This is a genomic window from Delftia deserti, from assembly GCF_042653485.1.
Taxonomy (GTDB): Bacteria; Pseudomonadota; Gammaproteobacteria; order Burkholderiales; family Burkholderiaceae_C; genus Comamonas; species Comamonas acidovorans.
Genome location: NZ_JBHSIH010000001.1, coordinates 4,828,487 through 5,054,943, shown reverse-complemented (window position 1 = coordinate 5,054,943; position 226,457 = coordinate 4,828,487). Strand labels below are relative to the sequence as shown.

The window sequence follows — 226,457 nt, the reverse complement described above, 5'->3', positions numbered from 1 at the left end:
CGTACCCGCTCCATGGCCCGGCGCACCGACTCCACCAGCTGCGGATGGCCTGCCACCTCGCCCCACAGCTGCGGCTCGGCGCACAGCGAGGCCACGGGATCGGGCGCCGCGCAGATGGCATGCGCCACCGCCGGGTCCATGGCCTGGTCCTGGTACGCATAGGGCAGTGTGCCCTGGTGCCAGCGCTGCAAGAAGGCCAGGAACAGCGCTGGCAGCATGGCCACGGCATCGATGGCGGCGTTGTGCGCCAGCCGCTCGCGCAGCGTGGGCGCGATGAAGCCGGGGATCTTGGCAAACCCATCGGCCGCCACCCGCTGGTTGGTGTCGCGCAGGGCCGCATTGCCAAAGCGCTCCAGCACCGTATCACGGTAGGCCGGCAGGTCCAGCGGGCCGGGCCGGCCCGGTGCGCAAAGGCAGGCAATCACATCCCGGGTCACATAGTCCCAGGCCATCTGGCGTATCGCGGGCACGGCGCAGCCTTCGTGGATATGCTCCAGGCCCGCCAGCGTGCCGGCCCAGGCGATGCAGCTATGGCTGGCGTTGAGGATGCGGATCTTGGCCTCTTCATAAGGCGCCACCGAGGGCACCAGCTCAACGCCCACGGTCTCCCAGGCGGGGCGCCCGGCAATGAAGCGGTCCTCGATCACCCATTGCGTAAAGCGCTCGGCCATCACTGCTGCCCCATCGTCGCGGCCGGTGGCGGCCAGCACGCGCGCACGCAGCTGCGGTGGTGGGCGGGGAGTGATGCGATCGACCATGGCGTTGGGGCAGCTGGTGTGCCGCTGTGCCCAGTCGGCCAGCTCATGCAGCTGCGCCTGGCGCATGAAGGCCAGCAGGCCGGCGCGCAGGCGGTCGCCGTTGTGGCGCAGGTTGTCGCAGCTCAGCAGCGTGACGGGGCCGGCATCCGTGGCACGGCGCACCTGCAGGATGGCGCAGAGCACGCCATAAATGGTGCTCCCTGCCTCGCCACGGTGCGCGCGCTCCAGGTCCTGCGCCAGATCGGGATGCGCAGCGTCGAGCACCCCCTGGCCATCCAGGCAGTAGCCGGCCTCGGTGACCGTGAAGGAGATGATGCGGGTGGCCGGCCGGGCGCCCCGCTCCACGACGGCGGCCAGCCCGGGCGCGTACGGAATCACCTCGCTCAAGGCATCCAGCCACTGGTAGCGCACCGTGCCGTTGGGCGCAACCGTCTCCAGCGTGTAGGCCCCGCCCTGCCGCACCAGGGCGTCCAGCGTCTGCGCCATGTCAGGGCGCAGGTTGGCGCCCACCAGCGCCCACTGCGTGTCGCCCGCGTCCATCAACCGCTGCTGGTAGGCAGCCTGGTGCGCGCGATGAAAAGAGCCCAGTCCCAGGTGCAGCACCGTGGGGCGGGAGAGGGAGGGTGCAGTCGCGTTCATGGTGTCCCGGACAAAGGGATGGGAGAGACGGAAAGAAGAGGGCAGCGCGCGGCCGCCAGGCTCATCAGGCAGCCAGCGCACGGCCATCGCGGTCGAACAGATGGAGCATGCAGCCCGGGTCGAGGGACACCCTCACCCCATCGCCCACGGCCAGCGGCATGCGCTCGGTCTGGCGCGCCACCAGCGGCACGCCCGCCACGTCCACATGGACCAGCGTGTCGGCACCCAAGGCTTCGATCAGGTCCACGCGCCCCTGGACGCCAGCACCGTCACCGTGGCCTGCTTCGGCCCGGGACAGGCGCAGCGCCTCGGTGCGTATGCCCAGCGTGCCGTCCGGCGGCAAGCGCCCGTGCGCGCTGGCAGACAGGCCCGGCACGGCATGGGCCGCCAGCAGGTTCATCGGCGGCATGCCGATGAACTGCGCGACAAAGCGGTTGGCCGGGCGGTCATAGAGCTGCAGCGCAGAGCCCACCTGCTCGATGGCGCCGTCGCGCATCACCACCACGCGGTCGGCCAGGGTCATGGCCTCCACCTGGTCGTGCGTCACATAGATGGTGGTGGCGCCCAATGCGCGGTGCAGCTTGAGGATTTCCACGCGCGTGTTGCCGCGCAGCGCCGCATCCAGGTTGGACAGCGGCTCGTCGAACAGGAAGACCTTGGGCTCGCGCACGATGGCGCGGCCGATGGCCACGCGCTGGCGCTGCCCGCCCGACAGCTCGCCCGGGCGGCGCTCCAGGCAGGCCGTGAGATCGAGCGTTTCCGCGGCCCGGCCGACCTTGCGCAATATCTCCTTGCGCGGCACGCCCGCCAGGCGCAGCGCAAAGGACATGTTGTCGTACACGCTCATGTGCGGGTACAGCGCATAGCTCTGGAACACCATGGCCAGATCGCGCTGGCCCGAGGGCATGTGCGTGATGTCGTGCCCATCGAGCCGCAGGCGGCCCGCGCTGACGGACTCCAGCCCCGCGATCAGGCGCAGCAGCGTGGATTTTCCGCAGCCCGAGGGGCCGACGAAGACGATGAACTCGCCGCGCTCGATGGCGAGGTCCACGCCACGGATGATGTGCGCCTCGCCAAAGCTCTTGCGCATGTCTTGCAGTTGCAGATAGGCCATGGTTTTCTTGGTTTGAAGAGCGGCTACTTGACGGCGCCGAAGGTCATGCCCTGCACCAGCTGCTTCTGGCTGAACCAGCCGAACACCACGATGGGCGCGATGGCCAGCAGCGATGCCGCCGAGAGCCGGGCCCAGAACAGCCCCTCGGGGCTGGAGTAGGAGGCGATCAGCGTGGCCAGCGTGCCGGCGCGCGCACTGCTGAGGTTGAGCGACCAGAAGGTCTCGTTCCAGCTCAGCACCAGACACAGCAGGCCCGTGGAGGCAATGCCGCCCAGCGCCAGCGGCAGCACCACATGGCGGAACTCGGCCCACAGGCCGGCGCCATCCATGCGCGCGGCTTCGAGGATCTCGTGCGGAATATCCTTGAACGCGCTGTAGAGCATCCACACCATGATGGGCAGGTTGGACAGCGTGAAGACCACGGTCAGCACCGTGAGCGTGTCCAGCAGGCCGGCGCCCTGGGCCAGCACGTAGATGGGCAGCAATGCGCCCACGGCGGGCATCATCTTGGTGGACAGCATCCACATCAGCACATCGCGTGTGCGCCGCGTGCGAAAGAAGGCCATCGAATAGGCGGCAGGCACGGCGATGGCCAGGCCCGCCAGGGTGGACCCCAGGCTGGTGACCAGGGAATTGCGCGCGTGCAGCAGGTAGTTGCTGCGCTGCTGCACCTCGCCGAAGTTGTCCAGCGTGGGCTCGAACACGAACAGCGGAGGCACGGCAATGGCCTGCAGCTCGGTCTTGAACGCGGTCAGGAACAGCCAGCCCAGCGGAAAGAACAGCAGCAGCGCCAGCGACCAGGCCGCGGCGGCACGCAAGACGGTGGAAAGTGAAGCGGCCGTCATGCGTTCAGTCCAGGCTCTTGCCGACGATGCGGATCAGGAAGATGGCAACGATGTTGGCCAGCACCACGGCGAACAATGCCCCCGCCGAGGCCACGCCCACGTCGAAATGCATCAGCGACTGCTTGTAGATGAGATAGGTGAGGTTGGTGCTCTCGTTGCCCGGGCCGCCCGCCGTGGTGATGGCGATCTCCGCAAACACGCCCAGCAGGAAGATCATCTCGATCATCACCACCACCGCCATCGGGCGGGCCAGATGGGGCAGCGTGAGGTGGTGGAAACGCTGCAGGGCATTGGCGCCGTCCATGCGCGCCGCCTCCATCTGCTCGCGGTCAAGCGACTGCAGCGAGGTGATGAAGATCAGGCAGGCAAAAGGCAGCCACTGCCAGGACACCATGATGATCACGGACAGCAGCGGCACCTCGGTCAGCCAGTCCACAGGCTCCAGGCCCAGCGCCCTGCACAGGCTGGCCAGCACGCCGTAGATGGGATTCATCATCATGTGCTTCCACAGCAGCGCGTTGACGGCGGGCATCACGAAGAAGGGCGAGATCAGCAGCACGCGCACCATGCCCCGCCCCGGAAATGGCTCGTTGACCAGCAGCGCAAGCAGCACGCCCAGCACCACGGTGATCGACACCACGCCGGCCAGGAAAACCAGGGTCTGGCGCACGGCGGGCACGAAGTCCGGGTCGGTGACGAAGAACTCGTAGTTGCGCAGGCCCACGAAGGGGTGGCCGCCCGGCTGCAAGAGGTTGTAGTCGACGAACGAGAAATACACCGTCATCAGCAGCGGCACCAGCATCCAGCACAGCAGCACGGCCACGGCGGGAGCCATGAGCGCGCGGGGCAGCAGGCGCGTCATGGGCACGGGGCTTGGTCGAAGCATCGGGGCAGCCATCACTTGTAGTAGCCGCTTTTCCTCATCTCGCGGTCCGCCAGGGTCTGCGAGGTCTTGAGCGCCTGCTCCACCGTGGCCTTGCCCGACAGCGCCGCACTGACTTGCTGTCCCACGGCAATGCCTATGGCCTGGAACTCGGGGATGGCCACGTACTGCACGCCGATGTAGGGCGAGCGTGGCTCGGTCGCATCGCTCAGGCTCACGCTGTCGATGGCGTGTTTTTCGGCGCCGGCAAAGTCCGCGACCTTCTGGAACTCGGCACTCGCATAGGTGGACTGCCGCGTACCCGTGGGAACGGCTCGCCAGCCATGCTCGCGCGCCACCAGCTGCACGTACTCCTTGGAAGTGGCCCATTTGATGAAGGCCTGGGCCGCATCCACCTTCCTGGAGCCGGCGGGAATGGCCAGGTTCCAGGTCCACAGCCAGGTCGCCCCCTTGGGCGTGGAGGCCACGGGAGCGGCCGCATACGCCACCTTGCCGGCCACCTTGGACTGCCGTGGATCGCCCACGAACGAGGCCGCAATGCTGGCATCGACCCAGGCTGCGCACTTGCCCTCGTTGAACAGCGCCAGATTCTCGTTGAAGCTGTTGGCCGATGCGCCGGGCGGCCCGTAGGCCTTCAGCAGTTCCACATAGAAACCCACGGCCTTCTTCCAGGCCGGGGTGCCCAGCTGCGGCTTCCATCGCATGTCGAACCACTGGCCTCCGTGGGTGTTGACCATGGTGGTGACCAGGGCCATGTTGTCGCCCCAGCCCGGCTTGCCGCGCAGGCAGATGCCATAGACGCCAGCCTTGGGATCATGGACCTTGGCGGCAAATTCCCGCACCTGCTCCCAGCTCGGCTGCGCAGGCATGGTGAAGCCCGCCTTTTCGGCCAGATCACGGCGGTACATGAGCATCGATGCCTCGCCATAGAACGGCAGGGCGTGGAGCCTGCCCTCGTACGACAGGCCCTTGCGGATGGAGGGCAGCAAATCGTCTGCGTCATAGGCGGCATCGGTGGCAATCGGCAACAGCCAGCCATTCCTCGACCAGATCGGCACCTCGTACAGGCCCACCGTCATCACATCGAACTGGCCGCCCTTGGTGGCGATGTCGGTGGTCACGCGCTGGCGCAGCGTGCCTTCTTCCAGCGTGACCCATTTGAGCGTGATGCCGGGGTGGGCCTGCTCGAAGCGGGCAGAGAGTTTCTGCATCTCGATCATGTGGCCGTTGTTCACGGTCGCGATCACGAGTTCGGTGTCGGCCTGTGCGCCTGTGACCGATGCGGCCACGGCCAGCGCCGCGCCCGCCCTGATCAAGCTGTGCATGTCTGTCTCCTTCTTGCCTGGTCGTTTTGAAATGCCGGATCACCGCGCCTCCCGTCCCGGCAGCGGATGGACCATTGTGGCAACGGCCCCCTTCCCGGACTGGTACGCCAGACCTGCACCCCAATACTTTTATGCACAGGCGAGGCGGCAATATCCCGTAGCAGGTGCATCAAACCATCTGCCAGCAGGACGGCGCCTCCTCGCCCTCTAGAATCGGGCCGTCCATTCCCCCCGGAGCAGACCATGGCCGTGCAGCGCATTCCCGTCCCGCCGAGTGCCCTCGGCGAGTCACCCTTCTGGCATCCGCTGGAGCGCAGGCTCTATTGGTGCGACATCCAGGGCCTGCGCATCCATTCCTGGGATCCGGCCAGCGGCCTGCACCGCAGCTGGGCCACGCCCAGCGAGCCGGGCTGCTGCGCACCCACGGACCAGGGCCGCATCGTCGTGGGGCTGCGCGACGGCTTCGGCCTGCTGGACACCGCCACGGGCCACACCGCCATGATTGCCCTCCTGGAACATGACCCGCGCCAGTTCCGCCTCAATGACGGGCGCTGCGACCGTGCGGGCCGCTTGTGGGCCGGCTCCTTGTTCTCGCCCAAGACGGGGCCCGATGCCGCGCTGTGGTGCCTGCGCGCTGACGGCTCCGGCGGCTACGCCGTGCAACGCATGGCCGGCGACTGCACCACCGCCAACGGCCTGGCCTTCAGCCCCGATGACCGATCCATGTATTGGGCCGACACGCCGGCCCACCGCATCGACCGCTTCGCCTTCGACCTGGACTCCGGTACGCTGGGCACGCGCTCGCTCTGGAAGGCCTTTGCCCCCAGGACCGACGGCCGGCTGTACGGAGGCCGCCCCGACGGCGCCAGCGTCGACGCCCGGGGCAACTACTGGGTCGCCATGTACGAAGGCGGCTGCGTGCTGCAGCTGAGCCCCGAGGGCGAGGTGCTGCAGCGCCTGGACACGCCCGTGCACTGCCCCACCATGGTCTGCTTCGGAGGCGAGGACCTGCGCACGCTGTACATCACATCGGCCGGCCACGGACGGCCCGAGCAGGAACATGCGGCCGAGGTGCCCGCGGGCGCGCTGATGCAATGCCGCGTGGACGTGCCGGGGCTGCCGGTGAACTTCTTCAGGCAAGCTGCAGCACGCCAGCCACGCTAGCCGCGTCATCAATCAAATACTCGGCGCAAGCCCGCCGGCCGGGGGGTGCAATGCAGGAGCCCCGGGTATTGCCGAGCCTGGAGCTCGGGGGAAACCATGAATCCATTCTTGCCTAACCACGGCCAAAATCATTCCATCAATAGAATGACCTATTGATGATCATATTCCTGGTGCATGGCCTCTCACCCGCGTTGCGAGAACAAGAGGCGACCCGCGCCCAGGCACTTCGTCAGCCACGTTGCGCCAAGACAGGCGCATCCCGCCTGGATCGACTCATCAAGGGGAGGAAGCCCATGAAAACCATCGACTCCAGTTGCCACGCAGGTTCCGCAACGATGCGGCGACCAGTGCCTGGCGTGGCGCTGCCATGGCGGTTTTCTGCTCTGGCGGCGCTGGCGCTGTGCATGCCATTCGCGGCGGCATCCGGCCAGGACTATCCCAACAAGCCGATCCGCATCATCATCGGCTTCGCGCCAGGCTCCAGTGGCGATGTACAGGTTCGGCTGGTCGCCCGCAAGCTCACCGAGGCCTGGGGGCAACCCATCATCATCGAGTCCAAGCCAGGGGCAAGCGGCAGCATCGCTGCGGGAATGCTCGTGCGCGCCGCACCCGATGGCTACACGCTGCTCTACTTTCCCGCAGCGCTGGCCGTCAACCCCAGCCTGTTCCCGAAACTCCCGTATGACCTCGCCAGGGATTTCAGTCCCGTCGCGCTGCTCAGCAAATTTCCCCTGGTGATGGCCGTCACCAGCACCCTGCCCGCTAGAAGCGTCGCCGAGGTCATACGCCTGGCGAAGGCGAAGCCCGGCAGCCTGAGCTATGCATCCCTGGGCAACGCAAGCCCGCCGCACCTGGCAGGGGAGCTCTTCAACCAGATCGCCGAGGTGAAGCTGGTCCATGTGCCCTACAAAGGCTCCGGACTTGCGCAAAGCGACCTGATCTCCGGACACGTGCAGGTCATGTTCGACACGGCGGTGGCCACGACTCCGCATGCGGCAGCCGGCCGGACCCGCGCATTGGCGGTCACCACCAGGCAGCGCTCCTCCCTGCTGCCAGAGTTGCCAACGCTGCACGAGTCCGGCATCCCTGGATACGACCTCTATGGCTGGGGTGGAATCGTGGCTCCGGCAGGAGTCGCCCCTGAGATCATCAGCAAGTTGAATACGGAGATAGCAAAGGCCCTCGGTGACCCGGGCGTTGCGCATCGCCTCGCATCGCTCGGGGCCGAGACTGCCGTCATGAGCCCCCTGGAATTCGGTGCCTTCATCCAGGACGAGGCGGCGAAATGGAAGGACCTGGTGCTCAGAACCGGCGCCAGGCTGGATTGAAGAGCCATCATGACCGACAGACGCATGAAACTTCACACGCTGGGGACGGGAGGGCCGCGCCTCGATGCCGAGCGATCCTCTTCTTGCCACATCCTGGAAACAGGGGGCCAGTACCTGATTTTCGACATCGGCCGGGGCGCCATTCAGCGCATCGCGCAAAAGAGGCTGCCGATCGCAAGCCTGGGCCCCTTGTTTATTTCACACCATCACGTTGACCACATCGGCGAATTCGCCAACTACCTCATCACCAGTTGGATCGAAGGGCGCCGCGCACCGCTGTGCGTCTATGGACCACCGGGCACCGCCGCCATCGTCGACATCCTCATGGCTTCGGTGTACGACCGCGACATCGCCTTCCGCACCCAGGGGGAAAAGGCCTTTGGCCCTTTCGTGGGCGCGCAGGTTATCGAATTGCGAGGCGGAGAGGTGGTCGAAGGCGATGGCTGGCGCGTGAGGTGTGCGGAAGTCGAGCACGGACACAAGCTGCCTTTCAGCAACGTCTTCCGAAGAGGATGGATCTGCCACGCCTACCGCGTCGAATGCGAGGGAAAGGTTTTTTCATACAGTGGGGATGCGGTGATGTGCGATGCACTCGCAGGCATCGCCGAAAACGCCGATCTGCACCTGCAATGCTGTTACATGCCACGCTCCGCGTTCACGCGCAGCACGCACCTTCAGGACGTCAGCCGGTATACGCTGGCATGTTCGGATACCGCCGGCAAGATCGCTGCCCGGGCGGCCGTGAAGCAGCTGGTCCTGACGCACTTCAAGCGGCTATCGGTCGAAGAGCTGCTCGAGATCGAACGGGATGTTCGTGCCGATTTTTCCGGGCCGGTCCACTTGTCACGCGATCTGTCCGAGTACGATTTCTAGAGCGTGTCATGCACTTTCCAGGCGGACGTACGGGCCTTGCGGCTTCTCGGCCCGCATCCGCAGCAGCAACCCTGCGGTCGATGCGTCCAGACCCGCCATGTTGCCGCTGGCCAGGCGCGGCTGCAGGTCGCGCGCCAGCAGCTTGCCCAGCTCCACCCCCCACTGGTCGAAGCTGTTGAGGCCCCACAGCGCACCCGCCACGAACACGCGGTGCTCCTGCAAGGCGATCAGCGCACCCAGCGCCGCCGGAGTGAGCGCATCCAGCAGTACGAAGGTGCTGGGCCGGTTGCCCGGGAAGTGGCGGTGGCCATCATCGCAGGAACGCCCCTGCATCAAGGCCTGGGCCTGGGCCAGGGCGTTGGCCAGCAGTTGCTCGTGGTGGCCCTGCAGGCCGTGCGAGGGCCGCTGCACGGCGATGATCTCCAGCGGCACGATGTCCATACCCTGGTGCAGCATCTGGAAGAAGGCATGCTGCCCATCCGTACCAGGCTCGCCCCAGAGCACGGGGGCCGAGCCCAGTGCCAGCGGCCGGCCCTGGCGGTCCACGCGCTTGCCGTTGCTCTCCATCTCCAGTTGCTGCAGATAGGCCGGTAGGCGCCGCAGGCCTGCATGGTAGGGCGCGATGCAGCGGCTGCCAAAGCCCAGCAGATTGCGGTTCCAGATGTCGAGCAGCGCCAGGCGCACGGGCAGGTTGGCCTGCAGCGGTGCCGTGCGGAAGTGGTGGTCCATGGCATGCGCGCCGGCCAGCAGGTCGCGGAATGCCGCGGCTCCCACGGCGACGGCCACGGGCAGCCCGATCGCCGACCACAGCGAATAGCGCCCGCCCACCCAGTCCCAGAAGCCGAAAGTGGTGGTGATGCCCATCTGAGCCGCCGCCGAGGCATTGGTGGTCAGTGCCACGAAATGCCTTGCCACATCCGCTCCACCGCTGCGTGCCTGGAACCATTGCAGTGCGCTGCGCGCATTGGTCAGCGTCTCCTGCGTGCTGAACACCTTGGAGGCCACGATGAACAGCGTGCTGCGTGGCTGCAGCCCATCGAGCACCGATTGCAGCTCATGCCCATCCACGTTGGAGACGAAGTGCATGCGCCGCCGTGCGTCGCACATTCCCTGCAACGCCTGCACGGCCATCTGCGGCCCCAGGCCCGATCCGCCGATGCCCATGCACACCACATCGGTGATGCCGGCATCGGCCCTCACGCGCTCGGCATAGGCCAGCATGGCATCCAGCGTTTCGTGCACCTGGCCCAGGGCCCATGCCAGCCCCGGCGGCGCATCGCCACGCGGGCAGCGCAGCAGCGCGTGCAGCACGGCGCGGCCCTCGCTGCCGTTGACGTGCTCGCCGGCGAACATGGCATCGCGCTGCTGCTCCACTGCACACTCGCGCGCCAGGCGCAACAGCAGCGCCTCGGCCGGTGCATCCCAGAGGTTCTTGGACAGGTCTGCAAAACAGTGTGGCGCCTCCTGGCTGAAGTGCGCGAACCGGCCGGGATCATCGGCAAAGGCCTGGCGCAGATCGAAGCCCTTGCGCAGGGCCAAGGCATGTTGGTGCAGCGCAGGCCAGACAGTGGCATGGTCGCAGCGCGGGGGCTGGGGAATGACGGACAGCATGGGATGAAAGTAATCTGATTACCAAATCGACAACACATCTCTGGAACAAGACCTCAATACCTTCCTATAATTTATCCGATTCTTCAAAATTTTGGTAACCAAGTTACCAAAAATAGATGCACCAACTTGTGGAGACAGCATGGGTTTCGATCTGGTTTTGTTCGGTGGCACGGGTGATCTCGCATGGCGCAAGCTGATGCCCGCGCTGTTCCAGGCGTTCCGCCACGGCACCCTCCCCGAGGGGGGACGCATCCTGTGCGTGGGTCGCGATGATCTGGGTGACGACCAGTACCGCGCGCTCATCCAGGGCCGCTTCGAAAAGGTGGAACTGTCCAAGCGCCCCAGTCCAGAGGAGTTCTCGCGTTTCGCGGCCCTGCTGCACTACCTGCGCATGGACCTGTCGCAACCCGCCGACTACGAGCGCCTGGCCACGGCGCTGAACACGCGCGGCGCCGAGACGGTGGTGATGTACCTGGCCACTGCGCCCAGCCTGTTCACCACGGTCTGCGAGCAGATCGCCGCCGTGGGGCTGAATGGCCCGCAGACGCGCGTGGTGCTGGAAAAGCCGCTGGGCCACGACCTGGCCTCCAACCAGGCCATCAACGCCTCGCTGCGCAAGGTCCTGCGCGAAGAGCAGGTGTTTCGCATAGACCACTACCTGGGCAAGCCCTCGGTCCAGAACCTGCTGGCCCTGCGCTTCGGCAACGCACTATTCGAGCCGCTGTGGCGGCGCGAGACCATTGCCAACATCCAGATCACCATTGCCGAGGAACTGGGCGTGGAAAGCCGTGGCGCCTTCTACGACCAGACCGGCGCGCTGCGCGACATGGTGCAAAACCATGCCCTGCAACTGCTGTGCGCCATCGGCATGGAGCCGCCCATCAACGCCTCGGCCCACGCCATCCGCGACGAAAAGCTCAAGGTGCTGCAGTCGCTCAAGCCCTGGACGCCGGAAGCGCTGGGCCAGCATGTGGTGCGCGGCCAGTATCTGGCCGGCGCCAGCCAGGGCCAGCCCGTGCCCGCCTACCAGCAAGAGAAAGGCGTGGCGGCCGGCAGCCAGACCGAGACCTTCGTCGCCCTGCGCACCGAGATCTGCAACTGGCGCTGGGCCGGCGTGCCCTTCTACATCCGCACCGGCAAGCGGCTGGCAGGACGGGATGCGCGCATCGTCGTGAACTTCCGGCCCGTGCCCCATCCCATCTTCCGCTCGCCCCTGTCCGAAGCCAACCGGCTGGTCATCAACCTGCAGCCCAAGGACGGCCTGGAGCTGCACCTGCTGGCCCAGGGCGCCACCCAGCAGCAGGCCGAGCCTTCGCTGGCCCCCGTGCACCTGAACCTGGACTTCGACCAGCGCTTCGGCGCCAAGCGCGTGGGCGCCTACGAACGCCTGCTGCTGGACGTGATCGCCGGGCGGCTGAACCTGTTCGTGCGCAGCGACGAGCAGGAACAGGCCTGGCGCTGGGTGGAACCCATACTGCAGCACTGGCGCAACGATCTCTCGGGGCCGCGCGGCTATGCGGCTGGCAGTTGGGGGCCCAGCGCGGCCAGCGCGATGATTGCGCGGGATGGGTTTTGCTGGAGCGAGGAGGTTTAGGCACCCCCTGAGGCGCTTCGCGCCTTCCCCCTCTCTACTCGCTACGCGAGGGAGGGGGACGACGCCCTCGCCGCGAGGCGGCTCTTGCTCGGCGTCTCTCGCCTGACAGCGCCAGCTTCCTGCGCCGCGCCTGCATATGGGCCCACGCAGTTGGCATATGGCCCGTGAGAAACGCTGAATCATGGGGGAACCTACAATGAGGCCCCGAGAGACTGACCACACCATGAATCCTGCTGCGCCGGCTGCCGATGCCGCCCCCACCTCCTCCCTGATCGATCCCAAGCTCGCCATGGGATGGATGCACACGACACGCTTTTTGACGACGGCTGCGCAACTGCACCATCTTCCCAAGGTCGATGTGCCCGAGATCGCGTTCGTGGGCCGCTCCAATGCCGGCAAGTCCACCTGCATCAACACGCTGACGCAGCAAAAGCAGCTGGCCTTCGCCTCGAAGAAGCCCGGCCGCACGCAGCACATCAACCTGTTCTCCCTGGGCAAGCAGGGCGTGACCGATGCCGTGCTGGCCGATCTGCCCGGCTACGGCTACGCCGCCGTGTCGCGCACGGACAAGCAGCGCTGGCAGCGCGTGATGCTGAACTATCTGGTCAGCCGCGAGAGCCTGACGGGCATCGTGCTGCTGTGCGATCCGCGACTGGGCCTGACCGAACTCGACGAAGCCTTGCTCGATGCCCTGCGCCCGCGCGTGCAGGAGGGCCTGAAGTTCCTCGTGCTGCTGACCAAGGCCGACAAGCTCACGCGCGCCGAGCAGGCCAAGGTGCTGTCCATCACGCGGCTCAATGCCGGCGGTGGCGAGGTGCGCATGTTCTCCGCGCTGAAGAAGCAAGGTGTGGACGAGGTGGCCCAGCTGCTGTGGCACTGGAGCCATCCCGAAGGGCTGGCCCAGCCGGCCGCCGCTGCACCGCAGGCGGACGTCGCAGCCGCGACGCCCGGCGAGAGCGACAGCCCCCAAGATTAGCGCCCGGAGGCGCTCGTGTAGCCAGCGCCCCGCAAGGAGCGCAACATGGTGACCACCTGCATTCGTGAGCTGCCTCACGGCATCCATCTGCACTGCCGCGTCAGCGGCGAACCCGGCCGGCCGCTGCTGCTGTTCCTGCACGGCTTTCCCGAGGGCAGCTTCATCTGGGAAGGCATGCTGGAGCAGTTCGGCACGCAATGGCGTTGCGTCGCCCCCGATCTGCGGGGCTTTGGCCATTCCAGCCAGCCGGCCGGCGTGGAGCAGTACAAGGCCAAGCACCTGCTGCAGGATCTGGCGGCGCTGATCGCCATCGAAAGCCCTGGCGCCCCAGCCGCCTGCGTGATCGCCCACGACTGGGGCGGTGCCCTGGCCTGGGGTCTGGCCAATCGCCATCCCGGGTTGATGCAGCGGCTGATGATCCTCAACGCCCCACATCCAGGCGCCTTTCTGCGCGAGTTGCTGGACAACCCCGTGCAGCAGGCTGCAAGCCAGTACATGCATTTCCTGCGCCGCCCCGACGCGCCCGCCCTGCTGGCCGACAACGGCTGGCAGCGCATGCTGGGATTTTTCCGCACACCGCAGGGCGAGTTGCCCGGATGGCTCACGCCGCAGTTGCAGCAGCGCTACCGCGAGCACTGGGACCTGGGCGTGCAAGGCTCCTGCCACTACTACGGCGCCAGTCCCCTGGTGCCGCCCCGGCCCGAAGATCCGGCCTCAGCCGACGCACTGCGCAACCTGAGGCTGCCGCCCGAGATGCTGGACATCGGCGTGCCCACGCATGTGCTCTGGGGCGACAGCGACCCGGCGCTGCAGCCTGCCCTGGTCGAAGGTCTGGAGCCGTGGGTACCGCGCCTGACGGTGCAGCACCTGGCAGGCACTTCGCACTGGGTCGTGCACGAGCAGCCCGATGCGGTGCGGCAAGCGCTGGAGCAGTTCCTGTCCCGCCCCGTTCAGTAGACCGAGGGCTCGCCCTCGGGCCGGGTCTTGAAGCGCCTGTGCACCCAGTAGTACTGGTCGGGCATGGTGCGAATCGCCGCTTCCAGCTCACGGTTCATGCGTGCCGTGTCGGCCTCGGCATCGTCGGTGGGAAAGTCCGTCCAGGCCGGCGTGATCTCGGCCACGTAGCCCGTGGGCGTCATGCGCGTATACATGCCCAGCACCTTGGCCCGGCCCAGGCGTGCAAAGCGCGACAGCGAGGGGATGGTGGCCGCGTTCACGCCGAAGAAGGGCACGAAGACCGAGTCGTTGCGGCCGAAGTCCATGTCGGGCAGCAGGTACAGCAGCCCGCCCTTGCGCAGGCTGGAGATGATGGGCTTGACCCCGTCGGCGCGGTTGAGCATGCGCACGTCGCCAAAGCGCTGGCGCCCCGACATGAACCACTCATCGACCGCAGGGTCCGGGTGGGTGGAAAAGATCGAGGTGAAGGGCCGCGTGGTGTGCAGCGGCAGCGCCAGGCCACCCGCGTCCATGCTGTAGAAATGCGGCGCGAACAGGATGGTGGGCGTATCGCCATCGAGCTCATGCACGGCGCCCTGCAGCTTCACGCGCTCGGCCACCACCTCGCGCGGCGCGGCCCACAGCCAGCTGCGGTCCAGCCAGGTCTGGCAAAAGACGATGAAGTTGCTGCGCGCCAGCTCCACGCGCTGCGCCTCGGTCAGCTCGGGAAAGCACAGCGCAAGATTGCGCAGCGCCACCTTGCGGCGCGGCGCCGCCAGCACGAACAGCACACGCCCCAGAAACGCACCCAGACCCCGCAGCCACGGCAGCGGCATCCAGGCCAGCGACCGCATCAGCCACACGCCGATGCGCCCGCTCATGCACCCACCTCGCCGGCAGCTGCTTCACGGCGCGGCTGCTTGTAGCGCGCATAGCCCCACAGGTACTGCTGCGGACATTGGCGGATGGTGTGTTCCATCGCCTCGTTGATCTGCTGCACCGCAGCTTCCAGATTCTCGGACAAGGGCACGGGCAACTCCTCAAGATACAGCGCATAGCCCCGCCCCCAGGACAAGCGCTCACAACGGGCCACGATCACCGCGGCCCCCGTCTGCAACGCCAGGCGCGCCGCCAGCGTCATCGTATAGGCATCGCGGCCGAAGAACGGCGACCAGACGCCCTGCCCCTCGGGCGGGACCTGGTCGGGCAGCAGCCCCACGGCCGTGCCCTTGCGCAGCGCCTTGATCATCTGCCGCACGCCGGCCAGCGTGGTCGGCACGGCCTGCACGCCGGGCCGGTTGCGCGCCGTCTCCATGACGCGGGCCAGCCAGGGCTGGCGCGCGGGGCGGTAGAGAATGGTGATCTCGCCATGCTCGGCCGACCATTGCCGCGCCGCCTGCTGCACAGACAGCTCGAAACAGCCCAGGTGCGGCGTCAGAAAGATGATGCCGCGCCCGGCCGCGTAGGCCCGGCGCACGCATTCCTCGTTGTGCATCTCGCAGCTCGGCTGCCTGCCCATCCACATGCGCGGCAGCTCCGCCACCATGCGCCCCGCATGCCCCACGGCCGGCGCCACGGCGCCGAGACCGTAGCCGGCCTGCCGGGCGTTGGCCAGAAATCGGCGCCGGTACGTGGTGGAAGCAGCGAACGCCACCCAGCCCATGAGCGCGCCAAGGGGGTGCAATAGCCACAAAGGCAGTGCAGCAAACAGTCGGAACAGGGATGGCATTAAAATGATGGGTGTCGCTGAGTTAACTGAGCAACTTGCAGAGCGACGTTAAACAATTTCTGCTAAAGCGTTCGCCAGAGCTCCTGCAGCTTGGGCAGCGCCCAGCAAAAAAGCTGCAACCAAGGAGTTTATTCATATGGCGAACGACTTTCTTTTCACCTCGGAATCCGTCTCTGAAGGCCATCCGGACAAGGTGGCTGACCAGATCTCTGACGCGATCCTGGACGCCATTTTCGCCCAAGACCCGTACAGTCGCGTGGCGGCCGAGACGCTGACCAACACGGGCCTGGTGGTTTTGGCAGGTGAGATCACCACCGGCGCAAACGTCGACTACATCCAGGTCGCACGCGACACCATCAAGCGCATCGGCTACGACAACACCGACTACGGCATCGACTACAAGGGCTGCGCTGTGCTCGTGGCCTACGACAAGCAAAGCCAGGACATCGCCCAGGGCGTGGACAAGGCCAGCGATGACGAGCTCAACACCGGCGCCGGCGACCAGGGCCTGATGTTCGGCTACGCCTGCGACGAGACGCCCGAGCTGATGCCCGCGCCGATCTACTACGCGCACCGCCTCGTCGAGCGCCAGGCCCAGCTGCGCAAGGACGGCCGCCTGCCCTTCCTGCGCCCCGATGCCAAGAGCCAGGTGACCATGCGCTACTTGGACGGCAAGCCCCACAGCATCGACACCGTGGTGCTGTCCACCCAGCACAGCCCCGACCAGTCGGAAACCGCCACGAAGATGAAGGCCAGCTTCACCGAAGCCATCATCGAGGAAATCATCAAGCCCGTGCTGCCCTCCGAGTGGCTGCAGGACACCAAGTACCTGATCAACCCCACGGGCCGCTTCGTTGTCGGCGGTCCCCAGGGCGATTGCGGCCTGACCGGCCGCAAGATCATCGTTGACACCTACGGCGGTGCCTGCCCCCATGGCGGCGGCGCCTTCAGCGGCAAGGACCCGACCAAGGTGGACCGCAGCGCCGCCTACGCCGCGCGCTACGTGGCCAAGAACATCGTGGCCGCCGGCCTGGCGCGCCAGTGCCAGATCCAGGTGGCCTACGCCATCGGCGTGGCACGCCCGATGAACATCACGGTCTACACCGAAGGCACGGGCGTCATCCCCGACGCCGAGATCGCCAAGCTGGTGGCCGCCCACTTCGACCTGCGCCCCAAGGGCATCATCCAGATGCTGGACCTGCTGCGCCCCATCTACAGCAAGACCGCCGCCTACGGCCACTTCGGCCGTGAAGAACCCGAGTTCACCTGGGAGCGCACCGACAAGGCAGCCGTGCTGCGCGCCGCGGCCGGCCTGTAAGCCAGCCGCAGGGGGCTTCACGCCCCCGCATCAGGCACACAAGACCCCATGCCGCGCGAATCGCGGCATGGGGTCTTTTCCATTGCGCGCCTTCTCACAATGCTCCCGGCTCACGAGGGCATGCCACCAACTCTCGGCTGTTAAACTGCCAGCGCTTTTCCCAGAGCGAGGCCATCTCCGTGGCCGATCCATTCGAAGTTCGCCACGTCCGAGAGAAGACAAGAAGCAATGGCAGCCTCCTCCAAAGCCATCTACTGGTTCAGCACTCTTTTGTTGATCTCGGTACTGGCCGTCTATCTTCCAGGCCTGAGCAATGGCCTGCTGTTCGACGATATGCGCCTGACGGATGGCACCATTTTCGGAAGCTATGGCAGCCTGCTGCAATTCAAGCAGCGAACCTTGTCATATGGCAGCTTTGTCTGGATCGAGCAGGTCTTTGGAGCCGGCTGGTGGAAGCAGCGTGCCTTCAATGTCGCCCTGCATCTGGCCACGGTGGCGGCCCTGTATGCACTGTTCAAGGCCTTGATCGCACATACGCGCTTTCCCCAAGACATGGAGGAGCAGCCCCATTTCCCGGCATCCCGCGATGCGGCCTTGCATCTGGGACTGGTACTTTTCGCCCTCAACCCCGTTGCCGTCTATGCCGTCGCCTATCTCATCCAGCGCTCCATCGTCATGGCGACGCTGTTTGCCGTGCTGGCGTGCTGGTCCTTCGTACGAGGCCTTCAGAGCGGACGGGTCGCATGGCATGCGGCGGCCCTGGTGTGCTATCTGCTCGCCGTGCTTTCCAAGGAGCATGCCTTCCTGACCGTCGCGATGGTCGTCCCGCTCTACCTCTTCATCCGCCGCCCAGGCCTGAAACCCGCCCTGGCCATCATCGGTGCAACCTTGCTGCTGCTGGCCATTGCCTCGGCAGCGGTCTTCCATTTCTTCGGCCAACTGGTAGGCCAGATCTTTGACGAGCAATCCCTGGGCTATGCGCGGCAGCTGGAAGCACTGCACCCCGGCATCACCTCCAGGATCTACCCACTGAGCATTTTGAACGAGGCAGCCCTGTTCTTTGCCTATGGCTTTCTGTGGGCCGTTCCCTATGTGAGCTGGATGTCCGTCGATCTGCGACCGGCATTTCCCCTGGGCCTGGGCTCTGCCTGGCATCTTGCAGGCGCATTGGGCTATCTGGCTTTGCTGGCCTGCTCAGTCTGGGCCTTGCTCAAACGCCCGGGCGTCATGGGCCTGGTGGCCCTCTGTCTTCTGTTTCCGCTGCTCTGGTATGCCACTGAATTCGCGACGGTCTGGCTGCAGGATCCCTTCGTGCTCTATCGCAGCTACCTGTGGGCCATCGCCATCCCGGGATTGGTGGCCATTGCACTGACGGGGGTCAAGCCTCGCACCATCTATATCGCAGGCATCTTCATCGGCATTGTGTTTGGGGCCCTGTCTTTTGAGCGGGTGCTGTCCCTGCAGGACGCCGGCACTTCCTGGGCGGATGCCGCCGAAAAGATCGACAAGAAAGCCCCGGCCAATGCCGTGGGCCGTGGCCGCGCCTTTCTCAACCTGGGTACCGCGCACGCAGACAAAGGCATGCTGGACCAGGCCGTACAGGATTTCGCCACAGCCAATGCCCTGGGGGACCTGGGCGGCAATGCACTGTTCAACATGGGGGCCATTCTTTCCCAGCAAAGGAAGTTCACCGAAGCCTTGAATGCCTTTGATGCAGCGCAGTCCAAGGGCTTCAAGGGACAGGCTTTGCACTATCAGAAGGCCGAGGCCATGATGGCCATGGGCCAGTTGCGTCCCGCATTCGAAGCCTACTCGCTCGCGCTGAATGAGCCTTCCGAGGACAGCGACAACGCCAGGCAGATGGAGCAGGCCACGCGCCTCAAGCGCGCGGAGGTCGCCATAGGCCTTCAGCAATACGCCATCGCCGCCGATGACTTCCGCCGTCTGCTGCAGGCATCGCCGAACGCTCCCCGCCCGACCGTGGGACTGGGGCTGGCCCTTGTGGGCCAGGGCGACAGCGCGCAGGCCAAACAGTTGCTGGACGCCCTGATCTCCCGCAGCCCCAGCGCGCCGGCCTACTATGGCCGGGCCATGGCCCACCGCGGTCTGGGCCATCTGCCCGAGGCGCTCAAGGATCTGGATCAGGCCATTCGCCTGGAGCCACAGAATCCGCAGTATCGACAGATCCGCAATCAACTGAGCCCGGCGCCCGCAGCGAAGTAGGCAGCCCGCACGATGGCGCTACGCATCCTCCACGTCGGCAAATTCTTTCCTCCCTACCGGGGCGGAATGGAAGTCTTTCTCGCCGACCTGGTCCATGAGCAGCGGCGACAGGGCATAGATGCCCATGCCCTGGTCCATGGCGATCCACTGCCGGATGATCCCTCCTGGCTGGAACGCGTCCCCGTCCAGTTCAACCTGGTCTATGCGCCGATGGCCATCGGCTTTCGGCGCGCGCTGGGCCGCGCCATCGAACGCGTCCAACCCGACGTGCTGCACCTGCACCTGCCCAACAATTCAGCGTTGTGGGCGCTCACGCTGCCGATAGCCAGGCGTGTGCCCTGGGTGATCCACTGGCACTCGGATGTGGTGGTGTCCAACATCAAATGGTCGGTGGCCCTGGCCTACATGCTGTACCGCCCTTTCGAACAGGCCCTGCTGGAGCGGGCCCAACAGGTATTCGCCACTTCGCCGCCCTATCTCGAGGCCAGCAACGCCCTGCGCGCCTGGCGTGGCAAATGTGAGATCGTCCCGCTGGGCCTGGACCTTCGAAATATTCCTCCTCCTGCGGCGCTGTCACCCGGCCAGGGCTGGCGCTCAGAAACGAGACTGCGCCTGCTCTCCATAGGCCGGCTCACTTACTACAAGGGTTTTGAAACACTGATCCGTGCCGTGTCGACCATGCCTGGCGTGGAGTTGCTGATCGCGGGCGAAGGCGAGCTGCGCACATCGCTGGAGGCACTGATCCGCCAATGCACCCCCGAAGGCAGACCCACACCCGTGCGACTGACGGGTGCCGTCTCCGACGGGGAAAAACATGCGCTGTTCGCCAGCTGCGATATCTTTTGCCTTGCTTCACGCGAACGCACGGAAGCTTTCGGCATCGTCTTACTGGAGGCCATGCTGCATGGCAAGCCCTGTCTTGTCACCGACCTCCCAGGCTCGGGCATGCCCTGGGTGGTTGCGCATGCTCACGCCGGCCTGCATGTTCCCTTCGAGGACCAGGATGCGTGGCGCAGCAGCATCGCGCGCCTTCAGCACAATACCGCCCTGCGACAGCGGCTGGGCCAGTCGGGGCACAAGGCCTTGCACCGTTTCTTCAGCATCGGCCCCTGCGAGCAAAGCGTGGCACGCCACTATCGCAGCCTGGCACCGGATACCCGCCCTGCCAAGCCACGCCAGGATCTGCTGGTCGTCATCTCCACACGCAACAATGAAACCGAGATCGGGCATCTGATACGCCGTGTACATGCGCTGGTGAAGGCCTCGGTTCTGGTCGTGGACAACCGCAGCACCGATGCGACCTGCCATGAAGCAGAAGAATGCGGGGCCAGGGTGCTGCGCCCATTGCTGGCCATGACCAATTGGGGCAGTTTGCAGACCGGACTGCGCTATGCGCAGACCCACGGCTTCCAGACCGTCGTCACCATCGACGCCGAAGGCCTATATGAAGTCGAGGAGCTGCCCGCCCTGCTGGCGCAGCGTGAACAGGCAGACATGGTCGTTGCCTATTTTTCCGAGCGCAACAGCCTGGTACGACGCATCGCGTGGCAGTGGTTTCGATGGCTGACCGGCTTTGGCCTGCGGGACTTCGTTTCCGGCTTCCGCCTATACAACCGACAGGCCCTGGAGACGGCAACCTCCACGCAAGCCACGATGCTGGACTACCAGGACATAGGAACCTTGCTGCTCATGCGCCGGCAAGGCCTGCGGATAGCAGAAGTGGCCCTGCCATTGCATACGGCAAGAGTGAATCGTTCCAAGATCTTCAGATCATGGGGCAATGCCGTCCGCTATGCCGCAGTCTCTTCCCTGTTGAGCATTGCCCATGGCAGAGCCTGGCAAAGACCGCTTCGCCCGCCACGCTAGCCGTCACACCAGTTGCGCGACCCGGGCGTAGATGCCTACCGTACGCTCTGCGCACTTCTCCCAGGAAAACTGCGCGGATCGCGCCAGCCCCAGCGCCCTGGCCTGCTCTTGCCATCTTTCATCAGCAAGACAGACCTCCAGGCCATGCGAGATCTCCTCCAGATCGAGAGGATCCACCAACCAAGCCGCGCCACCCGCGACTTCCGGCATGCAGGACACCCTGGATGTCAGCACCGGCGTACCACTGGCCAAGGCTTCGACAATGGGCAGGCCAAAGCCCTCATAGAGCGATGGATAGGCCATCAATCGTGCACCCGCATACAAGGCAGGGAGCCAGGATTGGTCAACGTAGGAAATATAGCGTGCCCACCCTTGCGCCTGCGCCTTCTCAATGCATGCATGAATGGAATCTGAATTCCATCCTCTGGCCCCGGCAATCACCAATGGCCAATCGCTTCTCATTCTCTCCGGCAGCATTCCATAGGCCTGAACGAGGCGCTCCACATTTTTTCTAGGCTCCACGGTCCCCACAAAAAGGCTATATTCCCCAGCCCTCAGGCCCAAGGCCGTCATGGCCGGCTCCAGCATTTTTGAGGAGTGAGGAAAAAAATCACTCCCTGCGGCCAAATGAATGGCCGTGACTTGCTCCGGCGGCATCAAGCCGTGTGCCAGGACTTCCTGCCGGACTGTTTCGGATACGGTGATGACATGGTTGGTCCGTGCCAGACTGTCACCCAGGGCCATATTCATATATTCCACCCGAGCCCGTGGGTGGAACTGTGGGCATATGATGTGAGAAAGATCATGAACGGTACTCACCGTCCTTCCCTTGAAGGGAGGAACGATATAGTTGGGAGAATGATAAACAGATTTTTCGTTACCACGCAGTCGCCATTCAAAAATCGCAGGTGCCAATCTCTCATAGACACGCACGGCTATCCGGCTTCCTGCAAGCCTGTCGCGCAAAGCCGCCTTCTTCCTGTTGAGAGAGATGGACACATGGTCCGATGTCTCCATCGCACCCAAGGGGTCACTGACCCAACGCCCAGAGGAAAAATAGCGCAACCTCTCGATATCCTCATGGCATCTCACCCGCCTTGCCAGCTCGTAGGTATACCGACCGATACCAGTCAACGGAGGGCGAAGGGCATCAGCCGCAAATATAACGTCGAGCTTCATGCACATATCCCATTGAGCAAAGCCGCTGCTCCTGGGAGATAAACAGCGGCATCATCGGGCCCCATTTCCATGGCATCCAGCATCTTTCTACAAAATTTTCTGCAACAGTCTTTTGCATTCAACAGCCCGACGACTCCAGGAATGGTCCTGAATGAGAGACTCCTTTCTACACTCCATCAGCTTTCCCGGGTCATTCATCCATTGCTGGCACATATGGCGCAGCACCCTTTCTATTTCCTGATGGCTGTTCTTCACAACAATCCCCGCACCCGTGCTCTCGATCAATTCCGCACCGGGATCGGAACCTTCTCCAGTCTGGATATGCAGTATTGGTCTTTTTGAACCGAGATACTCATAGACCTTCCCTGGGATCTGATAACTCTGCACATTACCAATATTCACAAGCACATCTGCCTGTCGCTGCAATTCAAGGCATTCAAAATGACTTCTTTGGCCCAGGAATTTCACACCGTCCACACCATGAAACAGGTCTTCAAATGCAGAATTATTGCCAGCAACAATAAAAGATATATCCAGATCCTTCATCAGTGAAAGCGCCTTTGCCAGCTCGACCGGGTTTCTGAAATCTCTGTAAAAATTACCCGTGAACACAAGAAGGAACCGGCGACCACCTGGACGCTCAATGACATCCGTCTGCCCGGATGGAAAACCCTGCGGTAGCACGGATATTTTTTCCCCAATGCCCTCACCATGTCTCTGCTTCAGCAGATTCGAAACGCTGTCGGCTGTTACCCAAATGGACGTGGCGCAAGAGACCACTTTTCTCTCGGCCATCGAGTCCACTGCACGCCTCCAGCGCGGCGAATAGGGAGTCAGCAGGGGATCACCCAAGTCCACGACCCAAGGAATATTGAAGCGACGAGCATGAGATCCGACAAATATATCAACTGCCGGTTCATGGGAGCTTATCACCACATCAAAATTTTCCGTCCTCAGCAAATTCCTCATTTTTCGAAGGGCGAACGGATACCACTCAGATCTGACATCAGGGTACAGGACGGCATCCAGAACCGATCGCACCAACCGATAGGCACGAAAAGCCCATGAAGTATGAGATGATTTTATCCCAGTGACATCTTCAGGCCTTCCAGGCTTTTTCCTCGCAAGCCTTTGACTCAACCCAATGAATGGCCCAGGCCAAACGCGATGAATGGTTATCCGCCCATCAAGATCCATTGGAAATGCATGCTCAGCAGATATGTCCGGGCATATGACATGAACATCCAGCCCCAAATTGGCCAGCTCATTGGATAGATAAAACCATCTCAGAGCCTGGGCAGCCAATATTGGCGGAAATTCATATGCAACAAGCAGAATCTTCACAGAATCTGCTCTCTTAAAACGCAAACTATTCTTGCAGCGGCCTTCCCATCACCATACGGAGAAGCACCTCTCGCCATCTCCTTATATGCCATTCCATCCTGCAGCAGTCGTTGCGTCTGTTGCACGATGAATTCAGTATCTGCCCCCACCAACTTCACGACACCTTCAGAAATTGCCTCAGGACGCTCTGTTTCCTCACGCAGCACGAGCACCGGCTTTCCCAATGCAGGCGCTTCTTCCTGGACGCCTCCTGAATCGGTCAGAATCAGATAGGATCTCTTCATTGCCGCGACAAAAGGCGCATAATCCAATGGCTCACAAAGCATGAAATTTGACTCATCCTTCAGGAACTCATGGGCTACACCCTTGACATTGGGGTTTGGATGCACCGGGTAAAGAAACTGAACATCTGGATTCTGGCGTGCAAGGGTTTTCAATGCCTGGCAGATGCGACGCAATGGCTCCCCAAAATTCCCCCTGCGATGCGAGGTAACCAGGACCAGGCGCTTTTCCGGATCCATGGGTACGCCAATTTCCAGATCCTTTGCAGCGGCCATCAGCAAAGCATCGATGACGGTGTTGCCTGTCACAGTGATACTGCTGTCTGCCATTCCATCCCTGAGGAGATTCTGGCGTGAACCTTGCGTAGGCGCAAAATGCCAGCGCGCAAGCTTTCCCGCAATCACACGATTTGCCTCTTCCGGAAATGGATTCTGTACATCCCATGTCCGCAGCCCTGCCTCGACGTGGCCTATTGGTATTCTGCGATAGAAACAGGCAAGGGAAACTGCCATCACAGTCGTAGTATCTCCTTGCACCAGTACGGCATCAGGATCTTCAGACTCCAGCACCTCATCCATCTGAAGGAGCAGACGCCCTGTCAATTCCGCCAATGTCTGATTCGGTCTCATGATATTCATATCGATATCTGGCTTGATATCGAAAAAATCAAGAACCTGATCCAGCATCTGGCGATGCTGGGCGGTGGCTAGCACTCGCACCTCGACCCAAGGCTCATTTCTTAGTGCGCGGATCACCGGCGCCATCTTGATTGCCTCTGGACGAGTACCAACGACGCAGCATATTTTTTTTCGACTCGAGCGCATGCAGCAATCCCCTTTTGGGAGTAATAGTGTCTCGCGACAATGAATAAAAATCCTTGACGGAATCCCAACTGGTGCACTCTCGACCCGCGCGAAGAACGACAACGAACTCACCAAACTGGTGGCTCATCCTGGCCTCCAGAACATCGAAATCAATCAATCCCATCGCGCACAGCGGGGCAAACACCTTGGTTATCACATCTTCGAACTGGAAAACATGGGAATGAACACCTGGATGCCATCCATCAAGTGCTTTCCTCAAAGAATCAATACTCAATCTCTCTTCAGCAACATTCTCCGCATTGATATAACCCTTGTCGTACAACATCGCCGATTCCAAGGCATGAAATGCCTTCGCAGGAAATTCCGGCTGCAAGTGCTGAAATATCAGATAAGCCAGACTTGTGTCACTACGGAATTTGTCGAAACTATAGCGCTTGTCCGGCAGGACAATCATGCAGTGACCACCATGCTTTAGGAGTTTTCGCAATGTCTGGAAATAACCGACAAAACCGACTACATGTTCAGCTACATGGGCTGCGATGATCATGTCGAACTCGTCAGTGACCACATTGCAATAATTCTCATCCTTGCAGACATAGTCCACATGGATCACTGAATCCGGATTTTCCCCAATGCGGATTGCATGCTGTCTCAGCTCGTCGGTATCGTAGCAATCAAGTGTTTTCAAATCAGCCTCTGCTTTTCCGAGCGTTGGCCTGATAAATGGTCCTATTTCCAGAGCGGAGATGGGATGATTCAGATAAGGGAGAATAACCTCTCGCCTGAACTCCTCAAGGCTCCCATACCCCCCATCCATCCTTCCGGTGCCTTGCATGTGCATTCCATTTACTCCTGCCAGATAAAAATATTCAGCCTGATCTAGGCATCCAATCGGGAGCGAAGATCGGATGCACCGGCCAGGAACATCTCCCTCATTGCCCGCACCACTTGTTTGTTCTTTTTTTGCATCATTCCCCTGGAGACTCTATCGGGGAAAAATCCCGCCTCGAACTCATTCTCTGTCACATACGCATACCCCAATTCGAGAAAATCCCCCAGCATGGGAGAGCGAACGATGGGGATCAAGCCAATCTCCATATACTCGTAGAGTTTGGTTGGGCAGGCCACCCTATTCACAGCGGAGTCATCACGAAGCACCAGGCCAAAGTCATGATTCATATACTCCTGAACCAAATTTTCCTTTGGGCAAAATTTGAATTTCGGTTTCCTTGGCAGCGGCTTCTTTTTTGCATCTTTCTCGATTGCCTTCCAATCCTGTGAAAGAAATTGAAAATCAGCCACGCCATGAGCCACGGCAGCAAGCTCCAGCATGGCGTCTACATTCTGCCAAACCTGTATACCTCCCGCATATACGACCCGGACGGGGAGTTCACTTTCGCCCTTGGGATCACCCACGTTGGCTGGAAAATGCATTTCCTCAACGATCGGCAAGACAATCACCTTTGGATTGATCAGCGGATACTTCTCCCGATAGTGCTTTTGCATGGCACGTGTCACCATCACGCAGGCTTTTGCCTTTCGGAGAACCTCCTGCTCAATGGCTTCGTATTTTTCTACCAGTTCAGGACGCCCAAGCATCACCTCCTCTTCCGGAACGATTCCATGAAAATCAACAATGCACTTCCCGGAGTCCAACCACGGCACAATGAACTCGGCAAGGTGAATGGTATGTATATATACAGTATTCACCGATTCATAAATACTGTCCAAGACCCCCTTGTAGTCGGGACTGCCTGGTGAAATGCAGATCTCCCACGCGTTCTCTTCCACCTTGGAAAAACTGGCTTCCGAGGAATTGTTTTGCGATATATGTATATAGAGTCGTGCACGCTGCTTGATAATCTCGTCCACAGTGCCAATCCGGCTCATCCAGCCCTCTTTCACCCTCTTTCTCGATGGAAATGGCGCGACTATTGCGATCTCTATATCTTCAAACATATTCACGAGATTTTCTCATCGATTGCAGCAGGCCAATGTACTTCCCAACCGTGCTGTCGATCGAGTATTCGGAAAATTGTTCGGCCGCATTCAGAGCCTTCCCCAGATACTCAGGGTATTCATCCAATACCTTCAATGTGGCTTCAGCAAGCGAATCAACCACAGAGTCGGGCATCGTTGTCAGGAATCCGTCCACATTCCTGATATCAAGCTCCTTCTGGGAAAGCGCACAGCCCTGTGCGATATGAACATGCCCATAAGCCTTCTGCAACTCCTGCGCGGCACCTGTCGCGGACAGAATTGCGGGAAGGCCAAAGAAGGACAATTCAAGCGTGGCGATGCTAAAGCCTTCCAAGACGGAAGGAAGAATGCCAACATGGGCCGATGCCATCAGCTTGGACAGATCACGCCTGGACAGTGCGCCAGCAAGCGTGACAGACCCGGAGATCCCCAATCGTTCGACGTCTTCATTCAATTTTGAAAAAATATCCGGATAACCATCCATGGATCCCGCCATCACAAGTCGTGCATCTGGATATTTTTGCTTTATCCGGGCAAACGATTTCACAATCAGCCTATGGTTCTTCTGCGGGTGAAGATTTGCAATATGCAGCAACACAGGAGCACTTCTTGTCTCCAGCCTGTTCTTTCGCAGCAAATCCAAAGGAGGCCGAATCAGATCCAGATTATTCAGTCCATTGTTTATCAGCGACACCCTTGCAGCATCGATGCCCAACTCCTCCGTGGAGAATTTTTCAACAAATCCGGATACTGCAATGAAATGATCAATATCATTTCTACGCATATCCGCGATAGCCCTGCTTCCTCTTTGCCAATAATATGCATTGTGAATCACTTCAAGCACGGGAATGCCAGCTACCCGGAATGAATCCAGAGAAAAGTAGCAATGATGGGTAATAGCTACCGTATTGACGGACTTGGCTATGGCTGATCTCAGAGCTTCTGTGTTCTGGTGCAGTTCCATGACGTCGATGCCGTGCGATCTCGCTTCTGCAGCACTTCGCCCGCCATCCTTTGCCACCAGAATCTTGCATTGAATTCCGGCTTGACGAAAATTCAGACACAGGTCAATCACGACTCGCTCGACACCACCATCATGAAATGCATCGACAAGCATTATCACCTGCTGCGTCGAGCCGGCTGAACGCGCCTTGTCCGAATCAAGATTCACGAACCCAATCGATGCCTCAGACGGAGCCTTCCCCTCCGGAGGCTTGACATGTGGCTCGGGCCTACTTGCCTGGGAAATAGACAGCTTATCCCGCAAAAACCCAAATGTATGCCGAATGGCCCCTCCCAGGCCCAGCTCAGACCTGACTTCAGCAAACTGGCTATAGCGCCATAGTACATTTTTAACGACCCGCTCCAACCTTCCTTCCTTGCCCCCTTCCGCCGTTCGCAGGTTGAATACACCGGCCATTCTCTCGACCTCGAACTTCTTGCGGTCATTCAAAAGTCGATTTGAATATTCATAGTATTCATTACCCCAATTCTTGTAATGAATGATCTGTCGCTCAAAAAAGCCAGTTGATTCCCTGAAGAGCAAGTGTGACGACAGATCTGCCTTGTCCAACGCAGACAGGAGATATGCAGCTCGGGCTGCCTTGTCAAAAAGTTGAGACATCTCTGCCAGACCGAATGGCAAAGGCCCCGACTGTTCGCCTGTGATGTTTACCCATGATCCGGACGAAAGGCGCTGGCACTCGTCGATCGAGCGCAACAGATACTGTTTTGCAGCAGGCAGATCACGTTTTTGGAGAGCAAATCTTGCCAGACAGAACAATGCATCCAATGTCTTGTTTCCAAGTATCGGGCTGTAGAGCAATACATCTATCTTGGCGCATTCCGAGTAAAAGAAAGATGCATCGCCAGTTCGACCCTGCTTTCGGGCCAACTCCCCTGCGGCGAACAGCAAAGATACTTGCCAACGAATCTGATGGGCCGTTGGCAGCGAAATTGAGGCATATCTGCGAACGTCCTCCTCAAGGTCCTTGACCGTGGTTTCCAGTATCTCTGGCTGCTCGATATGAAAATAGATTCGACCACACAGGGCCGCACCATAATCCACCGACTCAGGATCGTAAGAGGCCAGGACACGTTCTTGCATGTCTGCAAGTCGATCCTTGGAGCCCATGCGCATGCCGATCGTTACCATCCCCTTCAACAGCCAGGGATTCTGATAGTCACGCGCAAAGGCTGCCACATTGAAACCTGGGTCTTCTGGCAATCTCCATGCTGTTTCTTCGTATGGAATGCCTTTACCCTCAAGAGGATCAGCCATCCCCAGCAAAAGCACCCACTCAGACTCTTGCTCAGGTGTTGCATCGGCCGGAACATTGACCCACTTGCGGCTTCCATTTGGACATTTGAGCGCACCTCCTGCTGTTTGCAGGAACCCTTGCTCCAGCAGAAAGAACTGCCCTACCTCAGCAACCAGGCGGTCCCAGGTATAGACATGAAAATGATGCGGATTGGGGTCCTTGCCCGTTTCATCAACCCAGTTGTTTGGAGCGCAGACCATGACCCTTCCTGAAGGTTTGAGCACGCGCTTCAATTCCCGAAGGTATGCCATCGGTTCTGGAACATGCTCGATCGTCTCGAAAGCAGCAATAAAGTCAATGCTATTGTCAGGAATGGAGCTCAGCGCCTGGGCATCGCCGCACCTGAAATCCACCCCCCCCAGCTGCCCATAGTTGGCTTGCGCATAGGCAATTCCGAAATCACTGAGGTCCACGCCAATGACTGATCTGGCTTTGGATACGTTATAGAGAATATGGCTCCCATAACCCAATCCACATGCCACATCAAGGACCTGGTCTCCAGGGCGGATGAAATCGCATGCCTTGTAATAGCGAATGCAGTGGGCATCGGACCTTCTTCCAGTCACCCGCAGCATGTCATTGTGAAGCATTTTTTCTTCTTCAAGCACGGAGAGATCGAACTCCACTAGTGCCTTGGCCGGTATTTTTTCCAGAGTGACAAATACCTGCCACCCATCCTTATTAAGCGCTTCGTAATCGTTGATGCAATAGTAAAGAGGATGCTTCCGGAACCCAGCCTCGAAACACCGATCCTCCCACCAGGCGCGCCCCTCGATTGTCAGATGCCAATGGCCATCACGGTCTGGTGTGGTTGCTATCTGCAGGAAAACATAACGCGAAGAAACACGATACATCTCACGCAGCGCTGCCGGAACATCTTCCGGAGCCAGGTGTTCAAGACAATCTGTCGAAACAACAGCATTGAAATGTTCATCAGGAAATGGAATCGACAGGACCGAACCTTCGAAAAATCGATTCTTCCATCGTGCATTTGCACGCTCCACCACGACAGATGAAATATCCATGCCTACCGCATCGATATCCAGCGAAAGAAGCTCTTCAATCAGATATCCCTCTCCACAGCCGATATCAATGGCAGATCCATATCCACAGGTTTCTGCAATCAATCGGGCTGTTTTTTTCAGATCACTGCTGCGCTCGCCGACTCGATCAGAACGCTGCCAATAGCCATCATAGAGAGTCTTGTAGTCAAGTTCATTCTTGCTCTGCATCATCCCACCTCGCCGTCATGCACAAATCTGTCAGTCCACCAAAAAAATACTCATTCTTACGCATCAACACCTGGAAGAAAGCAGCCTCGTCCTTCCAATGGAGAATCCGCTGCGCCCCATAGTCCGGACTCTCTTCATGAGATATCGCCGCCTGGATTTCATAAAGATTCGTCCCTAATCGGCAATCAAATTCCAGCCATACGACAAACTTTTCATCAGCGTTGAATCGTCTATTCCAAAATATCAGCTCATCCGAGCCGCTTGCCATGATTCGCATATCTTGATTCAAGGTCCCCCAGGAATATATCTTTATCCCCTCACGATTGCGAACCCTTACGGCAACATTCAGATTCGTTGCTTCAATCCTGGAAAGGCACTCCATCCGAACACGAATAAGATCTCCCGGATAGAACACGCTCCCCGGATTTCCATCGCTATCAAACAGCGTCGTTGTCAATATCTCGACGCCACCATCTCCAAACGACAGATCATCTGTTGGCTCAGACGGGGACCCCTGCTCGACTCCATTTCCCGACAGAAACGCACCAGATGATGAATCAATGGAATCCGCCCCCACCCTGGAAGTCTTCAACTGAATATCTTTCATCGCCTGAATGAAGTAGGCAGACTCTTCCTCATGCATCAGCCTTCTGTAATCCAGCAGCACCTGGGATGAAGCGCCAGAAGAGACACATGTTCCTCTTTTGAGCAGGATTGCCCGCTCCGTCAGCGTTCGCACTGCCTCCTGATCATGTGAGACAAAGAGCAAGGTAACGCCATCTGCGCGCAGTTTTTCGATACGACGAAAGCAGCGCTTTTGGAAAAGTGCGTCCCCTACAGCAAGCGCCTCATCGACAATCAGAATATCTGGCTCAAGCTGCACTTGAACGGCGAAAGCCAGGCGCACCAGCATCCCGCTGGAGTAGGTTTTGACCTGCTGGTCCAGAAATCCGCCTATATCCGCAAATGCCGCAATACTATCGAACCGTGCATTGACCTCGTCGCGGCTCATCCCCAGCATCAGGGCATTCAAATACACATTTTCTCGGCCCGTGAACTCCGGGTTGAACCCTGATCCAAGCTCAAGCAGTGCCGCAACCCGCCCGAATGTTTCAACAGTTCCCCGCGTCGGATCAAGCGTTCCTGTAATAATTTGAAGCAGTGTGCTTTTTCCACCGCCATTGCGCCCCACAATACCGAACGCCTCGCCCTTCCTGACTTCAAAATCAATGTCCCTGAGAGCCCAGAATTCACGATAGTAATTCCTCTGCGGCATGCCTGCAATTTTCTGCAGCCTGGGGAGGACTATTTGCTTCAACCTGTCACGAGGCTGGTCATAGATTTGATAGCACTTGCTCAGCCCATCAACCTTGATCGCAATATCAGATGACATCGGCAAAGCCTTTCCGCATCTTCTGAAACCAGGCAAATCCGGCCCAGGCGATCGCGGCTGCGACACACATCTGCAATGTCCAATTCAACCAATCAACCCCACGACCCCAGATCATTGCACCCCGAGCCTGCTCCAGAATATCTGCAAGTGGATTCAAACGGACGATGGCCTGATATTTTTCAGGCAGCGTGGAAACCGGGTAGAAAACAGGAGACAGAAACATTATCACCGTGGTGATCACCCCCACGACATGCACGATATCACGCAGATAGACACTCAACGATGCCAGTATCCACGAAAAACCCATAATCAGAAGAATCAAAGGAAGAAGAATGATTGGCAGATACAGCATGCTCAGCGGAGGAATTCCAAAAAATATGAGATAAAAAGCCATCCAGACAGATACACTGATAATAAAATGAAAAAAAGCAGTACCCAGTGCAACGAGAGGCAGCACTTCCAGCGGAAATATTATTTTCTTGACATAATTGACGTTATTGACGACCAACAATGGCGCACGCCCTATGCATTCGGAAAATATATTGAAAACCATCAAGCCAGAAAACAGAATCATTGCAAATTCCGTTTTCGAGTCAGTCCCTCCAGACCAGCGCGCCTTGAAGACCACGCTGAACACGAATGTATAGACAATCAACATCAGCAGCGGGTTGAAGAAAGACCACAACAAGCCCAGCGTTGCACCTCGATAGCGGCCAAATATATCCCTCTCTATCAAGCTGAATATCAAGCTGCGATTGACGGCAATAGATTTAATTAGCTCCAGCGGCGACACCGATCGAGCAGCATGAGGATTCATCCGATATCCTTTGTATTATTCTTCATCAATCTCCGGCCATCCATTTCGATGGTCGTCAGCCCCGGCCGTAGAAATCATCAAAACGCACGATGTCATCCTCGCCCAGATAATCGCCGGACTGCACTTCAATGATTTCCAATGGCTCCAGACCTGGATTTCTCAATCGATGGAGATGCCGTACGGGGATATAGGTAGATTCGTTTTCACGCAGTTGAAAGCTGCGCTCGCCATGCGTGACCTCGGCCATGCCCTTGACCACGACCCAGTGCTCTGCCCGATGCTGGTGCATCTGCAGACTCAGGCTGGCGCCGGGGTTGACGACGATGCGCTTCACCTGGAATCGCTCACCACCATCGATGCGGTCGTACCAGCCCCAAGGGCGGTGCACCTTGCGATGCGATGAAGCCATCTGGCGGTTTTGCGCCTTCAATTCGGCAACGACTTTCTTGACATCCTGTGTTCGGCGTTTGTCCGCCACCAAGACGGCATCGGCTGTTTCAACCACGATAATGTTGTCCAGGCCCACCGTGGCGACAAGGCAGGTCTCCGAGAACAACAAGCTGTTTTGGGTATCGATCGCCAGGGTCTGACCGGCATGGGCATTGCCTCGGGCATCGTGAGGCAGCACCTCCCACAAGGCGTCCCAGGCGCCGAGGTCGGACCAGTCTGCATCCAGGGGCACCACATGGGCTGGAATTCCCAAGTCCAGGCGGCCCGGCAGATGCTCCATGACTGCATAGTCGATCGAGTCGGAAGGGCAATCGCTGAAAGCATCGCCTTGAGGTCGGATGAAGTCCAGATCGCGGCTGCTGTGCTCGACGGCAGTCTGGCATGCCCGCAGCATCTGCGGCTGCAGCGCGGCCATGGCCTTGAGCCATTGTCCTGCCCGGACCATGAACAACCCGCTGTTCCACAGGTAATTGCCACTTTCCAGATAGGCCCGGGCCACATCCAGACTGGGCTTCTCTTCAAAGCGCCGGATGGCAAAAGCGTCGAAGCCTTCCACTGCCAGGGACTTCTGGATATAGCCATACCCTGTCTCCGGTCGATCCGCCACGACACCGAAAGTCACCATGGACCCCTGCCGAGCCAGTTGCCAGGCAGTGTTCAGGGCGTGGTGAAGCCGCTCCAGGTCACGGATGACATGGTCGGCCGGCATGGCAAGCAGAACATCGTCTGCATCGGCCACCAGGGCGGCGAGTGTCAGTGCGGGCGCCGTATTGCGCCCCACGGGCTCCAGCACGACCCTGGCCCCATGCAAGCCAGCCTCCTGCAATTGCTGGGCCGCCAAGAATCGATGCTCGCTATTGCACACCACGATCGGCGAGGCCCTTGGAATGTGGGGCGCCAGACCGTCGAGCCGCCTGACGGTGTCCTGCAACAGAGAAATGCCCGCCCCTGTCACTGCAAGAAACTGCTTGGGATAGGCTTCGCGCGAAAGAGGCCACAGGCGGGTACCGGAGCCGCCGCACAAGATGACGGGAAGCAGGGCGGATGTCATGGGGTCGGGGGTTCGGTCGGGGCCTGGATGAGGTCCGCAGCATCCGCCTCGAGCATCGCGAGCCGCTGATTGAGCCGCCGCACATCGCGCTCGATGCGGGTGTTGACCATATCGGCATGCAAGGCCTTGATCAACAAGACGATGCAGGCCAGCAGCAGCAGCATGGCGGGCGGATAGCTGATGCCAAGCGCCGTTGCCAGACGGTTGATCATCCCCGGCCAGACCCCCAGCACGACGGCTGCCGCGGCAACCAGCACCCAGAAAAGGCCATGCATGAGATACAGATGATCGCGGCGAATAAGGTACAGGATCAGCGCAGCCAATCCCACACCCATGAAAGTCGTTGTTATCTGAAGGGATACCATGGTGATAATCAAAACCTACCGAAAGTAGCCAATCGCGCCGCAAGACTGGGCAAATGACGGCCTGAAACGCTCCAATCGCCCACGGAATACGTAAAACTCCCCATTGTAGGTTCCGCATCATGTGCTGCCGGCTGCCAGCCCCTGCTGCACCATCCCTTTCTTTGACAGGGTCGCGCCCCTTTGTTTTCGCCAGCGCAAGCCTGACCACACCGGGCAGAGGGTAACGGCCTGGACTGTTGCCGCACTACACTGAAGCCTTGATTCTCGGCACGCTCCAAAGCGCTTGCTTGCGAGTAACCACTCATGCCATCTCCCACCCTCCACCTCCTGCTCATAGACCCCCAGAACGATTTCTGCGATCTGCCTGACGACTGGTGCCCCGGCCGCCAACGCCCCAGCCTGCCCGTGGCTGGCGCCCATGCCGACATGCAGCGGCTGGGCGGATGGATTCGGCGCGAGGCAGCGAAGGTGGACGCCATCACGGTGACGCTGGACTCGCACCAGCGCTACGACATCGCCCACCCTGCCTTCTGGCAGCAGGGCGATGGCGGCGATGTGGCGCCGTTCACCGCGATCACGGCGGCACAGGTGCGGGCGGGCGTGTTCCGGCCGCGCAACGCCGAGGCGCTGCAGCGCAGCCTGGACTATCTGGATGCACTCGAAGCGAGCAGCCGCTACACGCTGATGGTCTGGCCCGTGCACTGCGAAGTGGGCAGTTGGGGCCACGGTATCCATGCCGATGTGCTGGCGGCCTGTGGCGACTGGCAGCAGCAGCGCCAGCGCGCCGTATGCAACGTTTTCAAGGGGCTCAATCCCTGGACCGAGCATTACAGCGCCCTGCAGGCCGAGGTGCCGGACACTGCCGATCCGGCGACCCTGCTGAACACCGGTTTGCTGGAGCGGCTGGACCGTGCCGGACTGCTGGTGGTCGCGGGCGAGGCGAGCAGCCACTGCGTGCGCTCCACGGTCGAGCATCTGGTCGAGCACCTTCCCCATCCCGAGCGCATCGTGCTGATGCACGACGCCATGAGCCCGGTGCCGGGCTTCGAGTCCGCGCACCATGATTTCCTGGCAGCCATGCAGGCCCGCGGATTGCGGCTGGCCTCCAGCCAGGAACTCCACCTGTAGGGGCCGGACCGCCTTCACGCGCGCAGCCTCCTTTCCTGTTTCCCCAGCATCGCACCATGGCTCCCATCATCACCAGCCTGCTCGACACCGATCTCTACAAATTCACGATGTGGCAGGCCATGCTGCACCGCAATCCCCAGACCGAGGCCGAATACGAATTCGTCTGCCGCACGAAGACGGCCTTCCCGCTGGCCGAGCTGCTGCCCGAGGTGGAGCGCGAGCTGGACGCCCTGTGCGCGCTGCGCTTCACGCCCGAAGACCTGGCCTACCTGGGCGGGCTGCGCTTCATGAAGAGCGACTTCATCGACTTTCTGCGCATCTTCCAGTTCCAGCGCGCCTTCATCCGTGCCTGGGCCGATGGCGACACCCTGCACATCGAGGCCAAGGGCCCCCAGGTCCATGTGATGGGCTTCGAGATCTATGTGCTGGCCATCGTCAACGAGCTGTATTTCCGGCGCTTCGACGCGGAGGCGGCGCTGGCCGAAGGCCGCAGGCGCCTGGCCGGCAAGATCGAGCGCCTGCGCCACCTGGCCTGCGAGGCCAGGCTGCGCAATCCCTTCGAGCTGTTCGACTTCGGCGTGCGCCGGCGCTTCTCGGGCGCCTGGCAGCGCGAGGTGGTCCAGGCCTTTGCCACGCAGACGGCGCAGTGGTTCAAGGGCACGTCCAACGTGCTGCTGGCGCGCGACTTCGGCATCGTGCCCATAGGCACCATGGCCCATGAGTACCTGCAGAGCTACCAGGCCCAGGGCGTGCGCCTGCGCGACTTCCAGATCGCCGCGCTGGAGGACTGGGTGCAGGAGTACCGGGGCGACCTGGGCGTGGCCCTGACCGACACCGTGGGCATGGATGCCTTCCTGGCCGATTTCGACATGTACTTCGCCAAGCTCTTCGACGGGCTGCGGCACGACTCGGGCGACCCGTATGCCTGGGGCGAGAAGGCCATCGCCCACTACCAGAAGCTGCGCATAGACCCCCAGGCCAAGCGCCTGGTGTTCTCCGACGGGCTGGACCTGGACACGGCCCTGGCCCTGTACCAGCGCTTTGCCGACCGCATACAGCTGGGCTTCGGCATCGGCACGCGGCTGACCAACGACATGGGGCTGGAGACCATCAACATCGTGATGAAGCTCACCCACGCCAACGGCCAGCCCGTGGCCAAGATCTCGGACTCGCCGGGCAAGACGCTGTGCAACGACGAAACCTATCTGGCCTATCTGCGCCAGGTCTTCGGCCTGGCCCAGCCTGTCGCCGTCTGACACCGCCTGACACCGCCAAGGCTCCATTCATGCTGCGCATCACCATTGCCCAACTCAACCCCACCGTCGGCGACATCGCCGGCAACGTGGCCCGCATGGCCGAGGCCGCTGCCCGCGCCGCGCACGCGCAGGCCGACCTGCTGGTCTTTCCCGAGCTGTCGCTGTGCGGCTACTACCCTGGCGACCTGCTGGACGAGCCCGCCTTTCGCGAGCGCCTGGAGCAAGGCTTGCAGCAGCTGCTGCAGGCCACGCGCCAGTGGCCGCAATTGCACTGGGTCATCGGCGCACCCACGCGCGCCAGCGGGCCCGGCAAGCCGCTGCACAACAGCCTGCTGGTGCTCAAGGACGGCGCCGTGCGCCTGCGCTACGACAAGCAGCTGCTGCCCACCTACAACATCTTCGACGAGCGCCGCCACTTCGAGCCCGGCCCCGACGCGGCCAAGGTGCTGCGCATAGGCCAGGCCCAGGTGGGCTTTCTGGTGTGCGAGGACGGCTGGAACGACGCCGGGGCCGACTACGCCACCAACCCCTTCGCGCGCATGGCCGACGCCGCCCCCGACCTGGTGGTCAGCATCAACGCCAGCCCCAGCCACCTGGGCAAGCGCGAGCAGCGCCACGAGATCTTCGGCCAGGCGGCCACGCGCCACGGCCTGCCCATCCTCTACGTGAACCAGATCGGCGGCCAGGACCAGATCGTGTTCGACGGCGCCTCGTTCGCGGTGGAGCCCGGGCGCGGCGTGGTCTTCGAGGCCGAGCGCTTTGTCGAAGACCTGCGCACGCTGCAGTTCGACGACGGACGCTTCCTCGACGCAGCCGGCCAGCCCTGCATGAGCGTGACGGCCGCAGGCCTGCCCACCATGGAGTTCTACCGCCGCCAGATCGTGCTGGGCCTGCGCGACTATGCGCGCCGCTGCGGCTTCACGCGCGCCGTCGTCGGCAGCTCGGGCGGCATAGACAGCGCGCTGACCCTGGCCCTGGCGGCCGAGGCCCTGGGCGCGGACAACGTGGTGGCCGTCACCATGCCCTCGCGCTTTTCGTCGAGCGGCTCGGTCGATGACTCGGTGATCCTGTGCCGCAACCTGGGCATCACGCTGCACGAGCACCCGATACGCGAACTGGTCGACGGCTATGCGCGACAGTTCGAGGCCAGCTTCGGCCAGCCGCTGCAGGGCCTGCCGCTGGAGAACCTGCAGGCACGCATCCGCGGCACCACGCTGATGGAGTACTCCAACGCCTTCGGCCACCTGCTGCTGACCACGGGCAACAAGTCCGAGATCTCGGTGGGCTACTGCACGCTGTATGGCGACACCAACGGCGGCCTGGGCCTGCTGGGCGATCTGTACAAGACCGAGGTCTTCGAGCTGTCTCGCCACATCAACCACAGTGCGGGCCGAGAGCTGATTCCCCAGGCCATCATCGACAAGCCGCCGTCGGCCGAGCTGGCGCCCGACCAGAAGGACGAGGACAGCCTGCCGCCCTATGCGGTGCTGGACGAAATCCTCAAATACGCCATCGAGGGCCGGCACCTGTCCACCGCCGAATACGGCACGGCCGAGCGCTTTGTGACCCAACTGCTGGGCCAGCCCGGCGGGGCCGAACTGGTTGAGCGCGTCAAGCGCATGATCTTCCGCAGCGAGTACAAGCGCCGGCAGGCCCCGCCCATACTGCGCGTGCGCCCGCGCGCCTTCGGCACGGGGCGCCAGATGCCCATTGCCGCCCACTACGAATGAAGCCAGAGTGAAGCCACCGAGCCTGTTTATGCAAGAGACTGCCGCCATGGACGCCCCCACCGAAACCCCGGCCACCAGCGAGCGCGTGCACACCGCCGTGCTGATCGGGCGCTTGCAGCCGCTGCACAACGGCCACATGGCACTGCTGCGCGCGGCGCTGGAGCGTGCCGAGCAGATCGTCGTCGTGCTGGGCAGCGCCTGGCAGGCGCCCAACCCCAAGAACCCCTTCAGCTGGCAGGAGCGCGCGCAGATGCTGCGCGAGGCGCTGCCGCCGGCCGATGCGGCCCGCCTGCACTGCGTGCCCGTGCGCGACTACTACAACGAGCCGCTGTGGGTACAGGCCGTGCAGCAGGCCGTGCAATCCTGCGTGCCCGAAGGCGCCAGCGTGGCCCTGGTCGGCCATTTCAAGGACGCGACCAGCGGCTACCTGGCGCGCTTTCCGCGCTGGCAGCTGATCAGCCTGCCGCGCCTGGGCCAGTTCGACGCCACGCCGCTGCGCGACATCTACTTCGGCGAATCCGGCGTGGACTTCGAAGCCCTGGCCGCCCAGGTTCCGCCCGCCACCCTGCAGTTCCTGCGCCAATGGGCCACCACGCCCGCCCATGCGCAGATGTGCGAGGAATGGCGCATGCTGGCCCGGTACCGCCAGGCCTGGGCTGCGGCGCCCTACCCGCCCGTCTTCGTGACCGTGGACGCACTGCTGCGCTGCCGCGTGCCGCACGAAGACGCGCAACAGGACCACATCCTGCTGATACGCCGCGGCCATGCCCCGGGCCTGGGCCTGTGGGCGCTGCCGGGCGGCTTCCTGGAGCCGCGCGACACGCTGTGGCAGTCCTGCCTGCGCGAGTTGCGCGAGGAGACCTGCTCCACGCTCAGCGAGGCCGACCTGCAGGCCGCCCTGCAGTCCGTGCAGGTCTTCGACCACCCCGACCGCAGCCTGCGCGGGCGCACCATCACCCATGTGCATTACCTGGACCTGGGCGTGCTGCCCTCGCTGCCGCCCGTGCAGGGCGGCGACGATGCGGCACTGGCGCGCTGGGTGGCCGTCTGCGACCTGCCCGCCATGGAGAGCGCGTTCTTCGAGGACCACTTCCAGATCCTGCGCCAGTTCCTGCCCCTTCCGGTGCAACAGCCCCTGGCGGACACGGGCGCGAAAATCGGCTAAAACCGGAGATTACGGCGCCATCTTGCGCCGCAATACCGTTTTTCCGGGCTTCCCGTGCTCCCCCGCGTTTGAATGACTACCACCCTACAGATCCGACCCGCCACCCCCGATGACGCCGAGCTCATCGTCCGCTTCGTGCGCGAACTCGCCGTCTATGAAAAAGCCGAGCATGAAGTCCTGGCCACGCCAGAGCATGTGAAGCGCACCCTGTTCAGCGACAACCCCGCCGTCTTCGGCCTGATCTGCCTGCATGGCGACCAGCCCGTGGGCTTTGCGGTCTACTTCTTCAATTACTCGACCTGGCAGGGCCGCCACGGCCTGTACCTCGAAGACCTCTACGTCACGCCCGAGGCGCGCGGCCTGGGCGCGGGCACGGCGCTGCTGCGCCGCCTGGCGCAGATCGCCGTCGAGAAGGACTGCGGCCGATTCGAGTGGAGCGTGCTCGACTGGAACCTGCCCTCCATCGAGTTCTACGACCGCCTGGGCGCCCTGCCCCAGACCGAGTGGATCCGCTACCGCGTGACGGGCGACACCCTGCTGGAGATGGCGCGCGAGCCGGGCTGAGGCCGGCCCCCTTTGTCTGCCTACTCGGGCTCCACGCCCTGGCGCACGGCCTGCTCGACCACCTCGCGCGTCAGCGTGGGCACGAAGGTCTCGATGAAGGCATAGGCATAGCCGCGCAGCCAGGCGCCCTTGCGCAGGCCCAGCCGCGTGGTGTTGACCTCGAACAGGTGGCCGGCGTCCAGCGTGCGCAGGCCCTGGTCGCGTTCGGCATCCAGCGCCACCGAGGCGACGATGCCCACGCCCATGTCCAGCTCCACATAGGTCTTGATCACGTCGGCGTCCATGGCCGTCAGCACCACGTCGGGCTCCAGGCCCTCGCGCGCAAAGGCCTCGTCGATGTGGGCGCGGCCCGTATAGCCCTGCTCGTAGGTGATGATGGGAAAGCGCGAAAGCGCCTCCAGCGTCAGCGCCTGCTGCGACTGCAGCAGCGGGTGGCCGGGCGGCACGACCACGCCGTGCGTCCAGCGGTAGCAGGGCAGCGCGACCAGGCCTTCATAGCCGGCCAGCGCCTCGGTGGCCACGCCGATGTCGGCCTCGCCGCTGCGCAGCATCTGCGCCACCTGCTCGGGCGAGCCCTGGTGCAGGTGCAGGCGCACCTGCGGATAGCGCTGGCGGAAGTCGCGCACCACATGGGGCAGCGCATAGCGGGCCTGGGAGTGGGTGGCGGCAATCGACAGCCGGCCTTGCTCGCTGGCGCTGAAGTCGGCGCCCACGCGGCGCAGGTTGTCGGCCTCCAGCATCAGGCGCTCGACGATGGGCAGCAGCGCCTCGCCGGGCGGCGTCAGCCCGGTCAGCCGCTTGCCCGCGCGGATGAAGATCTCCACGCCCAGCTCCTCCTCCAGTTCGCGGATCTGCCGGCTCACGCCGGGCTGGGAGGTGTGCAGCGTGTGGGCCACCTCGGTCAGGCTGTAGCCGCGGCGCACGGTTTCGCGCACATAGCGCAGTTGCTGGAAGTTCATGGGCAAGGCTCCGCCCGGAGCCGGTGCGGCCCGGGCCTGTGGAAGGCAAAAGCAGAAAGGAAAGAGAGAGGGGGACGGCCAGAGGCTTTCAGGCCGAACAGGCCACGGCCGGCTCGTCCGGGGCATCGGCCGCTGCCTCGCGGGGCAGCTCCAGCAGCTCGATCAGATTGCCTGCGGGGTCGCGCGCATAGCAGCGCCGGCCCTCGCTCACGGGCGCCACCTCCAGCGCCAGGCCGCCGTGCACCAGCAACTGCTGGCGCAGCGCATCCACGTCGCTGACCGTCAGCGCCAGGTGCACCAGGTTGCCCGCCGCGCGCTCGGTGCCGCCGGACTGCCCCTTGTAGGGCACCAGATCGATGCGCTGCCCGCCGGCCAGAAAGCTCAGGCCCGGACGCCCGGCAACGGTCAGGGCAGACAGGCCCAGCACTTCGCCATAAAAGCGCTCCATGGCCGCCTGGGCGCGCGCCGGGAAGGACAGCTGGACATGGTGGACGCCACAGACGATGGCCACGCCCGGCTTCATGGCAGTGCGGCCGGCAAGAGGGGAAGGCCAGGCGGGGCGTGTGGTGTGGGTCATCGAAGCGTCTCGGAAAAGAATCAGCAGCCCGAATGCTGCTGCAGGCCATTGTCGAGACAAGTCGAAAAAACCAAAAATAATAAAAATTCAGTCTGTTATTTCCAAATCATCTCAAGAGATCGAACGCCGGTGGTCGGCACGGCGCGCCAGCCACTCGCCGCCGAACTGCAGCACCGACACCAGGGCCACCAGGATGACGATGACCTCGAACATCACGCGCGTCTCATAGCGCTCGTAGCCGTAGCGGATGGCCAGGTCGCCCAGGCCGCCCGCCCCCACGGCGCCCGCCATGGCCGAGGCATTGACCATGGCGATCACGCTCACGGTCATGCCGCCGATCAGGCCCGGCAGCGCCTCGGGCAGCAGCACCTGGCGCACGATCTGCGGGCGGCGCAGGCCCATGGCGCGCGCCGCCTCCACCAGGCCTGCGTCCACCTCGCCCAAGCTGACCTGGGCGATGCGCGCAAAGAACGGGATCAGGTTGGCCGACAGTGGCACCACCGCCGCCCAGGTGCCCAGCGTGGTGCCGACGATGGCGCGCGTCACCGGCAGCAGGGCCACCAGCAGGATGATGAAGGGAATGGCCCGGCCGATGTTCACCGCCGCCGACAGCCCCCGGTACAGCCGCGGCCTGGCGTACAGCCCGCCCGGCGCCGTGGTGTGCAGCACGATGGCCAGCCCCAGCCCGGCAACGATGGCGATCAGCGAGGACGCGCCCGCCATCAGCAGGGTTTCCAGAAAGGCCTGCAGGTATTTATCGAGCGGGGGCAGGGACATGGCCAAGCAGTTGCAGTGAATCGGCGCCCAGCGCCTGTTGAAGGGAAGACAGCGCGGTCGGCGAGAGCGGGGAGAGTGGCGACGGCAGATCCTGCACCGGCACGCCCACCAGCAGGCGGCCCTGCGAACGCCCGCGCATGCAGTCCAGCCCGCCCTGCAGCAAGCGCGCACGCGGGCCCAGCACCTGGAGCTGCGCCAGCGGCAGGCCCTGCTGGCTGCCGCCGTCGGCCCATCCGATGGCCAGCACGGCGACGGCCTCCGGGCCATCGGCCTCTGCCACCAGTTCCAGGTCGGCCGCCAAGGCCTGCCGCAGCGGCCGCAGCAGCGCACGCGCAGCCTCCGAGCGCGGTGCCGCAAACAGCTTCCAGACCTCGCCGATCTCCTGCAGCCGGCCCTGGTCCAGCACCAGCACGCGGTCGCAGACCTCGCGGATCACGGCCATGTCGTGCGTGATGAGCACGATGGTCAGCCGCAGCTTGCGGTTGATCTCGCGCAGCAGCTCCAGGATGGACTGCGTGGTCTCGGGGTCCAGGGCCGAGGTGGCCTCGTCGCACAGCAGGATTTCGGGCTCGTGCACCAGCGCGCGCGCAATGCCCACGCGCTGCTTTTGCCCGCCCGAGAGCTGGGCCGGATAGGCGCCGCTCTTGTCCGCCAGCCCCACCAGGGCCAGCAGTTCGTCCACCCGCGCGCGCACGAGCGCGGGCCGCCAGCCCGCGGCCTGCAGCGGCAGGGCCACGTTCTCGTACACCGTGCGCGAGGACAGGAGGTTGAAGTGCTGGAAGATCATGCCGATGCGCCGGCGCAGCGCCACCAGCGCGTCCTCGTCCAGCGTGGCGACATCGGTGCCGTCCACCAGCACGCGGCCGCTGCTGGGCCGCTCCAGCGCATTGATGGTGCGCAGCAGCGTGGATTTGCCGGCGCCGCTGCGGCCGATGATGCCGAACACCTCGGCACGCGCCACCTCGAAGCTCAGCGCCTGCAGCGCGTGCACGGGCTCGCCCGCGCTCCTTCCCGTGCCCGTGCCCGGGTAGTGCTTGCGCACGCCCTCGAAGACGATGTGCGGCCGCTGCAGCGCATCGATTGCATGGGGCTCGCCGGCCGCCGCCTGTTCCACCTTCATTGCCTTACACGCCTCAGAAGGCCGGCAGCACCGAGCCCTGGTACCTGCTCACGATGAACTGGCGCACGGGCTCGGACTGGTAGGCGCGCAGCAGGGCCGCGACCCAGGGTGCTGCCCGGTCGCGCTCGTGCACGGCAATGATGTTCACGTAGGGATTGCGCTCGCGCCTTTCGACGGCAATGCCATCACGCGTAGCGATGAGCCCGGCCTGGTAGGCAAAGCTGTTGACGATGGCCGAGGCATCGAGATCGTCCAGCGAGCGCGCCAGCACCACCGAGGCCGCCTCCACCAGCTGCACCTTCTTCTGGTAGCTGGCGATGTCGGCCAGGCCCGCCGTGCCCTTGAAGGGGTCGAAGCCCTCGCGCAGCTTCAGGATGCCCTGGTCCTGCAGCACCACCAGCGCGCGCGTCTGGTTGCTGGGATCGTTGGGAATGCCCAGGCGCGCGCCAGCGGGCAGGTCGGCCAGGCGTTTGTGCTTTTTCGAATAGAAGGCGATGGGCGAGATGTAGGTGTCGCCCGCCGCCACCAGCCGGTAGCCGCGCTGCTGGTTCTGGTCGCGCAGGAACGGCACATGCTGGAAGGAGTTGGCCTCGATGTCGCCGTTGTTCAGCGCCTCGTTGGGGCTGGCCGCGCCGCTGATGACCACGGGCTTGACCTGCAGCCCCTGCTCGCGTGCCACGCGGGTCACCACCTCCCAGATTTCCTCGTCCACGCCGCCGCGCACGCCCACGCGCAGCGGGCCGGCCTGCGCGGCCCGGATGGCGCCTGACATCGCCGCCACCGAGGCCCCCGCCGCCAGTCCCCGCAGAAATACTCGCTTGTCCATCGCACAGTCCTTTCAAGAATCAACAGGCACCCATCAACAGGCACCCATCAACAGGAATCGATCAATAGGCACCGGGGTGCAACTCACGGCCAGCGGCGCGGGCCTGGGCCTGCAGGCGGGCGTAATGCTCGGGATAGAAGCGCTGGGCCACATCCAGGTGGGAGCGCACGCGGCCCTTGAGCGCGTTCTCGCCCACATGGCTGAACAGCGGGTTGTCCGGGTCGCTCTGCGGCCCCGTGGCCAGCACGGCCAGCTCGGGCGGCAGGGTCAGAAGCGGGACCTGGCCCAGGTCCAGGCGCGGCGCCAGGAAGTAGGCAATGGAGTAGCGCTGCACGCCCGCGCGCGGCACCAGCACGCGATGCACGTTGGCGCGCAGATAGCCGTTGGTGGCCAGCTCCAGCATCTCGCCGATGTTGATGACGAAGGCCCCGTCGCGCGGCGGCACATCGACCCAGCCGGCTGGCGTCTCCACCTGCAACCCGCCCACCTCGTCCTGCAGCAGCAGGGTCAGCAGGCCGCCGTCCTTGTGTGCGCCCACGCCCTGGCCTGCTGCGCCCAGCTCGCTGCCCGGGTAGTGGATGATCTTGATGCGATGCGCAGGCAGGCCGCTGACCAGGGCGTCCAGCGCGCCCTCGGGCAGCTGCAGCGCGGCCACGAAGTGGCGCAGCAGCTCCAGCGCCACGCCATGCGCTGCCGCCTGCCAGGCCAGCACCTCCTCGCGGAACCCGGGCAAGGCCTGCGGCCACTGGTTGGGGCCTTGCAGCCCCTTCCAGTCCGGCACGCCGGGGCCTGCGGGAATCTCGGGCGATTCCTCCCCCAGGTCGATCTGCTCGCGCTGGTCGGGCCGCTGGCGCGTGATCTCCATGCCCACGGCCGTATAGCCCCGGAAGTGCCGCGTGTTGGCAATGGCCAGCGCCTGCTTGTCGGCCAGCGGCTGCGCAAAGAATTCGCGCGCGCGCCGCTGTATGCCCTGCCATGCGTCCCGGCCTATGCCGTGCCCTTCCAGGTAGAAGAAGCCGGTGTCGCGCGCCGTGCGCGCCAGCTGGCGCAGCGCCTGGGCCTGCGTGGCCGGGTCGCGCAGGGCCTGCAGGTCGATGACGGGCAGGGTCGGGGTTGCCGCTGTGGCGGCCGGCGCTTCGAGGGTGGATGCTGTCAAGGTGCTCATGCTGTGCTGCCAGGGAAGGGGGGAAGGAAGGGGCGCTCAGGCCGCCAGGCGCTGATCACGGTCTTGCTCGTGGTCTTGCTCGCGGTTTTGTTCGCGGTCTTGCTCGCGTTCGGCAGCCAACACCGCATGGCCCTGCGCCTGCTCCAGCGCCTGCGCCAGATCGGCCAGCAGGTCCTGCGGATGCTCTATGCCGATGGACAGGCGCACCAGCCCGGGCGCAATGCCCACGCGCGCCAGTTCCTCGTCGCTGAGCAGGCTGTGCGTGGTCTCGGCAGGAATGGCGGCCAGCGACTTGCTGTCGCCGATGTTGACCAGGCGCAGGAACAGGCGCAGCGCGTCATAGAAGGCACGCGCCGCCTGCCGGCCTCCGCGCAGCTCGAAGCCCAGCAGCGCCGGCACATGCCCGCCGCGCAGCTGGCGCAGCGCCAGGGCGTGGTCGGCGTGGCCGCTCTGGCTGGCGTGGTGTATGCGCTCCACCAGCGGATGGCGCTGCAGGAAATCGATCACGGCCAGCGTGTTGCGGCTGGCGCGCTCCTGGCGCAGGCCCAGCGTCTCCAGGCCCTGCAGCAGCAGGAAGGCGCTGTGCGGCGCCAGCGCCGCGCCGCAGTTGCGCAGCAGCACGGCACGGGCCCGCGCGATGAAGGCCCGGTCGGGAAATTTCTCGGTGAAGACAAAGCCCTGGTAGGCCGGCTCGGGCGCGCTGAACTGCGGATAGCGCCCCGCGTGCGCCACCCAGTCGAAGCGGCCGCTGTCCACGATCAGTCCACCCAGCACATTGCCGTGTCCGCCGATGGCCTTGGTGGCCGAGTGCACGACGATGTCGGCGCCCCAGTCGAAGGGCCGCAGCAGCAGCGGCGAAGCCACGGTGTTGTCCACCACCAGGGCCACGCCCGCCGCATGGCTGATGTCGGCCAGCTGGCGCAGGTCGGCAATGCCGCCCGACGGGTTGCCCACGGACTCCACGAACACGGCCTTGGTGCGCGGCCCTATCGCCCGTTGCAACGCCTGGAAATCATCCTTGGCCACGGCTGTGCTCTGCACGCCGCGCGAGGCCAGCACGTGGGCGATGAAGTTGTGCGTGCCGCCATACAGCTGCGAGGCCACGACCACATGGTCGCCCGCGCTGGCCAGCGTAGCCAGCGCCACGTCGATGGCGGCCATGCCCGAGGCCAGGGCCAGCGCGGCCACGCCGCCTTCGAGAGCCGCAATGCGCTGCTCCAGCACCGCCAGCGTGGGGTTGGCCGTGCGCGAGTACACATCGCCCTCCTCCACCAGGCCGAACAGGTTGGCGCCGTGCTGGGCGCTGTCGAATACGAAGGAGGTGCTCTGGTAGATGGGCACGGCCGCGCTGCGCTGCTGTTCTCGCCCCCGATAGCCGGCGTGCAGTGCCTGGGTGTCCTGCTGCCACAGCGCATCGCTGGCTGCGTCGTGCGGGGCGGACTCGGTGCCGGTGGCTGAGGTCATGCATGGACTCCGTATGAGTGGTCGATGCAGCCCATTATTCGAAGCCCGCACCCTGCGCACTACGAAGAAAAACGCGTTCGCTTATTCGGTTTGCGCATGTCGCCGGGCCGCGCCCTTCCTAGTTGCCACGCACATATGGATGCGCGTTTTGCGTCGTTGGAAACACGGCACTCAGCGGCCAGCATCGGCAGTCCCGAAACTGCTTTGGAGGGAGTTCCATGACCCGCAAGACCCAGACCGATACCACCCAGGACAGCCGCTGCGCCGCTGGCAATGCTTGCGAGGCGACCGAGCCTTCGCTCTCGCGCCGCACCCTGATCCGCGCCGGCGCCGCCGCCGGCGCGCTGGGATCGGCCGCCTGGTTCAGCGGCCGCGCCGGGGCGCAGCCGCGCCAGAAGATCACCTTTGCCTGGAGCCAGGCCAGCTTCTGCCATTCGCCCATTCCCGTGGCGCTGGAGCGCGGCTTTTTCGAGCGCAACGGCCTGGACGTGGAACTGCTGAACTGGGGCGGTTCGGCCGACCAGTTGCTGGAGGCGCTGGCCACGGGCAAGGCCGATGCGGGCGCGGGCCTGATCCACCGCTGGATCAAGCCGCTGGAGGCGGGGCTGGATGTCAAGCTCATCGGCAGCGTGCACGGCGGCTGCCTGCGCCTGGTCGGCCTGAAGTCGGCCGGCGTCACGCTGGACCCCAGGACGCTCAAGGGCAAGACCATCGGCGTGGCCGACCTCAACAGCCCGGCCAAGCAGTTCTATTCCATCCACCTGGCCAAGCGCGGCCTGGACGTGGACAAGGACATCGAATGGCGCGTCTACCCGGCCGACCTGCTGGACGTCGCCGCGAAAAAAGGCGAGATCCAGGCCATTGCCGACGGCGACCCGAATCTCTACCTGATCGAAAAGCGCAACCCCGGCACCTTCCTCGAACTGGGCAACAGCGCCAAGAACGAGTACGCCGAAAGCATTTGCTGCGTGATCGGCGCAGGCGCGAAATTCGCCCGGGCCAACAAGCCCGCTGCGGCCAGCGTGGTGCGCGCGCTGACCCAGGCCTCGGACTACATCGCCGAGAACCCCAACGAAACGGCGAAGATCTTTGCCAGGTACTCACCCAAGGTGCCCGTCGAGGACCTGCAGCGCCTGCTGGCCGAGCTGACCTTCAAGCACCATCCGCACGGCAAGCCGCTGCGCGACGAGGTCCAGGCCTTTGCGGCCGATTTCCGCACGGCCGGCGTGCTCAAGAAGCAGACCGACCCTGGCCGCTTTGCCAGCCACATCACGCTGGACGTCCTCGCATGAGCACCGCAAGACCACGCTGGCGCCTGGGCGCCACGGATGCCCCACCCGGCCTGGAGCGGGAACAGGCGCAGGGCACGCGCAAGGCAGGCCCCTGGCGCACCGGCCTGCTGGCCGCCGCCGCCTGGGCCGGCCTGGGCATGCTGACCCTGTTGTGGCCCAACAAGGAGATCGGCTTCAGCGAATGGGCATTCACGCAGGAATTCGGCATTGCCGCCCTGGTCGTGGCCCTTTTGCTGCTGGCCTCGGCCGCGCTGCCTGTGCGACCCGTACGGGCAGCACGGCGCATCGACCGCTGGCTGCGCCCGGCCGGTGCCTGGCTGGTGGCGGCGCCGCTGCTGCTGGCGCTGTGGGAGACGCTGACGGCCAAGCTCGGCGCGCTGCCGCCGCCGTTCTTCGCTCCACCGCAAAGCCTGATCGACGTGGTCCATGAGGACTGGCAGCGCCTGGGCCTGTCCACGCTGTATTCGCTGCGGCTGCTGCTCAACGGCATCGTGTTCGGCGCCGTGATCGGGTTTCTGACGGGCGTGTGGATAGGCTGGTCGCGCATCGCGGGCTACTGGGTGCATCCGCTGCTGCGCTTCCTGGGGCCGGTGCCGGCCTCGGCCCTGCTGCCGCTGGCCTTTTTCTTCGCGCCGTCGAGCTACTCGGCAGCCGTGTTCCTGGTGGCGCTGGCCACGTTCTTTCCGGTGGCCGTGCTGACCTGGTCGGGCGTGGCATCGGTCAGCAAGAGCTACTACGACGTGGCGCGCACGCTGGGCGCATCGCCCTGGTTCCTGGTGCTGCGCGTGGCCATCCCGGCCGCCCTGCCCCAGGTCTTCGTGGGCCTGTTCATGGGGCTGGGCGCCTCGTTCTCGGTGCTGATCACGGCCGAGATGATGGGCGTGAAGGCCGGCCTGGGCTGGTATCTGCAGTGGGCCCAGGGCTGGGCAGCCTACGCCAACATGTACACGGCGCTGCTGGTCATGGCCGTGCTGTGCTCGGGCCTGATCACGCTGCTGTTCACCGTGCGCGACCGCACGCTGTCGTGGCAGAAGGGAACCGTCAAATGGTGATTGCCGCAGAACACGCCGCCAACGCCGCAGCCACGCCCGCCATCGCCGGGGCGGCCCTAGCCGGCGCGGCCATCGATGTGCAGGCCGTCAGCCACTGGTTCGGCCAGGGGCAGGGCGCGCTGCAGGTGCTCGACGAGGTCAGCCTGCAGGTGCGGCCCGGCGAGTTCGTCGCCCTGCTGGGCCCCAGCGGCTGCGGCAAGTCCACGCTGCTGCGCCTGGTGGCCGGGCTGGACGCGCCCACGGCCGGCGCCGTGGCGCAGGACGGCACGGCCATCACCGAGCCCGATCCCTCGCGCATCGTCGTCTTCCAGGACCCCACGCTGTTTCCCTGGCGCACGGTGCGCGGCAACGTGGCCCTGGGCCTGCAGGCACGCGGCCTGCTGGACAGCCAGGCCCACCGCATCGACGAGGCCCTGCGCCTGGTGGGACTGGAGGATTTCGCGGACAGCCATCCCCACCAGCTGTCGGGCGGCATGGCCCAGCGCGCGGCCCTGGCGCGCGCCCTGGTCAACGACCCGCGCCTGCTGATCCTGGACGAGCCGCTGGGCAAGCTCGACTCGCTGACGCGGCTGGCCATGCAAAGCGAGATCCTCAAGATCTGGCAGCGCGCGGGCTTTTCCGTGCTGCTGGTCACGCACGATGTGGAGGAGGCCCTCTTTCTTGCCAACCGCGTGCTGGTCTTCAGCCAGCGGCCTGCCCGCATCGTGGCCGAGATCGATGTGGACCTGCCCTACCCGCGCCAGCGCGGCCACGCCCGCCTGTCCGAGCTGCGCCACGAGGCCCTGCGCCACCTGGGCCTGGACCAGACCTGGTAGCGCCCGCCTCCGATGCAACGCAGCGACTCCCCCGACTGGCTCAACCCCTTGATCGGCGCCATGCAGCAGGCCCAGGTCGGCCTGCTGCAGCTGCTGCACGGCCTGGGCCTGGCCGGCACGGTGGACGGCCAGCCTGCCTGGCCCTGGGCCCTGCGCCTGTCTGGCGAAAACCTGCTGATCGACCTGGGCCAGGCCCGGGGGCTGCTGTGGTCGCTGGCGGCCGTGGCCACCGCCATCGTTTTGCTGGTGCTGGCCCTGGCGCTGGCCCTGGTTCTGCGCCGCATCCGCCTGCCGGCCCTGGTGCTGACCGCGCTGGCCGCGCTCGCCCTGCTGCTGGCCCCCTGGCCGCGTGCCGACCTGATCCTGGTGCCCGCGCATGCCACCAGCTTCCACGCCTCGCCCACGGGCTTCAGCGTGGAGAGCATTGCGCGCGGCAGCGCGGTCTATGCCCGGCACTGCACAGCCTGCCACGGTGCCGATGGCCGGGGCCACGGCCCGCTGGCCGCCAGCCAGGCGGTCTGGCCCCCCAACTTCACCAGCCCGCTGCTGTGGCGCCGCGCCGATGGGGAATTGCTCTGGGCCATTCTTCATGACCGCCGTGCCGTGGAGTCTGGCGACGGCGCACGGGCACACGGCCAAGCCGACCGGCTGTCCAGCGACGACGCCTGGGCCCTGATCGACTTCATGAAGGCCCGCGCCGCAGGCCAGATGCTGCAGATCGCCGGCAGCTGGCCCTATCCCGTGGGCCTGCCCGACATGGCCGTGCAGTGCGCAGGCCAGCCCGCGCGCCGCCTGAGCACCTGGCAAAGCCGCCAGCAGCGGCTGAGGGTGGTGGCTGGCAGCGGCCCGGTGCAGGAAGACCCGCGCCTGGTCAGCCTGCAGCTGTCGCCCGATGGCGGCAACCGCACCGCCAGCGCACTGGACTGCACCGTCACCGACCCGCGCGCCTGGCAGGCCATGGCCCTGCTCAGCGGCTCGGAGCAGCTGCAGGGCATGCAATGGCTGGGCGACCGCAGCGGCTGGCTGCGCGCGCTATCGCGTCCGGGCGCACAGGGCTGGTCGGAGGACGACCTGGTCTGCCGCACGGACGCGCCCGCGAGGACGACGGTCGAGGCGACGACGGCCGCTGCGGCAACCGCCGGCCCGTCCGATGGCTCATCCGACGGCTCATCCGACGGCCTCGGGGCCCTGATCGCTCGCATGGATGCCGAGCCCGTGCGGTTCATCAAGGGTGGGTTTGTGCACTGAGGAATCAGGCATCCGCCGCCATGAGGCTGGCATAGGCGCCCTGGAGCGCGAGCAACTCCCGGTGGGTGCCCTGCTCCACGATGCGGCCGCCCTCCAGCAGGACCACGCGGTCGGCGCAGGCCAGCATGGCGGGCCGGTGGGCGATGAGCAGCACGGTACGGTGCTCGCGCAAGGCGTCCAGCGCGCGCAGCAGGGCTTGCTCGCTTTCGCTGTCGAGATGGGAGGAAGCCTCGTCCAGCACCAGCACGGGAGCACCGGTCAGCAGAGCGCGCGCCAGGGCGATGCGCTGGCGCTGGCCACCCGACAGCCGCATGCCTTGTTCGCCACAGCGCGTGGCATGGCCTTGCGGCAGCCCGCTGATGAAGCCATGGGCCTGCGCCAGCATGGCGGCCTGCCGTACCTCGTCATCGCTGGCGTCAGGCCGGCCCAGGCGGATGTTGTCGGCGATGGAGATGTCGAACAAATGCACCTCCTGGCGGACCACGGCAAGTTGCTGGCGCAACACGGCCAGCGGCAATTCACGGATGTCCATGCCGCCCATGCGCAGGCTGCCGGCGTCGGGCTCTCCCAGGCGTTGCAACAGCTGCACGCAGCTGCTTTTGCCGGCGCCGGACGCGCCGGCCAGGGCCACCATTTCGCCAGGCCGCAGGGACAGGTCCAGTCCGCGCAGCACGGGTATGCCGCCACGCTGCCAATGCACACCGCAGAAGTCCAGCGACGCCGTGGCCGGCGCCTCACGGGTTCCGCTGTCCACAATGCGCCGGGGCTGGCGCAGCAGTTGCACGATGCGGTCGCCACCAGCCTTCACATCGCCCAGCCTGCGCGCGGCCTGAGCCACTTCGGCCAGCGGCGCCAGAGCCATGCCGGCCAGTACCACCACGACCGGCAGCCAAGCGGCATCGATATGCCCCTGGTCCAGCAGCCAGGCGGCCACGGCAGCCATGGCCAGGGCCGACACGGCCGGCAACGGGTCCGCGGTGGCCAGTTGGCCCGCAGCAAGCGACGCATGCCTGCGCACCTGCGGGGACAGGGCGGCAGCCTTGGCACGCATGCGTGCCAGCCAGCGCGGGCCGGCCTCCAGCAGCGCCAGTTCACGCAGCCCGCGCAGGCCTTCCACCACATCGGCATTGAGTTCGCCCTGGGCCGCTGCCAGCGCCCTGGCCTGCCGCTGTGCCTTGCCGGCCAGCCACCAGGACACCAGCACCGGCAAGGCAACAAAGGGCAGCCAGGCCAGGGCGAGCAGCGGATGCAGCCAGGCCAGCAGGCCCAGCGCCGCCAGCGGCACGCACAGGGCGCCGGACAGCTCGCCCAGCATGTGGGCGTAGAAGTGCTCCATCAGCTCGGCATCGGCCGTGGCGGTGGCGGCGATGTCACCGCTGCGCTGCGGGCCGGCCGCATTGCCTGCGCCACGCTCCAGCCCGTCGTAGATGCCCAGCTGCAGTGTTTCTATCAACGCAAATGCCAGCGCATGGGAGGCATGGGTCTGCCACCATTGGCTGAGCGCGGCCACCAGCGCCGTCAAGGCCAATGCGCCCAGTGCCGGTTGCAGCGCAGTCCACGGCGCGCCCATGGCGGCCTGTCCGGCAATCCAGGCAGCCAGCACCCAGGCGCCGACCACGGTAGCCTGCGCCAGCGCGGCGGCCAGCAACGCCGCTGCCAGCAGGCGCTTGTGCGACGCCACCGGCGCCAGCAGGCCGGCCCAGCTGCGGGATTCATCGCGGATCATGCGACCTCCTCCGTCATCCTCTTGGCCCGAGACGCCTCCCAGAGCCGTGCATAGCGGCCGCCACGGCGCAGCAGATCATCGTGCGTGCCCTGTTCGGCCACCCGGCCGTCTTCCAATACCACGATGCGGTCCGCCTCGCGCGCCGTCTCCAGGCGGTGCGCGGCCATGACAAGAGTGCGGCGGCCCCGCAATGGCCGCAACACCTGCAGCAAGGCCTGCTCCGTGCGTGGATCTGCGCTGGATGTGGGCTCGTCCAGCAGCAGCACGGGCGCACGCCTGAGCAAGGCACGCGCCAGGGCCAGCCGCTGGCGCTGCCCGCCCGACAGGTGCGCGCCGAATTCGCCCACCTCGGTCTGCAGGCCTTGGGGCAGGCTGTCCACCAGATCGGCCAGTTGCACATCACGCAGGACAGCCTCGATGTCGCGGAGGCAGGCCTGGGGGCTGGCCATGCGCAGGTTGTCCTCCAGGCTGCCGCTGAACAGCAGCGTGTCCTGGGCGACCAGGGCGACCCTGGAGCGCAACTGCGCCAGGCTCAGCTCCCGCAGGTCCCGGCCGCCCAGGCAGACCATGCCGCGCCGGGGATCGGCGGCGCGCCACAGCAGCGACAGCAGCGTGGACTTGCCGACGCCCGAGGGCCCCACCAGCGCCACCCATTCACCATCGGCGATATCCAGGTCCAGTCCGTGCAGCACCTCGGGCCGCCCCGGCTCCTGCCCCTGGTCATGGGCAAAGCACACCCCGCGCAGCGAGATGCGGCCGTCTGCAGGAGCAGGTCCGGGCCGCTGCGGCTCAGGCACGGGCAGCGGCGCGTGCAACAGCGCGTCGATGGCATGCAGGCCGTCGCGCGCGGCCCAGGCCGCATGAAAGGCTTTCTCCAGCCGCTCCAGCGGCCTGAAGGCCTCGCGCGACAGCAGCAGCACGGCCAGCAGCGATGCCGCATCCAGCCGGCCCTGGCCCAGCTGCCAGCTGCCCCACCCCAGGACACTGGCCATGCCGGCCAGGCCAACGAAACGCGTCAGGCCGGTGCGCAGCAAGGTGGCGCGCAGCGTGTGCATGGACTCGGCACGCAGGCGGGCGGCCTGTTCGGCCAGACGCATGCGCCAGCGCGCCGAGGCGCCAAAGGCCCATAGCGTCTCCATGCCGCGCAGGCTGTCCAGCAGCTGCGCCCCAAAGGCAGCCAGGGCCGCCATGACGCCGCTGGCCCCGGGCATGTGCCGGCGCAGCCACAGCCGGTCCAGCAGCGGCTGCCCCAGCACGAACACGGCCAGCAGCAGCGCGCAGCCCGCGTCCACCCATGCCAGGGCGCCCAGCGCCAGCGCGCAGCCGAGCACGGCTCCCAGCAGGCTGGGAACATGGCGGCTGGCATGGACCTGCACGGCATCGACAGCTGCAACCAGCGTGGCCTGCAGCTCGCCCGTGGGGCGGGCCGCCGCCCAGGCCGGCCCCAGGCGCATCAACCGGGCCAGCAGGCGTTCGCGCAGCACGGCGCGCGTGCGCATGCCCACCTGCTGCGCCCACCACTCTTCCTGCCAGACCAGGACGCCGCGCAGCACCAGGGCCGCCAGACCGATCGCCAGCCAGGGATGCAGCGACGCCCCCTCCATGGCCTGGTCCAGCAGTCGAGCAAGGCACAGCGCGTGCACCACCAGCATGGCCTGGGCCAGCAGCCCGCAGGCCACCGTGGCCGCCAGCTGCGCGCGCGAGCGCGACACCATCCAACGTTCGAGCGAGGTGCTCATGACGGCTCCTGCCCACGGCCGCCCAGCGCGTGCCTCACGGCGACCAGACGCCGGCCGTTGACCGTTTCCACGACGGCCTGCACGCGGTAGACCTCGTGCAGCAGGGCGCTGTCCACCACCTCGACAGGGCTGCCGGCACGCACCACGCGGCCCTGGTCCAGCACCATGATCCGGTCTGCCCAGCCCATGGCCAGGTTGATGTCGTGCAGCACGGCCAGCACCACCAGTTGCCGCTCGTGCGCGATCTCGGTCACCACGTCCAGCACGCGGTGCTGGTGGTAGAGGTCCAGGGCGCTGGTCGGCTCGTCGAGCAGCAGCAGGCGCGGACGGCGCACCAGGGCCTGGGCCAGACCCACCATCTGGCGCTGGCCACCCGACAACGCAGCCAGCGGCCGGTCGGCCAGGGCCGTCAGCTCCAGGCGCTGCAGCACCTGCTCCACGGCGGTCTCGGCCTCATGCGTGCCGGCCAGCGGCCAGCCACGGGCCGCCTGTGCGGGCTCGCCGGCCATGGCCGCGCTGAGCACGGACTCGAACACCGCCAGTCGCGAGCGTTCGGGCAGGCTTTGCGGTACATAGACCACCTGGCGCGCGCGCTGCAGCGGCGGCTGGGAAGACAGCAGCGCCGTGCCCAGGCGCACCTCGCCGCGCATGCGCTGCAAGCCTGCAATGCCGCGCAGCAGCGTGGATTTGCCTGCACCATTGGGCCCCACCAGCGCATTGACCGAACCCGCAGCCAAGGGCCCCAGAGTGGCACCGCGCAGCACGGGTGCTGCGCCATAGCCCATGTGAACATCGCTGACATGCAGCGCGTTGCGGAATGGCATGCTCAGCGCTCCTGCCGGCCCGTGCGGGCAACGATGGCCATGAAAAAGGGAATGCCCACCAGCGAGGTCACGATGCCCACGGGCACCAGCACGCCCTCGATCAGCGTCTTGCTGGCCACCGAGGCCATGGACAGGATCAGTGCCCCCGCCAGCGCCGAGGCCGGCAGCAGCACGCGGTGGTCGTCGCCCACCAGCATGCGCGCGATGTGCGGTGCGATCAGCCCCACGAATCCTATGGTGCCCACGAAGGAGACGGCCACGCCCGACAGCAGGCTGATGCGCAGCAGCGCCCAGCCTCTCAGCGCCGTGACCGGCACGCCCAGGCTGCGCGCGCGGTCCTCGCCCAGCGTGAGCGCGGTCAGCGACCAGCTCTGGCTCCAGGACCAGGGCAGGCACAGCGCCAGCACGGCGGCCATGACGGCAACCCGGTCCCAGGAGGCGCGTGCCAGGCTGCCCAGGGTCCAGAAGACCAGCTGCTGCAAGGTGTTCTGGTCGGCCACGAACTGCAGCAGTGCCACCAGGGCGTTGAAGCTGAACACCAGGGCGATGCCGAACAGCACCAGGCTTTGCACGCCAAATCCGCGCCACATGGCCAGCCCGTACAGCAGGCCCACCGACAGCAGCGCGAAGAGGAAGGCGTTGAGAGACACCACGTACTGCGCGGGCACGCCCGGCACGCCCAGTCCCAGCACGATGGCCAGGGCCGCGCCAAAGGCGGCGGCCGCCGACACGCCCAGCGTGAACGGGCTGGCCAGCGCATTGGCCAGCACGGTCTGCATTTCCGCGCCAGCCAGCGCCAGCGCCGCACCCACCAGCACGGCCATCAGCGCATAGGGCAGGCGCACGTTCCAGACGATGACGGCCTCCACGCGCGACACGCTGCCCGGATCGCCCAGCACCTGCCACAGCCGTGCCAGCCCCATGCCCGACGGGCCGGTGGCCACATCCAGTGCCAGGCTGGCCAGCAGCGCCAGGGCCAGCAGCGCCAGCACCAGCCCGTGGCGGGCATGGCGGCGGCGGTAGCGCTGCGCGGCACCGGCCGCTGCAGCGCCCGTCTCTGCCGCCACGGCACTGGCCTCCATGGCCGCGCTCATCGGCCGGCCCCGGAAGGCAGGTCGGTCAGCAGCACGCCGGTCATCGGAATCGGCATGAAGCGCTCGTACAGCTCACGCCGCGTGCGCAGCGGGTCGATGTCGGCAAAGAGTTCGGGATGCAGCCACTTGGCCAGCGCCTCGACGGCAATCACATGCTCGGGCGAGTCGTAGAAGATGTGCCACAGGCCGTGCACGCGCCCCTTTCGGACGGCGGACAGCTCGCGCGTTTGGGCACGCTGAGCCACCGTCGCCAGGCTGGCCTGCGCCTGGGCAGGCGTGGCCTGGTAGCCCAGCGTCACGCCGCCCTGGCCACTGGCGAAGACGCCCGTGGCCACATAGACGGCAGGATCGCGCGACAGCACATATTCGAGGTTCAGCGTACCGATGGGACCGGGAATGCGGCCGGCGCCGATGTTGTCGCCGCCGGCCAGCTCCACCATTTCCCCGAAATTGCCCTTGCCCGGCGAGCCGCAGCAGTCGCGCAGGCCGGCCAGCATGTCGATGAAGATGGCGGGCCGCTGGAATCCGTCCTTCCTGCGCGCCGCCGCGACACGCTGGCGCACGCGCTCGATGCGCTGCTCGTAGAAGGCGATGAAGTCCTCGGCGCGCTGCTGGCGGCCCAGCACCTGGCCCATCAGGCGCAGGCTGGGCACGGTATGGGTCAGCGGATGCTGGCTGAAATCCACAAAGACCACGGGCACGCCCGCCGCCTGCAGCTGGCGCACGGCCTGGCTGTCGGGCGCGGGCCCGTGACCACCCGAGACGGCCATGAAGGCCACGTCGGGACGCACGGCCAGGGCCTGTTCCACGTTGAAACTTTCGGGCGTGGCGCCGCCTACCAGCGGCAGTTTCTCCATGGCAGGAAAGGCCTTGGAGAAAGCTGCATAGCCCTGGGTATCGAGCAGGCGGAAATCCCCCTGCCAACCCGCCACGCGCTCCACCGCCTGCCGGCCTTCCAGCAGGGCCATGGTGTAGACCATGCGTCCCTCGCCCAGCAGCACGCGCTGCACGCGGTCCGGCACCTGCACGCTGCGCCCCGCCATGTCCGTCACGGTCAAGGCCTGGGCCAGCCCGCTCCAAAGCGCCAGCGCCGCCACCGCAGCGCGCAACCCGCGCCGCATTCCTGTCCGTATTTGCATCTGTTTTCTTCTCTCAGTCGTTACCGGCATACCCAATGCAACCGGCGCGCCCCAAAGCCTGGGACAGCAAGCAAGGGCCTGAGCCGGCCGCAACGCCCCGCAGCAAGGCTGCCGTCCCTCTCAGGGGGACGCCGCAAAGCGGCTCAGGGGGTCAAAACCGGCCGCGCAAGCTCACCTGCACATTGCGCGGCTCGCCATAGACATTGCCGAAGTTGGCCGGCCCGAATCCGCCGCTGCCCAGGCGCGTGTAGTAGCTGCGGTCGAACAGGTTGCTGACGTTCAGCGCCGCACTCCACTGCGGGCTGATGCGGTAGCCCACGCGCAGGCTGGCCGTGGCGTAGCCGCCCTGGGTGGCTCGAACCAGGGGCTTGCCGCCCTCGCTGTAGGTGCCGCTCTGGACGTTGATGCCGCCGCCCACATCCCAGGCGTTGAGCGCGCCCGGCAGCCGGTATGTGGTCCACAGCCGCAGCAGATGCCGGGGACTGAAGGTCCTGAAGGACTGGCCCTGATAGCTGGGGTCGCGCTTGTATTCGCTGGTGTTGTAGGTGTAGCCGGCCATGGCCTGCCAGCCCGGGGCGATCTGTCCCGCCAGCTCGGCGTCGAAGCCCTGGCTCTGCACCTTGCCCTGCGCGGCGTAGCAGCAGCTGTCCACGATGACGGGCGACACGGCCACGGCGCGGTTGCTCTCCACGATGCGGAAGGCCGCCAGCGCCACCTGCAGCCGGCCATCGTCGAGCGAGCCCTTGATGCCGGCCTCGTAGTTGGCGCCGACCACGGGCGGCAGTCCGCCGCCATCCTCGCCCCGGTAGTTGCTCTGCACGCGGAAGATGTCGGCATAGCTGGTGTAGAGCGACCAGCGGGAGTCCAGATCGAAGACCAGGCCCGCATAGGGCGTGAAGCGGCCGTCCTGCCGGTAGTCGGCCGTCTGCGCGCCCGTGCGCTGGTTGACGGAGTCGGTGCGCCACCAGCTCCAGCGACCGCCCAGCAGCAGGGTCAGCGGATCGGCCAGCTTCAGCCGCGCGGCGCCATAGATGCCGTACTGGCGCGTGCGCGATCGCGAGTCCGATGTCCACTGCACGGCGCCCGGATCGGCGTAGGCGGCCGGGTCGAAGTCGAACACATTGACGGGAATGCCGCCAAAGCCCGGAAGGCTGCCGCCTTGCGAGCGCGCGTCGCGGTCGTACCAGTTGGCGCCCAGCACCACCTCGTGGCGCCGGCCCCAGGCCTGCCAGGCCCCGCTGAGCATGGCGTCCAGCGACAGCTGTTCGTTGTCGTAGTCATTGGCGCCGCCCATCAGGCGGGGACCCAGGCCCGTGGCGCGGTCCACCGCGCCCGAGACATAGGCGTACTTGAGCGCGCTGGACTCGCGGTCGGAGACCGCCGCCAGCTTGAGCTGCCAGTCGGCATTGATGGAATGGCTGAGGTCGGCGAAGACCTGGGTGGTCTCGAAGTCCCAGTGCGTCCAGGGCGTGCTCAGGAAGGTGCTGCGTGCCAGCCCCAGGTCGCCGCCGTCGGCGTAGCGCGGCACGCCCATCATGGGCGGCACCCAGTCGCGCCTCTGGTGGCCGGCGCCCAAGGAGACGGTGGTGGCCGATCCCAGGTCGGCCTCGACGATGCCGTACAGCGAATCGCGCCGGCTGCTGGCATAGCGCACATGGGAGTCGCGCTGGTCGTGCGCGGCCGCCAGGCGGGCACGCACCGACCCATCGGCGTTCAGCGGGGTGCTGTAGTCGATCTCGGCACGGGCCGCATTCCAGGAGCCCAGGCCCAGCGAGCCCGTGAAGCGCCGGTCGCCCGTGGGGCGCTTGCGCACCAGATTGATCACGCCGCCGGGCTGGCCCGCGCCATTGAACAGGCCCGCAGCGCCACGCAGCGTCTCCACATGGTCGAACATCACCATGTCAGGCTGGCTCCAGGAAGCGCCGCCTGTCTGCACGGGAAGGCCGTCGTACTGGAAGTACTCGATGGGATAGCCGCGCGCATAGAAGGCCGGAATGACGCCCGTGCCCGACAGGTCCACCGTCACGCCGGGGGTCTGCGCCATGATCTCGTCCAGCGTGTGCAGGTTCTGGTCCTCGATCTGCTGGCGCGTGATGACGGATACCGAATGCGGCGTCTCCCTGAGCGTGGCAGGCAGCCTGGTTCCCACCGAGACGCCCGGGGCCGCGTAGCCACCCGTCAGCTCGGTGGGCCGGTCCTTGACCGCCTGGCCCGTGACCTGCACCTCGGGCAGCTTGTCCTCGGCCGCCCGGGCCAGGGCGCACTGGCCCAGGACGCAGACGGCCAGCGCGATCGATGTGATGGAGAAACGGGGCGGGCCGGCATCCCGGTCCGCAGAATCTGGCTGCGACATTCAACCCTCTCGAAGCAAATGAAAATCAATTGCATTCGACTGTAGGCAAGAGGCAGGCTCGCCGCTTTCGCTGGCCGGAGTTTGGCTTTCGCCAGCCGGCAACGGCGAAGAGCGTCGGCTCAGCGCAGCAGCTCGCTGGGTGCGATGCCGAAGCGTCTGCGAAAGGCCGTCGAGAAATGCGCAATGCTGTAGCCCACCTCCAGCGCCACCTGCGTGACCGAGCAGCCGCCCGAAGTGAGCAGGCCGTAGGCCTGCTCCAGCCTGTGCTGCTGCAGGTGCTCGAACACGCTCATGCCGAACAGCTGGCGAAAGCCGGCCGTGAGCTTGCGCTCGTTGATGCCCACCGCGCGCGCCAGCTCGGCCAGCGATAGCGGATCCTGGAAATGTGCCGTGGCCACCTCGCGCGCATGCCAAAGCCGCTCCACATCGGCGCGCGACAGCGCGGCGCCAGCCCCCTGCGCGCCCGCCGCCGGCAGGCACTGCTGGAGCACGGCAGCCGACAGTTCCAGGCTCTTGGCATTGAGGAACAGATCACGCATGGGCCCCTGATAGGGGCAGACCAGAATCTGTGTGGCCAGCGCACGCGCCGTGGCCGACAGCCCCTGGCGCAATACCAGCAGATCGTTGTCGTTGAAGCAGTGGTGGCCGCTGCGCGCTATGAGATCCAGCCCGAAGCCCTGACGCTCCGCCGCCTCGGCATCGAAGCCTATGCGCACATAGCGCTGAAGGCTGTGGGATTCATAGCGGTCCAGTCCCTCATGCAGGCCCGTGGCCAGCACCAGGTAGACCCCGGCATCGGACACCTCCATCAGACGGCCGTTGACCCCGGCCTGCACCTTGCTGTTGAGGGCCACGATGATCTGCAGGCCCTGGAACACCGGCGCGCGGACCTCCACAGGCTCCTGCGTCATGCGGCAGCCGGCCGCCAGGCACAGCTGGTTGTCGAATCTGGAATTCCACTGGAACACGTTGCACATCTATGAATGAGAATTATTCTCAAATCATACGTTCAACAGCCAAGACCTTGTACCGCCTCGTCAATCCTCCAGCGGCGGCCACTGGCGCGCGGTGTGCACCAGGGCCAGCAACCAGATCGTCGTGCCATCGATCTCATAGACAAGGCGATAGCTTTCATGGGGGATCAGCTCGCGCGTGCCGGCAATCCTGCCCGCTTTGCCCATCTTGGGATACGCGGCCAACCGGGCGGCTGCGTCGCTGAAAAGCAGGTCCATGCGCAAGGCTGCGCGAGGATTGTCAGCTGCGATGTAGTCCCAGATATCGGCGCGATCCTGCTGCGCCTGCGGCGTCCAGATGACTTTCACGCACGGTCTGCCGCAACCTGACTGCGCCGGGCAGCGAACTCGGCCTCGACTTCCTCATTCGAGCGGCCAAGTCCAGCGCGCATGGAGGCGCGTCCCGCCTCGACCTTGCGCTGCAGATAGCCGTCATATTCACGGGCCTTGCGGCGCTGCTCAATGTAGTCGCGCATCAACTCCCGCATGACCTGGGATGCGGGCCGGTCCTCGCCTGCGGCTTCGGCCATGAAGTCTTTGCGCAGCTCGGCTTCCAGTTTCATGGTGAAAACAGCTTCCTTGGGCATGATTGACTCCTGCGAAGATACCAACAAAGTATATACATCGTCAGTACCAAGTACTCCAGAGACTCAACCGCTTCACCCCATTCGCAACTTGCACTTGCCAATGCATCAATCAAATCAGGACTAGTTGCAAGCAAGGCCTCTTTCTATATTCGCGCCTCGACGGCGCCCGGCTTCCATGGGCCGCAGCTGCGCACGACACTACCGCGGGGACCCCACCCCTGCCTGACTGACCCACAACAAGGAGAGACTGCGATGACCGATCTCACCATCAACGGCAAGACCGTTTCCATGGACCTGGACCCCGAGACGCCCATTCTGTGGGCCCTGCGCGACACGCTGGAGATGACCGGCACCAAGTTCGGCTGCGGCGCGGCGCTGTGCGGCGCCTGCACGGTGCACATGAACGGCCAGGCCATACGTTCCTGCGTGACGCCGATCTCGGCGGCCGCGGGCCAGAAGATCACCACCATCGAGGCCATGACCTCGGGCTCCGACCGCGTGGGCACCGCCGTGCGCGATGCCTGGGTGCGCCACGACGTGGCCCAGTGCGGCTACTGCCAGAGCGGGCAGATCATGAGCGCCACGGCCTTCCTCAAGTCCCTGCCCAAGGGCAAGAAGCCCAGCGGCGAGGAGATAGACGCGGCCATGGCCGGCAACATCTGCCGCTGTGGAACCTATGCGCGCATCCGCACGGCCGTGGCCGATGCCGCGCGCACCCTGGGCTGAATGGAGAACGCCGCATGCTGACCACCTTCAACCCCGCCGAACTGCCGCGCGCCCTGCAGCACATCCTGGACCGTGACGAGGCCACTGCTGCCATCGCCGACACGCCGACCCTTGCACAGATCCCCCGCCGCAGCTTCCTCAAGATCGCCGGTGCCGGTTCGCTGGCCCTGGGCGTGTTTCCCGCCATGGCGCAGGCGCCGGGCAAGGGTGCGGCCGCCGGCCTCAAGCCCACCGAGCAGCCCGCCTCCTTCGTGGAGATCTCGCCCAGCGGCGAAGTCACCGTGGCCATCAACCGCCTGGAATTCGGCCAGGGCGTGCACACCGCCCTGCCCCTGGTGCTGGCCGAGGAGCTGGACGCCGACTGGAGCAAGGTCCGCGCCCGCCTGGGCGGCAACGATGCAGCCTACGCCGATCCGCGCTACGGCATCCAGATGACGGGCGGCTCCACCGCCCTCAAGCACAGCTACACCCAGTACCGCGAGCTGGGCGCCCGTGCACGCGCCATGCTGGTGGCCGCCGCCGCCGCGCAGTGGAAGGTGGACGCCGCCACGCTGCGCACGCGCGAGGGCTTCGTGCTCGGCCCCAACGGCAAGAAGCTGTCGTATGGCGAGCTGGCCCAGGCCGCCATGGCCCAGCCCGTGCCGGCCACCGTCGTGCTGAAGAATCCCAAGGACTTCCGCCTGATCGGCAAGCCCACGGGCCGCATCGACGCCCGGGCCAAGAGCAGCGGCCAGCAGAGCTTCGGCATCGACATGCACCTGCCGGGCCAGCTGACGGCGGTGATTGCACACCCGCCCGTGTTCAAGGCACAGCTGGCCTCGCTGGACGACGCTGCGGCGCGTGCCGTGCCCGGCGTCAAGGCCGTGCTGCGCGTGCCCGTGGACGGTGGCGGCGAAGGCGTGGCCGTGATCGCCACCGGCTACTGGCCAGCGCGCAAGGGCCGCGAGGCGCTGAAGGCGCAATGGAACACCGACGCCGTGGAGAAGGTGGACAGCGAACGCCAGCTGGCCCAGTACCGCGAACTGGCCGCGCAGCCCGGCGCACGCCACTTCGACGCCGATATCTCGGCGCTGGACAAGGCGCCGCGCCATATCGAGGCCGAGTTCAGCTTCCCCTACCTGGCCCATGCGCCCATGGAGCCGCTCAACTGCACGGTGCAGATGGGCGAGACCGGCGAGGCGGGAGCCGACCTCTACCTGGGCACGCAGTTCGCGGGCGTGGACGGCATGGCCGCCGCGCGCGTGCTGGGCCTCAAGCCCGAGCAGGTGCGCGTGCACGTGCAGATGGCCGGCGGCGGCTTTGGCCGCCGGGGCGTGGGCACCAGCGACTATGTGGTCGAGGCCTGCCAGGTGGCGCTGGCCGCGCGCCGCGCCGGCCTGAACGCCCCCGTGCGCATGGTCTGGAGCCGCGAGGACGACATCAAGGGCGGCTACTACCGCCCCATGCACCTGCACCGCGCCAGGATCGGCTTCGACGAACGCGGCAAGGTGCTGGCCTGGGACCACGCCATCGTGGGCCAGTCCATCACCGCGGGCACCATGTTCGAGGGCGGCATGATCAAGAACGGCATCGACGCCACGGCCGTGGAGGGCATGCGCGAGCCCTATCCGCTGCCCATGCGCCTGACCGTGCACCACCCCAAGGTCAACGTGCCCGTGCTGTGGTGGCGCAGCGTGGGATCGACCCACACGGCCTTCGTCATGGAAACGCTGATCGACGAGATCGCGCGCAGCAGCCGCCAGGACCCCGTGGCCTACCGCATGCAGATGTTCGGCGACAAGCACCCGCGCCATCGCCTGGCCCTGCAGCTGGCCGTGGACAAGAGCGGCTACGGCAAGCGCCAGCTGCGCGCGGGCCGCGCCTGGGGCGTGGCCGTGCACGAGTCCTTCGACACGGTGGTGGCCTATGTGGTGGAGGCCTCGGTCAAGGACGGCCGCCCGGTGCTGCACAAGGCCACGGCCGGCGTGCACTGCAACCTGGCCGTGAACCCGCGCACCATCGAGGCGCAGGTGCAGGGCGCGGCGCTGATGGGCCTGTCCATGTGCCTGCCCGGCGCGGCGATCACGCTCAAGGACGGCGTGGTGGAGCAGAGCAACTTCGGCGACTTCGCCGTGCCGCGCATCACCGACATGCCCGAGATCGCCGTCCACGTCGTGCCCAGCGCCGAGCCGCCCACGGGCATGGGCGAGCCCGGCCTGCCGCCGCTGGCCCCGGCCTTCGCCAACGCCGTGGCGCAGCTCACGGGCAAGCCCGTGCGCAAGCTGCCGTTCGATCTGGCCTGAGCACGGTCAGCGGCCGGCGACGGCGGCAGCGGCAGCGGCAGCGGCTCCCGCTGCGGCTGCCGTCGCCAGCTCCTCTGCGGACAGCAGATAGTCCGGGCAGGCCTGCAGCCGCTGCACGGCCAGGTCGATGAAGGCACGCACGCGCCGGGGCAGCGCGTCGCGGCTGCCGTAGTAGACATGCAGGCCGATGTGCTCGCTGACATGCGCCAGCAGCACGGGCACCAGGCGCCCCGCGCGGATATGCGCGGCCGCGCAGATGTTGGACAGCTGGCCCAGCACCTGGCCGGCCAGCACGGCATGCAGCTCCAGCTCGGCATCGTTGGTGGACAGGGCCGGCTGCAGGTAGCGGTGCGTGAGCTCGCCATCGACCGGCAGGTACCAGGGCATCACCGTGTCCGTGGCCGCATGGCGGAACATGCTGCAGCGGTGAGCGGCCAGTTCGTCCAGCGACCGGGGCACGCCATGGCGCTGCAGGTACTGCGGCGCCGCGCAGACGATGAGCTGCACGGGAAACAGCCGCCGCCCGATCACGCTTTCATCGGGCGAGGCGCCGATGCGAAACCCCGCATCGACCCGGTCCAGCACCCAGTTGCCTATGCCGTCGTCCAGCCGCACATCGGGGACGATGCCCGGGTGCAGGCGGCAGAACTCATCGAGCAGCGGCATCAGCACGGGCGCAAAGCAGGACTTGGGGCCCACGATGCGCAACGGCCCCGCAATGCCCTCGCGGCTGTCGCGTGCCAGGTTCAGTGCGCGGTCCAGCGCGGCCAGCGCCGGCTGGGTGTCCTGCAGGAAACGCTGGCCCTCCTCGGTCAGCGCCAGGCTGCGCGTGGTCCGGTGCAGCAGGCGCACGCCCAGGTGCTGCTCCAGATGGGCCACGGCCTGGCTGGCGGCCTGGGGGCTCACGCCCTGGGACAGCGCCGCCTGGCGCAGGCTGCCCAGCTCGACCGCCTTGGCAAAGGTGGCGATGGCACGCAGTTCATTGATGGGCATGGTGCGGAAATCCGGTATTCGTGGGCTGACAGTGCCGGAGTATCGGGCCTTTGCGCATGCCCCGGATCGGCATGACGCAGGAGCTAGCGCCCCTGGCGCGCCAGCCACACGCCGCCCGCGGTCAAGGCCATGCCCGCCAGCGCCAGGCCGCCCAGCGTCTCGCCGAACATGGCCCAGGCGATCAGGGCCGTGGCCGGCGGCGTCAGGTAGAACAGGCTGGCCACGTGCACGGCGCCGCCGCGGCGTATCAGCAGGTTGAGCAGGCTGACCGCGCCCACGGACAGCACCAGCACCAGCCAGCCCAGCGCGAACAGGAATTCGCCGCTCCAGCGCACCTGCATGGTTTCCGTGGCCAGGGCCAGCGCCCCCGTCGCCACCAGGCAGGGCAGGTACTGGATCACCGAGCCCGTACGCAGATCAAACGAGGGGCAGAACCGCTTCTGGTACAGCGTGCCGGCCGTGATGCCGGCCAGCGCCACCACGGCCGGCACCAGCATGGCCAGCAGGGCATGGACAGGCACCGAGGCGATCTTGCCCGCCACCACCAGGGCCACGCCCGTGAAGCCCAGCGCCAGCCCGGCCCACTGCCGAGGCCGCACGGACTCGCCCAGCAAGGTGCCGGCCACCAGGGCCGTGATCAGCGGCTGCAGCCCCACCACCAGGGCCGTCACGCCCGAAGGCAGGCCATGGGCGATGGCCGTGAACACGCCGGCCAGGTACACGCCATGCACGAAAAGCCCTGACACGCCAATGTGCAGCCACTGGCGCGCCGACCGTGGCCAGGGCGCGCGCAGCACCAGGGCCACCGCCGCCATCAGTACCAGGACGATGGCATAGCGCAGCGTCAGAAAGGTCAGCGGCTCCACATAGGGCAGGCCGAACTTGGCGCCGATGAAGCCCGTGCTCCACAGCAGCACGAACAGCCAGGGAAGCAAGGCGGCCGCCAAGGCGGGCGGCGAGGTTTTTTGGGTCATGGAGCGGATGCGGAGAAAGGCGGAGGCAGGGATGGGGGCGGCGCCAGTGTGTCATGCCCCGTGCGCCAGGGGCTGCGCGTGGCAAACCCCCGCACCAGGCAGTCGCGCAGCGCCGTCATGGCCGCGCTGCTGAACGCCGCCGAGGGCCGCACGAAGTAGATGCCCGAGGCGCCATCCAGGCGCCATTGCGGCAGCACCCGCACCAGCCGGCCTGCGGCCATGTGCTCGCTCATCAGCCAGTCGCCGCCCGCCAGAATGCCCACGCCCATGACGGCGGCCGTGAGCAGGGCCTCGCTGTCATTGCTGACCATGGGGCCGCGCACCAGCACGGTGTGCCGGGCCTGGCCCTGCGGCACATCGCCCGATGCGCCACCGTGCACCAGCTCCCATTGCGGAAACGATTGCAGCCCCGTGAAGCCCAGGCAGCGGTGCGCCGCCAGGTCCTCGGGGTGCACCGGCGTGCCGTGGGCCTGCAGATAGGCGGGCGCGGCGCCCAGGATGCGCTGGTGCCCGCCCAGCCGCAGCGCCACGAGACGGCTGTCCGCCAGCCGGCCTATGCGCACCGCCGCGTCGAAGCGTTCGCCCACGATGTCCACGAAGCGGTCCGCGTACTCCACCTCCAGCACGATCTGCGGATGCGCCAGCGCAAACTCCGCCAGCAGCGGGCTGAGCCAGCGCCGCCCCATGGCGGCCGGCAGCGACAGCCGCAGCCGGCCCCGGGCCTGCGAGGCGCCCTGGGCGGCCTCCTTCTGGGCATCGGCAATCAGGCCGGCCGCCTGGCGCACCTTGTCCACCAGGCGCAGGCCCTCGTCGGTCAGGTGCAGATGGCGTGTGCTGCGCTCCACCAGCCGCACGCCCAGCCGGGCCTCCAGCGCGTTCAGGCGTTTGGACAGCACGGACGGATGGCGCAGCAAGGCCCGCCCCGCCGCAGCGAAGGAGCCTTGTTCATGCAGCGCCACCAGGGCCGCCAGTTCATCGGCGTGCTGGCTGTCCAGAAGGTTCATGGGGTCAGGATGATCGCACCTTGGGAGCGTCCCTGCTCCAGATCGCCATGCGCCTGCGCCACCTCCGCCAGCGCATACCGGCGCCAGACACCTGGCACGATGATGCCGGCCGCCACGGCGGCCAGCACGTCCCGTGCGCGCTCCTGGTACTCGGCCGCCGTGGCCGTGTGCGCGGCCAGCGAAGGGCGCGTGAGGAACAGCGAGCCCTTGGCATTGAGCGTGGCCACCGAGATGGGATCGGGCAGGCCGGAGGTCGCCCCGAAGGACACCAGCAGGCCGCGCGGGCGCAGGCAGTCCAGCGAGGCGCCCAGCGTCGTGCGGCCGATGGGGTCGTAGACCACGTCGGCCTTCAGGCCCCCGGTGGCCTGCAGCACCTGGCCCGGCAGCGTGGCCGCGTCGAACACGAAGACCTCGTCGCAGCCGGCCGCCCGCGCGCGCTCCACGCTGGCCGCCTTGGACACCACGCCGATCACCAGAGCGCCCAGGTGCCTGGCCCAGGCGCACATCAACTGGCCCAGCGCACCGGCGGCGCCATAGATCACGATGCGGCTGCCGGGGCCTACGGCATGGGTGGTCTTGAGCAGGTACTGCGCCGTGATGCCCTTGAACAGCACGGCCGCCGCCGCGTCGTCCGCCAGCGCATCGGGCAGCTTCACCAGGCGCTCGGCCGGATACAGGCGGGCGCTGGCATAGGCGCCCAGCGGCCCCGTGGCATAGGCCACGCGCTCGCCCACGGCCACATTCGTCACGCCCTCGCCCACGGCGGCCACCCGCCCCGCGCCCTCCAGCCCCAGGCCCGAGGGAAAGGCGATGGCGACAGCGCCCTTGCGCTGGCTCACGTCCAGCGGATTCACGCCGATGGCGGTCTGCTCCAGCCAGACCTGGCCGGGGCCGGGCGCCTGCACCTCGACCGGCTCCAGGCGCATGGCGTCGGGAGTGCCTGCGGCGTCCATGCGGACCTTGATCAATGGCTTCATCTCGCTGCTCCGTGAAATGGGTGCAGCGTAGAAGATTCGATTGAAGGCAGCAATGCTGCAGCATGCAGTTCACTGCTGCACCAGGTGCAGCAATTGGCTCAGCAGACCGCGTCAGTTCTTGCCGCATGCCGCGCGGCATGCTCCAGATCCGCAATGGGCGCCAGCATGCCCGGATCGAAGGCGGCCAGCGGCAACCCGGCGCGCACGCGTAGCGGCCAGTCGGCATGCGTGAGTGCACCACGGCCCAGGGACACGAAATCGGCCTCGCCCCGCGCCAGCATGCCTGCTGCCTGCGCGGGCTCCTGCAGTGAGCCATTGGCGAGCACGGGTACCGCGCGTTGCGCCAGCTGCGCACGGGCCAGCGCGGCCAGGCTTGGGCCAGTGTCGTCAAAGGCCGGCTTCCATGCCACGAACTCCGTCGTGTGCAGGTAGTCGATGGGCTGGGCGCCCAGCGTGGCAAACAGCTCGGCTGCCTGCTGCGCACCGCCTGCCCATTTGTGGCCGAAGTCATTGACCTTGCCCTGGGAGATGCGCACGCCGAGCACGAAGTCCGCGCCCACCGCGCGCCGCACGGCCAAGACGAGGCGGTTGGGCACGGTGATGGAGCCCAGGCGCAGGGACTCGAACAGAACGGCCGCATCCATGTCAGCGGGCCTGGCCATCGCGCACGGCTGCAATGGCCTCGATCTCGATCATGGCCGCCGGGTCGTACAGCGCCTGGATCTGGGCAATCGTGTCGGCCGGATAGGGGGCTCCGAAGAACTCGCGGCGCAGGGCGACCACCTCGTCGAAGTGGCCCATGTCGGTGACGAAGATGGTGACCTTGATCACGTCCTTCAGGCTGGAGCCGCCCGCCTCCAGCGCGCGGCGCAGATTGGCAAACGCCTGCCGGCCCTGGGCCAGGAAGCCGCCCGGCACGATGCGGCCATCGTCTCCGGCGCCGGCCTGGCCGGAGATGAACAGCAGCTCGCCAAAGCGAATGCCTTGCGACAGCAAAAACGGCTCGTAGGGATCGGGTTGCGTGGTGACACGGTGCAGCATGGTTTCATTTCCTTCATCCATCCCCGGCAGGATCGCGCTTGGGGCATGGGTGGACGATAGGGAAGCCGGATGATTGCGACAAAGGTTCATTTGTCAGGCATAAGATGAGTTTTCCTCACCCCATTCCTCTCCCGACCCTTGCATCCTCCAGCCCTCATGCAACGCAACCAGCTGCCACTTTCCGCACTGCGCGCCTTCGAGGCCGCCGCCCGCCTGGGCAGCTTCAAGCAGGCCGCCGACGACCTGGCCGTGACACCCACGGCCATCAGCCACCAGATCCGCGCGCTGGAGGAACAGCTGGGCCTGGCGCTGTTCGATCGCCAGGTACGCAAGGTGGTGCTGACCGAGGCCGGCGCCCAGCTCTATCCGGTGCTGCGCGACGGTTTCGACGCCTTTGCCGCCACGCTGGAGCGCCTGCTGCAAAAGCGCCTGCGCGCCCAGGTCAGCATCTCGGCCACCAATGCGTTCACCGTGAAATGGCTGGTGCCGCGCATGGCCAGCTTCCGCGCGATGCACCCGGAGGTGGACCTGCAACTGCAGGCCTCGGACGATGTGGTGGACCTGCGCTCCCATGCCGTCGATATCGCCGTGCGCTACGGGCGCGGCCCCTATCCGGGCCTGGTGGCCGAGCCCCTGTTCAGCGACCGCTTTGCACCCGTGGCCAATCCCCGTCTGGGCGTGCTGGGTCCGGCCGACCTGGCCCGCCTGCCGCTGATCCGCTTTGACTGGAAGACGGCGCACGCCAGCAATCCCACCTGGGAGCGCTGGTTTGACGAGGCAGGCCTGGCCTGGAATTCACCGGCGGGGCAACTGCGCTTTTCCGACGAGGGCCATGCCATCCAGGCGGCCATTGCCGGTCATGGCATTGCCCTGGTGAGCCTGGCCCTGGTGGCCGAGGACATTGCGGCCGGCCACCTGGTGCAACCCTTCGGCCCCTCGATCACCGGCCATACCTACCATCTGGCCGTGGGCGAGCAACGGGAGCCGGGCCCCCATGTGCGCGCCGTCATGGACTGGCTCAGAAGCCAGTCCATGGCCGTGCCATAGCCGTGCCATAGCCGTACCGTAGCCGCCCTCAGTAGCCCCGCGCCGCGTCCACCGCCTGCGGCAGCTCGCCGCCGGCGCGCCAGCGCCGGATGTTGCCCGCCACGATGGCCGATGCCGTCGCGCGGTCCGTGGGTGCCGAGATGTGGGGCAACACGGTCACGGCGGGGTGCGCCCACTGCCAGGACGCTTCGGGCAGGGGCTCCTGCTCGAACACGTCCAGCACGGCATGGGCCAGGCGGCCGCCGTCCAGGGCGGCGCGCAGCGCGGCATCGTCCACGATGGGGCCGCGCGCGAAGTTGATCAGCGAGGCATGGGCAGGCAGCGCGGCCAGCGCCTGCGCGCCGACGATGCCGCGCGTCTGCGGCGTGAGCGGCAGCAGGCATACGAGGATGTCGGTATGCGCCAGCATGGCAGGCAGCTCGGCATCACCCGCATGGCATTGCACGCCCTCGATGTGCCTGGGCGTGCGGCTCCAGCCGCGCACCTGGAATCCCGCCGACAGCAGCCGCTGCGCGGCGGCCTTGCCCAGTGCGCCCAGGCCCAGCAGCGATACCGTCCTGTCCTGCGCGCGCACGCCGTCATGCGCCAGCCATTGGCGCGCGGCCTGCTGGCGGGCATAGCGCGGCATGTCGCGGTGCAGGTACAGGGTCCAGGCCAGCACGGCCTCGGCCATGGTGTCGGCCAGTTGCGGGTCCACCAGGCGGACGATGCGCAGGTCGGTCTCGCCCAGGTCGGCCACCAGGCGCTCCACGCCGGCCCAGACGCTGTGCACCCATTGCAGGCGCGGCAGCGTGCGCAGGTCGGCAGGCTGGGGATTTGCGACGATGGCGACCTCGCAGGCCGCGCGCTGGTCCGCATCCAGCGCATCGAGCGCCACCACGCGCTCCTCTGGCAGGGCGGCCTGCAGGGCCTGCAGCCAGGCCTGGGCTGCCGGGTAGCCGGGTGCGCAGACGAAGGGGAGCGGGGGGAGCGAGGCGCGCGGAGACAGCGAACCGCTCATTTGGCGAAGACCTTGTCCAGGTCGGCGAAGCCCTTGACCTCGATGGGATTGCCGCTGGGGTCGCGGAAGAACATGGTGGCCTGCTCGCCGGGCTCGCCCTCGAAGCGGATGCCGGGCTGCAGCACGAAATCCACCACGCCGCCCGACAGCCGCGCGGCCAGGGCCTTCCAGTCGTCCATGGCCATCACCAGGCCCAGGTGGGGCATGGGCACCATGTGGTCGCCCACGCGGCCGGTGTTCGTGACCGGGAAGGGCTCGCCCAGGTGCAGCGAGATCTGGTGGCCGAAGAAGTCGAAGTCCACCCAGGTCTCGGTGCTGCGGCCTTCCTGGCAGCCGAGCAGCGTGCCGTAGAAGGCGCGCGCTTCGTCCAGATCGCGGACATGGTAGGCAAGGTGGAAGCTGGTGCGCATGGCTGATCCTTTGGTTGTTGTGGTGCAGGCAGGTTCGCAGGCCGTGGCCTGCCGTGGGTGGCGCGAGCCTAGCAGAGGCTTTTCAAAAGTGATAGCGTTGATTTCTTTGCAATCCCCAAGGAAATCTTTTGGAGACCCGCTATCTCAAGAGCCTGATCGCCGTGGTGGACAGCGGCTCCATCGCCGATGCGGCGCGCGCCGAGCACCTGACCGCCGCCGCCGTGGGCCAGCGCGTGCAGGCGCTGGAGCGCGAACTGGGCTTTGCCCTGCTCTCGCGCAGCGGCCATGCGGCCCGCCCCACCCAGGCCTGCGTGGCCCTGCTGCCGCGCGCGCGGCGCCTGGTGCGCGAGGCCGCGCTGCTGGGCAGCGATGCCAGCGCCGATGGGCTGGCCGGCACGCTGCGCATCGGCGCCATCTCGACCGCGCTCACCGGCATGCTGCCGGCCGCGCTGCGCAAGCTCACGCAGGCGGCGCCACAGTGCCGGCCCGTCATCGTGCCGGGCACCTCGCGCGCGCTGTTCCAGATGCTGCAGGCCGGCGAGCTCGATGCCGCCGTCATCGTGGCGCCCCCTTTTGAACTGCCCAAGGCGCTGCGCAGCGTGCAGCTGCGCAGCGAGCCGCTGGTGCTGCTGGCCCCGCCCCAGGCACGCGGCCGGCCGGCCGCGCTGCTGCGCAGCCTGCCCTACATACGCTACGACCCCGATGCCTGGGGTGGCCGCCATGCGGCCGACTGGCTGGCCGACCAGGGGCTGGAGCCTGCGGTGCTGTGCGACCTGGACGCGCTGGAGGCCATTGCCATGCTGGCCGCCGACGGCATGGGCGTGGGCCTGGTGCCGCACTGGACGGGCCTGGAGCGCTTCATGGGCGACTGCCGCATGCTGCCCATCGCGGGCGCCGCCTATGAGCGCGCCATCTGGCTGGTGACCAGCGCCGAGCCCGACCTGCCGCGCATGGCCGAGCTGCTGGAGGGCGCACTCGCGTAGGTTGCGGCTTCCGTTCTCAATCCGCCTGCACGTAGCCCGTGACGCGGATCATTTCGCGGTACTTGGCGATCTCGCGCGCATAGGCGGCCGCCGCATCGTCCAGGCCCATGGGCTTGGCGACGTCACGGCCGTCGGCCTCCAGCCTGGCGATGACCTGCGGGTCCAGCAGGGCCTGGCCGATGGCTTGGTTCAGGCGCTGCTTGACATCCTGCGGCGTGCCGCGCTTGACGAAGTAGCCCGCCAGGCTGGCGTACTCGAAATCGCGCAGCGCCGGCACTTCGGTGATGCTGGGCAAGGCCGACAGCACGGCAGGCCGGCGGCGATTTTCAGGAGCGAGCGGCGTGTGGGCAAGGCAAGTGGATTCATGGAAGTGCCAGGCAGTGGCTTGAGGGGGAAGGCGGGAATCAGGCGCGCCCTACCACCGGGCGTTGGGCAGGCGCGCAATGGTGTGGAGCACCGCCAGGCCGCGCGGGACGGCGCATGCGCCGCCAGGCCGTGCGCGCGCTGCGGCCCGAAGCCCGTGCGGGCCATGCGGGCGAACAGGGCTGGCAATGCGTGACGCTGCGCGAGGAGCGCCGCATCGAGGAGGCGCCCGAAGCCTACAAGCCCATCGGCCCGGTCATCGAGTCGCAGGAGGCCGCCGGCCTGATCCACGCCGCCGTGAAGCTCAGGCCCTGGATCACCTTCAAGGCCTGAGCACCGGCAGGCGCCTCACTGCAGCCGCAAGCCGTCCGCCGCACGGTCCTGGGCCAGCTTGCGGTACAGCGTCTGGCGGCTGATGCCCAGCATGCGCGCGGCCTGGGTGACATTGCCCCGGCAGTTCTCCAGCGCCTGCCGCACGGCCGAGCGCGAGAGTTCATCCAGGCTCTGCGGCGCAGCGTCGAGCCGGGGGCCGCTGCGGGCGGTCTGCGCCAGCTCGGCCTGGAAGTCGTCGGGCAGATGCTGCCACTGCAGGCAGTCCTCATGGGGATCGAGCATGGCGCAGGCCGTTCTCAGCACGCTGGCGCACTGGCGCAGATTGCCGGGCCAGCCATGGCCGGCCAGCTGCGCCAGCAGGGCCGGTGCCATGCGCAGCGGGCGGGCGGGTTCGATGTCGGCCAGCATGCGCGCGGCCAGCGCCTCGAAGTCGCCGCGCTCGCGCAGCGGCGGCAGCTCCACGGCCAGGCCGTTGATGCGGTAGTACAGGTCGGCACGAAAACGCCCCTGGTCGGCCTCCTCGCGCAGCCTGCGGTTGGAGGCGCTGACCAGCGCGAAATCCACGGCAACGGGCTCGCCGCCGCCCAGCGGCACCACCTGCCGCTCCTGCAGCACGCGCAGCAGCCGGGTCTGCAGCGCCAGCGGCATGTCGCCGATCTCGTCCAGGAACAGGGTGCCGCCGTGCGCCTGGCGCAGCAGGCCCGCCTGTCCTTCGCGCCGCCCGCCCGTGAAGGCGCCCTGGCGGTAGCCGAACAGCTCGGCCTCGATCAGCGACTCGGGCATGGCCGCGCAGTTGATGGCCACGAAGGGGCCGTCGCGGCGCGGCCCGCTGTCGTGGGCCGCGCGCGCAAACCATTCCTTGCCCACGCCGGACTCGCCCTGGATGAGCAGCGCAATCGGCTTGCCCAGCACGCGCCGCGCCTTGTCGGCCGCCGCGCGCCAGCGCGCATCGCCCGTGTCCAGCCGCGCCAGCGCATCGCGCGCCGGCTGCTGCGGCTCCTGTTGCTGTTGCTCGGCAACCCGCTCCACGACCGAGGACCGTACCGTGCGCCGGTCCGGCACCAGCTGGCCGAACAGCGCCGTGCCGTCATGGCGCCGCAGCGGCTGGGCCGCATCGGGCTGGCGGTGCTGGCGTGACAGCAGCTCCTCCAGGCCGGCGTCCAGCACCTGCTCCAGCGACACGCTGCCCAGCTGCGCCCGCGACAGGCGCAGCAAGGCCAGCGCGGCGCGGTTGGCGCCCACCAGCCATCCGTCCGCGGAGATCAGCGCAATGCCTTCGGCCACCGTGCCAATGCCTTCGGGCCGCGCGTGCAGGTGCAGGCGGATGTGGCGCTGGCCATCGCAGGCCATGAGGCGGTTTTCGATCATGCGGGCCGCCGTGCCGACCAGGCCCAGCGTGTGCGGGCTGCCCCGGCCATGTTCGCTGGAGATGTCCAGGATGCCCAGCAGCTGGCCCGTGCTCGACAGGATGGGCGCGGCCGCGCAGGTGAGAAAGCCGTTGCGCTCCAGGAAATGCTCGCCGCCCTGGATTTCGATGGAGTCCATCTCGGCCAGTGCCGTGCCGATGGCATTGGTGCCGCGCTGCGCCTCATGCCAGGACGCACCGCTGGCCAGGGCCACGCGCTCTGCCTTGCCCAGAAAGAAGGGGTCGCCGCAGGTATCCACCAGGGTGCCGCAGGGGCCGGCCAGCACCACCACGCTCTGGCTGCCGCGCACCTGCTCGGACAGGTATTCCATGACGGGCCGTGAATGCGCCAGCAGCGCATGGTGGCGGCTGCGCAGCACGCCCAGCGCGTGCTGCTCCAGGTTGTCGGCGGCGCCCAGGCGCCCGGTGGGACGCAGTCCCTGCTCGATGCAACGCTGCCACGAGCGCGCCAGGCGCTCGTCCACCAGGCCGCTGGGGCACAGGCCTGACTCCATCAGGCTGTGACGGGCCTGGCGCAAGGCCACAAGGGAAGCTCTCGATTGCATGCTGTCTCCTGCTCGGGCGTCATTGCGCCGCGTTGCAGACCAGTATGCGGGGCCGGCGGGCACCGGGCAAGCCAAGTGGCAGGCCAGGCGCCCGACTGTTCCATTTCTGGACAGTTGTCCTGTTGCGGAACGTCACGGCACAGGGCGAACGCGCACGGGAATACCCGCAGCAGCCACGTCCCGCATGCCTTTGCGGGCACCTGCCCTGCGGCCTGCAGGCTGGCACGGCTTTTGAATCATGTCTGCCGTCCGGCCATGGCCGGATATCCCGATCCACACCCGATCACGACAGACCCATAAGCATCCTCAGGAGACAAGCAGCATGACCGTCTACGCAGCACCCGGCGCCGCTGGCGCCAAGATCGCCTACAAGGCCCGCTACGACAACTTCATCGGCGGCAGGTTCGTACCTCCGGTCAAGGAGCAGTACTTCGACGTGGTCACCCCCATCAGCGGCAAGGTCTACACCCGCGCCGCGCGCTCCACGGCCGAAGACATCGAACTGGCGCTGGACGCCGCCCATGCCGCCAGCGACGCCTGGGGCCGCACCAGCGCGGCCGAGCGTGCGAACGTCCTGCTGAAGATCGCCGACCGCATCGAAGCCAACCTGGAGCTGCTCGCCTATGCCGAGACCGTGGACAACGGCAAGGCCATCCGCGAGACGCTGAATGCCGACATCCCGCTGACCGTGGACCATTTCCGCTATTTCGCGGGCTGCGTGCGCGCCCAGGAAGGTGCGCTCAGCCATATCGACGAGACCACGGTGGCCTATCACATCCAGGAGCCGCTGGGCGTGGTGGGCCAGATCATTCCCTGGAACTTCCCCATCCTCATGGCGGCCTGGAAGCTGGCGCCCGCGCTGGGCGCAGGCAACTGCGTGGTGCTCAAGCCGGCCGAGTCCACGCCCATCAGCATCCTGATCCTGGCCGAGCTCATTGCCGACCTGCTGCCGCCCGGCGTGCTCAACATCGTCAACGGCTTCGGCCGCGAGGCCGGCATGCCGCTGGCCACCAGCAAGCGCATCGCCAAGATCGCCTTCACGGGCTCCACCTCCACGGGCCGCGTGATCGCCCAGGCCGCGGCCAACAACCTGATCCCGGCCACGCTGGAGCTGGGCGGCAAGTCGCCCAACATCTTCTTCGCCGATGTGATGGACAAGGACGATGCCTTCCTCGACAAGGCCGTCGAAGGACTGGTGCTGTTCGCCTTCAACCAGGGCGAGGTCTGCACCTGCCCCAGCCGCGCGCTGATCCAGGAAAGCATCTACGACCGCTTCATGGAGCGCGTGCTCCAGCGCGTGGCCGCCATCCGGCATGCCAACCCCCTGGACACCGACAGCATGATGGGCGCGCAGGCGTCCAAGGAGCAGCTCACCAAGATCCTGTCGTACCTGGACCTGGGCAAGCAGGAAGGCGCCGAGGTGCTGGCCGGCGGCGGCCAGGCCCATCTGGGCGGCGACCTGGAAGGCGGCTACTACGTGCAGCCCACGCTGTTCAAGGGCCACAACAAGATGCGCATCTTCCAGGAGGAAATCTTCGGCCCCGTGCTGGCCGTGACCACCTTCAAGGACGAGGCCGAGGCCCTGGCCATTGCCAACGACACGCTCTACGGCCTGGGCGCCGGCGTGTGGAGCCGCAACGGCAACGTGGCCTACCGCATGGGCCGCGCCATCAAGGCCGGGCGCGTGTGGACCAACTGCTACCACGCCTATCCGGCGCACGCGGCCTTCGGCGGCTACAAGGAATCAGGCATCGGCCGCGAGACCCACAAGATGATGCTGGACCACTACCAGCAGACCAAGAACCTGCTGGTCAGCTACAGCGAGAACAAGCTGGGCTTCTTCTGAAGTTCTTCCCAGGTGAATGCGGCCGGCGGCGCACAGCGCGGCCGGCCGCCCAGGAAAGGACCAACCCATGGTTGACAAAGTGACTGCCACCGACGCCGCCCTGGCGCTGATCGCCGACCTGCAGGCGCAGCACGGGCCGGTGTTCTTCCACCAGTCCGGGGGCTGCTGCGACAACAGTGCCGCCAACTGCTACCTGCCCGGCGAGCTGACGATAGGCGCCCAGGACGTGCTGCTGGGCCAGGTGGGCGGCGCGCCCTTCTACATCGGCAAGTCGCAGTATGAATACTGGAAGCACACCCAGCTCATCCTGGACGTGATCGAGGGCCAGGGCGGCACCTTCTCGCTGGAGGGCAGCACGGGCAAGGCCTTCCACACACGCTCCAGGCTGTTCACGGACGAGGAATACGCCGAGATCCTGGCCAGCGAGGGCAACGGCCCCTGACAGGGGCCGCGCGGCGGGCTACTTTCCGGTCAGCCGCTTGACCGCGGCCTCGGTCTGGCGCACATGCTCGTCCGGGTCCGAGCCCATGTGCACGAAGCGGACCTTGCCGTCCTGCCCGATCACGTAGGAAATTCGGTCGGCGCGCTGGGGGTCGGCGGCGGCCGAGGCGTCGTAGGCGCGGATGGTCTGCGCCTGCGGGTCCGATGCCACGGCGAACTGGTCGCGGCAGGCCTCGGTGGAAAAGCGCTTGAGCGTATCGATGTCGTCATGCGACATGCCCACCACCGTGGCACCCATGGCCGCGAAACGCGGCGTGGCCTCGGCAAAGGCATGGGCTTCCATGGTGCAGCCCTGCGTGAAGGCCTTGGGGAAGAAATACAGCACCACCGGCCCCTTCCTGAGCGTGGCGGCCATGTCGAAATCGAAGGCCTTGCCCGCCACCGCAGCCGGCGTGGTGAAGCGCGGCGCTTTGTCGCCCACCTTGAGCGCGGCCTGGGCCAGCGGCGACAGCAGCAGCGCCGCCAGCAGGGGAGCGGCGGCACGCGCGCAGCGGCGGCCCAGGGATGCGCGTGGGTGGATGGAATCGCCGCAGCGGATGTCGGACATGCATGGCCTCCTGAGCCTGGAACGGGATGCCCCATTGTGGCCAATCGGCCAAAGCCCTGGGCACGTGTGCCGTGGATCAGCGCCGTGCTTCGCCGGGCCTGATCCTGAACCAGATCGAGTACATGGCGGGCAGAAAGACCAGCGTCAGCACCGTGCCGGCGAGCGTGCCACCGATCAGCGTATAGGCCAGCGTCCCCCAGAACACCGATTGGGTCAGCGGGATGAAGGCCAGGATCGCCGCCAGCGCGGTCAGGATCACGGGCCGGGCGCGCTGGACGGTGGCCTCCACCACCGCCTGGAACGGCTCAAGCCCCTCCTGCTCGTTGTGCTGGATCTGCCCGATCAGGATCAGCGTATTGCGCATCAGGATGCCCGACAGCGCGATCAGCCCCACCAGTGCATTGATGCCGAAGGGCTGCTGAAAGACGATGAGCGTCGGCACCACGCCGATCAATCCCAGGGGGCTTGTCAGGAACACCATGACCATGGCCGATATCGACCGCACCTGCAAGATGATGATGATCAGCGTGATGGCGATCATGATCGGGAACAGGGGCAGCATGGCCGCCATGGCCTTGCCGGATTCCTCGATGGAGCCGGCCTCGTCGATGCGGTAGCCCGCAGGCAACGCCTTCCTGATGGGCTCCAGCTGCCGGGTGAGGGCCGCCGACACATCGGGCGGCTGCAGGCTGTCATCGATGTCTCCGCGGACCGTGATGGTGGGCATGCGGTCGCGGCGGCGCATGACGGGCTCCTCCATCTGCACGGTGACCTCGCCCAGTTGCGACAGCGGTATGCGCTGGCCAGTGGCGTTGGTGAGCGTGAAGTCGCCGACCCTGGCCACATCGTGGCGGGTGCCGCCCGCAGAACGCGCCATCACCTGCACGGTGCGGATGTCCTCGCGCACGGTGGTCACGGGCACGCCGCTGAGCAGGAACTGCAGCTGCTGCGCGACCGCCGCGGAGGTCAGTCCCATGGCCTGCAGCCGGTCCTGGTCCAGGGTGAAGCGCATGACGGGGGTGCGCACGCCCCAGTCGGAGTTCACGGTCCGCATCATCGGGCTGTCGTGCAGCACCTGGTGCACCTGGCCGGCAATGTCGCGCAGCCGCTCCGGGTCGGGGCCGGAGACGCGATATGCCACGGGGAACGGGGAGTACGGCCCGAACACGATCTGCGATGCGCGCACCTGCGCCTGCGGAGCCAGTCCCTGGGAGATGGCCTCGCGCAGCCTGAGCTTGAGTGCGTCGCGCTGCTCCTGGTTGGCGGTGCGCACGACGATCTTGGCGAACGACGGGTCGGGCAGCTCAGGGGAGATGGCCAGAAAAAAGCGCGGTGCGCCCTGGCCGATATAGGCGGTCACGATCTCCGATTCGGGCTGCTGCAGCAGCCAGGCTTCCACCGTGCGGGTGGTCTCGCTCGTCTGGCCGATGGAGGTGCCGTAGGGCATCTGCACCTCGACCATCACCTCGGGCCGGTCGGAGATGGGAAAGAACTGCTTCTTCACGATGGACATGCCCAGCACGGAAGCCACCATGAGCCCGCCCACGACTGCGGCCACCAGCGCCTTGCGGGCGATCACCTTGCCCAGCACGCGCCGCAGGCGCTCGTAGCGGGGCGTGCCATACATCGCCGCATGTCCGCCTTCGACCTTCTTGAGAGGGGGCAGCATCTTCACGCCGAGATAGGGCGTGAACACCACGGCCACCACCCAGGACACGATGAGCGCGATGCCGACGATCCAGAACATGTTGCTGGTGTACTCGCCTGCAGAGGAGCGGGCGAACCCGTTGGGCATGAAGCCCACCGCCGTCACCAGCGTCCCGGACAGCATGGGCGCCGCGGTATGGCTCCAGGCGTAGGCGGACGCGGCCACGCGGTCGTAGCCCTCCTCCATCTTCACCACCATCATCTCGATGGCGATGATGGCGTCGTCCACCAGCAGGCCCAGCGCAAGGATCAGCGAGCCGAGCGTGATGCGGTCGAAATTCTTTCCCGTGGCGGCCATGATGATGAACACGGCCGCCAGCGTCAGCGGCACGGCCGCAGCCACCACCACGCCAACGCGCCAGCCCATGCTGGCGAAGCACACCACCAGCACGACCAGCAGCGCGGCCAGGAACTTGAGCATGAACTCATCGACGGCGGCGCTGATGTTCGCGGCCTGGTCCGTCACCTTGCTCAGGCCGATGCCCAGCGGCATGTCTGCGTTGATGGCGCCCACTTCCCTGTCCAGCGCCTTGCCCAGGTCCAGCCCGTTCCAGCCGTCGCGCATGACGATGCCCAGCAGCAAGGCCGGCTCCGCACCGTTGCGGATGATGAAGGTCGAGGGGTCTTCGTAGCCGCGCTGGACGGTGGCGATGTCGGACAGCCTGACCGTGCGGCCCTGGGCCACGATGGGCGTGTCGCGGATCTTCTGCAGCGCGTCGAACGCCCCATCGATGCGGATGAACACCTGCGGTCCCTGGGTCTCCACCGACCCGGCAGGGGTGAGAGCGTTCTGGTTGTTCAATGCCGCGAAGACGTCCTGCGGGCTGATGCCCAGCGTGGCCAGGCGCTCGTGCGAGAACTCCACGTAGATCCGCTCGGATTGCTCGCCGACGATGTTGACCTTCTTGACGCCCGGCACATGCAAAAGACGCTGGCGCAAGGCTTCGGCGTCGCGCACCAGTGCCCTGGGCTCTACGCCGCGCGCCTTGAGGGCGTAGATCGCAAAGGTCACGTCGGCGTACTCGTCGTTCACCATAGGGCCGATCACGCCCGCCGGCAGGTTGCGGGCTTCGTCACCGAGCTTCTTGCGTGCCTGGTAGAACTCCTCCTGCACCTCGCCGGGGGGCGTGGAGTCGAGCAGGGTCAGTGTGGTAAAGGCCAGCCCCGGTCTGACGAAGGTTTCGGTGCGGTCGTACCAGCGCAGCTCCTGCAGGCGCTTTTCCAGCTTCTCTGCCACCTGGTCCTGCATTTCCTGCGGGGTGGCGCCAGGCCAGGCCGTGATGATCGTCATGACCTTGACGGTGAAGGCCGGATCTTCCGCCCGGCCCAGCTTCAGGAAGGCAAAGACACCCGTCAGCGAAATCAGCAGGATCAGGAACAACGTGATGGAACGCTCACGGACGGCAAGCGCCGATAGGTTGAAACGGCCTTCACTCACGGGACGCTCCCGTGGACACTGAGGGCGCAGGGGACACAGTGGACATTGGTCCAGCTGAAGGCGCCGGCACCTCGCTGCCCAGTCGCACCTGCGCGCCCTCGCTCAACAAATGCGCACCGAGCGCGACGATCCGCGCCCCCAGGCCGAGCGCACCCACCACCTGGGCATTGCCGTCCTGCACCTGAACCACGGTGACGGGCTGGCGCCTCACCTGATCGCCCTGCACCACCCAGACAGCAGCCCCCTTGCCCTCATCGAGGATGGCGCCGATGGGGACCTGCATGGTTGCCTTGCCCGCTGTCGATGTAGCTGTTGCTGTCGATGTCGATGCCCCGCCGATCCTGAGCGTGACCGTGCTGCCCAGCGGGGCGCTTGCCGTCGCGCCGGCGTCCAGCACATAGCGGGCCTCAAAGGTACGGGTGGCCCGGTCCGCCACATCGGACAGCTGGCGCAGTCTGGCGGGGATGACCACATCCTCCCTGCCGAACAGGCGGGCCTGGGCCGCCGAGCCCAGCGCGGGCCGCAGTGTTTCGGGCAACTGTACGACCGCTTCGCGCCTGCCGGCATGGGCGAGGCGCACGACCACCTGGCCGGCACTGACGACCTGGCCAGGCTCGGCAAGTGTTTCCATCACGATGCCATCGGCATCGGCCAGCAGTTCGGCGTAGCGGCTGGCGTTGATCGCCACTGCGGCCTGCGCTTCGGCTGCCCTGAGCTGGGCGCGGGCGGCATCTGCGGCCGCCTTGATCTGTTCATGGGCCAAGGCCGAAACGGCACCCGTTCCCTGCAGGTCACGGTAGCGCTGCTCCTCGTCGCTGGCCTGCTGGGCACGTGCCCTGGCGGCTGCGACGGCCTCCTGCTGGGCATTGGCGGCCAGCTTCAGGTCCACCGGGTCGAGGCGCAGCAAGGCCTGGCCCCGCCTGACCGTCTGGCCTGTATCCACCAGGCGCTCCAGCACCTTGCCGGCCACGCGAAATCCAAGATCGCCCTGCACCCTGGCCGCGATGGTGCCGGTGAAGACGCGCTCGGAAGAATTGCCTGGCGCTACCAGGGTGGTGCGAACGAGGGGTGGCTGGGTGCGCGGATCTGGCGGCGGGCTTTTGCCGCAGGCCGCGAGTGCAAGTGACAGTGTGCCGACAGCGGCGATGGACAGATGGCGGTGCCGAAGCATGAGGGGTCCCGATCAATGAGCAGGACCCGATTCTGTGATTAGTGACCATTTATGTCAATGGTCACAATTGCGGGCTTTAGGGCGACAGGCTTCTCAACACCAATCCGGCCAGTTGCGCGGGCGCCTCATCCGCATGGTCGAGGCTGTGCTGCAGCATCACCGGGTTCAGATAGGGGAGCATGACCAGGAAGATGGCGCGCCCGGTTTCATCCAGCGGCGTCTTGCGCTCGAAGTCGCCCCGCTGGCGCCCGGCATCGAGTATCTGCAGCAGCAGCTGATGCATGCGTTCTTCATAGGCCTGCGCTGCCTGCCAGCGCTCGGCCGACGCCGAAATGGCGATCTCGTACAGCTTGCGGTCTTCGGAAAAAAGCCGCAGCGTGGCAGCGACGATCGCCTTGAACAGGCGCCGCAGCTGTTCGGGAGGCGCATCCGTGCTGGCGACGGCCTGGCGGATCTCCGCCTCCATCTCCATCAGGCAGTTGGAACAGATCATCTCGCCGATGACCTGCTTGGACTCGAAGAACTTGTAGATGTAGGCCTTGGAAAAGCCGATGGCCTTGGCAAGGTCGGACACCGTGGTTTTCTCGTAGCCGTAGCGGCTGAAATGCTCTTTCGCCGCAATCACGATCTGTTGCCGGACATCGTGTTCGACCGGGCCGCGCGCAGAGGTCGGATAGACGTTGGTGGTGCTCATGCGGCCTAGCTTACTCCAACAAAAAAATACTATGCAAGTGACCATTATGGAATATAGTCACAGCGTCACCACGCTTCTGACTGTTGAACATGCCGCGTCTTGCCGCCCCCGTCTTTCTGATGCTCGCCAGCCTCTGTGCAGGATGTGCGGTAGGCCCTGACTACCAGCCGCCCGCCACGGCCCTGCCCCAGGCCTACATGGGCGGCCGCGTTCTGGGTGAGGGCAAGCCGCCTTCGCCGGCCTCCTCCACGGACCTTGCGGCCTGGTGGGCAGCCTTTGGCGATGCGCAAATGGCGCACCTCGTCACGGCGGCACTGCAGCAGAACCTGGATGTTGCCCAGGCCGCTGGCCGCGTGCTTCAGGCACGCGCCGGGCTGGATGCGGCGGCAGCCGCGTTGCTGCCGTCGGCCCAGATCTCGGCGCAGACAGCCAGGAGCTATCAGTCGGTCGAAACTCCGCTGGGCCGGGTCCTCGACTCCATGCCGGGGTTCGATCGCTACGGCAGCGCCCAGGAGGCCAACCTCGGGGCCAGTTGGGAGCTTGATCTCTTCGGCGGCCTGCGCAGGGCCAGGCAGGCCTCCCTGGCCGAGTACCAGGCATCGGAAGCCGGCGCCACTGCCGTGCGGCTCGCGGTGGCCGCCCAGACTGCGGACACCTATATCCAGGTTCGCGGCCTGCAGGCGCGGCTGGCAGTGGCACGCTCGCAAGTGCAAACCCAGCAGCAACTGCGCTCCATCGTCGAACTGCGTTGGGGCAAGGGCTTGGCACCCGAGCTTCAGCTGCGCCAGGTCGAGGGAGCGCTCGCACGGGCACAAGCCACCGTCCCGCCGCTGGAAAATGCGCTCGAAGCCGCCCTCAACGCCATGGACGTGATGCTGGCCACGGCACCCGGCACGCACCGGACCGAACTGGCCGATCCCCGCCCGGTCCCCGTATTGCCAACCCTTTCCCTGGCAGAGGCGCCCGGCGATCTGCTGCGGCGACGCCCGGACCTCATCGCGGCGGAGCGGCGCCTGGCAGCGTCGAACGCACGCATCGGCGTGGCGATCGCCGAGTACTACCCGAAGCTGTCGATCAGCGGCCTGATCGGCAGCGCAACCTCCATCTCCGCGGGCAATCTCTTCGGGGCCGGCGCGTCGCAGGCAACCCTTGTGGGCGGCCTGCGCTGGCGGCTGTTCGACTTCGGACGCATCAACGCCCAGATCCAACAGGCGCAGGCACAGGAGGCGGAAAGCCTTGCCGCCTACCGGCAGTCGGTACTGCGCGCCACGGAAGAGGTGGAGAACGCCCTGGTATCGCGGGACAAGCGGCAGGAGCTGATGGCCGTGCTCGCCAGGGGTGCGGAGGCACTCACGCGGGCCCGGCAGGCCGCGGGCGCCGCCTACGACAAGGGCGTGGTCAGCCTGATCGAGGTGCTGCAGGCGGATGAAAGCCTGCTGGGCGTGCTGGATGCACAGGCGCAGGCCCGGACGGAGTCGGCGCGATCGACGGTCGCGATCTTCAAGGCGCTGGGCGGCGGCTGGACGCCGGAGCCTTCCAGGGCATTGGCAGCCGCCAGCCACGGTCTTCCCGCCAGCGTTGCCCCCTGAACCTGCCACTTCCCGAAAGGAGCCCCCTTTCCACACAGCAAAGAAACCGAACACCCCTGCGGGACGCGCGGCCCAGGCGACCTGCCCAAGCAGGCGGCCCAAGCCATGGCCCGGCTCCACCCACCCCCATCTGTCAAACCATGTCAAACACAACCCCCTCCCCCACCGCTGCTGCAGGCGCACTCGTCCTGAAGTCGGCGCTTGCCGCCATCGCTTTCTCTACCTGCTTCGCTGCCTATTCGAAGCCGCAAGATGCCTCGACAGCACCATCGGGCGCAGCGCTGTCCCGCGCCGAAGTCATCGCCGATCTCGCACTCTGGCGCCGCGCCGGATTGGACCGCCATGCGGAGATATCGATCTCCTACGGAGTCGAAACGCAGGAATATCGGGCCGCATACCAGGAGTACCTGCGCCTTCGCAACAGCGAGGCGTTTCAGGCGGAGGTCCGCAAGGCGTTGAGTCGGTAAGGCGGAGCCCGTCCCCGCCCAGGCCATCGCGGCAGTGGCCGACTGCCCCGCTGGCTCGGGACGTGGCCCGGGGCTTTGCCTACAGGCCCAGGTCGGACAGACCGGGGTGGTCATCGGGGCGACGGCCCAGCGGCCAGTGGAACTTGCGCTCCGACTCCTGGATGGGCATGTCGTTGATGCATGCGAAGCGCCGGCGCATGAGACCGTCGGCCTCGAACTCCCAGTTCTCGTTGCCGTACGACCGGAACCAGTTCCCGGCATCGTCGTGCCACTCATAGGCATAGCGGACTGCGATCCGGTTTTCTCCGTACAGCCAAAGCTCCTTGATCAGCCGGTAGTCCAGCTCCTTCTTCCACTTTCTCTCAAGAAGGGCCTGGGCCTCGGCGCGGCTGTTGGCGAACTCCGCCCGGTTGCGCCATTTCGTGTCGAGGGTATAGGCCATCGCGACCTTGGCCGCATCGCGTGTGTTCCACCCATCCTCGGCCAGACGGACCTTTTGGACGGCGCTTGCGAGAGAGAAAGGGGGCAGGGGTGGGCGAGTTTCCATGATGTGACCTTTTGAAGAGATGTAGAACGATCTGTCTACATGCGCCACTCTAACGAATGTGGAACGATCTGTCTACAATGTCTTCATGAAAACTTCCGAGCCTTCCTTCGAGTCATTGCCGCCCCGCGAGCGCATCCTGGTGGCAGCCCATGGCCTCTTCTACGCAGAGGGCATCCGGGCCACGGGCGTGGACCGGATCATCGAGCGGTCGTCGGTCAGCAAAGTCACCTTCTACCGCCAGTACGCCAGCAAGGACGACCTGATCCGGGCGTACCTCGACTACCGCCATGAGCGGTGGATTTCCTGGTTCCAGGCCAGCCTGGCGCAGGCGCCCGCCGGGGGCTCGCCAGCGTTGGATGCGCTGTCCAGCACCCTCAGGAACTGGTTCGGCCAGCCCGACTTCCGGGGCTGCGCCTTTCTCAATGCCGCTGCCGAACTGGGCTCGTCCGACCATGAGATCCTGGCAACGGTCCGGCGGCACAAGCAGGAAATGTCGTCCGTGCTGGATCGCCTGTTCGGTGGCCATCCCGTATCCGTGGGCGCCGCGCTCACCCTGATGGCGGATGGCGCCATCGTCCATGCGCAGATGGGTCAGCCGATCGATGAAGTCATGGAGAACTTCAAGGCAGCGGCCGAGGGGGTGGTGAGCCGCCCCGGGTCTTGAGGGGGCTCAGGCATCCGGGGCACATGGGGCCGATACATCTGCAGCAAAGGGCATCGGACACGGGACACGTGTGCGGTGCCGTTGCGCAAGTTCCGCACCGGGCCTCGTTACTCCCCTGCCAGCGCAACGACAGGATCGAGCCTTGCCGCCTGCCGGGCCGGCATGAAGCCGAACACCAGGCCCGTCGCCACCGCACAGCCGAAGGCCAGCAGCATGGCTCTCACCGAGAAGACCAGTTCGCTGCCCCAGACGATGAGACCTGCCCCGATGGCCACCCCCGCCACGATGCCGGCGGTTGCGCCGACCATGGTCACCAGCACGGCCTCGGTGAGGAACTGTCGCTGGATGTCCGTTTGGCGCGCCCCGGTCGCCATGCGGATGCCAATCTCGCGCGTGCGCTCCTTCACCGCCATGAGCATGACGTTCATCACGCCGATGCCGCCTACCAGCAGGGACACGGCGGCGATCAGGCTGAGCATCGTCGTCATCGAATCCTGGGCCTGGGCCTGCGCCTGCAAACGCGCGGCCGCGTTGGCGACGAAGAAATCCTCGCGCCCGTGGCGCAAGCGCAGCAACGCCTCGATGGCCGCCTGCGCCGGCAGCACGCTCGGCGAATCCCGTGCCTGGACCACCGTGTAGTGCGGATCGAAGCTGCGACCGTTCGGAAAAACGCGCAGGATGCCCGAGCGGTAGGGCACCACCACCAGGTCGTCTTGCGAACTGCCGCCATCGCCGGCGCCCTTGGCCGCCATGACGCCGACCACCTGGAACGGTGTATTGCCGATGAGAAGCTGCCTGCCCAGCGGCGATTCATCTTCGAAGAACCGCTCGCGCACCTTCTGCCCGATCACGACCACCGGCGCCAGCTGTTCGTCCTCCGCCTCGGTAAAGAACCGGCCTTCTGCCACCGGCCAGTGATGGATGGACGGCCATGCATGGGTGGCCGCGATGGTGTCCGCCTGCCAGGCCAGGTTGCCATGTCGCAGCATGGCCGGGTCGCGCGCCACGGGCATGGCGTGCGCCACTTCCGGCAGCATCTCTATCTCCTCGAGGTCGGCCAGGGTCGTCACGCCCTGCGGACCACCCTGCGGTGGCGGGCGGTTGTTGATGTACATGACGGTCGAGCCCATCGCGCCCAATCGCGCGACCACATCCTCGCGCGCTCCCATGCCCACGGCCAGCATCACGATGACCGAGGCCACGCCGATGACGATGCCCAGCAAGGTCAGTGCGGTGCGCGAGCGGTGGATGCGCATGGAGCGCCAGGCCGATCGCAGCGCCTCGCGCAGGTCCGACAGCAGCGGCGTGCCAGGCTCAAGCCGCGCCCCTTCCGCGCCGGGCGCGGGGATGGCGGCGAGCGCGAGGTCTGACGCGGCCTGGCCTGACGCGGCTCGGCCTTCCCGGACGTCGCCGACGATGCGCCCGTCGCGGATCTCCACGACGCGCCGGGCCTGTGCCGCCACCTCGCGGTCGTGGGTGATCAGGATGATGGTGTGGCCGGCATCCGCCAGCTCGTGCAGCAGCGCCATGACCTCGGCGCCGCTTTGGCTGTCCAGCGCGCCCGTGGGCTCGTCGGCCAGGATGATGCGCCCGCCATTCATCAGCGCCCGGGCGATGGAGACGCGCTGCTGCTGCTGCCCTCCGGACAGCTGGTTGGGTCGCAGGTGCAGCTTGCCGGCAAGCCCCAGGCGTCCCAGCAGCGCGCCTGCACGTTCTGCGCGCTCGGCCCCGGTCTTGCCGGCGTAGATCGCCGGCATCTCCACGTTCTCCTGCGCGGAGTCGGTGGCGATCAGGTGGTAGCCCTGGAACACGAAGCCGAAGGCCTCGCGTCTAAGCCAGGCCAGCTCGTCGGCGACCAGGTCGGCCACGTCACGGCCGTTGAAGCGGTACGTGCCTTGATTCGGCCGGTCCAGGCAGCCCAGCAGGTTCATCAGCGTGGACTTGCCCGAGCCGGACTGGCCGACGATGGCGACGAATTCCCCGGCATGGATGGCCAGGTCGATGCCGTGCAGCACCTCCACCACGGGGCGCCCCGTGGCGGCGCCGCCATAGCGCTTGCGGATGCCCCGCAGTTCGATCAGCGGGGTCACCACCGCAATCTCCTGGGGCCCGCGGCCGGGGCCGCCTCACCGGTGATGATCCGGTCCCCTTCGGCCAGCCCCTCCAGCACCTCCGCCTGAAGGCGGTCCCTCACGCCCAGACGCACACGGCGGACTTCCACGACCTGGTCGGGTGACCGCTCGGCAAGCAGGCGGACCTCGTGCGTCTTGTCGGCGTGGAGGTCGCTGGCGGTCTTGAAGGCGGCCAGCGGGGCGACAAGCACCCCCTGGGCCGCCGCAGCCACCACGGTAGCTTGGGCCGTCATCTGCGGCATCAGGGCACCGTCGGGATTGTCCACGTCGAACAGCACGGTGTACTGCACGGCCTTCATGGCGGGCGCCGCAGCAGCGCCGCTGCCACCGGCGGCACCGGCACCGGATTGCACGGGCGGGGCCGGCAGCACCTGCCGCACCTTGCCGCTCCATCGGCGCCTGTCCCCTCCGAGCGTGGTGAAGTAGGCGGCCTGGCCCACCTTGACATGGCGGATATCGGCCTCGGACACCTCAGTCCACACCGTCATCCGCGAGAGGTCGGCAATGCGCAGCACCGCGGGCGTCTGGTAGGTGGCGTTCAGCGTCTGGCCTTCCTTGACGTCGATGCCTGTCACCACGCCTTCAATGGGCGCGTAGATGCGCGTGTAGCCCAGCCGCGCCTCGTCGGCGCGCAGACTGGCCGCCGTCTGGCGAATCGTGGCCTCGTACTGCGCCACCTTGGCCCGCGCCGAGCGCCGCATGGCGGCGGCCGTCTGCACGTCCTCCAGCCGGGTGGCTCCATCACGCGCCATCTGCTGCTGGCGGCTGTACTGCTGGCCGGCCAGCTCCGCCTGGGCCTGTGCGTCGTCCAGCTGGGCACGCAGGCTGGCAATCCGGGCCCGTCCGGCCTCCACGGTGGCCGCCAGCACGCTGGCGTCGATCTCGGCCAGCAACTGGCCCTTGCGCACCGTATCGCCCGGCTGCACGTGGATATGGGTGATCTGGCCTGATACCTGGGCGCCAACGTCCACCGAACGCACGGGTTGCAAGGTGCCGATGGCCGCGACGCTCGATTCGATGTTGCCGCGGCCGACCGTGGCCGTCTGCCATCGCGGCGATGAATCCGGTCGCAGCAGGAGCCAACCCGCGGCAGCGGCCACCGGAATCAGGATCGCCAGGGCGAGCCTGCCCGCGCCGGGCCGCCACCGGCGCTGCGTGGAGTGCGGCGGCATCACCGGGCAGCCTCGCAACTCGATGTGGCGGTACGGCGCATGTCGTCGTGCTTTCCGTCCCGCCGGTCAGTAGTCATAGCGCAGGGTCACCGCGAAGCTGCGCGGCGTGCCGGCGAAGACGCCGCCGTAGTTGTTGTTGGTCGGGATGGTCTGGTAGTAGTGCTTGTCCAGTGCGTTGCGAACGTTCACCTGCAGCCGCAGGCGGCTGGTGAACTGGTAACCCGCATGCAGGTTCAGCAGCGTGTAGCCGCCCTGCTGGATGCGAAACCCGGCACCGTCGTGCGACATGGCGCTCTGTGCCTGCACGCTGCCGCCCACACGCCACCGTCCTCCGGGCAGGCGGTAGTCGGTGGACAGCTTGAAGACCTTGCGCGGCAGGGTGGTGTTGTAGTGCTTGCCCGCATTGGGGCCGGCCACGTACTTCGGGTCGCTGAAGGTGAAGCCGGCGGCAACGTTCCAGCCTGGTGCGGGCGAGCCCGTGACCTCCAGGTCGATGCCACGGTTGCGTACCTTGGCGCCCTCTGTGTAGCAGCGGGCGCCGCCACTGAGCCCGCAGGTCGAGGCCATGCTCAGGGCCACCGGCAGGTTCAGCTGGTCGGTCTGGAACACGGCCAGCGCAGTCTGCAGGCGGCCGTCGAAGAGCTGGCTCTTCACACCGGCTTCGTAGTTCTTGCCCTTCACCGGGTCGAGCAGGCCGCTCGGGCTGTAGTACTGCTGGATCGAATAGATGTCGGTGTAGCTGGCGTAGAGCGCATGCGCAGGGCTCAGGTCATGGACCACGCCCGCATACGGGATGAACTGCCGGCCGGAGTCGAACGAGGCGGTGGTGTACGGGCTGCGGGAGGAATAGTCCGACCAGCTCAACCGGCTGCCGACGATGAAGCTCAGCGCCTCTGTGGCACGCAGGCGGGTGGCGATGGAAGCGCCTTTCTCGTTGCGCTCCAGCGCATAGACGGAGGGCGTGCTGCTGAAGCCCGGCACCCGGATCGAGGAGAAGTCGAAGCCGGTGACGTCTATCGTCTGCGAGCCCCGGGGCGCGTAGATGTCGTAGTCGAAGTTGTCCCTGCGGGTGCTCAGGCCCAGCATGAGCTGGTGCTGGCGGCCGAACAGGGTGTAGGGGCCTGTGGCATGCAGGTCTAAGGCGAACTGCTTGTCGGTGTACTCCGCGTCCACCCAGGTCAGGGCATGGCTGTCGCCCGAGATCCGTGCGGGGTAATTGGCAACGAAGCTGGCCTTGGAACGCACCGCGTTGAAGGCGGCGGCCAGGCTCCAGCCGTTGCCCAGGCGGTGCTTCACGTCGCCGAAGACGGTGTAGTTGTCCCGGTTCAGGTGCGCGTCGGGGCCTGCTTGCGAGGCCGAGCGGTCCAGGGGGTAGAACGAGCCATCTTCCCGCGTGTTGAAGCCGCCCCAGTCGTAGCCCTGGTGGTTGTCGCGCTGCGCGCTGAAGCCGAGGCTGGCCGTCGTGGCGGCGCCCAGGTCGGTCTCCACGATGGCGTAGAGCATCCGGTTGTCGGCCTCGGCGCCCTGCCTGAAGCTGTTGGCCTGGTTGTTGAGCAGCACGGCGCGGCCGCGCACGGTGCCTTGGGCATTGAGCGGGCCGGATACGTCGAACTGCGCCCGGTAGTCCGCCCAGGAGCCGGCGCCGACCTCGGCACTCATCTGGAACTCGCGCGTCGGCCGCTTGCGCACCAGGTTGATGACGGCCGACGGGTTGCCCGAGCCCTGGAGCAGGCCGTTGGCGCCGCGCACCACCTCCACCCGGTCGTAGATCGCCATGTTGTTGAGCGACATGGCGTCGGCCGAAAAGCTCTCGGCCATGCTGGTGGACAGGCCATCGATCTGCAGGTCCGTGACCTGGAAGCCCCTGGAATAGAAGTACGAGCGCTCGGTGCCCAGCTGGCTGTAGGTGACACCCACAAGGGCATCGGTCACGTCGTCGAGCGACTGCATGTTGGCATCGCGCATCTGCTGCTGCGTCACCACGCTGACCGATTGCGGCGTCTCGCGGATGGACAGGTCCAGTTTGGTGGCAGTGCGCACCCGGTCCGCGGTGTAGGAGCCGGTGCCTTCGGTCGCTCCATTGGCATCGGCTTGCGCCGTCACCGTCACTTCCGCCAAAGTCACCTTGGAAGCCGCAGCCGCTGCTGTCTGGATGGTGAAGGTGCCGGGCTGCGTGCTGACGGCGACCAAGCCCGTTCCAGCCAGCAGTCTGGCCAAGGCTTCGCGTGCACTGAGATTGCCGCTGACTGCTGCGCCTTGGCGCCCTTCGACCAGCCCGTCATCAAAGAGCACCTGCGCTTGCGTCTGGCGGCCAAATGCCTTGAGGGCTTCGAGCAGGGGCTGGGCCGCAATGTGAAAGGGCTGGCGAGCTTCCATGGCGGCGGCGGGCTGGGCCAGCGCCTCGCCGGGGCTGACGGCCATCACGGCTACCGCTGCCGACACGAGCACCGCCACCAGGCTGGGCCGCAGCACAGGGCCGCACTCCTGTGTACGGACAGGCCGCGCACGGTGCGCGGCCAGCTTCCCATTGTTGTTCTCGAAACGTTCCCTCGACTGACCTTGGTACATGATCTGTAGCTCCTGGATTCCTTGTGCGTACGACGACGGCAGGCCCAGGGCAGGAAGGCGGGTACGCCCGCTTGCCAGATCAGGCGGGGGCGTAAAAGAGACAGCCAACTGCGCGGGGATGCCGCTTGCTTGCGACCGTTGGCTGGGAATCAATCAGAAAGCGGTGATTGCTCATTTCCGTGGCTGGCAGCCCGGGGCGCAGAAATTCCTCGCCCCTACCCATGAAGAAGCAGGAAAAGGCGAAACCAGAGAACCCGGCAACATGAAACAATTTGTATCTCAACGAGAACCGATCAGCCAGCCACCCTCGGCGCGCCGCTGCACGCGCACGCTGGCTACGCTGGGCAGGGCCAGGAGGAAGCGTTCCGGCTCCTCCAGCGCAAGCAGGCCCGAAACAGTCACGGCCTGGAGCGCAGGGCTCTCTATCTCCACCGGCTGGCCGAGGTAGCGCGACAGTTCATCCGCCACATGCCGAAGCGGGGCGCGCTTGAAGTAGATCTGCCCGGTCCGCCATTGCGCAACCTCTTGCGTTGCCACTGACAGGCTGCGGCGGCGCCCGCTGGCGGGATCGATGGCCACACCCGCGCCCGGGCCCATGGCGAGCACGGGGGCTTCGGGATGGGTCTTTGAGCGCACCTCGACGCGCCCTTCCTGCACCTGCACCACGAATTCCGGCGGGGCTGCCCGCACATTGAATGCGGTGCCGACGACGCGCACCTGGCTGCCGCCGCTGTCCACGGTGAAGGGCTTGCCGGCATCCGCCGCGACCTGGAAAAAGGCCTCGCCCTGGTCGAGTACGGTTTCGCGCCGGCGGGGGTAGTAGCGCACCTGAAGGCGGCTGTTGGCATTGAGCGCCACCTGCGTTCCATCGGGCAGGTCGATGCGGCGAAGTTCGCCGGGAGCGGTGGCGATATCGACCGCATAGCTGGCGGTGTTGTCCCAGCGATGCCAGCCGTACCCGGCGACGACCACGGCGAACAGTGCTGCGGCGAAGGCCGATGCCATGGCGGGTCTGCGCGGCCGGTCCTCGGCCCCTGCAGCACTGCGTGGCTGCGGCGCCGGCCTGCCGGCGCGCGGCGCTTCGCGGGCGGTGGCCGCTGGCGGGTTGCGCCCGTAGACGGCCGGGAACATGGCCTTGAGCTGCTCCGCTTCACGCCAGGCGCGGCCGACACCGTCCATGGCCTCGCGATGGGCCGGGTCCTGCGCCAGCCACTCGTCGAGAGCGCGCTCGTCCGCACCCGACCAGCCGGGCTGCTGGCGACGCACATACCACTCGCCCGCGCGATGGTTGAGCCCAAGCACCTGCTCGGGCGGAAGGTCCTGCAACCGGGAATGGCCTGGCTCTGCGCTCATGCTCTTTTGCCCTGCGCCGGTGGGGCGGCGCATTCGTCGTCGTTGTCTTCTTCGGCGTCCAGTGTGCCCTGCAGGGCCTGCAGGCGCCTCATCTGGGTGGCACTTGCGAACAAGATGCGCGTCTCGCAATAGCCGACGGCCCGGCCCAGGTGCTTCACCACCATCCGTGTACTGATCCCCATGCAATCGGCGGTTTCCTCAACGGTGAGCCCCTCGATCCGTTGAAGAATGAAGGCTTCGCGCTGCCGTGGCGGCAGTTCCTGGATCGCCTCGTGCAGCCGCGTCAGCCGCTGGCGGCTCTCGGCTTGACGCTCGGTGTCTCCGAAGCCCTCGGCAGAGATGGCAAGCAGCTCCTGCTGGCAGTCGTCATACGGAACACTCTGGAGCCCGTGCGCCTCCGGGCCCTTTTCCCAGTCTCGCGCCGCCACGCTGCGCACGGTCTGCCGCAGATAGGGCTGCTCCTGCCCGGGCTCGAGATTCCTGCCCGTGGCGGCCACCCGCGCGAACACTTCCTGCGCCGCGTCCTCGACCGCTGCGGTGGTTCGAAAGTGTCGGCGCAACATGCGCATCACAGGCGTGCGCCAACGCGTATAGAGCGCAACCAGGGGAGCCTCTGGAGTCTGGCGCCCAGGTATCGGCTCACCCCGCGCTGCGGAGACCGGATTGCGTTTCATCCCCTAGCCTTTGCGCCCGGGAGGAATGCAGCAGCCGACCGTGAACCTGCAAGGGCACTGCATTCGTCAGTGATGAAAGTGTGGAGGTGAGGCACAACGCGCAGATGGGCAACCGATCCGTGGCGCCGGGGGTCCCACGCATCGGATGGACAACGACGGGGAGGGGCGCCCAGGCCATGTGCGCAGATCGAATGAATTAATGAATGAGATTCATTCCCATTCTAGCGCCTGGACATCCTGCAACCGGGACTCTGGCCCCCAGCGGCGCGCCGCAGGAGCTCCATCGGCGCGGGCTCCGCAGATGCCACGTCTTGCCACGTCTCGCCATGGTGCTGGCCGAGCGCTCAGCCAACATCCACCAAGAATCCCTGGCGCAAAAAGCATGTGGGGCGTCGCTGCACACTGCGGCACATCCGACCCTACCCCTTGAAACCTGGCCGAATTGCCTTATTATTAGCACTCGTTGGGCATGAGTGCTAACAGTCCTCTGTTCCACATTGCTTCGAATGCCGGCCCGCCGGGCCGGCAAGTCTTTGTTTCAACTTTGTTGATGATTTAGGAGTTGGTATGAACCTGCGTCCCCTGCACGATCGCGTGATCGTGAAGCGCCTCGAGAACGAAACCAAGACGGCTTCGGGCATCGTGATCCCCGAGAACGCCGCCGAGAAGCCCGACCAGGGCGAAGTGCTGGCAGTGGGCCCCGGCAAGAAGAACGACAAGGGCGAAGTGATCGCTCTGAACGTGAAGGTCGGCGACCGCGTTCTGTTCGGCAAGTACAGCGGCCAGACCGTCAAGGTCCATGGCGACGAACTGCTGGTGATGAAGGAAGACGACCTGTTCGCAGTCGTCGAAAAGTAATCCGCGCTTCGAAACCGCACTTTCCAACTGAATCCGGAGAATTGAAATGGCAGCAAAAGACGTAGTTTTCGGCGGCGAAGCACGCGCCCGCATGGTTGAAGGCGTGAACATCCTGGCCAACGCGGTCAAGGTCACGCTGGGCCCCAAGGGCCGCAACGTGGTGCTGGAGCGCTCCTTCGGCGCCCCCACCGTGACCAAGGACGGTGTCTCGGTCGCCAAGGAAATCGAACTCAAGGACAAGCTGCAGAACATGGGCGCCCAGCTCGTGAAGGAAGTGGCCTCCAAGACCAACGACATCGCCGGTGACGGCACGACCACCGCCACCGTGCTGGCACAGGCCATCGTCCGCGAAGGCACCAAGTACGTGGCCGCCGGCCTGAACCCCATGGACCTGAAGCGCGGCATCGACAAGGCTGTCGCCGCCCTGGTGGAAGAGCTGAAGAAGCAATCCAAGGCCACCACCACCTCCAAGGAAATCGCCCAGGTCGGCTCGATCTCCGCCAACTCCGACGAATCCGTGGGCAGCATCATTGCCGAAGCCATGGACAAGGTCGGCAAGGAAGGCGTGATCACCGTTGAAGAAGGCAAGTCGCTGGCCAACGAACTCGACGTCGTCGAGGGCATGCAGTTCGACCGCGGCTACCTGTCGCCCTACTTCATCAACAACCCTGAAAAGCAGGTTGCCCTGCTGGACAACCCCTTCGTGCTGCTGTTCGACAAGAAGATCAGCAACATCCGTGACCTGCTGCCCACGCTGGAAGCCGTGGCAAAGGCCGGCCGTCCCCTGCTGATCATTGCAGAAGACGTCGAAGGCGAAGCCCTGGCAACGCTGGTGGTGAACACCATCCGCGGCATCCTGAAGGTTGTGGCTGTCAAGGCTCCTGGCTTCGGCGACCGCCGCAAGGCCATGCTGGAAGACATCGCCATCCTGACGGGCGGCAAGGTCATCGCTGAAGAAGTGGGCCTGGCGCTGGACAAGGTGACCCTGGAAGACCTGGGCCAGGCAGTGCGCATCGAAATCGGCAAGGAAAACACCACCATCATCGACGGTGCTGGCCAAGCTGCTGAAATCGAAGCCCGCGTCAAGCAGATCCGCATCCAGATCGAAGAAGCCACCAGCGACTACGACCGCGAAAAGCTGCAAGAGCGCGTGGCCAAGCTGGCTGGCGGCGTTGCCGTGATCAAGGTTGGCGCTGCCACCGAAGTCGAGATGAAGGAAAAGAAGGCCCGCGTTGAAGACGCCCTGCACGCTACCCGCGCTGCTGTGGAAGAAGGCATCGTGGCCGGCGGCGGCGTGGCTCTGCTGCGCGCCAAGCAAGCCGTGGGCGACCTGAAGACCGGCGATGCCGAGCAAGACGCCGGCATCAAGCTGATCATGAAGGCCATCGAAGCGCCCCTGCGCGAAATCGTGGCCAACGCCGGTGGCGAGCCCTCGGTGGTGGTCAACGCCGTGCTGAACGGCTCGGGCAACTACGGCTTCAACGCTGCCAACGACACCTACGGCGACATGCTGGAAATGGGTATTCTGGACCCGACCAAGGTGACGCGTACGGCCCTGCAGAACGCCGCTTCCGTGGCATCGCTGCTGCTGACGACCGAAGCCATGATCGCCGAGTCTCCCAAGGCTGAAGGCGGCCCTGCCATGCCCGACATGGGCGGCATGGGTGGCATGGGCGGCATGGGCATGTAATTGCCCGCCGCAACCGGGCAGGCCTTGCGCCATGCCCGGTTTGCCCAGCAAGACAAAGGCCGCCCTCGGGCGGCCTTTGTCATTGCACGAACGCTTTTGCCGATGTCTTTCAGGACACGGCCTGGCCCCAGGCCCGGCCCAGGCGCGCCACGGCCTCGGTGATCTGGGGCACGGTGGGCGCCGCATACGACAGGCGCATGCACAGGCCGGCCTTGTCTGCCGCATCGGCCGGGAAGAAGGCCTTGCCCGGCACATAGAGCACGCCCTGCTCCACCGCTGCCGTGAACAGCGCACGGGCCAGGGCCTGGGAGTCGCCCGCAAGCCGCTGCGGCGGCAGCAGCCGGGCCCAGACGAACATGCCCCCCGCAGGCCGCACGAAGCGGATCTGATCGCCCAGCGCCGACTGCGTGCCAGAGCACAGCGCATCCATGCGCGCCGCGTACTCGGCGCAGGCCTGGGCCAGTTGGGGCGCATAGCGGCCCGAGCGCAGATAGTGCGCGGCGATCATCTGCGCCAGCGGCGAGGTGCACAGGTCGGCCGTCTGCTTGGCGATGGTGCAGCGGCGCAGCAGCTGGGCGTCGGCCAGCATCCAGCCGATGCGCAGCGCAGGCGCCACGGTCTTGGACAGGCTGGACAGGTAGACCACGGGATTGGCCTGGGCGCCGCACAGCGCCAGGCCCGTTTCGTAGATCGACGGTTCGCGCTGGCCGCTGAAGCGCAGCTCGCCATAGGGGTCGTCCTCGACGATGACAAAGCCATGCTCGCGTGCCAGCTCCACCAGCGCCGTGCGCCGCGCCGCGGGCAGCAGGGTGCCGCCCGGGTTGGAGAAGTTGGGCACGGTGTAGAGCAGCTTGGGGCGGCGTGCCTGGGGCCACTGCGCCAGCAGGCGGGCCAGGGCCTCGGTGTCCAGGCCCTGCTCGTCCGTGGGCACGGCAACGACCTGTGCCTGGGCCAGCTTCAGGGTCTGCAGCGTGGCCGGGTAGGCGGGCACCTCGACCAGCACCGGATCGCCGGGCTCGACCAGCACCTTGACCAGCAGGTCGAAGGCCTGCTGCGAGCCCGTGGTCACGATCATGTCGGCCGGCGTGCAGGCAATGCCGCGCGTGGCGCACAGCGCGGCCAGGGCTTCGCGCAGCGCAAGCTGGCCCTCGCTGGCGCCGTACTGCAGGCTGGTGGCGGCATCCTGCTGCAGCGCGGCCACGGCGGCCTGCTGCAAACCTTCGGCATCGAACAGGCTGGGCGATGGATAGCCTCCGGCCAGCGAGAGCATGCCGGGACGGCTCAGGTAGGGAAACAGCTCGCGGATCGGCGAGCCTTCGGGCTGTGCGAACAGCGGGTTGAACAGATGGGCGGTGGGCGACGACGCGCCCTGGTCTGCGGTGCTCATGAAGGCCTCCGGCAAATGGCAAAAACAAAGGGGCGCACGCGCAGGCCTGGCGCCTGTGCATGCGCCCCGGGGAAGGGGATCGACGGTGGCGGGCTCAGCCAGGGTCGGCGCTTATGCGGCGACCTTGGTGGCCTGGCCGCGCAGCGCGCTGCGCAGCTGGTCGATGGATCGCTGCTGGGCCTGCTCGTACAGCGCGATCTCGTCATGCACGCGGGCACCCAGGTCGGCCTCGAAGGCCTGCTGGGCCGCATGGGCCGCGTACTGCTTTTGCTCTTCGCCGCCCAGGTTGGACTGGAAGATGCCGGCCGCGCTCACGGGCAGGAAGTCTTCGTAGACGATGGGCTCGGCCTGGGCCAGGCCGCGGGTGACCAGCGCGTCCAGGTCGGACGCTGCGGCCGCTGCGGCCGCTGCGGCCTCGCCTGCGGCCAGGGCGGCGCCCTCGTCGCTCAGCGTGAAGCGGTAGAAGGCCAGGTCTTGCCGGCGCAGTTGCTCATGGGTGTCGGGGAAAGCCTCGAAGACCTGGGCCAGGCGGCTGCCGTAGTCGGGTGCGGCACTGCCCGCGCTGCCCATGTCGCGCACCTGGGCCAGCAGCTGGTCGTAGAGCGCGCGGCCCTTGCGCGTGAGCGCCACGCCGCGCTGCTCGATCTCGCCGAAGCGCGCCGTGTGCGAGCCCGCGCCCGTGGCATCGCCCGCAAAACGCACGATTTCCTTGAGCGCCTTGAAGCTGGTCTGGCGCAGCAGGATGGGGCAGGCGCGGCGCGGCGGGCCTTCGACCACGTCCTTGGCGTCCATGCCGCGCTCGGGCATGGCGGCCTGGGCCGCGTCGATGTCCAGGGTGCGCGGCGTCAGGTGGTTGATGTGCGGGCCCTTGAAGCAGACCACGTCGGCGATCAGGCGGTGGGCCTTGTGCAGCGCGTCGTAGGTGGCGCCGTCCACGGTGGACTCGCTATGCCAGCGGAAGGTCTCCAGCGCCTCGCGCACGAATGCGTCGGCATCGGCGTCGGCCAGGCCGCCATGGGCTTCGGCCTGGGCGATCAGCGCCAGCGCGCGTTCGGTGAAGATGCTGCGTTGCGCCAGGATGGCGCCGGCCTGGGCCCGCAGCGCCTGGTCGGCAATCAGGTCCAGGCGCAGCAGCGAGGTGAAGACGCGGAAAGGGTTGGCCAGCAGCGCCGCATCGCCCACGGGGCGGAAGGCCGTGGAGTGCACGGGCACGCCGGCCACCGACAGGTCGTAATAGCCCACGGGCTCCATGCCCATGATGGCGAACAGGCGGCGCAGCATGGACAGCTCGGCGGCCGTGCCCACGCGGATGGCGCCGTGGCGCTCCACGCCCAGGCGGGCAAGCTCGCCGCTGCGCTGCATCCGGGCCAGCAGCGCAGGCTCGGCCTGCAGCGTGCGCTGGTTGATGTCGGCCACGAGTTCGATCAGCGTGCCGTACTGTGGCACTTCATCGCGGTACATCTCGGACATGGCGCTGGAAAACCGTGCGCGGATCTCGTCGGAGGGCACGAAGGTGTGGGCAGGCGTAGAGGACATGGTGCTCGTGGGGACTGAAGTTGGAGCCACAGGGCAGCCCTGCGGCGGGGTGGATTCCTGGCACGCATGCTAGGTCTGCGCCTTGAGCCTGGTCAAACGATAATCAGGCCCATAGGTCATTCCCAAACAGAATGCCCCCTCCCACGATTGCCCCACCGCCCTCCGCCATGCTGCTGTCCCGCCGTTTCCTGCCCCCCATGTCCCTGCTGTGCGCCTTCGAGGCGGCGGCCCGGCACCAGAGCTTCACGGCAGCCGCGGCCGAGCTGCACCTGACGCAAAGCGCCGTCAGCCGCCAGATCCGCGCACTGGAGGAGCGGCTGGAGGCGGAACTCTTTGTGCGCGAGCGCCAGACCGTGCGGCTCAGTCCGGCCGGCCAGGCCTATGCCCAGGAGATACGCGGCGCGCTGATGCGCATCTCCACCGCCACGCTGGGCTTTCGGGCCAACCCGCGCGGCGGCAGCCTGAACCTGGCCATCCTGCCCACCTTCGGCACGCGCTGGCTGGCGCCGCGCCTGCCGCAGTTCTTCAGCGCCCACCCGGGCATCACCATCAACCTGACGACGCGACTGTCCCAGTTCGACTTCCAGCTCGAAGCCGTGGACGCCGCCATCCATTTCGGCCTGCCGCACTGGCCGGGCGCCGAGCTGGCCTTTCTGATGAGCGAGACCGTGGTGCCTGCCTGCAGCCCCGCCCTGCTGGCCCAGCATCGCTTTGCCCAGCCCCAGGACCTGCTGCAGGCGCCGCTGCTGCACCTGGCCTCGCGCCCCGATGCCTGGCAGCGCTGGCTGTCCGTGCACCATGCGCCCATGGCCGAGGGCCAGGGCATGCTGTTCGACCAGTTCGCCACCGCCGCCCAGGCCGCCATCGCCGGCGTGGGCGTGGCCTTGCTGCCGCGCTTTCTGATCGAGCGCGAACTGGCCCAGGGCGATCTGGTGCGTGCCCTGCCCCATCTGCCCGAGATGGAAAGCGCCGAGCGCTACTACCTGGCCTGGCCCACGAGCCGCGGCAACTACCCGCCGCTGCAAAGCCTGCGCGAGTGGCTGCAGCAGGCGGCCCAGGATTTCATGCGGGACGGCCCGCAGCCCTGACGCCCGCAGCGCCTGCCACCAGCGCCTGCAGCGCGGCCACCGGCAGCTGCCCGGCCAGGCCGATGGCCACGATGGCGGGCACCTGCTGCTGCTGCACGGGCGCTGATGCGGCACGCAGCCGGCCGCTGCGCCCGGCAAACTGAAGCTCGCTCCACTGGCCCGCCCCGGTCTGCACCACGCCCTTGAGCCGCAGCACGCCAGCCGGCATGGCCTGCAGCCACGCCTGCAGGGCCGTCTCGGACAGCATCCCGGGCGGCTGGCAGGACCAGGTCTCGAATTGCCGGCCATGCATGGGGCGCGCAGTGCTGGCACCCCATGAAACCTCCCGCACGCCACGCAGCAGGGCTGCGCCGCTGAGCAGTTCCACGGGCACCCGGGCTTCGTGCACATCGCAGCGTTGCGCGGCTGGCGCGTGGCTGGCTATCCAGCCGTGCACGCGCTCCAGGGTCCGGGCATCGGCCAGATCGGTCTTGTTGACGATGACCAGATCGGCCCTGGCCACCTGGCACTGCAGCGTGTCGGCCAGCAGCGGATCGGCCGCCTGCCCGGGCAGGGCAGCGGCATCGACGACCACGATGACGCCGTCCAGCGCCAATGCGGGATCAGCCAGGCCCAATTGGGCAATGCGCCAGGGGTCGGAGACGCCGCTGGCCTCGACCACCACGGCGTCGAAGCGCTCGCGCTGCTGCAGCACGCCGATCAGGGCCATGGAGAGGTCGTCACCGATCTGGCAGCACACGCAGCCATTGGTCAGCGCGATGGTGTCGCCGCTGTGGGCCTTGATCAGGCCGGCATCGATGTTGAGCGCACCGAAGTCGTTGACCAGCACGGCCAGCCGCTGGCCATCCGCATGGCGCAGCCAGTGGTTGAGCAGCGTGGTCTTGCCGGCGCCCAGGAAGCCGCCGATGACCGTGAACGGCAGCCGCTGTCCCATGTCATGCCGCCTTGAAGACGCGCCCCGACAGCACCGTGCCCCAGACCCTGAGGTCCTTGAGCACCATGGGGTCCAGGGACAGCGGATCGTCTTCCAGCACGCAGAAGTCAGCGCGCTTGCCGCATTCGATGCTGCCGATCTCGTGGTCCATCTTCAGTGTCCAAGCCGCGCCCAGCGTGACGGCATGCAGGGCCTGGGCCACGGTCAGGCGCTCGGCCGCGCCCAGCACGCGGCCCTTGGGCGTGATCCGGTGGACCGCGCACCAGGCGGTGAACAGCGGCCCCAGCGGCGTGACGGGCGCATCCGAATGGATGGCCAGCGGCACGCCGGCGGCCAGCGCGCTGGCGCAGGCATCGAGCCGCATGGCCCGGTCCGGCCCCATGGTCATCTCGTAGTGCTGGTCGCCCCAGTACCAGAGGTGGTTGGCGAACAGGTTGGCGCACAGGCCCAGCGCCGCCATGCGGCGAAACAGCGGCGCATCGATCATCTGGCCATGCTGCAGCGTATGGCGGTGGTCGGGCCGGGGCGCGCGGGCCAGCACGCGGCCTATGGCGTCGATGGCGGTTTCGCTGGCCTCGTCGCCATTGGTGTGCGTATGGATGAGCAGGCCTGCGCGGTGGTAGGTCTCGAAATCGGCCTCGTACTGCGCGGGCGCGGTGACCCAGATGCCGTTGGGCGCGCCGTTGTAGTGACCGGGCCAGCGCAGGCGCGCCGAAAAGCCCTGGATGGAGCCGTCCAGCATCATCTTGACCAGGCCGTAGCGCAGCCGGTCGGTGTTGCGCGCCATGAGCGCGCGCACATGCTCGGCGCCTGCCTGGGCGCCATGCGTGCCGTGGAAGGCCTGGAAGGCCGGCAGGATGCGGATGGGCACCTGGTCATCGGCCAGCGCGGCCTCCAGCACGCGGCAGTCCTGCTCGCCCAGCCGGTTGACCAGGTCGGTGGCCGTGGTCACGCCCTGGCGGCAGGCCAGGCGTGCGAAGGAGCGCACGCCGGCCTCGGTCATGGGCGCCAGCAGCCCGGCCTCGCCGATCTTGCGCAGCACCAGGAACATGGCGGCCGGTTCCTGCAGCTCGCCCGTGGGCTCGCCGGCCAGGGCGTGGCCGGGTGCGAAGCGCACCACGCCCTCGACCTCGTTGTCGCGCGTGATCTCGGCCAGGCGCAGCATGGCGCTGTTGACGTTCATCAGATGGCCGTTGGCGTGCGAGATGACGACGGGACGACCTGCGGCGGCCCGGTCCAGGTGCTCCACCGTCATGCGCTCGCCGCCAAAGTAGATGGGATCGAACCCCCAGGCGATCAGCGGCTGGCCGGTCGGCAGGCCCTGCGCATCCATGCGCGCCGCCACCTCGGCCAGGCGGTCCACCACGGCATCCATGGAGCGCAGGCCGGGCCAGGTCTTTCCGTCGGGGTCGCGCCGGTCGAACCAGCCCGTGTATGTCCAGTCCCACATGCTGCCTTCCTTGAGATGGCAGTGGCCCTCGACCAGCCCGGGCAGCAGCACCTGGTCCGCAAAGCGCTCGTCGATGCGGCACTCGCCCCAGGCCGTGCAGCGCGCCAGGTCCCCGACCGCGAGGATGCGCCCGTCGCGCACGGCCACATGCGTGGCCTCGGGCTGCATGGGGTTCATGGTGATGATCTTGCGGGCGACGTAGACGGTGATGCTCATGGTGGCGGGTACTCCGGATTCAAAGGGCCAGCGGCGCGCGCGGCACGCCATCGATGTGGTCCACGCGGATGCAGCGCACCCAGTGGCCGGGTGCGGCTTCGCGCAGCGGTGGCGCCTCGGCCGAGCACGCAGGCACGGCCACGGGGCAGCGCCCTGCGAAGCGGCAGCCTGCAGGCGGGTCGATGGGACTGGGCGGATCGCCGGCCAGCCGTATGCGCCGCGCCGCGCGCTCGCGCCCGCCGCGCACCGTGGGCACGGCCGACATCAGGGCCACGCTGTAGGGGTGCAGCGGCCGCGCGAAGAAGGCCTGGCGCGGTGCGCGCTCCACGATCTGGCCCAGGTACATGACGGCGATGTCGTCGCAGATGTGCTCGACCACGGCCATGTCGTGCGAGATGAACAGGTAGCTCAGGCCCAGCTCGCGCTGCAGCCGCGCCAGCAGGTTGAGGATCTGGGCGCGGATGGCGATGTCCAGTGCCGACACGGGTTCGTCGCACACCACCAGTTCGGGCCGCGTGGCCAGGGCGCGCGCGATGTTGATGCGCTGGCGCTGGCCGCCCGAGAACTGGTGCGGGAACAGCTGGCGCTGTTCGGGCCGCAGGCCGACCTGGGTGAACAGCTCGGCCACGCGCGCCTCGCGCTCGGCCGGCGTGCCCACGTCCATCAGGTCCAGTGGAGCGCGCACCGCATCGCCCGCGCGCTGGCGAGGATTCAGCGAGGAAAACGGGTCCTGGAACACGATCTGCATGCGCCGCCTCGCCTGGCGCAGGGCCTCGCCCGACAGGCCGCCCAGGTCGGTATCGCCCAGCTGCATGCGGCCCGTCGTCACGGGCGCCAGGCGCATCACGGCCAGCGCCGTGGTCGTCTTGCCCGAGCCCGACTCGCCCACCACGGCCAGCGTGCTGCCGCGCCGCAGGCTGAAGGACACGCCGTCCACGGCCTTGACCACCTCGGGGCTGCCGAACAGGCCCTTGCCCGCGCGCGGAAAGTGGACCTTGAGGTCATCGACCTGCAGCAGTGTGTCGTCCATGCGTGCGTTCATGCCAGGGCCTCCGTCTTGACCCGGATGTGCGGGGCGCAGGCATGCAGCCAGCAGGCCACGCCGTGGGATGGGTCCTCCAGCGCGACCAGCGGCGGCGCCTCGCTGGCGCAGCGCGGCTGGGCCTCGCGGCAGCGCGCGCGGAAGGCGCAGCCGCTGCCCAGCTCCCAGATCGAGGGCACGACGCCCGGGATTTCCGGCAACTCGCAGCGATCCGCCGCCTGGCTGCTGCCCAGCTCGGGCAGGCAGGCGATCAGGCCGCGCGTGTACGGATGGGCGGGCGCCGACAGCACCTGCTCGCAGCGGCCCTGCTCGATCACGCGGCCCGCATACATGACCATGACGCGGTCGGCCATCTCGGCCACGGCCCCCATGTCGTGCGTGATCAGCACGATGGCCGTGCCCTTTTCGCGCTGCAGCGCGCGCAGCAGGTCGAAGATCTGGGCCTGCACGGTCACATCCAGCGCCGTGGTGGGCTCGTCGGCGATCAGGATGTCGGGCCGGCAGGCCAGGGCCATGGCGATCATCACGCGCTGGCGCATGCCGCCGGACAACTGGTGCGGGTACTCGTGCACGCGCCGCTCGGGCGCAGGGATGCCGACCTGCCGGAGCATCTCCACGGCGCGCTGGCGCGCGGCGGCCGCATCCAGTCCGGCGTGCAGGCGCAGCGGCTCGGCGATCTGCTCGCCCACGGTGAGCACCGGATTCAGCGAGGTCATCGGCTCCTGGAAGATCATGGAGATGCGGTTGCCGCGCACCTGGCGCATGCGGGCCTCGCCGGCGGCCACCAGGTCCTCGCCCTGGAAGCGCACCTGTCCGCCCGTGATGCGGCCCGGAGGCGAGGGAATGAGGCGCAGCAGCGCCAGCGCCGTCATGCTCTTGCCACAGCCGGACTCGCCGACCACGCACAGCGTCTCGCCCGCGCGCAGATCGAAATCCACGCCGTTGAGCACCATGGCCTGGCCGCGCCGGCCCTGGAAGGCCACGCGCAGGCCGCTGACTTGCAGCAGGGGGGTGTCGGTATCCATCAGCGCTCCCTCAGCTTGGGGTTGAGTGCATCGTTGAGGCCATCGCCGATCAGGCTGACGGCCAGCACGGTGACGAAGATGGCGGCGCCGGGAAAGGCCACGGCCCACCAGCAGGACAGCAGGTACTGGCGGGCCGATCCGATCATCAGGCCCCAGCTCATCTGGTTGGGGTCCCCCAGGCCCAGAAAGGACAGGCCGGCCTCGAACAGGATGGCCGCGCCCACGGCCAGCGTGGCCGACACCACCAGCGGCGGCAGCGCATTGGGCAGGATCACCTTCCAGATGATGCGGCCGTGGCGCGCGCCGATGGCGCTTTCCGCGCGCACGAATTCAAGCTGGCGGATGCGCATGAACTCGGCCCGCGTGAGCCGCGCCGTGGCCGGCCAGCTGACGCTGCCGATGGCCAGCGTGACCGTCACCAGCGAGGGAGAGAACAGCGTGACCACCACCATGGCGAACAGCAGTGCGGGCAGCACCTGGAAGAACTCGGTCACGCGCATCAGCAGCGCATCGACGCGGCCGCCGTAGTAGCCGGCCATCGCTCCCAGCGTCACGCCGATGCACACCGACAGCAAAGCCGCGAAGGCGCCCACCAGCAGCGTGGCGCGGCCGCCGTGGATGATGCCGGTGAGCACGTCGCGCCCCAGCTGGTCGCTGCCCAGCCAGGCCTCCTCGCTGAACGGCGGGCTCAGCGGCATGGTGCGGATCTCGAACGGGTCCGCAGGCCAGATCCAGGGGCCGGCGATGGCCACCAGCAGCACGATGAGCAGCATGGCCATGCCGGCAATGGCCGAGGGGTTGCGCAGGAACATGCGCAGCGCTTCGCGCGCCGGGTGCTCGGCATGGGCTGCGGCCTGCGGCGCGGCGACGGTCGGCACGGACACGGAAGGTGGTGTGATGGCATTCATGGACTCAGGCCGCCTTGATGCGGGGATCGATCAGCCGGTAGCACAGGTCGGTGACGAGGTTCATCACGACCACGACGATGGAGGAGAACAGCAGCACGCCCAGGATGGTCGGGTAGTCGCGCCGCAGCACCGAGTCGAAGGCCAGCCGGCCCAGGCCCGGCCAGTTGAAGACCGTCTCCACGATGATGGCGCCGGCCATGACGTTGCCGAACTGCAGGCCCAGCATGGTCACCACGGGCAGCAGCGCGTTGCGCAGCGCATGGCGGTAGAGCACCACATGCTCGGCCAGTCCCTTGGCGCGCGCCGTGCGGATGTAGTCGGCGCCCAGCACGTCCAGCATGGACGAGCGCGACAGCCGGCTGTACTGCGCCAGGTAGACCAGGGCCAGCGTCAGCGCGGGCAGCACCAGGTGCCGGGCCACGTCCAGCAGGTCGGCAAGGCCCGCGCCGCCCGCGGCATCGGCCGAGCGCATGCCCGACACCGGCAGCACGGGCCACCAGGAGGCAAACGCCAGCACCAGCAGCATGCCGGTCCAGAACACGGGCGCCGCAAAGCCCACCAGGGACAGCACGGTGATGCACTGCGACAGCAGGCCGTTGGGCCGGCGCGAGGACAGCACGCCCAGCAGGGTGCCCACCACGAAGGCCGTGAGCACGGCGGCCAGCACCAGCAGCAAGGTGGCAGGCACGCGCTCGGCAATCATCTGCGCCACCGGCAGGTTGAAGAAGTAGGAATGGCCCAGATCCCCGCTGGCCACGCGCGCCAGGTAGATGCCCAGTTGCACGGGCAGCGGCCGGTCCAGCCCGTAGCGTGTGCGCAGCTCGGCCATGAGCTCGGGCTCCATGCCGCCGCTGGCGCCGGCAATGGTCTCCACGGGATCGCCGGGCGCCGCATGCACCAGCATGAAGTTCAGCACCACCACGGCCAGCACCAGCGCCAGGCCCTGCAGCAGCCGCTTGAGGAGTGTGCGGAGAAAAGCCATGGACTGCACCTCCCCGACTACTTCAGAAAGATCTCGTCATAGGGCGAGGCCGGCCCCCAGATCGTGGTCGGCAGGTTGCCCACGTTCTTGCGCGCGGCCGTGTGGTAGGGCGAGTTGTTGATGAAGATCACCGGCAGCTCGTCGGTCACGGTCTTCTGGAAGGCCGCATAGAGCTTCTTGCGCTCGGCCGTGTCCAGCGTGCTGCTGGCCGTGTTCAGCAGCTCGTCCACCTTGGGATTGCGGTAGGACTGGGTGTTGGTCCAGACCACGGGCTTGATGTTGGTGGACAGGTAGCTGCGGTGCACGCCGATGACCGGGTCGCCCCAGTTGAAGACGATGTCCATGGACAGGTCGAAGTCGTGCGTGGCCAGGCGCCGGGCCCAGGCCGGGAAGTCGGCCGAGGCGCGTACCTCGACGGCGATGCCCACCTTCTTGAGCTGGGCGCGCACGTACTCGGCCACGTTCTTTTGCTGCTCGTCCGAGCCGGGCAGGTAGTCGATGGTGATCTTGAAGCGCTCTCCGTTGGCTCCGGGCTTGAGGCCGGCCTCGTCCAGCAGGGCCGCCGACTTCCTGAGGTCCAGCGGATAGCGCACCAGGTCGGCCGAGGCAAACGGGCTGGCCGCCACGATGGGGCCGTCGGCCACGCTGGCGAAGCCGCCCATCAGCGCCTTGGTGATGAAGTTCTTGTCGATGGCATGCGCAATGGCCTTGCGCACGCGCACATCGTCCAGCGGCTTCCTGTCGGTGTTGATGGCCAGCCAGTTGATCGAGCCTATGCCCTCGAAGCCCTTGCCGGCCAGCGTGACCTGGGGATTGGTGGACAGGCGCTTCAGGTCGATGGAGGCCTGCAGGTAGGGCACCATCTGCACGTCGCCGCGCTCCAGGCTCAGCAGCAGGCTGGAGGAGTCGGGCACGATGTTGAAGACCAGCTTGTCCAGGTAGGGACGGCCCGGCAGGAAGAACTTGTCGAAGCGCTCCATCACGATGCGCTGGCCCGCGCGGAACTCGGTCAGCTTGAACGGCCCCGAGCCCACCACGTCGGCGCTGTTGCGCGCATGGGTCTTGAGGTCGGCACCATCGCCATAGATGTGCCTGGGCAGTATGGGCGCCAGCGCCGGGCTCATGGCCAGCAGGATGGCCGGATGCGGCGCATTCATGCGGATGATGGCCGTGTACGGGTCGGGCGTGTCCACCTTCTCCACGGGCCCCAGCATGGTCTGGAACGGGTGGTTGGCCTTGATGGCCATGATGGAGAAGGCCACGTCGGCCGAGGTGATGGGCTTGCCGTCGTGGAACACGGCATTCCTGCGCAGGTTCAGGGTCAGCGACTTGCCGTCCTCGGCGAGCTTCCAGGACTCGGCCAGGTAGGGCTGGGGCTTCCACTGGTCGTCGAAGCGCAGCGGGCTGGCGAACAGCTGGGTGGAAGGCATGGCCGTGGCAATGCCCGATTGCACGGCGCCGTTCAGGTGCCGTGGCACCTGGGTGCTGCCCACGACCAGGGTGCCGCCGCGCGCGGGTTCCTGGGCACGCAGCGGTGGGGCGGCCAGGCCCGCCAGCGCGCTGGCCAGTGCCAGGGCGCCCAGGACGCGGCGTCGGAAAGTGATGGTGCGCATGGACTTCTCCCTCGTTGATTCACTAGGTCGCGCAGATCGCGGCCTTGCGTTTCAGAATACGCAGGAAGCGCCCGCAGCGTATGGGCCACAGTCGCCCAAAAGTAGGAGCCAGAAGCCCAGTGTTTACCCGCATCGAAGGACCCATGCCTTTACTTGGCCGTACCCGGCCCGCAACATGGCGCGGACTTTGCGTTCGTTTCCGATGACGACTTGCGCAAGAAGGAACGAAACCAGCGGTTTGCCCTATGGCGCAGCGCTTTGTCACATCCTGTTTGCGTAAGTCCTGCCGATATCGCTCCCGACTGCCTCCGTTGCTCCATGAGTTCTCCCTCCCCTGCAGATCCCCGCCATCAATGGTCCCACCTGTTCGTGCTGCCCGAGCAACCCGCCCTTGCCCTCAAGGACAGGCTGCGCCTGGCTCTGGTCCAGCCCATCCTGGAAGGCCGCCTGCCGCCCGGCGCCTCCATGCCGCCCTCGCGCGAACTGTCGCGCCTGCTGGCGCTGTCGCGCAATACCGTGACGGCGGTCTACCAGCAACTGGTCGATGAAGGCTTTCTGCAGGCCCGCCCGCGCAGCGGCGTGTTCGTGGCGCCCGATTCGCGCCTGGCCGGCGTGGACGAGGCCCTGCCCGCGCCCGCCGCAGGCCCTGGCGCGCCCGCCCCCGACTGGTCGGCGCGGGTGCTGCGCTCGCTGACGGACAGGCACACGCTGTCCAAGCCGCAGCAGTGGCGCGAGTACCCCTACCCCTTCGTCTACGGCATGCACGATCCCGCGCTGTTTCCCACCGAAGGCTTCCGGGAATGCTGCACGCGCAGCCTTGCGCGCGCCCAGCTGCCGCACTGGACGCCGGACTTCGAGACCGACGACGTTCCCGACCTGATCGAGCAGATCCGCCTGCGCCTGCTGCCCCGGCGCGGCGTGTTCGCGCTCAAGGAAGAGATCCTGGTCACCGTGGGCGCGCAGCAGGCCTTCTACCTGCTGGCCGATGCGCTGCTGGACCCCTCGCAGCGCCTGGGCTTCGAGGAGCCCGGCCACCCGCATGCGCGCAACACTTTTTCGCTGCGCCGCCCGCGCTGGGTGCCCGTGGCCGTGGACGAGGAAGGCGTGGTGGTCGATGGCCTGCCGCCGCTGGACTACCTGTTCGTCACGCCCTCGCACCAGAGCCCCACCACCGTGACGCTGAGCCTGCAGCGGCGCGAACAGCTGCTGCGCCGCGCCGAGCAGGGCGATTTCGTGATCATCGAGGACGACTACGAGGCCGAGAACCTCTACCAGGGCACGCCCATGCCCGCGCTCAAGAGCCTGGACCAGGGCGGGCGCGTGATCTATGTGGGGTCGCTGTCCAAGAGCCTGTCGCCTGCGCTGCGGCTGGGCTATATCGTTGCGCCGCGCGCGCTGATCGACGAGTTGCGCGTGCTGCGCCATGCCATGGTGCGCCACCCCAGCACCTTCCTGCAGCATGCCTATGCGCTGTTCCTGTCGCTGGGCCACCATGAGGCCCATGCGCGCCGCGTGAACCAGGCCATGCTGGAGCGCGTGGCGCAGGTGGACCGCTCGCTGCGCGCGCACCTGCCGGATTTCATCTTCCGCCAGCCCCAGGGCGGCGCATCGCTGTGGGTGCAGGCACCGGCCTGGCTGGACGCCGATGCGCTGGCCGCCGTGGCGCGCCGCCACGGCGTGCTGATCGAGGCAGGCAGCGCGTTCTTTGCGACGCCGCGCCAGCCCTGCCCCTTTTTCCGGCTGCGCCTGTCTTCCATTGCCACCGATCAGATCGATGCAGGCATTGCAGCGCTGGCACGGGCGGTGGCCGAACTGGACCGGCCGCGCTGACCGGGCCCGGGCTCGTGGTCACTGCTGCGCGTAGGACTCCAGCGGCTTGTCGTTGGGCTTTTGCAGCAGTTGCTTGAGCAGGTCGCTCATGGGCAGGTTCAGCGGGGCATTCTTGGGCGGGATGGGCTGCACGAACCACTTGTCGTAGATCTTCGCCACTTCGCCCGAGGCCATCATGCCCACCAGCACATCGTCCACGGCCTTCTTGAAGGCGGGGTCATCGCGGCGGAACAGGATGGCGATGGGCTCGGAGCCCAGCACCTCGCCCACGATCTTGAAGCCTGCAGGGTTCTTGGAGTTGGCGATGACGCCGGCCAGCAGGTTGTCGTCCAGCACGAAGGCATCGGCACGGCCCGATTCGAGCATCAGAAAGCTCTCGAAATGGTCCTTGCCCAGCGAGGTGGGCAGGTTCACGCCATTGTCGCGCCCGTACTTGCGCAGCAGCTGCACGGCAGTCGTGCCGGCCGAGGCCGCCACGGGCTTGCCGTCGAGCTGCTTGAAGGAGGTGATGCCCGAGTCGGCACGCACGGCCATGCGCACCTGGCTCACGTAGGTGGTCACGGCAAAGGCCACCTGCTTTTGGCGCGCAAGGTTGTTCGTGGTCGGGCCGCAGCCGATGTCCACGGTACCGTTCTGCACCAGGGGCATGGTGTTCTGCGAGGTCAGCGCCATGTACTCGATCTTGGCCTTGGGCACGATCTGGGCCAGCACCTTCTCGCACAGCTCCACGTGGTAGCCCACGTACTTCTGCGTGGTGCCGAAGGCATAGGCCATGGGCGCCGAGCTTTCGCGCACACCCATCACCACCTTGCCTGTGCTCTGGATCTTGTCCAGCGTGCCGGCCGCATCCTGCGCATGGGCAGCGCCGGAAGCAGCCACCACACATGCCATCGCCACATGGGCCAGTACGAATCGCATCGAGGGTCTCCTTGGATAGTTGTTGCAGGTCCGAAGGCGCGTTGCGCCTCCACCCTGCCGTGCCGCCGTCACCGGCTGCCTCCAGGCAGGGCCGCCGTCAAGGCGATTGCATCAACTATCGAGCAATCAGGCGCCTGTGCATAACGATGAAATGGAAGAAGGTCATGCTCCACCCACATGACCTCGCACCCGCCTGGTGCGCTGCAGCAACCCTCTGCCCGGGCACCGGGGCTAGCCGGCCGATCCTGCCGCAAGCCGGTGCATGAGGCCCTGCGTCGAGGCATCGACGCCCTGCCAGTCACCGCTGTCCTGGCGCGCATGCAGCTGGCGCGCCAGGTGCTTGCCCAGCTCCACGCCCCACTGGTCGAAGCTGTTGATGCCCCACACCGCACCGGCCGAGAAGACACGGTGCTCGTACAGTGCGATCAGGGCGCCCAGCGATGCCGGATCGAGCTGCTGCAGCAGCAGGAAGCTGCTGGGCCGGTTGCCCGCGCAATGGCGCTCTGCACCCTCGCCGTGGCGCCCCTCCATCAGGGCCTGGGCCTGGGCAATGGCGTTGACGACCAGGCTCTGGTGGTGTGCGCCCAGGTATTTGCCGCCGTCGCGCAGCGCGATGAACTCCACGGGAATCACGTCCTGGCCCTGATGCAGCATCTGGAAGAAGGCATGCTGGCCATTGGTGCCGGGCTCTCCCCAGATCACGGGCGCCGTGCGCACGGGCAGTGTCTGCCCGTCGCGCGTCACGCCCTTGCCGTTGCTCTCCATCTCCAGCTGCTGCAGGTAGGCGGTCAGCCGCCGCAGGCCATGGCTGTAGGGGGCGATGCAGCGGCTGGAGAAGCCGCAGAAATCGCGGTACCAGACGTCCAGCAGGCCCAGGCGCAGCGGCAGATTGCCTTCCACGCCCGATGAGAAGAAATGCGCGTCCATGGCATGGGCGCCACCCAGCAGCGCACGGAACTGCGCCGCGCCAATGGCAATGGCCACGGGCAGGCCGATGGCCGACCACAGCGAAAAACGGCCGCCCACCCAGTCCCAGAATCCCAGCGTGCGGCGGATGCCGAAGTCGGCTGCGGCCCGCACATTGGTGGTGAGCGCCACGAAGTGCCGGTCGATGGAGCACGCGGCCTGCGGGTCCTCGCTGCCGCCCTGCTCCAGGAACCACCGGCGCGCCGAGTGCGCGTTGAGCATGGTCTCGGCCGTGGTGAAGGATTTGGAGGCGATCAGGAACAGCGTGCTGCGCGGGCGCACGCGGCGCAGCACATGACCGAGCTCATGGCCATCGACGTTGGAGACGAAATGGAAATTCTTGCCCGCATCGACCCAGTCCTCCAGCGCATTGACCACCACTTCGGGGCCCAGGTGCGAGCCGCCGATGCCGATGTTCACGATGTCGGTGATGCCCTCGTCGCCGCGCACCTGCTCGGCCAGGGCCAGCATGGCGTCCAGCGTCTCATGCACCTGGTCCAGCGCCTCGTGCATGGCAGGCTGCCACTGCTGCACGGTGGCGCAGTGGCGCAGCTGTCCGCCATCGCGCGGCATGCGCAGCAGCCAGTGCATGACGGCGCGGCCTTCGGTGCAGTTGACGGGCTCGCCGGCCAGCATGGCCTCACGCTGGGCCAGCACGCCGGCCTGCTGTGCCAGGTCGCGCAGCAGCGCCTCGGTGGCCTCGGTCCAGAGGTTCTTGGACAGGTCGGCAAAGACATGCGGGGCCTGCTGGCTCAGCGCCTCCAGGCGGCCTGCGTCCGCGGCAAAGGCCTGGCGCAGATCCAGGGACCGGATGTCTTCGTTGAAATGGCGTTCAAGTGCCGACCAGGCCGGCAAGGTATTGCACAAAACGGGCAAGATCTTCATCCAATCAGTCTGCGGCCTGCTGCATCAATGCTTCGAGCTTGCGCGTGTCGGCAGCGAAGGCGCGTATGCCTTCGGCCAGCTTCTCGGTGGCCATGGCGTCCTCGTTGAGGGCCAGGCGGAAGCCGGCCTCGTCGTAGTGCACGGGATCGAGTTCCAGGGTCCGCGCGGCCTCGGGGTCCAGGGCGCGCGACAGGGGCGCATCGCTGGCGCCCAGCTGGGCCAGCAGTTCGGGGGCGATGGTCAGCAGATCGCAGCCCGCCAGCGCCACGATCTGGCCCGTGTTGCGAAAGCTCGCCCCCATGACCTCGGTGGCGATGCCGAAGTGCTTGTAGTGCTCGTAGATGGCGCGCACGGAACGTACGCCGGGGTCGTTGGCGCCGGCCATCGCGGCCTCGTCCCACTGGGCGCCGGCCTGCTTCTTGTACCAGTCGTAGATGCGGCCCACGAAGGGCGAGATCAGCTGCACCTTGGCCTGGCCGCAGGCCACGGCCTGGGAGAACGAGAACAGCAGGGTGAGGTTGGTGTGGATGCCGCGCAGCTCCAGCTGGCGCGCGGCCTCGATGCCTTCCCAGGTGGAGGCGATCTTGATGAGCACGCGGTCGATGTGCACGCCTTCGGCCTGGTACAGCTCGATCAGGCGCTCGGCACGCGCCACGGTGGCCGAGGTATTGAAGGACAGGCGCGCATCGACTTCGGTGGAGACGCGGCCCGGAATGGTGTTCAGGATCTCGCAGCCGAAGCGCACCAGCATGCGGTCCATGACCTCGTCGAGGCTGCGGCCCTTGTACTGGGCCACGGTGGCACGCATCAGCGGTGCGTACTCGGGCTTTTGCACCGCCTTGAGGATGAGCGAGGGATTGGTGGTCGCATCCCGTGGCTGGAACTGGGCCAGCTGGTGGAAGTCGCCGGTATCGGCCACCACGGTCGTGTACTGTCGAAGCGCGTCAAGCTGGTTCATGGAACATCCTTTGGGCGGGAACCTGGCGAGGGGCGGCATCGCACCAGGGCGGTGCGGTTGTACCGGCAAATCCTCCGAGTGTATGCGCCCGCATGGTTTGCATCGGCGTCAGGAAAGTAAGCGAAGGCTGCCGCTCATGCAAAATGCGCGCTGGACCTGCCTTGCGGCAACCGCTTCCCTTCACCCATAGAACAACGCCCACCGCCTAATGCTGGACCGCATCACCGCCTCGCTGCCCTCGCTTGCTCCCGCCGAACAACGCGTGGCCCGCCTGGTGCTGGCCGATCCTCGGGCCTTCGCACGACAGCCGGTGCGCGAACTGGCCGAGCGCGCCCATGTCAGCAAGCCGACGGTGGTGCGCTTTTGCCGCAGCATGGGCTACGACGGCCTGGCCGACTTCAAGCTCAAGCTGGCCGGCAGCGTGAGCGAGGGCGTGCCCTTCATCCACCGCAGCGTGGACACCGACGACAAGACCAGCGACGTGATGGTCAAGGTGGTGGACAACGCCGTGGCCGCCTTCCTGCAATACCGCAATGCCGCCAGCACCACGGCCATAGAGCAGGCGGCGCAGGCCATCGCCTCGACCTGGCAGACGGGCCGGCGCATCGAGTTCTACGGTGCGGGCAACTCGGGCATCGTGGCGCAGGACGCGCAGCACAAGTTCTTTCGCCTGGGCGTGACCAGCCTGGCCACCAGCGACGGCCACATGCAGGTGATGAGCGCCACCCTGCTGGGGCCCGGCGACTGCGCGGTGATCATCTCCAACTCGGGCCGCACGCGCGACCTGATGGACGCGGCCGACATCGCGCGCAAGAACGGCGCCACCACGATTGCCATCACCGCCAGCGGCTCGCCCCTGGCCTCGGCCTGCCACATCCATCTGGCCGCCGACCACCCCGAGGGCTACGACCGCTACAGCCCCATGGTGTCGCGCCTGCTGCACCTGCTGGTCATCGACGTGCTGGCCACCTGCGTGGCGCTGCGCATCGGCCCGGCCCTGCAGCCTGCGCTGGAGCAGATGAAGAACAACCTGCGGGCCAAGCGCTACACGTAGCACCGGCCCCCAGCCCACCCGCCTCGTTCAGCCCTGCCAGCGCCTGAGCACCAGCGAGGCGTTGACGCCACCAAAGCCGAAACCGTTGACCAGGGCATGCTCCATGGCCCAGGGCCTGGCCGCGCCGGCGATCAGGTCCAGCCCCTGGGCCAGGGGATCGGGCTCCACGAGATTGCGCGTGGCCGGCGCCATCTGGTCGCGCAGCGCCAGCACCGTGAAGATGGCCGCCACCGCGCCCGCCGCGCCCAGCAGATGGCCCGTGGCCGACTTGGTGGAGCTGATCGCCACGCCGCTTCCCTCGCCGAACAGGGAGCGCATGGCCGCCAGCTCGCCCCGGTCGCCCACGGGCGTGGAGGTCGCATGGGCATTGAGGTACTGCAGCTGATCCGGCGCCAGCCCGGCCATGGCAAGCGCCTGTGCCATGCTGCGGCGCGCGCCGTCGCCATCCTCCGGGCCCGAGGTGATGTGATAGGCATCGGCGCTGGTGCCGTAGCCCACCACTTCCGCCAGCGGCACGGCACCGCGCGCCAGCGCATGGTCCAGTCCCTCCAGCACCAGGGCGCCCGCGCCCTCGCCCATCACAAAGCCGTCGCGGCCCGTGTCGAAGGGGCGCGAGGCCTCCTCGGGCCGGTCGTTGTATCCCGTGGAAAGGGCCTTGGCCGCCGCGAATGCGCCCAGGCTCACGCGGTCGATGGCTGCCTCGGCGCCGCCGCACAGCGCCACATCGGCCTCGCCCGAACGGATCATGCGCAGGCCGTCGCCCACCGCCTGAACGCTGGCCGCGCAGGCCGTGACGGGGGCGCCCAGCGGGCCCTTGAGTCCATGCCGTATCGACACATGCCCGGCCGCGAGATTGACCAGGAAAGACGGCACGGTGAAGGGCGACAGGCGCGACACCCCCCGGCTGTCCGTGGTGCGCACGGCCTGGGCAATGGCGCCAAAGCCGCCGATGCCCGAGGCAATGATGCAGGCCGTGCGCGTGCGCTCCTGCTCGCTGGCAGGCTGCCAGCCGGCCTGGGCCAGGGCCTGGTCCGAAGCGTCCAGCGCCAGCGGAATGAAGCGGTCCATCTTGCGCTGGTCCTTGGGCGAGACCACGGCATCGATGTCCCAGCCGCCTTCCGGGTCCCGGGCCAGGTCGGGCACCTGGCCTGCCACCTGGCCCGGCACATCGGGCGCCAGATCCTCGGGCAGCCGGCTCAGGCCCGATGCGCCGGACAGCAGGCGCCGCCAGGCCAATTCAGTGCCCCGCCCCAGCGGCGAGACCATGCCCATGCCCGTGATGACCACGCGGCGGGGCAGGTGGGCCGCAGTATGGGCCGTATGGGATGTATGCGCTGTATGGACCGTACTCATGAGCCGCTCCTGGCACACCGTGCGGAGGTCGGAGCGTGCCCAGGCAGCAGGCTGCGCAGAAGTGAACAGGCATTCATCGGTTCTTCCCTGTAGAGTGCACAGCCCCTGCAGAACATGGCGCACAGGCCATGGCAAGGGCTGATTTATGATGATGTCCGTCATCATAAACGTGTTTTGATAACGACCACAATCATTGGATAGCGCACATGAAAGTCACGAAAGCCCAGGCCGCGCAGAACCGGCAGGACATCCTCGAAGCCGCCGCACGGCTGTACCGCGAGCACGGGCTGGACGGCGTCGGCGTGGCCGAGGTGACGCGCGGCGCGGGGCTCACGCACGGCGGGCTCTATCGCCACTTCGAATCCAAGGATGCGCTGGTGCGCGAGGCCTGCGCACGCGCCTTCGACTGGTCCATCGCGCCGCTGGACGGCCTGCAGGGTGAACAGGCCGGCAGCCTTGCCGCGCGCGTGCAGTCCTATCTGTCGCCGCAGCACCGCGACAGCCCCGGCGAGGGCTGCCCCGCTGCGGCGCTGGCCGTGGACGTGGCCCGGGCAGGCGGCGATCTTTCAGCGGTGTTCGCCGAAGGGGTGGAACGCAACATCGGCAGATTTGCGCGCGTGATCGGCACACTTGGCGACGATCAGGCACCCGATGCCACACAGCGCGCCCAGGCCATGGCCATGCTCAGCAGCATGGTGGGCGCCCTGGTCCTGGCACGCGCCACGGTCGCGGCCAATCCAGGCTTGTCCGACGAGATTCTGAAAACGGTGCAGGCCCACCTTCTTGCGCCCGAGGGCCAGGCCCGTTGACCCGCTCCGCCTGCGCTATACGTCCTGCGAATGCAGCGGCATGGCCTGCTCGATCAGGCTGGCGTGCAAGGCCGCGCCCAGTGGCAACACGTCGTCGTTGAAGTCATACCGGCTGCTGTGCAGCGGCACCCCGGGCTGGGCGCCCGTGGATTGCCCCAGGCGCAGGTAGGCACCGGGCTTGTGCTGCAGCATGAACGAGAAGTCCTCGGCGCCCATGCTGGGCTCCAGCTGCCGGTCCAGGTTCTCCACCCCCACCAGCGTCTGGGCCACATCGGCAGCAAAGGCGGCCTCCGCGGGGGAGTTGATGGTGGCGGGATAGATGCGCTCGTAGTTGACCTTGGCCGTGGCCCCCAGCCCCAGCGCCACCGCGCTGCACAACTCCTGCAGGCGCTGCTCGACACGGTCCTGCACGGCGGGGTCGAAGGTCCGCACGGTTCCCACCAGCGTTGCCGTGCCCGGCATCACGCTGAAGGCGCCCAGGTCCCCGGCCTGCACGGCGCACAGGCTGATGACGGCACTGTCGATGGCGCGCACATTGCGCGAGACGATGCTCTGCACCGCCGTGGTGATGTGCGCGGCCGCCAGCACCACGTCCACCGTCTGGTAGGGATGCGCACCATGGCCGCCGCGCCCCGTGATCTCGATGGTGATGCGGTCGGCAGCCGCCATCATCGCGCCCATGTTGATCCCCACCGTGCCCGCACGCATTGGCGGGCCCATTTAGTTTTGCTTACCTTTACTTCATTTTTAAAACTGTCGAAAATTACCATCTGCGAATCATTTCCGCTCGTCGTCGTCCTCTCCCAACCACCACCCTATATCCCCCACCCCACCAACTCCCAACCCACCCACACCCATCCAACACCCAACCCCTAAACTCTATCAACCCACCCCCCCCCCTCCCATTAACACCAAAAACCCCCCACCCCACACCCACCCACCCCCACACCCCCACCCCCATCCCACCCAACCCCCCCAAACCCCACTTCCTCCCCTTTCCCACACCCCCCCCCCCCCCCCCACCACCCCCCCCCCAAACCCCCACCCACCCCCACAACCCCACACCCACCCTTCACCCCTTCCCCCCACCCCCTAATAATCCCCCCTACCAATAATCAACCAACCCTCCCTCCCCCCATACTCCCTACCACCCCCCATCCTCCTCTCCTCCTATCCTCTATACCCACTCCACCCCCTACCTTCATTCCAACCCCCCAACACCCTTTCCCTCCCCCTCCCTACCCACTCACCTTTATTACCATTTCTCACCATTCCCCTTCCCCTCCCCTCCCCATCCCAATACACCCCCCCTCTATTCAACCCACATCCAATTAACCAAACTCCAACTAATTCCCCATCTCCAACCCAATAACTCCTTCACCAACTCCCTCCCCTCCCCCCCCTACATCCCAACTACCTTAAACCCCCCCCCACACCACTTCCACCCCTCCTTATTCCCCAACCTAATTACTCTAATCCTCTATCACCTCTCCCCCTCATTCTCCTTCTCCCCCCCCTCGATAATCCTATCTCTATTTTTTGCTCCAAATTTCTACCCTCAAACCCTCCCCTCTTCCCCCTCTTCTGGTCTTGGTGTGGTCCAGGGCCACATAGGCATCGGTACGCTTGGAGAAGGCGTAGTCGACCACCGCCACCAGGAAGTCTGCCTTGCCATTGAAATTACCCGTGCCCGAGCCCGACTGCTTGGCATGGTAGTAATGCGCGCCCACATTGATCTGGGGCGTGATCTGGTAGCCGAAGCCCATCTTGTACATCTGGCGCTTGTTGGCGTCGCCGGCCACGAAGCCGCCGTTGGACGAGCCCGTCCAGAAGGAATTGAGGATGGCCTGGTCGAATCCACCGCCTGCGGTTGCCGCCGGGTATGCGTCCTTGCGCTTGTTCAGGCCGTAGCCCAGGTTGACGTACCAGGGACCCACGCGGTAGGAGCCGCCCAGGGTATAGGCATCGACCTTGGTGCCGGCCGGCAGCGTGGTGCCCAGGTAGCCGGCGCCTGCGGAAATGCCGCTTTGGGAGTAGCGCAGATAGCCGCCGGCCGTCTTGATGGCGCCACCAGGGCTCACGGCGGCACCGACCTTGTCGAAGGTGTTGTTCTCGTCGAACGAATACTGCAGGGCGCCGCGCACGGGGCCGAACTCGGCCAGGTACTTGACCATGTTGCTGGCGCGCGCCCCCATGGACATGCCGATTTCAGGCTTGTAGGCCTCCATGTACGGCGAGTATGGGAAAGATGCATAGGTGGAGGTCACCAGGTCGAACAGCATGTTGTACTGGCGGCCCAGGGTGACCTGGCCAAAGCTCTTGCTGCGCAGGCCCACCCAGGATTGCTGGAAATAGCTGGCCGCGGCCTGCTCGCCGGTATCGGTGAGGAAACGGGCTTCCAGGTTGGCAATGGCTGCCAGACCGCCGCCCAGGTCCTCGGTGATGTTGATGCCCCAGCGGCTCTGCGACATGCCGCCGCCGATCATCTGGGTCTTGCCGCTCTTGGTCGGACCTTCATTGGTGGTGTGCCGCACACCGGCATCGACGATGCCGTACAACTGCACGCTGCTTTGCTGGGCGAATGCTGCCAAGGGTGCCGTTGCTGCCAACACCGCCAGTGCCACGCTCTTTTTCACGAATGAAGAATTCATTGTGTTGTCTCTCTCTTGTTAACGATTGGTTGGTGGAAATTTCATTCTAGAAACGCTTTTCCCGCCTCGTCACCGTTGGCACAAGCACAACACAGGTCTTTCCCTAGCACAAAACAAAAGAGCCAGTCCGAAGACTGGCTCTTTTTTGCTTCAAATGGCAACTGGCTTACGCCAGCCGTTCATTAGAAAGCGTGGCGGATGCCGACTTGCACGCCAGTCTGGCTTTCGCCAGGACGCACGGAGTAGGCAGTAGCGCCTTCGCTGTAGGAACCCAGACCCTTGGCGCCCAGACCCAGAGTGGAACCATCCTTGTTCTTCAGGAACGCCAGGTTGCCGTACAGAGCGGTGCGCTTGGACAGGTTGTGGACGTAGCCCAGAGTGATCTGGTGAGCCTTGGAGTCGATGTTCTTTTGGTCGTACAGAGCATACTGCAGCTTGACTTCGCCCACGCCGCCCACGGGAGCGGAAGCGCCCAGCATGTAGGAGTTGGTCTTGATGTCAGCGCCGACGTCACGCTTGAACTTGGTCTGCTGCAGCAGGCCGGTCAGCTTGGCAACGCCGAAGTTGTACGAAGCGCCCAGGGTCATTTCGTCACGGTCAGCAGCGATCAGGCCAACGGCAGTCTTTTGTTGTGCCAGGGCCAGGCTCACGCTCAGGGGGCCGTTGTCGTATGCAACATAGCCGCCGACGTAACGGCCAACGTTGTTAGCGGAACCAGCAGCACGCTTTTCGTCGAAAGCGTAGCCGATACCAGCGTTGAAGCCGCCGAAGTTGGGGGTGTAGTAAGACACCAGGTTGTTGGCGCGGATACCGTTGTCGTCGGAGTTCACACCGCCGGCCCAGTTACGGAAGCCCATGAACTGGCCGATACCGGTGGCGCTGAACAGGTCGTAGGAGGTCAGCTTCTGGAAGCTGGGCACTTGGTCGCGGCCCAGGCGCACTTCACCGAAGTTGCCCGACAGGCTCACGGTCGAACGACGCTTGAAGTCAAAGCCATTGCCATTGCCGGTATCGCCGAAGATTTCGCCTTCCAGCCAGAAGCCGGCCTTCAGACCACCACCCAGGTCTTCCGTGCCGCGCAGGCCCAGACGGCTGGTTGCGTTGCCGCTGGTGCCCAGACCGTAGCGGCTGTCGCCTGCTTGATCCTTGTTCACGTAGGCGATGCCGGTGTCCACGATACCGAACAGGGTCACGGAAGATTGAGCCATTGCGGCGCCGGAAGCAGCCAGCACTGCCAGGGCAATCAGAGATTTTTTCATTACGAGTTACTCCAAGGTTTAGAAGGGCGCCGGTCGTGAGGAAGAGAGGCTTGGCCTGATGCTCCACCGGTTTCCCGCGCCAACCTCCTGGTGGGGAAGTTAGGGCCTATTGCACCAGACCACCGCTGCCCATGCAAAGAAATTCACCCACAAACGGGCATTACCCCCCGTTTTTCGTTGCACTGCCGCAACAAACCTGCAGACCAACACAATCAGGCCCAACCCGAACATCGCGCCGGCCTTGTTGCGCTTGCACAAAGAGAGGGCATGGCGTCCTGGTGTACCGTTCAGACCCTGAATTTGCCAAGACTTTCCGCTCAAGGGACCGCCCATGGACAAGATACTGACTGCCGCCGATGCGGCGCTTCGCACCCTGTTTGCACAGCCTTCCGCCGCCGAGCGCTCGCCCGCCACCGGCATCGCGGAGGGTGAGCTGACCGAGGCACAGCGCCGCCTGTCGGGCGCCTTGATGCGCGTCAATCATGTCGGAGAGGTCTGCGCCCAGGCGCTGTACAACGCCCAGGCCATGGTGACGCGCGACATGGTGCTGCGCGAGCACCTGCTGGAGGCGGCGCGCGAGGAGACCGACCACCTGGCGTGGACCCGCGACCGGCTCAACGCCCTGGGCGACCGGCCCAGCCTGCTGAACCCGCTGTGGTTTGCCGGCGCCTTCGCCATCGGTGTGGTGGCCGCCAAGATCAGCGATGCGGCCAGCCTGGGTTTTGTGGTGGAGACGGAGGAGCAGGTGTCCGCCCATCTGGAAAGCCATCTGGACCTGTTGCCCGAGCAAGACCGCGCCTCGCTGGCCGTGGTGGCCCGCATGAAGGATGACGAGGAACGCCATGCCGCCGCAGCGCGCGAAGCCGGCGCCCTGGAATTGCCCCCCCCCGCCCGCGCCTTGATGCGCCTGGCGGCCAAGGTGATGACGACAACCGCCCACCGCATCTGAATCTTCAAGAACAATTGAAACGGCATTCCAGCGCAAAAAAGCGGGCCCTGCCCGCTTTCTTCATTTCAGGAGGGCCGCACCTAGGCGCAAGCCCGGCCATCGGCCGACATCAGGCCTCGACGATGTCGAATCCCGTGGTGATCTCGGCCGTCTTGCCCAGCATGATGGTGGCCGAGCAGTATTTGTCATGGCTCATGGCGATGGCGCGCTCCACCGCGCCCATTGGCAGGCCCGTACCGCTGACGGTGAACTGCATGTGGATCCTGGTGAACACCTTGGGGTCCGCATCGGCGCGCTCCGAAGTGAGCTTGACGCTGCAGCCTTTGACGGCATGCCTGCCGCGCTTGAGGATCAGCACCACGTCGTAGGCCGTGCAGCCGCCTGCACCGGCCAGCAGCATCTCCATGGGGCGGGGTGCCTGGTTCTGCCCCCCGTTGGCGGGATTGGCCGCATCCGGTGCCCCATCCATATTGACCACATGGCCGCTGCCCGTTTCCGCCACGAAGCCCATGCCCGAGCGCATGCCGGTCGTGCCGCCTGTCCAACTCACTGTGCATTCCATTGTCGCGTCCTCAAAAAACTGTTGCTATTTTGCATCAACTACACAAAAACCCTGATTTTGTTGCAACGCAGCACTTGTCGTGCATACAATGCACCCAAGCGTTATCTGAAGGGTTAACCCGGACACTCCTCCAGATGGACTGCAGATTGTGAACCAACTTCGCTCTGCATCGCACCAGTTGTCTCCTCCACCTCCTCTATTGGTGGATTCAGCCCCCGGCTTTGCGGCCTGGGGCTTTTTTTTGGTTTCGTCGCTCCCGGCCCGTGCAGGAGGCTGCACTGCAGCATGATTCACAAGCGCCTATGATGGCCGCCTGACACCGACGGGCCGCCTCCCGGCCTGCTGCTCTCCAGCCTTTCGCCGACGATGAACCACCCCCTGACCCCTGCCGACTACCTGACCAAGATCCTTACCGCGCGCGTTTATGACGTGGCCGTGGAGTCAGACCTGGAGCCCGCCAAGGCGCTGAGCCGCCGCCTGCACAACAAGGTGCTGCTCAAGCGCGAGGACCAGCAGCCGGTATTCAGCTTCAAATTGCGCGGCGCCTATAACAAGATGGCGCACCTGTCGGCCGAGCAGCTGGAAAAGGGCGTGATCTGCGCCTCGGCCGGCAACCATGCGCAAGGCGTGGCCCTGGGTGCACGCAAGCTCGGCTGCCGTGCCGTGATCGTGATGCCGACCACCACGCCCCAGGTCAAGATCGATGCGGTGCAGGCACTGGGCGGCGAGGTGGAACTGGCCGGTGAAAGCTATTCCGACGCCTACAAGCACGCCGTCAGGCTGCAAAAGGAAAAGGGCCTGACCTTTGTGCACCCCTTCGACGATCCCTACGTGATCGCCGGCCAGGGCACGATTGCCATGGAAATGCTGAGCCAGCTGCAAAAGCTGGGCAGCCCGCGCCTGGACGCGGTCTTTGTCGCCATCGGCGGCGGCGGCCTGATCTCGGGCGTGGCCAACTACATCAAGGCCGTGCGCCCTGACGTGAAGGTGATCGGCGTACACACCAAGGATTCGGACGCCATGCTGCAGTCCGTGCGTGCCGGCCATCGCGTGGAACTGGCCGACGTGGGCCTGTTCGCCGACGGCACGGCCGTCAAGCTGGTGGGCGAGGAAACCTTCCGCATCGCCCAGGGCCTGGTGGACGACTATGTGGTGGTCGATACCGACGCCGTCTGTGCCGCGATCAAGGACATCTTCGTGGACACGCGCTCCATCGTCGAGCCGTCCGGCGCCCTGGCCGTGGCGGCCATCAAGCAGTACGTTGCCAAGCACAAGACCAAGGGCGAGACCTATGCCGCCATCCTGTGCGGCGCCAACATGAACTTCGACCGGCTGCGCTTCGTGGCCGAGCGGGCCGAGGTGGGCGAGGAGCGCGAGGCCCTGTTCGCCGTGACCATCCCCGAGGAGCGCGGCAGCTTCAAGCGTTTTTGCGAAGCGGTGGGCAAGCTGCCCGGCGGCCCGCGCAACGTGACTGAATTCAACTACCGCATCAGCCACGAGAACAAGGCCCATGTCTTCGTGGGCCTGACCACGGCGGCACGCGGCGAGTCCGAGAAGATCGCCAGGAACTTCGAGAAGCAGGGCTTCGAGGCGCTGGACCTGACCTTCGACGACATGGCCAAGGAACATCTGCGCCACATGGTCGGCGGCCATTCGCCGCTGGCGCAGGAAGAGCGCCTGCTGCGCTTCGTCTTCCCCGAGCGCCCCGGTGCACTGTTCAAGTTCCTCAGCCTGATGGCGCCGACCTGGAACATCTCGCTGTTCCACTACCGCAACCAGGGCGCCGACTACGGCCGCATCCTGGTCGGCATGCAGGTGCCGGCCAAGGATGGCAAGAAATTCGACGCCTTCCTGAGCAATCTTGGCTACCCGTGGGTCGAGGAAACCGCCAACCCGGCCTACCAGCTTTTCCTCAAGTGACGGTCCTGGCTGGCCGGCACTGACACGCCCATGCAGCCGCTTCGCCACTTTGTCCTGGCCGTCCAGTTCTTCAGCCGCATCCCGGTCACGGGGCGGCTGGCCGCCTGGGCTGGCTGGAGCCCCCAGCTGCAGCACGCCAGCGTTGCCCATCTGCCCGGCGTCGGATGGCTGGTGGGCGCATGGGGTGCAGCGTGCCTGGCGGCAACGGGCTGGCTGCTGGCGCCCAGCCCCTGGATGCCACTGGTTGCCGCCGTTCTTTCCACCGTTGCCACGCTGTGGCTGACCGGCGGGCTGCACGAAGACGGATTGGCCGATGTGGCCGACGGCCTGGGCGGCCTTGTCCCGCCCGAGCGCGCGCTGGAAATCATGAAGGACTCGCGCCTGGGAGCCTACGGCGCCATGGCCCTGGTGATGGCGCTGCTGGCCAAGCTATCCCTGGTCGCGCTGCTGGTCGGCGTCCACCTGCAATGGGCGGCCTTGCTGCTGTGCAGCATCCATGTGCTTTCGCGCATGGCGCCGCTGGCCCTGATGCAATGCCTTCCCTATGTGGGCCAGGCCGCCCACTCCAAGGCCTTGCACGCCGCAGGTCGGCCATTGGCTGCCAGGGACCTGGTCGCGGCAACCCTCTGGTGCCTGCCCGCCCTGGCGCTGACAGGCTGGCTGGCGGGCCCGCCGCTCGTCATCGGCGTAGCCCTGCCCGGCGCCCTGGTCACGGCCGCCATGGTGCACTGGCTGCGCCGCCGGCTGGGCGGCATGACGGGTGATTGCCTGGGCGCCGCCCAGCAGGTCTGTGAACTGGCCATGCTGCTGGGCGCCGCCGCTGTGCTGATGCGCATGCAATGAACGCTTTGCCCATCCCGCGCCTTTGGCTGGTACGCCATGCCCGACCCTTGGTGGCGCCCGGCATCTGCTATGGCCGGCTCGACATGGAGGCCGACGCCCAGGCCACGGCCGATGCGGCGCAGGCCCTGCATCTCGCCCTGCCTGCGGATTGCCTGCTAGTGCATTCGCCGCTGCGTAGATGCCGTCAATTGGCACAGGCCCTGCAGGCACTGCGGCCCGGCCTGGCATCGGCGGCGGACAGCCGCCTGCTGGAGATGGACTTCGGCGAGTGGGAAGGCCAGCCCTGGGATGCGCTGGACCGCAGTGCCATCGACGCCTGGGCGGCAGACCTTGCCGGGCACACGCCGGGCCGGGGGGAGTCCCTGGCGACCATGCTGCGCAGGGTGGATGAGGCCTTGCTGCAGGCGAGCAGGGGTTCGGAGGGCGAGGGCGCCGCACGCGACACCGTCTGGATCACCCATGCCGGCGTGGCGCGCTGCGTGCAATGGCTGATGCGCGAAGGCAATGCCCTGCCCCAGGCAGACCGATGGACGCTGCCCGCGCCTGACTTTGGCGGCTGGCTGGTGCTGGACCTGCCGTTGCCGCGCTGACCGGGATCAGCGCTTGTCGGGCAGGGGAATCTGCAGCGTGATGGAAGCCGGGCCATCGACCCTGGGACCCAGGCGCGCCTCGCGGCCCGACACCGACTGCAGCACCACGCCGTCTTCCACGGCGCGCCCCACGCGGAAGGGCTTGGCCGGCTGGTTGCCCACGGCGATGACCGCCGCGCCGCCGCCGCTGTCGCGCCCGGCCAGCACGCCGACCAGCGCATAGCGCGAGACCACAGGCGCTGCAGCGGGGGCGACGGCGCCCTGCGCGGCTGCCACCCCTCCCAGCGCCTGCGCCAGCGCAGGCGCATCGACCTGCAAGGGCTCGGCGGGCGCGGGTGGCACGGGCGCTCCCGCGCCGCCGTTGCCCAGGCGCATGGCCCAGAAAGCCACGACGCCGGCAGCCAACAGCCAGAGCACGAATGTGGCCGCCTTGACATGCCAGGTCCGGGCCTGGCCGCGGTTCAATGAAAGTGTCACCATCGCGCGATTATGATGGAGCGATATGTCCAATTTGCTGCACCGTTCCATGACCAGCCTTCCCCGCCGTCCGTTGCCTGCCCTGCGCACTGCCGTCCAGCGCGGCTTCACGCTGATCGAGCTGATGGTGGTCCTGGTCATCATCGGCGTGCTGGCGGCCCTGATCGTGCCCAATGTGCTGGACCGCGCCGACGATGCACGCGTCACGGCTGCACGCACCGACATCACCAACATCTCCCAGGCGCTCAAGCTCTATCGCCTGGACAACCAGCGCTATCCCACGGCGGAGCAGGGCCTGCAGGCCCTGATCGTCCGCCCCACGAGCGGACCGCTGCCCAACAACTGGAAGCCCTACCTGGAAAAGCTGCCCAACGACCCCTGGGGCCGTCCCTACCAGTACCTGAATCCGGGCATCAAGGGCCCCATCGACATCATGTCCTTTGGCGCCGACGGCCAGGCCGGCGGAGAGGGCAAGGATGCCGACATCGGCAGCTGGCAATAAGTCGATGGCCCGGGCGACGGCCCGCAGGGGCCGCGCCGCATCGCACCACAGGCCCGCGCTCCCGGCGGGCCTGCCTGCTCTCATGCCCCGCCAGACCGCTCCCTCCTCCCTGCCCCCCCCTTCGCGCGGCTTCACCCTGCTGGAGTTGATGGTCGTCATCAGCATCATGGCGATTGCCGCCGCAGGCGTGAGCCTGTCGCTGCGCGACAGCGGACAGGCACAGCTGGAACGCGAGGCCGAACGCCTGGCCGCGCTGCTGGAGTCTGCCCGCGCCCAGGCCCGTGCCAACGGCGTGCCCGTGCGCTGGCGGCCCATGCCGCAGGGCTTTCGCTTCGAGGGCCTGCCGGCCAGCGCGCAATTGCCCTCACAGTGGCTGCAGCCCGGTGTGCAGGCACAGCCGGCCACGCCGCTGGTACTGGGCCCCGAGCCGCTGATTCCGCCCCAGTCCGTCACGCTCACGCTGCGCGACTCCACCAGCCCCCCGCTGCGCGTGGCCACGGATGGACTGCGGCCCTTTGCCGTGCAGTCCCTGCCATGACAGCCATTCACGGACCGCGTCGAAGACACGGTGCCCCCAAGCGCCCGGCACGCGGCTTCACGCTGATTGAGGTGCTGGTGGCCCTGGGCATCGTGGGCATTGCGCTCATGGCCGGTCTGCAGGCCACATCGGCCCTGACACTCAACGCCGAGCGCCAGTCCGAGGTGCTGCTGGCCCAGCTGTGCGCGCAAAACGAGCTGGTGCGCATGCGCCTGTCGCGCCAGATGCCACCCGTGGGCGACAACAGCGTGCCCTGCGAGCAGGGCGGCCGGCAACTGCAGGTCCGGCTCAGCGTGCGGCCCACGCCCAATCCCAGCTTCCGCCGCGTCGATGCCCTGGTGGTCACGGCAGAGCATCCCGTGCTGCGCGTATCCACCATCGTGGGACGCTTCTGAATGCGCTTGCATCACCCCTCCCGCACGCACGGCTTCACCCTGGTGGAGCTGATGGTGGCCATCGCCGTCATGGCCCTGCTGGCCCTGGTGAGCTGGCGCGGGCTGGACAGCATGGTGCGCTCGCAGGAGACCATTCGTGCCCGCAACGAGCAGCAGATGGTGCTGCAGACCGTCATCGCCCAATGGAATGCCGACCTCGAAGCGCTGATGCCGCTTGAAAACACGCAGGTCATCGACTGGGACGGCCAGGTGCTGCGCATGACCCGCAAGAGCAGCGCCGTCGTGGACGACGGCGCCGTGGTCGTCGCCTGGGCGCGCCGCCAGACGGCCGGGCGCGACCAGTGGCTGCGCTGGCAGTCGCCGCCGCTGCGCACGCGCGCGCAGTGGCGCGATGCCTGGAACCAGGGATCGCAATGGGGGCGCAACCCCTCGGACGACCAGCGCCGGCGCGAAACCGTGCTGATGCCCCTGGACCAATGGCGCCTGTACTACTACCGCGACAACGCCTGGAGCAATCCGCAGTCCAGCGGCTCGGACAACGGCACGGGCACGGTCAACCCGCCGTCCGGCGGCACCAACAGCAGCGCGCAGCTGCCCACGATTCCCGACGGCATCCGCGTCGAACTGACCCTGCCGCCCGACAGCGCCATCCCTGGCCGCGTCACCATGGACTGGGTCAACCCCTTGCGCTCCAACAGCCGATCATGATCCGCGCATCCCGCCCCCTGCCCGGCCGCCGCAGCCACCGTGGCGTGGCCCTGCTGGCCGCCATGCTCACCGTCACGCTGGTCGCCACGTTTGCCGCCACCGCGCTGTGGCAGCAGTGGCGCAGCGTGGAGGTCGAGACCGCCGAGCGCAACCGCATGCAGGCCGCCTGGATCCTGCTGGGCGCGCTGGACTGGTCGCGCGTGGTGCTGGCCGAGGATGCACGCACCAGCCTGCAGGTGGACCATCTGGCCGAACCCTGGGCCGTGCCGCTGCAGGAGGCGCGCCTGTCCACCTTTCTGGCGGCGCAGAACAACGTCAGCCAGGTCGATGACGGCATGGCCGACATGCAGGACGCCTTTCTCTCGGGCCAGATCATCGACCTGCAGTCGCGCCTGAACCTGCGCAACCTGCTGGGCGCGCCCGACAGGCCCGAAACCCTGCGCCCGCTGTCCCGTCTGCTGGAGCGCCTGAACCTGCCCCCTGCCTATGCCACGCAGATCGTCCAGGCCCTGCGCGCGGCCGCCACCCCTGGCGAGGGCTCGCAGTTCCTGATGCCGCGCACGCTGGGCCAGTTCGGCTGGCTGGGCCTGCCGCCCGAGGTCGTCGCGCGCCTGGAACCCTATATCACCCTGCTGCCAGAGAACACGCCCGTCAACCTCAACACCGCCAGCGCCGAAGTCATCTGGGCCAGCGTGGAGGACCTGACCTGGTCCCAGGCCAGCCAACTGGTGCAGCTGCGCGCATCGCGCCCGCTGCGCAGCCTGGCCGATGCCTCCAACGCGCTGGGCCTGCCGCAGAAATTCGAAGGACAGAACCTGTCGGTGGCCACCAGCTTCTTCGAGGCGCGTGGCCGCATGCGCCTGGGCGAGATCATGGCCAGCGAACGCTCCATGTTGCGTCGCAGCAACATGACAGTCACTACCATCTGGCGTGAGAGGGGGGACTGGGGATTGCCCGAAGCTCCCGCGCCATGACAGATGGCTGTCACACTCGCCCCCTACAATGCCCGCTTCCGCCCATGAGCACCTTGATTCTTCATCTGCCTGCGGGCCCCGCTGGCGAATACGCCTACGCACTCAGCAGTGACGGCCTGCGCGCCGACCGGCATGGCCACGCCGCCGCAGGCCTGCTGCCCGATCCTGGCCGTACTGGCCAGACGGTTGCCGTGGTGCCGCACCAGGCCTTGTCCTGGCATCTGGTCAGCCTCCCCCATGGCGTGCCTACGGGAAGCCGGCGTGGACATGTGCGCCTGCGCGCCGTGCTCGACGGGCTGCTGGAAGAGCGCCTGCTCGACGAGCCCTCCCAACTGCACCTGGCCCTGCAGCCACAGGCACGCGCAGGCGAGCCCTGCTGGGTTGCCGCCTGCAACAAGGCCTGGCTCCATGCCCACCTGCAGGCCCTGGAATCCGCAGGGCGGCCCGTGGGCCGCATCGTGCCGGAATGTCCGCCCCAGGCCACACCCCAGCTCTGGGCCGTGGGCTCGCCCGAATCGGCCTGGCTGCTGGCCACCGGCCTGAGCACCGCCCCGCAGGGCCTGGACTCGCTGGCCTGCCTGCCGCTGCGCAGCGACAGTGCCGACCCCGCCCTCCTGGCCGCACTGCTGCAGGCCGTGCCCCCCGACACCCCGGTCCAGGCCGACCCGGCGCTGGCCCGCGCCGCCGAGGCCCTGCAGCGCCCCGTCAGCCTGCTGACGGATGCCCAGCGCGGCCTGGCAGCCCGCGCCCAGGCCTGGGACCTGGCACAGTTCGACCTCGACCTGGGCGGCGGCAGCCGCACCCGTCGGCGCATGCTCGACGGCTGGCAGAGCTTTCTGCGCGCGCCGCAATGGAAGGCAGCGCGCTGGGGCGCCGTACTCGCCCTGCTGGCCCAGGTGGCCGGCCTCAATGCCTGGGCCTGGACCGAGAACCGCGCCATCGCGGCCAAGCAGGTCCAGGTGCGCTCCACGCTGGCCACCAGCTTCCCCCGCGTGCCCGTCATCGTTGACGCGCCCGTTCAAATGCAGCGCGAAGTCGCCATGCTGCGCCAGACCGCCGGCGCGCTGACGCAGGGCGACCTGGAGCCCATGCTGGCCGCCGCATCCCGGGCCCTGCCCGCTGGCCAGTTGCCCCAGGCCATGGACTACCAGGACCGGCAGCTGCGCCTCAAGGGCGTCTCGCTGGAGGCCGAGGCACTGGAGCAGGCACAACAACATCTGGCTGGCAGCGGCCTGCGACTGCAGCGCGACGGCGCCGACCTGCTGCTTGCCCCGGAGGCCCGGCCATGAACATGCGCACATCCCGCCAAAGCCTGGCAACACTGCGCGCGCGCTGGAATGCCCTGGCGCCGCGTGAACAGAACATGACGCTGCTGGCCGGTGGCGTGGTGGCCCTGGCCCTGCTGTGGTGGGTAGCCCTGGCCCCCGCGCTGCACAGCCTGCGCACCGCGCCCGAACGCCACGCCCAGGCCGACCGCCAGTTGCGCCAGATGCAGCTGCTGCAGGCCGAGGCCGAACAGCTGCGCGGCAACGCACGCCCCGTGGTCGGCGATGCCAAGGCGTTGCTGCAAAGCTCGCTGTCCGCCGAACTGGGCGCCTCCGCCCAGTTGAACTGGATGGGCGACCGCGCACAGATCACGCTCAAGGCCGCACCCGCCGCCGCGCTGGCGCGCTGGCTGGCCCAGGTCCGCAGCAACACCCATGCCGTTCCGGCCGAGATGAAGCTGGCCCGCAGCGCATCCCCCAGCGCTGCCTCCGGCGCCGCAGGCGCTGCCGATGCCGTGCGCTGGGATGGCAGCCTGGTGCTGGACCTGCCCGCCGATCCGTCGCGGGCGCCTTGAGCATGCAACGCAAGTCCCGCTCCCAGCCGTCCCTGCGCGCACCGCGCGGCTGGGCGCTGGCCGGTGCCCTGTGTGGCCTGGTGGCCACCACCGTCGTCTGGGCACCCGCCGCCTGGCTGGCGCGCGGCGTGGATTCGGCCACGCAGGGCCAGGTGCTGCTGCAGCAGCCGCGCGGCACGCTGTGGAACGGCTCGGCGTCCCTGGTCTTCACCGGAGGCGCGGGCAGCCGCGACCGCGCGGCCCTGCCCACACGGCTGGAATGGACGCTGCGCCCCCGCCTGGACGGCGCCCGCATACAACTGCGCAGCGAATGCTGCACACCCGCGCCCGTGGTGCTGGACCTGCTGCCCCGCTGGCAGGGCCTGAGCGCCGTGGTGCATGACAGCGACACGCGCTGGCCCGCCTCGCTGCTGTCCGGTCTGGGCACGCCCTGGAACACGGTGGACCTGCAAGGCCAGCTGCGGCTGGCCACGCAGGCCCTGCAGCTGCAACTGCTGTGGCAATCGGGCCGCTGGCGCAGCGAGGGCAGCACGCGCCTGGAGGCGCTGGCCGTATCCTCACGCCTGTCACCGCTGCGCCCGCTGGGCAGCTACCGGCTGGACGTTCTCGGGGGCGACAGTCCGCAACTGCAGCTCAGTACCCTGACCGGCGACCTGCGCCTGAGCGGCCAGGGCCAATGGGTGGGCCAGCGGCTGCATTTCCAGGGCGAGGCCTCGGCCAGCCCGGAGCGCGAAACCGCGCTGTCCAACCTGCTCAACATTCTGGGACGGCGCCAGGGGCCCCGGTCCATCATTTCCTTTGGTTGATCCATGACTCAGCAGCACACGACCCCGTTCTGGCGCAACACCCTGCACACGCTGGCCGTCAGCGCCATGCTGGCCTGCACCGCTGGCACCGCCCAGGCCCAGCAGACCAATGCACCGGCCGGCGCCACGCCCAGCCTGCGCCCCGGCGAGCCTGTGACACTGAATTTCTCGGGCGCCGACATCGAGGCCGTCTCGCGCGCCATCGGCGCCATCACCAACCGCAACGTGGTGGTCGATCCGCGCGTCAAGGGCCAGATCACGCTGCTGACCGACAGGCCCGTGCCGCCTGCCACCGCCTACCAGCAGTTCCTGGCCGCGCTGCGCCTGCAGGGCTTCACCATTGTCGAATCGGCCGGCCTGTACAAGGTCATCCCCGAAGCCGACGCCAAGCTGCAGGCCAGCGAAGTGGCCGTGGGCGCGAGCCGCAGCAGCGCCGGCAGCCAGATCGTCACCCAGATCTTCAAGCTCAACTACGAGAACGCGGCCAACCTGGTTCCGGTGCTGCGCCCGCTGATCAGCCCCAACAACACCATCAACGTCAACCCGGGCAACAACTCGCTGGTCATCACCGACTACGCAGACAACCTGCAGCGCATCTCGCGCATCGTGGCGACCATGGATGTGTCCAACGCCACCGATGTCGAAATCATTCCCCTGCGCCATGCCGTGGCCACCGACATGGTGGCCCTGGTCTCGCGCCTGATCGAAGGCGGCACGGCCAGCCCCGGCGGCCTCGCCGTGACCGCCGGCGGCGCCAATATTCCGGGCCAGAGCGACAACGCCTTCAAGACCTCGCTGATGGCCGAGCCGCGCAGCAACTCCATCGTGCTGCGCGCGGCCAACCCCGCACGCCTGGCCCAGGTGCGCTCGCTGATCGCGCGGCTGGACCAGCCCGCCATGAACGGCGGCGGCGACCAGGGCAACATCCATGTGGTCTATCTGAAGAACGCCGACGCCGTGGCGCTGGCCACCACCTTGCGCGCGGCCATCGGCGCCCAGGCCACGGCCGCCGGCACCGCCGGCCAGCCCGGCGCGGGCGGCGCAATGGCGCAGGGCAGCGGCGGCATGTCGTCCCCCCCCACCTCGCAGCCCGTGGTCTCGCGTGACTCCAGCGGCACGGCCTCCATGGGAATGGGTTCTTCCTCGGGCCTGGGCAGCAGTGGCGGCGGGGGAGCCCTGGGCGTGGCCCAGCAGCCCTCCACGGGCGGCATGATCCAGGCCGACCCCTCGACCAACTCGCTGATCATCACGGCCCCGCCGCCGGTCTACCGCCAGCTGCGCGCCGTGATCGACAAGCTCGACGGCCGCCGCGCCCAGGTGCTGATCGAAAGCCTGATCGTCGAAATCAAGGACAACCGCCTGGCCCAGTTCGGCATCCAGTGGCAGGCCATGCTCAGCAACAACGGCCGCGTGATCGGCACCCTGGGCACGAACTCCAATGTGGCGGGCGCCAACATCCTGAACCTGCTTGGCCTGGTCAAGGAGGGAGGCATCGACGGCAGCGCCATCACGGGCGACACATTGACCAGTCTGAGAGGCACCAACCTGGGCTTCACGCAGCGCGTCAACGGCAAGGACACGCTGGGCTTCCTGGCCAACTTCCTGCAAAACAGCGGCGACGCCAACATCCTGTCCACGCCCAACCTGATGACGCTGGACAACGAGGAGGCGCGCATCATCGTGGGCCAGAACGTGCCCATGGTCACGGGCTCCTACGCCAGCAATTCCACGGGCGGCACGGTCAACCCCTTCACCACGGTGGAGCGCAAGGACGTGGGCCTGATGCTGCGCGTGCGCCCGCAGATCAACGAGAACGGCACGGTGAAGCTGGCCGTGTTCCAGGAGGTCTCCTCGGTGGACGAGTCCACGCGCAAGGACAGCAACGGCCTGACCACCAACAAGCGCTCCATCGAATCCAACGTGCTGGTCGAGGACGGCAACATCGTCGTGCTCGGCGGCCTGATCGACGACAACTACTCCCAGGCCGAGGACCGCGTGCCTTTGCTGGGCGACATTCCCGTCGTGGGCAACCTGTTCCGCAACACCAACCGAAAGCGCAACAAGACCAATCTGATGGTCTTCCTGCGCCCCGTGGTGATGCGCGATGCGAGTGCGACCAACCAGGTCTCGTCCGAGCGCTACGAAGCCATTCGCGCGCAGCAGCAGAGCCTGCAGCCCGAGCCCAGCGCCCTGCTGCGCTCGGTCAATGCCGCACCCGTGCTGCCCACGCTGACGCCGCAGCACGATCCCGGCTCGTTCACCAACCCGGCCGCCATCGTCAACGTGCCGGGCGCCAGGCCGGAGCTGATCGACTTCACCCAGCCGCAGCCCGCAGCGCCCGCCCCCGTGCCGGCCGCCCCCGGCGCGCTCTGAGGCAGGAGGGCCCATGCGCTATCCCCTGCCCTATGCGTTCGCGCGCACCAGCCAGCTGCTGATCGAGGACGACGGCCACGAGCCCCTGCTCTGGCACGGCCCCTCGCCCGACTGGCAGGCCCTGTCCGAGGTCCAGCGCAAGCATGCGGTGCAGCGCTGGCAGATGCTGGACGCGGGCATGCTGGCCCACCGCATCAGCGCCGCCTACTCGCAGGGCGAGTCCAGCGCCGCCCTGGTGGTCAGCGAGGTCGAGTCCGACGCCGACCTCTCGCGCATGATGCAGGAGCTGCCCGCCGTCGAGGACTTGCTGGAGACTGCAGACGATGCGCCCATCATCCGCATGCTCAACGCCCTGCTCACGCAGGCCGCGCGCGACGGCGCCAGCGACATCCACATCGAGCCCTACGAGCGCCACTCCAGCGTACGCTTTCGCGTGGACGGCGACCTGCGCGAGGTCGTGCAGCCCAACCGGGCCCTGCACGCGGCGCTGATCTCGCGCCTGAAGATCATGGCCGACCTGGACATCGCCGAAAAGCGCCTGCCCCAGGACGGCCGCATCAGCCTGCGCCTGGGCACGCGCGCCATCGACGTGCGCGTCTCCACCCTGCCCAGCGCCCACGGCGAGCGCGCCGTGCTGCGCCTGCTGGACAAGAGCGAGAGCAAGCTCAGCCTGGAGGCCGTGGGCATGCAGGGCGAGACGCTGAGGCGGTTCACCCACATGACGGCCCAGCCCCACGGCATCGTGCTGGTCACCGGCCCCACGGGCTCGGGCAAGACCACCACGCTGTACGCGGCGCTGTCGCGCATGGACGCCAGCCGCAGCAACATCATGACGGTGGAGGATCCCATCGAGTACGAGCTGGCCGGCGTGGGACAGACCCAGGTCAACGCCAAGATCGAGTTGACCTTCGCCAAGGCCCTGCGCGCCATCCTGCGCCAGGACCCGGACGTGATCATGATCGGTGAAATCCGCGACTTCGAGACCGCGCAGATCGCCATCCAGGCTTCGCTGACGGGCCACCTGGTGCTGGCCACGCTGCACACCAACGACGCCTCCAGCGCCGTTACCCGCCTGATCGACATGGGCGTGGAGCCGTTCCTGCTGTCCTCCTCCCTGCTGGGCGTGCTGGCACAGCGCCTGGTGCGCAAGATCGACACCACCGAACCCAGCGGCTACCGGGGGCGTACCGGCATCTTCGAGATGCTGGTGGTGGACGACACCATCCGCGCGCAGATCCACCGCCAGGCCAGCGAGGCCGAGATCCGCGACACCGCGCTGGCCTCGGGCATGCGCCTGATGCGCGACGATGGCGAGCGACTGGTGCGCGAGGGCATCACCACGCCCGAGGAAGTGCTGCGCGTCACGCGCGACTAGGCCCAGGGACACACATCCGGCCCCCCCGGACAGACGCCCGGGACAGACGCCAACGCCAGACCCTGCGCAGCACGGGGCATCCCCGTTTGCCACAATGGTCGGCATGTTGGAATCCCTACGCGCCTGGAGCGCTCCCTATGGCGGCGACCTGTTCCTGTGGGTCGCCACGCTGAGCCTGATCAGCTACATCGCCCTGTGGTGGTTCAAGTCCCGGCTGTCCACCAGCCAGCTGCGCCGCGTCATCCGCCTGTCGGCGCTGGTGGCGCTGCCGCTGTCCTGGCTGGCCATCCAGCAGGGCGAGAACCATCTGGCTGCGGCCATCCTCCCCCTGGTCTGGTGCGTGGTGCTGGGCATCACCTGCGCGCGGGAAATGTCCAGAAGAAACTGAGTGCGCGAACGCACACCAGGAATGCCCTGGCGCGGCAAGGCCCGCGCCGCCCCCACCCACCGTGAACTGGAAGTTGGAACCTGCCATGACATCATTCAATGAAGTCCGTCTGTCCATGCTCGACCTCGTGGCCGTGCGCGAAGGCGGCACCGTCGCCGAGGCCCTGGACATTGCGCTGGCCACGGCCCGCAAGGCCGAGGAACTGGGATTCGAGCGCTACTGGCTGGCCGAGCACCACAACATGCCCGGCATCGCCAGCTCGGCCACGGCCGTGCTGATCGGCCACATCGCAGGCGGCACCTCGAAGATCCGCGTGGGCTCGGGCGGCATCATGCTGCCCAACCATGCCCCCCTGGTGGTGGCCGAGGCCTTCGGCACGCTGGCCGAGCTGTACCCGGGCCGCATCGACCTGGGCCTGGGCCGCGCGCCCGGCACCGATGGCGCCACCATGCGCGCCCTGCGCCGTGACCGGGTCGAGACCGAGGAAGACTTCCCGCGCGACGTGATGGAGCTGCAGCGCCTGCTGGGTCCGGCCACGCCCGATCAAAAGCTGGTGGCCACGCCGGGCGCAGGCACCAATGTGCCGATCTGGCTGCTGGGCTCCAGCCTGTTCTCGGCCCAGCTGGCCGCCCACCTGGGCCTGCCCTACGCCTTTGCCTCGCACTTCGCGCCGCGCATGCTCTACCAGGCCGTGCAGCTGTACCGCAGCCTGTTCAAGCCGTCGGCCCAACTGGCCAAACCCTATGTGATCGTCGGCGCCCCCGTGATCGCGGCGCCCACCGATGACGAGGCCGAGTACCTGGCCAGCAGCACCTACCAGCGCGTGCTGGGCATCATCACGGGCCGGCGCGGACTGCTGCCGCGCCCCATCGAGAACTATGCGGCCCAGCTCGGCGAGCAGGAGCGCCGCGCCATCGGCGACTTCCTGGCCGTGGCCTCCATCGGCGGCCCGGACAAGGTGCGCTCGCGCCTGCAAAAGCTGCAGGCCGACACCGAGGCGGACGAGCTGATCCTGGTCAGCGACGTGTATGACCGCGATCTGCGCCTGCGCTCGTTGGAGATCACGGCCCAGGCCCTGGGCCGCTGAAGGCATGAGCCGCTCCGCCCGGCTGCTGCAACTGATCGACCTGCTGCGCCGCGCGCGCCTGCCCCAGGCCGGGCCCGTGCTGGCCCGGCAGCTGGAGGTGAGCCTGCGCACCCTCTACCGCGACATCGCCACCCTGCGCGAGCAGGGTGCCGCGATTGCGGGCGACCCGGGCGTGGGCTACGAGATGCGGCCCGGCTTTCTGCTGCCGCCGCTGATGTTCACGCCCGATGAGCTGGAAGCCCTGCTGCTGGGCGCGCGCTGGGCCAGCCGCCAGGCCGACCCCGAGCTCGCCCAGGCCGCCACCGCCGCCCTGGACCGCATACGCAGCGCGCTGCCGCTGGAGCTGCGCATCGAGGTGGACACCAGCGGCCTGCTGGTGCCGCCCATCTGCCACGAATCCGTGACCGAGCCCTGGCAGACCGCGCTGCGCCTGGCCATAAGGCGCCAGCACCGGGTGCTGCTGCACTACACGGATGAGAAGGGCCAGCCGACCGAGCGCCAGATCTGGCCTTTTGCCATGGCTTTCTTCGATCAGCGGCGCATTCTTGCGGCCTGGTGCGAACTGCGCCAGGACTTTCGCCATTTCCGCGCCGACCGCGTGCGCTCCGTCACCGATTTGCACGAGCGCTATCCCGACCATCGCAGCGGCCTGATCGAACGCTGGTCGCGGCAAATGGGCTACACGGTCCGCTGACACCACTGCTGACAAAAACTGTCAGCATGGCCTCCTACAGTCGCTCCCATGGCCTTCTCGCCATGCATTCAAACCACTGGGAGCCTTCATGAACGACTCGATCAAGCCTCTGCGCTTTTACTTCCACCCCCGCTCGCGCGCCGTCATCACGCGCTGGATGCTGGAGGAATGTGGCGCCCGCTATGAGCCCGTGCGGCTGGAATACGGCAGCACCATGAAGTCCGCCGACTACCTGGCCATCAACCCCATGGGCAAGGTCCCCGCCCTGGTGCATGGTGATACGGTGATCACCGAACTGGCCGCCATCCTTGCCTATCTGGCCGACATCTTCCCCGAACGGCGGCTCGCACCGGCCGTGGACGGCCCGCTGCGCGGCGTCTACCACCGCTGGATGTTCTTCCTGGCCGGCCCCGTCGAGGCCGTGATGACTGCAAAGAGCCAGGGCCACCTGGAGCAGCAGACGGCCGACCAGGCCATGTCAGCCGGCTATGGCCGCTATGACGACGTGGTGCAGACGCTGCGCCAGGCCGTGGCCGGCAGGCGCTACCTGTGCGGCGACCAGTTCACCGCGGCCGACGTGCTCATGGCCAGCTACCTGCGCTGGGGCACGATGATGAAGCTGCTGCCCGCGCTGCCCGAATTCAGCGACTACGGCCAGCCGCTGATGGAACGCCCGGCCTCGCTGCGCTCCATCCAGCTCAACGAAGCGGACCTCGCGGCCCAGCCGGCATAGGGGCCAGGCAGGGGCTGCCGCCAGCCGCGGCGGCGGCCTCGCCATCCAGCCGTCACCGGCAGCGGCTACCATCGGGGGTTGGATCGCCGCCTGGCGTTTCCTGAACGCCATCCCTTCCCCAGCCCTTCCCGACTCCCGCCGCGCATGCCTGCCTTTTCCTTCGAAGCCCTGGATGCCCAAGGTCAGACCCGCAAGGGCACGATCGAAGCCGACAATGCGCGCGCCGCGCGCAGCCAGCTGCGGGCCCAGGCCCTGGTGCCCATGGCCGTGGAGATCGTGGCCTCGGGCTCTGCATCCGGCCCGCAGGGCGGCGCCTCGCGCTGGCTGACCCGTCCCGTACTCGGCTCCACAGGGCTCACCGTGTGGACGCGCCAGATGGCGGGGCTGGTGGCCTCGGGACTCCCCATAGAGCGCGCCCTGGCCGCCCTGTCCGAAGAAGCCGACGACCCGCGCCAGCACCACCTCGTGGCCGCGCTGCGCGCCGAGGTCAACGCAGGCTCCACCTTTGCCCGCGCCCTGGCCCAGCACCCGCGCGAGTTCTCCGACATCTACTGCGCCGTGATCGGCGCCGGCGAGGCCAGCGGCAGCCTGGGCCCGGTGCTGGAGCGGCTGGCCGATGACCTGGAATCGCGCCAGGCCCTGCAGTCCAAGCTCATCGGCGCCGCCCTGTACCCGGCCATCGTGACTCTGGTGGCCATCGTCATCGTGCTGTTCCTGGTCAGTTACGTGGTGCCCCAGGTGGCCAGCGTGTTCGCCGGCACCAAGCGCGCCCTGCCCTGGCTCACCGTGGCCATGCTGGCACTCAGCGACTTTGTGCGCAGCTATGGCTGGGCCGCGCTGGTCGCCCTGGTGCTGGGCGCCGTGGGCTTCCGGCTGTCCATGAAGAACCCCGCGCTGCGCGAGCGCTTCGACGCCTGGTGGCTGCGCCTGCCGCTGATCGGCCGGCTGGCGCGCAACTACAACGCGGCACGCTTTGCCGGCACGCTGGCCATGCTGGCGGGCGCAGGCGTGCCCATCCTCAAGGCCTTGCAGGCTGCCGCAGAGACCCTGGGCAACCGCGCGCTGCGCGCCGACGCCATGGATGCGCTGGCCCTGGTGCGCGAGGGCGCGCCGCTGGCCTCGGCCCTGGCGCAGAAAAAGCGCTTCCCGGGCCTGATCTCCATGTTTGCCCGCCTGGGCGAGCAGACCGGCCAGTTGCCCGTGATGCTGCAGCGCGCCGCCAACCAGCTGTCCACCGAGGTGCAGCGCCGCGCCATGCACCTGGCCACCATCCTGGAGCCGCTGCTGATCGTGGCCATGGGCATGGTCGTGGCCCTGATCGTGCTGGCCGTGCTCATGCCCATCATCCAGCTCAACCAGTTCGTCAAATAGCGAAAAGCGCCAAGCCATGCCCGTGACACTGCAAGACAAGCTGGTCGTCGCCATCTCTTCGCGGGCGCTGTTCGACTTCGAGGAGGAGAACCGGCTGTTCGACGCCGGTGACGAGCAGGCCTACATGCGCCGCCAGCTGGACCTGGTGCACCAGCCTGCCCGCCCGGGCATCGCCTTCCCGCTGGTGCGCAAGCTGCTGGCCTTCAATACGCCCGAAGTGCAGCGCGTGGAGGTGATGATGCTGTCGCGCAACGACCCGGCCAGCGGCATGCGCGTGTTCGCCTCGGCCAAGGCGGCCGACATGCACATAGAGCGCGGCGTGTTCACGCGCGGGCGCGATCCGTTTTCCTACCTGCGGCCGCTGGGCGCCCACCTGTTTCTCTCGGCCAACGAGGTCGATGTGCGCAGGGCGCTGTCCATCGGCTTTCCTGCCGCGCGCGTGATGGTCGATTCCACGCCCGCAGGCGACCGCTACCCGCAGGAGGTGCGCATCGCCTTCGACGGCGATGCCGTGCTGTTCTCCGACGAGGCCGAACGCGTCTACCAGCAAGGCGGGCTGCCGGCCTTTCTGCGCCACGAGGTGTCCCATGCCGCCACGCCGCTGGCGGAGGGGCCGTTCAAGCCGCTGCTGGTGGCGCTTCACCGGCTGCAGCAGCAGGCGGACTCGTCCCAGACCATGCGCATTCGCACGGCCCTGGTGACGGCGCGCAGCGCACCGGCGCACGAGCGCGCCATCCGCACGCTGCTGGAATGGGGCATCGCGGTGGACGAGGCCATGTTCCTCGGCGGCCTGGAAAAGGGCCCGTTCCTGCGCGAGTTCGAGCCGGACTTCTTCTTCGACGACCAGACCGGCCACGTCAACTCGGCCGCGCGCCATGTGCCGGCAGGCCACGTGAGCAGCGGCATCTCCAATCCGGACGCCGATCCGCCGAAGTAAACAATTGCAAAGGGCGGGCCGGCCGTGCTTGCAAATGCCGGTTCCGTGCCCAAATAAAGCCCATGCATTTTCCCCTCATGAACCGCTCTGCCCTGCTGCGCCGGCCACCGCTGCTGCAGGCCGCCGTCGTGGTGCTGCTGACCAGCGCCTTCATGCTGCCCGCCGCGCGCGCGCAGGCGGCAGAAAACGCAGCCACCGAGCAGGCAACGGCCAGCCCGGCGCCGCTGACCAAGGGGGAGATCAAGGCCCAGCGCGAATTCAAGATGCTGGACTTCAACAAGGACGGCAAGCTCAGCCGCGCCGAAGTGGCGCTGTTCCCGCGCCTGTCGGCGGCCTTCGACGAGGCCGATACCGACAGGGACGGCTACGTCTCCTATGCGGAGGTGCAGGCCTTTGCCGTCAAGTACCGCGCCGAGCGCGACAAGGCAAAGGCCAAGGCGCGGGCCGAAGAAGCAAAGGCCGCCGAGCTTGCGGCGGCCGCGCCCGCTGCCAGGGACAAGAAGGAAGGCGAAGGCTCAAAGGACTGAGCCTTCTTGCCGCGCCCCTGACACTCAAAGTCCGCCGGTACGCTTGACCTTGGGTTCCGAATAGGTCAACGGTTCGTCGCGCACCTGCATCTTGTTGCGTGCCACATCGTCGGCCTTGCTGACCTCCTGGGCCTGCTCCACGGCCATGGCGCTGGCACGCCACATCGACTGGATGAACTCGATGAGCTGCTTGGAGATCGGCTCCTTGGGCGGCTCCTCGACCTCTTCCTTCTGCTTGATCTCCTCGGCCAGCGTCCAGTCGCGGTTTTCCTGGTCCACCACGGACGGTTTTTCAGGATCTCGCACCACCCGGCCCTCGCCGATGCGGTCCGTGGATTCGACGGCGTTGGTGGCGTTCACAGGGCGCACGGGCACCGCGCCCGACGCACCGGTGGAGTACAGATCGGCGCTTTGCGGGCGCCACGGTATGGGTGATCGGTCAACAGGTGGAATTGGCATGGCTCGACCCTCTTGCTGGATGTGTGCTGTGGGCGGGAATTTCCCGCCGTCGCCTCATCATCGACAGAAGCTGAAAGAACTGAAGCGCTTTTTTTGAAAGACGCTTCGGCCTGCCTCAAACCAAGGGTAAACCCCTTGCTCACCCCGACCAGGCTCTAGAGGAAACGCTCCAGCAGCTTGCGCGAGGTGCGGTCCAGCGCCGTGCTATCGGGCACGCTGAACTGCACGCCGTCCTGGCTGGTGATCATCAGATGCGTGCGGCCCGACAGGCGCCGGATGTCCTCCTCGGCCTTGAGCACGAGCTGCACGGGGCCCCGGTCGGTCTCCAGGTCCCAGGTGCTGGGCGTGGAAAAGCCGGACACCTTGTGGATGCGCTGGATGACGGGCACGAACTCGCGCACGGCCAGGTCTTCCTCGATCAGCGTGCGGGCCTGCGCCGGCAGGTGGTCCATGTGGTCCACCCACAGCGCCTCCTTGCCATCGACGGAGACCAGGGACAGGCCTTGCAGCGGCGCGGCAATGGGAAAGGCGCGCACGGGCACCACGGATTCGTGGCGCGTGCCGTCGGCCAGGATCAGCACCAGGCGGCCATGGGCGTTGCGCTCCATGCGCACACCGCTCAGATCGGCGCCGGCAGCGGAATGTTGGGCGTTGGACATGGCTTACTCCTCGATGGTGGTTGCGGCCAGGGTCAGGCCTGCGGCCTGGGCATCCTCTTCGGCGCGCCGCGCCTGGGCCTGGTACAGGCGCCAGTAGGCGCCCTGCTTTTCCATCAGCTCGTCGTGCGGGCCCACTTCCACGATCTCGCCCCGGTCCATGACCACGAGGCGGTCGGCCTTGCGCAGCGTGGACAGGCGGTGGGCAATGGCAATCGTCGTGCGTCCCTGCACCAGGTTGTCCAGCGCCTTCTGGATCTCCTTCTCGGTCTCGGTATCCACGGCCGAGGTGGCCTCGTCCAGGATCAGGATGCGCGGATCGATCAGCAGTGCGCGCGCAATGGAGATGCGCTGGCGCTCGCCGCCCGACAGGCCCTGGCCGCGTTCGCCCACCAGGGAGTCGTAGCCGTGCGGCAGGCGCAGGATGAATTCATGGGCATGGGCCGCACGCGCCGCCGCCACGATTTCCTCGCGCGTGGCGTCGGGCTTGCCGTAGGCGATGTTCTCGGCAATGGTGCCGAAGAACAGGAAGGGCTCCTGCAGCACCAGGCCGATGTTGCTGCGGAAGTCCGAGACCTTGAGCCTGCGGATGTCCACGCCGTCGAGCTGGATGGAGCCCTCGCTCACGTCATAGAAGCGGCTGATCAGGTTGACCAGGGTGCTCTTGCCCGAGCCGCTGTGGCCCACCAGGCCGATCATTTCACCCGGGCGAATCTGCAGATCCAGGTTCTTGATCACGGCGCGGCTGCCGTAGCGGAAGCTCAGGTTGTCCAGCGTGATGGCGCCTTGCACGCGCGGCAGCTTGACCGGGTTGACCGGGTCGGGCACGTTGCTCACGTGGTCCAGGATGTCGAAGATGCGCTTGGCGCCGGCTGCCGCCTTCTGCGTGACCGAGACGATGCGACTCATCGAGTCCAGGCGGCTGTAGAAGCGGCCGATGTAGGCGATGAAGGCCGTCAGGATACCGACCGTGATCTGGCCACCGGCCACCAGCCAGATGCCGAAGCCCCAGACCACGAGCAGGCCGATCTCGGTCAGCAGCGTCACCGTGGGCGTGAACAGCGACCAGGTCTTGTTGACCTTGTCGTTGGCCTGCAGGTTGACCAGGTTGGCCTGGGCAAAGCGATCGGCCTCGCGCTTTTCCTGGGCGAAGGCCTTGACCACGCGGATGCCGGGAATGGTGTCGGCCAGCACATTGGTCACTTCGGACCAGACGCGGTCGATCTTCTCGAAGCCCGTGCGCAGGCGGTCGCGCACCAGATGGATCATCCAGGCGATGAAGGGCAGCGGCACCAGGGTGACCAGGGCCAGCCACGGATTGATGGAGAACAGGATGACCGAGGTCATCACGATCATCAGCACGTCGGTGGCGAAATCCAGTGCATTCAAGGATAGAAACAAATTGATGCGATCTGTTTCCGCCCCGATGCGCGCCATCAGGTCGCCCGTGCGCTTGCTGCCGTAGTAGTCCAGCGACAGCGTCAACAGGTGGTTGTAGGTGGTGGTGCGCAAATCAGACCCTATGCGCTCGGACACCTTGGCCAGCACGAAGGTGCGCGCCCAGCCCAGGCCCCAGGCCACCAGCGCCGCCGCAAGCAGCCCGCTCAGGTAGAAGACCACGAGGCTGCTGTCGATCTGCTGCCCGTTCTGGAACGGGATCAGGATCTTGTCCACGATGGGAATGGTCAGGTAGGGCGCCACCAGGGTGGCGCCCGTGGAGGCCAGCGTCAGCAGAAAGCCCAGCAGCAGCTGGTGCCGGTAGGGGTGGGCGAAGCGCCACAGGCGCAGCAGCACCCAGGTGGAGGTCTGCGGGCCCTGCTGGCGCGCGCAGGCCGGGCATTCGTCGGCCTCGGGCGGCAGCTCGGCCTGGCAGGCCGGGCAGCGGGGCACGTCGTCCTCGGGCGCGGCAAAGTCCTCGCCGCGCGCCAGGCGCTCGCGCTCATGGTCGAACTGCTGCAGCAGGCGCAGCACGGCCGCCTGGTGGCGCAGCGTGAAGCGCCACAGCGCCAGCCGGGCGGCCGGGCCGTGCAGCTCGAGGTTGCCCACGCCGCCGTGGTCCAGCGTGCGCAGATTCTGATCAATGGATAGTGCCCACTCACTCCACTCTTGATCCGCAGGATCACAGGCGAGGAGCCGCTGGTTGGTCAGCACAACCCAGCCTTCGCCGAAGCGCATGTCGAGGGTCAGGTCAACCGGGACGAGGGCCAGCACGTTTTCATTGGAAGCGAGCCTGGCTCGCAGCCCAGCCCCGCGGGGGCTGGCAAGGAAGGCCGAAACGTCCACAGAATGGTGTTCTTGCATGTTGAGTTGTTTTTCCCGCCCCTGGCGGCTCCTGGTGTCATGCGGGCAACCGCAGCTCCCCGGTGGATATCCCGCGCTTTGCACGGCATACCCTGCTCAACGCGCCAGCCCTGGTTTAGGCTGACAGCACTGCGCATGGGCTTTCTGGGCGCACAATCCTCTCCCATTCTCCGGCGATCCGCACCCGGGTCGTCGCTCACGCTTACCCGTTGATCGACATGGCGAAATTCAAAGACATCCAACTCTTGCGCACCACCTACCTGCGTGGACCCAGCGTCTGGACCTACCGTCCCGTGCTGGAGGTCTGGCTGGATCTTGGTGAGCTGGAGGACTATCCCTCGAACAAGCTTGCCGGTTTCAACGAGCGCCTGACGGCCTGGCTGCCCGACCTGATCGAGCACCACTGCGGCGTGGGCGAGCGCGGCGGCTTCATCCAGCGCCTGGAAGGCGGCACCTGGTGCGGCCATGTGCTGGAGCACATCATCATCGAGCTGCTGAACCTGGCGGGCATGCCGGCCGAGTTCGGCCAGACGCGGGAGATTTCCCAGCGCGGCATCTACCGCATGGTCTTCCGCTGCCCCGAGGAAACCGTGGCGCGCACGGCCCTGGCCTACGGCCACCGGCTGATCATGGCCGCCATCAACGACGAGTCCTTCGACCTGAAGGCCGCCGTCAAGGCCATCAAGACCGAGATCAACGACCGCTACCTGGGCCCGAGCACGGGCTGCATCGTCGATGCGGCCGGCGAGCGCCGCATTCCCCACATCCGCCTCAATGACGGCAACCTCGTGCAGCTCGGCTATGGCGCCGCGCAGCGCCGCATCTGGACCGCCGAGAGCGACCAGACCAGCGCCATCGCCGAGGGCATTGCCCAGGACAAGGACTTCACCAAGCGCCTGCTGGCCGCCTGCGGCGTGCCCGTGCCCGAAGGCCAGATCGTCAACAGCCCCGAAGAAGCCTGGGAAGTGGCACAGGACATCGGCTTTCCCGTCACCGTCAAGCCCTCGGACGGCAACCACGCACGCGGCGTGACGCTGGACCTGCGCGACGAGGCCGACATCAAGGCCGCATTTGCCCTGGCCCAGCCCGAAGGCTCGGACGTCATCGTCGAGCGCTTCATCGACGGCACCGAGCACCGCATCCTGGTCGTGGGCGGCAAGGTGGTTGCCGCCTGCCGTGGCGAGACCGTGAGCGTGGCCGGCAACGGCAAGTCCACGGTGCGCGAGCTGGTCGCCGTGGTCAACCAGGACCCGCGCCGCGGCCCCGAGCAGGAATACCCGCTGGACTGGATCAACCTCGAAGCCCCGGCCGTGAAGCTGGAACTCAAGCGCCAGAACGTCACGCCCGACACCATTCCCGCCCAGGGCGCCAGCGTGCTGCTGCAGCGCAACGGCAACATGGCCATCGACTGCACCGACGAAGTCCACCCCGAAGTGGCCTACATGGCCACGCTGGCCGCCAAGATCGTGGGCCTGGACATCGCGGGCATGGACATGATCCTGCAGGACGTCTCGCGCCCCATGAAGGAGCAGGGCGGCGCCATCCTCGAAGTCAACGCCGGCCCCGGCCTGCTGATGCACCTGAAGCCCACCAGCGGCGCACCGCGCCCCGTGGGCATGGCCATTGCCGACCATCTGTTCCCGCGCACCGAAGAAGGCACGGCCGCCGGCCGCATTCCCCTGGTCGGCATTGCCGGCACGCGAAACAACGGTTTCACGGCCCGCCTCGTCGGCTGGCTGCTGCAGTTGTCGGGCAAGCTCACGGGCGTGGCCAGCAGCGAGGGCATGTTCCTGTCCAACCGCCAGACCCAGAAGACCAACACCGCCAACTGGGCAGGCGCCCATCGTCTGTTGACCAACCGCCTGGCCCAGGCCGCCGTCATCCAGACCACGGCCCGCTCCATCCTGGAGGAAGGCCTGGCCTACGACCGCTGCCTGGTCGGCGTGGTCACCGACATGGATGGCTTCGAGCAGCTGCCCGACCATGACGTGCACGAGCAGTCGCAGATGACGCGCGTGATGCGCACCCAGATCGACGTGGTGCTGGACGAGGGCGCGGGCGTCCTCAATGCCGACATCGAGCAGGTGGCCGACCTGGCCCGCCTGTGCGACGGCGAGGTGCTGTTCTATTCGATGCAGGCAGACAGCCCCGTGGTCGCGGCCCACCGTTCCGAGAGCGAAGGCCGCGCCGTCTTCGTGCGCGGCAACCAGGTGATCCTGGCCACGGGCGCTGCAGAGCGCGTGCTGGGCACGCTGGACGCACTGAGCCTGCCCGGCGGCCTGCGCCCGGACACGCCGGCCCTGCTGGCCGCCATTGCCGCCGCGTGGTCCATGGACATTGCCCCCGACCTCATCGTCGCCGGCATCAAGACCTTCGACTACACGCCGGCCGCCGCAGCCACCGCCGCCTGAGCCCGACCCCACGATGACATGCAGGCAGGCCCGGCGACGCGGGCCTGCCCTCCGAAAGAAGACACTATGCAGATCACCCGCATCCGAGCCCTGCGCGGCCCCAATCTCTGGACCCGCAGCACCGCCATCGAAGCCATCGTGCAATGCGAGCCCGGCGAGTGCGACTACTCGGCCCTGCCCGGCTTCGAGGACCGGCTGCGCGCGCGCTTTCCCAAGATCGGCACGCTGCAGCCGCACGGCGCCGACCAGCGCCTGTCGCTGGCCCAGGTGCTGGAAGTCGCGGCCCTGTCGCTGCAGGCCCAGGCCGGCTGCCCGGTGACCTTCAGCCGCACGCATGAAACCGTGGAGACCGGCACCTACCAGGTGGTGGTGGAGTACACCGAAGAGGCCGTCGGCCGCCTGGCCATGGAGCAGGCCGGCGAACTGCTGCAGTCGGCCCTGGCCGATACGCCCTTCGACGCCGACAAGGTGGTGGCCCAGCTGCGCGAACTCGACGAGGACGAGCGCATCGGCCCCTCCACCGGCTCCATCGTCGATGCGGCCGTGGCGCGTGGCATTCCCATCCGCCGCCTGACCTCGGGCTCGCTGGTACAGCTGGGCTGGGGCTCCAAGGCGCGCCGCATCCAGGCCGCCGAGCTGGACCAGACCAGCGCCGTGGCCGAGTCCATCGCCCAGGACAAGGACCTGACCAAGCGCCTGCTGCACGCCGCCGGCGTGCCCGTGCCGCTGGGCCGCCCCGTCAAGGACGTGGAAGAAGCCTGGCTCGTGGCCCAGGAGGTGGGCCTGCCCGTGGTGGTCAAGCCCCAGGACGGCAACCAGGGCAAGGGCGTGGTGGTCAACATCACCACGCACGAGCAGCTCAAGGCCGCCTTCGCCACCGCCTCGGAATTCGGCGACGACATCATGGTCGAGCGCTTCCTGCCCGGCCATGACTTCCGCCTGCTGGTGGTCGGCGGCCAGCTGGTGGCCGCTGCGCGCCGCGAGCCGCCCCAGGTGCTGGGCGACGGCCAGCACACCATCCGCGAGCTGGTGGACATCGTCAACCAGGACCCGCGCCGCGGCTCGGGCCACGGCACGGCGCTGACCAAGATCCGCCTGGACGACATCGCCATCGCGCGCATCGCCACCGAAGGGCTCACGCCCGAATCCGTGCCGGCCCAGGGCCAGCGCGTGGTGCTGCGCAACAACGCCAACCTGTCCACCGGCGGCAGCGCCACCGATGTGACGGACGACGTGCACCCCGACATCGCCGCGCGCGCCGTGGAGGCCGCCCAGACCATCGGCCTGCACATCTGCGGCGTGGACGTGGTCTGCGAGACCATGCTGCGCCCGCTGGAGGAGCAAAACGGCGGCATCGTCGAAGTCAACGCCGCACCGGGCCTGCGCATGCACCTGGCGCCCTCCTTCGGCAAGCCGCGCAACGTGGGCGTGCCCATGGTCGATGAGCTGTTCGCACCGGGCCAGGATGGCCGCATCCCGCTGGTGGCCGTCACCGGCACCAACGGCAAGACCACGACCACGCGCCTGATCGCCCATCTGTTCACCTCGCATGGCTGGCGCACGGCCATGACGAACACGGACGGCGTCTACGTCAACGGCCGCCAGATCGACAGCGGCGACTGCTCGGGCCCGCGCAGCGCGCGCAACGCCCTGGCCCACCCCGAGACCGACGCTGCCGTGCTCGAATGCGCACGCGGCGGCATCCTGCGCGAAGGCCTGGGCTTCGACCGCTGCCAGGTGGCCGTGGTCACCAACGTGGGCGCGGGCGACCACCTGGGCCTGAACTTCATCACCACGGTGGAAGACGTGGCCGTGCTCAAGCGCGTCATCGTGCAGAACGTGGCCGCCGACGGCTATGCCGTGCTCAACGCCGCCGACCCGCTGGTCGCGGCCATGGCCTCCACCTCGCCGGGCAAGGTCATCTATTTCGCGGCCGACCGCCACCACCCCGTGATGGCCACGCACCGTGCCCAGGGCAATCGCGTGGTCTACGTGGACGGCGACAGCATCGTCGCGGCCGAAAGCTCGTGGCGCGAGACCATCGCGCTGCGCGAGATCCCCATCACGCGCAACGGCACCATCAGCTTCCAGGTGGAGAACGTCATGGCATCCATCGCGGCCGCCTGGGGCGTGGGCATGCCCTGGCAGACCATCCGCCGTGGCCTGGCCGGCTTCGTCAACGACAGCGACAACGCACCGGGCCGCTTCAACGTCATGGACTACCGTGGCGCCACGCTGATCGCCGACTACGGTCACAACCCAGACGCCATCCGCGCCCTGGTCCAGGCCGTGGACGCCATGCCGGCACAGCGCCGCAGCGTGGTCATCAGCGGCGCGGGCGACCGCCGCGACCAGGACATCACCGAGCAGACCCAGATCCTGGGCCGCGCCTTCGACGACGTCATCCTCTACCAGGATGCCTGCCAGCGCGGCCGCGCCGACGGCGAAGTGCTGGCCCTGCTGCAGCAAGGCCTGCAAGGCGCACCGCGCACCGACTACGTGACCCAGATCCAGGGTGAGTTCAACGCCATCGACCACGCGCTGGCGCGGCTGACCCCGGGCGACCTGTGCCTGGTGCTGGTGGACCAGGTGGAAGAGGCCTTGGAGCATCTTCGCCGCCATGTGGCGGGTGAAAACACCCCCTGAGGCGCTTTGCGCCTTCCCCCTCTCTCGCTTCGCGGGAGGGGGCATACGGGCCACCGACGACACCCTCGGGGCGGGGCGGCCCTTCCTCGGTGTCCCTGAGTTGGGCCGCGCCACTCTCGTACGCAACGCCATGATTGAACCCAGTATGAAGTATTTCCCGCGAGGCCGGGCCTTGCTCACGGCCGCTCTGGCCACGCTGCTGCTGGGCGCCTGTGGCGCCCGGGCCGAGCAGGTCGGCGCCGTGGACACGGTGTTCAAGTTCATAGGCCCGGACCACAAGATCGTGGTCGATGCCTATGACGACCCCAAGGTGGCTGGCGTGACCTGCTATGTCTCGCGTGCCAAGACCGGCGGCATCAAGGGCGGGCTGGGCCTGGCCGAGGACCGTGCCGAGGCATCGATCACCTGCCACCAGACCGGCGCCATCCAGATCCCCGCGCCGCTCAGGCAGCAGGAAGAGGTGTTCAGCGAACGCATCTCCCTGCTGTTCAAGCGCCTGCGCGTGGTGCGCATGGTCGATGCGCAGCGCAACACCCTGGTCTACATGACCTATTCGGACCGCGTGATCGAAGGCTCGCCGCAGAACAGCGTCACGGCCGTGCCCGTGCCGCGCAGCACGCCCATCCCGTTGGGCAAGTAGCGTGCACGGCGCGCATCGGCCCCATCCGGCCAGGGCCTCTGGCGCCCGTCTCAATACTCTGCCTTCTCCTGCAGGCAAGCACTGAGCGTTTCCGGACCCTTGTCCGCAGCCCGGGCAAGCTCGCGCATCCACTTGCGCCAGATGATCTCCGGCTTGTCCGCAGGAACGGAAATCTCTTCGTGAGGTCCACCGATGGAACGAGGCACGTGGGATGCCACCAAAGGCAGGTCCTGGGTCAGCACGATGGACTGCAGCGCCAGATGCTCCTGGTCCGGTGACGCATCGTTCGTGTGGCACGTGAACCAATAGCTGCGGCAGTTTTCCGCGTCGATCGGAGTCGGATGCATGAAGATCTGCGTTGACCGGGTCTCGGACCACTTGAAGAACAGCACCACGGTGAACGGCATGATCAAGTGGTAGGCGCCCGGGCCAAGCATCACCGACTCGGGACCCGAGGGCGGCCCGTAGGTCGCGTCGCCAGGATTGAAGGCGAGGAATGTATCGACATTGAACTCCAGGCGTCCCTCGAGCTGCGTGATCGGGTAGGGCTTGAAGCGCGTGTGCGGCGGGCCGCCGAGCGTTCCCTGGTGACCGAAGGCGAAGTGGGTCACATCGATGAAGTTCGCGACCCGGCGGCCCGATGAGCAAGGCCAGAGATAGGGTTCGCCAGGGATGCAGGTCATCTCGGGGTCATCCCACGCGGGAAAATGCGGAATCGAGGTATCCGCTCCGGGCTTCAGGCGGACCCAGATCAAGTCGTACTTGACCTGGCAGTCATAGCCCTGCAGTTTTGCACGTGCGGGAATCGGATCGCCTTCGCCCAGCGACGGGATGTCCACGCACTTGCCTTTCGAGTCGAAGCACCATCCGTGATAGCGGCAACGCAGGTTGTCCCCTTCGATCCAGCCCATCCCCAGCGAGGCGCCGCGATGCGGGCACTTGTCGTCGAAGGCCTGGATCTGCCCGCCCATTTCGGCCACAACGATGCGCTGGCCCAGCAAAACGGTGGACATCGGCCCCTTGCCGCTATGAGTGTGGCCGCGGAACTCCTTGACAGTCGCGACGGGGTGCCAGAAATATTTCCATGACTCTGCCGTGGTGCCGAGGTCGTAACTCGTTGCCGGGCTGTCGCTGGACTGCAGCGTTCGGTACTGCGGCGGCTGAACAGGTGTGCCGGGCTGGATGTTGTCCGAGGAGCCCAACCATTCCGGGCGGTGATAGGGCAGTTTGTCGCTGAGCCAGTTTTGGGCCATGGTGGTCTCCTGCAAGGGGCTTGGGCCTTGCTTTTCAGTAAAGATCAACTTCGATGTCGTCGCGGTAGATCACGATGCATTGCGTGGGACAGCTTCTGGCCGCCTTCTTCAGCACGTCCAGGGGCACCTCGTCGGCACGCCGCATCACTCCCGCGAAACCGTCGTTCAACAGTTCAAATGCCTGCGGAGCCAGGTTTACGCACATCTTCGAGCCACAGCAGGTGGCCTGGTCCAGTTCAACTCTCAAGGTGCTCATCTGTCGTGTCCTTCGCCAGGTTGCTGGTTGCAAAGTTATGCCGATTGCGACCATCGGCGGCGCCACGCAGCCGCTCGACGAAGCGCGACAGCGCCGGGTGGTCCAGATAGGCGATGTTCAGGCGTATCCAGGCACGATCGCCGGACCGGCAGGAGAAGGCCGATCCGGCTTTCACGGCGAGACCGCTGGCGCTTGCGGCCTCGCTGATCCGTGCCTCGTCGGCTGCGCCCACCCCATCCGGCGAAGGCAATACGGCCGAAATGAAAATGCCACCCGTCGGCTGCGCCAAAGGCCTCATGCCCAGCCTGTGCAGGCGCTCCGTCCCCGAGGTCAGGCAAGTGCCGATCCGGGCCTGAAGCCGCGCCACCATTCGCCGGTACTCGCTCGAACCCAGAATCTGGCAAACAATCCGCTCCTCCAGTCGCGTGCCTGCGAAGCCCGTCGCGACTTTGCTGTCCACCAGCTTCGAGATCAGCGTCGGCGACGCAAAGATGAAGCCCACCCGCAGCAGCGGAGACAGCGTCGTCGTCGTGCTGTCCACCCGTACAACCCGCTTCAACCCATCCATTGCCGCCAGACAAGGCTGCCCCGGTTCGCCCATTGCACGGTACATGTCGCTTTCCACGACAAGCAGATCGAAGCGTTCGGCCAATGCCAGCAGGCGGTGCAACTGCAAGGGGGAAAGCGTGGTGCCCAGCGGGTTCTGGTAAACCGTCTGGATGAACAGCAGCCTGGGCGTGGCACGCAGGCAATCCGCACAAAGCGCATCAATATCCAGTCCCTCGGCGCCTCGATGCACGGGCACCGGAATGCAGCCATGCCGAAGAATCAAGGCCCGCAAAGTGGGGCTGCCGGGATCTTCCATGCCCACACGATCGCCTGGCCGACACAGCGTGCGCAGCAACAGGTCCCAGGCATGCGTCGCGCCGGCGGTCACCATGACCTGGTGCTCGTCGACGGCGACCAGGCTGGCTCCCAGCCGCTGGGCCATGAGGCGCCTCAACTCGGGCAGGCCCAACGGATTGCCCGCGCTCAGCAGCCGATCCGGATGCACCCGCAGCGCCCGGCGGGCAGCATCCTGTATCCAGCCATCGCCATACCAATCGGATGGCAGGTGGCTGCCCGACACAGGAATCCCGGCCTGTGGCGCGACGCGTCCCGGTGAATACGCCCGGAGCAGGCAGCCGTGTTCCAGGCCTGCGGCACTCCCGTGCGACGCACCGGTCTTGTGCAGACGCGACACGAAATAGCCGGCGCCGCGCCTTGCATAAAGCAGGCCAGAGGCGACCAGCCGCTCATTTGCCTCCAGCACCGTGAACGTGCTGACCTGCAGCCTTCTTGCAAGACAACGCACCGAGGGGATCTTCTCACCGGGCCTCAGGATGCCCGCGTCGATCGAGCGTTCGACGGACTCCACGATCTGCGAAACCAGGCTTGCAGGCGCGGCGCGGTCAACGCGGATGGCACCCGGCCATATCGACCGATCACATTCGATGACATCATGGGACATATTCTTCTCGCTGTGGACCAACAATGGGAATACATTCAATTCAAGACATGCCGCAAAAGCGGCACAAGCAAGATTGAATATCTCCTCACCTTGAAAAAATATCCAGGCAAAGATACATATTGATCAATGCAAACCATTCTAGGCAACAAAACTCAAGACCCGAAACCTTCTAAACCAATTGCAAAGCAAATCAACCAATGAATGAAGCACCATCAACGAAAGTTGATAATAAATTCCGTGCAAACCCTCTTCTCTGAAAATAGGGCGTGCCATGCACATTTACGCGCGGATAGCTGTCGTACGCAATACTCTGTGCATCTCATGTCGGTCCGGCCGCACTGTCTTTCTCCAGGCGGCTCCAGAACTTGAAAATAACCTTTTCTCTTTCACACCTGGGGGGCAGGAAAAATGAGAAGCTCTCAACTCTCGGCAGACCCTGAATTGCTGCACATCGTGGCGATGAGCGCGAATGATGGCATTTGGGACTGGAATATCGTCGATTCAACCGTGTATTACTCAAGCCGTTGGCTGGAACTCGTAGGAGAGCATGCCGAGGCCGGTCCGTCGCATATCAATACATTTCTCAGCCGCCTGCATGACCAGGACCGGCCTCGAGTCATCGACTCGATCGACGCCTACCTCAATGGGCGCGCCGAAGAATACCGGGTCGAGTTCCGTCTCAAGCACCACGACGGCGGCTGGCGCTGGATACTTTCCCGTGGAGCCGTCCTGCGGGATGCGCAAGGCCGGGCGGTCCGTCTGGCGGGGACTCACACCGACATCACGGACCGGGTCCTGAATGCAGAGCGGCTCGAGGCTCTGGTCGCCCAGCGAACGCGTGAATTGGAGGCAGCGAGGGATCGTGCGCAATCCAATGCGGCCGCGACGGCCAAATTCCTGGCCTCGACAAGCCATGACATCAGTCAGCCCCTGCAGGCCGCCGTGCTGCTGATCGGCACACTGCGCCAGGAGGTGCATACCTTTGCCGGCCACGAGATGCTGCAGGCAGTCGAGCATTCGATGCAGGCCTGCATGGAACTGCTGGAGAGCCTGCTGGAGTTCAGCCGCCTCGACGCCGGGGCGCTGCGCCCGCACATTGCCGCAGTCCATGCGGGAGAGGTCATCGCCGCGGTGGCCACGCAATTGCAGGCGCAGGCCCTGCGCCGGGGCATACAACTGCGTGTCGTCCCCAATCGCCAGCTTGTCTCCACCGATCCCCGGTTGCTCGGGCGCATATTGCGCAATCTTGTCTCCAACGCGTTGAAGTACACGTCGAGCGGCAAGGTGCTCATCGGCTGCAGGCGCAAGGGCACGCGCCTGCGAATCGAGGTCTGGGATACAGGCCGCGGCATTCCCGCCAATCAGCTCAAGCAGATCTTTCGCGAGTTCGTGCGCTTGCCCGATGGCCGCGACTCCTTCTCGCCCGGACTGGGACTCGGGCTTGCAATCGTGCGACGCCTCGCAAAACTGCTGGGACACACCGTAACGGTGAGATCGACACCAGGGCGCGGATCGGTGTTTTCCATCGAGGTACAAGTGGTCGACAAGTCCGGGAGAGGCAAAGCCTCGGCCAGGAGCGAAGCGAGGCCGCGCCTGCCCGCCTTGCTGCCGCCACGGCGTGTAGCGCTGCTGGAGGACGACCCGGACATCGCCGACGGGCTTGCGCGGACGCTGCAGGCCTGCGGCTGGCAGGTCTGGCATGGAACCACACTGCCCGAACTGCTGCAGCGGCTCGGCGACGTCATTCCGGAGTTGGTGATTGCGGACTGGCATATCAACGGGCCTATGGATGGCTTCGACGCCTACGACGAGCTCGAGCGCCGGTTCGGCCCCCTGCCCGGCCTGATGCTGACCGGCCACTACGATGCGTCCGAGTTGGCAACGAGGAATGGCGCGCGCCGCAAGGTGCTCTTCAAGCCCGTCATGCCGGCGGCACTGCACGCCGTGCTGCACAGCCTGTCGGCGTCAGGGCAGGGTTCGGAAACGCCGGGCCCTTGACAGCAGGCCAGCATTTTCTGCCGCGCGCAGCAATTGCACGCGATTGACCACGCCAAAGCGGCGCATGATTGCGGCCACATGGGCCTTGACCGTTCCCTCGCTCACGGACAGATCGAAGGCGATGCGCTTGTTTGGGTGCCCCTGCACAAGCAGATCGAAGACTTGCTGCTGACGTGGCGACAGGCTTAGCTGCGGCGCGATTTCGTCCTGGCCAGGAGGCTGCGCAAGCAGGTGCCGCGGCAGGAAAACGCCTCCAGCGCATACCACTCGAACGGCATCCTGAAGCATCTCGGCCGGCGCCCCCTTGTGAACATAGCCTGACGCGCCGTTCGCCAGGCAGCCATAGACGTCGTCCTGCTCGGCAGATGCGGACAGCACCAGGATCGGGGTTTTGCGCAGGCGCTCGCGAAGAATCTGAAGCCCGACGGGCCCGTTCATCCCAGGCATGTTCAGATCGATCACGGCGATGTCTGCGTCGGGATGCGCCTCGATGAGCGAGACAAGGGAGGGAAAGTCACAGGCCGCATGGATCTGCGCGCCCCCCGTCAATGCGTCCAGCGTCAGCTCCAGGCCGACGCGGAAGATGACGTGATCGTCGGCAACCAGAATCTTCATGGGGGTATTTGTACGTAGCGTCCCATGGTGCCGCACTCACCCCGCTCTGCCAAGCGGTAGTGGCCCTAGAGCGTGCCATGCACTTTTACATGCCCGCGAAGGCCGGCCAGCTACAACAAAGGAAGGTCTGCGGACGCGGCCCGGCGCACGACGAAAGGCCGCAATTTCGCGAATTGCCGGGGAGCATTCACTGCAATGGCTCCGACAGTCAGGCCATTTTCCACAAACGCGCCGACAAAGGGCCGTTGCTGCGGCGATCCGAGCAGATGGACCAGATCTGCCGACACCGTCCGTCCGATCGACTGGATTCTGCAACCGTACTGGTCTGACCAGAAATACGGCGCAGTTTCAAAGGCCTGATGGCCCTCTTTTCCTGCCAGCAGGTTCAGTGCGGCAAGACGCCCCTGGTCGCCGGCTGTCGTCCATTGCTCGCCGCGCACGCGCTCGCCAAGCCAAGTGTTGACGCACGATGCGACATCGCCCGCCGCATAAACGCCCTCGCAGCCGGTCCAGAGAAACTCGTCGCACAGCAAGCCGTTGCCGACAGACAATCCGGATCCGGCAAGCCACTCGACGTTGGGCACTGCGCCTATGCCCACGACTACCACGTCCGCCGGCAGCGTTGCGCCGTCCGTCAGCTCCACGCCGATGACTCGTTCATGACCGAGGATGCGGGAGACCTCGACGCCACAGCGCAGCACCGATCCGTGCTCGCCGTGCAGTTGGCCGAGCGCCATGCCCAGGCCTTCTCCGAAAACCCGCCGCAGGGGGCTTGCAGCAGCTTCCAGCACCGTCACCTCGACACCGAGTGCCCTGGCGCTGGCCGCAACCTCGGCGCCGATAAATCCGGCCCCCATTACGACCAGTTGCATGCCGGGCTGAAGCGCAGCTTTCAGCGCCAGAGAGTCCTCGATCGAGCGAATGACGAAGACGCCCCGCTTTTGCATCCCGCTCTCCAGTCGGCGGGCCCGCGCGCCGCAGGCGATGATCAGGCCGTCATATTGCAAATGGCCTTTTGCGCCATGCGGTCCTTTTGCGTGCATCACTCGCCGGGCGACGGGATCCAGCCCCGTTGCGGCCGAGCCAAGAATCAGTTCTATGCCCTGCCCGTCGTACCAGGCCTGGGGGTGATAGGACAGCGCCGCCGCGCCCACATCGCCCTTGAGCAGTTCCTTGGACAGCGGTGGACGGTCGTACGGCAAATGCGCCTCCGCGCCCAGCATGACCAGCCCGCCATCGAAGCCCTGCTTGCGCAGGGTTTCCGCCGCGCGCAATCCCGCCAGGCTCGCACCCACGATCACGATGCGCTTCTTGCCCATGGTCACGCACCGATGAAAGCGTTCAGGCTCTGCATGGACGAGGCGGCGGCCATTTCCGCCCCCAGGCCCCTTGCCGCGAATTGATGCCATCGCCAAGTGGGCCGGCTGGCCACCGTGGCCACGATGTCCTGGAACGTCAGGCGCGGGGCATGCGCCGGCTTGCGGGCGTGATGGGACAAGATGGTTCTCCTTCTGGGCCTGCTGCGGCATGTCGTTGGGGCCGAATCCCTGGAGGGAGCAACTGCAGGACCGGGGCGACAGGTCCGCGCGAATGCCGGCCCAGAGGCTCGTGCGCCCACTGTGGCACAGCGCAGACCGTGCGAACATGCACAGTTGACGGCCTATCCCGACCACACGTGCCGGAGCATTCCCCCAGACAGTCGGCCCGGATCGTCTGGCGCACAGGCCGGGCTCCTTCCGGTGGATGCGGCAGTCGCCACCCACCCCATCCGGTTCCCCCTCGGACTCATGTTTCGCACCGAGGTCACGAACGGGTTCTGGGAGTGGATCCCTGCCCCTCCAAGAGGCGCAACCACCATGGCTTTTATGCAGCGCCTCGGGCCTGCCGCACATGGCAGGCCTGCACAAAGGCCGCCAGCGCCGGCGAGCGGCGCTTGCCCGCCCGCTGCACCAGCGAGAAATCCCGCCACATGCGCGGCAGCGTGGTCGGCAGCACGGCCAGTTCTCCCGAGGCGACCAGGGCCTGCACCAGCACGCGCGACAGGCAGCTGATGCCCAGGCCCTGGGCCACGCAGCGCGCTATCGCCTCGGAGCTGCCCAGCGTGGCGGCGGCCGGCAACTGGTGCAGATGCGGCAGCAGCGCATGCTCGACCATCTCGCGCGTGCCCGAGCCGGGCTCGCGCAGCAGCCAGCGCGCACCACGCAAGGCGGCCACGCCCAGCGGGCGCTGGCCCGCGTCCTGCACCAGCGGGTCCTGCGCCGCGGCCACGATGACCAGTTCGTCACGCATCCAGGGCTCGACCTCCAGCCCGGGCCAGTGGCTGGTGCCCTCGATCAGGCCCAGGTCCACGTCCAGCGATTCCACGGCCTGGCCCACCTCGCGCGTGTTGGCGATCTGCAGGTCCACGCTCAGGTGCGGATGGCTGCGCGCCAGGTGCGCGAGCACGGCCGGCAGCGCATAGGTGCCTATGGTGGTGCTGGCTGCCACGCGCAGTCGCACGGGCAGGCTGGCGGCCCGCACCGAAAACGCCTGCTCTATGCCCCTGGCCTGCTCCAGCAGCGCCAGCGCCTCGGGCAACAGGGCCCGCCCGGCATCGTTGAGCGCCAGCCGCCGGCCCACGCGCTCGAACAGCTGGGCGCCCATGGCCTGCTCCAGCTGCTGCAGCGCGGCGCTGGTGGCCGACTGCGACAGTGCCACGGCATCGGCCGCAGCCACGGTGGAGCCCGCCTGGGCGACGGCGCAGAAGATTTCGAGTTGGCGCAGGGTGAGGTGCAGCATCGCGTGCAGTCTGAACGAGGCATCAACCTGTTTTCCCGGTTGGTGCTACAAAAACTATTCGTTATACGAATATAGCCAAGAAATCTAAAGTGCCTCCCATGCACCGCGCTCCTGACGCGGCGCGCAGGCACCATGAACACCACATCCCTCCCACGCCCCTCCCATCCGTCCGGCTGGCTTCGCCAGTTGACCGAGCTTGCGCCCGGCCTGCTGCTGGCCGGCGCCATTGCCGCGGCCGCCACCTGGGGCGCGCGCCAGCCCCTGCTGGCCGGCTCGGGCCTGAGCGCGCTGACGCTGGCCATCTGCATCGGCCTGGTCATCGGCAACACCGTCTATCCGCGCCTGGCGCCCGGCTGCCATGCCGGCGTGGGCCTGGCCAAGCAGCGCCTGCTGCGTGCGGGCATCGTGCTCTACGGCCTGCGGCTGACCTTCCAGGACATAGGCCATGTGGGCATGGCCGGCGTGGTGGTCGATGCCCTGGTGCTGGGCAGCACCTTTTTGCTGGCGCAGTGGCTGGGCCGCCGCGTCTTCGGGCTGGATGCGCGCACCACCGTGCTGATCGGCGCGGGCAGCTCCATCTGCGGCGCGGCTGCCGTGCTGGCCACCGAACCCGTGATCAAGGGCCGCGCCGAAGACGTGGCCGTGGCCGTGGCCACCGTCGTGGTCTTCGGCACCGTGGGAACCTTCCTCTATCCCGCACTGTTCCACTGGAACGCCGCCCACGGCTGGCTGGACATGTCGCCCGCCCAGTACGGCCTGTACGTGGGCTCCACCGTGCACGAGGTGGCCCAGGTCGTGGCCGCCGGCGAAGCCATTGCCCCCGAAGCCGCCGACGTGGCCGTGATCTCCAAGATGGTGCGCGTGATGATGCTGGCCCCCTTCCTGCTGCTGCTGTCCATGGCGGTGGCGCGCGGCAACCGCAGCAGCCAGGTGAGCGACGGCCAGCCGCGCCGCATCACCATTCCCTGGTTCGCGCTGGGCTTCGTCGCCATGGCCGGCGTGAACTCGCTGGGCGTGCTGCCTGCCGCCGTGGTGCAGGTGGGCGTGCAGCTGGACAACGCCCTGCTGGCCGTGGCCATGGCGGCCCTGGGCCTGACCACCCATGTCCGCGCCGTGCGTGCCGCAGGCACGAAGCCCCTGCTGCTGGCCGCCTTGCTGTTCGCATGGCTGCTGGTGGCGGGCCTGCTCTTCAACCGCTGGGTGCCCGGCCTGCTCTGAAGCCGTCCGCATCCATCGACCGGCCCTGCGAAGCATCGTCTTGCAGGGCCTTTTTCATGGACTGCCTGCCTTTCGAAACAAGGGAATACCCTTGGTATAAATGCAGGCACAATTAATTTGCAATGCAAATTAATTGAACTACAAAGATAATCGGGGAATGTCCTTTGCCTCTGCCCCTCCCCGCGCCCGCCTCGGCTTTCTCATGGTCACCCTGGTACGCCAGTGGCGCCGCCAGGTCGAGGAGCAACTGCTGGCCGACGGCCTCACCGATGCCACCTGGGCGCCGCTGATCCACCTGCGCGCCTGGGGCGACGGCGTCACGCAAAAGGAACTGGCCGAGCGCGTGGGCCTGGACGGCTCCAGCCTGGTGCGCCTGCTCGACATTCTTGAGGGCCACGGCTGGGTGGAGCGCCGCGCCGACCCTGGCGACCGGCGCAGCAAGCGCATCTTCCTGACCGATGAAGGCAACCGCGCCGTGGACCGCGTGCGCGCCACCATGCTGCAGGCCGAGCTGGCCATGCTGCAGGACCTGGACGATGCCGAGGTCGAGGCCATGCTGTCCGGCATGGCCAAGATCCAGGCGCGCATGGCCGCGCTGCGTACCGAGGGCACGCCATGAGCGCCCTCCACGATGCCTATGGCCGCCTGCTGCAGGCCTCGGCCCGCTGGGGCTTCGACCCCGTGCGCCTGCGCCAGCACCTGCGCACGGCCTTTGCTGCCTGCCTGGCTCTGCTGGCTGCCTGGCAGCTGGGGCTGGAGCATCCGCAGTGGGCCGCCATGGCCACCTGGGCCGCGTCCCAGCCGCTGCGCGGGCAACTGCTAGAGAAAAGCTTTTTCCGGGTCGCAGGCACCGTGGCCGGCACGGCCGTGGGCGTGGGCCTGGTGCTGCTGGCCCAGGGAAACCTGCTGTGGCTGGTGCTGGGCCTGGCCGTGTGGCTGGGCCTGTGCGCGGGCGTGGGCAATCTGCAGCGCAGCTTCGTGGCCTACGGCACCATGCTGGCCGGCTATTCGGCAGCCATGGTGGCGCTACTGGACTTCGCCCATCCCGAACAGGTCTTCGCGCTGGGCTGGGACCGGCTGTTCACGGCGCTGACCGGCGTGTTCGCAGCCCTGCTCGTGGGCTGGCTGTTCACGCCCAAGGGCAGCGGCATTCCCGGCAATGCCGAGGTGCGCCAGCTGTTCGCGCAACTCCTGCGCGATCTGGCCGGCAGCCTGCAGGCGCGCGGCCGTGCGTCCCTGGGCTCGCAGGAGATCGCCGCCCGCCTGCTGGCCATGGCCGTGATCGAGGAGGGGCTGGACCCGCACGCCGCAGGATCGCAGCGCTCGCGCGAGGCCGTGCACGCGCTGCGCCGGCTCATGAATGCCCAGATCTCGGCCCTGCTGTGGCTGCGCGATGCCCCGTCGCAGGAGCCCCCTTCGGCCTTTGGCGAGGCGCAGGCCATGGCCGCCGCGCAGGCACTGCGCGAAGCCGCCCTGGCACTGGAGACGCGCGTGCAGTTGCACGAGGCCGCGGCGGCCCTGGTGCGCGCACGCGAGGCGGCCATGGCCTGGCCCGGCGCAGCCGACATGCTGGCCCCGATGGGCTTTGCGCTGCAGGCCCACCTGGCCGCCACCCATGACGTGACCCTGCCGCCCGGCCACCGCGCGCGCCAATGGCCGGTGGTGCTGCACAGCGACTGGCTGGGCGCACGCCGCGCCATGCTGCGCGCCAGCGCGGCCATCGCCATCGTGGGCCTGCTGTGGGTGGCCACGGGCTGGAGCGGCGGCGCCTACATGCTGCTGGGCATGTCCATCATGCTGACCGTGTTCTCGGGCTTCGAGAACCCTTCGGCCACCATGCGCCATGTGACCCTGGGCCAGGCCCTGGGCGTGCTGGTGGCCCTGGCCTGCCAGTGGCTGGTCTGGCCGTTCGCCAGCAGCCAGGCGGGCATGGTCTGGCTGATGCTGCCCTTCGTCTTCGTGGGTGCGCTGCTGTTTTCCCACCAGCGCACCATGCTGTCGGGCTACGACTGCAACATGGTGCTGCTGCTCCTGCTGCAGCCCCACTTTCCGCAGACGGCCAGCTTCGGCCATGCGCTGGCCCTGGGGCTGGCCGTGGTGTCCGGGCCGCTGGCCGGCTGGGCCGCCTACCGCTTCATCCTGCCGGTCACGCTGCAGGGGCGGCTGCAGGGCCTGCGCTCCATGATGGTCCACGAGCTGCAGGACATGGCCGCCACGCCCGGCCATGCGCGCGATGGCCGCATCTGGCGCGCACGCCTGTACCACCGGCTGCTGCGCCTGGTGCGCATGTCGGAGCAGGCCGCAGGGCAACTGGGCGCGCAGGCGGCCGAGTGCGGCCTGGCCGCCCTGCATGTGGGCCGCGCCATCCAGGCGCTGCACCAGCTGTCCGAGGAAGCTGCGCTTGGCGACGGCACGGCCCGCGCCGTGCGCGCCGCGCTGCTGCGCCTGCAGCGGCTGCAGCAGTCGCCCGGCCAGTGCCCGCCGCTTTTGCACGCTCTGGCGCAGCGCGTGGCGGAACGCCATCCCGGCCAGGCCCGCCAGCTGCGCCAGGCAGCGCATGAGATCGCGCAGCACGAAGCCTTCTTCCGCAACGCCGGCTGAATCGCCGGCCCATGCCAGAATGGCCGAGTCCCAGGCTGGCAGCGCCCCACGCTCCCTGTCCCCCTGTTGCGAGGAAAGCATCCATGTCGTGGAGCGACACCACCATCCACTCACAGCGCCTGGCGCTGCGCCCCTTCACTGCCGCCGATGCCGATGAGGCCTTTGCCTGCATCACGCCCACGCTGACGCGCTACCTGTCCTTCGAGCCGGCGTCGACGCCTGCCGAGTTCGAAGCGGTCTGGCGTGGATGGCTGCGGGAGATCGCGGCCGGCACGGACTTCAACTTCACGCTGCGCGAGCGCACGTCAGGCCGCTTCACCGGCTTGCTGGGCCTGCACCGCGCACGCGATGCCGAACCCGAACTGGGCATCTGGATACGCGAGGACGCGCATGGCCGGGGCTACGGCCGCGAAGCCGTGGCCGCGCTGGCCGCATGGGCCGTGGAGACCTTCGCCCCGCAGTCCTTCAGCTACCCGGTCGCCGAGGCCAACACGGCCAGCCGGCGCATCGCCGAAGGATTGGGCGGGATCGTCGTGGAGCAGCAGCAGCGGCCCAAGTACGCGTCCGTCGTCTACCGGCTACCCGCGCGCAAGCCGCACCCATGAAAAACGGCCCCTTTCAGGGGCCGTTCATCGTTCAACCGGCCATGATCACACGGCGGCAATGGACACGGCCTTGGAGACCAGGTAGGCCTCCAGCGCCTCGGGGCCGCCTTCGGAGCCGTAGCCCGAGTCCTTGATGCCGCCGAACGGCATCTCGGCCGAGGCCACGGCCGGCTGGTTGATCCACAGCATGCCGGCCTCGACCTGCTGGGCCAGCTGGTGGGCCGTCTTGATGGAGCGTGTGAACGCATAGGCAGCCAGGCCGTAGGACAGGCGGTTGGCCTCGGCGATGGCATCGCCCAGATCGTCAAAGCCGCGGATGGCGGCCACGGGGCCGAAGGGCTCCTGGTTGAAAATTTCGGCGCTCAACGGCACGTCGCCCAGCACCGTGGGTGCGAAGAAGTTGCCCGCGCCACCCAGCGAGGCACCGCCCGTGAGCAGCTTGGCGCCCTGCTTTTGCGCATCCTCGATCAGATGGGACAAGGCCGTGACGCGGCGCGGATTGGCCAGCGGGCCCATTTGCGTGCCCTGCACCAGGCCATCGCCGACCTTGAGGCCTTCGGCATGCGCGACCATGGCGCGCGTGAATTCCTCGCGCACGCTGTTGTGCACCAGAAAGCGCGTGGGCGAGATGCAGACCTGGCCCGCGTTGCGGAACTTGGACGCGCCTGCGGCCTTCACGGCCAGGGCCACGTCGGCATCCTCGGCCACGATGACCGGCGCGTGGCCGCCCAGCTCCATGGTCGAGCGCTTCATATGCTGGCCGGCCAGCGCCGCCAGTTGCTTGCCCACTGCGGTGGAGCCGGTGAACGTGACCTTGCGGATCACGGGATGGGCGATCAGGTAGGAGGAAATCTGGGCCGGATCACCGAACACCAGGCCCACCACGCCGGCCGGCACGCCGGCATCGACGAAGCACTTGAACAGGGCGGCGGGTGCGGCCGGGGTTTCCTCGGGCGCCTTGCACAGGAAGGAGCAGCCCGTGGCCAGCGCCGCGCCGATCTTGCGCACGATCTGGTTGACGGGGAAGTTCCAGGGCGTGAAGGCGGCCACGGGGCCCACGGGCTCCTTGATCACCAGCTGCTGTACCTCGGGGCGGCGCGAGGGCACGATGCGGCCGTACACGCGCAGCGCCTCGTCGGCAAACCATTCGATGATGCCCACGCCGGCCAGGATCTCGCCCTTGGCCTCGGCCACGGGCTTGCCCTGCTCCTGTGTCAGGAGCGCGGCGATCTCGTCGGCGCGCTCCTTGAGCAGGGCGGCGGCACGGCGCATGGCGGCGCCACGCTCATGGGCGGAGACATTGCGCCAGACCTCGAAGCCGCGCTGCGCGGCGGCCAGCGCACGGTCCAGGTCGGCCACGTCGGCATGGGCCACATGGCCGATGACTTCTCCGCTGGCCGGGTTGCGCACGGGAATCTTCCTGCCGCTGGCGGCGTCCTGCCATTGGCCGTCGATCAGGAGTTGGGTGTCGGAGTAGGAGTGGCTCATGCTGGATCAGGTCCTTGGTGGATGGCGGTGGGCACGCGCGCAGGCAGGCCGGCGCAAAAGAAAACGGAGCGAGAGCGGGGCAAGGCAGGCGCGGTCATGCGGTGTCCGCGCCCGGCTGCCGCTGCAGCGCAGCGACCATTCTAGGAAGGGCCGGACGGCCCTGCGGTCATTGGGCTGTCACGCACACAACACCTAAAATGCCCGGGTCTCGCAATATCCACCAATCCGTTGAGAGGGAGCTCATGACCGATCTTTTCGACACCACTGCGCGCAGGGGTTTGCGCAGTGTCGCGCTGGCGCTCGCCCTGGCGGGCAGCCTGGGGCTGGCCTGGGGGCAGGCTCCGGCCAGCGACGCGCCGCAGTACATACCCCGCATGAGCGTGGACTCGCGCGTCCAGCCGCAGGACACGCCCCGGGAGTTCCTGGCTTCGCGCAGCCAGGCTGCAGCCACCGAGGTCACGCCGCTGCGCGTGGAGCTGGGCGCATGGAAGGAATACCGCGCCGCATCGGCACCGGCAGCAGGTGGCGCAATGCAGGTGGGCGCCCAGCGGCTGAGTGAGCAAACGGCCACGGTGGACGCATTGGCATCGCAACTGCAATGGAGCACCACCGCCTCCGGCGCACGTGTGGCGGCCGTCAGCGTGCGCTCGGAAGGCGCCTATGGCATACGCCTGGGCGTGGAAATGAACCAGTTGCCCGGCAACGCGCTGCTGCGCGTCTATGCGCAGCAAGACCGCGCAGGCGCCTACGAGATCGCCGGCCAGCGCATTCTGCAGGTTCTGCAGGCCAACCTGGACGCGGGCGACACAGGTAACGACGGCCGCACCTGGTGGACTCCCGACACGGGCGGCGACGAGGTGACGCTGGAGATCGAACTGCCCCCGGGCGTCCCGGCCGACACGCTGCGCATCGCCATCCCGCGTGTGATGCATGTGCATGAGAACCTCTCGCTGCCGCTGGAAGGCGAGATGCAGTTCTCGGCACAGCTCAACGAATCCCTGCCCTGCCAACTGGATTCCACCTGCTACGACGCATACAGCTCGCAACGCAACGCCGTGGCCCGCATGCTCTACATCAAGGACGGGATGGGCTATGTCTGCTCGGGCACCCTGCTCAACGACACGGCAAGCTCCGGCACCCCCTACTTCGTCACGGCCAACCATTGCATCAGCAGCCAGACCGTGGCTTCCACGCTGGAAACCTCGTGGTTCTATCGCACGCCCTCGTGCAACAGCCGCACGCTGTCATCTGGGAACAAGGTTCTGCGCAACGGCGCAACCTTGCTCTACGCAACGGCAACCTATGACGGCGCCCTGATGCGCCTCAACGACACGCCTCCCGCTGGCGCGGTCTTCTCCGGCTGGACCACGCAGACGCTGACGAGCGGTGCCAGCGTCGTGGGCATACACCATCCACGTGGCGACCTGCAAAAGATCAGCTTCGGCACGGCCTATGGCTCGGTCGCATGCGAGCCGTCGAGTGAAGGCACGATGCGTTGCTCCAACGACAGCAAGGGCAACGGCGGCTTCAACCTTGTGATCTGGGACCAGGGGCTGACGCAGCCGGGCAGCAGTGGCTCGGGCCTGTTCCTGCAGGGACGGCTGGCGGGCACGCTCTATGGGGGTGACGACCAAACCTGCTCTGCATCTGGCGGCACCTCGATCTACGGACGCTTCGACCTGCTGTACCCCGCCCTCCAGAAATGGCTGGCAGCCAGTGCGACCACGGCGCGCAGCCCTGTATACCGCTTCTACAACGCGCTCACGGGCGCCCACTTCTACACAGGCAGTGTTGCCGAGCGCGACTACGTGATCGCCAAGCTCCCGGAGTTTCAATACGAGAACGTGGCTTTCTATGCCTCTGCCCAGCCCCAGCAAGGCCTGAGCCCGGTCTTTCGCTTCTACAACCAGGATTCGGGAGCGCACTACTACACCATCAGTGAAAGCGTTCGCGACTACGTCCACCAGACCTTTGCCCGTTTCATCTACGAAGGCCCGACCTGGTATGCACAAAAGAATGCCGTCGCAGGCAGCGTGCCCGTCTACCAGTTCTACAACATGGATTCGGATGCTCACTTCTACACGGCCAGCGCCATCGAACGCGACTATGTGATTGCCACATTTGCCCGCTTCCGTAATGAAGGCATCGCCTACTACGTCTGGCCATCGCAATAAGCCCAACACTGGCTGGCCCGGCGCACTGCACCGCAGTGCCTCCCCAAGAAGAAGGCCCCGCAGTGCGGGGCCTTCTTCTTGGGGCAACAGCCATCACCCCACCAGCACCAGCCCCGGCGGCAGGCTGTCTCCAAAGCTGCGCTTCGCGTCCTGCTCATCCATCCGCTGCACCTGCTCGACCAGGGCCATCCAGCGCTGCGGCGCACCTGCCGCGCGCAGGCGCTCCAGCACAACAGAGCGCTGCGCATCGGACAGGTCCAGCGTACGGTCGCCCGTCATGCGGGCCATCTGCACGGCGGCGAACATGGCGGTTTCGTTGCGGCGCCAGTCCTGGGCCAGGGTGGCGTCCAGGAACTCCTGCGCAGCCTCGGGCGGCATGACGCGGTGGGCATTGGCGGCCAGCGGCATGCGCGCGGCCAGGCGGCCTATGGCCCACCAGGTCTGCACGGATTCGCCAGGGTGCTTCAGCCGCTGCAGCATCCACCGGCCCATTTCCTGGCGGTACTGCCAGGGTACGGCCTCCATGGCGGCGAACAGGCGCAGCATGTCGTCGTAGCTGCCATGGGCGGACTTGCCCTGGCTGCGCTGCGTGGCCTGCTGCACCGCCTTTTGCATGTGGCCGGCAACCTCTTCCAGCAGCTCCATCTGCCGGGCCTCGTCCAGGCCCGCGGCCACGCGGCGCCAGAAGACCCACCATTCGGTGCGGTTGGCCGCCTCGCCGCCATGGCCCAGGCCCTGGCCATGCAGTTGCCAGACCTGCTGCATGCGCCAGCCGTCCAGCTCGGCGCCCACGCCGGGGCGCAGGCACCAGCCTGCCAGGTTCAGCCAGACGCGCTCGTGCTCGGCCGTGCGGCGGCGGCGCCTGGCGCGGGCCAGCAAGGCGTCGAACAGTGCGCGCAGCAGCGGCAGATCCCAGTCCTCGCGCGGGCCCAGCCGTCGCTCCAGCGACTGGCGCAGCTGGCGGACCTCCTTGGCCGTCACCTCCTGGGCCTGGCTGCCGAAGATGCGCTCGATCAGGGCCACGGCGTCGGCCAGCCGGTCCTTCCGGGCAGAAAGTTCGCCGGTGTCCTGCGCATCTGCGGCCAGCGCACCGCGCACGCTGAACGGCAGCAGCCACTGGCGCTGCGCATCGTCGGCGGCCACGCAGCGCACCTCCAGCGTGCCGACCTCGGACATGCAGGCCTGCAGTTGCACTTCCACCTGGGCCTTGTCCCGGCCCTCGGGCGCAGGCAGCACGGTGGACAGGGAGGGCAGCTCGACCCAGCCCTCGCCGTCGAGCGCCGCGATGCGGCCGGCCTGCGCAGGCGCCGCCGCCTGGCTGTTGGCCACCAGCGAAAAGCGCACGGCCTGGCCCAGGCGCAGCGCAAAGCGCCGGCCGGAGAGCACGATGCGCACGCCCTCCTCCGTGCCGCGCGGCAGCAGGCAGATGCCCTGTGGTGCGGCACCCGCCTTCTCGGGCAGGACCAGCCAGTAGCTGCGCGGCGAGCCACCGCCGATGCGCGGTACCAGCGCTGGCGCAGCCGCTGGCGCGGATGGGGAGTCTGGCGATCCGGGCAGGTCCGCAGGCGGCCGGCTGTGCAGGTGCATGGCCAGGCCATGCGCCGCCGCACCGCGCGCCACGGCCCAGTCGGGATGCGGGTTGTGCAGCAGGCGCAGCGGCTGGCCGCGCCAGGCCTGCAGTTGCGCCAGCAGCCGCTCGGCCAGCGCATGGGCGTGGAAGACGCCGCCATTGAGCAGGACCGCATCGGGCAGTTCCCCTGCCGCGTGCTGCGCCAGGAACTGCGCCAGGTGCCGCGTGATCGCCGCATCGGCAGGATATGGGAGCCCCAGGCCGCGCAAAGCGCCCTGGCGCCGGGTGGGCAGATCCTGCAGGCCGACCAGCGGCATGAAGCCTTCGACCACGGCCTCGCGCACCTCGTCGCGGCGCAGCGTGGCCGTGCGCGTCTGCGCCAGCAGCTTCGATCCGCTGCCCAGCAGGGTCACGGCCACGGACTCGGGCGCATCGCTGGCCAGCAACTGTTCCTTGGCCGTGCGGCAGCGCTGCACCAGTTGGGCGAACCGTGCGGCGGGCAGGCGCTCGCCGGGCGGGGCGAACTGCGGCTCCAGCCGATGGGCCAGCGCCAGGTCCATGTTGTCGCCGCCCAGCATCAGGTGCTCGCCCACGGCCGTGCGTGTCAGCACGGGCAGGCCTCCAGCTTCACCGGGCTGCACGCGGATCAGGGTCAGGTCGGTGGTGCCGCCGCCCACATCCACCACCAGCACCAGGCGGCTGTGCGCCAGCTCGGTCGCCAGATGCTCGCCCTGCAGCACCAGCCAGTCGTGGAAGGCGGCCTTGGGTTCCTCCAGCAATTGCACCGCAGGCAGGCAGGCCAGCTGCGCGGCCTCCAGCGTCAGTGCGCGCGCGCCTTCGTCGAACGAGGCCGGCACGGTCAGCACGACCAGCTGGTCCCGCAGCGGAGCGCCGGGGTGCGTGCGGTCCCAGGCCTGGCGCACATGGTCCAGGTAGCTGGCCGAGGCCTGCAGCGGAGACAGCCGGGCCACCTCTTCGGGCGCGCCCCAGGGCAGGATGGCCGCCGTGCGGTCCACGCCCGCATGCGACAGCCAGCTCTTGGCGCTGGCCACCAGGCGCGACGGTACGGCCGCGCCCAGGTCACGCGCCCAGCGGCCATTGACGGCGGGCGCTTGCGCATCGGCGCCCAGTGCCGCCCAGGGCTGCTGCCAGGCATCGCCCAGCTCGCCGGGCGCCGCCTGGTAGCGCGCCGAGGGCAGCAGCACCTGGGCCGCGACCTCGCTGGCCGAGACACGCTGCGCCACGGGCAGCAAGGCGATGTCGGCCGCCGTGCCGCCCACGGGCACATGCGCCACCACGGTGTGGCTGGTGCCCAGGTCTATGCCCACGACGTGGGCTGCGCCGGACGCGAGAGCGGCAGAGGCGGAAGGTTCGGAGGCGGCGGTATCAGGCATATCGGCAGTCATACAGGGCACGGTGCGCGGCCCGGACCGGGCCTGCCGCCGGGGCGGGCTACGCTACATCGGCCCGCACGTCGAACTCCACCTTCCAGCGTTCTTCGCCACCCACGGGCACGGCGTTGAGTTCCAGCGTGCCGATGTCGGTCACGCGCGCATGCAGGGTGACGGGCACGATCTCGCCGGGCGCACGGCCTTCGGCGGGCAGGTGGGCCTCGATCTCCTGCAGCTCGACCAGTTCCTCGGGACCCCAGAAGTCCAGCACGGTGCCGACCTGGTCGGCCCGGCGCACGGAGGAGCCGAAGAAGCGCAGGCGCACGGGCTCGCCCACGACCAGGCCGAATTCCTGCGTGTCCAGCGCCACCTCGGTGCCCTCTTCCATGCCGAAGGGCGCCAGGCACAGGGCCGAGATGGGCGGCTCCATGCCGGGGATGGCGGGCATGTTGCTTTCCACGCCCACGTAATAGCTCTGCGCCGTGCCGCCACGGATGCGCACGCCACGGCCCGCAGCCGCCACATGGCCGAAGTAGGCGGCGCCGCGTGCCACGGCCAGGTCCAGGTTGGCGCCATCCAGCAGGCGCGCGGGTTGCGCGCCCTCGCCGGCCAGCCAGCCGTTGACGACTTCCAGGATGCGCTGCTCGATCTGCGGCGCCTTGAGCACGCCGCCATTGAACAGGATGGCCGAGGGATGCAGGAAGGACGCGCCCTCGGGCTGCGTGCCCTTGAGGCCTTCGATCTGCTCGGTGGCGCCGGCCTGGCGCGAGAGGAAGGCCGCCAGGTGGCGCGTGACGGCCGCGTCCTGCGCATAGGGCAGGCCCAGCTGGGTCAGCGCGGCGCGCGCGCGGGTCTGGGGCTTGTCGGAGACGGCTGCGCGCGGGAAGAAACCTTCCACCAGCATCTGCAGCACCTCGTCACGCGTGACCTCGGTGCGGATGCTGCCGCCGATGAGCTTGCTGCCCCGGCTGGGCACGACCACGGGCACGGACTGCAGAGTGGCATCGGCCAGCAGTTGCTCCTTGGCCTGGCGGCAGCCATGGGCCAGGGCGCGGGTCTGCCAGGCGTCGAGCTGCCTGCCCTCCTGGGCCAGCTTGCGGGCCACGCCGTAGGCCAGGGCCAGGTCCATGTTGTCGCCGCCCAGCAGGATGTGCTCGCCCACGGCCACGCGCTGCAGTTCCAGGCCGCCGTCCTTTTCCAGCACGGCGATCAGCGACAGGTCGGTAGTGCCGCCGCCCACGTCCACGACGAGGATGATCTCGCCGCTTTGCACCTGCTTGCGCCACTGGCCGCCGCTGGCCTGGATCCAGCTGTACAGCGCAGCCTGGGGTTCCTCCAGCAGCGTGAGCTTCTGGAAGCCCGCGGCGCGGCAGGCCTCGGCCGTCAGCTCGCGCGCGGCCGGGTCGAACGAGGCGGGAATGGTCACCGTCACGTCCTGGGCATCGAACGGCGCCTCGGGATGGGCCTGCTCCCAGGCCCAGCGCAGGTGCGACAGGTAGCGGATGGAGGCGGTCAGCGGCGAGACGCGATGCACCTCCTCGGGCGCATCGGCCGGCAGCAGGGGCGAGCGGCGGTCCACGCCCGGATGGCACAGCCAGCTCTTGGCGCTGGAGACAAGCCGGATCGGCGTGGCCGCGCCGCGCGATCGCGCGAACTCGCCCACCACGAAGTCCTGGCTGGCGCCCCAGGGCAGGGCCATGTCGGCGGCTGTCAGCTCGCTTTCATGCGGCAGGTACAGGAAGGACGGCAGCAGCGGGCGTGCCTCCACGCTGGAGGGGCCGGTGAGCTGGGGAATGTCCAGCACGCCCTGCTCCACCTTCTCGCCATCGCTGGCCTGGCGGTCCACATAGGAGAGCGCGCAATGCGTGGTGCCCAGGTCGATGCCTATGCTGTAGCGCGCCTGGGAGGATTGACGGGACTGGTCCATGCTCACAGCTCCACCTCGGCCTGGGCCACGATGGCGGCAGCCTTGTGATCGGTGAGCTGGGGCAGGCGCACATCGTCCACGCGCCAGCCGCGGTGGCCCAGCGTGCCCGTGAAGGGTGCCTGGCCGACCACGTTGCCCGTCAGGCGCACGGCGGCGGCATCAAAGCCTGCGGCCAGCGTGACGCGGCTGCCTTCGGCCTCGGCACGCACGGGGGCGATGCTGAAATGCTCGCGCAGCACCTTGCGGCAGCCTTCGTGCACCACGCGCGCGGCGGCGCCGATCTCGGCGTCGGCGTAGCCGGCCACGTCTTCCTGCACGAAGTCCACGAAGCGGGCCTCGCGCTGCAGCAGGCCCAGCAGCTGCAGGGCGGCTGTGCCAGCGGGTGCGGCCGGCTCCACGATGGTCTTTTCGACGATCTTCTCTACCGGCACCTCGACGCGCTTTTCAACCACTTTCTCGACCACCTTCTCGACCGGCACCTCGACGCGGACCTCGACGATCCGGTCCACGGGCACCTCCACGCGCACCTCCTTGGGTGCGGGCGGCGACACGTCGGCGGCCAGCGGCTCGCCGTCGCGCAGGCGGGACACATCGGCGGCCAGGCGGCCGTTGCCGAGGATGGCGAAGAAACTGCCGATCGCGATGGCGATGCGGCTCAGGAACGAGGGGGGAGTCTTGGAATTCATGGGCTTCTCTTGGCGAGAGGACCCTGCCGGGCCGATCGCCGCGCAGCAGGGCAACCGGGCGCCGATGGTCCTCCACCGGGCGCCCGCAGGGTCCGTGATGTTACCCAAAGCAACGAAGCCCCGTCCTGTACACGGCCCCATGCCCCCGTGCGCAAATGGCCTCGCGGCATAATCGCGGCTGCTCCTGCCCCTGTCCATGGCCCATACACGCCTTTTCCGCCACGCCCCGACCCGCTGCACCGCCTTGCGCGCGCAGCGGCCCCAGCGCGTGCACGGTGTGCCCACGGCCTTCATCAGCCTGTGCGGCTTCACGGCCCTGCTTTCCGCCGCCGTGCGGAAAGCCTGAGGTCCACCCCCAGCTTCCCGCACGGCCCCCGCAGCGAATCCCGCATGCGAAGCGCATGCCAGGAGCTGCCGGCCCACGCCCCGCATCTCCCTGGCCTGCACGCCTTTTCGGCCGCGCCGCCGCATGGCGCAGCCGCCCTGACCCCGGAGCCGATGATGGACATGGAACTCTCCCAAAACTTTCTGCGCGCCAAAAGCCCCTGCGCGGCGGGCTTTCGCTGGTTCGTGCGCAACCGCCATGACGGCAACGACTACCAGCGCGTGCTCGATGCCCTGGTGGGCGATGGCCGCGTCGAGGACGCGCGCTGGCTCATGAACCAGTTCGGCCCCACCGACGCCGTGCTGGAGGTCGATCACCTGGAGGCCGATGCCCTGGTCTTCGCGGGCAGCGTCGTCGTGCATGGCGAGCTGCGCGTGCCCGGCCTGCTGGCCGTGGGCCGCACGCTGCAGGCCGGCGCCGGCATCCACGCGGGCCGCATCGAGGCCGGCCAGGACCTGCACAGCGGAGGCGCCATCTTCTGCAGCGGGCCGCTGCAGGCCGGTGGCCTGGTCAAGGCCGCCTGGAGCGTGGACGTGCACGAGGAACTGCGCGCCGAGGACGTGCGCGCGGGCTGGGAGCTGCGCTGCGGCGCCGACCTGCGCCTGGCCGGCGGCGCCCAGGCCGGCCAGGACATCGAGGTGCAGGGCGCCATCCGCTGCGGCAAGGGCCTGCGCGCGGGCGGCAGCATCCGCGCCAGCGGCCTGATCGAGCTGGGCCACGGCCTGTACGCCGGCGCCGACGTGGAAGGCGGCAGCCACATCGAGGTGGACTGGGGCATGCGTGCGCTGGGCGACATCCGTGCGGCCTGCAGCATCCGCGCGGGCGAGACCCTGCACGCCGAAGGCGAGATCGCGGCCGGCCCCGGCTACGGCATCTATGCGGGCATGAACGTGCAGCAGGATGCCTGGCCGTCCTGTGCCTGGGTGCATGCGGCGCAGCGGCCCCCAGCCCTGCTCAGCGGCTGGTGGGAAGAAGCAGCGGCACCGGCCTGATGCCCGCAGGGACACGCCGGCCTGCGCCCCCGCAGCGCAGCGCCGCGATGCAAAATACCCGCTTCGCCGCCGCCCGGGCGGCTCCAAGGAATCCCACATCGTGTTCACCGGCATCATCCAGGCCGTGGCAAGCATTGCCGCGCTGCGCGACCAGAACGGCCTGCGCACCTTCACCCTCGACTTTCCCGAAGGCTTCTGCCAGGACCTGGCCATCGGCGCCAGCGTCTCCACCGACGGCGTGTGCCTGACGGTGACCGAGATCCTCTCGCCCACGCGCGCCACCTTCGACGTGATGCTGCAAAGCCTGAACATCACCACGCTGGGCGGCTATGCCGTGGGCGGGCACGTCAATGTGGAGCGCGCGGCAAAAGATGGCGCCGAGATCGGCGGCCATCCGCTGTCGGGCCATGTGGACTTCACCTCGCCCGTGCTGGAAGTGGCCTCCAGCGACACCAACCACCGCATCCGCTTCGGCATTCCCGAGGGCTTTCGCCACTACGTGTTCGCCAAGGGCTACATCGCCATCAACGGCGCCAGCCTCACGGTGTCCGAGGTGGACCGCCAGGCGGGCTGGTTCGAGGTCTGGCTGATCCCCGAGACGCGCCGCATGACCGTGTTCGAGTCCAAGGGCGTGGGCGACCTGCTCAATGTGGAGATCGACCGCAGCACCCAGGTCGTGGTGGACACGGTGCGCGAGACCGTGCAGCAAAGCCTGGGCCGCCTGCAGCCCGTGCTCGAGGCCCTGCTGAAAGAAAAAGGCCTGAGCCTGGACGACTTCATCGACGTCCCCAAGCTGCCCGGCTAACTGCCTTCGTCGTTCAACGCCCTGCCGCCAGCGGCGGACTGAAACGCCGCAGGCGCAGCGCGTTGCTGAGCACGAAGACGCTGGACAGCGCCATGGCCCCGGCCGCGAACACGGGCGACAGCAGCGTGCCGTTGACGGGGTACAGCAGGCCGGCGGCCACGGGGATCAAGGCCACGTTGTAGGCAAAGGCCCAGAACAGGTTCTGGCGGATATTGGCCATGGTGGCCTTGGACAGCGCGATCGCATTGGGCACGCCGCCCAGGTCGCCCGACATCAGCACCACATCGGCCGCCTCGATGGCGATGTCCGTGCCCGTGCCTATGGCCAGGCCCACATCGGCCTCGGCCAGGGCCGGCGCGTCGTTGATGCCGTCGCCCACATAGGCCAGCGTGCCGTGCTCGGCCTTCAGGCGCTTGACGGCATCGACCTTGCCGCCGGGCAGCACCTCGGCCACCACCTCGTCGATACCCAGCTGGCGCGCGATGGCCTCGGCCGTGAGGCGGTTGTCGCCCGTGATCATGGCCACCTTCAGGCCCAGGGCATGCAGGGCGGCAATGGCGGCCGGCGTGCTGTCCTTGATCGGGTCTGCCACGGCGATCATGGCGGCCAGGCGGCCGTCCACGGCGGCATACAGCGGGGTCTTGCCTTCGTCGCCGAAACGCATGGCATCGGCGGCCAGGCCGTCGACGGACAGGCCCAGCTCGCGCATGAAGCGGTCGGCACCGATCTCCACGCGCACGCCCTCCACCTGGGCGCGCACGCCAAAGCCTGTCACCGATTCAAAGCGATCCACGGCACCCAGCGGCAGATCCTCGGCCTTGGCAGCATCCACGATGGCGCGCGCAATCGGGTGCTCGGAGCGGTCTTCCACGGCCGCCACCAGCGCCAGCACGCGGCTGCGCTCGCCCTCGAAGCCCGGGGCCAGCACCAGGTCGGTCAGCTCGGGGCGGCCGCGCGTCAGCGTGCCCGTCTTGTCCACGGCCACCACGCGGGCGTCCTTGAGGGTCTGCAGCGCCTCGCCCTTGCGCAGCAGCACGCCCATCTGCGCGGCCCGGCCCGTGCCGACCATGATGGAGGTGGGCGTGGCCAGGCCCATGGCGCAGGGGCAGGCGATGATGAGCACGGCCACGGCATTGACCAGCGCAAAGCTCAGCGCGGGCGACGGCCCCCAGGCCAGCCAGGCGCCGAAGGTGAGCAGGGCCACGGCCATCACGGCCGGCACGAACCACATGGTGACCTGGTCCACCAGCGCCTGTATGGGCAGCTTGGAGCCCTGGGCCTGCTCGACCATGCGGATGATCTGCGCCAGCAGCGTGTCCGCGCCCACCTTGGTGGCGCGAAAGGCCAGCGCGCCGTTCTGGTTCACCGTGCCGCCGACCAGTTCGGCACCTGCGGTTTTCTCGACCGGCACGGGCTCGCCGCTGATCATGGATTCATCGACGAAGCTGCTGCCCTCGATGACTTCGCCATCGACGGGAATGCGCTCGCCGGGCCGCACCTCGATGGTGTCGCCCGCACGCACGGCGGCGATCGCCACTTCCTGCACGCCGCCGTCCTTGCGCACGCGCGCCGTCTTGGCCTGCAGGCGCACCAGGCGGCGGATGGCCTCCGAGGTATTGCCCTTGGCGCGCGCCTCCATGAAGCGGCCCAGCAGGATCAGCGCCACGATCACGGCCGCCGCCTCGTAGTACACATTCACCGTGCCGGCAGGCAGCCACTGCGGCACGAAGGTGGCCACCAGCGAATAGGCAAACGCCGCCGAGGTGCCCACGGCCACCAGCGAATTCATGTCGGGCGCGCCGCGCAGCAGCGCGGGAATGCCCTTCTGGAAGAAGCGCAGGCCCGGCCCGAACAGCACGATGGCCGACAGCAGGCACTGCAGGTACCAGCTGTTCTGGGTGCCGATGGCCTGCCCCACCCAGTGGTGGAAGGCCGGCACCATGTGGCCGCCCATCTCCAGCACGAACACCGGCAGCGCGAACACCGTGGCCACGACCAGCGAGCGCTTGAGCGAGGCCCGCTCGCGCGCCTGGCGCTGCTCCGTGCCATCCTCGGCCGGCGACTGCGCGGCGGCGCCCTCACTGGCCGGGTTCGCGCTGGCGCCCAGCGGCCGCGCTTCGTAGCCTGCCTTCTGTACCGCGGCCACCAGGGCCGCCATGTCCACGCTGCCCGCCAGCGTCACCAGCGCACGTTCGGTGGCCAGGTTCACGCTGGCCGATTGCACGCCCTCCACCTTTTTCAGCGCGCGCTCCACGCGGCCCACGCAGGAGGCGCAGGTCATGCCCTCCACCTCCAGTTCCACGCTGGACTGGGGCACCTCGTAGCCGGCCTTCTCGATGGCTGCAATGGCGGCCGGCAGGTCGGCCGCGCCCTCGAAGCGGATGCTGGCCTTTTCGGTGGCCAGGTTGACCACGGCCTCCTGCACGCCCGGCAGCTTCTTGAGCGCGCGCTCCACACGCCCCACGCAGGAGGCGCAGGTCATGCCCTGAACGGGCAGGTCTATGGCCATGCCGGCCTTGGTCGATGCATTCATTGCCTGACTCCTTTGTTCTCGCATGCAGGCACTTTAGAGATTGCCACCATGTCAAGGTCAAGCCCCCTGCAAGGCGATTTCATCGCCGTGTCATCAGCCTTGCCCAGCATCGGCGGCCGTGACAAACCGATACAGAGAGAACCCGTTCATGTCCTTGACCTCCCATCGCCCCGCCCTGCGCCCGCTGGCCGTGGCCCTGGCTGCCTCCGCCCTGATCGCCGGTTGCGGCGGCTCCGGCAACGACACGCCCGCAGGCCAGCCGCTGGAGCTGCGCATTCTGCACATCAACGATCACCACTCCACGCTGGAGTCCAAGAGCAAGACCCTGCAGCTGGACGCCGGCACGGGCAAGGCCGAAGCCGTGGCCGTGGACGCCGCAGGCTTTGCGCGCGTGACCCAGGCCATCGAGGAGCTGGCCGCGCAGTCGCCCAACGTGCTCAAGCTGCACGCCGGCGACGCGCTCACCGGCACGCTGTACTTCAACCGTGCAGGCGCCGACGGCGAGGCCGATGCCGCACTCATGAACACCGTCTGCTTTGACGCCTTCACGCTGGGCAACCACGAGTTCGACAAGGGCGACAGCGGCCTCAAGTCCTTCCTGGACCGCCTGCGCACAGGCAGCTGCAAGACGCCCGTGCTCAGCGCCAACGTGCGCTTTGGCGCCAACTCGGCCCTGAACGCGGCCAAGGCGCCCGGCTATGTGAACCCCTCCACCGTGGTGGAGCGCGGCGGCCAGAAGATCGGCATCGTCGGCCTGACCATTGCGGGCAAGACCAAGGCATCGTCCAGCCCCGATGCCGACACCACCTTCGAGGACGAGGCCACGGCGGCCCAGCGCGAAATCGACGCGCTGCGCGCCAAGGGCATCAACAAGATCATCGTCATGAGCCATGTGGGCTATGAGTACGACCGCCAGATCGTGCCCAAGCTCAGCGGCGTGGACGTGGTCGTGGGCGGCGACTCGCACACCCTGCTCGGCCCCGACGTGCTCAACACCACGGGCGTGGGCACGCCCGGCGGCGCCTACCCCACGCGCCTGGCCGACAAGGACGGCAGCCCCGTCTGCGTGGTCCAGGCCTGGGAGTACGCCCAGGTCGTCGGCGACCTCAAGGTCCAGTTCGACGCCGACGGCCGCGTCACCCAGTGCACGGGCACGCCCCATGTGCTGATCGGCGACAGCTTCACCATCGCCGGCAAGGCCGTCACCGATGCGCAAAAGACCGCCCTCAAGGCCAGCGCCGCCGCCACCGGCGTGCTGCGCGTGACCACGCCCTCGGCCAAGGCCACGGCCGCGCTGCAGCCCTTCAAGGACAAGGTTGCCCAGTTCAACCTCAAGCAGGTCGCCACCGTGCCCCAGGAACTGTGCTCGCGCCGCGTGCCCGGCGGCGTCGGCACCATGAACTACAGCCAGTCCAGCGCCGCCTGCAATGCCGAAGGCAGCGTCAGCGTGCGCGGCGGCGACATCCAGCAGCTCGTGGCCCAGGCCTACCTGGAAGAAGCCAACCGCCACTACGGCGGTGCCGACATCACCCTGCAAAGCGGCGGCGGCGTGCGCATCCCGCTGCTGGGCCAGACCACGGCCGCCCAGGTCATCCAGGTCCTACCCTTCGGCAACAAGCTGTTCCGCCTGGACATCACCGGCACGGAAGTCAAGGGCATGCTCGAGGACGGCCTGCAGGCCGTCTACGGCCCCAGCGGCACGACCGGCCCCTACCCCTACACGGGCGGCCTGCGCTTTGACGTGAATGCGGCAGCGGCGGCCGGCCAGCGTGTGTCGGGCATCGAGGTGTATGACAACGCGAGCAAGACGTGGAAGCCGCTGGATACGGCGCGCACCTACAAGCTGTTCGTGCTGAGCTTCAATGCCACGGGTGGCGATGGCTACAAGACGCTGGCGGCCGTGCCTGATGCGCGCCGTCTGGACATTGGCGTGCTCGATTCCGATGTGTTCTTCAACTACATCGAGAGGCAGCCGGTGGATGCGGTGTCCGGCCTGCCGCTGCTGTCGCGGCTGCCGGTGGATCTGTACAGCACGCGTAGTTTTCAGGGTGGGCGCTGAGTCTTCCTGATGGGTTCAGGGATCTGTTTTGATCCCTGCCGGGGGGTTGTTTTTCGAGGCCGGGTCTCGGCCCGGCGGCCGACCTACCTTCTTTTGCTTCGCCAAAAGAACGTAGGCCAAGAAAAGGCGACCCGGATGTCCGCGACCCCTTCGCTTCGCTGCGGGGCAACCTGCGTCGTGGCGGTTGCGGGGTTCGCTGCGGAACTCGCTTTGCGCTTCGCGCGCCGCTCAGACAACCGCAGCGAGTCAGATCACGAAGCAGTCCTGTCCTTCGGCAGGACTGCAACCCCGCAACCACCACGCCGCAGGCGCTGACATACGGGGAGGTGGTGCGGGCCTTCGCTTCGCTCGGCCCCATTGAAAAAAACAGCCGAGCGTAGCGATGGCGCGTCGGCTGTTTTGCATTTTTGGCTGTTGGCTGTTGGCTGTTCCCCAGCCCCCCCATCCCGCCCAACGCAGGTCGCCCGCAGCGAAGCGAAGGGTCGTGGACAGTGCGGGGCGCGCTTCTTTGCCTACTTTCTTATGGCCGGCACTCCGGTCGCGCGATAAGAAAGTAGGTCGGCCGCCGGGCCGAAACCCGGCTCCTGCCCCCAGAGGCACGACAAAATCAAAAACAGGTCAAACAGAAATCAGCCAATCCGAGCAATCACAGCCCCCAGCACCTGCGCCTTCCCCGCCTCGGCCACCAAAGCCACCACCCCACTGCGATGCGCCGTCACCTGCATCTCCATCTTCATGGCCTCCATGACGGCAATCACATCGCCTTCCTGGACGGTATCGCCATCCGCCACCTTCCACGCATGCAGATTGCCGGCAATGGGTGAGGTGACGGCAGCAGGGTCCACGGCAGATTCGGCAGCGGGCGCGGCAGCCACGCCGCCGCCAGCCGAAGCCAGCCCCTGCAGCAGTACGGCCGGCAGGCCCAGCGACACGCGGCGCCCGTCGATCTCGACCGCGCAGCGCACCAGGCTGGCGTCGGGCAGCGGCTCGGCGCGCACGGCGGCGGCCAGGGGCTCGGCGAAGTCGGATTCGATCCAGCGCGTGTGGACCTTGAAGCCGTCGTGGCCCACGAAGTCGGCATGGCCGATGACGGCGCGGTGGAAGGGCAGCACGGAAGACAGGCCTTCGATGCGGAACTCGGCCAGGGCGCGGCGGGCGCGGGCCAGGGCCTGTTCACGCGTGGCGCCGCTGACGATGAGCTTGGCCATCAGCGAGTCGAAGCTGCCGGGCACGACCGAGCCGGTCTGCACGCCCGTGTCCAGGCGCACGCCGGGGCCCGAGGGCGGATCGAAGCGCACCACGGGCCCGGGCGTAGGCAGGAAGCCGCGTCCCACGTCTTCGGCGTTGATGCGGAATTCGATGGAGTGGCCCAGCGGCGCCGGGGTTTCGGTGATGGACAGCGGCAGGCCGTCGGCCACGCGCAGCTGCTCGATCACCAGGTCCACGCCCGTGGTCTGCTCGGTCACGGGGTGCTCGACCTGCAGGCGCGTGTTGACTTCGAGGAAGGAGATGGCACCTGTCTGGCTCAGCAGGAATTCCACCGTGCCCGCGCTGACGTAGCCGGCCGCCGCGCAGATGTCGCGCGCCGAGCTGTGGATGCGGGCGCGCTGCTCGTCGCTGAGGAAGGGCGCCGGGGCCTCTTCCACCAGCTTCTGGTTGCGCCGCTGCAGCGAGCAGTCGCGCGTGCCCAGCACGACCACGTTGCCATGGGTGTCGGCCAGCACCTGGGCCTCGATATGGCGGGGGCGGTCCAGGAATTGCTCGACGAAGCATTCGCCGCGGCCGAAGGCGGTGACGGCCTCGCGCACGGCCGAGTGAAAGAGTTCCTCCACCTCGTCCATGCGCCACGCGATCTTCATGCCGCGCCCGCCGCCGCCGAAGGCGGCCTTGATGATGATGGGCAGGCCGTGCTGCTGGGCAAAGGCCAGCACTTCGCCGGCATCCTTGACGGGGTCGGGCGTGCCGGCCACCAGGGGAGCGCCGACCTGCAGGGCGATCTTGCGCGCCTCGACCTTGTCGCCCAGCTTGGCGATGGTCTCGGGCGTGGGGCCGATCCAGCGCAGGCCCGCATCCAGCACGGCGCGCGCAAAGGCTTCGCTTTCGGACAGGAAGCCGTAGCCGGGGTGCACGGCGTCGGCGCCGCTCTTGTGCGCGATGGCGATGAGCTTGGCGATGTTCAGGTAGGTGTCGGCCGGGCGCTCGCCGTCCAGGCCATAGGCCTCGTCGGCCATGCGCACGTGCAGGGCGTCGATGTCGGCATCGGCGTAGACGGCCACGGACTTCACGCCGTAGTCGGTGCAGGCGCGGGCGATGCGGACAGCGATCTCGCCACGGTTGGCAATCAGGACTTTTTTCATGATCTGCTTCTTTCAGTTGCTGGGAGCGCCCTGCGGCGCTCCACCACGTTCAATTCGTCGATTCCCCGGCGCCGGGCGTGTACTCCTCGAAGGCGCGGATGGGGTTGAAGCGGATCCAGGCGCCCACGGGAATCTGGCCGGCCAGATCGAGGTGGTGCGGCGCCACGCAGCCGATGACGGGATAGCCGCCCGTCAGCGGATGGTCGGCCAGGAACAGCACGGGCTGGCCGCTGGGGGGCACCTGGATGGCGCCCAGCGGCGTGCCTTCGCTGGGCAGCTCGCCGGCCACGGCGCGCGCCAGGGGCTGCTCGCCCGCCACGCGCAGGCCCACGCGGTTGGACTGCGGCGTGACCTGCCAGCGCTGCGCGGCCAGCAGGGCCACGGCCTCGGGCGTGAACCAGTCGGTGCGCGGACCCAGCTCCACGTCCAGCACCACGTCCTGCCCGGTGGTGGGCAGGGACTCGGGCGGCAGCTCGGGTGCGGCCACGGCCTTGCGGTCTGCAGGCCGCACGGGCAGGACCTGGCCCACGGTCAGGGCGGCTGGGCCGACATTCGCCAGGGTGTCGGTGCAGGCACTGCCCAGCACGGGCGTGACGGCAAAGCCGCCGCGCACGGCCACATAGCAGCGCGCGCCGGCCACGGGCTGGCCCACGGTCAACTGGTCGCCATCGGCCAGGGCCACGGCCTGGTAGCGCGGCACGCTCCAGCGCTGGCCAGCCCCGGTGGTCACGGTCAGGGGCGCATCGGCGCCCGTGATGGCGACCACGGTCTCGCCCTGGCTTTGCAGCGACAGGCCACCGCCCACGGTCTCCAGCACGGCCAGGTCGCTGGCATTGCCGACCAGGCGGTTGGCAGCCTTGAAGGCGGCCTGGTCCATGGCGCCCGAGGCCGAGACGCCCTGCCCGGCCTGGCCCAGCCGGCCACGGTCCTGGAACAGCGTCATCAAGCCCGTGGCCTTGACGCGCAGCGCGTTGCCTCCATGCGGCGCGGCCTGCGCCACGGCGGGCGCGGGCGCGTCATCCACCTGGACCATGCCGGCCGCATCGACAAAGCGCACGCGGTAGCCGGGCTGCAGCAGCGCAGGCAGCTCGCGCGACAAATCCCACATGCGGGCCGAGGTGCGGCCTATCAGTTGCCAGCCGCCCGGGCTGGCCTGGGGATAGACGGCGCTGAAGCTGCCGCCCAGCGCCACCGAGCCGGCCGGCACGCGCGTGCGCGGCGTGGTGCGGCGCGGCACGTTGAAGATCGGATCGCCCCCGCTGAGGTAGGCAAAGCCGGGCGCAAAGCCCGTGAAGGCCACGGCGTACTCGCTGCCCGTGTGGCGGCGCACGACTTCCTCGGGCGTGATGCCCAGCAGCTGCGCTACATCGGCCAGGTCCTCGCCGTCGTAGTGCACGGGAATCTCGACCAGCACATTGCTGCGCTCGGCACGCTGGTCCAGGTTGCGCGCGGCAATGCGGCGCACCAGCTCGGCCACGCCCAGCCTGGCGGGAGCGAACTGCACGAGCACGGTGCGCGCGGCAGGCACCAGTTCCTGCACGCCATCGATGGGCTCGCGCTGCAGCGAGCCCAGCAGGGCCAGGGTTTCATCCAGATCGGCCAGCTCCACCATCAGGGCCTGGCGGTTGACGGGTAGAAAGCGCATGGCCGCTCCTCAACCTGCGAAGGAGGAGATACGCACCCCCTCCTGCTCGAAACGCTCGCGCAGATGGCGTGCGATGGCCACGGCGCCGGGGCTGTCGCCATGCACGCAGATGGAGTCGGCGGCAATGCGCACGCGGCTGCCGTCCACGGCCTCGACCACGCCTTCGCGCACCAGCATGAGCATGCGCGCGGCGATCTGGTCCACGTCGTGGAGTACGGCGCCTGGGTCGCGGCGCGAAACCAGGGTGCCTTCGGGCGTGTAGCCCCGGTCGGCAAAGGCCTCGGCCACCACGGTCAGGCCTGCGTCGCGCGCCCAGTCGATCAGGGGCGAGCCGGCCAGAGCCACCAGCACCAGGCTGGGATCGATCGCCCGCATGGCCGTGATGACGTCGGTGGCCTGGCGCCTGTCGTGGGCGATGGTGTTGTACAGCGCGCCGTGCGGCTTGACGTAGCGCACCTCGGTGCCCGCCACGCGGGCCAGGCCCTGCAGCGCGCCGATCTGGTAGATGACGCCGGCCACCAGGTCGGCGCTGGCCACGTCCATGTTGCGCCGGCCGAAGCCGACCAGGTCGGGATAGGACACATGGGCGCCGACAATGGCGCCGCGCTCGCGGGCGGCCTTGAGCGTTTCCAGGATGCCTGCCGGGTCGCCGGCATGGAATCCGCAGGCCACGTTGGCACTGCTGACGATATCGAGCATGGCGGCATCGTCGCCCATGCGCCATCCGCCCAGGCTCTCGCCAAGATCACTGTTCAGGTCAATTTTCATCGTTCTCTCCTCGCCGGTCTCGGTGCACGGGGTTCAGTGCAGCTGCCCGGCGTTTTCCTTCAGATCCTGGGTCACGGTCAGGGCCGTGCGAATGGTCTCGCGCACGGCCTCCACCTGGTCGGCCAGGGACATGCTGGGCATGCCCGGCTTGCGCGCTGCCTGTTCGGGCAGGGCCGGCACGTGGATGAAGCCGCCACGCGCGCCCGGCGCAGCCTTGCCCTGGGCCAGCCAGTGCATGAGCGCGAAAAACACGTGGTTGCAGACAAAGGTGCCCGCCGTGTTGGACACGGAAGACGGAATGCCGCGCGCACGCAGGTTGTGCACCACGGCCTTGATGGGCAGCGTGCTGAAGTAGGCCGCCGGCGCCCCGGCGATGACGGGCGTGTCCACGGGCTGGTATGCCGCGTGGTCGGGGATGCGGGCATCGTCCAGGTTGATGGCCACGCGCTCGGGCGTGAAGTCGAGGCGCCCGCCCGCCAGGCCCAGGCCGATGACCAGCACCGGCTGCAGCTGCGCCAGCGCCTCTTCCAGCTGGCGCAGCGACTCGCCGAACACGCAGCGCAGCTGCAGGCCGTGGACGGTGGCGCCGGCCACGGTCTGGCCATGCAAGGCACGCGCCACCTCCCACGAGGGATTGACAGGGTCCTGCTCGAACGGCTCGAAGCCGGTCACCAGGATGCGCGGGGAAGTGGAATCGGTCATGGCAGGGGTCCGTTCCTCAACGGAACATCAGGAAGTACAGCAGGAAGACATTGGCCGTCAGCAGGGCCAGGGCCGTGGGCACCTGGGCTCGGATCACGGCATTCTTGTCGATCTCCAGCAGCGCGGCGGGCACCAGGTTGAAGTTGGCCGCCATGGGCGTCAGCAGCGTGCCGCAGTAGCCCGAGAGCATGCCGATGGCCGCCATCACGGCCGGGTCGCCATGGTAGACGCCGACCAGGATGGGCACGCCCACGCCGCCCGTCATCACCGGGAAGGCGGCAAAGCCGTTGCCCATGACCACGGTGAACAGCGCCATGCCCAGCACGTAGACGGCCACGGCCACGAAGCGGATGTCCATGTTGATATAGGTGGTGGTCACATAGGCCACGGCCTTGCCCACGCCGGCGTCCGAGAACACCAGGCCCAGCATGCCCAGCATCTGGGGCAGGACCAGGGCCCAGCCCAGCGCATCGGTCAGGCGGCGCGATTCGCGCATGCCCTGGGCCGGCGTCTCGCGGGTCAGCCAGCAGGCCAGGCCCAGGGCCAGCACGCAGCCCACGCCCAGGCTCACCAGCGTGGTGGCCTTGGGGTCCAGCAGGGGCGTGCCGCCGAAGACCAGGTGCGAGGCGCTCAGCGTGCCGACCATGGTGATCAGCGGAATCGCCAGGGCGGGTGCGAACAGCTTGTTGCCCAGGCGCTTGGCGCTGGCCAGGTAGTCGGCATCGCTGCGCGGCGCATGGCGGCCGCTGCCCACGCCGCCGAAGCCGGCGATCAGGGCCATGGCCACGGCGATCACGCCCACGACCACGGGCGACAGTTCATTGCCCACCAGGAAGACGGCCGCGTACAGCGCCCAGAACAGGCCGCTGGACCAGCGCTTGGGGTTGCTGGCATCGCGCAGCGTCATCACGGCCGTGACGGCCAGGACGAAGCCGACCAGGTAGTACAGGTGTTGGATGGTCAGCGTCATTTCAGGCTCCCTTGGCTTGGGTGGCGTTGGCGTTGGCTGCGTCGGCTTCGACACCGGCCTTGTACTGGGCCAGTTCGCGCTCCAGCATGCGGTCCAGGCGGCGCAGGCGCCAGGCATGGATCACGAAGGCGCAGATGGCCGTGGGAATGCCCCACAGCGCGACGTGGATGGGCTCGACCTCGATGCCGGCTTCCTTCAGGAAGGTGGTCATCAGCACGATGGCGCCGAAGGCCACGAAGATGTCCTCTCCGAAGAACAGGCCCACGTTGTCCGTGGCGGCCGAGTAGGCGCGCAGCTTGTCGCGCACCTTGGCGGGCAGGATGCCGTAGCGCGACTGGGTCGCACCTTCGGCCATGGGCGCCAGCAGCGGGCGCACCATCTGCGGATGTCCGCCCAGGCTGGTCAGGCCCACGGCGGCCGTCAGCTGGCGTGCGGCCAGGTAGACGATGAGCAGGCGGCCCGCGGTGGCCGACTTGATGGAACTGATCCAGTTCTGCGCGTGCTGGCGCAGGCCATGGCGCTCCAGCAGGCCGATCACGGCCAGCGGCAGCAGGATGATCAGCGGCAGGTTGCGCGTCTTGATGAAGCCCGTGCCTATGGTGGCGAGCACCTTGTCGACGGGGAAGCCCGCCGCCAGTGCCGTGCCGATGGCCGTGACGATCACGACCAGCATGGGATTGAAGCGCAGCACGAAGCCCGCAACGATGATGGCCACTCCGATAAGCGGCCAGAGATTGACGTCAGTCAGCATGTTGATTCCCCCTTCACACCCCGGCGCGCGGCGGCCGTCAAGCCGCCCCGCAGGCTCAACCCGGTGGCGTGGAGTGCGCTGCCAACCTGGTTTTGTTCAACAAAACAAAGAATTTGTCTTACAGAAACGAATTGTGATTAAGACAATCAGCGCATGCTGATAGTACAAACCCGCATATCCATGCCCAAGGAATGAGCACACCGGGAGTTTTCAAAAGCCAAAAACTATCGAATATTGAACATCCATAGGATGCATGAACACAACAATGCCCCTGCCCCGGTATCGCCGGTGACGAGGCCGCCTCCTACAATGGGCCGCCCTCCCGGCCTGCGGCGCACGCGTGGCAGTCGGCGTGAATGGCACCTTCCTGCTCCCATCCCCTTTGTCCGAGCTCTGAATCCATGCAACGCCGTCAACTTGTCTCCCTGCTTCCCCGTGCTGCAGCCATCGCAGCGGTTCCCGCGCTGGCGCCAGCCTTCGTGCGCAATGCCTTCGCCGATGAGGCAGGCCTGTCCGCCAAGACCATCACCATCGGCTGCTCGGCCGCCATGAGCGGCCCGCTGGCCGGGTTCGGTGCCGACATCAAGCTGGGCACGGAAGCGGCCATGGCGCAGATCAACGCGCGCGGCGGCATCCAGGGGCGCACGCTGCAGCTGCAGATGGTCGACGACGGCTACGTGCCCCAGCGCACGGCCGACAACGTGCGGCAGATGCTCTCCAAGGGCACGGCCTTCGCCCTGCTGTCCTGCGTTGGCACGCCCAACAATGCCGCCGTCATCCCGCTGATCGAGGAAGCCGGCGTTCCCTATGTGGCGCCCTTCACGGGTGCCTCGTCGCTGCGCAAGGGGACGCGCAACGTCTTCCATGTGCGCGCCAGCTACACCACCGAGGTCCGCCGCCTGGTCCAGCGCCTTGCAGGCATGGGGCTCAAGGGCATCGGCATCGTCTACCTGGACAACGCCTACGGCCGCGAAATGCTGGAGGACGCCACGCGCGCCATGGAGGCCGAGAAGATGGCCCCCGCCGTGCAGGCGGCCATCGCCACCGATGGCAAGAATCTGGCCGACGTGTTGAACAAAGTGGACGCAGCCCACCCCTCGGCCGTGCTGCTGGCCACGGCCGGCACGGTGTCGGTCGATCTGGTGCGCGGCCTGCGCAAGAGCGCGCCCGGCGTGCTGCTCACCGGCCTGAGCGTGACCCTGCCCAACGACAGCCTCAAGCCGCTGGGCGAGGACGCCCGCGGCATTGCCCTGACCATGGTCGTTCCCGCGCCGCACCAGGCCAAGATGCAGGTGGTGCGCGACTACCAGGCCGCCATGCGCGCCCACGGACAGCAGGAGTTCTCGCTGGGCACGCTGGAAGCCTATGTGAACACGCGCGTGCTGGCCGAGGGCCTGGAGCGCGCAGGCCGCGACCCCAGCCAAGCCAGGCTGCGCTCGGCGCTGGCCGGCATCCGCAACTGGGACATGGGCGGCTTCGTCATCGACTACAGCGGCCAGACGCCCCATGTCGGCTCCAGCTTCATCGACCTGGGCGTGCTGGGCGCCAGCGGACGCTTCATCGGCTGAGCCCGCGGCTTGTCCGGGACGGCCCCGCCCCTGGCTACACTGCGTTCTGGCCTTTGCACAGCAACTCCACCATGACCCGCAGCACCGAGATCCTGAACCTGACCGACCGCGTGACCGAGCAATTGCGCAGCAAGCTGATCGACGGCGCTTGGGAGCCCGGGCAAAAGCTGTCGGAGACCACGCTCAGCGAAAGCCTGCAGATCTCGCGCAACACGCTGCGCGAGGCCTTCCGGCTGCTGACCAAGGAGGGGTTGCTGGTGCACGAGCCCAACAAGGGCGTGTCGGTGGCGGCGCCCAGCATCGCCTCCATCATCGACATCTACCGCGTGCGCCGCATGGTGGAGTGCCAGGCGCTGGCCCAGGCCTATCCCATGCACCCGGCACGCAGCCTGATGCGCGAAGCCGTGGAGGCGGCCCAGCGCCACCGCGAAGCCCAGGACTGGTCGGGCGTGGGCACGGCCAACATGAGTTTTCACAAGGCCGTGGTGCAGCTGGCCGACAGCGAGCGCCTGGACACCATGTTCGAGCATCTGCTGGCCGAGCTGCGGCTGGCCTTCGGCCTGCTGCGCGACCCGCACTTCCTGCATGCCCCCTATGTGGACATGAATGCGCGCATCCTGCAGCAATTCGAGGACGGCAAGCCGGCCGAGGCCGCTGCCGCGCTCAATGACTACCTGGTGCATTCGGAGCGGTTGATCCTGGCCGCCTACGCCCGACGCCTGGCTGAAAAGGGCATCAAGGTGTGAGACAAAGACACCCCCTGAGCGGCTGACGCCGCTTCCCCCTCTCTACTCGCTTCGCGAGGGAGGGGGACGACACCCTCGGGGCGGGGCGGCGCGGCCGGCGTAGGCCCTTCCTCGGTGTCCCTGGCTTTTCGGGCGCGCCGGCTTCATGGGCTATGGGTAACGCACAGCGCCAGGGATCACTGGCTCGTGCTCAACGCGAGGCCTTGCGCCGCGCGTCCAGGCTCCAGCGCGCCACGGGCGCCAGCATCAGCTGCACGAATCCCCCGGCGATCGCCAGGTTCTTCAGGAACTGCACCAGCTGGCCCTTGTCGCCGAACTGGTTGTGGAACATCAGCGCCGACATGACGCTGAACACGGCCATCACGGCCGCGGCCTCGCGGGTGCGCCAGCCCAGCAGCAGGGCCGTGGCCACGCCCAGCTCCACCACCAGCGCCATGGCATACGACAGCATGGGCAGCGGCAGGCCCGCCTTGGCGATATAGGCCATGGTGCCCTCCGGCCCCATCAGCTTGCCGATGCCGCTGTAGATGAACAGCAGGCTCAGCAGCACCCGGGCCAGCAGCGGTGCGAAGTCGGCCCAGGGCGATGCTGCGGCGTGGGCAGCGCGATGCGTGGCGGCGCGCGTCATCGCATCAGCCCGGGACACGGCCGGAACCCTGGCCTTCGGCCGCCTTCACCGAGCCGCCCAGGCGCTGCACTTCGGCCAGGTACTCGGGGCCGCTGCGCATGCGCTGGTACCGGGCCAGGCGCTGCTGGTAGTCGGCATCCCAGTGGTTCACGTCGGACTCGCGGTAGACATTGAGGCCGGCGCGGTTCCACAGGGCCAGGTCGGCCTGAACCTCGGCGCGCGACAGCGCCGGGCCGGAGGCGACGGGCTCGGCGCCGAACCAGGTTTCTGCAGATACCGTGGCGGCCGGTGCGGCCGGTGCGGCCGAGGCCATGCCCGACCACAAGGCGGAGGAAAGGGCGGCGATGGCGAAGAGGGTCTTTGCGTTCTTCATGGCGAATCCTTTGTCAAATCCTGCAGCGCGTGATTGCGTTCTGCATGGCTGCAGTCTCGTCTTCGCCGGCCTGCGCGTCAGTGCCTAAACGCACAGCTTTGCGCAAACTCTCCTGCTCCCGCGCTCACCGTCCACGCCCACCATCCACGTCCACCACCCACGCTCATGGCCACTGCAGGCCGGGCCGCGCCACATGCAGGGCCGGCAAGGGCTCGGAGCGCCCGCGCACCTGCACCTGCCGGACTTCGCCCAGGCCGTCGGCCACGCCCGCGCGGCGCGCCACCTCCAGCGACAGCACCAGCCGCGCCTGGGCGCTCTTGGTGTATTCCTGCAGGCGGCTGGCCGTGTTGACCACCTCGCCCACGGCCGTGAAGGTGGTGGCGTGTTCGAATCCCACGCGCCCCACGGCGGCTCGCCCCGCGTGCAGGCCCATGCCGAAATCGACGCTCTGCCCGAACTGCGCCTCGAAGGTGTGGCTCCATTCCTGCATGCGCCGGTCGATGAGGGCGCTGGCCTGCACGGCCTGGCGGCAGGCCGTGTCCAGGTCGGTGTCCAGGCCGAAGATGGCCATCACGCTGTCGCCGATGAACTGGTTGGCCATGCCGCCGCTGTCGTGCACGGCCTGGCCCACGCGCTCGAAATACTGGTCCAGCACCCAGGACAGGTCCACGGGCCATTGCCGCTCGGCCAGGCCCGACCAGCGGCGCAGGTCCACGAACAGGATGGCCACCTCGCGCACCTGGCGGACCTCGCGCTGCTCATCGCCCCGCCCGGCCTGGGCGGCTGCCGGCGAGCGGAACAGCGGCGCCACCTGCACATCGCCCGTGGGCCGCAGCTGGCAGGCCAGCCGCACGTCCTGCGGCGCGCCCACGCGCTCCAGCGTGAGGCGCTCGTCCCGCCCCGGCACGGGCAGGTGGGCAGGCGGGCCGGACACGCGCACCCGGCAGGTGGAGCAGCGCGCCCTGCCGCCGCACAGCGACAAATGGGCAATGCCATGCTCGCGGCTGGCCTCGAGCACGCTCATGCCCTGGGCCACCTGCACGGTGCGGCCCGGATAGTGCAGCAGCACCTGGCGGGCGCCGCGCAGGCGCATGCGCCGCCACAGCCAGGGGCCGGCCAGCAGCGCGGCCAGGCAGGCCAGCCAGCCCTGGCGCAGCCCGGTCGTCAGCGCGCGCAGCCACTGCGATGCCTCGGGCGAGGGGCCGGCCGGCGCTGGCAGGCCGGCCGCCGCGATCTCGCGCGCCATGGAGACGATGCCCAGCGCCGCCAGCACGGGCAGCAGCACGGCGGCCGTGAGCAGCAGCGGCTGCCAGCGCCGCCACCAGCCCCGCGCACGCAGGGCCATGTGCAAGCCCATGCAGCCATGGGTCCAGGCAGCCGTCATCAGCAGCAGCTGGATGGCCATGCCGGACGGATTCCAGGAAGAACGCACGATGCGCGCATACGAGGGGTCCACGCCCCAGGCCTCCTGCGCCAGCCGCGTGGCCGGCACGTGCAGGGCCAGCAGCAGCGGAAGGCCCAGGCCCAGCAGCAGCCGCACGGCCTCCAGCGCCGGCATGCGCAGGCTGCGCCGCCGCGCGAGCGCCTGCAGCGCCAGCCCCATGTGCACGGCCAGCGCGCCGTAGAGCAGCAGGCTGCCGGGCAGGGATCGCCACGCGCCGTGGACCAGCTCGCGCACGGCCTCGGCCGTGCCCAGCGAGACCAGGCCCAGGGCGTGATTGGACAGGTGCAGGGCCGCATAGGTCCACAGCACCAGGCCGGTGGACCAGTGGAGGCTGCGCAGGGACGGCAGAGCCGGCAAAGCCGGACGAGGGACACGGGCCATGGAAAGCGATGATGCGCCCGACGGCGGAAGAAGACAGGAGAAGACCGGAAGAACGGCAGCTTGAAGGAACTTAGGCCGGGCCTGGCCGATCCAGAATCTTTGTACCTTACGCCCGCTATTGGTTCCATGGCCCACCCCACCCAGCCCTCCAGTTTCGCCCTGCGCGGCATCGCCCTGTTCGAGGGCCTGGGCAGCGCCAGCCTGGACCGCATCGCCGCCGACTGCGAATGGCGCCCGCTGCAGGCCCGCCAGCCCGTGTTCAGCCGCTGCTCCACGGGCAGCGACGTGTTCTTCCTGGTCAGCGGGCGCGTGCGCATCACCACCTATTCGCCGGGCGGGCGCGAGGTCAGCTTCCGCGACTACGGGCCCGGCGAGCACTTCGGCGACCTGGCGGCCATCGACGGCCAGGCCCGCTCCACCGATGTGGTCACCCTGGAGTCCTCGCTGCTGGCCAGCCTCTCGCGCCAGGACTTCCTGGCCCTGCTGGCGCGCGAGCCCGCCATCGCCCTGCGCATGATGGAAGGCCTGGCCGGCCTGGTGCGCCGGCTGACCGACCGCGTCATGGAACTGAGCACCCTGGGCGTGCCCACGCGCCTGCACATGGAGCTGCTGCGCCTGGCGCGGGAGGCGGGCGTCTCGCCCGAGCACACGGCCCTCATCAGCCCCGTGCCCTCGCACTCGGTGCTGGCCAGCAAGATCAGCACCAACCGCGAGCAGGTCACGCGCGAGCTGGGCGCCCTCACCCGGCGCGGCCTGCTGCGCAAGGAGGGGCGCCAGGCGCTGCTGGTGACCGATGTGCGCGCGCTGCAGGCGCTGATAGCGCAGGAAAGCTAGGCGGACTCCATTCGCCAGCCCTGCGGCGACCACACCAGGCGGTCGGTCAGACCGATGGCCTGCAGAAAATCCTCGTCATGCGAGACCACGACCAGCGTGCCGGCATAGCCGCGCAGCATGGCCTCCAGCGCCTGCAGGGAAGGCAGGTCCAGGTGGTTGCAGGGCTCGTCCAGCAGGAGCAGGGGCGCGGGCGGCTCGGCATGCAGCGCGCAGGCCAGGGCGGCCTTGAGCTGCTCGCCGCCGCTGAGCCGGCCCGCAGGCTGCTCCACCTGCCGGGCCGCCAGCCCGAGCCAGGCCAGGCGCGTGCGCAACACATCCACGGGGGTGCCGGGGCAGGCGTCCTGCAACTGCTCCATCACCGTGCGCCCGGGCTGCAACAGGGACAGGCGCTGGTCCAGGTAGGCACAGGCCTGCATGCGGCGCACCTCGCCCGCCTGGGGCGCAAGACGGCCCGACAGCACATCGAGCAGGCGCGTCTTGCCGCAGCCGTTGGGACCGGTCACGGCCAGGCGCTGGCCGCCGTACAGGGAAAGGTTCAGGCGCGGCCCCGTGGAAAACGAAAACGGCAGCAGCACATCGTCCAGCAGCGCCACCACGTCGCAGGGAGCGCCAGCCGGTGGCGGCACATGCATGCGGATGCCGGCCTGCAGGTCGATCTGGCGCGCCGCCTCGCGCACGCGCTGGTCCAGCTCCTCGCGCATGTCTGCATGCTGGCGGCGCAGCCGGCCGGCCGACGCCTCGCTGCGCTCCTTTTGCCGGTCCAGCAGAATGCGCGCCTGGTTGGCCTCCTGGCCCTGGCGGCGGCCGCGCGCCTCGCGGCGCTGCTGGCGCTCCTGCTGCTCGCGCAACTGCTGCGTTTCGCGGCGGCGCTCCAGCTTGCGCTGCTCCAGCAGTTGCGCCGCCGAGGCCATCTCGCGCGCCTTGGCCTCGGCGTAGAAGGCGTAGCCGCCGCCGTAGCTGCGAAGCCCCTGCGGCGACAGCTCCACGATGCGGTCCATGCCCTGCAGCAAACTGCGGTCATGGCTGACCACGACCAGGCCACTGGGCCAGCGCTGCAGTTGCGCGGCCAGGGCCTGGCGGCTTTCACGGTCCAGGTGGTTGCTGGGCTCGTCCAGCACCAGGTGGTCGGCGCCCGACAGCAGCGCGCCCGCAAGGGCCACGCGCATGGCCTCGCCGCCGCTGAGGGCGTGGCCCGGCGTATCGGCACGCAGATGGCCCAGGCCCGCCAGCTCCAGCTGGGCCTGCAGGCGCTGGCGCAAATCCCAGCGGTCGGCCAGCCGCTCGAAGTCCCGGGCATCGCAGCTGCCGCCCTCGATGCGCGCCAGCGCATCCAGCGCGGGCTGCAGCCCGGCCAGCGCCGCCACCGAAGGCTGGTCATGCCAGTCCGTGCGCTGGGCAACATATAGCACCTGCCCCGAGCGCAGGCAGCGGCCCTGCGAAGGCGCCTCCAGCCCGGCCAGGATGCGCGCCAGCCGCGACTTGCCCACGCCGTTGCGCCCCACCAGGCCGGTGCGGCGGTGGTCCAGGGTTTCGGAAAGATCGGAGAAAAGGCGGCTGCCATCGGGCAGCACGCAGGAAACGCCGTCGAGCGTGATCGTGGTATTCGTCATATCGCAGTTCATGGATGCCAACGCAGTTCCTTGCCGCTTTGCATGCATTGCGCGTGCGGCGGGCAGGGTCGGGAAAAGCGGGCCGCTGGGACAGCGGCAGCATCAATGGCGCATGGGACGAATACCTCCTGCAATGGCGAACGAAACCGCCATTATAAAAATCATGGGCCGTTCGTGCCGGCCGCCACGTCACCGGCGCCGCGTGCAAAGGCGCCAGCCTCCGCCGCTGGCGGCGCGGAGCCGGTGGAGCCGGCCTGCCGGGCCGGGTTCGCTGGCGCCGGCGGCGTACAGGGGTTCAGGGACTGTGCCGGCGGGCGGCCCTGAAAGCACAGGGCGTTGAGCGCGATCCAGAGAGGCATGGTTCAGGTTCCGGGGTCGGCAGCAGGCGGCGGCCGGCGCGCGCTGCCGCGCGGCCCGGCGATGCGCCGCTGCCATTCAAGGACGAAGACGAAGAAGACGGGCACGAAGAAGACGGCCAGCACCGTGCCGCTGACCATTCCGCCGAACACGCCCGTGCCGATGGCGTGCTGGGTCTCGGCGCTGGCGCCCGATGCCAGCATCAGCGGCACCACGCCCAGCGCAAAGGCCAGCGAGGTCATGAGGATGGGCCGCAGCCGCAGGCGAGCGGCCTTGATGGCGGCTTCGCGCAGGTCCTGGCCTTCCTCGCGCAGCTGCTTGGCGAATTCCACGATCAGGATGGCGTTCTTGGCCGACAGGCCGATGATGGTGATCAGGCCCACCTTGAAGAACACATCGTTGGGCATGCCGCGCAGCAGCACGGCCGCCACGGCGCCCAGCAGGCCCAGGGGCACGACCAGCATCACCGACAGCGGGATGGACCAGCTCTCGTACAGCGCGGCCAGCACCAGGAAGACCACCAGCATGGACAGGGCCATGAGCAGGGGCGCCTGCGCGGCCGACTGGCGCTCCTGCAGCGACTGGCCGGTCCAGGCCACGGCAAAGCCGGGCGGCAGCTGGGCCACCAGCCGCTCCATCTCGGCCATGGCCGCGCCGCTGGAGATGCCGGGCGCAGGCGTGCCCGAGATGCGCGATGCCAGGAAGCCCTGGTAGCGCACCAGCTGCAGCGGCGTCTCCGACCACACGGGCGTGGCGAACTCGGCCAGCGGCACCATGGCGCCCGCGGCATTGCGCACGTTCAGCCTGAGCACATCATCGACCTGCATGCGCGCAGGCGCGTCGGCCTGCACGATGACCTGCTGCATGCGTCCGGCATTGGGAAAGTCGTTCACGTACAGCGAGCCCATGGCCGTGGACAGCGTCTCGCTGATGGCGGCAAATCCCACGCCCAGCGCCTGGGCCTTCTGGCGGTCGATCTCCAGCCTCACGCTGGTGCCCGATGGCAGGCTGTCCTGGTAGGCCGAGCCCAGCACGCTGCTGCCGCCTGCCAGCGCCAGCAACTGATCGGTGGCCGACTTGAGGGCGGCATGGCCCTGGCCCGTGCGGTCCTGCAGGTACATGGTGAAGCCCGAGGAGGTGCCCAGCTCGTCGATGGCCGGTGGCTGCAGCACCATGATGGCGCCCTCGGGCGCGTGTTCCATGGCCTTTTGCGCGAGCGAGACTTCCTCGCCTGCCGTGGCACCGTCGCGCTGGTCCCAGTCCTTGAGCGTGGTGAAGGCCATGGCCGCGTTCGGGCCCGAGCCCGCGAAGCTGAAGCCCAGCACCGAGATGCTGGAGGCAATGCCGGGGCGCTGCGCCACATGCTCCTCATAGCGCTTGACGATGTCCAGCGTGCGCTCGGCCGTGGCATCGGCCGGCAGCTGGATGGACGCCATGAAGTAGCCCTGGTCCTCCTCGGGCAGAAAGGCCGAGGGCAGCTGGCGCAGCGCAAACACCAGGATGGCCACGATGGCCGCGAACAGCAGCATCATGCGGCCCGTGCGCCGGACCAGGCCCGTGACATGGGCCTCGTAGCGGTTCGTCAGCCGCTCGAAGCCGCGGTTGAACCAGCCGAAGAAGCCCTTCTTCTCGTGGTGGCCTGCCGCCACCGGCTTGAGCAAGGTGGCGCACAGCGCCGGCGTCAGGCTCAGGGCCAGGAAGGCCGAGAACAGAATGGACACCGCCATGGACAGCGTGAACTGCTGGTAGATCACGCCCACCGAGCCGCTGGCGAAGGCCATGGGAATGAACACCGCCGTCAGCACCAGGGTGATGCCGATGATGGCGCCCGTGATCTCCTTCATGGCCTTGAGCGTGGCCTCGCGCGGGGACAGGCCCTCCTCGGCCATCAGGCGCTCCACGTTCTCCACCACCACGATGGCGTCGTCCACGATGATGCCGATGGCCAGCACCATGCCGAACATGGTCAGCACGTTGATGGAAAAGCCCGCCACCAGCATCACGGCGAAGGTACCCAGCAGCGCCACGGGCGCCACGATGGCCGGGATCAGCGTGTAGCGCAGGTTCTGCAGGAACAGGTACATCACCAGGAAGACCAGCACCATGGCCTCGACCAGGGTCTGCACCACCTTCTCGATGGAGATCTTGACGAAGGGCGCGGTATTGAACGAGATGGTGTGCTCCATGCCCTGCGGCAGGATGGAGGCCAGCTCGGCCATGCGCTTTTGCACGGCGGCGGCCGTGCGCACGGCGTTGGCGCCCGGCGACAACTGCACGGCGGCGCTGGTGGCGGGCTTGCCGTCCTCGCGGTTGGAGAAGGCATAGGACTGCGCGCCCAGCTCCACGCGCGCCACGTCGCCCAGCACCAGGCGGGAGCCGTCGGCATGGGCGCGCAGCACGATGGCCGCGAACTGCTCGGGCGAAGTCAGCTGGCCCTGCACGGTGAGCGGCGTGGTCACGCGCTGGCCCGGTGCGATGGGCGCATCTCCCACGCGGCCCGGGGCGATCTGCATGTTCTGCTGCTGGATGGCCTGGGTCAGGTCGCCCATGGACAGCCCGTAGGAGATCAGCTTGGCCGGATCGACCCAGACGCGCATGGCACGCTCGGTGCCGAACAGCTGCACGCGGCCCACGCCCTCGATGCGCCGCAGCTCCTCGACGATATTGCGCGCCATGTAGTCGTTGAGCGCCAGCTCGTCGAACTCGCCGCCCGGCGAGACAAGGCCCACCAGCAGCAGAAAGCTCGACGTGGCCGACTCCACCTGCAGGCCGTTCTGGCGCACCGCCTGCGGCAGCCGCGGCTCCACGGCCTTGATGCGGTTTTGCACATCCACCTGGGCCAGCTCGGGGTTGGTGCCGGGCTTGAAGGTGGCCTTGATCTCGGCCGAGCCCGAGGTGTCCACCGAGGACTCGAAGTACAGCAGGTGGCGGACGCTGGACAGCTCGCGCTCAATCAGCGAGACCACGGAGTCATTGAGCGTCTTGGGCGTGGCGCCCGGGTAGGTGGCATACAGGCTCACCGTGGGCGGCGCCACCGTGGGATAGCGCGAGATCGGCAATTGCGGAATGGCGAGCACGCCCAGCAGCACGATGAACAACGCGATGACCCAGGCAAAGACGGGCCGGTGAATGAAGAACTGTGGCATGGACGCGAGGTCTGGTTTTCAATGCACGCCAGGGCGCGCTGCGGAAAAAAACACGGCGCCTGGCGCCGATGCATCTGATGGGGCATCCGGATGCAGATCCAGATTGCCAGGAGGCATGGGGATGGAGGAAACTCCTGCCGGTGCGGCTTCGGCCTGCGGCGTGTTGCCGCCAGGGCCATTCATCCATGGAGCCGCTGCAAAGCTAACAGCTCTCCCACCCGCTCATACGGCATTGCCGCTGTGACTTCATATTCAGGGATTTGTTTCGCATGCCGGCCAGTTGCGGCGGCACAGGGAAACAGCTTGCGTTCTTTCGATGGCATTTCGGCCCGGAAAATGTGGAAGAACGATGGAGATGAAGACAGGCCCCGCCGCGACCCAAAATGGCTTCTATCATTGCCCAGCCCTTGCCTTTCCAGCCATCGACATCGCTCATCCTCGTCGCCGAGGACGAGCCCGAGATCGCAGACATCCTGTGCGCCTACCTGGCCCGCAGCGACCTGCGCACCGTGCATGCCGCCGATGGCCAGCAGGCCCTTGAACTGCACCACCACTTGAAACCCGATCTCGTACTTCTCGACGTGCAGATGCCACGCCTCGACGGCTGGCAGGTGCTGTCCGAAATCCGCCGGCGCGGCGACACGCCCGTCATCATGCTCACCGCTCTCAACCAGGACGTGGACAAGCTCATCGGACTGCGCATGGGCGCGGACGACTACGTGGGCAAGCCCTTCAACGCGGCCGAGGTCGTGGCGCGCGTGCAGGCCGTGCTGCGCCGCTCCAGTCAGGCCCGGCGCCGCGACACGCAACTGCTGCAGGCCGGCCCTTTCCGCGTGGACCTGGACAGCCGCGAGGTCAGCGTGCAGGTGCAGGGCGCCACGCATGTGCCCGATCTCACCGTGACCGAATTCAACCTGCTGGCCAGCCTGGTGCGCTCGCCCCGGCGCGTGTTCAGCCGCGCCGAGCTGCTGCTCGGCTGCCTGCCCGAAGGCCACACGCTGGAGCGCACGGTGGACAGCCACATCAGCAAGCTGCGCAAGAAACTCGAAGGCCTGGGCCTGCAGGGCATGCCCGACAGCGTGCGCAGCGTGGGCTACCGGCTGGGGATGGATCCATGAGCGCAGTGCCGTGCCTCCCCAAACCAGCTCGCCCCCGCCTGGCGGGACAGGCCGCAGGCCGAAGGGTGCTGTCATGAGCACAGCGGCGGGCCTGCGCCGGCAGGTGGTGCTGACCATGTCGGCCGTCACGCTGGCCGTGGTGGTGCTGTGCGTGCTGGGTTCGTACGCCTTCTATGCGCTGCTGCTGACCTTTCACCCGGCCAGCGTCTCCGACGGCTGGATGCCCTCCAGCGTGGAGCTGGCCTGGGTGCTGCTGACCCTGGTCATCGCCCTGCTGATCGCCATCTTCGTGGCCACGCGGCTGTCGCGGCGCATCCTGCCCTCGCTGGACTCGGTGGCCATCAGCCTGCGCCAGCTGGCCGAGGGCGACCTGTCGGCGCGCGCCAGCACGGACGACAGCGCGCTGCACGAGGCCGCGCAACTGGTGCACGACTTCAACAGCCTGGCCCGGCGCCTGGAGGGCATGGCGCAGGAGCGCGCCTTCTGGAGCGCGGCCATCGCCCATGAGCTGCGCACGCCCGTGACCATCCTCAGCGGGCGGCTGCAAGGCCTGTCCGACGGCGTCTTCCTGCCCAGCAAGGACATGCTGGCCAGCCTGATGACCCAGGTCGAGGGGCTGACCCGCCTGATCGACGACCTGCGCCTGCTGGGCCTGCAGGAGAACGGCCACCTGCAACTGCAGCTGCGCCAGACCTGCCTGGCGGGCGAGGTGCGCTCGGTGGCCCTGGCCGTGGGACCGGCGCTGGAGCAGGCAGGCCTGCAGCTGGCAATGGAACTCGATGACCAGCCCGTGGTCTGCGACCCCGTGCGCATACGCCAGGCCCTGCTGGCGCTGCTGGAAAACGCCATGCAGTACGCGCAGCCGGGCCCGCTGCTGGTGGCCACGCGCGTGCGCCAGGGCCTGTGCACCGTGCGCGTGGAAGACAGCGGCCCCGGCGTGGCGGCCGACCTTGCGCCGCGCATCTTCGACGCCTTCCAGCGCGGCGACAGCGCCCGCAGCCGAAGGAATGCCAGCGTGGGGGCAGGCAACGGCAGCGGACTGGGCCTGGCCGTGGTGCAGGCCATTGCCCAGGCCCACGGCGGGCGGGCTCAGTGCCTGCCGGGCGAGCGTGGCGGCGCGCTGTTCGAGCTGAGCTGGCCGGCCTGATCCGGCCAGGCCCGCACGGATCAGTGCGCGCCCTGCGGGCTGCTCTCCCCGAAATCATCGGCCAGCACATGCCGCGCACCCCAGGCGGCGGCCAGCGCGCCGGCCCGGCCCAGGCGCACGCGGCCTGATTCAAAGTCCACGATGCCTGCCTCCTGCGCCGCCGCAGGCCGCGCAGGCCGCTCGCGCGTGCGGCCGTCGGTGAGCAGCCACAGCCAGCCCTGGCAGGAGGCGTCTGCGCCGCAATGGCGCTGCAGCAACTGGCCCGCCTGCTCCACGGCCGCCTGCAGCGGCGTGCCGCCGCCCCCGCCAATGGGAGCGATCCAGTCGTCATTCCAGGCCGCGGCCTTGCGCGGCGGCAGGCGCAATTGCACGCGCGTGCCCGCAAAGCAGATCAGCGCCACCTGCTCGCGGCGGCGGTAGGCCTCTTCCATCAGCGACAGCAGCACGCCCTTGGCACGCGCCAGTGCGCCACTGCCGGCCATGGAGGCCGAGCAATCGAGCACAAAGCAATGCAGCCGCGTGGCCTGCGGCGGCTCGCGCCGGCGCTGCAGATGTTCGGGCGCCAGCGCCTGGGCACCGCGCGCGGCCAGCGTGCGCGGCCAGTCCCAGCTGCCGGTGGCCTGCCCGCCTTGCGACTGAGCCAGCCGGGGCTGGCCTGCCGCCTGCTGGCCCGCCCTCGCATCCCTTGCCCGTGGCGTGGGGCCGCGAGGGCTCAGGCTTTTTTTATGGCGGGCGCTCCCGCCTTTGCGGCCTCGCGGGCCAGCAATGAGGGCACGGCGACACGCAGCAGGCCCACGGGCTCGGGCGGCATGGCGCCCCAGTCAGTCTCGGATGGCGGGCTGTCGCTTGCACCGTTGGCCGTGGATTCTGCAGGCGGCCGGCTTTGTGCCGGCGACTGCGAAGGCGGATTCGATGGCGCTTGCTCTGGTGATTGCTGCTGCTGCGGCTGTGGCTGCTGCGCCCCCGGCTTGCGGCGGTGCACCAGCACCAGCTCGGCCACGGCCTGCACATGGGCGGGCGCCACATCGGCATCGCCCAGCCAGGCGGCCCAGGCGCGGGCGGCACGCAGCAGCACCAGGTCGGCGCGCAGGCCGTCCACCTGGGCGGCAATGCACAGCGTGCCGGCGGCCTGCAGCACCGCGTCGGACCAGGGCAGCGCGCCGGCCGGCTGCAGCCGCTCGCGCGCCGTGCGCAGCTGGGCGGCCAGCGCGGCCTGGGCGTCTGCATGCCGGGCGCGGAAGGCCGCGGGATCGGCATCGAACATCAGGCGCGCGCGCACGATGGCCTGGCGCTGGGCCGCATCCTCCACATTGGCCAGGCGCACGCACAGGCCCAGGCGGTCCAGCAGCTGCGGGCGCAGCTGGCCTTCCTCGGGGTTCATGGTGCCCACCAGCACGAAGCGCGCCGCGTGGCGGTGCGAGATGCCGTCGCGCTCGACCACGTTGACGCCGCTGGCGGCGGCATCCAGCAGCACATCGACCAGGGCATCGGGCAGCAGGTTGATCTCGTCCACATAGAGCACGCCGCCATGGGCGCGCGCCAGCAGGCCGGGCGCGAATTCGAGTGCATGGCCGGCCATGGCCCGGCCCAGGTCCAGCGAGCCGGCCAGATGCTCCAGCGAGGCCCCCAGCGGCAGCGTGACGAAGGGTGCGGCATCGATAAGCTCGGCCAGCGCACGCGCGGCCGTGGACTTGGCCGTGCCGCGCGGCCCCTCGATCAGCACGCCGCCCAGTTGCGGGTCGATGGCGGCCAGCAGCAGCGCCTGGCACAGCAGGGGCTGGCCCGCGATGGCGGCAAAGGGAAACAACGGCGGCAGCGCAGGCTGTGCACCGGCGCCCAGGTCAGGGGTGGCGGTCATCCGCGCAATCCTTCGAGGTGGTTTTCATGTTCCAGCAGCAGGTCTTCCAGCTGCTGGCGATAGTTGCCGGGCTGCTCCCACAGGCCGCGCTGCATGGCTTCGAGCAGGCGCTCCAGCATGTCGCGCAGGGCCTGCGGATTGTGCTGCACGAGAAAGTCGCGCGTGGCCGCATCCAGCACATAGGCGTCGGCCACCAAGGCGTACTGGTGGTCGCCCACCTGCTGCGTGGTGGCGTCGAAGCCGAAAAGATAGTCCACCGTGGCCGCCATCTCGAAGGCGCCCTTGTAGCCGTGGCGCTTGGCACCGTCCATCCACTTGGGATTGGTGACGCGCGAGCGCACCACGCGCGCAATCTCCTCCTTGAGCGAGCGCACGCGCGGCTGGGCCGGGTTGGCATGGTCGCCGTGGTAGAGCGCGGGCTGGCGGCCCGACAGATGGCGCACGGCCGAGGCCATGCCGCCCTGGAACTGGAAGTAGTCGCCCGAGTCGAGGATGTCGTGCTCGCGGCTGTCCTGGTTGTGGGCCACCACGTCGAGCTCGCCCAGGCGGCGGCGCAGCGCATCTCCTGCGGGCACGCCCTCGGCGTCCTGGCCGTAGGCGTGCTGGCTCCAGCCCAGGTAGGCCTGGGCCAGGTCGGCATCGCCCTGCCAGTCGCCGCTCTGGAACAGTCCGCCCAGGCCCGATCCATAGTGGCCGGGCGGCGCGCCGAACACGCGCCAGCCGGCCTGCCGGCGGGCCTGCACGGCGTCCATGCCCTGCGACTGCAGCTGCTCGGCCTCGGCCAGGATGCGCGCGCGTATGGGGTTGTCCTCGGCGTCCTCGTCCAGCGCGGCCACGGCCTGCACGGCCGCGTCGAACATCTGCACGGCACCCGGGAAGGCGTCGCGGAAAAAGCCCGAGATGCGCAGCGTCACATCCACGCGCGGCCGGCCCATGCCCACGCGCGGCACCACCTCGAAGTCCACCACGCGCTGGCTGCCGGGCGCCCATTTGGGGCGCACCCCGATCAGCGCAAAGGCCTGGGCGATGTCGTCGCCACCCGTGCGCATGGTGGCCGTGCCCCAGACCGACAGGCCCAGGGTGCGCGGGTACTCGCCATGCTCCTGCAGATAGCGCTCCAGCAGCCTGAGCGTGGCCTGCTGGCCCAGCTCCCAGGCAGCCTGGGTGGGAATGGCGCGCGTGTCCAGCGTGTAGAAATTGCGCCCCGTGGGCAGCACGTCGGGCCGCCCGCGCGAGGGCGATCCGCTGGGCCCGGGCGGCACGAAGCGGCCCTGCAGGCCGCGCAGCAGCTGGCGCAGTTCCTCGCCGCCGCAGGCATCCAGCGCGGGCGCCAGCACGGCATGCACCTGTTCCAGCGCGGCCCGGGTCTGCGGCCAGTCATGGGCTTCGGTCTCGCCCTCCAGCAACTGCTGCGCCAGCAGCTCCAGGCGCTCGCGCGTGTCGCCTTCATGGCGCCAGGGCTCGTCGCTCACGGCCTGCAGGGCGGCGGGGCGCGCGCCGGTCCAGGGGCGTGCAGGCTCCATGCGCAGCGGGTCGAACCCGGGGCTGTCCAGCAGGTCGGCGGCCAGCGCCTGTATCAGGCCCTGGCCTTCGTCCGACGGGAAGCGCGCCAGCGCCAGCAGCGTGTCGCGGCGCTGGCGGCCCTGCGGCGATGCACCGAAGACATGCAGGCCGTCGCGGATCTGGGTTTCCTTGAGCTCGCACAGGTAGGCGTCTATGCGTTCGAGCACGGCATCGTCGTCCTGGGCGGCACCGGGCGCCAGGTCCAGCTCCTGGTCCAGGTGCTGGCGGCGCACGATGTCCAGGATCTGGCGGCGCAGCAGCGCGCCGCGCCGCGCATCGACCAGCAACGCGTCGTAGTACTCGTCCACCAGGCGCTCCAGGTCCTGTAGCGGGCCGTGGTTTTCGGCGCGCGTCAGCGGCGGCATCAGGTGGTCGATGATCACGGCCTGGCTGCGGCGCTTGGCCTGGGCGCCTTCGCCGGGATCGTTGACGATGAAGGGGTACAGGTGCGGCAGCGGCCCGAGGATGGCATCGGGCCAGCACGCGCCCGACAGCGCCAGGCTCTTGCCCGGCAGCCATTCGAGGTTGCCGTGCTTGCCCACATGCACCATGGCGTCCACGGCAAAGCGGTCGCGCAGCCAGAAATAGAAGGCCAGGTAGCTGTGGGGCGGCACCAGCTCGGCATCGTGGTAGCTCGCATAGTCCTGGGCGCCCAGTCCCGTGCCTCCCAATGCACGCGCCGGTTGTATGCCCACGAAGACATGGCCCAGGCGCAGGCCCGCGATCATGAAGCGGCCCTGGCGCAGCAGCGGGTCGGCCTCGGGCGCGCCCCAGCGCGCAGTAATGGCGTCGGCCATGCCGTCCGGCAGCGCGGCCAGGCGCGCCAGGTACTCGTCCAGCGCATAGCTTTGCCAGGCCGGGCGCAGCGGCCACTGGGCGGGGTCGTTGGCAATGCCCTGCTGCAGCAGGTGCATCAGCGCCTGGCCATCGGCGGGCAGCTGCGCGGGGTCGCCCAGCTCATGCCCTTCGGCGGCCAGGCGCTGCACGATGGCGATCACCGAGGCCGGCGTATCCAGCCCCACGCCGCTGCCGATGCGGCCCTCGCTGCCCGGGTAGTTGGCCAGTACCAGGGCCAGGCGCTTGTCGCGCGCGGGCAGGCTGCGCAGGCGGCACCAGCGCCAGGCCAGGTCGGCCACGAAGTCCACGCGGTCGGGCTCGGGCTGGTAGGCCACCACGTCGGCCTGGGTGAAGGCGCAGCGGTGGGACAGGCCCTTGAAGCTGATGGCACGCGTGATGATGCGGCCATCCATCTCGGGCAGCACCACCTGCATGGCGATGTCGCGCGGGCGCAGGCCCTGGCTGTCGGCCCACCAGTCCTCGCGGTTGCCGCCGCTGGCGATCACCTGCAGCACGGGCGCATCGCCGGCCAGGGCCGTGCCCGATTCCAGCGCCGAGAACGCCGTGGTGTTGAGCACCAGCTGCACGGCATGGTCTTCGCAGAGCTGGCGCAGCGTGGCCAGGCACAGCGGGTCCTTGAGCGAGTCCAGCGCCACGGGCAGCGGGTTCATGCCGCGCTGCTGCAGCGACAGGGCCATGGCGTCGAAGGCCGCCGTATTGCCCGCCAGCAGGTGGGAGCGGTAGAACACCAGGGCCACGGTGGGTGCGCCGGGCGTCCAGGCGCGCTGCAGGTCGTCGATGCCGGCCACGTCATGGGCCTGCAGCCGGACAGGGTTGGGGGCCTTCTCGAACAGCGCAGGCGGCACGTGCACGGCCGCCTGCGGCAGGGTGCGCGGCGGCAGCGGCGCATCGCCCCGGTCCAGCCCGTGGTAGACGGTGGCCTTGAGGAATTCGCGCGCATTGGCCGCGCCGCCCGAACGCAGGTACTGCCACAGCTGGCGGCAGGCGGCGGCCGGCAGCGTGCTGCGCGCCAGCAGGTGCGGGTCTTCCTGCAGGTCACCCGAGAACATGGCCAGGCGCTGCCCCTTGCGGCGCGCCAGCGAGCCGATCTGCTCGATGCCGTAGGGCCAGGCCGATTCCGAGCCCAGGTGGTCCACGATGACCACGCGCGCATGGCGCAGCACCTCGTCCACATACAGGTCCAGCGAGGCCGGCTGGCGCAGGTACAGCAGATTGGCCAGCCGCACCGAAGGGAAGTCCGCCGACGCCCCGGCCAGCGCGGCCACGGCCGAGGACAGCAGGGCCAGCGTGGTGTCGGCCGAGCTCAGGATGACGATGTCGGCCGGCGTCTGGTCGAGGCGGGTGACGATGCTCTCGTCCTCGACGAAGCCGCCGGGGCGCGTGGACAGCAGGTGCATGGAACAGGTTTCAGTGCGGAATCGGAAGGTCAGGCGGCCACATTCTCCAGGCCCTTGCGCAGCGCTGCTTCGTCAAGGTCTTGCCCGATGAACACCAGACGCGTGCCGCGCTGCTCGCCCTCGCGCCAGGCACGGTCGAAGTGGTGGTCGAAGCGGCGGCCCACGCCCTGCAGCAGCCAGCGCATGGGCTTGCCCGGGATGTCGGCAAAGCCCTTGACGCGCAGGATGCTGTGCTGCTCCACCAGCGTCTCCAGCGCGGCCAGCAGGCGGTCGCGGTCCACGGCGGGCAGGTCGATCACGTAGGAGTCGAAGTCGTCGTGGTCATGGTCCTCGTCGTGGTCATGGTGGCTCACGCGCTGGTCGATGGTGGTCTCGGCCGCCTTGGCCAGGCCCAGCACCACGTCCAGCGGCAGGCGGCCCTGGGACGATTGCACGATCTTGACCTCGGGCGGCAGCTCCTCGCGCACCAGTGCGGTCACGCGCGCCAGGGCCTCGGCATCGGCCAGGTCGGTCTTGTTGAGCACCACCAGGTCGGCCGCGCCCAGCTGGTCCTCGAACAGTTCGTGCAGCGGCGATTCATGGTCCAGGTTGGGGTCGGCGCGGCGCAGCTCGTCCACGGCCTGGGGATTGGCGGCGAACTGGCCGCTGGCGGCCGCTGGCGTGTCCACCACGGTGACCACCGCGTCCACGGTGAACACGTTGGCGATCTCGGGCCACTGGAAGGCCTGGACCAGGGGCTTGGGCAGGGCCAGGCCCGAGGTCTCGATGATCACGGCATCGATCTGGTCGCGGCGCTCGGCCAGCGCGCGCATCACGGGGAAGAACTCCTCCTGCACCGTGCAGCACATGCAGCCGTTGGCCAGCTCATACAGCGCGCCTTCGCGCTCGTTGCCCTCGTCGTCGCAGCCGATGCCGCAGCCCTTGAGGATCTCGCCGTCGATGCCCAGCTCGCCGAACTCGTTGACGATGACCGCGATGCGTCGGCCATCGGCGTTGTCCAGGATGTGGCGCAGCAGCGTGGTCTTGCCGCTGCCCAGGAAGCCGGTGACGATGGTGGCGGGAATCTTGGCGGTTTGCATGGGATGGTCTCCAGAAAAAAAGAGGAAGTCAGACGGTGGCGAAAGGCAAGGCGCTGCGCAATGAAGGGAGAACCTCCTGCGCAAACAGTTCCATGCCGGCGAGGGCCTGGGCATCGCTCCACAGGCCGTTGGCGTTGAAGACGCAGCGCAGCTGGCCAATGCCCGTGCGCTCGCGCAAGGCGGTGATCTGCGCATGGCACTGCCCGGGCGTGCCATGGATGAATTGCTCGGCCAGCACGCGCGGCACATCGATGGGCGGCACCTGGTCGGCCGGCACGCCGCGCTTGCCCGCGAAGTACACGCGGCGCTGGTACAGCTGCGGCCACAGCGTGGCCAGCCGGGCCTGCACGGCGGCCTCATCGGCACCGATGCAGACATAGCGCGCCAGCGATGAGCGCGCGCGCAGCGCGGCGGCATCGCGCCCGCGCTCCTGCGCGGCAGCCTCCAGGCGCTCCAGCTGCATGCCTTCGGGCGGCTCCAGGCTCAGCAGCAGGGGCAGATTCTGATCGACGGCAAAGCCCAGGGTCTCGGCCGTGGAGCCGGCCACATACAAGGGAGGATGCGGGCGCTGCACGGTCGAAGGCAGGGCGGGCCGGTCCTCGAAGCTCCACGGCCCCTGCCCCGCTGCGATGGGCCTGCCGGACAGCGCCTCCACCAGGATGCGGCAGGACTGCTCGAAGCGCTCGCGCGTGCTGTCCGCATCGATCTGCAGGGCGCGCAGCGCGGCCGGTTCCGTGCCCCGCCCTATGCCCACGTCGATGCGGCCCGCGCTTTGCAGGTCCAGCTGGGCAATCTCCTCGGCCAGCATCAGCGGATGGTGCAGCGGCAGCACCAGCACCGAGGTGCCCACGCGCAGCCGCTCGGTGCGCGCCAGCACGGCGGCGGCCAGCAGCAGGGGCGAGGGATAGGGCCAGGCGGTATCAGGCACGCGGAATTCGTTGAACCACACGCCTTCGAAACCCAGGCGCTCGGCGCGCTCGAACAGCGCCAGGAATTCACGGTGCCCGCCGCGCGTGGCGTCGCGCGTCCAGCCGGCCAGATCGATGCGCATGGGGTCAGTTCTCCTGTTTCAGCCGCGCGCGCAGCAAGGTTTGCGGGGGTGCGTCGATGCGCTCGAAATCCACGCCGAAGACGGCATCCAGCCCAGGCGCATGCAGCAGCTCGGCAGGGGCCCCATCGAGCGCAATGCGCCCCTGGTCCAGCACGATGACGCGCCCGAAGTGCGCCAGCGCCAGGTCCAGGTCATGCATGACCACCAGCACCAGCCGCTCGCGCCCGCGCTGCGCCAGCGCCTGCACCAGGGCCAGGCGGTGGCGCACGTCCAGCGCGGCGCCGGGCTCGTCGGCCAGCAGCACGGGCGGGTCGGTGGCCAGCACGGTGGCCAGCAGCGCACGCGCCTGCTCGCCGCCGGACAGCGTGGACCAGCGCCTGCGCGTGAAATCCTGCAGCCCGGCGCCGGCAATGGCCGCCTCGACATCACCCCGGCCCGCCAGCCTCATGTGCATGAGCTCGGACAGCGTCAGGTCCCAGTGCGGCGCAAAGCGCTGCGGCATGTAGCCCACGCGGCGTGCACGCTCGGCCACGGGCAGGGTTGCAATGTCTTGCCCGTCCAGCAGCACGCTGCCGGATGCAGGCGCCTGCAGCCCCGCCAGCAGGGACAGCAGGCTGGACTTGCCTGCGCCATTGGGTCCGACCAGGGCCACGGCGCCGCAAGCGGGCAGCTGCAGCGAGACGGCATCGAGCACGCTGCGGCCACGGCGGCGCAGCGTGAGGGACCGGGCCTTCAGGCATGGCACAGCGTCGTCCATGGCTTGATCGTTCATGCGGACCTCAGCCTGCGCGCCAGCAGCACGATGAAGAAGGGCCCGCCCGCCACGGCCGTGACCAGGCCCAGCGGGATCTCGGCCGGCGGCAGCACGCTGCGCGCAATGGCGTCGGCCAGCGTGACGATGATGGCGCCCGTGAGCGCCGACGCCGGCAGGGCCGCGCGGTGCAGCGGGCCCGCCATCCAGCGCGCGATGTGCGGCGCAGCCAGCCCCACGAAGGCCACCAACCCGCCATAGGCCACGGCCACGGCCACCACCAGCGAGCCGGCCAGCACGGCCAGCGGCGTGAAGCGCGCCACGTCCAGGCCGAAGCCCTGGGCCGCATCGGCACCCAGGCCCAGCAGGTCCAGTCCGCGCGCCAGCGCCATGGCCCCGGCCAGGCAGGCCAGTGAGGCGCCGGCCAGCAGGCCCAGCCCGCTCCAGGACGGCGTCTGTATGCCGCCCAGCACCCAGCTGAGCACCACCTGCAGGCTCACCGTCTCATCGGACAGCGCCAGCATCAGGAACGAGCGCAGCGCGCCCAGCACGGCCGCCAGCGCCACGCCGGCCAGCAGCATGCCGGCCGCATCGGTGGCACCGGCCACGCGCGAGACGGCCAGCACCAGCACGGTCGATCCCCAGGCGCCCGCAAAGGCCAGCACGGGCAGCGTCCATGCCTGGGGCAGGCCGAACAATAAATGCATGGGAACCAGCAAGGCGACAGTCGCCCCCAGCGCCGCGCCGCCCGAGGCGCCCAGCAGATAGGGCTCGGCCAGCGGATTGCGGAACACACCCTGGAAGATGGCGCCCGACAGGCCCAGCAGCGCGCCCACCAGGGCGGCCGCCAGCACGCGCGGCACGCGCCACTGCAGCAGCAGCCGGCTGCGCAGGCTGTCTTCGCCGCCCAGCGCGGCCAGCAGGTCGGCCGGGCTGGCCCATTGGTGGCCCGCGCAGGCGGCCAGCAACAGGCTGGCCAGCAGCAGCAGGACCGCACCGGCCCAGGGGCGCCACGCGGGTGGATATGAAAGGAAATTCATGCGGCCTCCCCGGCCCAGGCCGCAGGGTGCAGCCAGCGCGAGAGTTTTTCCACGCCGCCAAAGGTGCGCGGCCCGGGAATCAGGAACTCGGCACGCGCCACCGTGGTGGCCCGGCCGCCGCGCACGGCGCGCAGGTCGCGCCAGCCGCGCTGGCCGATCAGGTCCTGCATGGCCTCCTGGGTGCCTGCGAACAGCAGCACGTCGGGGTCGGCGGCCAGCACGGCCTCGGGCGAGACCTGGGGCACGGTGCCCAGGCCGTCCAGCGCGAACGAAGCGCCCGCGCGCACCATGGCCTCGCCCGTATAGGTGCCCGGCCGGGCCGCCAGCAGCATGCCGTTGCCCAGCCGGCCCGTGACCATGAGGGCACGCGGCCGGGGCTGGCCGGCCACCTGCCGGTCCACGCGCAGCAGCCGCGCTTCCTGCGCCGTGGCCAGCGCCTGGCCGCGCGCCTGCACGCCCGTGGCGCGGGCCACCAGGCGCAGGTTGTCCATCACCTCGGCCAGCGAGCGGCTGAGCAGCACCATCACCGGCACGCCGATGCGCTCCATGGGATCGACCAGCTGGTGCGCCGCCTGGCGCGCGGGCGTGACGATGACCAGGTCCGGCTGGCGCGCCACCACGGCGTCCACCGAGAACCCCAGCCGCCCGCCCACCTTGGGAATGCGCTCCACGCCCGGCGGAAAGCGCGTGAAATCCTCCACGCCCACCACGCGGTCCAGCAGGCCCAGCGCGGCCACCAGCTCGGTGTTGGAGGCAAAGATGGAGACGATGCGCTGCGGCGGCGCGGCAATCTCCACGCGCCGGCCCAGCGCATCCTGCAGCACCACCGGCCCGCCTGCAGCGACGGTGTCGGCCCAGGCCGCGGGCAGGCCGCAGGCCAGGGCCGCCGCCGCGCCCTGGCGCAGCAACTGGCGGCGCGTGGTGCTGGATTGCCTCATGCCATGGTCCTCAAAACTCCGCCTGCAGGCCGACCATGAGTTCGCGGCCCGCCATCGACGTTCCGCAGCCGCCGTTCTGGTACGCCGGGTTGGCGATGCAGGGCGCACGGTCCAGCGCGATGAAGATGGGATGGCGGTTCAGGTCGAACAGGTTGTTGACGGCCGCGAACAGCTTGACGCCCGGCGACACGCGGTAGTCGGCGCGCAGGTTCCAGATGGTGAAGGCGCCCTTGCGGTGGATGAAGGTGCTGCTGGGCTCGCCCTGCGGGATGAGCAGCGCCTCTTCCGTGTCGTACCACATGGGACCGCGCAGCAGCGTGGACAGCTGCAGGCTCCAGTCGCCCTGCAGCCGCCCGCTGCCGCGCCCGTAGCGCACGCCGGCCGAGGCCTCGTAGCGGTACATGCGCTGCACCTTGTCGGTATTGGCGGAGGCGGCCGAGCCCTTGTCCCGCATGCTGAAGTGGTAGTAGCCGCCAGCCCAGGCCTTGAGCTGGTGGCCCGTCAGGTCCAGCGCCCGCGCCAGGTCCATGTCGGCCTGCATTTCCAGGCCGCGCGCCACGATGTCGGCCGCGTTGTTGGCGTAGTCCGAGGTGTTGGTCGTGGCCCCGCGCGAGACGGTGATGATGCGGTCGCTGATGGTGTTCTGGAACAGGGCCGCATCCACGCGCCAGCCGGGCTGCTGCAGCGCGGCGCCGACCTCGATCTGGCGGCTGGTCTCGGGCTTGAGGTTGGGGTTGCCGAAGGTGCGGCCACCGCCGACGGCCGTGAAGTCCGAGGCCAGCTCGGTGGCCGTGGGCGCGCGGAAACCCGTGGAGGCCGCGGCGCGCAGCGTGAGCCGGTCCGTGGCCTTCCAGGTGGCGCCGGCCGACCAGGTGTGGTTGTCGTAGTCGCGCGTGCTGGCCTGGGCCAGGGCCAGGTTGGGCGTATCGTCGAAACGCGTCGTGCCCCAGGTCTTGCGCAGGCCGGCACGCAGGGTCAGGCGATCATCAAGCAGGGTCTGCGCGTCCTCGAAGTACAGCGCATGCACCTGCTCGGTCTGGTTGTTGTCGTAGGGCGCGACCTGGCCCGCGGGGCCGCCCGGCATGGCCACGCGCAGGCGGTCGGAGCGCAGCTTGCTGCGCTCCCAGTCAAAGCCCATCAGCAGGTCATTGGTCTGGCTGACACGCAGGCGCGGCTGAAAGCGCAGGCCCGTGGCGTCCAGCTGGCGGTGGTTGTAGTCGCGCGCCGTGCCGGGCACGGCGCTGTTGCCCGAGCGGATCACGGGCGATGCCCAGTTGAACTCATCGGTATCGACCAGGCTGTAGAGGTGGGTCGTCCAGCTCAGGCGCTGGCCGGGCAGTGCGCCCTCGTAGGTCAGGTCCAGCGAGCGGTTGCTGCGGTTGTCGCGGCTGTGGATATTGGCGCCCGATCCGCGAAAGCCCGCGTTGTAGATGCCGTCCGTGCGCAGCTGCAGCTCCACGCGGTGCAGCTCGTGCAGCTGCCAGCCCAGGGCGCCGCTGGCGCCGCGCCGCTTCCAGCCCGTGTTCTCCATGCGCGTGCCGCCATCGCCCGACTCGTAGTCGCCGCGCCCGCCTGCGCTCACGCCGAAGTACCAGTCGAAGCGGTCATTGGCGCCGGCCGTCTGCGCATCGGTGCGCCACAGGTCCCATGAACCGGCCTGGACCTGGGCGCGCGTGCCAGGCGCCGTAGCTCCGTTCTTCATGATGATGTTGACCACCCCGCCCATGGCCTGGCTGCCGTAGATCACCGAGGACGGGCCGCGCACGATCTCGATGCGCTCCACATCCGAGGGGCTGAGCTTGGACAGGTTGGCCGTGCCCGCGCGCCGGCCGTTGACCAGCACCAGCACCTGGCTGCGGAAGTCGCGCCCCTGGCCGTCGGTGGAGGCGCCGCGCAGGTTCATCGAGGTCTGGGCCGCCGTCCATTCGCTGAGAAAGCCCACGGCGTTCTCGGCCAGCAGGTCGGTGACCGAGCGCGCGCTGGAGCGCTCTATGGCCTCGCGGTCGATGGTCTGCGTGGTGCCCGCGATGCGGCTGCGCGCCTCGGGCCGCGCGGTGGCGGTCACGAAGACCGCATCCAGCGCATCGTCGGCGGAGTCCGTGGATCGCCCGGAAGCCGGCTCCTGCGCGGCGCCGGCCGCTGCAGCGCAGCTGGCCAGCAGGACGGCGGCCGCTGCGGGCCGCAGGCTGGAGACAAGAGGAAGAACAGAGAGAAGGCCGGAGGAATCGGCGGCCGAAGAAGCGAAGCGCATGCGTTGAACCCAACTGCCCCACTCACCCGCGGGGCCTATCGTCTGAACCACGCCGCACAGCGCGCACGCCGGAGCCGGCCACGGCAGCGCAGGCTGGGGCCGGACCGGACAGGCGCACTCCCGCGGCGTCCGAAAGCAATGCAGAAGGCCGGTATCCGGGCTTGCGGAACGCTGCGGCGCGCATCATGGGCGCGCTGCGGCAGGCATCCCCGCCTTCCCATGCCCGAGGAGGACACAGTGGCTTGCGGCGCGTGACCCGTGGGTGGCGCGCCAGCGTGGGGAGTTGTATTCCGCTGACCGTTGCGGGGGCAGCGCAGGCATTGCGAGCGGCCATCTCGATGGCATCGCGCACCTGCTTCCCGTTGAACCCCTGGCCGGCGAACGGCATGGGGCACCTTCAGCAACAGCGCACCGCCACGGCCCAGGGACCGCGCCGGCGCGCCAGCGGCGGATTATCGCTGATGGCGCCCAGCCCAGAAGCCCGGCACGCGGGCCAGCGCCCGCAGCGCGCGGCGGCTGCTGCGCGCGCTGGTGGCCAGGCGGGCCTGCAGGTAGCCGGCGGCGAACCAGGCGCGCGGGTCCGTGCCGGCCTCGGCATGGAAATGCGCGGCCGCCACGGCCATGTCGTTGTGCAGCCCCAGCGCGTCCTGGGCGGGCACCAGCGCCTCGGCAAAGCGCCGGCCCTTTTTGCCGGGCCACATTCCGGGCGCGAATTCCTGCGCAAAGTCCGCCAGGTAGCGCAGGCGCTTGAGCCGCTTGCGCACGCGGTGCTGCTGCGCCAGCGGCAGGCGGTCGAAGTGCCGGCCATCGCGCAGCACCTGGCGGTGCAGGCGCTGCAGGCGCCGCACCAGGTACTTGCGCGTGCCTGCGGCAGACAGGCTGGCCAGGCCGGGCTGCCGCTTTCCTGCGGGTGCCTGCGCCAGCGCATGGATCTCGGCCAGCGTCTGCAGGAACTGCGGCTCGCGCACCGCGGCGGCCGCGTCGGCCTGCCCGGCAGCTGGCACGGTCCATTCGCACAGGGGCGCATGGGCGTCCTGCAGCAGCGGCCGCACCACGTCGGCCAGGGTGCCGGCGTCGCGCAGCGTGCCAAGCTGCGCAAAGGCCCGGGCCAGGGGCTCATCCCATTCGGCGCGCATGCCGGGCGCCAGCCCCGCGCATTCGCGCAGCACGGTGCGCAGGCGCCGCAGGGCCACGCGCAGCTGGTGGATGGTCTCGGCATCGCTGCCACCGCCCTCCAAAACCGCCAGATGCGACTGCGCCTGGGCCAGGGCAGCAGTCAGCGCCGCACGCACAAAGCCGGCCGCATCGGGCCGGTCAGGGTGCTGCTTCGCAGGGGTGGACATGGTCAGGCAAGGAGATGTGGACGTTGCCGACGATTGTGGGCGCAGCCCCGCGCCAGGGTCAATCCGGGTTCAATCCGGGTTCAATCCGGGCGCACTCCGGGCTCAATCGGCGCCATTCCCGCTCAGGCTGTGCAGCACGGGCCGGGCAATGCGCACATAGTCGGCCGAGTCCAGCACGATGGAGCGGTCCAGCCGGCCCGCGTTGAAGGCGATCTCGCCAAAGCGCTCGACCAGGGCCGGGTCCACCACCAGGCGCACCTGCGGGTTGAAGGAGAACGGCGGCACCGATCCCATCACGCAGCCCGTGGCGGCCCGGGCCTCCTCGGGCGAGGCCAGCGTGGCCTTGCGCACGCCCACGGCCTGGGCCAGGCGCTTGAAGTCCAGCTTGCGGTCGCCGGGCAGCACGGCAAGAAACAGCTGCGCGCTGTCTGCCGCGTCGCGGCTCTTGCAGAGCATGGCCTTGGCGCCCTGGCCGGGCGCCGTGCCCCGGATTTCGGCGACCAGGTCGGAGCGGCCTTCGGCCGGATGTTCCAGCACGCGAAAACGCGCGCCCTGGGATTGCAGCAGGTCTACAAGGGTGTCGAACATGGTGGAAAGCACAAAGAAGTCATCTGGGTTTTGACATTTTGTCCAATTAAAAACAAAATGTCCAATATGAACGAACGAACCCCCGAACAGCGCCAGCTGCTGGAGCAGGTGGCCCAGATCGCCGAAGGCCTGGGCCAGACCTTCGCCCCGTTCTGCGAGGTGGTGGTGCATGACCTGCTCGACCCTTCCCATGCGGTGCTGGCCATCCACAACAACCTGTCGGGCCGCGAGGTCGGCCAGGGCGCGACGGAGCTGGGACTGGCGCGCATCCTGGACCCCGGCTTCGAACAGGTCATCGCCAACTATCCCAACCAGTTCGCCGACGGCCGCCAGGCCAAGAGCACGTCCATCGGCATACGCGATTCCGAGGGCCGCTACATCGCCGCCCTGTGCATGAATGTGGACCTGACGATGTTCCAGGGCTTCCAGGGCATGCTCAACCGCTTTGCCGCCGTCAGCGGCGACACCCCGGCGCGCGAAATGCTGGACCCCACGGGCGCCGGCGCAGGCGCCGACACGGTGCGCGCCCGCATCGACCAGTTCGCGGCCCGCCTGGCGACCACGCCGCGCGCCCTCAAGCCCGAGGAGCGCCGCGCCCTGGTCCGCGAACTCAAGGGCGCCGGCCTGCTCGATGTGCGCCGCTCCATGGAGACCATTGCCGCCCACCTGGGCGTGTCGCGCGCCACGGTCTACAGCTACGCCAAGTAGGCCACTCCCGATCCACATCTCTTTCTCCGCTACCGATGACAAGCCTTCTTCCCACCTATGACGACGTGGCCGCGGCGGCCCGGCGCATCCAGGGCCATGCCCACCGCACGCCCGTGCTCACCTCGCGCACGCTGGACGAGGCGCTGGGCGCCCGCGTCTTTCTGAAGTGCGAGAACCTGCAGCGCATGGGCGCCTTCAAGTTCCGCGGTGCCTTCAACGCCCTGTCGCGCTTCAGCCCCGCGCAGCGCAAGGCCGGCGTGGTGGCCTTTTCCTCGGGCAACCATGCCCAGGCCATCGCCCTGGCCGCGCGGCTGCTGGAGATTCCCGCCACCATCGTCATGCCGCACGACGCGCCCGCCGCCAAGGTGGCGGCCACCAAGGGCTATGGCGGCCAGGTGGTGGTCTACGACCGCTATACCGAAGACCGCGAGCAGGTCGGCCGCGACCTGGCCGAGCGCCACGGCCTGACCCTGATCCCGCCCTACGACCATGCCGACGTGCTGGCCGGCCAGGGCACGGCCGCCAAGGAACTGTTCGAGGAAACCGGCCCGCTGGACGCCCTGTTCGTGCCGCTGGGCGGCGGCGGCCTGCTGTCGGGCACCGCCCTGTCCACGCGCGCGCTCAGCCCCGACTGCGCGCTCTACGGCGTGGAGCCCGAGGCCGGCAACGACGGCCAGCAGTCGCTGCGCGCGGGCCGCATCGTCCACATCGAAACGCCCAGGACCATTGCCGACGGCGCCCAGACCCAGCACCTGGGCGGCATCACCTTCCCCATCATCCAGCGCGACGTGACCGACATCCTCACCGCCAGCGATGCCGAACTGGTCGATGCCATGGGCTTCCTGGCCACGCGCATGAAGCTCGTGGCCGAGCCCACCGGCTGCCTGGGACTGGCCGCCGCGCGCCACAGGGGCGAAGAGCTGCACGGCTGCCGCGTGGGCATCATCCTGAGCGGCGGCAACGTGGACATGCAGCGCTTTTGCAGCCTGCTGGGCAACTGAAGCGCCTGAAGCACCTGAAGCGCCTGACCGATTGCCGGCTCAGCCCCTGGGACTGAAGGTACGCGGGAACACCACGGGCGCGCTGCGGTTGGCCAGCCGATAGCCCATGGCGGGGCGGCGTGACGTGCCCTCCACCTGGCCGGCCTCCACCAGAAAGCCGGCCGCCATCATGCGCGTGCGAAAACCGCTCTTGTCCACCGGGCGGCCCAGCACCACCTCGTAGGCCTGCTGCAGCTGCGGCAGCGTGAAGGGCTCGGGCAGCAGAAAGGCCGGCAGCGAGGTGTATTCCACCTTGCCCCGCAGCCGCTCCACCGCTGCGCGCAGGATCTCGCCGTGGTCGAAGGCCAGCGCAGGCTCGCGCAACAGTTCATCGACGGCAAACCACGACACATCGGCCGCATTCGCGCCCTTGGCCAGGATCAGGTCGTGCCCCGGGATCAGCGCGAAATACACATGCGTGGCCGACCAGCCACGCGGGTCGCGCGCCGCGCCGCCCCAGCTTCCCAACTGCTCCAGGTAGGGGCTGTCCACGCCCGTCTTGTCCAGCAGCTTGCGCCGCGCGCAGGCCAGCAGGTCTGCGTCCTGCCCCACATCCACAAAGCCGCCAGGCAGCGCCCACAGCCCCGGAAACGGCTCGCTGCCCGCCGTGGGGCGCTGCACCAGCAGCACCTGCAGGGCATCGTCGGCCACCGTGAAGATGACCACGTCCACCGTGGTGAACGGGCGCGGGAAGTCCAGCGCGCCCTGCTGGGATGGGGAGTTTTTTTCGGCCATGGGATGGATTGTGCTTGACGTGCAGGATTTTAAGTTGCACTATGCAACCCATACGAGTTGTACAGAACAACTTAAAGGAGAAGCACCATGTTCGGCATCCGTTTCATCAAGTCCCAACCCACGGTCCACCTCATGCAGTTCCGCGCCGGCAAGGTGGTGCGCGAGGGTGCGGGCCAGTCCTTCTTCTACTACGCGCCCACCACCACCCTGGTCGCCGTGCCCGTGGGCAGCCAGGACTGCCACTTCATGCTGGAGCTGGTCACGGCCGACTTCCAGAGCGTCACGGTGCAGGGCCAGGTCACCTACCGCATCAGCACACCGCGCCAGACCGCCACGCTGATGGACTTCTCCCTGGCGCGCGACGGCCAGAAATACATGTCCGAAGACCCGCAGCGCCTGGGCGACCGCGTGACCATGCAGGCCGAGGTCATCATCCAGCAGGCCGTGCAGGCGCTGGAGCTCAAGCAGGCACTGCGCTCCTCGGCACTCATTGCGCGCACGGCCCAGCAGGAGCTGGCCGCCCAGCCCGAGATCGCGGCCCTGGGGCTGGAGATCCTGGGCGTCTCGGTCATGGCCGTCAAACCCACGCCCGACATCGCCCGCGCCCTGGAAGCCGAGGCGCGCGAATCCAACCTCAAGGCCGCCGATGACGCCGTCTATGCCCGCCGCATGGCCGCCGTGGAAAACGAGCGCGCCATCCGCCAGAACGAGCTCGATACCGATGTGGCCGTGGAGAGGAAAAAGCGCCAGATCCGCGACGCCCAGCTGGAAGCCAAGGCCGCCCAGATGCGCAAGGAAAACGAGCTGCGCGCCGAACAGATGTCCGCCGACGTGGCGCTGGAGACCAGCCGCCGCGACTTCGTCGAAGGCCAGGCCGCCAACAGCCGCACCCTGGCCGAGGCCGAGGCCTACCGCGTGGGCGCCGTCATGCAGGCCCTGGAGAAGGCCGACCCGCGCATCGTGCAATCGCTGGCCGCCGTGGGCATGCAGCCGGGCCAGCTCATCGCCCAGGCCTTTGGCGGCATTGCCGAGAAGGCCGAGCGCATAGGCCAGCTCAATGTCTCGCCCGAGCTGCTGCAGTCGCTCATGGGTGCCGGTGCAGGCCATGCAGCCGCCGTGCCCGATCCCGAACCCGCAAGGAGCCGCCGTGAACGCCAATGAACGCAAGACCGTGCTGGTGGTGCGGCGCACGCGGCTCGATGAGCTGGTGGCCAGGTACCACACGCTGTCCCAGGCGCGCTTCTACATCGAGCACCTGGGTGCCGACTTCGGCGACTACCTGCGCGAAAGCGCCGCCTACGCCGCCGCCCTCCAGGCCGTGGTGCAGGCGCTGGAGGCCAGAGGCCGCTACCAGATCGTGGACCGCGCCCTGGTGCCCAACTTCGTCTTCGGCGCCGACGACATCGTGGTGGCGCTGGGCCAGGACGGCATGGTGGCCAACACCATGAAATACCTGGACGGCCAGCCGCTCATCGGCGTCAACCCGGAGCCCGCGCGCTGGGACGGCCTGCTGCTGCCCTTCGCCCCCGCCGACCTGGCCGCCCTGCTGGGCGACGTGGCAGCGGGCCGCCGCCCCACGCGCGCCGTCACCCTGGCCGAGGCGCGCCTGAGCGACGGCCAGGTGCTGCGCGCCGCCAACGACCTGTTCATCGGCCCGCGCAGCCATACCTCGGCCCTGTACGACATCGCACTGGGCGAGCGGCAGGAGTCCCAGTCGTCCTCCGGCCTCATCGTCGCCACGGGACTGGGCTCGTCGGCCTGGATCAAGAGCATCGTCACGGGTTCCCTGGGCATTGCCCGCGCCGTGCGCGGCGCGTCCACCGACTTCGACTACCAGCCCTTCGCCTGGGATGCGCCACGCCTGGACTTCGCCGTGCGCGAGCCCTTTCCCAGCCGCTCTTCCACGGCCGAACTGGTCTACGGCCAGGTCACCGCCGGCCAGCCGCTGACCCTGCGCTCGCGCATGCCCGACCATGGCGTCATCTTCTCGGACGGCATGGAGGCCGACTACCTGCAGTTCACGGCGGGCATGCAGGCCACCATCGGCCTGTCGGACCGGCAGGGCTGCCTGGTGGTGTGATGGACCGGCACCTGCAGCAATCTGCCGCCCGGCCATCGGCCCTCACGCACTGGACCATGGCCGGTTCGGCGGCCCGGACTTCATCTTGACAGCGGGGCATGGGCGGCCCTGCCCCTGCCCTGACCCAGGCCATGACTCACTATCAGACCAGCCTGATTGCACCGCCCCCATCTTCGACATAGATTAAAGAATCTTCAAGGGCCATCCATCAAATCACTCGATATCCCTTGTTCTTTTCTTGATCCATCCTGAATGAATCAGGGCAACACAGCCACCGCCTCCAGTGTTTACGAAAAATCATTCAACAGCAATGGGATTCATCGGGAACATGCCTCTTTCTTTCAAGCGCCCATCCTTGTCGCATGCAAGCCGGCTTGCATTGCTCATCGGACTTGCAGCGGCCATGATGAACAGCAATGCCCTTGCCGTGGGTGTATTTTCCCCCGAAACCGCCAGCATCTCGATTCCCGTAGAAATAACAGTACCGGGAAATTCACCCACGGGATCGACACTCTGGAAATCCGTGCCACTCCTTCTGAGCCTGCGCGCTGAGCGAAACCTCAATGACCCGAGCGCTATCTTGGGCGCCGAAATATTCGCCAATATTCAATCTGGAACCAAGGCATCTGGATTCCCTGACGTCTACGCAACCAATGTTCCCGGCTTGGGAGTCCGCTGGTGGGGAAAATGGCGGGGCCGCAATTTCCCCAATGGAATAGCCATGCCGATCACCACCAACTCAGAAAACAACGCAGGTGCTCTAGGTTGGGACTGGGGGGACAGCCCACGCACCCAGGAGGTCTGGATCGAGCTGGTGAAGACCGGCAACATTGGGGCGGGCCAGATATCGGGCCTGAGAATGAACGCCCACTTGCAGTTCCTATGCCGCCCCTGTAACCCGGCGACTATCAGCCTGGCCGGCAGCACCAGGGTGGTGACCGGCCCCTCATGCACGGTCGCCAACTCGGCCGTCTCCGTGCCCATGGGCATTGTGACCACCTCACGATTCACGGGCATCCATTCCACGACCCGCTCCCAGAGTTTCGACATCACCCTTGACTGCAAGGGCGGCGCGCCCGACAGCAAGCTGCGACCCCACGTCACGCTCACCGATGCCAACGACAGCAGCAACCAGGGCACCATCCTGACCTTGAGCAAGGCCACGACCGGCGGCAAGCCGGTGGCCACCGGAATAGGCATACAGATACTGAAGGATGGCATCCCGCTGGCATATGGACCGGACTCCAGCGCACCCGGCAATACCAACCAGTGGAGTGCGGGCACCATCGCCCAGGGCGTTGCCCAATTCAAGATCCCCCTGACCGCAAACTACGTGCAGACCGCTGAGTCAGTCACGACAGGGCAGGCCAACGGCAGGGCCACCTTCACGCTGAACTACCAGTGAACAGCGCCCCCAGCCTTCAGGGGCGCCTGGCGTGAAGTCCCGAAGAAGCCATCCATCCAAGCATTCGATGCTCCTTGTATCCTGGATCCGTCTTCAATCACGAAAATAATAGAAACACCAATCCTCGGTATTTCAGAAAATCATCTTTCAACCCTGGAAAGCATCAGGAACATGCATCTTTCTTCCAAGCGCCCATTCTTGTCGCATGTCAACCGGCTTGTATTGCTCATCGGACTTGCAGCGGCAATGATGAACAGCAATGCCCTTGCCGGGGGTATATTTTCCCCCGCCAGCTCCAGTATTTCAATGCCTGAGGAAATAACAGTACCCGGAAACTATGCCGACGGATCGACGATATGGAAGTCTTCGGCACTCGTATTGACGCTTACAACACGGTCACTCGGCTCCGTAAACAATGTTAAAATAGCCGAAGTACATGCCAGCATTCAGTCCGGGACCAAAACGCCTGGATACGAGGATGTCTACAGCACCAATATTCCCGGCCTGGGAATCCGCTGGTGGGGGACATGGCGTGGACCCAATTTCCGCAACGGGATAAGCAAGCCCATCACCAATCGCATAGACAGCAGTCCGGGCGCACTGGGTTTCGCCTGGAATGTCGATTCATACCCCCAGGACATCTGGATCGAGCTGGTGAAAACCGGCAGCATTGCCGCCGGTGGCGGCCCGCTATCGGGCTCCGGGATGAACGCCCATCTGCGATTCCAGTGTCCCTTGTGTACACCAGCAGACGTCTACCTGGCCGGCAGCACCAGGGTGGTGACCGGCCCCTCATGCACGGTCGCCAACTCGGCCGTCTCCGTGCCCTTGGGCGCTGTGCCCATCCAGCGATTCACGGGCATCCAAGCCGCATCCATCCCCCAGCAATTCGACATCGTCCTGAACTGCAAGGGCGGCGCGCCCGACAGCGTGCTGCGCCCCCACGTCACGCTCACCGATGCCAACGACACCAGCAACCAGGGCACCATCCTGACCTTGAGCAAGACCACGACCGGCGGCAAGCCGGTGGCCACCGGACTAGGCATACAGATACTGAAGGATGGCGTCCCGCTGGCATATGGACCGGACTCCAGCGCAACCGGCAATACCAACCAGTGGAGTGCGGGCACCATCGCCCAGGGCGTTGCCCAATTCAAGATCCCGCTGACTGCCAAGTACGTGCAGACCGCTGCGGCAGTCACCATGGGGCAGGCCAACGGCAGGGCCACCTTCACGCTGAACTACCAGTGAACAGCGTCCCCGCCCTCAGGGCTTCTTGTCCAGCTGCATCTCCCAGGACTTGAGCTGCTTGGCGCGGGCGCGGGCGAAGTCGCTCCAGCAGTTGGTGCGCGCATCATCCTTGGCAAAGCTGGCCGAGTTGAATTCGGCCAGGAACTCGCAGGCACTGCGCGCGTACTGCACCCAGTTTCTCTGGGCCACTTCCAGCTCTTCCGACGCCTGGGGCATGCGGGCCTTGAGCTTGAGCGACAGCGATACGTAGGCGGCCTTGACCATGGCCACGTTCTGCTCGTGCAGGCAGCTGCGCACCTCGGCCATGCTGGTGGAGTTTTCCTCGCAATTGCCTGAACTCGTGGGATTGGCGGCCAGGGCCACGGGGCTGGCGCACAGCAGGGCCGCGCAGGCAAGGGGGGCGAGTAGGGACGCTAGGGCTTGGTGCATGGAAGAGGGCTCGCTGGGAGGGGCCGGTGGGCGCAGCACCCCGGCCGTCGCGATTACACCATCGACCTGCCCTGCCGCGGGCCCACATTCCCCTGGTGATCACCCTGATGCAGCGACGCAAAGTGCATAAACATGCTCCCAAAGCTTTGTTGCCGTGGGTCAAGGGCGGCCAGAAGATGCGGGCGTACGCATCTTTCGTTCGTCCCGACCGCCCCGCTCCCGCCATGCACACAAGCCCCACCCTGCGCCGCCAGCCCCGCGCCACCCTTTCCGCATCCCTGACCTTCATCGCCGCCGCGCTGGCCCTGGCCTGCACCCAGGCCCGGGCCGATGCCACGCTGGACAAGATCAAGCAGCGCGGCAAGGTCACCATTGGCGTGCTGGTCAATGGCGGGCCCTTCGGCTCCATCGACCCGTCCACCCAGCAGCTGGTGGGCTGGAACCCCGAGCTGGCACGCGCCCTGGCCAAGGGCCTGGGCGTGGAGGCCGAGCTGGTCCAGGTGCAGACCGCCACGCGCGTGCAGTTCCTGCAGGCCGGCAAGGTGGACTTGCTGATCGCCTCCATGGAGCTGAACCCCGACCGTGCCGAGACCCTGGGCTATGCGCCCACGCCCTTCTACCGCGTGGGCGGCATTGCCGCCGTGCGCAAGGGCAGCGGCATTGCCAGGTGGGAAGACCTGCGCGGCAAGCCGGTGTGCGTGTCCCAGGGCAGCAGCTTTGCCAAGCCGCTGGCCAGCGAGTACGGCGCCCAGGTGCATGGCTACAAGAGCTCGTCGGACTCGCTGCTGGCGCTCAAGGGCGGCAACTGCGTGGCCGCCGTGCATGACAGCACGCTGATCCACCCGCTGCTGCGCAGCAACCCCGAATGGGCGCAGTACTCGGCCCCCATCGCCACCGAGGTGCTGCCCGCGCCCTCCGTGGTCTGGACCCGCAAGGGCGAGGCCGACACCATCGCCGCCGTGGACAAGGTGGTGCAGGACTGGCACCGCACGGGCTGGCTGATCGCCGCCGAAAAGCGCGTGGGCATAGAGCCGGCCAACCCGCTGCTGCCCGAGCTGCAGGCCAAGTTCAAGTCCGCCAGCTGAACGCCGGCCGCCACGGCGGTCCAACCCTATTTTTTTTGACCACCCAGGCCCAGGCCCCGCAAGACGGGGCGGGGCCTTCCGTTCCCTGATGGATTCACGCATGCCCCGCCTTCTTCCCCCCCTTGCCGCCGCCCTGGCCCTGCTGCTGGGCGCCGGTGCCGCCCACGCCGACGCCACGCTGGACAAGATCAAGCAGCGCGGCAAGTTGTCCGTGGGCATCGACGGTGCCAGCCCGCCGTTCGGCGTGCTGGACCCCGCCACCGGCAAGACCGGCGGCTACCAGACCGAGCTGGCCGCCGACATCGCGCGCCGCCTGGGCGTACCGCTGGAGACGGTTCCCGTGACGGCCTCCACGCGCGTGCAGTTCCTGCAAAGCGGCAAGGTGGACCTGCTGATCGCCAACATCCAGTGGACGCAGGAGCGCAGCGAGATCCTCTCGTTCGCGCCCACGCCCTATGACCTCATCGGCGGCGGCGCCCTGGTGGCCAAGGCCAGCGGCATCAAGCGCTGGGAAGACCTGCGCGGCAAGGTGGCCTGCGTGTCGCAGGGCAGCAACTTCGCCAAGCCCCTGGCCGAGAGCTATGGCGCCGTGGTCAAGGGCCTGCGCGGCATTCCCGAGTCGCTGCTGGCGCTCAAGGGCGGCACCTGCGCGGCGTCGGTCCATATCCAGCCCGCGCTCTATGAAAAGCTCACCGGCCCGAATGCAGCCGAGTGGAAGGACTTCGAGCTGGGCACGCAGGACCAGTTGATTCCCTCGCCCACCGTGGTGTGGACGCGCCGCGGCGAGGCCGACACCCAGGCCTTTGTGGACAAGGCCATCCAGGACTGGCACCGCACGGGCTTTCTGCTCAAGGTGGCCCGCGCCAGCGGCGTGCCCGACACCTGGATCGCCGAGCGCCACGAGCGCGCGCTCAAGGGCCAGTTCGACCGCGCGCCCTACGACTTCGCGGTGTATGCGGCAGCGCAGGCACAAGTGCAGGCGACGCAGGCAACCCAGGCCGCCGCCAAGGGAGCCAGGCCATGAAGCCGGTCCGCACCGCACTGGCGGCCCTGCTCGCCCTCACGGCCCTGGCAGCCCATGCCGACGCCACGCTGGACCGCATCAGGCAGCGCGGCAAGATCGTGGTGGGGGTGATGCTTTCGGGGCCGCCGTTCGGCACCATCGACCCCGTCACGCAAAGGCACGTGGGCTACAACGTGCAGCTGTCCGAAGGCGTGGCCAAGGGCCTGGGCGTGGGGGTGGAGACCGTGCAGGTCCAGCCGTCCAACCGCGTGCAGTTCCTGCAGCAGGGCAAGG

The 226,457-nt window shown here is 67.6% G+C and carries 193 protein-coding genes, 1 pseudogene and 1 riboswitch (2 of these 195 running past the window's edge); of the genes and pseudogenes, 82 read left to right on the top strand and 112 right to left on the bottom strand.

The features are described from left to right. The 5 genes from dalD to ACFPFG_RS23985 all read right to left on the bottom strand — a co-directional run. Positions 1-1,397: the 5' portion of a D-arabinitol 4-dehydrogenase gene (gene dalD, locus ACFPFG_RS24005; protein ID WP_312373901.1), read on the bottom strand. Its footprint begins 22 nt before the window's first position; only the first 1,397 of its 1,419 coding nucleotides appear in the window; its start codon is at positions 1,395-1,397; its stop codon lies beyond the left edge, outside the window. 64 nt (positions 1,398-1,461) lie between these two features. After that, positions 1,462-2,511, bottom strand: a complete 1,050-nt coding sequence (locus tag ACFPFG_RS24000; protein WP_380108591.1) for an ABC transporter ATP-binding protein — start codon at positions 2,509-2,511, stop codon at positions 1,462-1,464. A gap of 23 nt (positions 2,512-2,534) precedes the next feature. Next, positions 2,535-3,356, bottom strand: coding sequence for a carbohydrate ABC transporter permease (locus ACFPFG_RS23995; RefSeq protein WP_183019466.1), 822 nt, complete (start codon positions 3,354-3,356; stop codon positions 2,535-2,537). Between the two features lie 4 nt (positions 3,357-3,360). Then, positions 3,361-4,218 carry a carbohydrate ABC transporter permease gene (locus ACFPFG_RS23990; protein WP_183019697.1) on the bottom strand — a complete coding sequence of 286 codons (858 nt, stop codon included), beginning with the start codon at positions 4,216-4,218 and terminating at the stop codon, positions 3,361-3,363. 35 nt (positions 4,219-4,253) lie between these two features. Further along, positions 4,254-5,564 (bottom strand): ABC transporter substrate-binding protein, encoded by a 1,311-nt coding sequence (locus tag ACFPFG_RS23985; protein WP_380108589.1) that lies wholly within the window; start codon positions 5,562-5,564, stop codon positions 4,254-4,256. Between the two features lie 243 nt (positions 5,565-5,807). Here ACFPFG_RS23985 and ACFPFG_RS23980 point away from each other — a divergent pair, with 243 nt between their 5' ends. The 3 genes from ACFPFG_RS23980 (at position 5,808) to ACFPFG_RS23970 (ending at position 8,929) form a co-directional block, all read left to right on the top strand. Continuing rightward, complete coding sequence (locus ACFPFG_RS23980) at positions 5,808-6,728, top strand: SMP-30/gluconolactonase/LRE family protein (protein WP_183019468.1); 921 nt, start codon at positions 5,808-5,810, stop codon at positions 6,726-6,728. Positions 6,729-7,021: 293 nt separating this feature from the next. Next, positions 7,022-8,056, top strand: coding sequence for a tripartite tricarboxylate transporter substrate binding protein (locus ACFPFG_RS23975; protein ID WP_312373912.1), 1,035 nt, complete (start codon positions 7,022-7,024; stop codon positions 8,054-8,056). Positions 8,057-8,065: 9 nt separating this feature from the next. After that, positions 8,066-8,929, top strand: a complete 864-nt coding sequence (locus tag ACFPFG_RS23970; RefSeq protein ID WP_183019470.1) for an MBL fold metallo-hydrolase — start codon at positions 8,066-8,068, stop codon at positions 8,927-8,929. Between the two features lie 6 nt (positions 8,930-8,935). Here the strand turns inward: ACFPFG_RS23970 and pgi (ACFPFG_RS23965) are convergent, their stop codons facing one another. Continuing rightward, entirely contained in the window at positions 8,936-10,540 is a 1,605-nt protein-coding gene (gene pgi / locus ACFPFG_RS23965) for a glucose-6-phosphate isomerase (protein ID WP_380108585.1), read from the bottom strand. A gap of 139 nt (positions 10,541-10,679) precedes the next feature. Between pgi (ACFPFG_RS23965) and zwf the strand changes: the two genes are divergently transcribed. The 3 genes from zwf to ACFPFG_RS23950 all read left to right on the top strand — a co-directional run bounded on the left by zwf (position 10,680) and on the right by ACFPFG_RS23950 (position 14,067). Further along, positions 10,680-12,134 (top strand): glucose-6-phosphate dehydrogenase, encoded by a 1,455-nt coding sequence (zwf, locus tag ACFPFG_RS23960; protein ID WP_380108583.1) that lies wholly within the window; start codon positions 10,680-10,682, stop codon positions 12,132-12,134. 223 nt (positions 12,135-12,357) lie between these two features. Further along, positions 12,358-13,110, top strand: a complete 753-nt coding sequence (gene yihA / locus ACFPFG_RS23955; RefSeq protein ID WP_013800744.1) for a ribosome biogenesis GTP-binding protein YihA/YsxC — start codon at positions 12,358-12,360, stop codon at positions 13,108-13,110. A 45-nt stretch (positions 13,111-13,155) separates the two neighbouring features. Continuing rightward, positions 13,156-14,067, top strand: coding sequence for an alpha/beta fold hydrolase (locus ACFPFG_RS23950; RefSeq protein WP_312373919.1), 912 nt, complete (start codon positions 13,156-13,158; stop codon positions 14,065-14,067). Here the strand turns inward: ACFPFG_RS23950 and ACFPFG_RS23945 are convergent. Then, positions 14,061-14,927 carry a lysophospholipid acyltransferase family protein gene (locus tag ACFPFG_RS23945; protein WP_012207400.1) on the bottom strand — a complete coding sequence of 289 codons (867 nt, stop codon included), beginning with the start codon at positions 14,925-14,927 and terminating at the stop codon, positions 14,061-14,063. The genes ACFPFG_RS23950 and ACFPFG_RS23945 overlap by 7 nt on opposite strands. Continuing rightward, positions 14,924-15,775 (bottom strand): lysophospholipid acyltransferase family protein, encoded by an 852-nt coding sequence (locus tag ACFPFG_RS23940; RefSeq protein WP_183019475.1) that lies wholly within the window; start codon positions 15,773-15,775, stop codon positions 14,924-14,926. Before ACFPFG_RS23940 ends, ACFPFG_RS23945 begins: the two co-directional genes overlap by 4 nt. A gap of 136 nt (positions 15,776-15,911) precedes the next feature. Between ACFPFG_RS23940 and metK the strand changes: the two genes are divergently transcribed. The 3 genes from metK to ACFPFG_RS23925 all read left to right on the top strand — a co-directional run bounded on the left by metK (position 15,912) and on the right by ACFPFG_RS23925 (position 21,182). Beyond that, positions 15,912-17,093 (top strand): methionine adenosyltransferase, encoded by a 1,182-nt coding sequence (gene metK / locus ACFPFG_RS23935; RefSeq protein ID WP_183019476.1) that lies wholly within the window; start codon positions 15,912-15,914, stop codon positions 17,091-17,093. A gap of 228 nt (positions 17,094-17,321) precedes the next feature. Further along, positions 17,322-19,316, top strand: coding sequence for a tetratricopeptide repeat protein (locus tag ACFPFG_RS23930; protein WP_380108579.1), 1,995 nt, complete (start codon positions 17,322-17,324; stop codon positions 19,314-19,316). A gap of 12 nt (positions 19,317-19,328) precedes the next feature. Continuing rightward, complete coding sequence (locus ACFPFG_RS23925; protein WP_380108577.1) at positions 19,329-21,182, top strand: glycosyltransferase; 1,854 nt, start codon at positions 19,329-19,331, stop codon at positions 21,180-21,182. A 3-nt stretch (positions 21,183-21,185) separates the two neighbouring features. On the opposite strand, the gene ACFPFG_RS23920 is transcribed toward ACFPFG_RS23925, so the two are convergent. The 10 genes from ACFPFG_RS23920 to ACFPFG_RS23875 form a co-directional block, all read right to left on the bottom strand. Further along, positions 21,186-22,361: a glycosyltransferase family 4 protein gene (locus ACFPFG_RS23920; protein ID WP_197955123.1), complete on the bottom strand. Its 1,176-nt coding sequence runs from the start codon at positions 22,359-22,361 to the stop codon at positions 21,186-21,188. Between the two features lie 87 nt (positions 22,362-22,448). Then, the gene (locus tag ACFPFG_RS23915; protein ID WP_380108574.1) at positions 22,449-23,705 is read right to left on the bottom strand and encodes a glycosyltransferase; all 1,257 of its coding nucleotides are present in this window, start codon (positions 23,703-23,705) and stop codon (positions 22,449-22,451) included. Next, complete coding sequence (wecB, locus tag ACFPFG_RS23910; protein ID WP_380108572.1) at positions 23,702-24,751, bottom strand: non-hydrolyzing UDP-N-acetylglucosamine 2-epimerase; 1,050 nt, start codon at positions 24,749-24,751, stop codon at positions 23,702-23,704. The genes ACFPFG_RS23915 and wecB overlap by 4 nt, the downstream gene beginning before the upstream one ends. Further along, a complete protein-coding gene (locus ACFPFG_RS23905) occupies positions 24,720-25,652 on the bottom strand; it encodes a methyltransferase domain-containing protein (RefSeq protein ID WP_197955119.1) in 933 nt (310 codons plus the stop codon). The genes wecB and ACFPFG_RS23905 overlap by 32 nt, the downstream gene beginning before the upstream one ends. A 38-nt stretch (positions 25,653-25,690) precedes the next feature. Continuing rightward, on the bottom strand, positions 25,691-26,776 hold the full coding sequence (locus ACFPFG_RS23900) for a glycosyltransferase family protein (RefSeq protein ID WP_197955118.1): 1,086 nt from the start codon (positions 26,774-26,776) through the stop codon (positions 25,691-25,693). Beyond that, positions 26,763-30,347, bottom strand: a complete 3,585-nt coding sequence (locus ACFPFG_RS23895; protein ID WP_380108570.1) for a methyltransferase domain-containing protein — start codon at positions 30,345-30,347, stop codon at positions 26,763-26,765. Before ACFPFG_RS23895 ends, ACFPFG_RS23900 begins: the two co-directional genes overlap by 14 nt. Then, positions 30,328-31,737, bottom strand: coding sequence for an ABC transporter ATP-binding protein (locus ACFPFG_RS23890; RefSeq protein ID WP_380108568.1), 1,410 nt, complete (start codon positions 31,735-31,737; stop codon positions 30,328-30,330). The genes ACFPFG_RS23895 and ACFPFG_RS23890 overlap by 20 nt, the downstream gene beginning before the upstream one ends. Next, positions 31,727-32,554 (bottom strand): ABC transporter permease, encoded by an 828-nt coding sequence (locus tag ACFPFG_RS23885; RefSeq protein ID WP_380108566.1) that lies wholly within the window; start codon positions 32,552-32,554, stop codon positions 31,727-31,729. The genes ACFPFG_RS23890 and ACFPFG_RS23885 overlap by 11 nt, the downstream gene beginning before the upstream one ends. 55 nt (positions 32,555-32,609) lie before the next feature. Further along, entirely contained in the window at positions 32,610-34,055 is a 1,446-nt protein-coding gene (locus ACFPFG_RS23880; RefSeq protein ID WP_183019487.1) for a mannose-1-phosphate guanylyltransferase/mannose-6-phosphate isomerase, read from the bottom strand. Continuing rightward, positions 34,052-34,420: a DUF2304 domain-containing protein gene (locus ACFPFG_RS23875; protein WP_312373946.1), complete on the bottom strand. Its 369-nt coding sequence runs from the start codon at positions 34,418-34,420 to the stop codon at positions 34,052-34,054. The genes ACFPFG_RS23880 and ACFPFG_RS23875 overlap by 4 nt, the downstream gene beginning before the upstream one ends. Positions 34,421-34,723: 303 nt before the next feature. On the opposite strand from ACFPFG_RS23875, the gene ACFPFG_RS23870 reads away from it, so the two are divergent. From ACFPFG_RS23870 to ACFPFG_RS23850, 5 genes are all read left to right on the top strand, one after another. Beyond that, positions 34,724-35,548: a cysteine hydrolase family protein gene (locus tag ACFPFG_RS23870; protein ID WP_380108563.1), complete on the top strand. Its 825-nt coding sequence runs from the start codon at positions 34,724-34,726 to the stop codon at positions 35,546-35,548. A gap of 56 nt (positions 35,549-35,604) precedes the next feature. Continuing rightward, positions 35,605-36,804 carry a nicotinate phosphoribosyltransferase gene (pncB, locus tag ACFPFG_RS23865; protein ID WP_012207404.1) on the top strand — a complete coding sequence of 400 codons (1,200 nt, stop codon included), beginning with the start codon at positions 35,605-35,607 and terminating at the stop codon, positions 36,802-36,804. A 29-nt stretch (positions 36,805-36,833) separates the two neighbouring features. After that, positions 36,834-38,534, top strand: coding sequence for an NAD+ synthase (locus tag ACFPFG_RS23860; RefSeq protein WP_380108561.1), 1,701 nt, complete (start codon positions 36,834-36,836; stop codon positions 38,532-38,534). 46 nt (positions 38,535-38,580) lie between these two features. Further along, positions 38,581-39,699, top strand: coding sequence for a bifunctional nicotinamide-nucleotide adenylyltransferase/Nudix hydroxylase (locus tag ACFPFG_RS23855; protein ID WP_380108559.1), 1,119 nt, complete (start codon positions 38,581-38,583; stop codon positions 39,697-39,699). Positions 39,700-39,771: 72 nt separating this feature from the next. Continuing rightward, the gene (locus tag ACFPFG_RS23850) at positions 39,772-40,263 is read left to right on the top strand and encodes a GNAT family N-acetyltransferase (protein ID WP_047326490.1); all 492 of its coding nucleotides are present in this window, start codon (positions 39,772-39,774) and stop codon (positions 40,261-40,263) included. 20 nt (positions 40,264-40,283) lie between these two features. On the opposite strand, the gene ACFPFG_RS23845 is transcribed toward ACFPFG_RS23850, so the two are convergent. The 7 genes from ACFPFG_RS23845 to ACFPFG_RS23815 form a co-directional block, all read right to left on the bottom strand. Next, positions 40,284-41,222 (bottom strand): CysB family HTH-type transcriptional regulator, encoded by a 939-nt coding sequence (locus ACFPFG_RS23845; protein ID WP_013800726.1) that lies wholly within the window; start codon positions 41,220-41,222, stop codon positions 40,284-40,286. Between the two features lie 88 nt (positions 41,223-41,310). After that, the gene (locus tag ACFPFG_RS23840) at positions 41,311-41,799 is read right to left on the bottom strand and encodes a VOC family protein (RefSeq protein WP_012207409.1); all 489 of its coding nucleotides are present in this window, start codon (positions 41,797-41,799) and stop codon (positions 41,311-41,313) included. A gap of 111 nt (positions 41,800-41,910) precedes the next feature. Continuing rightward, complete coding sequence (locus tag ACFPFG_RS23835; protein ID WP_380108555.1) at positions 41,911-42,576, bottom strand: methionine ABC transporter permease; 666 nt, start codon at positions 42,574-42,576, stop codon at positions 41,911-41,913. Continuing rightward, positions 42,554-43,696: a methionine ABC transporter ATP-binding protein gene (locus ACFPFG_RS23830; protein WP_380108553.1), complete on the bottom strand. Its 1,143-nt coding sequence runs from the start codon at positions 43,694-43,696 to the stop codon at positions 42,554-42,556. Before ACFPFG_RS23830 ends, ACFPFG_RS23835 begins: the two co-directional genes overlap by 23 nt. A gap of 13 nt (positions 43,697-43,709) precedes the next feature. Then, entirely contained in the window at positions 43,710-44,522 is an 813-nt protein-coding gene (locus tag ACFPFG_RS23825) for a MetQ/NlpA family ABC transporter substrate-binding protein (RefSeq protein WP_012207412.1), read from the bottom strand. A 61-nt stretch (positions 44,523-44,583) separates the two neighbouring features. Next, the gene (locus tag ACFPFG_RS23820) at positions 44,584-45,687 is read right to left on the bottom strand and encodes an isopenicillin N synthase family dioxygenase (RefSeq protein WP_380108550.1); all 1,104 of its coding nucleotides are present in this window, start codon (positions 45,685-45,687) and stop codon (positions 44,584-44,586) included. A gap of 36 nt (positions 45,688-45,723) precedes the next feature. After that, positions 45,724-47,151 carry an O-acetylhomoserine aminocarboxypropyltransferase/cysteine synthase family protein gene (locus ACFPFG_RS23815; RefSeq protein WP_380108548.1) on the bottom strand — a complete coding sequence of 476 codons (1,428 nt, stop codon included), beginning with the start codon at positions 47,149-47,151 and terminating at the stop codon, positions 45,724-45,726. A gap of 218 nt (positions 47,152-47,369) precedes the next feature. On the opposite strand from ACFPFG_RS23815, the gene ACFPFG_RS23810 reads away from it, so the two are divergent. The 4 genes from ACFPFG_RS23810 to ACFPFG_RS23795 are packed head-to-tail and all read left to right on the top strand — an operon-like array spanning position 47,370 to position 51,558. After that, positions 47,370-48,443, top strand: a complete 1,074-nt coding sequence (locus ACFPFG_RS23810) for an ABC transporter substrate-binding protein (protein ID WP_380108546.1) — start codon at positions 47,370-47,372, stop codon at positions 48,441-48,443. After that, the gene (locus ACFPFG_RS23805) at positions 48,440-49,495 is read left to right on the top strand and encodes an ABC transporter permease (protein WP_380108544.1); all 1,056 of its coding nucleotides are present in this window, start codon (positions 48,440-48,442) and stop codon (positions 49,493-49,495) included. Before ACFPFG_RS23810 ends, ACFPFG_RS23805 begins: the two co-directional genes overlap by 4 nt. After that, entirely contained in the window at positions 49,489-50,310 is an 822-nt protein-coding gene (locus ACFPFG_RS23800) for an ABC transporter ATP-binding protein (RefSeq protein WP_183019500.1), read from the top strand. The genes ACFPFG_RS23805 and ACFPFG_RS23800 overlap by 7 nt, the downstream gene beginning before the upstream one ends. Positions 50,311-50,322: 12 nt before the next feature. Next, the gene (locus ACFPFG_RS23795; RefSeq protein ID WP_183019501.1) at positions 50,323-51,558 is read left to right on the top strand and encodes a c-type cytochrome; all 1,236 of its coding nucleotides are present in this window, start codon (positions 50,323-50,325) and stop codon (positions 51,556-51,558) included. 4 nt (positions 51,559-51,562) lie between these two features. Here ACFPFG_RS23795 and ACFPFG_RS23790 read toward each other — a convergent pair whose 3' ends face one another. The 9 genes from ACFPFG_RS23790 to ACFPFG_RS23750 all read right to left on the bottom strand — a co-directional run bounded on the left by ACFPFG_RS23790 (position 51,563) and on the right by ACFPFG_RS23750 (position 62,033). Continuing rightward, a complete protein-coding gene (locus ACFPFG_RS23790) occupies positions 51,563-53,284 on the bottom strand; it encodes an ABC transporter ATP-binding protein (protein ID WP_183019502.1) in 1,722 nt (573 codons plus the stop codon). Continuing rightward, the gene (locus ACFPFG_RS23785) at positions 53,281-55,023 is read right to left on the bottom strand and encodes an ABC transporter ATP-binding protein (protein ID WP_380108541.1); all 1,743 of its coding nucleotides are present in this window, start codon (positions 55,021-55,023) and stop codon (positions 53,281-53,283) included. Before ACFPFG_RS23785 ends, ACFPFG_RS23790 begins: the two co-directional genes overlap by 4 nt. Beyond that, on the bottom strand, positions 55,020-55,847 hold the full coding sequence (locus ACFPFG_RS23780; RefSeq protein WP_380108539.1) for an ABC transporter ATP-binding protein: 828 nt from the start codon (positions 55,845-55,847) through the stop codon (positions 55,020-55,022). Before ACFPFG_RS23780 ends, ACFPFG_RS23785 begins: the two co-directional genes overlap by 4 nt. A 2-nt stretch (positions 55,848-55,849) precedes the next feature. Continuing rightward, positions 55,850-56,941, bottom strand: a complete 1,092-nt coding sequence (locus tag ACFPFG_RS23775) for a FecCD family ABC transporter permease (protein ID WP_380108537.1) — start codon at positions 56,939-56,941, stop codon at positions 55,850-55,852. Further along, complete coding sequence (locus tag ACFPFG_RS23770; RefSeq protein WP_197955074.1) at positions 56,938-58,080, bottom strand: ABC transporter substrate-binding protein; 1,143 nt, start codon at positions 58,078-58,080, stop codon at positions 56,938-56,940. Before ACFPFG_RS23770 ends, ACFPFG_RS23775 begins: the two co-directional genes overlap by 4 nt. Before the next feature lie 151 nt (positions 58,081-58,231). Beyond that, positions 58,232-60,433, bottom strand: coding sequence for a TonB-dependent siderophore receptor (locus tag ACFPFG_RS23765; protein WP_197955073.1), 2,202 nt, complete (start codon positions 60,431-60,433; stop codon positions 58,232-58,234). Positions 60,434-60,552: 119 nt separating this feature from the next. Then, a complete protein-coding gene (locus tag ACFPFG_RS23760) occupies positions 60,553-61,401 on the bottom strand; it encodes a helix-turn-helix transcriptional regulator (protein WP_183019507.1) in 849 nt (282 codons plus the stop codon). A 69-nt stretch (positions 61,402-61,470) separates the two neighbouring features. Next, on the bottom strand, positions 61,471-61,755 hold the full coding sequence (locus tag ACFPFG_RS23755) for a type II toxin-antitoxin system RelE/ParE family toxin (RefSeq protein ID WP_183019508.1): 285 nt from the start codon (positions 61,753-61,755) through the stop codon (positions 61,471-61,473). Beyond that, the gene (locus ACFPFG_RS23750; protein WP_197955072.1) at positions 61,752-62,033 is read right to left on the bottom strand and encodes a CopG family ribbon-helix-helix protein; all 282 of its coding nucleotides are present in this window, start codon (positions 62,031-62,033) and stop codon (positions 61,752-61,754) included. Before ACFPFG_RS23750 ends, ACFPFG_RS23755 begins: the two co-directional genes overlap by 4 nt. 252 nt (positions 62,034-62,285) lie before the next feature. On the opposite strand from ACFPFG_RS23750, the gene ACFPFG_RS23745 reads away from it, so the two are divergent. Beyond that, positions 62,286-62,759 (top strand): (2Fe-2S)-binding protein, encoded by a 474-nt coding sequence (locus ACFPFG_RS23745; RefSeq protein WP_012207419.1) that lies wholly within the window; start codon positions 62,286-62,288, stop codon positions 62,757-62,759. A 14-nt stretch (positions 62,760-62,773) separates the two neighbouring features. Continuing rightward, on the top strand, positions 62,774-65,041 hold the full coding sequence (locus ACFPFG_RS23740) for a xanthine dehydrogenase family protein molybdopterin-binding subunit (protein WP_380108533.1): 2,268 nt from the start codon (positions 62,774-62,776) through the stop codon (positions 65,039-65,041). Between the two features lie 6 nt (positions 65,042-65,047). Here ACFPFG_RS23740 and ACFPFG_RS23735 read toward each other — a convergent pair whose 3' ends face one another. From ACFPFG_RS23735 to ACFPFG_RS23710, 6 genes are all read right to left on the bottom strand, one after another. Further along, positions 65,048-66,034 (bottom strand): LysR family transcriptional regulator, encoded by a 987-nt coding sequence (locus ACFPFG_RS23735; RefSeq protein ID WP_380108531.1) that lies wholly within the window; start codon positions 66,032-66,034, stop codon positions 65,048-65,050. Between the two features lie 83 nt (positions 66,035-66,117). Continuing rightward, positions 66,118-67,008 carry a DMT family transporter gene (locus ACFPFG_RS23730; RefSeq protein WP_197955070.1) on the bottom strand — a complete coding sequence of 297 codons (891 nt, stop codon included), beginning with the start codon at positions 67,006-67,008 and terminating at the stop codon, positions 66,118-66,120. Next, positions 67,005-68,012, bottom strand: a complete 1,008-nt coding sequence (locus tag ACFPFG_RS23725; protein WP_380108529.1) for a LysR family transcriptional regulator — start codon at positions 68,010-68,012, stop codon at positions 67,005-67,007. The genes ACFPFG_RS23730 and ACFPFG_RS23725 overlap by 4 nt, the downstream gene beginning before the upstream one ends. After that, positions 68,009-68,989: a quinone oxidoreductase family protein gene (locus ACFPFG_RS23720; protein WP_380108527.1), complete on the bottom strand. Its 981-nt coding sequence runs from the start codon at positions 68,987-68,989 to the stop codon at positions 68,009-68,011. The genes ACFPFG_RS23725 and ACFPFG_RS23720 overlap by 4 nt, the downstream gene beginning before the upstream one ends. A gap of 98 nt (positions 68,990-69,087) precedes the next feature. After that, complete coding sequence (locus tag ACFPFG_RS23715) at positions 69,088-69,633, bottom strand: oxidoreductase (protein WP_380108525.1); 546 nt, start codon at positions 69,631-69,633, stop codon at positions 69,088-69,090. Position 69,634: 1 nt separating this feature from the next. Further along, on the bottom strand, positions 69,635-70,030 hold the full coding sequence (locus tag ACFPFG_RS23710; protein WP_016445482.1) for a RidA family protein: 396 nt from the start codon (positions 70,028-70,030) through the stop codon (positions 69,635-69,637). 156 nt (positions 70,031-70,186) lie between these two features. Here ACFPFG_RS23710 and ACFPFG_RS23705 point away from each other — a divergent pair, with 156 nt between their 5' ends. Beyond that, positions 70,187-71,077: a LysR substrate-binding domain-containing protein gene (locus ACFPFG_RS23705; RefSeq protein WP_183019517.1), complete on the top strand. Its 891-nt coding sequence runs from the start codon at positions 70,187-70,189 to the stop codon at positions 71,075-71,077. Positions 71,078-71,105: 28 nt separating this feature from the next. Here ACFPFG_RS23705 and ACFPFG_RS23700 read toward each other — a convergent pair whose 3' ends face one another. Further along, positions 71,106-72,077, bottom strand: coding sequence for a 2-hydroxyacid dehydrogenase (locus ACFPFG_RS23700; RefSeq protein WP_380108522.1), 972 nt, complete (start codon positions 72,075-72,077; stop codon positions 71,106-71,108). Further along, a complete protein-coding gene (locus ACFPFG_RS23695; RefSeq protein ID WP_012207434.1) occupies positions 72,074-72,487 on the bottom strand; it encodes a VOC family protein in 414 nt (137 codons plus the stop codon). Before ACFPFG_RS23695 ends, ACFPFG_RS23700 begins: the two co-directional genes overlap by 4 nt. Before the next feature lie 128 nt (positions 72,488-72,615). Between ACFPFG_RS23695 and ACFPFG_RS23690 the strand changes: the two genes are divergently transcribed. Next, positions 72,616-73,470: a LysR substrate-binding domain-containing protein gene (locus ACFPFG_RS23690; protein ID WP_380108520.1), complete on the top strand. Its 855-nt coding sequence runs from the start codon at positions 72,616-72,618 to the stop codon at positions 73,468-73,470. Positions 73,471-73,486: 16 nt separating this feature from the next. Here ACFPFG_RS23690 and ACFPFG_RS23685 read toward each other — a convergent pair whose 3' ends face one another. Then, on the bottom strand, positions 73,487-73,765 hold the full coding sequence (locus tag ACFPFG_RS23685; protein WP_380108518.1) for a hypothetical protein: 279 nt from the start codon (positions 73,763-73,765) through the stop codon (positions 73,487-73,489). 185 nt (positions 73,766-73,950) lie between these two features. Here ACFPFG_RS23685 and ACFPFG_RS23680 point away from each other — a divergent pair, with 185 nt between their 5' ends. Next, positions 73,951-74,166 (top strand): RtcB family protein, encoded by a 216-nt coding sequence (locus ACFPFG_RS23680; RefSeq protein ID WP_232245720.1) that lies wholly within the window; start codon positions 73,951-73,953, stop codon positions 74,164-74,166. Positions 74,167-74,181: 15 nt separating this feature from the next. Here ACFPFG_RS23680 and ACFPFG_RS23675 read toward each other — a convergent pair whose 3' ends face one another. Further along, the gene (locus ACFPFG_RS23675; protein WP_380108516.1) at positions 74,182-76,137 is read right to left on the bottom strand and encodes a sigma-54-dependent Fis family transcriptional regulator; all 1,956 of its coding nucleotides are present in this window, start codon (positions 76,135-76,137) and stop codon (positions 74,182-74,184) included. A 322-nt stretch (positions 76,138-76,459) separates the two neighbouring features. On the opposite strand from ACFPFG_RS23675, the gene exaC reads away from it, so the two are divergent. Further along, on the top strand, positions 76,460-77,983 hold the full coding sequence (gene exaC, locus ACFPFG_RS23670; RefSeq protein WP_183019521.1) for an acetaldehyde dehydrogenase ExaC: 1,524 nt from the start codon (positions 76,460-76,462) through the stop codon (positions 77,981-77,983). Positions 77,984-78,050: 67 nt separating this feature from the next. Beyond that, positions 78,051-78,425 carry a DUF779 domain-containing protein gene (locus ACFPFG_RS23665; protein WP_034398973.1) on the top strand — a complete coding sequence of 125 codons (375 nt, stop codon included), beginning with the start codon at positions 78,051-78,053 and terminating at the stop codon, positions 78,423-78,425. A gap of 18 nt (positions 78,426-78,443) precedes the next feature. On the opposite strand, the gene ACFPFG_RS23660 is transcribed toward ACFPFG_RS23665, so the two are convergent. The 4 genes from ACFPFG_RS23660 to ACFPFG_RS23645 form a co-directional block, all read right to left on the bottom strand. Then, positions 78,444-79,031 carry a peroxiredoxin gene (locus ACFPFG_RS23660; RefSeq protein WP_380108513.1) on the bottom strand — a complete coding sequence of 196 codons (588 nt, stop codon included), beginning with the start codon at positions 79,029-79,031 and terminating at the stop codon, positions 78,444-78,446. A gap of 76 nt (positions 79,032-79,107) precedes the next feature. Further along, entirely contained in the window at positions 79,108-82,176 is a 3,069-nt protein-coding gene (locus tag ACFPFG_RS23655) for an efflux RND transporter permease subunit (protein WP_380108511.1), read from the bottom strand. Beyond that, positions 82,169-83,347: an efflux RND transporter periplasmic adaptor subunit gene (locus ACFPFG_RS23650; RefSeq protein WP_312374039.1), complete on the bottom strand. Its 1,179-nt coding sequence runs from the start codon at positions 83,345-83,347 to the stop codon at positions 82,169-82,171. The genes ACFPFG_RS23655 and ACFPFG_RS23650 overlap by 8 nt, the downstream gene beginning before the upstream one ends. A gap of 76 nt (positions 83,348-83,423) precedes the next feature. Further along, positions 83,424-84,041, bottom strand: a complete 618-nt coding sequence (locus ACFPFG_RS23645) for a TetR/AcrR family transcriptional regulator (RefSeq protein ID WP_183019526.1) — start codon at positions 84,039-84,041, stop codon at positions 83,424-83,426. 89 nt (positions 84,042-84,130) lie between these two features. Here ACFPFG_RS23645 and ACFPFG_RS23640 point away from each other — a divergent pair, with 89 nt between their 5' ends. Further along, positions 84,131-85,630, top strand: coding sequence for an efflux transporter outer membrane subunit (locus tag ACFPFG_RS23640; RefSeq protein ID WP_183019527.1), 1,500 nt, complete (start codon positions 84,131-84,133; stop codon positions 85,628-85,630). A gap of 140 nt (positions 85,631-85,770) precedes the next feature. After that, positions 85,771-86,097 carry a DUF4148 domain-containing protein gene (locus ACFPFG_RS23635; RefSeq protein ID WP_183019528.1) on the top strand — a complete coding sequence of 109 codons (327 nt, stop codon included), beginning with the start codon at positions 85,771-85,773 and terminating at the stop codon, positions 86,095-86,097. 79 nt (positions 86,098-86,176) lie between these two features. Here ACFPFG_RS23635 and ACFPFG_RS23630 read toward each other — a convergent pair whose 3' ends face one another. Then, on the bottom strand, positions 86,177-86,644 hold the full coding sequence (locus tag ACFPFG_RS23630; protein ID WP_013800686.1) for a nuclear transport factor 2 family protein: 468 nt from the start codon (positions 86,642-86,644) through the stop codon (positions 86,177-86,179). Positions 86,645-86,729: 85 nt separating this feature from the next. Between ACFPFG_RS23630 and ACFPFG_RS23625 the strand changes: the two genes are divergently transcribed. Continuing rightward, complete coding sequence (locus ACFPFG_RS23625; protein ID WP_380108508.1) at positions 86,730-87,308, top strand: TetR/AcrR family transcriptional regulator; 579 nt, start codon at positions 86,730-86,732, stop codon at positions 87,306-87,308. A gap of 107 nt (positions 87,309-87,415) precedes the next feature. Here the strand turns inward: ACFPFG_RS23625 and ACFPFG_RS23620 are convergent, their stop codons facing one another. From ACFPFG_RS23620 to ACFPFG_RS23600, 5 genes are all read right to left on the bottom strand, one after another. Then, positions 87,416-89,398, bottom strand: a complete 1,983-nt coding sequence (locus tag ACFPFG_RS23620; protein ID WP_380108506.1) for an ABC transporter permease — start codon at positions 89,396-89,398, stop codon at positions 87,416-87,418. Further along, a complete protein-coding gene (locus ACFPFG_RS23615; RefSeq protein WP_380108504.1) occupies positions 89,395-90,612 on the bottom strand; it encodes an efflux RND transporter periplasmic adaptor subunit in 1,218 nt (405 codons plus the stop codon). Before ACFPFG_RS23615 ends, ACFPFG_RS23620 begins: the two co-directional genes overlap by 4 nt. 66 nt (positions 90,613-90,678) lie before the next feature. Next, positions 90,679-93,180, bottom strand: a complete 2,502-nt coding sequence (locus ACFPFG_RS23610) for a TonB-dependent siderophore receptor (protein ID WP_380108502.1) — start codon at positions 93,178-93,180, stop codon at positions 90,679-90,681. 279 nt (positions 93,181-93,459) lie between these two features. Then, positions 93,460-94,533: a FecR family protein gene (locus tag ACFPFG_RS23605; protein ID WP_380108500.1), complete on the bottom strand. Its 1,074-nt coding sequence runs from the start codon at positions 94,531-94,533 to the stop codon at positions 93,460-93,462. Further along, on the bottom strand, positions 94,530-95,207 hold the full coding sequence (locus ACFPFG_RS23600; RefSeq protein ID WP_380108498.1) for an RNA polymerase sigma factor: 678 nt from the start codon (positions 95,205-95,207) through the stop codon (positions 94,530-94,532). The genes ACFPFG_RS23605 and ACFPFG_RS23600 overlap by 4 nt, the downstream gene beginning before the upstream one ends. 567 nt (positions 95,208-95,774) lie before the next feature. Here ACFPFG_RS23600 and ACFPFG_RS23595 point away from each other — a divergent pair. Both ACFPFG_RS23595 and groL read left to right on the top strand, forming a co-directional pair. After that, positions 95,775-96,065: a co-chaperone GroES gene (locus ACFPFG_RS23595; RefSeq protein ID WP_012207457.1), complete on the top strand. Its 291-nt coding sequence runs from the start codon at positions 95,775-95,777 to the stop codon at positions 96,063-96,065. Between the two features lie 46 nt (positions 96,066-96,111). Continuing rightward, positions 96,112-97,755, top strand: coding sequence for a chaperonin GroEL (gene groL, locus ACFPFG_RS23590; RefSeq protein ID WP_013800679.1), 1,644 nt, complete (start codon positions 96,112-96,114; stop codon positions 97,753-97,755). Positions 97,756-97,864: 109 nt separating this feature from the next. Here groL and ACFPFG_RS23585 read toward each other — a convergent pair whose 3' ends face one another. Together ACFPFG_RS23585 and hglS are read right to left on the bottom strand one after the other, a co-directional pair. After that, positions 97,865-99,142: an aminotransferase-like domain-containing protein gene (locus ACFPFG_RS23585; protein ID WP_380108495.1), complete on the bottom strand. Its 1,278-nt coding sequence runs from the start codon at positions 99,140-99,142 to the stop codon at positions 97,865-97,867. 111 nt (positions 99,143-99,253) lie between these two features. Beyond that, entirely contained in the window at positions 99,254-100,678 is a 1,425-nt protein-coding gene (hglS, locus tag ACFPFG_RS23580; protein WP_380108493.1) for a 2-oxoadipate dioxygenase/decarboxylase HglS, read from the bottom strand. A 167-nt stretch (positions 100,679-100,845) separates the two neighbouring features. On the opposite strand from hglS, the gene ACFPFG_RS23575 reads away from it, so the two are divergent. Further along, on the top strand, positions 100,846-101,766 hold the full coding sequence (locus ACFPFG_RS23575; protein WP_183019543.1) for a LysR family transcriptional regulator: 921 nt from the start codon (positions 100,846-100,848) through the stop codon (positions 101,764-101,766). On the opposite strand, the gene ACFPFG_RS23570 is transcribed toward ACFPFG_RS23575, so the two are convergent. From ACFPFG_RS23570 to ACFPFG_RS23540, 7 genes are read right to left on the bottom strand one after another with little or no spacing between them, the layout of a single operon-like run. Next, positions 101,741-102,700 (bottom strand): CobW family GTP-binding protein, encoded by a 960-nt coding sequence (locus ACFPFG_RS23570; RefSeq protein ID WP_380108490.1) that lies wholly within the window; start codon positions 102,698-102,700, stop codon positions 101,741-101,743. The two genes, ACFPFG_RS23575 and ACFPFG_RS23570, sit on opposite strands and share 26 nt — an antisense overlap. 1 nt (position 102,701) lies before the next feature. Then, positions 102,702-104,366 carry an amidohydrolase gene (locus tag ACFPFG_RS23565; protein WP_197955047.1) on the bottom strand — a complete coding sequence of 555 codons (1,665 nt, stop codon included), beginning with the start codon at positions 104,364-104,366 and terminating at the stop codon, positions 102,702-102,704. 19 nt (positions 104,367-104,385) lie between these two features. Further along, positions 104,386-105,408, bottom strand: a complete 1,023-nt coding sequence (locus tag ACFPFG_RS23560) for an ABC transporter ATP-binding protein (RefSeq protein ID WP_312374114.1) — start codon at positions 105,406-105,408, stop codon at positions 104,386-104,388. Beyond that, complete coding sequence (locus ACFPFG_RS23555) at positions 105,405-106,433, bottom strand: ABC transporter ATP-binding protein (protein WP_380108488.1); 1,029 nt, start codon at positions 106,431-106,433, stop codon at positions 105,405-105,407. Before ACFPFG_RS23555 ends, ACFPFG_RS23560 begins: the two co-directional genes overlap by 4 nt. After that, a complete protein-coding gene (locus ACFPFG_RS23550; RefSeq protein WP_047471803.1) occupies positions 106,433-107,341 on the bottom strand; it encodes an ABC transporter permease in 909 nt (302 codons plus the stop codon). Before ACFPFG_RS23550 ends, ACFPFG_RS23555 begins: the two co-directional genes overlap by 1 nt. Before the next feature lie 4 nt (positions 107,342-107,345). Further along, entirely contained in the window at positions 107,346-108,323 is a 978-nt protein-coding gene (locus ACFPFG_RS23545; protein ID WP_183019548.1) for an ABC transporter permease, read from the bottom strand. 17 nt (positions 108,324-108,340) lie between these two features. Continuing rightward, positions 108,341-109,936, bottom strand: coding sequence for an ABC transporter substrate-binding protein (locus tag ACFPFG_RS23540; RefSeq protein ID WP_380108485.1), 1,596 nt, complete (start codon positions 109,934-109,936; stop codon positions 108,341-108,343). A 318-nt stretch (positions 109,937-110,254) separates the two neighbouring features. On the opposite strand from ACFPFG_RS23540, the gene pdxR reads away from it, so the two are divergent. After that, positions 110,255-111,766 carry a MocR-like pyridoxine biosynthesis transcription factor PdxR gene (gene pdxR / locus ACFPFG_RS23535; RefSeq protein WP_197955035.1) on the top strand — a complete coding sequence of 504 codons (1,512 nt, stop codon included), beginning with the start codon at positions 110,255-110,257 and terminating at the stop codon, positions 111,764-111,766. 18 nt (positions 111,767-111,784) lie between these two features. On the opposite strand, the gene ACFPFG_RS23530 is transcribed toward pdxR, so the two are convergent. The 3 genes from ACFPFG_RS23530 to tal form a co-directional block, all read right to left on the bottom strand. Further along, on the bottom strand, positions 111,785-112,684 hold the full coding sequence (locus tag ACFPFG_RS23530) for a transporter substrate-binding domain-containing protein (RefSeq protein ID WP_183019551.1): 900 nt from the start codon (positions 112,682-112,684) through the stop codon (positions 111,785-111,787). A gap of 231 nt (positions 112,685-112,915) precedes the next feature. Beyond that, a complete protein-coding gene (gene pgi, locus ACFPFG_RS23525) occupies positions 112,916-114,535 on the bottom strand; it encodes a glucose-6-phosphate isomerase (RefSeq protein WP_197955033.1) in 1,620 nt (539 codons plus the stop codon). Positions 114,536-114,539: 4 nt separating this feature from the next. Then, complete coding sequence (gene tal / locus ACFPFG_RS23520; RefSeq protein WP_197955031.1) at positions 114,540-115,493, bottom strand: transaldolase; 954 nt, start codon at positions 115,491-115,493, stop codon at positions 114,540-114,542. A gap of 208 nt (positions 115,494-115,701) precedes the next feature. Here tal and ACFPFG_RS23515 point away from each other — a divergent pair, with 208 nt between their 5' ends. Further along, positions 115,702-116,547: a MurR/RpiR family transcriptional regulator gene (locus tag ACFPFG_RS23515; protein ID WP_016448717.1), complete on the top strand. Its 846-nt coding sequence runs from the start codon at positions 115,702-115,704 to the stop codon at positions 116,545-116,547. Between the two features lie 27 nt (positions 116,548-116,574). On the opposite strand, the gene fabF is transcribed toward ACFPFG_RS23515, so the two are convergent. Then, complete coding sequence (fabF, locus tag ACFPFG_RS23510) at positions 116,575-117,900, bottom strand: beta-ketoacyl-ACP synthase II (RefSeq protein ID WP_380108481.1); 1,326 nt, start codon at positions 117,898-117,900, stop codon at positions 116,575-116,577. 206 nt (positions 117,901-118,106) lie between these two features. On the opposite strand from fabF, the gene ACFPFG_RS23505 reads away from it, so the two are divergent. After that, a complete protein-coding gene (locus tag ACFPFG_RS23505; RefSeq protein WP_197955029.1) occupies positions 118,107-118,709 on the top strand; it encodes a TetR/AcrR family transcriptional regulator in 603 nt (200 codons plus the stop codon). 15 nt (positions 118,710-118,724) lie between these two features. On the opposite strand, the pseudogene ACFPFG_RS23500 reads toward ACFPFG_RS23505, so the two are convergent. The 3 genes and pseudogenes from ACFPFG_RS23500 to ACFPFG_RS23490 form a co-directional block, all read right to left on the bottom strand. Beyond that, positions 118,725-119,423: pseudogene (locus tag ACFPFG_RS23500) on the bottom strand (amidohydrolase); the annotation flags it as partial. A gap of 818 nt (positions 119,424-120,241) precedes the next feature. Further along, positions 120,242-121,360 carry a porin gene (locus ACFPFG_RS23495; RefSeq protein WP_380108479.1) on the bottom strand — a complete coding sequence of 373 codons (1,119 nt, stop codon included), beginning with the start codon at positions 121,358-121,360 and terminating at the stop codon, positions 120,242-120,244. 182 nt (positions 121,361-121,542) lie between these two features. Beyond that, a complete protein-coding gene (locus ACFPFG_RS23490) occupies positions 121,543-122,619 on the bottom strand; it encodes a porin (RefSeq protein WP_183019558.1) in 1,077 nt (358 codons plus the stop codon). Between the two features lie 331 nt (positions 122,620-122,950). Between ACFPFG_RS23490 and coq7 the strand changes: the two genes are divergently transcribed. Further along, the gene (coq7, locus tag ACFPFG_RS23485) at positions 122,951-123,568 is read left to right on the top strand and encodes a 2-polyprenyl-3-methyl-6-methoxy-1,4-benzoquinone monooxygenase (protein ID WP_183019559.1); all 618 of its coding nucleotides are present in this window, start codon (positions 122,951-122,953) and stop codon (positions 123,566-123,568) included. Between the two features lie 109 nt (positions 123,569-123,677). Here coq7 and ACFPFG_RS23480 read toward each other — a convergent pair whose 3' ends face one another. Next, complete coding sequence (locus ACFPFG_RS23480) at positions 123,678-124,130, bottom strand: OsmC family protein (protein ID WP_183019560.1); 453 nt, start codon at positions 124,128-124,130, stop codon at positions 123,678-123,680. A gap of 366 nt (positions 124,131-124,496) precedes the next feature. Between ACFPFG_RS23480 and ilvA the strand changes: the two genes are divergently transcribed. The 3 genes from ilvA to ACFPFG_RS23465 are packed head-to-tail and all read left to right on the top strand — an operon-like array spanning position 124,497 to position 127,483. Continuing rightward, entirely contained in the window at positions 124,497-126,050 is a 1,554-nt protein-coding gene (ilvA, locus tag ACFPFG_RS23475; protein ID WP_183019561.1) for a threonine ammonia-lyase, biosynthetic, read from the top strand. A 30-nt stretch (positions 126,051-126,080) separates the two neighbouring features. Next, on the top strand, positions 126,081-126,893 hold the full coding sequence (locus ACFPFG_RS23470; protein WP_380108475.1) for an adenosylcobinamide-GDP ribazoletransferase: 813 nt from the start codon (positions 126,081-126,083) through the stop codon (positions 126,891-126,893). Further along, entirely contained in the window at positions 126,890-127,483 is a 594-nt protein-coding gene (locus ACFPFG_RS23465; protein ID WP_312374182.1) for a histidine phosphatase family protein, read from the top strand. The genes ACFPFG_RS23470 and ACFPFG_RS23465 overlap by 4 nt, the downstream gene beginning before the upstream one ends. Before the next feature lie 6 nt (positions 127,484-127,489). On the opposite strand, the gene ACFPFG_RS23460 is transcribed toward ACFPFG_RS23465, so the two are convergent. After that, complete coding sequence (locus ACFPFG_RS23460; protein WP_034397087.1) at positions 127,490-127,963, bottom strand: type II secretion system protein N; 474 nt, start codon at positions 127,961-127,963, stop codon at positions 127,490-127,492. 22 nt (positions 127,964-127,985) lie between these two features. Here ACFPFG_RS23460 and gspG point away from each other — a divergent pair, with 22 nt between their 5' ends. The 17 genes from gspG to ACFPFG_RS23375 all read left to right on the top strand — a co-directional run bounded on the left by gspG (position 127,986) and on the right by ACFPFG_RS23375 (position 143,208). Beyond that, complete coding sequence (gene gspG, locus ACFPFG_RS23455) at positions 127,986-128,462, top strand: type II secretion system major pseudopilin GspG (protein WP_012207486.1); 477 nt, start codon at positions 127,986-127,988, stop codon at positions 128,460-128,462. A gap of 82 nt (positions 128,463-128,544) precedes the next feature. Further along, positions 128,545-129,000: a GspH/FimT family pseudopilin gene (locus ACFPFG_RS23450; RefSeq protein ID WP_197955027.1), complete on the top strand. Its 456-nt coding sequence runs from the start codon at positions 128,545-128,547 to the stop codon at positions 128,998-129,000. After that, positions 128,997-129,395 (top strand): type II secretion system minor pseudopilin GspI, encoded by a 399-nt coding sequence (gene gspI / locus ACFPFG_RS23445; RefSeq protein ID WP_197955025.1) that lies wholly within the window; start codon positions 128,997-128,999, stop codon positions 129,393-129,395. The genes ACFPFG_RS23450 and gspI overlap by 4 nt, the downstream gene beginning before the upstream one ends. Next, positions 129,396-130,103, top strand: coding sequence for a prepilin-type N-terminal cleavage/methylation domain-containing protein (locus tag ACFPFG_RS23440; RefSeq protein ID WP_183019566.1), 708 nt, complete (start codon positions 129,396-129,398; stop codon positions 130,101-130,103). Then, entirely contained in the window at positions 130,100-131,077 is a 978-nt protein-coding gene (gene gspK, locus ACFPFG_RS23435; RefSeq protein WP_197955023.1) for a type II secretion system minor pseudopilin GspK, read from the top strand. The genes ACFPFG_RS23440 and gspK overlap by 4 nt, the downstream gene beginning before the upstream one ends. A 44-nt stretch (positions 131,078-131,121) precedes the next feature. Further along, on the top strand, positions 131,122-132,366 hold the full coding sequence (gspL, locus tag ACFPFG_RS23430) for a type II secretion system protein GspL (RefSeq protein WP_183019568.1): 1,245 nt from the start codon (positions 131,122-131,124) through the stop codon (positions 132,364-132,366). After that, entirely contained in the window at positions 132,363-132,917 is a 555-nt protein-coding gene (gene gspM / locus ACFPFG_RS23425; RefSeq protein ID WP_183019569.1) for a type II secretion system protein GspM, read from the top strand. Before gspL ends, gspM begins: the two co-directional genes overlap by 4 nt. A gap of 2 nt (positions 132,918-132,919) precedes the next feature. Next, the gene (gene gspN, locus ACFPFG_RS23420) at positions 132,920-133,723 is read left to right on the top strand and encodes a type II secretion system protein N (RefSeq protein WP_183019570.1); all 804 of its coding nucleotides are present in this window, start codon (positions 132,920-132,922) and stop codon (positions 133,721-133,723) included. Between the two features lie 3 nt (positions 133,724-133,726). Further along, positions 133,727-136,096: a type II secretion system secretin GspD gene (gene gspD / locus ACFPFG_RS23415; RefSeq protein ID WP_380108470.1), complete on the top strand. Its 2,370-nt coding sequence runs from the start codon at positions 133,727-133,729 to the stop codon at positions 136,094-136,096. 13 nt (positions 136,097-136,109) lie between these two features. After that, positions 136,110-137,471: a GspE/PulE family protein gene (locus ACFPFG_RS23410; protein ID WP_183019572.1), complete on the top strand. Its 1,362-nt coding sequence runs from the start codon at positions 136,110-136,112 to the stop codon at positions 137,469-137,471. A 103-nt stretch (positions 137,472-137,574) separates the two neighbouring features. Then, entirely contained in the window at positions 137,575-137,859 is a 285-nt protein-coding gene (locus ACFPFG_RS23405) for a hypothetical protein (RefSeq protein ID WP_223275171.1), read from the top strand. Between the two features lie 85 nt (positions 137,860-137,944). Then, positions 137,945-138,946 (top strand): LLM class flavin-dependent oxidoreductase, encoded by a 1,002-nt coding sequence (locus tag ACFPFG_RS23400; protein ID WP_183019573.1) that lies wholly within the window; start codon positions 137,945-137,947, stop codon positions 138,944-138,946. Positions 138,947-138,950: 4 nt separating this feature from the next. After that, positions 138,951-139,640 carry a helix-turn-helix transcriptional regulator gene (locus ACFPFG_RS23395; protein ID WP_380108467.1) on the top strand — a complete coding sequence of 230 codons (690 nt, stop codon included), beginning with the start codon at positions 138,951-138,953 and terminating at the stop codon, positions 139,638-139,640. 88 nt (positions 139,641-139,728) lie between these two features. After that, positions 139,729-140,373, top strand: a complete 645-nt coding sequence (locus tag ACFPFG_RS23390) for a glutathione S-transferase family protein (RefSeq protein WP_380108465.1) — start codon at positions 139,729-139,731, stop codon at positions 140,371-140,373. A 144-nt stretch (positions 140,374-140,517) separates the two neighbouring features. Further along, positions 140,518-141,744: a type II secretion system inner membrane protein GspF gene (gene gspF / locus ACFPFG_RS23385; RefSeq protein ID WP_197955018.1), complete on the top strand. Its 1,227-nt coding sequence runs from the start codon at positions 140,518-140,520 to the stop codon at positions 141,742-141,744. Between the two features lie 16 nt (positions 141,745-141,760). Beyond that, positions 141,761-142,681 carry a 5'-nucleotidase gene (locus ACFPFG_RS23380; RefSeq protein ID WP_012207501.1) on the top strand — a complete coding sequence of 307 codons (921 nt, stop codon included), beginning with the start codon at positions 141,761-141,763 and terminating at the stop codon, positions 142,679-142,681. A 62-nt stretch (positions 142,682-142,743) separates the two neighbouring features. Next, entirely contained in the window at positions 142,744-143,208 is a 465-nt protein-coding gene (locus ACFPFG_RS23375; protein WP_183019577.1) for an EF-hand domain-containing protein, read from the top strand. 24 nt (positions 143,209-143,232) lie between these two features. Here the strand turns inward: ACFPFG_RS23375 and ACFPFG_RS23370 are convergent, their stop codons facing one another. The 3 genes from ACFPFG_RS23370 to ACFPFG_RS23360 form a co-directional block, all read right to left on the bottom strand. Next, complete coding sequence (locus tag ACFPFG_RS23370) at positions 143,233-143,667, bottom strand: hypothetical protein (protein ID WP_012207503.1); 435 nt, start codon at positions 143,665-143,667, stop codon at positions 143,233-143,235. A 155-nt stretch (positions 143,668-143,822) separates the two neighbouring features. Beyond that, entirely contained in the window at positions 143,823-144,326 is a 504-nt protein-coding gene (locus ACFPFG_RS23365) for a cyanophycin metabolism-associated DUF1854 family protein (RefSeq protein WP_183019578.1), read from the bottom strand. A 3-nt stretch (positions 144,327-144,329) separates the two neighbouring features. Continuing rightward, complete coding sequence (locus ACFPFG_RS23360; RefSeq protein ID WP_197955016.1) at positions 144,330-146,624, bottom strand: cyanophycin metabolism-associated ABC transporter; 2,295 nt, start codon at positions 146,622-146,624, stop codon at positions 144,330-144,332. Positions 146,625-146,842: 218 nt separating this feature from the next. Here ACFPFG_RS23360 and ACFPFG_RS23355 point away from each other — a divergent pair, with 218 nt between their 5' ends. The 3 genes from ACFPFG_RS23355 to ACFPFG_RS23345 all read left to right on the top strand — a co-directional run bounded on the left by ACFPFG_RS23355 (position 146,843) and on the right by ACFPFG_RS23345 (position 152,321). Further along, positions 146,843-149,035 (top strand): cyanophycin synthetase, encoded by a 2,193-nt coding sequence (locus ACFPFG_RS23355; RefSeq protein WP_380108461.1) that lies wholly within the window; start codon positions 146,843-146,845, stop codon positions 149,033-149,035. 66 nt (positions 149,036-149,101) lie between these two features. Next, positions 149,102-151,681, top strand: coding sequence for a cyanophycin synthetase (gene cphA, locus ACFPFG_RS23350; RefSeq protein WP_183019581.1), 2,580 nt, complete (start codon positions 149,102-149,104; stop codon positions 151,679-151,681). A gap of 130 nt (positions 151,682-151,811) precedes the next feature. Beyond that, a complete protein-coding gene (locus ACFPFG_RS23345; RefSeq protein WP_232245716.1) occupies positions 151,812-152,321 on the top strand; it encodes a CreA family protein in 510 nt (169 codons plus the stop codon). 50 nt (positions 152,322-152,371) lie between these two features. Here ACFPFG_RS23345 and ACFPFG_RS23340 read toward each other — a convergent pair whose 3' ends face one another. The 3 genes from ACFPFG_RS23340 to ACFPFG_RS23330 are packed head-to-tail and all read right to left on the bottom strand — an operon-like array spanning position 152,372 to position 155,340. Beyond that, complete coding sequence (locus ACFPFG_RS23340; protein WP_380108459.1) at positions 152,372-153,574, bottom strand: Rieske 2Fe-2S domain-containing protein; 1,203 nt, start codon at positions 153,572-153,574, stop codon at positions 152,372-152,374. A gap of 34 nt (positions 153,575-153,608) precedes the next feature. Then, positions 153,609-153,830, bottom strand: a complete 222-nt coding sequence (locus ACFPFG_RS23335; RefSeq protein WP_183019583.1) for a ferredoxin — start codon at positions 153,828-153,830, stop codon at positions 153,609-153,611. After that, complete coding sequence (locus tag ACFPFG_RS23330) at positions 153,811-155,340, bottom strand: aminotransferase-like domain-containing protein (protein ID WP_312374243.1); 1,530 nt, start codon at positions 155,338-155,340, stop codon at positions 153,811-153,813. The genes ACFPFG_RS23335 and ACFPFG_RS23330 overlap by 20 nt, the downstream gene beginning before the upstream one ends. 408 nt (positions 155,341-155,748) lie before the next feature. Between ACFPFG_RS23330 and ACFPFG_RS23325 the strand changes: the two genes are divergently transcribed. Then, a complete protein-coding gene (locus ACFPFG_RS23325; protein ID WP_183019585.1) occupies positions 155,749-157,338 on the top strand; it encodes an ATP-binding response regulator in 1,590 nt (529 codons plus the stop codon). On the opposite strand, the gene ACFPFG_RS23320 is transcribed toward ACFPFG_RS23325, so the two are convergent. The 4 genes from ACFPFG_RS23320 to ACFPFG_RS23305 form a co-directional block, all read right to left on the bottom strand. Then, positions 157,306-157,953, bottom strand: a complete 648-nt coding sequence (locus ACFPFG_RS23320) for a response regulator (protein WP_183019586.1) — start codon at positions 157,951-157,953, stop codon at positions 157,306-157,308. The two genes, ACFPFG_RS23325 and ACFPFG_RS23320, sit on opposite strands and share 33 nt — an antisense overlap. A gap of 110 nt (positions 157,954-158,063) precedes the next feature. Further along, a complete protein-coding gene (locus tag ACFPFG_RS23315; protein ID WP_380108456.1) occupies positions 158,064-159,272 on the bottom strand; it encodes an NAD(P)/FAD-dependent oxidoreductase in 1,209 nt (402 codons plus the stop codon). A gap of 2 nt (positions 159,273-159,274) precedes the next feature. After that, on the bottom strand, positions 159,275-159,451 hold the full coding sequence (locus ACFPFG_RS23310; RefSeq protein WP_183019588.1) for a hypothetical protein: 177 nt from the start codon (positions 159,449-159,451) through the stop codon (positions 159,275-159,277). Positions 159,452-159,816: 365 nt separating this feature from the next. Continuing rightward, on the bottom strand, positions 159,817-160,731 hold the full coding sequence (locus ACFPFG_RS23305) for a LysR family transcriptional regulator (protein WP_183019589.1): 915 nt from the start codon (positions 160,729-160,731) through the stop codon (positions 159,817-159,819). 132 nt (positions 160,732-160,863) lie between these two features. On the opposite strand from ACFPFG_RS23305, the gene ACFPFG_RS23300 reads away from it, so the two are divergent. From ACFPFG_RS23300 to ACFPFG_RS23285, 4 genes are all read left to right on the top strand, one after another. Then, a complete protein-coding gene (locus ACFPFG_RS23300; protein ID WP_063328362.1) occupies positions 160,864-161,949 on the top strand; it encodes a YeiH family protein in 1,086 nt (361 codons plus the stop codon). 157 nt (positions 161,950-162,106) lie between these two features. Further along, the gene (locus tag ACFPFG_RS23295; RefSeq protein ID WP_183019590.1) at positions 162,107-162,568 is read left to right on the top strand and encodes a MarR family winged helix-turn-helix transcriptional regulator; all 462 of its coding nucleotides are present in this window, start codon (positions 162,107-162,109) and stop codon (positions 162,566-162,568) included. Continuing rightward, positions 162,565-164,550, top strand: a complete 1,986-nt coding sequence (locus tag ACFPFG_RS23290; RefSeq protein ID WP_380108453.1) for an FUSC family protein — start codon at positions 162,565-162,567, stop codon at positions 164,548-164,550. The genes ACFPFG_RS23295 and ACFPFG_RS23290 overlap by 4 nt, the downstream gene beginning before the upstream one ends. A gap of 83 nt (positions 164,551-164,633) precedes the next feature. Continuing rightward, positions 164,634-165,155, top strand: coding sequence for a GNAT family N-acetyltransferase (locus ACFPFG_RS23285; protein WP_312374276.1), 522 nt, complete (start codon positions 164,634-164,636; stop codon positions 165,153-165,155). Positions 165,156-165,200: 45 nt separating this feature from the next. Here ACFPFG_RS23285 and ACFPFG_RS23280 read toward each other — a convergent pair whose 3' ends face one another. Beyond that, a complete protein-coding gene (locus ACFPFG_RS23280) occupies positions 165,201-166,643 on the bottom strand; it encodes an NAD-dependent succinate-semialdehyde dehydrogenase (RefSeq protein WP_183019593.1) in 1,443 nt (480 codons plus the stop codon). A gap of 242 nt (positions 166,644-166,885) precedes the next feature. Between ACFPFG_RS23280 and ACFPFG_RS23275 the strand changes: the two genes are divergently transcribed. Next, positions 166,886-168,817 carry a trypsin-like peptidase domain-containing protein gene (locus tag ACFPFG_RS23275; RefSeq protein WP_380108451.1) on the top strand — a complete coding sequence of 644 codons (1,932 nt, stop codon included), beginning with the start codon at positions 166,886-166,888 and terminating at the stop codon, positions 168,815-168,817. A 93-nt stretch (positions 168,818-168,910) separates the two neighbouring features. Here ACFPFG_RS23275 and ACFPFG_RS23270 read toward each other — a convergent pair whose 3' ends face one another. Genes ACFPFG_RS23270 through ACFPFG_RS23260 form a run of 3 tightly spaced genes read right to left on the bottom strand, consistent with a single transcriptional unit; the run spans position 168,911 to position 174,391 of the window. Then, positions 168,911-171,781, bottom strand: coding sequence for an Hsp70 family protein (locus ACFPFG_RS23270; protein WP_380108449.1), 2,871 nt, complete (start codon positions 171,779-171,781; stop codon positions 168,911-168,913). Positions 171,782-171,839: 58 nt separating this feature from the next. Further along, positions 171,840-173,705, bottom strand: coding sequence for an Hsp70 family protein (locus ACFPFG_RS23265; protein WP_380108447.1), 1,866 nt, complete (start codon positions 173,703-173,705; stop codon positions 171,840-171,842). Positions 173,706-173,707: 2 nt separating this feature from the next. Further along, positions 173,708-174,391 carry a DUF2760 domain-containing protein gene (locus ACFPFG_RS23260; RefSeq protein WP_380108445.1) on the bottom strand — a complete coding sequence of 228 codons (684 nt, stop codon included), beginning with the start codon at positions 174,389-174,391 and terminating at the stop codon, positions 173,708-173,710. Between the two features lie 196 nt (positions 174,392-174,587). Between ACFPFG_RS23260 and ACFPFG_RS23255 the strand changes: the two genes are divergently transcribed. The 3 genes from ACFPFG_RS23255 to ACFPFG_RS23245 all read left to right on the top strand — a co-directional run bounded on the left by ACFPFG_RS23255 (position 174,588) and on the right by ACFPFG_RS23245 (position 176,573). After that, positions 174,588-174,737, top strand: a complete 150-nt coding sequence (locus tag ACFPFG_RS23255; protein ID WP_013800628.1) for a hypothetical protein — start codon at positions 174,588-174,590, stop codon at positions 174,735-174,737. A 155-nt stretch (positions 174,738-174,892) separates the two neighbouring features. Further along, positions 174,893-175,768 carry a hypothetical protein gene (locus ACFPFG_RS23250; protein ID WP_013800627.1) on the top strand — a complete coding sequence of 292 codons (876 nt, stop codon included), beginning with the start codon at positions 174,893-174,895 and terminating at the stop codon, positions 175,766-175,768. 100 nt (positions 175,769-175,868) lie between these two features. After that, a complete protein-coding gene (locus ACFPFG_RS23245) occupies positions 175,869-176,573 on the top strand; it encodes a riboflavin synthase subunit alpha (protein WP_380108443.1) in 705 nt (234 codons plus the stop codon). Positions 176,574-176,586: 13 nt separating this feature from the next. Here ACFPFG_RS23245 and ACFPFG_RS23240 read toward each other — a convergent pair whose 3' ends face one another. Continuing rightward, positions 176,587-179,106 (bottom strand): heavy metal translocating P-type ATPase, encoded by a 2,520-nt coding sequence (locus ACFPFG_RS23240; RefSeq protein WP_312374304.1) that lies wholly within the window; start codon positions 179,104-179,106, stop codon positions 176,587-176,589. Between the two features lie 148 nt (positions 179,107-179,254). Here ACFPFG_RS23240 and ACFPFG_RS23235 point away from each other — a divergent pair, with 148 nt between their 5' ends. Continuing rightward, entirely contained in the window at positions 179,255-181,165 is a 1,911-nt protein-coding gene (locus ACFPFG_RS23235; RefSeq protein ID WP_312374307.1) for a bifunctional metallophosphatase/5'-nucleotidase, read from the top strand. A 629-nt stretch (positions 181,166-181,794) separates the two neighbouring features. Here ACFPFG_RS23235 and ACFPFG_RS23230 read toward each other — a convergent pair. The 6 genes from ACFPFG_RS23230 to ACFPFG_RS23205 are packed head-to-tail and all read right to left on the bottom strand — an operon-like array spanning position 181,795 to position 188,358. Continuing rightward, positions 181,795-183,522 (bottom strand): acetyl/propionyl/methylcrotonyl-CoA carboxylase subunit alpha, encoded by a 1,728-nt coding sequence (locus tag ACFPFG_RS23230; RefSeq protein ID WP_197954988.1) that lies wholly within the window; start codon positions 183,520-183,522, stop codon positions 181,795-181,797. A gap of 49 nt (positions 183,523-183,571) precedes the next feature. Further along, a complete protein-coding gene (locus ACFPFG_RS23225) occupies positions 183,572-185,167 on the bottom strand; it encodes a 5-oxoprolinase subunit B/C family protein (RefSeq protein ID WP_380108440.1) in 1,596 nt (531 codons plus the stop codon). Positions 185,168-185,176: 9 nt separating this feature from the next. After that, entirely contained in the window at positions 185,177-185,935 is a 759-nt protein-coding gene (locus ACFPFG_RS23220; RefSeq protein ID WP_183019602.1) for a LamB/YcsF family protein, read from the bottom strand. Between the two features lie 33 nt (positions 185,936-185,968). Then, positions 185,969-186,637, bottom strand: coding sequence for a pyroglutamyl-peptidase I (gene pcp, locus ACFPFG_RS23215; RefSeq protein ID WP_183019603.1), 669 nt, complete (start codon positions 186,635-186,637; stop codon positions 185,969-185,971). A gap of 16 nt (positions 186,638-186,653) precedes the next feature. Further along, positions 186,654-187,607, bottom strand: a complete 954-nt coding sequence (locus ACFPFG_RS23210; protein WP_183019604.1) for a DUF979 domain-containing protein — start codon at positions 187,605-187,607, stop codon at positions 186,654-186,656. Between the two features lies 1 nt (position 187,608). Further along, positions 187,609-188,358, bottom strand: a complete 750-nt coding sequence (locus ACFPFG_RS23205; RefSeq protein WP_183019605.1) for a DUF969 domain-containing protein — start codon at positions 188,356-188,358, stop codon at positions 187,609-187,611. Between the two features lie 401 nt (positions 188,359-188,759). Between ACFPFG_RS23205 and ACFPFG_RS23200 the strand changes: the two genes are divergently transcribed. Further along, positions 188,760-189,926, top strand: a complete 1,167-nt coding sequence (locus ACFPFG_RS23200) for an ABC transporter substrate-binding protein (RefSeq protein ID WP_312374318.1) — start codon at positions 188,760-188,762, stop codon at positions 189,924-189,926. 71 nt (positions 189,927-189,997) lie between these two features. Then, complete coding sequence (locus ACFPFG_RS23195; RefSeq protein WP_183019607.1) at positions 189,998-190,672, top strand: GntR family transcriptional regulator; 675 nt, start codon at positions 189,998-190,000, stop codon at positions 190,670-190,672. Between the two features lie 190 nt (positions 190,673-190,862). On the opposite strand, the gene ACFPFG_RS23190 is transcribed toward ACFPFG_RS23195, so the two are convergent. The 3 genes from ACFPFG_RS23190 to ACFPFG_RS23180 form a co-directional block, all read right to left on the bottom strand. After that, a complete protein-coding gene (locus ACFPFG_RS23190) occupies positions 190,863-191,318 on the bottom strand; it encodes a DoxX family protein (protein ID WP_223275169.1) in 456 nt (151 codons plus the stop codon). Beyond that, positions 191,305-191,673, bottom strand: coding sequence for a DUF4148 domain-containing protein (locus ACFPFG_RS23185; protein WP_380108435.1), 369 nt, complete (start codon positions 191,671-191,673; stop codon positions 191,305-191,307). The genes ACFPFG_RS23190 and ACFPFG_RS23185 overlap by 14 nt, the downstream gene beginning before the upstream one ends. A 163-nt stretch (positions 191,674-191,836) precedes the next feature. After that, entirely contained in the window at positions 191,837-193,498 is a 1,662-nt protein-coding gene (locus ACFPFG_RS23180) for an adenylate/guanylate cyclase domain-containing protein (protein WP_380108433.1), read from the bottom strand. A 126-nt stretch (positions 193,499-193,624) separates the two neighbouring features. Here ACFPFG_RS23180 and ACFPFG_RS23175 point away from each other — a divergent pair, with 126 nt between their 5' ends. Continuing rightward, the gene (locus ACFPFG_RS23175; RefSeq protein ID WP_099752885.1) at positions 193,625-194,332 is read left to right on the top strand and encodes a Crp/Fnr family transcriptional regulator; all 708 of its coding nucleotides are present in this window, start codon (positions 193,625-193,627) and stop codon (positions 194,330-194,332) included. Here ACFPFG_RS23175 and ACFPFG_RS23170 read toward each other — a convergent pair. From ACFPFG_RS23170 to ACFPFG_RS23160, 3 genes are all read right to left on the bottom strand, one after another. Next, positions 194,329-195,954 (bottom strand): ABC-F family ATP-binding cassette domain-containing protein, encoded by a 1,626-nt coding sequence (locus ACFPFG_RS23170; RefSeq protein ID WP_380108431.1) that lies wholly within the window; start codon positions 195,952-195,954, stop codon positions 194,329-194,331. The genes ACFPFG_RS23175 and ACFPFG_RS23170 overlap by 4 nt on opposite strands. A 149-nt stretch (positions 195,955-196,103) precedes the next feature. After that, positions 196,104-196,301, bottom strand: coding sequence for a hypothetical protein (locus tag ACFPFG_RS23165; RefSeq protein WP_380108429.1), 198 nt, complete (start codon positions 196,299-196,301; stop codon positions 196,104-196,106). A 3-nt stretch (positions 196,302-196,304) separates the two neighbouring features. Beyond that, positions 196,305-199,445, bottom strand: a complete 3,141-nt coding sequence (locus tag ACFPFG_RS23160; protein ID WP_380108427.1) for a multidrug efflux RND transporter permease subunit — start codon at positions 199,443-199,445, stop codon at positions 196,305-196,307. Positions 199,446-199,828: 383 nt separating this feature from the next. Here ACFPFG_RS23160 and ACFPFG_RS23155 point away from each other — a divergent pair, with 383 nt between their 5' ends. Then, the gene (locus ACFPFG_RS23155) at positions 199,829-200,563 is read left to right on the top strand and encodes a response regulator (RefSeq protein WP_183019614.1); all 735 of its coding nucleotides are present in this window, start codon (positions 199,829-199,831) and stop codon (positions 200,561-200,563) included. 73 nt (positions 200,564-200,636) lie between these two features. Continuing rightward, entirely contained in the window at positions 200,637-201,710 is a 1,074-nt protein-coding gene (locus ACFPFG_RS23150) for a sensor histidine kinase (RefSeq protein ID WP_183019615.1), read from the top strand. A gap of 20 nt (positions 201,711-201,730) precedes the next feature. On the opposite strand, the gene ACFPFG_RS23145 is transcribed toward ACFPFG_RS23150, so the two are convergent. The 11 genes from ACFPFG_RS23145 to ACFPFG_RS23095 all read right to left on the bottom strand — a co-directional run bounded on the left by ACFPFG_RS23145 (position 201,731) and on the right by ACFPFG_RS23095 (position 216,427). Beyond that, complete coding sequence (locus ACFPFG_RS23145; RefSeq protein ID WP_310889396.1) at positions 201,731-202,213, bottom strand: vWA domain-containing protein; 483 nt, start codon at positions 202,211-202,213, stop codon at positions 201,731-201,733. A 209-nt stretch (positions 202,214-202,422) separates the two neighbouring features. Next, entirely contained in the window at positions 202,423-203,568 is a 1,146-nt protein-coding gene (locus ACFPFG_RS23140; protein WP_380108424.1) for an ATP-binding protein, read from the bottom strand. After that, positions 203,565-207,386, bottom strand: a complete 3,822-nt coding sequence (cobN, locus tag ACFPFG_RS23135; RefSeq protein ID WP_183019617.1) for a cobaltochelatase subunit CobN — start codon at positions 207,384-207,386, stop codon at positions 203,565-203,567. Before cobN ends, ACFPFG_RS23140 begins: the two co-directional genes overlap by 4 nt. A 29-nt stretch (positions 207,387-207,415) precedes the next feature. Beyond that, a complete protein-coding gene (gene cobW, locus ACFPFG_RS23130; RefSeq protein WP_012207544.1) occupies positions 207,416-208,465 on the bottom strand; it encodes a cobalamin biosynthesis protein CobW in 1,050 nt (349 codons plus the stop codon). A gap of 28 nt (positions 208,466-208,493) precedes the next feature. Further along, positions 208,494-209,516: an LLM class flavin-dependent oxidoreductase gene (locus ACFPFG_RS23125; RefSeq protein ID WP_380108421.1), complete on the bottom strand. Its 1,023-nt coding sequence runs from the start codon at positions 209,514-209,516 to the stop codon at positions 208,494-208,496. Positions 209,517-209,520: 4 nt separating this feature from the next. After that, positions 209,521-210,288, bottom strand: coding sequence for an ABC transporter ATP-binding protein (locus tag ACFPFG_RS23120; protein ID WP_380108419.1), 768 nt, complete (start codon positions 210,286-210,288; stop codon positions 209,521-209,523). Continuing rightward, complete coding sequence (locus tag ACFPFG_RS23115) at positions 210,285-211,307, bottom strand: FecCD family ABC transporter permease (RefSeq protein WP_183019621.1); 1,023 nt, start codon at positions 211,305-211,307, stop codon at positions 210,285-210,287. The genes ACFPFG_RS23120 and ACFPFG_RS23115 overlap by 4 nt, the downstream gene beginning before the upstream one ends. Further along, positions 211,304-212,245, bottom strand: coding sequence for an ABC transporter substrate-binding protein (locus ACFPFG_RS23110; protein WP_380108417.1), 942 nt, complete (start codon positions 212,243-212,245; stop codon positions 211,304-211,306). Before ACFPFG_RS23110 ends, ACFPFG_RS23115 begins: the two co-directional genes overlap by 4 nt. 10 nt (positions 212,246-212,255) lie before the next feature. Beyond that, positions 212,256-214,496: a TonB-dependent receptor gene (locus ACFPFG_RS23105; protein WP_380108415.1), complete on the bottom strand. Its 2,241-nt coding sequence runs from the start codon at positions 214,494-214,496 to the stop codon at positions 212,256-212,258. Between the two features lie 129 nt (positions 214,497-214,625). After that, positions 214,626-214,910, bottom strand: a riboswitch (cobalamin riboswitch). Between the two features lie 38 nt (positions 214,911-214,948). Next, the gene (locus tag ACFPFG_RS23100; RefSeq protein WP_183019624.1) at positions 214,949-215,839 is read right to left on the bottom strand and encodes a CHAD domain-containing protein; all 891 of its coding nucleotides are present in this window, start codon (positions 215,837-215,839) and stop codon (positions 214,949-214,951) included. A gap of 102 nt (positions 215,840-215,941) precedes the next feature. Further along, positions 215,942-216,427: a YbaK/prolyl-tRNA synthetase associated domain-containing protein gene (locus ACFPFG_RS23095; RefSeq protein ID WP_183019625.1), complete on the bottom strand. Its 486-nt coding sequence runs from the start codon at positions 216,425-216,427 to the stop codon at positions 215,942-215,944. A 66-nt stretch (positions 216,428-216,493) separates the two neighbouring features. Between ACFPFG_RS23095 and ACFPFG_RS23090 the strand changes: the two genes are divergently transcribed. Both ACFPFG_RS23090 and ACFPFG_RS23085 read left to right on the top strand, forming a co-directional pair. Continuing rightward, the gene (locus tag ACFPFG_RS23090) at positions 216,494-217,135 is read left to right on the top strand and encodes a helix-turn-helix transcriptional regulator (protein ID WP_183019626.1); all 642 of its coding nucleotides are present in this window, start codon (positions 216,494-216,496) and stop codon (positions 217,133-217,135) included. A gap of 35 nt (positions 217,136-217,170) precedes the next feature. Next, positions 217,171-218,136 (top strand): threo-3-hydroxy-L-aspartate ammonia-lyase, encoded by a 966-nt coding sequence (locus ACFPFG_RS23085; RefSeq protein ID WP_183019627.1) that lies wholly within the window; start codon positions 217,171-217,173, stop codon positions 218,134-218,136. A 39-nt stretch (positions 218,137-218,175) separates the two neighbouring features. Here ACFPFG_RS23085 and ACFPFG_RS23080 read toward each other — a convergent pair whose 3' ends face one another. Continuing rightward, the gene (locus tag ACFPFG_RS23080) at positions 218,176-218,910 is read right to left on the bottom strand and encodes an NUDIX hydrolase (RefSeq protein WP_380108412.1); all 735 of its coding nucleotides are present in this window, start codon (positions 218,908-218,910) and stop codon (positions 218,176-218,178) included. A gap of 87 nt (positions 218,911-218,997) precedes the next feature. On the opposite strand from ACFPFG_RS23080, the gene ACFPFG_RS23075 reads away from it, so the two are divergent. From ACFPFG_RS23075 to ACFPFG_RS23060, 4 genes are all read left to right on the top strand, one after another. Then, entirely contained in the window at positions 218,998-220,071 is a 1,074-nt protein-coding gene (locus ACFPFG_RS23075) for an SPFH domain-containing protein (protein WP_380108410.1), read from the top strand. Beyond that, positions 220,058-220,990, top strand: coding sequence for a diacylglycerol kinase catalytic domain-containing protein (locus ACFPFG_RS23070; protein WP_312374360.1), 933 nt, complete (start codon positions 220,058-220,060; stop codon positions 220,988-220,990). Before ACFPFG_RS23075 ends, ACFPFG_RS23070 begins: the two co-directional genes overlap by 14 nt. Before the next feature lie 403 nt (positions 220,991-221,393). After that, a complete protein-coding gene (locus tag ACFPFG_RS23065) occupies positions 221,394-222,395 on the top strand; it encodes a fimbrial protein (protein ID WP_380108407.1) in 1,002 nt (333 codons plus the stop codon). Between the two features lie 171 nt (positions 222,396-222,566). Beyond that, the gene (locus ACFPFG_RS23060) at positions 222,567-223,646 is read left to right on the top strand and encodes a fimbrial protein (RefSeq protein WP_380108405.1); all 1,080 of its coding nucleotides are present in this window, start codon (positions 222,567-222,569) and stop codon (positions 223,644-223,646) included. Positions 223,647-223,661: 15 nt separating this feature from the next. Here the strand turns inward: ACFPFG_RS23060 and ACFPFG_RS23055 are convergent, their stop codons facing one another. Further along, entirely contained in the window at positions 223,662-224,075 is a 414-nt protein-coding gene (locus tag ACFPFG_RS23055) for a lysozyme inhibitor LprI family protein (RefSeq protein WP_183019631.1), read from the bottom strand. A 224-nt stretch (positions 224,076-224,299) separates the two neighbouring features. On the opposite strand from ACFPFG_RS23055, the gene ACFPFG_RS23050 reads away from it, so the two are divergent. From ACFPFG_RS23050 to ACFPFG_RS23040, 3 genes are all read left to right on the top strand, one after another. Continuing rightward, a complete protein-coding gene (locus tag ACFPFG_RS23050; protein ID WP_183019632.1) occupies positions 224,300-225,160 on the top strand; it encodes a transporter substrate-binding domain-containing protein in 861 nt (286 codons plus the stop codon). 100 nt (positions 225,161-225,260) lie between these two features. Further along, positions 225,261-226,184, top strand: a complete 924-nt coding sequence (locus ACFPFG_RS23045; protein WP_183019633.1) for a transporter substrate-binding domain-containing protein — start codon at positions 225,261-225,263, stop codon at positions 226,182-226,184. Next, a protein-coding gene (locus ACFPFG_RS23040; protein ID WP_183019634.1) for a transporter substrate-binding domain-containing protein crosses the window boundary here: on the top strand, positions 226,181-226,457 show its 5' end (the start). 542 nt of this gene lie beyond the right edge of the window; only the first 277 of its 819 coding nucleotides appear in the window; it begins with the start codon at positions 226,181-226,183; its stop codon lies off the right edge, out of view. Before ACFPFG_RS23045 ends, ACFPFG_RS23040 begins: the two co-directional genes overlap by 4 nt.

Excerpts from the sequence above, each read along its gene's own strand:
- yihA (WP_013800744.1), top strand. The coding sequence starts at position 12,358 with ATGAATCCTGCTGCGCCGGCTGCCGATGCCGCCCCCACCTCCTCCCTG.
- ACFPFG_RS23560 (WP_312374114.1), bottom strand. The coding sequence starts at position 105,408 with ATGAACGCACGCATGGACGACACACTGCTGCAGGTCGATGACCTCAAG.
- ACFPFG_RS23155 (WP_183019614.1), top strand. The coding sequence starts at position 199,829 with ATGGCTTCTATCATTGCCCAGCCCTTGCCTTTCCAGCCATCGACATCG.
- ACFPFG_RS23295 (WP_183019590.1), top strand. The coding sequence starts at position 162,107 with ATGTCCTTTGCCTCTGCCCCTCCCCGCGCCCGCCTCGGCTTTCTCATG.
- ACFPFG_RS23790 (WP_183019502.1), bottom strand. The coding sequence starts at position 53,284 with ATGATCCGCGATGAATCCCGCAGCTGGGCCGGCCTGCTGGCGCCGGTG.
- ACFPFG_RS23340 (WP_380108459.1), bottom strand. The coding sequence starts at position 153,574 with ATGGCCCAAAACTGGCTCAGCGACAAACTGCCCTATCACCGCCCGGAA.
- ACFPFG_RS23360 (WP_197955016.1), bottom strand. The coding sequence starts at position 146,624 with ATGCAAGAACACCATTCTGTGGACGTTTCGGCCTTCCTTGCCAGCCCC.
- ACFPFG_RS23450 (WP_197955027.1), top strand. The coding sequence starts at position 128,545 with ATGCCCCGCCAGACCGCTCCCTCCTCCCTGCCCCCCCCTTCGCGCGGC.
- ACFPFG_RS23410 (WP_183019572.1), top strand. The coding sequence starts at position 136,110 with ATGCGCTATCCCCTGCCCTATGCGTTCGCGCGCACCAGCCAGCTGCTG.
- ACFPFG_RS23530 (WP_183019551.1), bottom strand. The coding sequence starts at position 112,684 with ATGCGATTCGTACTGGCCCATGTGGCGATGGCATGTGTGGTGGCTGCT.
- ACFPFG_RS23380 (WP_012207501.1), top strand. The coding sequence starts at position 141,761 with ATGCCCGTGACACTGCAAGACAAGCTGGTCGTCGCCATCTCTTCGCGG.
- ACFPFG_RS23160 (WP_380108427.1), bottom strand. The coding sequence starts at position 199,445 with ATGCCACAGTTCTTCATTCACCGGCCCGTCTTTGCCTGGGTCATCGCG.
- ACFPFG_RS23205 (WP_183019605.1), bottom strand. The coding sequence starts at position 188,358 with ATGCTGACTGACGTCAATCTCTGGCCGCTTATCGGAGTGGCCATCATC.
- ACFPFG_RS23315 (WP_380108456.1), bottom strand. The coding sequence starts at position 159,272 with ATGGGCAAGAAGCGCATCGTGATCGTGGGTGCGAGCCTGGCGGGATTG.
- ACFPFG_RS23085 (WP_183019627.1), top strand. The coding sequence starts at position 217,171 with ATGACAAGCCTTCTTCCCACCTATGACGACGTGGCCGCGGCGGCCCGG.
- ACFPFG_RS23270 (WP_380108449.1), bottom strand. The coding sequence starts at position 171,781 with ATGCCTGATACCGCCGCCTCCGAACCTTCCGCCTCTGCCGCTCTCGCG.
- ACFPFG_RS23170 (WP_380108431.1), bottom strand. The coding sequence starts at position 195,954 with ATGAACTGCGATATGACGAATACCACGATCACGCTCGACGGCGTTTCC.
- pdxR (WP_197955035.1), top strand. The coding sequence starts at position 110,255 with ATGAGTTCTCCCTCCCCTGCAGATCCCCGCCATCAATGGTCCCACCTG.
- ACFPFG_RS23250 (WP_013800627.1), top strand. The coding sequence starts at position 174,893 with ATGGACATGGAACTCTCCCAAAACTTTCTGCGCGCCAAAAGCCCCTGC.
- ACFPFG_RS23055 (WP_183019631.1), bottom strand. The coding sequence starts at position 224,075 with ATGCACCAAGCCCTAGCGTCCCTACTCGCCCCCCTTGCCTGCGCGGCC.
- ACFPFG_RS23995 (WP_183019466.1), bottom strand. The coding sequence starts at position 3,356 with ATGACGGCCGCTTCACTTTCCACCGTCTTGCGTGCCGCCGCGGCCTGG.
- ACFPFG_RS23735 (WP_380108531.1), bottom strand. The coding sequence starts at position 66,034 with ATGCCCATCAATGAACTGCGTGCCATCGCCACCTTTGCCAAGGCGGTC.
- cobN (WP_183019617.1), bottom strand. The coding sequence starts at position 207,386 with ATGCACCTGCTGTCCACGCGCCCCGGCGGCTTCGTCGAGGACGAGAGC.
- ACFPFG_RS23820 (WP_380108550.1), bottom strand. The coding sequence starts at position 45,687 with ATGAGCACCTTGACAGCATCCACCCTCGAAGCGCCGGCCGCCACAGCG.
- ACFPFG_RS23090 (WP_183019626.1), top strand. The coding sequence starts at position 216,494 with ATGAACGAACGAACCCCCGAACAGCGCCAGCTGCTGGAGCAGGTGGCC.
- ACFPFG_RS23140 (WP_380108424.1), bottom strand. The coding sequence starts at position 203,568 with ATGACCGCCACCCCTGACCTGGGCGCCGGTGCACAGCCTGCGCTGCCG.
- ACFPFG_RS23970 (WP_183019470.1), top strand. The coding sequence starts at position 8,066 with ATGACCGACAGACGCATGAAACTTCACACGCTGGGGACGGGAGGGCCG.
- ACFPFG_RS23180 (WP_380108433.1), bottom strand. The coding sequence starts at position 193,498 with ATGGCCCGTGTCCCTCGTCCGGCTTTGCCGGCTCTGCCGTCCCTGCGC.
- ACFPFG_RS23650 (WP_312374039.1), bottom strand. The coding sequence starts at position 83,347 with ATGCTTCGGCACCGCCATCTGTCCATCGCCGCTGTCGGCACACTGTCA.
- ACFPFG_RS23855 (WP_380108559.1), top strand. The coding sequence starts at position 38,581 with ATGGACGCCCCCACCGAAACCCCGGCCACCAGCGAGCGCGTGCACACC.
- ACFPFG_RS23875 (WP_312373946.1), bottom strand. The coding sequence starts at position 34,420 with ATGGTATCCCTTCAGATAACAACGACTTTCATGGGTGTGGGATTGGCT.
- ACFPFG_RS23810 (WP_380108546.1), top strand. The coding sequence starts at position 47,370 with ATGACCCGCAAGACCCAGACCGATACCACCCAGGACAGCCGCTGCGCC.
- ACFPFG_RS23330 (WP_312374243.1), bottom strand. The coding sequence starts at position 155,340 with ATGTCCCATGATGTCATCGAATGTGATCGGTCGATATGGCCGGGTGCC.
- ACFPFG_RS23775 (WP_380108537.1), bottom strand. The coding sequence starts at position 56,941 with ATGAGCGCGGCCATGGAGGCCAGTGCCGTGGCGGCAGAGACGGGCGCT.
- ACFPFG_RS23120 (WP_380108419.1), bottom strand. The coding sequence starts at position 210,288 with ATGAACGATCAAGCCATGGACGACGCTGTGCCATGCCTGAAGGCCCGG.
- ACFPFG_RS23830 (WP_380108553.1), bottom strand. The coding sequence starts at position 43,696 with ATGAAGGTGGAACAGGCGGCGGCCGGCGAGCCCCATGCAATCGATGCG.
- ACFPFG_RS23880 (WP_183019487.1), bottom strand. The coding sequence starts at position 34,055 with ATGACATCCGCCCTGCTTCCCGTCATCTTGTGCGGCGGCTCCGGTACC.
- ACFPFG_RS23080 (WP_380108412.1), bottom strand. The coding sequence starts at position 218,910 with ATGGCCGAAAAAAACTCCCCATCCCAGCAGGGCGCGCTGGACTTCCCG.
- ACFPFG_RS23240 (WP_312374304.1), bottom strand. The coding sequence starts at position 179,106 with ATGAATGCATCGACCAAGGCCGGCATGGCCATAGACCTGCCCGTTCAG.
- ACFPFG_RS23605 (WP_380108500.1), bottom strand. The coding sequence starts at position 94,533 with ATGAGCGCAGAGCCAGGCCATTCCCGGTTGCAGGACCTTCCGCCCGAG.
- ACFPFG_RS23460 (WP_034397087.1), bottom strand. The coding sequence starts at position 127,963 with ATGGTGACACTTTCATTGAACCGCGGCCAGGCCCGGACCTGGCATGTC.
- ACFPFG_RS23615 (WP_380108504.1), bottom strand. The coding sequence starts at position 90,612 with ATGCCGCCGCACTCCACGCAGCGCCGGTGGCGGCCCGGCGCGGGCAGG.
- ACFPFG_RS23660 (WP_380108513.1), bottom strand. The coding sequence starts at position 79,031 with ATGTCCGACATCCGCTGCGGCGATTCCATCCACCCACGCGCATCCCTG.
- ACFPFG_RS23675 (WP_380108516.1), bottom strand. The coding sequence starts at position 76,137 with ATGCAATCGAGAGCTTCCCTTGTGGCCTTGCGCCAGGCCCGTCACAGC.
- ACFPFG_RS23400 (WP_183019573.1), top strand. The coding sequence starts at position 137,945 with ATGACATCATTCAATGAAGTCCGTCTGTCCATGCTCGACCTCGTGGCC.
- zwf (WP_380108583.1), top strand. The coding sequence starts at position 10,680 with ATGGGTTTCGATCTGGTTTTGTTCGGTGGCACGGGTGATCTCGCATGG.
- cobW (WP_012207544.1), bottom strand. The coding sequence starts at position 208,465 with ATGCAAACCGCCAAGATTCCCGCCACCATCGTCACCGGCTTCCTGGGC.
- coq7 (WP_183019559.1), top strand. The coding sequence starts at position 122,951 with ATGGACAAGATACTGACTGCCGCCGATGCGGCGCTTCGCACCCTGTTT.
- ACFPFG_RS23195 (WP_183019607.1), top strand. The coding sequence starts at position 189,998 with ATGACCCGCAGCACCGAGATCCTGAACCTGACCGACCGCGTGACCGAG.
- ACFPFG_RS23555 (WP_380108488.1), bottom strand. The coding sequence starts at position 106,433 with ATGGATACCGACACCCCCCTGCTGCAAGTCAGCGGCCTGCGCGTGGCC.
- ACFPFG_RS23370 (WP_012207503.1), bottom strand. The coding sequence starts at position 143,667 with ATGCCAATTCCACCTGTTGACCGATCACCCATACCGTGGCGCCCGCAA.
- ACFPFG_RS23630 (WP_013800686.1), bottom strand. The coding sequence starts at position 86,644 with ATGGAAACTCGCCCACCCCTGCCCCCTTTCTCTCTCGCAAGCGCCGTC.
- ACFPFG_RS23920 (WP_197955123.1), bottom strand. The coding sequence starts at position 22,361 with ATGAAGCTCGACGTTATATTTGCGGCTGATGCCCTTCGCCCTCCGTTG.
- ACFPFG_RS23705 (WP_183019517.1), top strand. The coding sequence starts at position 70,187 with ATGCAACGCAACCAGCTGCCACTTTCCGCACTGCGCGCCTTCGAGGCC.
- ACFPFG_RS23625 (WP_380108508.1), top strand. The coding sequence starts at position 86,730 with ATGAAAACTTCCGAGCCTTCCTTCGAGTCATTGCCGCCCCGCGAGCGC.
- ACFPFG_RS23200 (WP_312374318.1), top strand. The coding sequence starts at position 188,760 with ATGCAACGCCGTCAACTTGTCTCCCTGCTTCCCCGTGCTGCAGCCATC.
- ACFPFG_RS23850 (WP_047326490.1), top strand. The coding sequence starts at position 39,772 with ATGACTACCACCCTACAGATCCGACCCGCCACCCCCGATGACGCCGAG.
- gspG (WP_012207486.1), top strand. The coding sequence starts at position 127,986 with ATGTCCAATTTGCTGCACCGTTCCATGACCAGCCTTCCCCGCCGTCCG.
- ACFPFG_RS23060 (WP_380108405.1), top strand. The coding sequence starts at position 222,567 with ATGCATCTTTCTTCCAAGCGCCCATTCTTGTCGCATGTCAACCGGCTT.
- ACFPFG_RS23405 (WP_223275171.1), top strand. The coding sequence starts at position 137,575 with ATGTTGGAATCCCTACGCGCCTGGAGCGCTCCCTATGGCGGCGACCTG.
- ACFPFG_RS23210 (WP_183019604.1), bottom strand. The coding sequence starts at position 187,607 with ATGACGCTGACCATCCAACACCTGTACTACCTGGTCGGCTTCGTCCTG.
- ACFPFG_RS23540 (WP_380108485.1), bottom strand. The coding sequence starts at position 109,936 with ATGCGCACCATCACTTTCCGACGCCGCGTCCTGGGCGCCCTGGCACTG.
- ACFPFG_RS23990 (WP_183019697.1), bottom strand. The coding sequence starts at position 4,218 with ATGACGCGCCTGCTGCCCCGCGCGCTCATGGCTCCCGCCGTGGCCGTG.
- ACFPFG_RS23870 (WP_380108563.1), top strand. The coding sequence starts at position 34,724 with ATGCCATCTCCCACCCTCCACCTCCTGCTCATAGACCCCCAGAACGAT.
- ACFPFG_RS23585 (WP_380108495.1), bottom strand. The coding sequence starts at position 99,142 with ATGAGCACCGCAGACCAGGGCGCGTCGTCGCCCACCGCCCATCTGTTC.
- pgi (WP_197955033.1), bottom strand. The coding sequence starts at position 114,535 with ATGAAGATCTTGCCCGTTTTGTGCAATACCTTGCCGGCCTGGTCGGCA.
- ACFPFG_RS23230 (WP_197954988.1), bottom strand. The coding sequence starts at position 183,522 with ATGAAAAAAGTCCTGATTGCCAACCGTGGCGAGATCGCTGTCCGCATC.
- ACFPFG_RS23785 (WP_380108541.1), bottom strand. The coding sequence starts at position 55,023 with ATGAGCACCTCGCTCGAACGTTGGATGGTGTCGCGCTCGCGCGCGCAG.
- cphA (WP_183019581.1), top strand. The coding sequence starts at position 149,102 with ATGCAGATCACCCGCATCCGAGCCCTGCGCGGCCCCAATCTCTGGACC.
- hglS (WP_380108493.1), bottom strand. The coding sequence starts at position 100,678 with ATGTCCTCTACGCCTGCCCACACCTTCGTGCCCTCCGACGAGATCCGC.
- ACFPFG_RS23300 (WP_063328362.1), top strand. The coding sequence starts at position 160,864 with ATGAACACCACATCCCTCCCACGCCCCTCCCATCCGTCCGGCTGGCTT.
- ACFPFG_RS23550 (WP_047471803.1), bottom strand. The coding sequence starts at position 107,341 with ATGAATGCCATCACACCACCTTCCGTGTCCGTGCCGACCGTCGCCGCG.
- ACFPFG_RS23165 (WP_380108429.1), bottom strand. The coding sequence starts at position 196,301 with ATGCCTCTCTGGATCGCGCTCAACGCCCTGTGCTTTCAGGGCCGCCCG.
- ACFPFG_RS23595 (WP_012207457.1), top strand. The coding sequence starts at position 95,775 with ATGAACCTGCGTCCCCTGCACGATCGCGTGATCGTGAAGCGCCTCGAG.
- gspF (WP_197955018.1), top strand. The coding sequence starts at position 140,518 with ATGCCTGCCTTTTCCTTCGAAGCCCTGGATGCCCAAGGTCAGACCCGC.
- ACFPFG_RS23235 (WP_312374307.1), top strand. The coding sequence starts at position 179,255 with ATGTCCTTGACCTCCCATCGCCCCGCCCTGCGCCCGCTGGCCGTGGCC.
- pgi (WP_380108585.1), bottom strand. The coding sequence starts at position 10,540 with ATGCTGTCCGTCATTCCCCAGCCCCCGCGCTGCGACCATGCCACTGTC.
- pncB (WP_012207404.1), top strand. The coding sequence starts at position 35,605 with ATGGCTCCCATCATCACCAGCCTGCTCGACACCGATCTCTACAAATTC.
- ACFPFG_RS23745 (WP_012207419.1), top strand. The coding sequence starts at position 62,286 with ATGACCGATCTCACCATCAACGGCAAGACCGTTTCCATGGACCTGGAC.
- ACFPFG_RS23825 (WP_012207412.1), bottom strand. The coding sequence starts at position 44,522 with ATGGACAAGCGAGTATTTCTGCGGGGACTGGCGGCGGGGGCCTCGGTG.
- ACFPFG_RS23285 (WP_312374276.1), top strand. The coding sequence starts at position 164,634 with ATGTCGTGGAGCGACACCACCATCCACTCACAGCGCCTGGCGCTGCGC.
- ACFPFG_RS23255 (WP_013800628.1), top strand. The coding sequence starts at position 174,588 with ATGGCCCATACACGCCTTTTCCGCCACGCCCCGACCCGCTGCACCGCC.
- ACFPFG_RS23095 (WP_183019625.1), bottom strand. The coding sequence starts at position 216,427 with ATGTTCGACACCCTTGTAGACCTGCTGCAATCCCAGGGCGCGCGTTTT.
- ACFPFG_RS23795 (WP_183019501.1), top strand. The coding sequence starts at position 50,323 with ATGCAACGCAGCGACTCCCCCGACTGGCTCAACCCCTTGATCGGCGCC.
- ACFPFG_RS23150 (WP_183019615.1), top strand. The coding sequence starts at position 200,637 with ATGAGCACAGCGGCGGGCCTGCGCCGGCAGGTGGTGCTGACCATGTCG.
- gspL (WP_183019568.1), top strand. The coding sequence starts at position 131,122 with ATGAGCACCTTGATTCTTCATCTGCCTGCGGGCCCCGCTGGCGAATAC.
- ACFPFG_RS23925 (WP_380108577.1), top strand. The coding sequence starts at position 19,329 with ATGGCGCTACGCATCCTCCACGTCGGCAAATTCTTTCCTCCCTACCGG.
- ACFPFG_RS23750 (WP_197955072.1), bottom strand. The coding sequence starts at position 62,033 with ATGCCCAAGGAAGCTGTTTTCACCATGAAACTGGAAGCCGAGCTGCGC.
- ACFPFG_RS23695 (WP_012207434.1), bottom strand. The coding sequence starts at position 72,487 with ATGCGCACCAGCTTCCACCTTGCCTACCATGTCCGCGATCTGGACGAA.
- pcp (WP_183019603.1), bottom strand. The coding sequence starts at position 186,637 with ATGACCGATTCCACTTCCCCGCGCATCCTGGTGACCGGCTTCGAGCCG.
- ACFPFG_RS23565 (WP_197955047.1), bottom strand. The coding sequence starts at position 104,366 with ATGAGCATCACCGTCTACGTCGCCCGCAAGATCATCACCATGAACCCC.
- ACFPFG_RS23835 (WP_380108555.1), bottom strand. The coding sequence starts at position 42,576 with ATGTCCCTGCCCCCGCTCGATAAATACCTGCAGGCCTTTCTGGAAACC.
- ACFPFG_RS23325 (WP_183019585.1), top strand. The coding sequence starts at position 155,749 with ATGAGAAGCTCTCAACTCTCGGCAGACCCTGAATTGCTGCACATCGTG.
- gspK (WP_197955023.1), top strand. The coding sequence starts at position 130,100 with ATGATCCGCGCATCCCGCCCCCTGCCCGGCCGCCGCAGCCACCGTGGC.
- ACFPFG_RS23290 (WP_380108453.1), top strand. The coding sequence starts at position 162,565 with ATGAGCGCCCTCCACGATGCCTATGGCCGCCTGCTGCAGGCCTCGGCC.
- ACFPFG_RS23105 (WP_380108415.1), bottom strand. The coding sequence starts at position 214,496 with ATGCGCTTCGCTTCTTCGGCCGCCGATTCCTCCGGCCTTCTCTCTGTT.
- ACFPFG_RS23600 (WP_380108498.1), bottom strand. The coding sequence starts at position 95,207 with ATGAAACGCAATCCGGTCTCCGCAGCGCGGGGTGAGCCGATACCTGGG.
- fabF (WP_380108481.1), bottom strand. The coding sequence starts at position 117,900 with ATGAGTACGGTCCATACAGCGCATACATCCCATACGGCCCATACTGCG.
- ACFPFG_RS23470 (WP_380108475.1), top strand. The coding sequence starts at position 126,081 with ATGCAGCCGCTTCGCCACTTTGTCCTGGCCGTCCAGTTCTTCAGCCGC.
- tal (WP_197955031.1), bottom strand. The coding sequence starts at position 115,493 with ATGAACCAGCTTGACGCGCTTCGACAGTACACGACCGTGGTGGCCGAT.
- ACFPFG_RS23390 (WP_380108465.1), top strand. The coding sequence starts at position 139,729 with ATGAACGACTCGATCAAGCCTCTGCGCTTTTACTTCCACCCCCGCTCG.
- ACFPFG_RS23805 (WP_380108544.1), top strand. The coding sequence starts at position 48,440 with ATGAGCACCGCAAGACCACGCTGGCGCCTGGGCGCCACGGATGCCCCA.
- ACFPFG_RS23125 (WP_380108421.1), bottom strand. The coding sequence starts at position 209,516 with ATGCGCATCGATCTGGCCGGCTGGACGCGCGACGCCACGCGCGGCGGG.
- ACFPFG_RS23570 (WP_380108490.1), bottom strand. The coding sequence starts at position 102,700 with ATGGGACAGCGGCTGCCGTTCACGGTCATCGGCGGCTTCCTGGGCGCC.
- ACFPFG_RS23265 (WP_380108447.1), bottom strand. The coding sequence starts at position 173,705 with ATGGACCAGTCCCGTCAATCCTCCCAGGCGCGCTACAGCATAGGCATC.
- ACFPFG_RS23220 (WP_183019602.1), bottom strand. The coding sequence starts at position 185,935 with ATGAAAATTGACCTGAACAGTGATCTTGGCGAGAGCCTGGGCGGATGG.
- ACFPFG_RS23505 (WP_197955029.1), top strand. The coding sequence starts at position 118,107 with ATGAAAGTCACGAAAGCCCAGGCCGCGCAGAACCGGCAGGACATCCTC.
- ACFPFG_RS23320 (WP_183019586.1), bottom strand. The coding sequence starts at position 157,953 with ATGAAGATTCTGGTTGCCGACGATCACGTCATCTTCCGCGTCGGCCTG.
- ACFPFG_RS23730 (WP_197955070.1), bottom strand. The coding sequence starts at position 67,008 with ATGACCCAAAAAACCTCGCCGCCCGCCTTGGCGGCCGCCTTGCTTCCC.
- ilvA (WP_183019561.1), top strand. The coding sequence starts at position 124,497 with ATGAACCACCCCCTGACCCCTGCCGACTACCTGACCAAGATCCTTACC.
- ACFPFG_RS23860 (WP_380108561.1), top strand. The coding sequence starts at position 36,834 with ATGCTGCGCATCACCATTGCCCAACTCAACCCCACCGTCGGCGACATC.
- ACFPFG_RS23985 (WP_380108589.1), bottom strand. The coding sequence starts at position 5,564 with ATGCACAGCTTGATCAGGGCGGGCGCGGCGCTGGCCGTGGCCGCATCG.
- gspN (WP_183019570.1), top strand. The coding sequence starts at position 132,920 with ATGCAACGCAAGTCCCGCTCCCAGCCGTCCCTGCGCGCACCGCGCGGC.
- ACFPFG_RS23440 (WP_183019566.1), top strand. The coding sequence starts at position 129,396 with ATGCGCTTGCATCACCCCTCCCGCACGCACGGCTTCACCCTGGTGGAG.
- ACFPFG_RS23635 (WP_183019528.1), top strand. The coding sequence starts at position 85,771 with ATGTCAAACACAACCCCCTCCCCCACCGCTGCTGCAGGCGCACTCGTC.
- ACFPFG_RS23665 (WP_034398973.1), top strand. The coding sequence starts at position 78,051 with ATGGTTGACAAAGTGACTGCCACCGACGCCGCCCTGGCGCTGATCGCC.
- ACFPFG_RS23335 (WP_183019583.1), bottom strand. The coding sequence starts at position 153,830 with ATGAGCACCTTGAGAGTTGAACTGGACCAGGCCACCTGCTGTGGCTCG.
- ACFPFG_RS23840 (WP_012207409.1), bottom strand. The coding sequence starts at position 41,799 with ATGACCCACACCACACGCCCCGCCTGGCCTTCCCCTCTTGCCGGCCGC.
- ACFPFG_RS23495 (WP_380108479.1), bottom strand. The coding sequence starts at position 121,360 with ATGAATTCTTCATTCGTGAAAAAGAGCGTGGCACTGGCGGTGTTGGCA.
- ACFPFG_RS24000 (WP_380108591.1), bottom strand. The coding sequence starts at position 2,511 with ATGGCCTATCTGCAACTGCAAGACATGCGCAAGAGCTTTGGCGAGGCG.
- ACFPFG_RS23365 (WP_183019578.1), bottom strand. The coding sequence starts at position 144,326 with ATGTCCAACGCCCAACATTCCGCTGCCGGCGCCGATCTGAGCGGTGTG.
- metK (WP_183019476.1), top strand. The coding sequence starts at position 15,912 with ATGGCGAACGACTTTCTTTTCACCTCGGAATCCGTCTCTGAAGGCCAT.
- ACFPFG_RS23045 (WP_183019633.1), top strand. The coding sequence starts at position 225,261 with ATGCCCCGCCTTCTTCCCCCCCTTGCCGCCGCCCTGGCCCTGCTGCTG.
- ACFPFG_RS23280 (WP_183019593.1), bottom strand. The coding sequence starts at position 166,643 with ATGAGCCACTCCTACTCCGACACCCAACTCCTGATCGACGGCCAATGG.
- ACFPFG_RS23375 (WP_183019577.1), top strand. The coding sequence starts at position 142,744 with ATGCATTTTCCCCTCATGAACCGCTCTGCCCTGCTGCGCCGGCCACCG.
- ACFPFG_RS23895 (WP_380108570.1), bottom strand. The coding sequence starts at position 30,347 with ATGATGCAGAGCAAGAATGAACTTGACTACAAGACTCTCTATGATGGC.
- ACFPFG_RS23610 (WP_380108502.1), bottom strand. The coding sequence starts at position 93,180 with ATGTACCAAGGTCAGTCGAGGGAACGTTTCGAGAACAACAATGGGAAG.
- ACFPFG_RS23905 (WP_197955119.1), bottom strand. The coding sequence starts at position 25,652 with ATGCACATGCAAGGCACCGGAAGGATGGATGGGGGGTATGGGAGCCTT.
- ACFPFG_RS23260 (WP_380108445.1), bottom strand. The coding sequence starts at position 174,391 with ATGAATTCCAAGACTCCCCCCTCGTTCCTGAGCCGCATCGCCATCGCG.
- ACFPFG_RS23740 (WP_380108533.1), top strand. The coding sequence starts at position 62,774 with ATGCTGACCACCTTCAACCCCGCCGAACTGCCGCGCGCCCTGCAGCAC.
- ACFPFG_RS23275 (WP_380108451.1), top strand. The coding sequence starts at position 166,886 with ATGACCGATCTTTTCGACACCACTGCGCGCAGGGGTTTGCGCAGTGTC.
- ACFPFG_RS23490 (WP_183019558.1), bottom strand. The coding sequence starts at position 122,619 with ATGAAAAAATCTCTGATTGCCCTGGCAGTGCTGGCTGCTTCCGGCGCC.
- ACFPFG_RS23720 (WP_380108527.1), bottom strand. The coding sequence starts at position 68,989 with ATGAAGCCATTGATCAAGGTCCGCATGGACGCCGCAGGCACTCCCGAC.
- ACFPFG_RS23940 (WP_183019475.1), bottom strand. The coding sequence starts at position 15,775 with ATGCCATCCCTGTTCCGACTGTTTGCTGCACTGCCTTTGTGGCTATTG.
- ACFPFG_RS23980 (WP_183019468.1), top strand. The coding sequence starts at position 5,808 with ATGGCCGTGCAGCGCATTCCCGTCCCGCCGAGTGCCCTCGGCGAGTCA.
- gspI (WP_197955025.1), top strand. The coding sequence starts at position 128,997 with ATGACAGCCATTCACGGACCGCGTCGAAGACACGGTGCCCCCAAGCGC.
- exaC (WP_183019521.1), top strand. The coding sequence starts at position 76,460 with ATGACCGTCTACGCAGCACCCGGCGCCGCTGGCGCCAAGATCGCCTAC.
- ACFPFG_RS23930 (WP_380108579.1), top strand. The coding sequence starts at position 17,322 with ATGGCAGCCTCCTCCAAAGCCATCTACTGGTTCAGCACTCTTTTGTTG.
- ACFPFG_RS23395 (WP_380108467.1), top strand. The coding sequence starts at position 138,951 with ATGAGCCGCTCCGCCCGGCTGCTGCAACTGATCGACCTGCTGCGCCGC.
- ACFPFG_RS23545 (WP_183019548.1), bottom strand. The coding sequence starts at position 108,323 with ATGGCTTTTCTCCGCACACTCCTCAAGCGGCTGCTGCAGGGCCTGGCG.
- ACFPFG_RS23115 (WP_183019621.1), bottom strand. The coding sequence starts at position 211,307 with ATGAATTTCCTTTCATATCCACCCGCGTGGCGCCCCTGGGCCGGTGCG.
- ACFPFG_RS23700 (WP_380108522.1), bottom strand. The coding sequence starts at position 72,077 with ATGAGCGGTTCGCTGTCTCCGCGCGCCTCGCTCCCCCCGCTCCCCTTC.
- ACFPFG_RS23640 (WP_183019527.1), top strand. The coding sequence starts at position 84,131 with ATGCCGCGTCTTGCCGCCCCCGTCTTTCTGATGCTCGCCAGCCTCTGT.
- ACFPFG_RS23465 (WP_312374182.1), top strand. The coding sequence starts at position 126,890 with ATGAACGCTTTGCCCATCCCGCGCCTTTGGCTGGTACGCCATGCCCGA.
- ACFPFG_RS23710 (WP_016445482.1), bottom strand. The coding sequence starts at position 70,030 with ATGCTGCACCGTGTCACCACGCAACCCGATCCCTACGAGCCGTTTTTG.
- groL (WP_013800679.1), top strand. The coding sequence starts at position 96,112 with ATGGCAGCAAAAGACGTAGTTTTCGGCGGCGAAGCACGCGCCCGCATG.
- ACFPFG_RS23225 (WP_380108440.1), bottom strand. The coding sequence starts at position 185,167 with ATGCGCTTTCTACCCGTCAACCGCCAGGCCCTGATGGTGGAGCTGGCC.
- ACFPFG_RS23950 (WP_312373919.1), top strand. The coding sequence starts at position 13,156 with ATGGTGACCACCTGCATTCGTGAGCTGCCTCACGGCATCCATCTGCAC.
- ACFPFG_RS23575 (WP_183019543.1), top strand. The coding sequence starts at position 100,846 with ATGCTGCTGTCCCGCCGTTTCCTGCCCCCCATGTCCCTGCTGTGCGCC.
- ACFPFG_RS23185 (WP_380108435.1), bottom strand. The coding sequence starts at position 191,673 with ATGAAGAACGCAAAGACCCTCTTCGCCATCGCCGCCCTTTCCTCCGCC.
- ACFPFG_RS23050 (WP_183019632.1), top strand. The coding sequence starts at position 224,300 with ATGCACACAAGCCCCACCCTGCGCCGCCAGCCCCGCGCCACCCTTTCC.
- ACFPFG_RS23110 (WP_380108417.1), bottom strand. The coding sequence starts at position 212,245 with ATGAGGCAATCCAGCACCACGCGCCGCCAGTTGCTGCGCCAGGGCGCG.
- ACFPFG_RS23780 (WP_380108539.1), bottom strand. The coding sequence starts at position 55,847 with ATGCCATTCCGCAACGCGCTGCATGTCAGCGATGTTCACATGGGCTAT.
- ACFPFG_RS23885 (WP_380108566.1), bottom strand. The coding sequence starts at position 32,554 with ATGAATCCTCATGCTGCTCGATCGGTGTCGCCGCTGGAGCTAATTAAA.
- ACFPFG_RS23515 (WP_016448717.1), top strand. The coding sequence starts at position 115,702 with ATGCTGGACCGCATCACCGCCTCGCTGCCCTCGCTTGCTCCCGCCGAA.
- ACFPFG_RS23845 (WP_013800726.1), bottom strand. The coding sequence starts at position 41,222 with ATGAACTTCCAGCAACTGCGCTATGTGCGCGAAACCGTGCGCCGCGGC.
- ACFPFG_RS23075 (WP_380108410.1), top strand. The coding sequence starts at position 218,998 with ATGTTCGGCATCCGTTTCATCAAGTCCCAACCCACGGTCCACCTCATG.
- ACFPFG_RS23765 (WP_197955073.1), bottom strand. The coding sequence starts at position 60,433 with ATGTCGCAGCCAGATTCTGCGGACCGGGATGCCGGCCCGCCCCGTTTC.
- ACFPFG_RS23815 (WP_380108548.1), bottom strand. The coding sequence starts at position 47,151 with ATGACCTCAGCCACCGGCACCGAGTCCGCCCCGCACGACGCAGCCAGC.
- ACFPFG_RS23680 (WP_232245720.1), top strand. The coding sequence starts at position 73,951 with ATGCGCCGCCAGGCCGTGCGCGCGCTGCGGCCCGAAGCCCGTGCGGGC.
- ACFPFG_RS23355 (WP_380108461.1), top strand. The coding sequence starts at position 146,843 with ATGGCGAAATTCAAAGACATCCAACTCTTGCGCACCACCTACCTGCGT.
- wecB (WP_380108572.1), bottom strand. The coding sequence starts at position 24,751 with ATGGCGCCGGTGATCCGCGCACTAAGAAATGAGCCTTGGGTCGAGGTG.
- ACFPFG_RS23645 (WP_183019526.1), bottom strand. The coding sequence starts at position 84,041 with ATGAGCACCACCAACGTCTATCCGACCTCTGCGCGCGGCCCGGTCGAA.
- ACFPFG_RS23065 (WP_380108407.1), top strand. The coding sequence starts at position 221,394 with ATGATGAACAGCAATGCCCTTGCCGTGGGTGTATTTTCCCCCGAAACC.
- ACFPFG_RS23345 (WP_232245716.1), top strand. The coding sequence starts at position 151,812 with ATGATTGAACCCAGTATGAAGTATTTCCCGCGAGGCCGGGCCTTGCTC.
- ACFPFG_RS23305 (WP_183019589.1), bottom strand. The coding sequence starts at position 160,731 with ATGCTGCACCTCACCCTGCGCCAACTCGAAATCTTCTGCGCCGTCGCC.
- ACFPFG_RS23480 (WP_183019560.1), bottom strand. The coding sequence starts at position 124,130 with ATGGAATGCACAGTGAGTTGGACAGGCGGCACGACCGGCATGCGCTCG.
- ACFPFG_RS23770 (WP_197955074.1), bottom strand. The coding sequence starts at position 58,080 with ATGCAAATACGGACAGGAATGCGGCGCGGGTTGCGCGCTGCGGTGGCG.
- ACFPFG_RS23945 (WP_012207400.1), bottom strand. The coding sequence starts at position 14,927 with ATGAGCGGGCGCATCGGCGTGTGGCTGATGCGGTCGCTGGCCTGGATG.
- gspM (WP_183019569.1), top strand. The coding sequence starts at position 132,363 with ATGAACATGCGCACATCCCGCCAAAGCCTGGCAACACTGCGCGCGCGC.
- ACFPFG_RS23715 (WP_380108525.1), bottom strand. The coding sequence starts at position 69,633 with ATGGATGCGGCCGTTCTGTTCGAGTCCCTGCGCCTGGGCTCCATCACC.
- ACFPFG_RS23100 (WP_183019624.1), bottom strand. The coding sequence starts at position 215,839 with ATGTCCACCCCTGCGAAGCAGCACCCTGACCGGCCCGATGCGGCCGGC.
- gspD (WP_380108470.1), top strand. The coding sequence starts at position 133,727 with ATGACTCAGCAGCACACGACCCCGTTCTGGCGCAACACCCTGCACACG.
- ACFPFG_RS23175 (WP_099752885.1), top strand. The coding sequence starts at position 193,625 with ATGGCCCACCCCACCCAGCCCTCCAGTTTCGCCCTGCGCGGCATCGCC.
- ACFPFG_RS23890 (WP_380108568.1), bottom strand. The coding sequence starts at position 31,737 with ATGTCATCTGATATTGCGATCAAGGTTGATGGGCTGAGCAAGTGCTAT.
- ACFPFG_RS23725 (WP_380108529.1), bottom strand. The coding sequence starts at position 68,012 with ATGAACCTTCTGGACAGCCAGCACGCCGATGAACTGGCGGCCCTGGTG.
- ACFPFG_RS23975 (WP_312373912.1), top strand. The coding sequence starts at position 7,022 with ATGAAAACCATCGACTCCAGTTGCCACGCAGGTTCCGCAACGATGCGG.
- ACFPFG_RS23800 (WP_183019500.1), top strand. The coding sequence starts at position 49,489 with ATGGTGATTGCCGCAGAACACGCCGCCAACGCCGCAGCCACGCCCGCC.